The sequence below is a fragment of the Hyphomicrobium sp. genome (assembly GCF_047600905.1).
Lineage (GTDB): Bacteria > Pseudomonadota > Alphaproteobacteria > Rhizobiales > Hyphomicrobiaceae > Hyphomicrobium_B.
Map to the genome: position 1 here is coordinate 1,414,348 of NZ_JASGKD010000001.1, position 230,686 is coordinate 1,645,033.

215 protein-coding genes, 4 tRNA genes and 5 pseudogenes (2 of these 224 running past the window's edge) are annotated in these 230,686 nt (G+C 60.4%); 78 read left to right on the forward strand and 146 right to left on the reverse strand.

From position 1 onward, the window contains the following. Positions 1-5, reverse strand: the 5' portion of a protein-coding gene (locus QM780_RS06990) for an LL-diaminopimelate aminotransferase (RefSeq protein WP_415069756.1). 1,222 nt of this gene lie to the left of the window's left edge; 5 of the gene's 1,227 nt are visible here — the first part of the coding sequence; its start codon is at positions 3-5; its stop codon lies off the left edge, out of view. Between the two features lie 389 nt (positions 6-394). On the opposite strand from QM780_RS06990, the gene QM780_RS06995 reads away from it, so the two are divergent. Then, entirely contained in the window at positions 395-2,203 is a 1,809-nt protein-coding gene (locus QM780_RS06995) for a PHA/PHB synthase family protein (protein WP_415069757.1), read from the forward strand. 42 nt (positions 2,204-2,245) lie between these two features. Here QM780_RS06995 and QM780_RS07000 read toward each other — a convergent pair whose 3' ends face one another. Both QM780_RS07000 and QM780_RS07005 read right to left on the reverse strand, forming a co-directional pair. Then, entirely contained in the window at positions 2,246-2,566 is a 321-nt protein-coding gene (locus tag QM780_RS07000; protein WP_415069758.1) for a hypothetical protein, read from the reverse strand. Positions 2,567-2,586: 20 nt separating this feature from the next. Then, positions 2,587-3,876 (reverse strand): O-acetylhomoserine aminocarboxypropyltransferase, encoded by a 1,290-nt coding sequence (locus QM780_RS07005; protein WP_415069759.1) that lies wholly within the window; start codon positions 3,874-3,876, stop codon positions 2,587-2,589. Positions 3,877-3,898: 22 nt separating this feature from the next. Between QM780_RS07005 and QM780_RS07010 the strand changes: the two genes are divergently transcribed. The 3 genes from QM780_RS07010 to QM780_RS07020 all read left to right on the forward strand — a co-directional run bounded on the left by QM780_RS07010 (position 3,899) and on the right by QM780_RS07020 (position 5,869). After that, the gene (locus QM780_RS07010) at positions 3,899-4,258 is read left to right on the forward strand and encodes a hypothetical protein (protein WP_415069760.1); all 360 of its coding nucleotides are present in this window, start codon (positions 3,899-3,901) and stop codon (positions 4,256-4,258) included. A gap of 318 nt (positions 4,259-4,576) precedes the next feature. Beyond that, on the forward strand, positions 4,577-4,798 hold the full coding sequence (locus tag QM780_RS07015) for a hypothetical protein (RefSeq protein ID WP_415069761.1): 222 nt from the start codon (positions 4,577-4,579) through the stop codon (positions 4,796-4,798). Positions 4,799-5,101: 303 nt separating this feature from the next. Then, positions 5,102-5,869: an arginyltransferase gene (locus QM780_RS07020; RefSeq protein ID WP_415069762.1), complete on the forward strand. Its 768-nt coding sequence runs from the start codon at positions 5,102-5,104 to the stop codon at positions 5,867-5,869. Positions 5,870-5,913: 44 nt separating this feature from the next. Here the strand turns inward: QM780_RS07020 and QM780_RS07025 are convergent, their stop codons facing one another. Together QM780_RS07025 and parC are read right to left on the reverse strand one after the other, a co-directional pair. Then, entirely contained in the window at positions 5,914-6,384 is a 471-nt protein-coding gene (locus tag QM780_RS07025; protein ID WP_415069763.1) for a hypothetical protein, read from the reverse strand. Between the two features lie 60 nt (positions 6,385-6,444). Continuing rightward, entirely contained in the window at positions 6,445-8,694 is a 2,250-nt protein-coding gene (gene parC / locus QM780_RS07030; RefSeq protein WP_415069764.1) for a DNA topoisomerase IV subunit A, read from the reverse strand. 223 nt (positions 8,695-8,917) lie between these two features. Between parC and QM780_RS07035 the strand changes: the two genes are divergently transcribed. Both QM780_RS07035 and QM780_RS07040 read left to right on the forward strand, forming a co-directional pair. Continuing rightward, positions 8,918-9,625, forward strand: a complete 708-nt coding sequence (locus QM780_RS07035; protein WP_415069765.1) for a CAP domain-containing protein — start codon at positions 8,918-8,920, stop codon at positions 9,623-9,625. Positions 9,626-9,712: 87 nt separating this feature from the next. After that, on the forward strand, positions 9,713-9,973 hold the full coding sequence (locus QM780_RS07040; protein WP_415069766.1) for a hypothetical protein: 261 nt from the start codon (positions 9,713-9,715) through the stop codon (positions 9,971-9,973). Positions 9,974-10,023: 50 nt separating this feature from the next. Here the strand turns inward: QM780_RS07040 and QM780_RS07045 are convergent, their stop codons facing one another. Further along, positions 10,024-10,818, reverse strand: a complete 795-nt coding sequence (locus QM780_RS07045; protein ID WP_415069767.1) for an SDR family NAD(P)-dependent oxidoreductase — start codon at positions 10,816-10,818, stop codon at positions 10,024-10,026. A gap of 305 nt (positions 10,819-11,123) precedes the next feature. On the opposite strand from QM780_RS07045, the gene QM780_RS07050 reads away from it, so the two are divergent. Further along, entirely contained in the window at positions 11,124-11,630 is a 507-nt protein-coding gene (locus QM780_RS07050) for a CYTH domain-containing protein (protein ID WP_415069768.1), read from the forward strand. 36 nt (positions 11,631-11,666) lie between these two features. On the opposite strand, the gene QM780_RS07055 is transcribed toward QM780_RS07050, so the two are convergent. Together QM780_RS07055 and QM780_RS07060 are read right to left on the reverse strand one after the other, a co-directional pair. After that, entirely contained in the window at positions 11,667-12,701 is a 1,035-nt protein-coding gene (locus QM780_RS07055; RefSeq protein ID WP_415069769.1) for a L,D-transpeptidase, read from the reverse strand. 200 nt (positions 12,702-12,901) lie between these two features. Then, entirely contained in the window at positions 12,902-13,177 is a 276-nt protein-coding gene (locus tag QM780_RS07060) for a metal-sensitive transcriptional regulator (RefSeq protein ID WP_415069770.1), read from the reverse strand. 62 nt (positions 13,178-13,239) lie between these two features. Here QM780_RS07060 and QM780_RS07065 point away from each other — a divergent pair, with 62 nt between their 5' ends. Then, positions 13,240-15,663: a heavy metal translocating P-type ATPase gene (locus QM780_RS07065; protein WP_415069771.1), complete on the forward strand. Its 2,424-nt coding sequence runs from the start codon at positions 13,240-13,242 to the stop codon at positions 15,661-15,663. Between the two features lie 23 nt (positions 15,664-15,686). Here the strand turns inward: QM780_RS07065 and QM780_RS07070 are convergent, their stop codons facing one another. Continuing rightward, positions 15,687-16,991, reverse strand: a complete 1,305-nt coding sequence (locus QM780_RS07070) for an MFS transporter (RefSeq protein WP_415069772.1) — start codon at positions 16,989-16,991, stop codon at positions 15,687-15,689. Positions 16,992-17,303: 312 nt separating this feature from the next. Here QM780_RS07070 and QM780_RS07075 point away from each other — a divergent pair, with 312 nt between their 5' ends. The 3 genes from QM780_RS07075 to QM780_RS07085 all read left to right on the forward strand — a co-directional run bounded on the left by QM780_RS07075 (position 17,304) and on the right by QM780_RS07085 (position 21,537). Then, positions 17,304-19,091 (forward strand): hypothetical protein, encoded by a 1,788-nt coding sequence (locus QM780_RS07075; RefSeq protein ID WP_415069773.1) that lies wholly within the window; start codon positions 17,304-17,306, stop codon positions 19,089-19,091. Positions 19,092-19,161: 70 nt separating this feature from the next. After that, positions 19,162-20,040, forward strand: a complete 879-nt coding sequence (locus QM780_RS07080) for an NAD(P)-dependent oxidoreductase (RefSeq protein WP_415069774.1) — start codon at positions 19,162-19,164, stop codon at positions 20,038-20,040. A gap of 66 nt (positions 20,041-20,106) precedes the next feature. Beyond that, complete coding sequence (locus QM780_RS07085) at positions 20,107-21,537, forward strand: cytochrome P450 (RefSeq protein WP_415069775.1); 1,431 nt, start codon at positions 20,107-20,109, stop codon at positions 21,535-21,537. A 6-nt stretch (positions 21,538-21,543) separates the two neighbouring features. Here the strand turns inward: QM780_RS07085 and QM780_RS07090 are convergent, their stop codons facing one another. Next, positions 21,544-22,542 (reverse strand): hypothetical protein, encoded by a 999-nt coding sequence (locus QM780_RS07090; RefSeq protein ID WP_415069776.1) that lies wholly within the window; start codon positions 22,540-22,542, stop codon positions 21,544-21,546. Between the two features lie 200 nt (positions 22,543-22,742). Between QM780_RS07090 and QM780_RS07095 the strand changes: the two genes are divergently transcribed. The 4 genes from QM780_RS07095 to QM780_RS07110 all read left to right on the forward strand — a co-directional run bounded on the left by QM780_RS07095 (position 22,743) and on the right by QM780_RS07110 (position 25,652). Continuing rightward, positions 22,743-23,615, forward strand: coding sequence for a class I SAM-dependent methyltransferase (locus QM780_RS07095; RefSeq protein WP_415069777.1), 873 nt, complete (start codon positions 22,743-22,745; stop codon positions 23,613-23,615). 207 nt (positions 23,616-23,822) lie between these two features. Continuing rightward, positions 23,823-24,509, forward strand: coding sequence for a ParA family protein (locus QM780_RS07100; RefSeq protein ID WP_415069778.1), 687 nt, complete (start codon positions 23,823-23,825; stop codon positions 24,507-24,509). Between the two features lie 28 nt (positions 24,510-24,537). Continuing rightward, positions 24,538-25,254, forward strand: coding sequence for a glutathione S-transferase C-terminal domain-containing protein (locus tag QM780_RS07105; protein WP_415069779.1), 717 nt, complete (start codon positions 24,538-24,540; stop codon positions 25,252-25,254). A gap of 146 nt (positions 25,255-25,400) precedes the next feature. Continuing rightward, positions 25,401-25,652: a hypothetical protein gene (locus QM780_RS07110; RefSeq protein WP_415069780.1), complete on the forward strand. Its 252-nt coding sequence runs from the start codon at positions 25,401-25,403 to the stop codon at positions 25,650-25,652. A 42-nt stretch (positions 25,653-25,694) separates the two neighbouring features. Here QM780_RS07110 and QM780_RS07115 read toward each other — a convergent pair whose 3' ends face one another. Next, positions 25,695-27,227 (reverse strand): acyl-CoA carboxylase subunit beta, encoded by a 1,533-nt coding sequence (locus QM780_RS07115; protein ID WP_415069781.1) that lies wholly within the window; start codon positions 27,225-27,227, stop codon positions 25,695-25,697. Between the two features lie 126 nt (positions 27,228-27,353). After that, on the reverse strand, positions 27,354-28,061 hold the full coding sequence (locus QM780_RS07120; RefSeq protein WP_415069782.1) for a DUF2750 domain-containing protein: 708 nt from the start codon (positions 28,059-28,061) through the stop codon (positions 27,354-27,356). 287 nt (positions 28,062-28,348) lie between these two features. Between QM780_RS07120 and QM780_RS07125 the strand changes: the two genes are divergently transcribed. Then, positions 28,349-29,647, forward strand: coding sequence for a hemolysin family protein (locus QM780_RS07125; protein ID WP_415069783.1), 1,299 nt, complete (start codon positions 28,349-28,351; stop codon positions 29,645-29,647). Here QM780_RS07125 and QM780_RS07130 read toward each other — a convergent pair. The 53 genes and pseudogenes from QM780_RS07130 to QM780_RS07390 form a co-directional block, all read right to left on the reverse strand. Further along, entirely contained in the window at positions 29,644-30,450 is an 807-nt protein-coding gene (locus tag QM780_RS07130; protein ID WP_415069784.1) for an ATP12 family chaperone protein, read from the reverse strand. The two genes, QM780_RS07125 and QM780_RS07130, sit on opposite strands and share 4 nt — an antisense overlap. Next, positions 30,447-31,127 (reverse strand): HAD-IA family hydrolase, encoded by a 681-nt coding sequence (locus tag QM780_RS07135; RefSeq protein ID WP_415069785.1) that lies wholly within the window; start codon positions 31,125-31,127, stop codon positions 30,447-30,449. Before QM780_RS07135 ends, QM780_RS07130 begins: the two co-directional genes overlap by 4 nt. Positions 31,128-31,164: 37 nt before the next feature. After that, a complete protein-coding gene (locus tag QM780_RS07140) occupies positions 31,165-31,473 on the reverse strand; it encodes a DUF1272 domain-containing protein (RefSeq protein ID WP_415069786.1) in 309 nt (102 codons plus the stop codon). Beyond that, entirely contained in the window at positions 31,473-31,991 is a 519-nt protein-coding gene (locus tag QM780_RS07145) for a DUF6790 family protein (protein WP_415069787.1), read from the reverse strand. The genes QM780_RS07140 and QM780_RS07145 overlap by 1 nt, the downstream gene beginning before the upstream one ends. 15 nt (positions 31,992-32,006) lie before the next feature. After that, complete coding sequence (locus QM780_RS07150) at positions 32,007-33,002, reverse strand: RluA family pseudouridine synthase (RefSeq protein WP_415069788.1); 996 nt, start codon at positions 33,000-33,002, stop codon at positions 32,007-32,009. Between the two features lie 135 nt (positions 33,003-33,137). Beyond that, positions 33,138-33,827 carry a VIT family protein gene (locus QM780_RS07155; RefSeq protein WP_415069789.1) on the reverse strand — a complete coding sequence of 230 codons (690 nt, stop codon included), beginning with the start codon at positions 33,825-33,827 and terminating at the stop codon, positions 33,138-33,140. 42 nt (positions 33,828-33,869) lie between these two features. Further along, positions 33,870-34,517: a ParB-like protein gene (locus tag QM780_RS07160; protein ID WP_415069790.1), complete on the reverse strand. Its 648-nt coding sequence runs from the start codon at positions 34,515-34,517 to the stop codon at positions 33,870-33,872. A gap of 217 nt (positions 34,518-34,734) precedes the next feature. Next, complete coding sequence (locus QM780_RS07165; protein ID WP_415069791.1) at positions 34,735-36,051, reverse strand: replication-associated recombination protein A; 1,317 nt, start codon at positions 36,049-36,051, stop codon at positions 34,735-34,737. Positions 36,052-36,225: 174 nt separating this feature from the next. Further along, positions 36,226-36,879, reverse strand: coding sequence for a polymer-forming cytoskeletal protein (locus QM780_RS07170; protein WP_415069792.1), 654 nt, complete (start codon positions 36,877-36,879; stop codon positions 36,226-36,228). A gap of 193 nt (positions 36,880-37,072) precedes the next feature. Further along, positions 37,073-38,506 (reverse strand): Do family serine endopeptidase, encoded by a 1,434-nt coding sequence (locus QM780_RS07175; RefSeq protein ID WP_415069793.1) that lies wholly within the window; start codon positions 38,504-38,506, stop codon positions 37,073-37,075. Positions 38,507-38,607: 101 nt separating this feature from the next. Then, the gene (locus tag QM780_RS07180) at positions 38,608-39,633 is read right to left on the reverse strand and encodes an NAD-dependent epimerase/dehydratase family protein (protein ID WP_415069794.1); all 1,026 of its coding nucleotides are present in this window, start codon (positions 39,631-39,633) and stop codon (positions 38,608-38,610) included. 327 nt (positions 39,634-39,960) lie between these two features. Next, on the reverse strand, positions 39,961-40,386 hold the full coding sequence (gene rplQ / locus QM780_RS07185) for a 50S ribosomal protein L17 (protein ID WP_415069795.1): 426 nt from the start codon (positions 40,384-40,386) through the stop codon (positions 39,961-39,963). Positions 40,387-40,632: 246 nt separating this feature from the next. Further along, positions 40,633-41,655: a DNA-directed RNA polymerase subunit alpha gene (locus tag QM780_RS07190; protein WP_013948166.1), complete on the reverse strand. Its 1,023-nt coding sequence runs from the start codon at positions 41,653-41,655 to the stop codon at positions 40,633-40,635. Positions 41,656-41,761: 106 nt separating this feature from the next. After that, positions 41,762-42,163, reverse strand: a complete 402-nt coding sequence (gene rpsK / locus QM780_RS07195) for a 30S ribosomal protein S11 (RefSeq protein ID WP_290986424.1) — start codon at positions 42,161-42,163, stop codon at positions 41,762-41,764. An 84-nt stretch (positions 42,164-42,247) separates the two neighbouring features. Then, positions 42,248-42,625 carry a 30S ribosomal protein S13 gene (gene rpsM, locus QM780_RS07200; protein ID WP_415069796.1) on the reverse strand — a complete coding sequence of 126 codons (378 nt, stop codon included), beginning with the start codon at positions 42,623-42,625 and terminating at the stop codon, positions 42,248-42,250. Between the two features lie 189 nt (positions 42,626-42,814). Beyond that, positions 42,815-43,408: an adenylate kinase gene (locus QM780_RS07205; RefSeq protein WP_415069797.1), complete on the reverse strand. Its 594-nt coding sequence runs from the start codon at positions 43,406-43,408 to the stop codon at positions 42,815-42,817. After that, entirely contained in the window at positions 43,405-44,748 is a 1,344-nt protein-coding gene (gene secY / locus QM780_RS07210; protein ID WP_415069798.1) for a preprotein translocase subunit SecY, read from the reverse strand. Before secY ends, QM780_RS07205 begins: the two co-directional genes overlap by 4 nt. 132 nt (positions 44,749-44,880) lie before the next feature. Then, a complete protein-coding gene (gene rplO / locus QM780_RS07215; protein WP_415071983.1) occupies positions 44,881-45,435 on the reverse strand; it encodes a 50S ribosomal protein L15 in 555 nt (184 codons plus the stop codon). Between the two features lie 5 nt (positions 45,436-45,440). Then, positions 45,441-45,629 (reverse strand): 50S ribosomal protein L30, encoded by a 189-nt coding sequence (rpmD, locus tag QM780_RS07220; protein WP_415069799.1) that lies wholly within the window; start codon positions 45,627-45,629, stop codon positions 45,441-45,443. A gap of 137 nt (positions 45,630-45,766) precedes the next feature. Then, a complete protein-coding gene (rpsE, locus tag QM780_RS07225) occupies positions 45,767-46,342 on the reverse strand; it encodes a 30S ribosomal protein S5 (protein WP_415069800.1) in 576 nt (191 codons plus the stop codon). Positions 46,343-46,366: 24 nt separating this feature from the next. Then, the gene (gene rplR / locus QM780_RS07230; RefSeq protein WP_415069801.1) at positions 46,367-46,729 is read right to left on the reverse strand and encodes a 50S ribosomal protein L18; all 363 of its coding nucleotides are present in this window, start codon (positions 46,727-46,729) and stop codon (positions 46,367-46,369) included. 11 nt (positions 46,730-46,740) lie between these two features. Continuing rightward, complete coding sequence (gene rplF, locus QM780_RS07235; RefSeq protein WP_415069802.1) at positions 46,741-47,283, reverse strand: 50S ribosomal protein L6; 543 nt, start codon at positions 47,281-47,283, stop codon at positions 46,741-46,743. A 44-nt stretch (positions 47,284-47,327) separates the two neighbouring features. Beyond that, the gene (rpsH, locus tag QM780_RS07240; protein WP_415069803.1) at positions 47,328-47,726 is read right to left on the reverse strand and encodes a 30S ribosomal protein S8; all 399 of its coding nucleotides are present in this window, start codon (positions 47,724-47,726) and stop codon (positions 47,328-47,330) included. A gap of 12 nt (positions 47,727-47,738) precedes the next feature. Next, positions 47,739-48,044, reverse strand: coding sequence for a 30S ribosomal protein S14 (rpsN, locus tag QM780_RS07245; protein WP_415069804.1), 306 nt, complete (start codon positions 48,042-48,044; stop codon positions 47,739-47,741). A gap of 44 nt (positions 48,045-48,088) precedes the next feature. Next, a complete protein-coding gene (gene rplE, locus QM780_RS07250) occupies positions 48,089-48,775 on the reverse strand; it encodes a 50S ribosomal protein L5 (protein WP_415069805.1) in 687 nt (228 codons plus the stop codon). A gap of 3 nt (positions 48,776-48,778) precedes the next feature. Beyond that, on the reverse strand, positions 48,779-49,105 hold the full coding sequence (gene rplX, locus QM780_RS07255; RefSeq protein WP_415069806.1) for a 50S ribosomal protein L24: 327 nt from the start codon (positions 49,103-49,105) through the stop codon (positions 48,779-48,781). Further along, complete coding sequence (gene rplN, locus QM780_RS07260; RefSeq protein WP_013948182.1) at positions 49,106-49,474, reverse strand: 50S ribosomal protein L14; 369 nt, start codon at positions 49,472-49,474, stop codon at positions 49,106-49,108. 164 nt (positions 49,475-49,638) lie between these two features. Then, positions 49,639-49,870 (reverse strand): annotated as a pseudogene (gene rpsQ, locus QM780_RS07265) (30S ribosomal protein S17). Between the two features lie 14 nt (positions 49,871-49,884). Continuing rightward, entirely contained in the window at positions 49,885-50,091 is a 207-nt protein-coding gene (gene rpmC, locus QM780_RS07270) for a 50S ribosomal protein L29 (RefSeq protein WP_415069807.1), read from the reverse strand. Positions 50,092-50,106: 15 nt separating this feature from the next. Next, on the reverse strand, positions 50,107-50,517 hold the full coding sequence (gene rplP / locus QM780_RS07275; protein ID WP_290986403.1) for a 50S ribosomal protein L16: 411 nt from the start codon (positions 50,515-50,517) through the stop codon (positions 50,107-50,109). Positions 50,518-50,538: 21 nt separating this feature from the next. Further along, positions 50,539-51,372 (reverse strand): 30S ribosomal protein S3, encoded by an 834-nt coding sequence (gene rpsC / locus QM780_RS07280; RefSeq protein WP_415069808.1) that lies wholly within the window; start codon positions 51,370-51,372, stop codon positions 50,539-50,541. Position 51,373: 1 nt separating this feature from the next. Then, entirely contained in the window at positions 51,374-51,814 is a 441-nt protein-coding gene (rplV, locus tag QM780_RS07285; protein WP_415069809.1) for a 50S ribosomal protein L22, read from the reverse strand. Position 51,815: 1 nt separating this feature from the next. Next, positions 51,816-52,094: a 30S ribosomal protein S19 gene (rpsS, locus tag QM780_RS07290; protein ID WP_046846876.1), complete on the reverse strand. Its 279-nt coding sequence runs from the start codon at positions 52,092-52,094 to the stop codon at positions 51,816-51,818. 27 nt (positions 52,095-52,121) lie between these two features. Next, positions 52,122-52,949: a 50S ribosomal protein L2 gene (gene rplB / locus QM780_RS07295; RefSeq protein WP_415069810.1), complete on the reverse strand. Its 828-nt coding sequence runs from the start codon at positions 52,947-52,949 to the stop codon at positions 52,122-52,124. A 9-nt stretch (positions 52,950-52,958) separates the two neighbouring features. Continuing rightward, positions 52,959-53,255, reverse strand: a complete 297-nt coding sequence (locus QM780_RS07300; RefSeq protein WP_415069811.1) for a 50S ribosomal protein L23 — start codon at positions 53,253-53,255, stop codon at positions 52,959-52,961. Further along, entirely contained in the window at positions 53,252-53,872 is a 621-nt protein-coding gene (gene rplD / locus QM780_RS07305) for a 50S ribosomal protein L4 (protein WP_013948191.1), read from the reverse strand. The genes QM780_RS07300 and rplD overlap by 4 nt, the downstream gene beginning before the upstream one ends. Then, positions 53,872-54,573 (reverse strand): 50S ribosomal protein L3, encoded by a 702-nt coding sequence (gene rplC, locus QM780_RS07310; protein WP_013948192.1) that lies wholly within the window; start codon positions 54,571-54,573, stop codon positions 53,872-53,874. The genes rplD and rplC overlap by 1 nt, the downstream gene beginning before the upstream one ends. Before the next feature lie 61 nt (positions 54,574-54,634). Further along, positions 54,635-54,943: a 30S ribosomal protein S10 gene (gene rpsJ / locus QM780_RS07315; protein ID WP_013215045.1), complete on the reverse strand. Its 309-nt coding sequence runs from the start codon at positions 54,941-54,943 to the stop codon at positions 54,635-54,637. Positions 54,944-55,020: 77 nt separating this feature from the next. After that, complete coding sequence (gene tuf, locus QM780_RS07320) at positions 55,021-56,229, reverse strand: elongation factor Tu (protein WP_415069812.1); 1,209 nt, start codon at positions 56,227-56,229, stop codon at positions 55,021-55,023. Between the two features lie 115 nt (positions 56,230-56,344). Next, positions 56,345-58,436: pseudogene (fusA, locus tag QM780_RS07325) on the reverse strand (elongation factor G). 29 nt (positions 58,437-58,465) lie between these two features. Then, the gene (rpsG, locus tag QM780_RS07330; RefSeq protein ID WP_415069813.1) at positions 58,466-58,936 is read right to left on the reverse strand and encodes a 30S ribosomal protein S7; all 471 of its coding nucleotides are present in this window, start codon (positions 58,934-58,936) and stop codon (positions 58,466-58,468) included. Between the two features lie 71 nt (positions 58,937-59,007). Beyond that, positions 59,008-59,379 carry a 30S ribosomal protein S12 gene (gene rpsL, locus QM780_RS07335; protein WP_415069814.1) on the reverse strand — a complete coding sequence of 124 codons (372 nt, stop codon included), beginning with the start codon at positions 59,377-59,379 and terminating at the stop codon, positions 59,008-59,010. Positions 59,380-59,913: 534 nt separating this feature from the next. After that, positions 59,914-64,134 carry a DNA-directed RNA polymerase subunit beta' gene (gene rpoC / locus QM780_RS07340; protein ID WP_415069815.1) on the reverse strand — a complete coding sequence of 1,407 codons (4,221 nt, stop codon included), beginning with the start codon at positions 64,132-64,134 and terminating at the stop codon, positions 59,914-59,916. 128 nt (positions 64,135-64,262) lie between these two features. Then, a pseudogene (rpoB, locus tag QM780_RS07345) lies at positions 64,263-68,427 on the reverse strand (DNA-directed RNA polymerase subunit beta). A gap of 243 nt (positions 68,428-68,670) precedes the next feature. Beyond that, positions 68,671-69,048: a 50S ribosomal protein L7/L12 gene (gene rplL / locus QM780_RS07350; protein WP_415069816.1), complete on the reverse strand. Its 378-nt coding sequence runs from the start codon at positions 69,046-69,048 to the stop codon at positions 68,671-68,673. A gap of 104 nt (positions 69,049-69,152) precedes the next feature. Beyond that, positions 69,153-69,674 carry a 50S ribosomal protein L10 gene (rplJ, locus tag QM780_RS07355; protein ID WP_415069817.1) on the reverse strand — a complete coding sequence of 174 codons (522 nt, stop codon included), beginning with the start codon at positions 69,672-69,674 and terminating at the stop codon, positions 69,153-69,155. Between the two features lie 335 nt (positions 69,675-70,009). Continuing rightward, positions 70,010-70,759, reverse strand: coding sequence for a 50S ribosomal protein L1 (rplA, locus tag QM780_RS07360; RefSeq protein ID WP_415069818.1), 750 nt, complete (start codon positions 70,757-70,759; stop codon positions 70,010-70,012). A 4-nt stretch (positions 70,760-70,763) separates the two neighbouring features. After that, on the reverse strand, positions 70,764-71,210 hold the full coding sequence (gene rplK, locus QM780_RS07365; protein WP_415069819.1) for a 50S ribosomal protein L11: 447 nt from the start codon (positions 71,208-71,210) through the stop codon (positions 70,764-70,766). A 192-nt stretch (positions 71,211-71,402) separates the two neighbouring features. After that, entirely contained in the window at positions 71,403-71,978 is a 576-nt protein-coding gene (nusG, locus tag QM780_RS07370; RefSeq protein ID WP_415069820.1) for a transcription termination/antitermination protein NusG, read from the reverse strand. 50 nt (positions 71,979-72,028) lie between these two features. After that, entirely contained in the window at positions 72,029-72,226 is a 198-nt protein-coding gene (secE, locus tag QM780_RS07375; protein ID WP_415069821.1) for a preprotein translocase subunit SecE, read from the reverse strand. A gap of 91 nt (positions 72,227-72,317) precedes the next feature. Beyond that, positions 72,318-72,393 (reverse strand) — tRNA-Trp (locus tag QM780_RS07380). A 135-nt stretch (positions 72,394-72,528) separates the two neighbouring features. Beyond that, entirely contained in the window at positions 72,529-74,127 is a 1,599-nt protein-coding gene (locus QM780_RS07385; protein WP_415069822.1) for a hypothetical protein, read from the reverse strand. A 142-nt stretch (positions 74,128-74,269) separates the two neighbouring features. Further along, positions 74,270-74,647 (reverse strand): YbjQ family protein, encoded by a 378-nt coding sequence (locus QM780_RS07390; protein WP_415069823.1) that lies wholly within the window; start codon positions 74,645-74,647, stop codon positions 74,270-74,272. A gap of 264 nt (positions 74,648-74,911) precedes the next feature. Between QM780_RS07390 and QM780_RS07395 the strand changes: the two genes are divergently transcribed. Next, complete coding sequence (locus tag QM780_RS07395) at positions 74,912-75,805, forward strand: TIGR01459 family HAD-type hydrolase (RefSeq protein ID WP_415069824.1); 894 nt, start codon at positions 74,912-74,914, stop codon at positions 75,803-75,805. A gap of 9 nt (positions 75,806-75,814) precedes the next feature. On the opposite strand, the gene QM780_RS07400 is transcribed toward QM780_RS07395, so the two are convergent. Genes QM780_RS07400 through mdoH form a run of 3 tightly spaced genes read right to left on the reverse strand, consistent with a single transcriptional unit; the run spans position 75,815 to position 79,405 of the window. After that, positions 75,815-76,828, reverse strand: coding sequence for a hypothetical protein (locus QM780_RS07400; protein ID WP_415069825.1), 1,014 nt, complete (start codon positions 76,826-76,828; stop codon positions 75,815-75,817). A gap of 26 nt (positions 76,829-76,854) precedes the next feature. Continuing rightward, the gene (locus QM780_RS07405) at positions 76,855-77,616 is read right to left on the reverse strand and encodes an FkbM family methyltransferase (RefSeq protein ID WP_415069827.1); all 762 of its coding nucleotides are present in this window, start codon (positions 77,614-77,616) and stop codon (positions 76,855-76,857) included. After that, entirely contained in the window at positions 77,603-79,405 is a 1,803-nt protein-coding gene (mdoH, locus tag QM780_RS07410) for a glucans biosynthesis glucosyltransferase MdoH (RefSeq protein WP_415069829.1), read from the reverse strand. The genes QM780_RS07405 and mdoH overlap by 14 nt, the downstream gene beginning before the upstream one ends. A gap of 19 nt (positions 79,406-79,424) precedes the next feature. Between mdoH and QM780_RS07415 the strand changes: the two genes are divergently transcribed. The 4 genes from QM780_RS07415 to QM780_RS07430 are packed head-to-tail and all read left to right on the forward strand — an operon-like array spanning position 79,425 to position 82,748. Further along, positions 79,425-80,462, forward strand: coding sequence for a zinc-dependent alcohol dehydrogenase (locus QM780_RS07415; protein ID WP_415069830.1), 1,038 nt, complete (start codon positions 79,425-79,427; stop codon positions 80,460-80,462). 9 nt (positions 80,463-80,471) lie between these two features. Then, positions 80,472-80,876: a 6-pyruvoyl trahydropterin synthase family protein gene (locus tag QM780_RS07420; RefSeq protein WP_415069831.1), complete on the forward strand. Its 405-nt coding sequence runs from the start codon at positions 80,472-80,474 to the stop codon at positions 80,874-80,876. Beyond that, complete coding sequence (locus QM780_RS07425; RefSeq protein ID WP_415069832.1) at positions 80,869-81,915, forward strand: glycosyltransferase family 4 protein; 1,047 nt, start codon at positions 80,869-80,871, stop codon at positions 81,913-81,915. Before QM780_RS07420 ends, QM780_RS07425 begins: the two co-directional genes overlap by 8 nt. Beyond that, positions 81,912-82,748, forward strand: coding sequence for a class I SAM-dependent methyltransferase (locus QM780_RS07430; RefSeq protein ID WP_415069833.1), 837 nt, complete (start codon positions 81,912-81,914; stop codon positions 82,746-82,748). Before QM780_RS07425 ends, QM780_RS07430 begins: the two co-directional genes overlap by 4 nt. A 15-nt stretch (positions 82,749-82,763) precedes the next feature. Here the strand turns inward: QM780_RS07430 and QM780_RS07435 are convergent, their stop codons facing one another. Continuing rightward, a complete protein-coding gene (locus tag QM780_RS07435; protein ID WP_415069834.1) occupies positions 82,764-83,363 on the reverse strand; it encodes a cytochrome b in 600 nt (199 codons plus the stop codon). A 258-nt stretch (positions 83,364-83,621) separates the two neighbouring features. Between QM780_RS07435 and QM780_RS07440 the strand changes: the two genes are divergently transcribed. Then, on the forward strand, positions 83,622-85,409 hold the full coding sequence (locus QM780_RS07440) for a glucan ABC transporter ATP-binding protein/ permease (protein ID WP_415069835.1): 1,788 nt from the start codon (positions 83,622-83,624) through the stop codon (positions 85,407-85,409). 75 nt (positions 85,410-85,484) lie between these two features. Here QM780_RS07440 and QM780_RS07445 read toward each other — a convergent pair whose 3' ends face one another. The 5 genes from QM780_RS07445 to QM780_RS07465 form a co-directional block, all read right to left on the reverse strand. Next, on the reverse strand, positions 85,485-86,126 hold the full coding sequence (locus tag QM780_RS07445; protein ID WP_415069836.1) for a GTP cyclohydrolase II: 642 nt from the start codon (positions 86,124-86,126) through the stop codon (positions 85,485-85,487). A gap of 224 nt (positions 86,127-86,350) precedes the next feature. Further along, entirely contained in the window at positions 86,351-86,788 is a 438-nt protein-coding gene (locus QM780_RS07450) for a CoA-binding protein (protein ID WP_415069837.1), read from the reverse strand. Continuing rightward, complete coding sequence (locus tag QM780_RS07455; RefSeq protein WP_415069838.1) at positions 86,785-87,219, reverse strand: VOC family protein; 435 nt, start codon at positions 87,217-87,219, stop codon at positions 86,785-86,787. Before QM780_RS07455 ends, QM780_RS07450 begins: the two co-directional genes overlap by 4 nt. 1 nt (position 87,220) lies before the next feature. Beyond that, the gene (locus QM780_RS07460; protein ID WP_415071984.1) at positions 87,221-88,036 is read right to left on the reverse strand and encodes an enoyl-CoA hydratase; all 816 of its coding nucleotides are present in this window, start codon (positions 88,034-88,036) and stop codon (positions 87,221-87,223) included. Between the two features lie 32 nt (positions 88,037-88,068). Continuing rightward, positions 88,069-88,659: a hypothetical protein gene (locus tag QM780_RS07465; protein WP_415069839.1), complete on the reverse strand. Its 591-nt coding sequence runs from the start codon at positions 88,657-88,659 to the stop codon at positions 88,069-88,071. Positions 88,660-89,052: 393 nt separating this feature from the next. On the opposite strand from QM780_RS07465, the gene rplM reads away from it, so the two are divergent. From rplM to argC, 4 genes are all read left to right on the forward strand, one after another. Next, positions 89,053-89,514: a 50S ribosomal protein L13 gene (rplM, locus tag QM780_RS07470; protein WP_415069840.1), complete on the forward strand. Its 462-nt coding sequence runs from the start codon at positions 89,053-89,055 to the stop codon at positions 89,512-89,514. Positions 89,515-89,519: 5 nt separating this feature from the next. Beyond that, the gene (rpsI, locus tag QM780_RS07475; protein ID WP_415069841.1) at positions 89,520-89,999 is read left to right on the forward strand and encodes a 30S ribosomal protein S9; all 480 of its coding nucleotides are present in this window, start codon (positions 89,520-89,522) and stop codon (positions 89,997-89,999) included. Between the two features lie 157 nt (positions 90,000-90,156). Continuing rightward, complete coding sequence (locus tag QM780_RS07480; RefSeq protein ID WP_415069842.1) at positions 90,157-90,915, forward strand: TerC family protein; 759 nt, start codon at positions 90,157-90,159, stop codon at positions 90,913-90,915. Next, positions 90,912-91,856: an N-acetyl-gamma-glutamyl-phosphate reductase gene (argC, locus tag QM780_RS07485; RefSeq protein ID WP_415069843.1), complete on the forward strand. Its 945-nt coding sequence runs from the start codon at positions 90,912-90,914 to the stop codon at positions 91,854-91,856. The genes QM780_RS07480 and argC overlap by 4 nt, the downstream gene beginning before the upstream one ends. On the opposite strand, the gene QM780_RS07490 is transcribed toward argC, so the two are convergent. Beyond that, positions 91,831-92,952, reverse strand: coding sequence for a COX15/CtaA family protein (locus QM780_RS07490; RefSeq protein WP_415069844.1), 1,122 nt, complete (start codon positions 92,950-92,952; stop codon positions 91,831-91,833). The two genes, argC and QM780_RS07490, sit on opposite strands and share 26 nt — an antisense overlap. A gap of 123 nt (positions 92,953-93,075) precedes the next feature. On the opposite strand from QM780_RS07490, the gene QM780_RS07495 reads away from it, so the two are divergent. Next, on the forward strand, positions 93,076-93,285 hold the full coding sequence (locus QM780_RS07495) for a DUF2842 domain-containing protein (RefSeq protein WP_415069845.1): 210 nt from the start codon (positions 93,076-93,078) through the stop codon (positions 93,283-93,285). A 15-nt stretch (positions 93,286-93,300) separates the two neighbouring features. Here QM780_RS07495 and QM780_RS07500 read toward each other — a convergent pair whose 3' ends face one another. Next, entirely contained in the window at positions 93,301-94,857 is a 1,557-nt protein-coding gene (locus QM780_RS07500) for a hypothetical protein (protein WP_415069846.1), read from the reverse strand. A gap of 592 nt (positions 94,858-95,449) precedes the next feature. On the opposite strand from QM780_RS07500, the gene QM780_RS07505 reads away from it, so the two are divergent. Both QM780_RS07505 and QM780_RS07510 read left to right on the forward strand, forming a co-directional pair. Next, positions 95,450-96,814: a HAMP domain-containing protein gene (locus tag QM780_RS07505; protein ID WP_415069847.1), complete on the forward strand. Its 1,365-nt coding sequence runs from the start codon at positions 95,450-95,452 to the stop codon at positions 96,812-96,814. Then, positions 96,811-97,428, forward strand: coding sequence for a response regulator (locus tag QM780_RS07510; RefSeq protein WP_415069848.1), 618 nt, complete (start codon positions 96,811-96,813; stop codon positions 97,426-97,428). The genes QM780_RS07505 and QM780_RS07510 overlap by 4 nt, the downstream gene beginning before the upstream one ends. 73 nt (positions 97,429-97,501) lie before the next feature. On the opposite strand, the gene QM780_RS07515 is transcribed toward QM780_RS07510, so the two are convergent. Both QM780_RS07515 and QM780_RS07520 read right to left on the reverse strand, forming a co-directional pair. Continuing rightward, the gene (locus QM780_RS07515) at positions 97,502-98,050 is read right to left on the reverse strand and encodes an SRPBCC family protein (protein ID WP_415069849.1); all 549 of its coding nucleotides are present in this window, start codon (positions 98,048-98,050) and stop codon (positions 97,502-97,504) included. A gap of 148 nt (positions 98,051-98,198) precedes the next feature. Beyond that, positions 98,199-99,002, reverse strand: a complete 804-nt coding sequence (locus QM780_RS07520) for a response regulator (protein WP_415069850.1) — start codon at positions 99,000-99,002, stop codon at positions 98,199-98,201. Between the two features lie 245 nt (positions 99,003-99,247). On the opposite strand from QM780_RS07520, the gene QM780_RS07525 reads away from it, so the two are divergent. From QM780_RS07525 to QM780_RS07545, 5 genes are all read left to right on the forward strand, one after another. Continuing rightward, positions 99,248-99,490 carry a NepR family anti-sigma factor gene (locus tag QM780_RS07525; RefSeq protein ID WP_415069851.1) on the forward strand — a complete coding sequence of 81 codons (243 nt, stop codon included), beginning with the start codon at positions 99,248-99,250 and terminating at the stop codon, positions 99,488-99,490. Next, a complete protein-coding gene (locus QM780_RS07530; protein ID WP_415069852.1) occupies positions 99,487-100,029 on the forward strand; it encodes a sigma-70 family RNA polymerase sigma factor in 543 nt (180 codons plus the stop codon). The genes QM780_RS07525 and QM780_RS07530 overlap by 4 nt, the downstream gene beginning before the upstream one ends. A gap of 206 nt (positions 100,030-100,235) precedes the next feature. Further along, on the forward strand, positions 100,236-105,920 hold the full coding sequence (locus QM780_RS07535; protein ID WP_415071985.1) for a HAMP domain-containing protein: 5,685 nt from the start codon (positions 100,236-100,238) through the stop codon (positions 105,918-105,920). An 11-nt stretch (positions 105,921-105,931) separates the two neighbouring features. Further along, positions 105,932-107,866 carry a response regulator gene (locus tag QM780_RS07540; protein WP_415069853.1) on the forward strand — a complete coding sequence of 645 codons (1,935 nt, stop codon included), beginning with the start codon at positions 105,932-105,934 and terminating at the stop codon, positions 107,864-107,866. 147 nt (positions 107,867-108,013) lie between these two features. After that, positions 108,014-109,927 (forward strand): glycoside hydrolase family 15 protein, encoded by a 1,914-nt coding sequence (locus QM780_RS07545; protein WP_415069854.1) that lies wholly within the window; start codon positions 108,014-108,016, stop codon positions 109,925-109,927. Here QM780_RS07545 and QM780_RS07550 read toward each other — a convergent pair. Continuing rightward, on the reverse strand, positions 109,917-110,978 hold the full coding sequence (locus QM780_RS07550) for an HWE histidine kinase domain-containing protein (protein ID WP_415069855.1): 1,062 nt from the start codon (positions 110,976-110,978) through the stop codon (positions 109,917-109,919). The genes QM780_RS07545 and QM780_RS07550 overlap by 11 nt on opposite strands. A 316-nt stretch (positions 110,979-111,294) precedes the next feature. On the opposite strand from QM780_RS07550, the gene QM780_RS07555 reads away from it, so the two are divergent. The 4 genes from QM780_RS07555 to otsB are packed head-to-tail and all read left to right on the forward strand — an operon-like array spanning position 111,295 to position 115,496. Then, positions 111,295-112,770, forward strand: coding sequence for an alpha,alpha-trehalose-phosphate synthase (UDP-forming) (locus QM780_RS07555; protein ID WP_415069856.1), 1,476 nt, complete (start codon positions 111,295-111,297; stop codon positions 112,768-112,770). Next, positions 112,767-113,573, forward strand: a complete 807-nt coding sequence (locus QM780_RS07560; RefSeq protein ID WP_415069857.1) for an ROK family protein — start codon at positions 112,767-112,769, stop codon at positions 113,571-113,573. Before QM780_RS07555 ends, QM780_RS07560 begins: the two co-directional genes overlap by 4 nt. Further along, positions 113,570-114,664: a carbohydrate kinase family protein gene (locus tag QM780_RS07565; RefSeq protein WP_415069858.1), complete on the forward strand. Its 1,095-nt coding sequence runs from the start codon at positions 113,570-113,572 to the stop codon at positions 114,662-114,664. Before QM780_RS07560 ends, QM780_RS07565 begins: the two co-directional genes overlap by 4 nt. Positions 114,665-114,677: 13 nt before the next feature. Then, a complete protein-coding gene (otsB, locus tag QM780_RS07570) occupies positions 114,678-115,496 on the forward strand; it encodes a trehalose-phosphatase (protein ID WP_415069859.1) in 819 nt (272 codons plus the stop codon). A gap of 21 nt (positions 115,497-115,517) precedes the next feature. On the opposite strand, the gene QM780_RS07575 is transcribed toward otsB, so the two are convergent. Then, the gene (locus QM780_RS07575; RefSeq protein WP_415069860.1) at positions 115,518-117,305 is read right to left on the reverse strand and encodes an ABC transporter ATP-binding protein; all 1,788 of its coding nucleotides are present in this window, start codon (positions 117,303-117,305) and stop codon (positions 115,518-115,520) included. A 123-nt stretch (positions 117,306-117,428) separates the two neighbouring features. Then, positions 117,429-118,334: a glycosyltransferase family 2 protein gene (locus QM780_RS07580; protein WP_415069862.1), complete on the reverse strand. Its 906-nt coding sequence runs from the start codon at positions 118,332-118,334 to the stop codon at positions 117,429-117,431. 432 nt (positions 118,335-118,766) lie between these two features. Here QM780_RS07580 and rfbC point away from each other — a divergent pair, with 432 nt between their 5' ends. The 4 genes from rfbC to rfbA are packed head-to-tail and all read left to right on the forward strand — an operon-like array spanning position 118,767 to position 122,268. Next, the gene (rfbC, locus tag QM780_RS07585; RefSeq protein WP_415069864.1) at positions 118,767-119,321 is read left to right on the forward strand and encodes a dTDP-4-dehydrorhamnose 3,5-epimerase; all 555 of its coding nucleotides are present in this window, start codon (positions 118,767-118,769) and stop codon (positions 119,319-119,321) included. A 30-nt stretch (positions 119,322-119,351) separates the two neighbouring features. Continuing rightward, positions 119,352-120,443, forward strand: a complete 1,092-nt coding sequence (gene rfbB / locus QM780_RS07590; protein WP_415069865.1) for a dTDP-glucose 4,6-dehydratase — start codon at positions 119,352-119,354, stop codon at positions 120,441-120,443. Next, positions 120,440-121,393, forward strand: coding sequence for a dTDP-4-dehydrorhamnose reductase (rfbD, locus tag QM780_RS07595; RefSeq protein ID WP_415069866.1), 954 nt, complete (start codon positions 120,440-120,442; stop codon positions 121,391-121,393). The genes rfbB and rfbD overlap by 4 nt, the downstream gene beginning before the upstream one ends. Beyond that, positions 121,390-122,268: a glucose-1-phosphate thymidylyltransferase RfbA gene (gene rfbA / locus QM780_RS07600; RefSeq protein ID WP_415069867.1), complete on the forward strand. Its 879-nt coding sequence runs from the start codon at positions 121,390-121,392 to the stop codon at positions 122,266-122,268. Before rfbD ends, rfbA begins: the two co-directional genes overlap by 4 nt. Before the next feature lie 139 nt (positions 122,269-122,407). Here rfbA and QM780_RS07605 read toward each other — a convergent pair whose 3' ends face one another. Then, complete coding sequence (locus QM780_RS07605; RefSeq protein ID WP_415069868.1) at positions 122,408-123,061, reverse strand: hypothetical protein; 654 nt, start codon at positions 123,059-123,061, stop codon at positions 122,408-122,410. A gap of 463 nt (positions 123,062-123,524) precedes the next feature. Continuing rightward, the gene (locus QM780_RS07610; RefSeq protein ID WP_415069869.1) at positions 123,525-124,211 is read right to left on the reverse strand and encodes a choice-of-anchor C family protein; all 687 of its coding nucleotides are present in this window, start codon (positions 124,209-124,211) and stop codon (positions 123,525-123,527) included. Positions 124,212-124,612: 401 nt separating this feature from the next. Here QM780_RS07610 and QM780_RS07615 point away from each other — a divergent pair, with 401 nt between their 5' ends. From QM780_RS07615 to QM780_RS07635, 5 genes are all read left to right on the forward strand, one after another. Then, the gene (locus QM780_RS07615) at positions 124,613-125,998 is read left to right on the forward strand and encodes a hypothetical protein (RefSeq protein WP_415069870.1); all 1,386 of its coding nucleotides are present in this window, start codon (positions 124,613-124,615) and stop codon (positions 125,996-125,998) included. Positions 125,999-126,196: 198 nt separating this feature from the next. Then, entirely contained in the window at positions 126,197-126,793 is a 597-nt protein-coding gene (locus QM780_RS07620; protein ID WP_415069871.1) for a class I SAM-dependent methyltransferase, read from the forward strand. A gap of 59 nt (positions 126,794-126,852) precedes the next feature. Beyond that, positions 126,853-129,459 (forward strand): hypothetical protein, encoded by a 2,607-nt coding sequence (locus tag QM780_RS07625; protein WP_415069872.1) that lies wholly within the window; start codon positions 126,853-126,855, stop codon positions 129,457-129,459. Positions 129,460-129,463: 4 nt separating this feature from the next. Beyond that, positions 129,464-130,873: an oligosaccharide flippase family protein gene (locus QM780_RS07630; RefSeq protein ID WP_415069873.1), complete on the forward strand. Its 1,410-nt coding sequence runs from the start codon at positions 129,464-129,466 to the stop codon at positions 130,871-130,873. Between the two features lie 10 nt (positions 130,874-130,883). After that, complete coding sequence (locus QM780_RS07635) at positions 130,884-131,972, forward strand: glycosyltransferase family 4 protein (protein WP_415069874.1); 1,089 nt, start codon at positions 130,884-130,886, stop codon at positions 131,970-131,972. 19 nt (positions 131,973-131,991) lie between these two features. Here QM780_RS07635 and QM780_RS07640 read toward each other — a convergent pair whose 3' ends face one another. The 6 genes from QM780_RS07640 to QM780_RS07665 all read right to left on the reverse strand — a co-directional run bounded on the left by QM780_RS07640 (position 131,992) and on the right by QM780_RS07665 (position 137,494). Then, positions 131,992-133,101, reverse strand: coding sequence for a glycosyltransferase (locus tag QM780_RS07640; RefSeq protein ID WP_415069875.1), 1,110 nt, complete (start codon positions 133,099-133,101; stop codon positions 131,992-131,994). Between the two features lies 1 nt (position 133,102). After that, the gene (locus tag QM780_RS07645) at positions 133,103-134,311 is read right to left on the reverse strand and encodes a glycosyltransferase (protein WP_415069876.1); all 1,209 of its coding nucleotides are present in this window, start codon (positions 134,309-134,311) and stop codon (positions 133,103-133,105) included. A gap of 8 nt (positions 134,312-134,319) precedes the next feature. Continuing rightward, positions 134,320-135,141, reverse strand: coding sequence for a glycosyltransferase (locus tag QM780_RS07650; RefSeq protein WP_415069877.1), 822 nt, complete (start codon positions 135,139-135,141; stop codon positions 134,320-134,322). Positions 135,142-135,287: 146 nt separating this feature from the next. After that, a complete protein-coding gene (locus tag QM780_RS07655; RefSeq protein ID WP_415069878.1) occupies positions 135,288-135,839 on the reverse strand; it encodes a serine O-acetyltransferase in 552 nt (183 codons plus the stop codon). 51 nt (positions 135,840-135,890) lie between these two features. Continuing rightward, entirely contained in the window at positions 135,891-136,922 is a 1,032-nt protein-coding gene (locus QM780_RS07660; protein WP_415069879.1) for a glycosyltransferase family 2 protein, read from the reverse strand. A 17-nt stretch (positions 136,923-136,939) separates the two neighbouring features. Beyond that, on the reverse strand, positions 136,940-137,494 hold the full coding sequence (locus QM780_RS07665; RefSeq protein WP_415069880.1) for a serine O-acetyltransferase: 555 nt from the start codon (positions 137,492-137,494) through the stop codon (positions 136,940-136,942). Between the two features lie 95 nt (positions 137,495-137,589). Between QM780_RS07665 and QM780_RS07670 the strand changes: the two genes are divergently transcribed. Beyond that, complete coding sequence (locus tag QM780_RS07670; protein ID WP_415069881.1) at positions 137,590-138,792, forward strand: glycosyltransferase family 2 protein; 1,203 nt, start codon at positions 137,590-137,592, stop codon at positions 138,790-138,792. Here QM780_RS07670 and QM780_RS07675 read toward each other — a convergent pair. The 12 genes from QM780_RS07675 to QM780_RS07730 all read right to left on the reverse strand — a co-directional run bounded on the left by QM780_RS07675 (position 138,789) and on the right by QM780_RS07730 (position 152,603). Continuing rightward, complete coding sequence (locus QM780_RS07675) at positions 138,789-141,206, reverse strand: tetratricopeptide repeat protein (RefSeq protein WP_415069882.1); 2,418 nt, start codon at positions 141,204-141,206, stop codon at positions 138,789-138,791. The two genes, QM780_RS07670 and QM780_RS07675, sit on opposite strands and share 4 nt — an antisense overlap. Before the next feature lie 19 nt (positions 141,207-141,225). Next, positions 141,226-142,764 (reverse strand): VPLPA-CTERM-specific exosortase XrtD, encoded by a 1,539-nt coding sequence (gene xrtD, locus QM780_RS07680; RefSeq protein WP_415069883.1) that lies wholly within the window; start codon positions 142,762-142,764, stop codon positions 141,226-141,228. A gap of 76 nt (positions 142,765-142,840) precedes the next feature. Further along, the gene (locus QM780_RS07685) at positions 142,841-144,001 is read right to left on the reverse strand and encodes a WecB/TagA/CpsF family glycosyltransferase (RefSeq protein ID WP_415069884.1); all 1,161 of its coding nucleotides are present in this window, start codon (positions 143,999-144,001) and stop codon (positions 142,841-142,843) included. A 69-nt stretch (positions 144,002-144,070) separates the two neighbouring features. Continuing rightward, complete coding sequence (locus tag QM780_RS07690; RefSeq protein ID WP_415069885.1) at positions 144,071-144,835, reverse strand: hypothetical protein; 765 nt, start codon at positions 144,833-144,835, stop codon at positions 144,071-144,073. 194 nt (positions 144,836-145,029) lie between these two features. Further along, entirely contained in the window at positions 145,030-146,451 is a 1,422-nt protein-coding gene (locus QM780_RS07695) for an undecaprenyl-phosphate glucose phosphotransferase (protein WP_415069886.1), read from the reverse strand. Positions 146,452-146,502: 51 nt separating this feature from the next. Further along, complete coding sequence (locus tag QM780_RS07700; RefSeq protein WP_415069887.1) at positions 146,503-147,669, reverse strand: hypothetical protein; 1,167 nt, start codon at positions 147,667-147,669, stop codon at positions 146,503-146,505. After that, positions 147,666-148,247, reverse strand: coding sequence for a polysaccharide biosynthesis/export family protein (locus QM780_RS07705; RefSeq protein ID WP_415069888.1), 582 nt, complete (start codon positions 148,245-148,247; stop codon positions 147,666-147,668). Before QM780_RS07705 ends, QM780_RS07700 begins: the two co-directional genes overlap by 4 nt. Before the next feature lie 23 nt (positions 148,248-148,270). Further along, positions 148,271-149,041 carry a CpsD/CapB family tyrosine-protein kinase gene (locus QM780_RS07710; protein WP_415069889.1) on the reverse strand — a complete coding sequence of 257 codons (771 nt, stop codon included), beginning with the start codon at positions 149,039-149,041 and terminating at the stop codon, positions 148,271-148,273. Positions 149,042-149,105: 64 nt separating this feature from the next. Next, entirely contained in the window at positions 149,106-150,398 is a 1,293-nt protein-coding gene (locus tag QM780_RS07715; protein ID WP_415069890.1) for a GumC family protein, read from the reverse strand. 138 nt (positions 150,399-150,536) lie between these two features. Further along, complete coding sequence (locus QM780_RS07720) at positions 150,537-151,055, reverse strand: hypothetical protein (RefSeq protein WP_415069891.1); 519 nt, start codon at positions 151,053-151,055, stop codon at positions 150,537-150,539. A 287-nt stretch (positions 151,056-151,342) separates the two neighbouring features. Continuing rightward, positions 151,343-151,420: transfer RNA gene (locus QM780_RS07725), tRNA-Pro, on the reverse strand. 154 nt (positions 151,421-151,574) lie between these two features. Further along, positions 151,575-152,603 carry an alpha/beta hydrolase gene (locus tag QM780_RS07730; protein ID WP_415069893.1) on the reverse strand — a complete coding sequence of 343 codons (1,029 nt, stop codon included), beginning with the start codon at positions 152,601-152,603 and terminating at the stop codon, positions 151,575-151,577. A gap of 311 nt (positions 152,604-152,914) precedes the next feature. Here QM780_RS07730 and QM780_RS07735 point away from each other — a divergent pair, with 311 nt between their 5' ends. Then, entirely contained in the window at positions 152,915-154,288 is a 1,374-nt protein-coding gene (locus QM780_RS07735; RefSeq protein WP_415069894.1) for an APC family permease, read from the forward strand. Then, positions 154,281-155,552 carry a hypothetical protein gene (locus QM780_RS07740; RefSeq protein ID WP_415069895.1) on the forward strand — a complete coding sequence of 424 codons (1,272 nt, stop codon included), beginning with the start codon at positions 154,281-154,283 and terminating at the stop codon, positions 155,550-155,552. The genes QM780_RS07735 and QM780_RS07740 overlap by 8 nt, the downstream gene beginning before the upstream one ends. Before the next feature lie 62 nt (positions 155,553-155,614). On the opposite strand, the gene QM780_RS07745 is transcribed toward QM780_RS07740, so the two are convergent. The 7 genes from QM780_RS07745 to QM780_RS07775 form a co-directional block, all read right to left on the reverse strand. Continuing rightward, positions 155,615-156,385, reverse strand: coding sequence for a 4'-phosphopantetheinyl transferase family protein (locus QM780_RS07745; RefSeq protein WP_415069896.1), 771 nt, complete (start codon positions 156,383-156,385; stop codon positions 155,615-155,617). Next, positions 156,369-156,893, reverse strand: a complete 525-nt coding sequence (locus QM780_RS07750; protein ID WP_415069897.1) for a MerR family transcriptional regulator — start codon at positions 156,891-156,893, stop codon at positions 156,369-156,371. Before QM780_RS07750 ends, QM780_RS07745 begins: the two co-directional genes overlap by 17 nt. 68 nt (positions 156,894-156,961) lie before the next feature. Beyond that, positions 156,962-157,267, reverse strand: a complete 306-nt coding sequence (locus QM780_RS07755; protein ID WP_415069899.1) for an integration host factor subunit alpha — start codon at positions 157,265-157,267, stop codon at positions 156,962-156,964. 127 nt (positions 157,268-157,394) lie between these two features. Then, positions 157,395-158,372, reverse strand: coding sequence for a beta-ketoacyl-ACP synthase III (locus QM780_RS07760; protein WP_415069900.1), 978 nt, complete (start codon positions 158,370-158,372; stop codon positions 157,395-157,397). Positions 158,373-158,374: 2 nt separating this feature from the next. Then, complete coding sequence (gene plsX, locus QM780_RS07765; RefSeq protein ID WP_415069901.1) at positions 158,375-159,463, reverse strand: phosphate acyltransferase PlsX; 1,089 nt, start codon at positions 159,461-159,463, stop codon at positions 158,375-158,377. A gap of 226 nt (positions 159,464-159,689) precedes the next feature. Next, entirely contained in the window at positions 159,690-160,208 is a 519-nt protein-coding gene (locus tag QM780_RS07770; protein ID WP_415069902.1) for a YceD family protein, read from the reverse strand. Continuing rightward, complete coding sequence (locus QM780_RS07775; protein ID WP_415069903.1) at positions 160,205-160,762, reverse strand: ubiquinol-cytochrome C chaperone family protein; 558 nt, start codon at positions 160,760-160,762, stop codon at positions 160,205-160,207. Before QM780_RS07775 ends, QM780_RS07770 begins: the two co-directional genes overlap by 4 nt. 165 nt (positions 160,763-160,927) lie before the next feature. On the opposite strand from QM780_RS07775, the gene QM780_RS07780 reads away from it, so the two are divergent. Next, positions 160,928-161,404: an outer membrane protein assembly factor BamE gene (locus tag QM780_RS07780; RefSeq protein WP_415069904.1), complete on the forward strand. Its 477-nt coding sequence runs from the start codon at positions 160,928-160,930 to the stop codon at positions 161,402-161,404. Between the two features lie 105 nt (positions 161,405-161,509). Beyond that, a complete protein-coding gene (locus QM780_RS07785; protein ID WP_415069905.1) occupies positions 161,510-161,764 on the forward strand; it encodes a hypothetical protein in 255 nt (84 codons plus the stop codon). A 72-nt stretch (positions 161,765-161,836) separates the two neighbouring features. Here the strand turns inward: QM780_RS07785 and QM780_RS07790 are convergent, their stop codons facing one another. Continuing rightward, positions 161,837-163,996, reverse strand: coding sequence for a sodium-translocating pyrophosphatase (locus tag QM780_RS07790; RefSeq protein WP_415069906.1), 2,160 nt, complete (start codon positions 163,994-163,996; stop codon positions 161,837-161,839). A gap of 265 nt (positions 163,997-164,261) precedes the next feature. Then, positions 164,262-164,714: a VrrB protein gene (locus QM780_RS07795; protein ID WP_415069907.1), complete on the reverse strand. Its 453-nt coding sequence runs from the start codon at positions 164,712-164,714 to the stop codon at positions 164,262-164,264. A 282-nt stretch (positions 164,715-164,996) separates the two neighbouring features. On the opposite strand from QM780_RS07795, the gene QM780_RS07800 reads away from it, so the two are divergent. Next, a complete protein-coding gene (locus QM780_RS07800) occupies positions 164,997-165,896 on the forward strand; it encodes a DUF937 domain-containing protein (RefSeq protein WP_415069908.1) in 900 nt (299 codons plus the stop codon). A gap of 79 nt (positions 165,897-165,975) precedes the next feature. On the opposite strand, the gene QM780_RS07805 is transcribed toward QM780_RS07800, so the two are convergent. The 4 genes from QM780_RS07805 to QM780_RS07820 all read right to left on the reverse strand — a co-directional run bounded on the left by QM780_RS07805 (position 165,976) and on the right by QM780_RS07820 (position 168,617). Further along, positions 165,976-166,323 carry a hypothetical protein gene (locus tag QM780_RS07805; protein WP_415069909.1) on the reverse strand — a complete coding sequence of 116 codons (348 nt, stop codon included), beginning with the start codon at positions 166,321-166,323 and terminating at the stop codon, positions 165,976-165,978. Between the two features lie 196 nt (positions 166,324-166,519). Further along, a complete protein-coding gene (locus QM780_RS07810) occupies positions 166,520-166,867 on the reverse strand; it encodes a RidA family protein (RefSeq protein WP_415069910.1) in 348 nt (115 codons plus the stop codon). A 68-nt stretch (positions 166,868-166,935) separates the two neighbouring features. Further along, positions 166,936-167,523 carry a GDYXXLXY domain-containing protein gene (locus QM780_RS07815; RefSeq protein WP_415069911.1) on the reverse strand — a complete coding sequence of 196 codons (588 nt, stop codon included), beginning with the start codon at positions 167,521-167,523 and terminating at the stop codon, positions 166,936-166,938. Continuing rightward, entirely contained in the window at positions 167,520-168,617 is a 1,098-nt protein-coding gene (locus QM780_RS07820; RefSeq protein WP_415069912.1) for a DUF2157 domain-containing protein, read from the reverse strand. The genes QM780_RS07815 and QM780_RS07820 overlap by 4 nt, the downstream gene beginning before the upstream one ends. Before the next feature lie 294 nt (positions 168,618-168,911). On the opposite strand from QM780_RS07820, the gene QM780_RS07825 reads away from it, so the two are divergent. Both QM780_RS07825 and trmFO read left to right on the forward strand, forming a co-directional pair. Further along, complete coding sequence (locus QM780_RS07825; protein WP_415071986.1) at positions 168,912-170,234, forward strand: Nramp family divalent metal transporter; 1,323 nt, start codon at positions 168,912-168,914, stop codon at positions 170,232-170,234. Positions 170,235-170,356: 122 nt separating this feature from the next. Continuing rightward, the gene (gene trmFO / locus QM780_RS07830) at positions 170,357-171,790 is read left to right on the forward strand and encodes a methylenetetrahydrofolate--tRNA-(uracil(54)-C(5))-methyltransferase (FADH(2)-oxidizing) TrmFO (RefSeq protein ID WP_415069913.1); all 1,434 of its coding nucleotides are present in this window, start codon (positions 170,357-170,359) and stop codon (positions 171,788-171,790) included. Positions 171,791-171,794: 4 nt separating this feature from the next. On the opposite strand, the gene QM780_RS07835 is transcribed toward trmFO, so the two are convergent. From QM780_RS07835 to yajC, 7 genes are all read right to left on the reverse strand, one after another. Next, complete coding sequence (locus tag QM780_RS07835; protein WP_415069915.1) at positions 171,795-174,266, reverse strand: hypothetical protein; 2,472 nt, start codon at positions 174,264-174,266, stop codon at positions 171,795-171,797. A 19-nt stretch (positions 174,267-174,285) separates the two neighbouring features. Next, positions 174,286-175,119, reverse strand: coding sequence for a squalene/phytoene synthase family protein (locus QM780_RS07840; RefSeq protein WP_415069917.1), 834 nt, complete (start codon positions 175,117-175,119; stop codon positions 174,286-174,288). 26 nt (positions 175,120-175,145) lie between these two features. Further along, positions 175,146-175,523 carry an Mth938-like domain-containing protein gene (locus tag QM780_RS07845; RefSeq protein ID WP_415069918.1) on the reverse strand — a complete coding sequence of 126 codons (378 nt, stop codon included), beginning with the start codon at positions 175,521-175,523 and terminating at the stop codon, positions 175,146-175,148. A 26-nt stretch (positions 175,524-175,549) separates the two neighbouring features. Beyond that, the gene (gene secF, locus QM780_RS07850) at positions 175,550-176,179 is read right to left on the reverse strand and encodes a protein translocase subunit SecF (protein ID WP_415069919.1); all 630 of its coding nucleotides are present in this window, start codon (positions 176,177-176,179) and stop codon (positions 175,550-175,552) included. Then, the gene (locus QM780_RS07855) at positions 176,100-176,522 is read right to left on the reverse strand and encodes a hypothetical protein (RefSeq protein WP_415071987.1); all 423 of its coding nucleotides are present in this window, start codon (positions 176,520-176,522) and stop codon (positions 176,100-176,102) included. Before QM780_RS07855 ends, secF begins: the two co-directional genes overlap by 80 nt. Positions 176,523-176,540: 18 nt before the next feature. Beyond that, entirely contained in the window at positions 176,541-178,163 is a 1,623-nt protein-coding gene (gene secD, locus QM780_RS07860) for a protein translocase subunit SecD (protein WP_415069920.1), read from the reverse strand. Positions 178,164-178,252: 89 nt separating this feature from the next. Next, complete coding sequence (gene yajC, locus QM780_RS07865) at positions 178,253-178,594, reverse strand: preprotein translocase subunit YajC (protein ID WP_415069921.1); 342 nt, start codon at positions 178,592-178,594, stop codon at positions 178,253-178,255. 222 nt (positions 178,595-178,816) lie between these two features. Between yajC and QM780_RS07870 the strand changes: the two genes are divergently transcribed. Beyond that, entirely contained in the window at positions 178,817-179,683 is an 867-nt protein-coding gene (locus QM780_RS07870; protein WP_415069922.1) for an ATP-binding protein, read from the forward strand. A 169-nt stretch (positions 179,684-179,852) separates the two neighbouring features. On the opposite strand, the gene QM780_RS07875 is transcribed toward QM780_RS07870, so the two are convergent. The 14 genes and pseudogenes from QM780_RS07875 to QM780_RS07940 all read right to left on the reverse strand — a co-directional run bounded on the left by QM780_RS07875 (position 179,853) and on the right by QM780_RS07940 (position 193,596). Next, the gene (locus QM780_RS07875; protein ID WP_415069923.1) at positions 179,853-181,433 is read right to left on the reverse strand and encodes a LysM peptidoglycan-binding domain-containing protein; all 1,581 of its coding nucleotides are present in this window, start codon (positions 181,431-181,433) and stop codon (positions 179,853-179,855) included. A 300-nt stretch (positions 181,434-181,733) separates the two neighbouring features. Next, on the reverse strand, positions 181,734-182,498 hold the full coding sequence (surE, locus tag QM780_RS07880; protein ID WP_415069924.1) for a 5'/3'-nucleotidase SurE: 765 nt from the start codon (positions 182,496-182,498) through the stop codon (positions 181,734-181,736). Positions 182,499-182,501: 3 nt separating this feature from the next. Then, a complete protein-coding gene (locus tag QM780_RS07885) occupies positions 182,502-182,747 on the reverse strand; it encodes a hypothetical protein (RefSeq protein ID WP_415069926.1) in 246 nt (81 codons plus the stop codon). Between the two features lie 17 nt (positions 182,748-182,764). Continuing rightward, positions 182,765-184,045, reverse strand: a complete 1,281-nt coding sequence (gene serS, locus QM780_RS07890; protein ID WP_415069927.1) for a serine--tRNA ligase — start codon at positions 184,043-184,045, stop codon at positions 182,765-182,767. Between the two features lie 95 nt (positions 184,046-184,140). After that, positions 184,141-184,965: a twin-arginine translocase subunit TatC gene (gene tatC, locus QM780_RS07895; RefSeq protein ID WP_415069928.1), complete on the reverse strand. Its 825-nt coding sequence runs from the start codon at positions 184,963-184,965 to the stop codon at positions 184,141-184,143. A 4-nt stretch (positions 184,966-184,969) separates the two neighbouring features. Further along, positions 184,970-185,200: a hypothetical protein gene (locus QM780_RS07900; RefSeq protein ID WP_415072083.1), complete on the reverse strand. Its 231-nt coding sequence runs from the start codon at positions 185,198-185,200 to the stop codon at positions 184,970-184,972. Positions 185,201-185,255: 55 nt separating this feature from the next. Next, a pseudogene (locus QM780_RS07905) lies at positions 185,256-185,384 on the reverse strand (twin-arginine translocase TatA/TatE family subunit); the annotation flags it as partial. 47 nt (positions 185,385-185,431) lie between these two features. Beyond that, positions 185,432-185,638, reverse strand: a complete 207-nt coding sequence (locus QM780_RS07910; RefSeq protein WP_415069929.1) for a twin-arginine translocase TatA/TatE family subunit — start codon at positions 185,636-185,638, stop codon at positions 185,432-185,434. Between the two features lie 209 nt (positions 185,639-185,847). After that, positions 185,848-186,708, reverse strand: coding sequence for an SMC-Scp complex subunit ScpB (gene scpB / locus QM780_RS07915; RefSeq protein WP_415069930.1), 861 nt, complete (start codon positions 186,706-186,708; stop codon positions 185,848-185,850). 39 nt (positions 186,709-186,747) lie between these two features. Further along, the gene (locus QM780_RS07920; protein WP_415069931.1) at positions 186,748-187,584 is read right to left on the reverse strand and encodes a segregation and condensation protein A; all 837 of its coding nucleotides are present in this window, start codon (positions 187,582-187,584) and stop codon (positions 186,748-186,750) included. Between the two features lie 74 nt (positions 187,585-187,658). Continuing rightward, positions 187,659-188,681 (reverse strand): beta-N-acetylhexosaminidase, encoded by a 1,023-nt coding sequence (nagZ, locus tag QM780_RS07925; protein WP_415069932.1) that lies wholly within the window; start codon positions 188,679-188,681, stop codon positions 187,659-187,661. A 102-nt stretch (positions 188,682-188,783) separates the two neighbouring features. Then, the gene (locus QM780_RS07930) at positions 188,784-190,472 is read right to left on the reverse strand and encodes an SPOR domain-containing protein (RefSeq protein WP_415069933.1); all 1,689 of its coding nucleotides are present in this window, start codon (positions 190,470-190,472) and stop codon (positions 188,784-188,786) included. Between the two features lie 62 nt (positions 190,473-190,534). After that, a complete protein-coding gene (gene argS, locus QM780_RS07935) occupies positions 190,535-192,295 on the reverse strand; it encodes an arginine--tRNA ligase (RefSeq protein WP_415069934.1) in 1,761 nt (586 codons plus the stop codon). Between the two features lie 71 nt (positions 192,296-192,366). Further along, positions 192,367-193,596, reverse strand: coding sequence for a deoxyguanosinetriphosphate triphosphohydrolase (locus QM780_RS07940; protein ID WP_415069935.1), 1,230 nt, complete (start codon positions 193,594-193,596; stop codon positions 192,367-192,369). A gap of 114 nt (positions 193,597-193,710) precedes the next feature. On the opposite strand from QM780_RS07940, the gene erpA reads away from it, so the two are divergent. Both erpA and xth read left to right on the forward strand, forming a co-directional pair. Further along, entirely contained in the window at positions 193,711-194,034 is a 324-nt protein-coding gene (gene erpA / locus QM780_RS07945; protein ID WP_415069936.1) for an iron-sulfur cluster insertion protein ErpA, read from the forward strand. A gap of 149 nt (positions 194,035-194,183) precedes the next feature. Beyond that, a complete protein-coding gene (gene xth, locus QM780_RS07950) occupies positions 194,184-194,966 on the forward strand; it encodes an exodeoxyribonuclease III (protein ID WP_415069937.1) in 783 nt (260 codons plus the stop codon). A 143-nt stretch (positions 194,967-195,109) separates the two neighbouring features. On the opposite strand, the gene QM780_RS07955 is transcribed toward xth, so the two are convergent. From QM780_RS07955 to ilvD, 3 genes are all read right to left on the reverse strand, one after another. Continuing rightward, positions 195,110-195,412 (reverse strand): hypothetical protein, encoded by a 303-nt coding sequence (locus QM780_RS07955; protein WP_415069938.1) that lies wholly within the window; start codon positions 195,410-195,412, stop codon positions 195,110-195,112. Positions 195,413-195,683: 271 nt separating this feature from the next. After that, a complete protein-coding gene (locus QM780_RS07960; protein ID WP_415069939.1) occupies positions 195,684-196,784 on the reverse strand; it encodes a tetratricopeptide repeat protein in 1,101 nt (366 codons plus the stop codon). Then, positions 196,771-198,495, reverse strand: a complete 1,725-nt coding sequence (gene ilvD, locus QM780_RS07965; RefSeq protein ID WP_415069940.1) for a dihydroxy-acid dehydratase — start codon at positions 198,493-198,495, stop codon at positions 196,771-196,773. The genes QM780_RS07960 and ilvD overlap by 14 nt, the downstream gene beginning before the upstream one ends. Before the next feature lie 411 nt (positions 198,496-198,906). Between ilvD and QM780_RS07970 the strand changes: the two genes are divergently transcribed. After that, entirely contained in the window at positions 198,907-200,055 is a 1,149-nt protein-coding gene (locus QM780_RS07970; protein ID WP_415069941.1) for a M48 family metallopeptidase, read from the forward strand. Positions 200,056-200,127: 72 nt separating this feature from the next. After that, positions 200,128-200,733 carry a DUF2939 domain-containing protein gene (locus tag QM780_RS07975; protein ID WP_415069942.1) on the forward strand — a complete coding sequence of 202 codons (606 nt, stop codon included), beginning with the start codon at positions 200,128-200,130 and terminating at the stop codon, positions 200,731-200,733. A 150-nt stretch (positions 200,734-200,883) separates the two neighbouring features. On the opposite strand, the gene QM780_RS07980 is transcribed toward QM780_RS07975, so the two are convergent. From QM780_RS07980 to QM780_RS08000, 5 genes are all read right to left on the reverse strand, one after another. After that, positions 200,884-203,652, reverse strand: a complete 2,769-nt coding sequence (locus QM780_RS07980; RefSeq protein WP_415069943.1) for a valine--tRNA ligase — start codon at positions 203,650-203,652, stop codon at positions 200,884-200,886. Positions 203,653-203,774: 122 nt separating this feature from the next. Continuing rightward, entirely contained in the window at positions 203,775-204,494 is a 720-nt protein-coding gene (locus tag QM780_RS07985; protein WP_415069944.1) for a DUF2497 domain-containing protein, read from the reverse strand. 329 nt (positions 204,495-204,823) lie between these two features. Next, positions 204,824-206,383, reverse strand: coding sequence for a DUF2497 domain-containing protein (locus QM780_RS07990; RefSeq protein WP_415069945.1), 1,560 nt, complete (start codon positions 206,381-206,383; stop codon positions 204,824-204,826). Positions 206,384-206,641: 258 nt separating this feature from the next. Continuing rightward, the gene (locus tag QM780_RS07995) at positions 206,642-208,120 is read right to left on the reverse strand and encodes a TolC family outer membrane protein (protein WP_415069946.1); all 1,479 of its coding nucleotides are present in this window, start codon (positions 208,118-208,120) and stop codon (positions 206,642-206,644) included. Between the two features lie 284 nt (positions 208,121-208,404). Beyond that, entirely contained in the window at positions 208,405-209,061 is a 657-nt protein-coding gene (locus QM780_RS08000) for a protein-L-isoaspartate O-methyltransferase family protein (protein ID WP_415069947.1), read from the reverse strand. Positions 209,062-209,411: 350 nt separating this feature from the next. Between QM780_RS08000 and QM780_RS08005 the strand changes: the two genes are divergently transcribed. Together QM780_RS08005 and QM780_RS08010 are read left to right on the forward strand one after the other, a co-directional pair. Further along, positions 209,412-209,485, forward strand: a tRNA-Cys gene (locus QM780_RS08005). 120 nt (positions 209,486-209,605) lie between these two features. Beyond that, a tRNA-Asn gene (locus QM780_RS08010) sits at positions 209,606-209,680 on the forward strand. Positions 209,681-209,703: 23 nt separating this feature from the next. Here QM780_RS08010 and QM780_RS08015 read toward each other — a convergent pair. Beyond that, positions 209,704-210,924 (reverse strand): flavin monoamine oxidase family protein, encoded by a 1,221-nt coding sequence (locus tag QM780_RS08015; protein ID WP_415069948.1) that lies wholly within the window; start codon positions 210,922-210,924, stop codon positions 209,704-209,706. Positions 210,925-211,126: 202 nt separating this feature from the next. Between QM780_RS08015 and QM780_RS08020 the strand changes: the two genes are divergently transcribed. From QM780_RS08020 to QM780_RS08045, 6 genes and pseudogenes are all read left to right on the forward strand, one after another. After that, positions 211,127-212,044, forward strand: coding sequence for a LysR family transcriptional regulator (locus tag QM780_RS08020; protein WP_415069949.1), 918 nt, complete (start codon positions 211,127-211,129; stop codon positions 212,042-212,044). 243 nt (positions 212,045-212,287) lie between these two features. After that, entirely contained in the window at positions 212,288-213,490 is a 1,203-nt protein-coding gene (locus tag QM780_RS08025) for an NAD-dependent formate dehydrogenase (protein ID WP_415071988.1), read from the forward strand. Between the two features lie 62 nt (positions 213,491-213,552). Continuing rightward, positions 213,553-214,035, forward strand: a complete 483-nt coding sequence (gene cynS, locus QM780_RS08030) for a cyanase (protein ID WP_415069950.1) — start codon at positions 213,553-213,555, stop codon at positions 214,033-214,035. Positions 214,036-214,327: 292 nt separating this feature from the next. Next, entirely contained in the window at positions 214,328-214,720 is a 393-nt protein-coding gene (locus QM780_RS08035) for a hypothetical protein (RefSeq protein ID WP_415069951.1), read from the forward strand. Between the two features lie 277 nt (positions 214,721-214,997). Then, the gene (locus tag QM780_RS08040; RefSeq protein WP_415069952.1) at positions 214,998-216,032 is read left to right on the forward strand and encodes a dienelactone hydrolase family protein; all 1,035 of its coding nucleotides are present in this window, start codon (positions 214,998-215,000) and stop codon (positions 216,030-216,032) included. A gap of 250 nt (positions 216,033-216,282) precedes the next feature. Further along, a pseudogene (locus QM780_RS08045) lies at positions 216,283-217,545 on the forward strand (ABC transporter substrate-binding protein). Here QM780_RS08045 and QM780_RS08050 read toward each other — a convergent pair. Beyond that, positions 217,533-218,306: a FadR/GntR family transcriptional regulator gene (locus tag QM780_RS08050; protein ID WP_415069953.1), complete on the reverse strand. Its 774-nt coding sequence runs from the start codon at positions 218,304-218,306 to the stop codon at positions 217,533-217,535. The pseudogene QM780_RS08045 and the gene QM780_RS08050 sit on opposite strands and share 13 nt — an antisense overlap. Continuing rightward, the gene (locus tag QM780_RS08055) at positions 218,296-219,072 is read right to left on the reverse strand and encodes a hypothetical protein (RefSeq protein ID WP_415069954.1); all 777 of its coding nucleotides are present in this window, start codon (positions 219,070-219,072) and stop codon (positions 218,296-218,298) included. The genes QM780_RS08050 and QM780_RS08055 overlap by 11 nt, the downstream gene beginning before the upstream one ends. 443 nt (positions 219,073-219,515) lie before the next feature. Between QM780_RS08055 and QM780_RS08060 the strand changes: the two genes are divergently transcribed. The 10 genes from QM780_RS08060 to QM780_RS08105 form a co-directional block, all read left to right on the forward strand. Then, a complete protein-coding gene (locus QM780_RS08060; protein ID WP_415069955.1) occupies positions 219,516-221,234 on the forward strand; it encodes an APC family permease in 1,719 nt (572 codons plus the stop codon). Positions 221,235-221,352: 118 nt separating this feature from the next. Next, positions 221,353-221,955, forward strand: coding sequence for a dimethylamine monooxygenase subunit DmmA family protein (locus QM780_RS08065; RefSeq protein ID WP_415071989.1), 603 nt, complete (start codon positions 221,353-221,355; stop codon positions 221,953-221,955). Next, positions 221,952-222,917, forward strand: a complete 966-nt coding sequence (locus tag QM780_RS08070) for a PDR/VanB family oxidoreductase (RefSeq protein ID WP_415069956.1) — start codon at positions 221,952-221,954, stop codon at positions 222,915-222,917. The genes QM780_RS08065 and QM780_RS08070 overlap by 4 nt, the downstream gene beginning before the upstream one ends. A 35-nt stretch (positions 222,918-222,952) precedes the next feature. Then, the gene (locus QM780_RS08075; protein WP_415069957.1) at positions 222,953-223,993 is read left to right on the forward strand and encodes a heme-dependent oxidative N-demethylase family protein; all 1,041 of its coding nucleotides are present in this window, start codon (positions 222,953-222,955) and stop codon (positions 223,991-223,993) included. A 63-nt stretch (positions 223,994-224,056) separates the two neighbouring features. Continuing rightward, positions 224,057-225,184: an aminomethyltransferase family protein gene (locus QM780_RS08080; protein ID WP_415069958.1), complete on the forward strand. Its 1,128-nt coding sequence runs from the start codon at positions 224,057-224,059 to the stop codon at positions 225,182-225,184. A gap of 51 nt (positions 225,185-225,235) precedes the next feature. After that, positions 225,236-226,600: an NAD(P)-binding domain-containing protein gene (locus QM780_RS08085; protein ID WP_415069959.1), complete on the forward strand. Its 1,365-nt coding sequence runs from the start codon at positions 225,236-225,238 to the stop codon at positions 226,598-226,600. 86 nt (positions 226,601-226,686) lie between these two features. Beyond that, complete coding sequence (locus QM780_RS08090; RefSeq protein ID WP_415069960.1) at positions 226,687-229,038, forward strand: DUF1989 domain-containing protein; 2,352 nt, start codon at positions 226,687-226,689, stop codon at positions 229,036-229,038. A gap of 123 nt (positions 229,039-229,161) precedes the next feature. Beyond that, positions 229,162-230,145, forward strand: a complete 984-nt coding sequence (locus tag QM780_RS08095) for an MDR family oxidoreductase (RefSeq protein ID WP_415069961.1) — start codon at positions 229,162-229,164, stop codon at positions 230,143-230,145. 25 nt (positions 230,146-230,170) lie between these two features. Next, positions 230,171-230,575 (forward strand): tautomerase family protein, encoded by a 405-nt coding sequence (locus QM780_RS08100; RefSeq protein WP_415069962.1) that lies wholly within the window; start codon positions 230,171-230,173, stop codon positions 230,573-230,575. 8 nt (positions 230,576-230,583) lie between these two features. Beyond that, positions 230,584-230,686, forward strand: the 5' portion of a protein-coding gene (locus tag QM780_RS08105; RefSeq protein ID WP_415069964.1) for a tRNA-binding protein. Its footprint extends 269 nt past the window's final position; only the first 103 of its 372 coding nucleotides appear in the window; its start codon is at positions 230,584-230,586; its stop codon lies off the right edge, out of view.

Sequence of the window (230,686 nt, forward strand, 5' to 3'; positions counted from 1 at the left end):
CTCAAAGGTCTTTTATCCATCGGCGCCGCAGCAGAGGCGGCGGAAATCATGACAGCGGTCGCGAAGCTCAAAGGACGGCGGTTTAACCAAGCTCCGCTTCGCGATAAGGCCTGGCCGCCCGCCTCTTTACGCTTGCCCCCCAGGTCCGTCCAGTACCGCGGCGCGACAGCGCGGGAAACGGCCTCGGCGGATCGATATTTGCAGAAATTCCGCGCTGCGAGAACAAACGTGCCGCAGCCTTGCTGATGCCACGTCGCCCTCCCAATTGGCAGGGCCAGCATGACCGATTCGCGCTTGATTCAACTCCCGTCTTGACGGCAGTGTCGCGAGGCTCTTGGCGAGATCGCGCACCGTGCCGAAACTGAAAAAAACATAGAAAGTCTCTGAAGCCGCCATGCCGCAGGACAGCCACGATTTGCCGCCTCTTTTTTCGGCGTATCGAATCCCCGACCCCGAGACATTTGCGACGAACCTTCTCAAAGCGTTCGAGCGCGGAAGCGCGGCTCTCGCTCAGCTTGCGGAACGCCCGGATGCGAAGATCGGGCCCTATACACCGGCAAGCGAATTTTCGGCCGCGACCGAAACGCTGACGGCGCTGGTACGCAAATGGCTGTCGGACCCAGTCAAGCTGTCCGAGGCGCAGGCCGAGTTTTTCCGGCAGTTTGCGTCCCTTTGGAACAACGTGCTGACGCGGATGATGGACAAGAGCGTGCCACCGCTGGTCTCGCCGACAGCGGGCGACCATCGCTTCAAGGATCCCGAGTGGGACCTCAACCCGTTCTTCGACTTCTGCAAACAGGCGTATCTGCTGGCGTCCAAATGGGCCGAGGATCAGCTGGCAGCGACGCCCGACCTTGATGCCGCCGAACGCCATCGCGCCGAGTTCTATCTGAAGCAGCTGACGAGCGCCTATTCGCCGACTAACTTCCCCGCAACGAACCCGGAGGTTTTGCGCGAGACGTTGGCGTCGAACGCGGAAAATCTGCTTCGCGGTGCAAATCTGCTTGCGGAAGATCTGAAGCGGTCGGGCGATCTGATGAAGATCAGTCAAACCGATCCGAACGCGTTCGAACTTGGGCGCAATCTGGCGACGACGGCGGGCAAGGTCGTTTTTCAGAACGAGCTGTTGCAGCTCATTCAATACAGCCCGACCACCGACAAGGTGCGTGAGCGGCCGCTGCTAATGATCCCGCCGTGGATCAACAAATATTACATCCTCGATCTCACGGCATCGAAGAGCCTGATCAAGTACGTCGTCGACCAAGGCTTTACAGTGTTCATCATATCATGGGTGAACCCCGACGAGCGGCTGGCCGACAAGACGTTCGAAGATTACGTACTCGAAGGCATCCTGGAAGCGGTGCGCGCGGTTCAGGAAGAGACGGATATCGAAAAAATCAACGTGCTCGGCTACTGCGTGGGCGGCACGGCGCTTTCCACCGGCCTTGCCTATCTGGCCCAGCGCGGCGAAGAGCCATTCCAGTGCTGCACACTGCTGACGACGCAGGTCGACTTCTCGCTCGCGGGCGATCTGTTGCTTTTCACCGACAACATGCAGCTTCAAAGCCTCGACGCGCTGATGACGGAGCGGGGCTTCCTCGACGGTTCGCGCATGGCCAACGTGTTCAACATGATGCGGCCGCGCGATCTCATCTGGCCCTACGTCGTCAATAATTACCTGCTTGGCAAGAAGCCGTTTCCGTTCGACCTGCTCTATTGGAACCAGGATTCGACGCGGATGGCGGCCGCCAACCACAAGTTCTATTTGCGCGAGTTCTATAACGAGAACCGGCTGGCAAAAGGCGAGATGACGATCGGCGGAATCCGGCTCGATCTGAAAAAAATCAAGCTGCCGATCTTCTCGGTCGCGACACGGGAAGATCACATCGCGCCGGCGCCGTCCGTGTTCCGCGGGATCCAGATGTTCGGCGGCCCGGTCGAGTTCGTGCTTTCCGGCTCAGGTCACATCGCGGGCGTGGTCAATCCGCCGGACAAGGTCAAATATCAGTATTGGACCGATGGGACGGCGATGACCAACATCGCCGACTGGCAGGCGACCGCAGTCGAGCATCCAGGTTCGTGGTGGCCGTATTGGATCGAATGGCTGTCGCAGCAATCGGGCGGCTGGAACCCGGCGCGGGTACCGGGAACGGCACTCGGCGTGATCGAAGATGCGCCCGGCGCCTACGTCAAAGCGCATTAGTAGGGGAAGCGCAGCGATTATCGGCTGCGCCCCAATCCACGCTCACGCCATTTCGAATTCGCCCTCGTAATCGACCGGCCAGAGAACGGTGAAATCCTCGCCGTCGAGGGCGCGGAATGCAACGGCGTTGATGTCGAGTTCGTCGGAGGCATCCTCGACGATCGGCTCGATCTTTTCCCAGACCTTGGCCGCATTCTTGGCGAGCAACACGAGATTGGTCACGCCGTCACCCGTTTCGTGGCCGTCGACCTCAACCGACGTCGAGCCGTCGAGCGCTTCGATCAGACGGTCTTCGAGCGCGATGACCTTATCGAGGGTGTCCTCGTCGTCGCCCTGAAATTGAAGAACGAGCTGGTGGTTCATGGTCCCTTTCCCGTTGGCGTCTAAACAGCAGCAAGCGCCTGTTCAAGATCACCTATAATGTCGTCTATGTCTTCGATGCCGATCGATACCCTGACAACGTCCGGCCCCGCCCCGGCGGCAATGCGCTCATCATCCTGGAGTTGCCGATGCGTCGTCGATGCCGGATGTATGACGAGGCTTCGCGTATCGCCAATGTTGGCGAGAAGGCTGAATAGCTTCAAGCCCGAAACGAGCTTGACGCCCGCTTCATATCCGCCTTTGAGGCCGAAGGTGAAGACGGCACCGGCACCTTTTGGACAGATCTTTTTTTGCAAGTGGTGGCCTGGACTTGCTTCAAGGCCAGCGTAGCTGACCCACGCCACTTTCGGCTGCAATTTGAGCCATTCGGCGACAGTCAGCGCATTGTCGGACTGGCGCTGCATGCGGAGCGGTAGCGTTTCGACGCCGGTCAGGAGCAGGAACGCATTGAACGGCGAGATGGCAGGGCCCAGGTCGCGCAGGCCGAGGACCCGGGCGGTGATCGCGAAGGCCATCGGACCGAACACCTCGGCGAGCTTCATGCCGTTGTAGGATGGGTTCGGGTCTACCAGCGATTTATAGCGGTGGCGGCTGCCGACCCAATCGAAGGTGCCGCAATCGACGATAGCTCCGCCGATCGAGTTGCCGTGGCCGCCGATAAACTTTGTCAGACTGTGAACGATGATATCGGCGCCGAAGTCCTTCGGCCTGCAGAGGTAAGGTGTCGCCAGCGTGTTATCGACGATGAAGGGCACGCCAGCCTGCTTGGCGACGGCGGCGACGGCCGGAAGGTCGATGATGACGCCGCCGGGATTGGCGATGCTTTCGCAGAAGATTGCGCGCGTCTTCGGTGTCACCGCCTTGGCGACCGATTCCGGATTGGTCGCGTCCGCCCACACGACGTTCCAGCCGAACTTCTTAAAGGAATGATTGAACTGGTTGATCGTGCCGCCGTAAAGCTGGCGGCCGGCAACGAACTCGTCTCCGGGCTCAAGAAGCGTGTGAAACGCAAGCATCTGCGCGGCGTGGCCAGACGCGACGGCGAGCGCCGCCGAACCGCCTTCGAGCGCCGCGAGCCGCGCTTCCAGCACGGACTGGGTCGGATTGGTGATGCGAGTGTAAATGTTGCCGAACGCCTCGAGCCCGAACAGCGACGCGGCATGATCCACATCGTTAAAGACGTACGAGGTCGTCTGGTAGATCGGCGTCGCGCGGGCGCCGGTGGTCGGATCGGGCGCCGCGCCGGCATGAACTGCGGCGGTCGCGAACTTCGCGGTGGGTGAAGCTGTCATCGTCGGCTCCTCGGGCGGGGTTTTGGCCGCCAAGGAGCCGAGGCCCGGCTGGTCTGTCAACCGGCCGGAGTGTTCTAAGCAATTCTCAAAGGTCGGCGGAACGCCCGGCCGTGCCGCAATGCCACTTCTGGATGACCCAGTTGGGGTGCTCTCCGATCCATTTCGCCATTTCGATTTGGCCGTTCATCAAGCACTGTCCGGCGCTTACGCTCTGACCTTCGAAATTCAGCGTGACGTCTTTGCAACGGGACGGATCGTTGATCAGGCAGACGGCGACGACAAGTTCAATCATCAGGACCTCCAGAAAGCGGTCTGGCAATCGCTCGTTGAAGCGATCGGGTTAGCCCTGGACGGTTCCTCTGCCCTGCTTTTTGTTCATTGACGGCACAATTCGTCGAGTATGCGGGAAATATTCTCATGCACAAGAACAAGGCTGTCGCATCTGGTGCCTAATCTGTGGTCAGGAATGTTTTGCCGCGGAGACTGTTGCCAAATGACCCTCGTCTCGCCATCAAACCGTATCGCATGCGCCACAGTTTGGCCTTGCCACGTTCACGGTCGGGCGCGATAAGCAGCGCGAGGGCCACAATCGATTCGATTTTCGCCATAACGGACGTCTGCCGACTTGTGCGGCGGGGCGGCTAAGGCGATGTGGATCAGGTGAGTCGCAGAGGCATGTTTGAGGGCGGCAGATCAGCAAATGACGAGTCACGGTGCCCAGGGGGCCGAGAGTCCGGGTTGGGACGATGCGCGCGCTTCGAGAATACCTACAGTCGGTTGGTTCGTGCGCCGTTCGGCGCTGTGGATGGTGATCATGGCCATCGCCCTCATTCTGGCATGTACGCTTTACGGCGTCGCCAGCCAGGGCGGAGCTAACGACGCGCGGATTCCAAAGCCGCCGTTGTCCGAATTCAAAGTCTGAGATTGCGCCGCGGCGCGATCGACATTCATAATAATCGAGTTGCTGGTGCGATCTATGATTGCTGACCTGCCGGGCCCGTTCACTGCACCTGGCTCCGGGCGATCCGTGATGTCGTCGGTCGTTTCTCGGTGAAAGCGCCCGGTAATCTCTAACCATTAAAAATGTATGGTTTTACTCGGCCGCGCTCACAAAATTTTGCCTCTCCTTCACTTTTGATACCGCGTAGTGATCGCGGATACCTTGAATTTGGCCCGTTCATCCTCCTATCATCCCGTATCGAACGGGCCCCAGGGACGCGTCTGAATGACGGAGCAGCAAAAGAAGTTCCCAGAGTTCTACGTGACGGCCCCGCAGCCGTGCCCTTACCTTCCAGGCAAGCTCGAGCGCAAACTCTTCACGCATCTCACCCACGACAAGCCGCCGGAACTTGTCGACCGGCTTTTGACGACCGGATTTCGGCGCAGCCAGAACATCGCCTACGTCCCTTACTGCGAAGGCTGCCAGGCGTGCGTCTCGGTCCGTGTTCTCGCCAACGAATTCGAGCCAGACCGGTCGATGCGCCGGACGTGGAAGCGAAATTCGCGGCTCGTCGCGCAACGGACGGCGCCGACGCCGACGATGGAGCAGTTTCGCCTGTTCCGCGCTTACATCGACGCGCGCCACAGCGACGGCGGCATGGCCGACATGACGATGCTCGACTATCGGATGATGGTCGAGGATACGGTCATCGAAACGTTTCTGACCGAATATCGCGAGAAGCCCGAAGGCGCGGAAAATCTCGACTTCGAAAGCTGGCCGCTCAAGGCGGTCGCGCTCTGCGATCGGCTGACCGACGGCATTTCGATGGTCTACAGCTTCTATGATCCGGACGATGGCGATGCCGGCCTCGGCACATACATGATCCTGGAGCACCTGGCGTTTGCGCGCCGGATCGGCTTGCCGCACGTCTATCTCGGCTACTGGATCGAGGGGTCGCGCAAGATGGCCTACAAGACCCGGTTCAAGCCGCAGGAACGGCTCGGTCCCGATCGCTGGGAGCGCGCGCCCGAGGAAGAAGATATTCCGGATTGATCGCATCCTTGGCTCAGGCTGGATGAAATCGGCCGTTGTCATCCTTAGTTCGCGAGTTCGCCGTCGAGCTTCTGGAACATGTAGTTCCACTTGGCTGACTGGGTATCGACGAGAAGCTTCATTCGCGCGCGCAACTCGACCATTCGGGTGCAATCGGGGGTGTCGGCGGCGGCGCCTTCCTGCCCCATCGACGAAATCGCGCTTAGTAATTCGTCGGTCGTCTTGTCATAGACGGCCATCTTGTCGTCTTTGACGAACGGCTTGGCCTTGTCCATGAACTCGTCGTGGTTCCAGTGCCGCTTTTCCTTCAGTTGACGCAGTTTTTCCTGAAATTGCGGACGGTTCTGGGCATTCAAATCGCGCAGGCTTCCGGCGGCCTGCTCGACGACGGATTCGAAATCCTCCTTCGTGCAAGACGCCGGGGCGTCATCGGCGCGCAGAGATGTGCAGCCGAAGGCGAACGCCGCAAGCGATGCTCCGGTGCCGATCGCCGATCGTCTTAGAAACCCACCCATGGCGGCAAGTCGTAGCTTCGCACGTCCGAAGCCACAAGCGCCGACGATCAACAGGGGAAACTAAAATCGCGGTCCAAACGAATTCGACCGTGGGAAACCTTTCGGTGCGACACGTCCGGCCTGCGCGCGCTCGCCGACCCATTCCTTGAGTTCGCTCCAGGAGAGCGCGAATTCGCGGCCCGCACTGTCGAGCCACGTCAGGCCATCCGATTTCTTGAAGACGCGGGCGTCGGACAGCGCGCCATCCTTGAAGCGCTGCAGGATGACACCCTTGCCGCGAGTCATTTCGTTGACCTCGTCGAGCTTGAAGACGAGCATCTTGCGGTTCTCGCCGATGGTCGCGATGCAATCCCCATCGACGGGAACGCAGACGCGCGCCTCCTCGGGCTCGCTGACGTTCAGCACCTGCTTGCCTTTGCGGGTCGAGGCAATGACTTCTTCCTCGGGCACGATGAAGCCATATCCGCCGGTCGAAGCAACGAGCAGCTTGCGCGACGGATCGTGAACGAAGACCTCGGCGATGTCGTGGTTTTCCTCAAGGTCGATCATCAGCCGGACGGGCTCTCCGTGGCCGCGTCCGCCCGGAAGCGAGTTCGCTTCAAGCGTGAAGAATTTGCCGTTGGTCGCGAAGATGACGAGCTTGTCGGTGGTAAATGCCTTGATCGCGCGCTTCAGCTCATCGCCCTGCTTGAATTCGAGCTTCGAGAGGTCGTCTTGGTGGCCCTTCAGCGCCCGCACCCAGCCCTTCTCGGACAGAATGACCGTGATCGGTTCTTTCTCGACCAGAGCCGCGTCGAGATCGACGTCGATCTCGGGCATATCGGCGAACGACGACCGGCGGCGGCCGAGCGGAGTCTTCTTCGAATACTTCTCGCGCGTTTCCTTCACTTCCTCGGAGACGCGCTCCCACTGCAGCTCTTCGGATTTCAGAAGCTGCTTCAGCTCGCGCCGTTCCTTGGAAAGCTTGTCGTGCTCGGCCTTGATCTCGACCTCTTCGAGCTTCGATAACGACCGCAAGCGCAGATTCAGGATGGCTTCGGCCTGGATGTCGCTCAAATTGAACTTCGACATCAGCTTGGCTTTGGGATCATCCTCGCGGCGGATGATCCGGATCACCTCGTCGATGTTCAGATAGGCGATCAGATAGCCATCAAGCACCTCGAGACGGTGTTCGATCTTTTTCAGGCGATAGGTCGAGCGGCGAACCAGAACCTCGATCCGATGCTCGAGCCATTGCCAAAGGACGTCGCGCAGGTCGAGAACGTTGGGGATCTGGCCCGCGGACAGCACGTTCATGTTGAGGCTGACGCGGACTTCCAGCTCGGTCGAGCGGAACAGGCTTTCCATCAGCAGCACGGGATCGACCGTACGGCTCTTGGGTTCAAGCACGAGGCGGATTTCCTCGGCGCTTTCGTCGCGAACGTCACCGAGAAGCGGCAGCTTCTTCTCGCTCATCAGGTCGGCGATCTTTTCGATCAGCTTCGCCTTTTGAACGCCGTAAGGAATTTCTGTGACGACGACCTGATAGCCACCGCGGCCGGTGTCTTCCTTGCTCCAGCGGGCGCGCAACCGGAAACCACCGCGTCCGGTCTTATAAGCTTCAAGGATTTGGGCGCGCGGCTCGACGATGACGCCGCCGGTGGGAAAATCGGGTCCGGGAACCAGCTCGACGAGTTTTTCGATCGTAGCATTCGGGTGCTTGATCAGGTGCAGAAGCGCGGCGCACAGCTCGTCGACGTTGTGTGGCGGAATGTTTGTCGCCATGCCGACGGCGATGCCGGAGGAACCGTTCGCCAGAAGGTTCGGAAATGCAGCCGGCAGCACGACCGGCTCCTCGACGCGGCCGTCGTAGTTCGGACGGAAGTCGACCGTCTCCTCGTCGATGCCTTCGAGGATGAGCGCGGCGATCTCGGTCATGCGCGCTTCGGTATAGCGCTCGGCTGCAGGATTATCGCCGTCGATGTTGCCGAAGTTGCCCTGGCCATCGACAAGCGGATAGCGGACGGCAAAGTCCTGGGCGAGACGGGCGAGGGCATCGTAGATCGCCTGGTTGCCGTGGGGGTGATAATCACCCATCACTTCACCGACGATCTTGGCGCATTTGATGAAACCGCCTTCCGGGTTCAGGCGTAGTTCGCGCATCGCATAGAGGATGCGGCGGTGGACAGGCTTCAGGCCGTCGCGCACATCCGGCAGTGCACGGTGCATAATCGTCGAAAGAGCATAAGCCAGATAGCGCTCTTCGAGAGCGCTTCGGAGCTCGACGGGCTCGATCGGGCCATCGCCCGGCAGAATCGGTTTGTCACTCATGGCGCACCCATCTACAGCGGTGCCGGGGTATGCTCAAGCCTGCGGCCCGGCAGGCGGAGGCGGGATCATTGGGCCGCGCCATTTCGGCGCAATCCAGCATAACTCCCAAACACGAACATCCACAGGAGGTCTTGTCGATTTGCCGACAGGCATGGCATCGGCGCCTTGAAATCAGTATTCCTTTTTGCCGAGACCCCGGAAGAAACGCGAACGGAATTGAAAAATGGCGGCTCTCGTACCGGATCTACCGCAAGTCGAGCAGCACATCGTCGAAATGACGAATCAGGTTCGTCAGGAACAAAAGCTGCCGGCGCTGAAGATCAATGCGATGCTGGCGAAGGCGGCCCGCGCCTACGCTCAAAAAGTCGCAAACAGCGGCACGTTTTCTCATACCGCCGACGGACGCACGCCGACCCAGCGCGCCGAAAGCGTCGGCTACAAGCATTGCGATATCGCGGAAAACCTCGCGATGGATGAAGATGGCCGCGGTTTTGATACGGGTTCCCTTGCCATTCAGGCGGTCGCCGGTTGGATGAACTCGCCGCCTCACCGGGCCAATATTCTGCGCAGCACCGTTTCCGAAATCGGCGTCGGGGTGGCGCGGGCGCCCGGAGCAAAACCGAAATTCATTTCGGTCGAATTGTTCGGGCAGCCAGCTTCGCAAATCTTGACGTTCAAAATCAAGAACGTCGCGAACGTGGAATTGAGCTATTCTTTCGGCGGCAAGGCGCATGGGCTGAAGCCCGGGACCTCGGTCGTTCACTCGTCCTGTGCCCCCGGGCGGCTGATCATCTCCAAGCCGGGCGGCCTGTTTTCGTCTTCCACCGAGATTGCAAATGTCAGCGCGGAAGACAAACAGCTCTACACCCTCAAATCCGACGCTTCGGGAACGCCGATGCTCGAAATTGCCAAGCGTTCAATAAGTCAGTGAAGTTGTGTAAATCGTCAGTGGAGAAACTTTCTCCCTGGTGCTCGGTTGTCATTTGTCTCAGATAAAAACCAGAATGGGAGAGACGCCATGCAGACCCGCCAGCTTCTCATCTTCATCGTTTTGAGCCTGATCGCCGCCGCCGTCGTTACCGAGGCGGTGAGCCTCTATCAAGAAAGACATGCGCGCGTGGAGGTCGATGCGCCCGCGGTCAGGGTCGATACCGACAAGCCGGGCGGTGGCACTTCGGTCGATGCCCCGGGTGTGCATATCGAAAACGATAAAAACGGCGTGAAAGTGCAAGCGCCGGGCGTGGACATCGAAGTGCCGCCGAAACAACCGCAGAATTGATTTCGAGATCGAGCTGTCATGTGCGGCGTGTCGCCGGATGGTAGCCGCGATCAACCAATCGTTCTCAGAATGCCGCCCTCGACGCGGAGAGCAGCGCCATTGGTAGCAGAGGCTTCCTTCGAGGCGGCGTAGACGACCATATTCGCGACTTCCTCAACGCTCGCGAAGCGCTGGATCAGCGACGCGGGCCGATGCTCCTTGACGAATGTGGCTGCCATCTCATCCGGCGTCTTGCCGGCTGCTGTGGCCATCGACTTCAGGAATTCTTCGACGCCTTCCGACCTCGTCGGCCCGGGAAGCACGGAATTGACGGTCACATTGGTTCCAGCGGTGAGTTGCGCGAGACCCTGGGCGATTGAAAGCTGGGCAGTCTTAGTGAAGCCGTAATGGATCATCTCGACCGGAATGTTCACCGCCAACTCCGAGGAAATGAAGATGATCCGGCCCCAGTTGCGCTCAAGCATGCCAGGCAAGTAAGCGCGGGACAGCCGTACGCCAGACATAACGTTCGTCTCGAAAAAGCGCGTCCAGTCGGCGTCGGGGATGTCAAAAAACGGCTTCGGCTCGAAGATGCCGGCGTTGTTGATCAGGATATCGACCGACGGTACCGCCTTCATCAACGCGGCGCAGCCCTGGGCAGTCGCAACATCGGCGGCGACCCCCGAAACGGCGGCGGCGTTGCAGGCCTCGTGGACGGCAGCGACGCCTTTATCGACAGTCTCCTGGCTGCGGCCATTGATGACGACCTTGGCGCCGGCCTGAGCCAGGCTTTTTGCGATCGCAAGTCCGATGCCCGCCGTCGAGCCGGTTACGAGAGCGGTCTTATCGGTCAGGTCGATTTTCATCGGGAGAAACTCCGGTCCAGGGATCAGCGTGCGTTAGATCGGATTTTCAGAACAATTTGCAAGGGTCAATTGCGCGGCGTTAGTTGTCTGGCGTCCATGCCGCCGCAACATGGGGCATGCTACAAATTTATTTCAGTTACGCCGGGCGGTGAAAGTGGTTCCCCCCTCCTCGGTATCGGAATTAACCGCATTGGTGGCACTCACCCTAACGGAAAGGATGAGCAATGTGCTTGTCGCAATGGCGAACTAGTGTCGGTGCGGCGCAACTCTAGGTGCGACGCTTCGCGTGATGCCCGGGAGGCAGAATGGCACTCGAGATCGAGCGAAAATTTCTGATCCGCGACGATACGTGGAAGAGCGCCGCGACCGGCTCGGCGCGGATCCTCCAGGGCTACTTCGCACGGACGGCGCTTGTTCGGGCGCGGATCCGCATCTACGGGGACAAAGGTTTCATCACCCTCAAGAGCGAGCCGGGCGCGTTGGTCCGGCACGAATACGAATATGAGATCCCCTATGCCGACGCCGTCGAGATGATCAAGCAGTTCAGCATCGAACCAATTATCAGAAAGACGCGCTTTGACGTTCCCTACGAAGGCGTGGTCTGGGCCGTCGACGTTTTCGACGGAGCAAACAGCGGTCTGGTGATTGCGGAAGCCGAGCTCAAAACCGCCGATCAGGCGCTTGCTATTCCGTCGTGGGCCGGCAAGGAAGTGACCGGCGACCGCCGTTATGGCAATTCCGATCTGGCGCGTTATCCTTTCCTCACGTGGGACAAGAACGGCAATCCGCCCTGGGACAAAGACGACGCCTGACGGCGGACGCGAGGCTTGGCGCCTCGCGTCGAGCGGCTAATGCCAGCCGTTATAGGGATCCCAATCGTCGGACGCCTCGGCCGCATTGCGATTAATGATGGCCGGAGATTGCGGCGAGGCTTTTCTCGCTTCCTTCGTTTCTGATCTGGGAGATTTCGCAGCCGAAGCGACATTTCGGCCGAGCGAGCGAACGATTGTTACCTCGGTTCCGACGTGGACCAGCGAGGCGAGATGCAGAACGTTCTCATTCATCATGCGGAAGCACCCTGAAGAGGCGGCGGTGCCGATCGACTTCGGCTCGTTGGTTCCGTGAATGCGGTAGAGCGTATTGCCGAGGTAGATCGCCTTGGCGCCAAGCGGATTGCGGATGCCTCCAAGCATTCTAACCGGAAGCTCGGGCCGTCTTTGCCGCATGTCGGCAGGCGGATACCAATCCGGCCAATCGGCGATGCGAGAGACCTTTTCCTTTCCAGTCCAGGCAAACCCCTGCCGTCCGACGCCGATCGGATAGGCATAGGCAGTGTTGGAACTCAACACGTAGTAGAGTTTACGCGCGCTGGTATCGATGACGATCGAGCCCGGCGCGTAGCCCGCGCTGAATGCCACCTTCGGCGGTGCGACAGCGCGAATGGGCGGTCGTGCGCCGCCGCTGACGCCCTGCGATTTGCTGAGACGTTCTTCTTCGTCGCGAGACGGGGCGGCATCCCAGGCGCCATAGCCATCGTCGCGGTCGTCGTAGCCGCGGCTTCGGTAGCCGTCGTCCCGATAAGCGCGAGGTGTCGTGTACGGCCGGCCAGTCGCGTAGTCGTCGTCGCGGTCGGCGTTGTAGCGAGGATCGTAGCGGCGCGGATCGTTGTCCGGATCGCCGTAGCGATTGTTCGCACGCGGTCCGTCCTGCTGATCGAAATAGCGCTCGTCGTCCTGACTGTCGTAGCGATCATCGTCGGGCTGATAGCTGCGATCGACAGGGCGGCGCGGACCATCCCACGGATCCCACTGCTGTGCCTGGGCAAAAGTCGACGAACCGGCCAACGCCGATACGGCAACAATCGAGAGAATGATTGCTTTCATAGAAACCCGCGTTTCGTTTTGTTTCCCGCTTCACGGCCGGACGAACTCGTCACCTTCGCCGATCCGTGGCTCGACGTTGACGTGGGAAGTCGTCAATGGCGTGGCAAATCAAAGGCATCGACGCATATGCGTTATTTCAAATTGTAACGGCGAAACGCTCAGAATTGATAAAAGCCGCAAATCGGGGCTGCGCATGATCGTCAGCGCGATGCGCGTGCGAGCACATCCATAAGTTCTGCGACCTTGCGGCGCTGATCGGCGGAATTGCCGCTGGCGATCGCGTGCTCGACGCAATGGGCGACGTGATCGCGCAGAACCTCTTCCTCGACGCGTCGAAGTGCGGCGCGGACAGCCGAGATCTGCGTGACGACGTCGATGCAATAGCGCCCTTCCTCGACCATCTTGGCGAGGCCGCGAACCTGACCTTCGATGCGGCTCAGGCGCTTCAGGCACGCTTGTTTGGTTTGCTTCTGCATGTCTTGACGTATACCCCACCAGGGTATATCTGTCAACCATACCCTAGGTGGGTATGTGAACAATGCGGGGACGAAGAGCGGTGGCAGACAACGGACAACCGACAGAGCACAGTCACGCCCAGCAGGGTCATAGCTGCTGCTCGCACGGGCACGCGCATCAGCATGGGAGCCACGGCCCGGGCGCGCACCAAGCGTCGCCGGTCAAAGACCCGGTCTGCGGCATGAGCGTTGATCCCGCGACCGCCAAGCACAGTGCGGAGCATGCGGGACAGACCTATTATTTCTGCTCCGCCGGTTGCCGAGCGAAATTCATCGCCGACCCCGCAAAATACTTAAAACCTGCCGAAGCGAAAGCCGACGACGTCCCGGCTGGCACGATCTACACCTGCCCGATGCATCCGCAGATCCGGCAAATCGGCCCGGGGTTCTGTCCGATTTGCGGCATGGCGCTCGAACCTGAAACGGTATCGGCGGAAGCGCCGCCCAATGCCGAACTTGAGGATATGACGCGGCGGCTCTGGATCGGTCTGGCGCTTGCCCTTCCCGTCTTCGTCCTGGAGATGGGCGGACACATCTTCAACCTGCATCACATCATCAGCCCGACGGTTTCGAATTGGGTGCAACTCGTCCTGGCTACGCCTGTCGTTCTGTGGGCCGGATTTCCGTTTTTCGAGCGCGGCTGGAAATCGATCGAAACGCGCAATCTCAATATGTTCACGCTGATCGCGCTCGGCACGGGCGTTGCCTGGGCCTATAGCGTCGTCGCAACTCTGCTGCCGGGGCTATTTCCCGATAATCTGCGCGGCATGGACGGCGCCGTTCCCGTCTACTTCGAGGCGGCGGCCGTCATCACCGTTCTCGTCCTCATCGGTCAGGTTCTGGAACTGCGCGCCCGCGCGCAGACCAGCGGAGCCATTCGGGCGCTGCTCAAGCTCGCACCCAAGACCGCACGGCGGCTCAAGGCCGACGGCTCGGACGAAGAAGTGCAGGTCGAAGCGATCGTCGTTGGAGATAAGCTTCGGGTTCGTCCCGGAGAGCGCGTGCCGGTCGATGGCAAGGTCGTCGATGGCAAGAGCAACGTCGATAAATCGATGGTGACTGGCGAGTCGATGCCCGTCACAAAAACAACCGGCGCGAAGGTCATCGGCGGGACCATCAACGGCTCGGGCGCGCTCGTGATCGAAGCCGATAAAGTCGGCCGCGATACGATGCTGGCGCGCATCGTGCAAATGGTGGCGGAATCGCAGCGCAGCCGCGCGCCGATCCAGCGATTGGCCGATCAGGTCGCAGGCTGGTTCGTGCCGCTGGTGATTGCCGTCGCGGTGCTGGCGTTCGTCGCATGGATGGCATTCGGACCTGAACCCGAATTCTCTTATGCGCTGATCGCCGCCGTTTCCGTGCTGATCATCGCCTGCCCGTGCGCGCTTGGCCTGGCAACGCCGATGTCGATCATGGTCGGCGTCGGCCGCGGGGCGCAATCGGGCGTTTTGATCAAGAATGCCGAAGCGCTGGAACGCATGGAGAAGATCGACACGCTCGTCGTCGACAAGACGGGCACGCTGACCGAAGGCAAGCCGAAAGTGACGGCGATCCGTGTGGCCAGCGGCTTCGACGAGACTGAACTCTTGAAACTTGCCGCCAGCCTCGAACAGGCGAGCGAGCATCCCCTTGGCGCGGCCATCGTCGCGGCGGCCCGCGAACGAAACATCGGTCTGTCGCCCGCCAGCGACTTCTCGGCGCCATCCGGTAAGGGCGTTTCGGGCAAGATCGACGGCCGCGCCGTAATCATCGGAAATGCCAAGATCATCGATGGAGCCGGCATATCGACCTCGGCGCTCGACGGCGAGGCGGAGAAACTTCGCGGCGACGGTGCAACCGCCGTGTATGTCGCGGTTGACGGCAAAGCCGCGGGCTTGATCGCGATTGCCGATCCGATCAAGGCGACGACGCCGAGCGCGCTGCGCAAGCTCAAGGACAATGGCGTCCATGTCGTCATGCTGACCGGCGACAACGCCACGACGGCGAAAGCGGTGGCGGCGAAGCTCGGCATCGACGACGTCAAGGCCGACGTTCTGCCGGAAGACAAATCTCGCATCGTCGCCGATCTCAGGCGTCAGGGCCATGCCGTAGCGATGGCGGGCGATGGCGTCAACGACGCCCCTGCCCTGGCGGCCGCCGACGTCGGCATCGCGATGGGGACCGGCACCGACGTCGCAATCGAAAGCGCAGGCATTACGCTACTCAAAGGCGACCTCGAAGGCATCGCGAAGGCGCGACGGCTTTCGGACGCCACCATGTCGAACATCCGGCAAAACCTGTTCTTTGCATTCATCTATAATGCAGCCGGTGTACCGATCGCTGCGGGCGTGCTCTATCCGATTTTCGGACTGCTGCTATCGCCGGTCATTGCGGCGGCGGCGATGGCACTTTCGTCGGTCAGCGTCATTACGAACGCGTTGCGATTGCGGACCGTTCGCATCGAATAGATTTAGCACCGCCACGTTCGCGTTCACGTTGCAGCTTCGGTGCTCCGCGGTAGCGGTGTGGCAGATGGCTTGCCAAGCAGCAGAATAAGGAGCGCCGCGACGAGGCACGCCGCTCCGGCCGCAAAAAATGCCGGCAGATACGTTGCAAAGGCGGTGCGCGTCAGACCGGCGCCGTAGGCGGCGGTCGCCGCTCCAATCTGGTGGCCGGCAAATATCCATCCGAACAGAACATTTGTTCTCTCGGCGCCGAAGTAGTGCGTCGTGAGCTTGACGGTCGGCGGAACAGTCGCGATCCAGTCAAGGCCGTAGAACATCGCAAACAGCGACAGGCCGTAAAACGTGAAGTCGGTGTAGGGCAGATAGAGCAGCGACAAGCCACGCAGGCCGTAATACCAGAACAGCAGCCAGCGATTGTCGAAGCGATCCGAAAGCCAGCCCGAGCCCAAGGTGCCGAAGAAATCGAAGATGCCCATCATCGCAAGGACGCTCGCGGCGGTCACGGGCGCCAGACCGAAATCGCCGCAAAGGGCGATGAAATGCGTCTGGATGAGGCCGCTGGTGCTCAGACCGCAGATGAAAAACGTGGAGAAAAGCACCCAGAATGCGGCTGTGCCTGCCGCGTCCTTCAGGATCAGAATCGGCGTCAACAGCAGAGCGCCGAGCGTTTCCGTGTGCAGCGGCGTCGGAACGATCTCAGTTGCGCCATAGGGCGGAAGGCCGATATCGGCGGGCCGGTCGCGCACCAACAGATAGACGACGGCGGCGGCGACGCCGATCATCGCGCAAATGAAAGCGACGGACAGTCGCCAGCCGTTGAGCGTGGTCAGCTTGGCGAGCAACGGAAGGAAAACGAGCTGGCCCGTCGCCGTGCTGGCCGAGAGCATGCCCATGACGAGACCACGCCGTTCCGAAAACCAGCGGGTTGCGACGGTGGCGCCGAGAACCATCGCGGTCAGTCCGGTTCCCAATCCGACACCTACGCCCCACAGCAGGACGAGCTGCCAGAGTTCCGTCATCAGCAGCGAGGTGCCGAGCGCGAGGGCGACGATGGCGAGCGCGGTCAAAACGATACGGCGGACGCCGAACCGGTTCATGAAGGCGGCGGCGAACGGTCCCATCATGCCGAAAAGAAAAAAGCGGATGGCAAGAGCCGACGAGATTTCTGAGGTCTTCCAGCCGAATTCTTTTTCAAGCGGAACGATGAAGACTCCCGGCGCCCCGACCGCGCCAGCCGTCACCAGCATCGTCAGAAAGGTGGCCGCGACCACAGCCCAGCCGTAATGAACGTTTCTGCGCGACAGGACGCCGGCGATGCTCGAGGAGTTCATGATCTGACCGGGCCAATCTGCAAGTGGGTGAGCCTATATATTATGATCACAATAATAAATCAGCGCGACGCGATCACGCGTCCGCGGATCGAGGCTTTGCGGGGCACCTGATGCCGCCGACGTCTCGACGGGTGCGGCGCGCGGCCCTGCGACAAGCGATTTATTTGAGTAAAATCATTAACTTCGATGATAGTGGACAAGTGAGGCTCCTTGCGGATTTCGGCCCTATCATTCTACCATCGTGCGAGCGGGCGGGGATAAGTTGGCATAAAGAATTGTGTCGGTCCGCTTAGGGGTGAAGGCAAACCGGTGATGACAGGGCAGCGGCTTCTGCTTCTCGTGCTGACGATTTGGGGATTGGCATTGATCGTGCCGGATCTGTCGCGCGTCGTCAGCCCGCTCGGATCGTTCGGCTTTTATGCTGACAGCGACGGATGGATCTACGATGCCAATGGACCGTTTGCATCGGACGAGGAGTCGCCGGCGTGGCAAGCGGGGATCCGCAAGGGCGACAGGCTCGATTTCTCGCGGATGCGGTGTTTGCCCTATGACCGCGACATCTGCGCCAGCGTCATCTCTGCGGTCGGCGGCAACGAATACGTCTTTCCCGGCCGGACCGGCACATTCGATCTCTTGCCGACAAACTCGCAAGGAGCGCGGCAGGTTCATGTGACGGCCAAGGCGCGCTCCTCCACTTGGCTCGTGCGCTTTGTCTTGCTTCTCGACGAATTCGCAGGAATAGCCATCATCCTGGCGGCGGCTTGGCTGGTGTGGACCAAGCCCGGAACGATGACCTGGGGCTTTTTTCTCTACGTTCTCTGGTTCAACCCCGGCCAAGGCGACGTCTTCTACGCCATGTTGCATGACTGGCCGATTGCGCTTCTCGGTCAGGAAGTGCTGGCCTCCATCGCGCAAGCGGCAGGATACATGGGTCTGCTCGCGTTCGTCATGCGGGCTCCGACGGGCGACTTGCAGCCGGAATGGCGACGCGCCCAGCGAATGCTGCCGTGGTTCGGCGCCGCAATTGCCATTGCGTTGCTGGCGTCCTATGGCAGCGCTTTCGGTTTTCATACCGAGTTGCTCAGTCGCGCGACGATCCTGTTCGGCATCGTCATCAGCGCGCTCGCGGTGACGATCCTGCTGATGCGGCGGCACAGCCTCTCGCCGAAGGATAATCAGCGTCTGCGCTGGATCATGTGGGGATGCCTGATCGGGCTGCCGGCGTTTGTCATCGCCGACCTCAACGAATACACGACCCTGCTGACCCAGCTTGACGACATTTTCCTGCCGGAGGACGTCGCCGGGCTGCTTTATCTTGTCAATGGCGTCCTGTGCCTGTTCGTCCTGGTGGCGGTGCACCGGCAGCGCGTGGTCAATGTCGCCATTCCGCTACGACGCGTCACGATCCTTGCGCTGATGACGAGCCTGCCGGCACTTTTGCTCCATCAACAGGCCGAGCATTTGTACGAGTTCGCCGATCTGCCGAGCTGGTCGTGGCTGATGGTCGGCGCCATCATTCTGTTCGTCATCGGCCGCCTACACGAGTGGTCGGTCGAGCTTGCCGACGAATTCTTCAACCGGTCGCTTGACAAGGCCGAAGAGCTTTTGGGCGATGCCATTCTCGATGCGAAAGGCGGCAACGAGATCGACCGCGCGTTGTCGCAACGCGCCTGCGCCATGCTGAAGCTATCGTCGGCAACGACCTTCCGAAGCACTGACGAGGGCTTCCGGCGGTTCGAGGCCGGCAGCGGATGGAACGCCGGCGTTCGCGAACTACGGCTGCAGGAAGGGGCGATCGACAAGCTGATGAAGGGCACGCCGTACATCATCGATGACGCCGCCGCCAAGGCCGCGGGTTTTCCCGATGACCTCGATTTGCCGATCCTCGCGATCCCGGCGGCGAGCCGCGTCCATTGTTATGCGATCACGCTTTACGGGCCGCACGAGTCCGGCACGTCGATTGATTCTCATGAAAGCCAAACTCTGCGGAACCTCGGACGACACGCCGCCGACGCCTATGCCCGTCTTGAGAGCGATGAATTGCGCAAGACGGTTGCGGAGCTGCGAAATCAAATGCAGTTGGCAGGCGTCCCGGCATAGCGTCGGACGCATTGCAACGACGGCTCGCCGTAGCGACATTCGTTATATGCCCCGCTGAGAGAGAGGAAGCATGCAAATCGGTTTCATAGGGCTCGGCCAGATGGGCACGGGCATCGCTGCAAACCTACTCAAGGCGGGCCATGAGGTGACCGTCTTCAATCGCACGCGAGCGAAATCGGACGCGCTTGCATCGCAAGGCGCCAAAGTCGCCGTTACTGTGGGCGAGGCCTGTAAAGGGGTTGCTGTCTTCACCATGCTGGCCGACGACAGAGCGGTGGAAGGGGTCGCGTTTGAAGACGGCGGGATCATCGAGAGCTTGCCTTCGCATGCGATCCATATCTCGATGAGCACAATCAGCACCGCGCTTTCGAAGCGGCTCGCCGAAGCGCATGCCGAGGCTGGGCAGCGCTACATCGCGGCACCCGTCTTCGGGCGCCCCGATGCCGCGCAAGCGGCGAAACTGTTCGTCGTCGCGGCTGGCGAACCCGATGCCATCGAGATTGTCCAACCGCTGTTCGACGCCATCGGGCAGCGGACGTTCGTGATCTCGACCCAGGCGGAGGCCGCGAACATCGTCAAGCTCAGCGGCAATTTCCTCATCGCCGCCGTGATTGAATCGCTCGGCGAAGCCATGGCGCTCGTCGGCAAGGCGGGGATCGACAAGCATCAGTATCTCGAAATCCTGACGTCGACGTTGTTTGGCGCGCCGGTTTACAAAACTTATGGAAACCTGATTGCGGAAGCGAAATTCTCGCCCGCTGGTTTTGCCGCGCCACTCGGATTGAAGGACGTTCGCCTTGCCCTTGCTGCGGGCGAGGAATTGCGGGTTCCCCTGCCCCTTGCCAGCCTGTTGCGCGACCGCTTCCTGACCTTGCTCGCGAACGGGGGTGACGAGCTCGACTGGTCGGCGGTCGGCGGCCTTGCCGCGCGGGATGCGGGTAGCTCCTGACGCTTCTTCGCGCAACCCACACACTTGCACATTTATGACTTACGCAGACGTTTGCGGGGCGATAGCATGTCGCTTTGCGCGACTGTTCCCGACTGGCAATCGCCGGATCTCGAAGTATTTTCATTTTTTCTGAAATTTTGCTGGATCTTGCGGATGCCGATGCCGACTTTACAGACCGGATTGCCGCCGGGCCCGAAGGGTTCGCTGATCGGCGGCAATCTCGCGCAAGTCGGTGCGCGCCGAGTCGATTTCTTTCTAGAGGTTGCGCGAACGTATGGTCCTATTGCGAGTTTTCGGATCGGGCGCTGGCGGCTTTTCCTGGTTAGCGATCCTGAGCTGATACAGCAGGTTCTTGTCACCGACGCGCGGTCCTACATCAAGCATTTCGGCGCCAGGACCTTCAAGCCCGTGCTGGGCAACGGCCTTGTAACGAGCGAGGGAGATTTCTGGCTGGCGCAGCGCCGACTGCTGCAACCGGCTTTCCTGAAAGCGAAAGTCGTTTCGTATGCGCCGATCATGGCAGAACTCACGGAAGCGATGCTGGCAAAATGGCCGGAGGGACAATCCGTCGATGTCGCGTTTGAATTCAGCGCGCTGACGAGCGCCATCGCTCTGAAGACGCTTTTTGGCCTCGACGACCACGGCGACCGCGTGCAGATCGATCAAAGTCTGCGGCTCACCTTCGAGCTTTTGACGCGGCGGCTGGATGCCCTTTTTCAATTGCCGCTTTGGCTTCCGACGCCAGCCAACATTCGCCTCAATCGGGCAATCGCCAACGTCAATGCCGTGATCGACAGCTTCATTGCGCAGAAGAAGGCCGAGCCACCCGGAAACGATCTGCTGTCGACGATGATCGCCGCCCAGCACGAAGACGGCGGACGCATGAGCGCCCGTCAACTGCGCGACGAAGCGATGACGCTTTATCTTGCCGGTCACGAGACGACTGCGCTGACGTTGACGTGGAGTTGGTATCTCCTCTCTCAGAACCCGGACGCCGAGGCCAAACTTTGCGAGGAATGGAAGCGCGTGCTCGGCGGTCGCGCGGCGCGGGCGGAAGACCTCGGCTCTCTGCCCTATACGTCGGCGGTCATAAACGAGGCGATGCGGCTTTATCCTCCCGTCTATGTGATCGGACGGGAGGCCGCTGCCGATCTCGAACTTGGCGGCTATCGCGTGAAGAAGGGCTACACCGTTCTGATGAGCCAGTGGGTCAATCATCGCGATCCGAAGTATTTCCCGGAGCCTGAGCGCTTCCTGCCCGAGAGGTGGCTCGGCGGCCTTGCAGGACGGCTGCCGAAGTTTGCCTATTATCCGTTCGGTGGTGGGCAGCGGCTTTGCATCGGCGTGCATTTCGCGCTGATGGAAGCGGCAATCGTGCTCGCGACAGTAGGGCAGAAGTTCCGGTTCACGGTCGACCCGGGCGCGATAATCGACATCATGCCGCAAATCACTCTGCCGCCGAAGTACGGCATGCCGACAACTCTGATGCGGCGGTGAGCGCAGTCACGATGGTGCCGCGGCAAGCTCCGGCTTGGGACGCCGCCAGAATGCGAAACCGCGCTTCTGCGCGGGCTCTCCGACCGTTGCAATCGACGTAATGAGATCCGCTGCCCCGCGCACGACGCGCCGATTGTTCCAGTAACCCGTGTGCGCCTTGAACGCGACAGCGGGCTGTGAGAGATGACCAATAACGCGAAGGAAAGCACCTTCGGAAGCAACCTCGATGTCTTGCAGCAACGGCTCGCCGGCATAGGCGTCGTTGAGCGGCTTCAATGGATAGCCGAGCAGATCGTTGCGACTGTAGTAGTTGAGCCAGCGAGCCCGCGCCCTCATGCCGGCGTCGAGATGTTTGCCCGGAAACGCCGGATGTTCGTCCGGGGCGCGCGAGGTCGTGATCGGCATGATGCGGCTCGGCCCGAACGTAAAGGTGAAGAGCGGCATGTTCGAGCCCATCATCACCAGTCCTGCCAACGTGTCGAGGCGGCGAAACGGCGAGCCGTTCTTCAGGTAATCGGCGAAATCGCGAACTTCACTGCCCTCCTGTGCGAGGCGTGCCGCGTCCCAGTTCTTGATGGTATTCACATCCCAGATGAACGACGAGATGATGTGGCAGCCGAGGGAATGGCCAATGAAAATCAGCGGACGCTCGGGAAGGCCGTCGCCATCGAGCGTTTCGAGAACGGCGCGAACATCGGCCTGAATTTCGTAGTAGCAGGAATTGCGGACGCTCTTGGTTTTCTGATACGCGGCGGCATCGCCGAGGCCTTGGACGACGAGACTACGATACGGCGTGACCGGAAAGAGGTTCTTTTGCCCAACCGCATCGAGATATTCCTTCTGGCGCTGGCGAACGCGCTCCGCCCAGAACACCGAGCGGAAGGTGACAAGATCGCGAATGCGTTTCGGCAGGCGCGCTTCGATCGCGGCCTGCATCCCGACGTGATAGCCCGGCGCGAAGGTATGAATGCCATGGACGAAAACGATTGCGACTGGTTGCGCCATGCTCCCTCCCCGAGAAGATTCGCGCTGATCACGTCGATCGCTGCCCGCTATCGCGGATGCTTACGGCGTTTGCATGGCGGATCACGGGCGTTGGCCCTGATCGCGGGCTGAAACAGATAGCATCATCGCGGCCGGTCGCGTGTCCGACGCAATCTCCACGTATTGGGATGTTTTTCCGCTTCTCAGAGAAGGAAATTTCGATGGCCGAAGCGACGATTGAAAACGTGTCGGATACCGCATTCTGGGTCGCGCATTATCGCGGCGTCGAAACGCGGCGGCCCGATGCCCTATTTCGCGATCCTCTCGCCGCGGTGCTTGCGGGTGATCACGGACGACGCATCGCGGAGTCGATGCCACGGCCGTTCATAACCTCGTGGGTGATCGCGGTTCGCACACGGATCATCGACGAACTGATCCAAAACGCAGTCGCGCAAGGCGTCGATACCGTGCTCAATCTCGGCTCCGGTCTCGATACGCGACCGTATCGCATGGACCTGCCTGCATCGTTCAATTGGATCGAAGCCGACTATCCAGAGATGATCGGCTATAAGGAGCGTCACCTCACGCACGAAACGCCGCGCTTCAAATTGAGGCGAGTCACAGCGGACCTTGCCGACCCCGCGCAACGCCGCGACGTGCTGCAAAGCGCGAACGCGCAGGCTTCTAAAATGCTGGTCCTGACCGAAGGGCTCGTTCCCTATCTCAGCAACGACGACGTGGGCGCGCTGGCCGGTGAATTGCACGCGCTTCCGCGCGCGGCCTATTGGATCGTCGATTATTTTTCACCTGAGCTGCTGAAGTATCGCGAGCGCATGTTGGCGGGGCGCACGAAGAACGCGCCTTTCAAATTCGACCCCGGCGACTGGTTCAGGTTTTTCGAGCAGCACGGCTGGCGCTCGCGTGACGTCCGCTATCTGTCCCCGGAAAGCGCGCGGCTCGGCCGGCGGATCGAGCTGCCCATGCTCGGCCGATTGGCGATCGCGGCGCGCTGGCTCTTGAGTTCCCAGGAAAGGCGTATCGGTTCTCAAAAATCGGCGGGTTATGTGCTGCTGGAGCCCGTTCGAAAGCATTGAGCGCACCTTCTACTGGCAGGTGGCGGGGGAGAAGGCGCGGCCGTTTCGGCCCCGAACCACCCCCGCCTCTACAGGCCGCCGGTAAACCGAAACCCCGACATTTTTGCCTTGCCGCGGAAAATTAGTACACCGGACGGAGTCCGGCGTGCAAAGGTGCTTGGCCGCGCTTTCGCCCGGCGGTAGCCTAACGTGCAAGTCAAAACTTTTGTGTCGGTCCCTCGCGCTGTCATGCCCGTCATTCTATCCATTATCGGCCAGAAAGGCGGCGTCGGAAAAAGCACGCTGGCACGGGCCATCGCCGTTGTTGCAGCGCAGGGCGAGCTGCGCGTCAAACTGCTCGATCTCGATATCGGGCAGCAGACCTCGGTGCGTTGGTCGACGACCCGCGCGACAAGTCGAAGTCTGAGCAAAATCGACGCCCAGGCATTTTCGTCAGTCGCCGACGGGCTGAAGCAAATCGGGGACGTCGATCTCGTTGTCATCGATACGCCGGGCCACCTGTCGCCCGAGACATTCGAAGTTGCCCGCGCGTCCGATCTCATCGTCCTTCCGACAGGCACCAGCTCCGACGACCTGCACCCGACGACGCTTCTCCTTTACGAGTTGGAGAATACCGGTATCGCACGGGATCGGCTGTGCGTGGCGCTGTGCCGGATTCTCGATGCGAAAGAGGAACGCTGGGCGCGGCACTATCTCGAGACAACCGGATACAAGCCGCTCGGAGGCTCACTGCCCGAACGGCTCGGCTATCGTCGCGCGCACAATCGCGGCAAATCGGTCATCGAGACGGGGGAAGCCCCGCTCAACGAACGAGCCAACGAACTGATGGCGAGCGTACTCAGAAAAATCCTGCAGCACGTGCGGGCTGCCAATGGGGTGTATTCGGCGCACTGACTAAGCGTGTGCGCATCGGGGAGCCGCGATGATAACTGTCTACGGTTACGTGCCAGCATGGGGAATCGCGGACATCAGCCCCTACGTCACAAAGGTCATCGCCTATATGACCTTTACCAGCATTCCATTTGCGCACAAATCGCAGGATCTGGGGCGGATCGATATCGATGCGCCTTACGGCAAGCTGCCATACATCATCGACGAAGACGGTTCGAAGGTGGCAGATTCGAACGCCATCATTGCCTATCTCAAGAAAAAGTACGGCGATCCACTCGACGGCGATCTTTCGCGTTCCGAGGCAGCGACGGCGTTGGCGTGGAACCGGCTGATCGAGGAGCACCTCTATTGGAGCGGCGTCATCGAGCCACGATGGCGTTCGGATACGGGTTGGGAGACGTACATCCCCTATATCGTCCAAGGCGCAGACGTGACACCGGAGCTTCGCGCCGTGCTCGATGCGTTTCGCGTTCGCATTCTTTCCGGGTTTTCAGGGCAAGGCATGGGACGGCGCCCATGCGAGGTCGTGTTCGATTGTTTTCGTTCGGATATCGATGCGGTTGCCGACTATCTCGGCGACAAACCGTATTTCATGGGCGACCGGCTGCGCTCGATCGATGCATCGGTCTATGCCATGCTGCGCCATCTCATAGACCAGCCGCATCAATGGCCCGGCACCGGATATGTTGCGGGCAAACGAAATCTCGCAGCTTATGTCGATCGTATTCGACAAGAGCATAATATCTGACGCGACGTCCTGCGAACGCAACGCCGCCGTTCATGCCCGAACCATTCATCTTCCTTACAAATGGGACAAACGCATTCGCGCGTTGAAACCATCCTGTCTTGAACCGGTTTTGGGAAGCACCCCAAGGTAAAAGAGAGGACCGATCCATGAAGCTTGTGACAACGGCTGCGCTAGTGGCGTCAGGAATGCTGGCGTTGACCGCAACGGCGGCGTCGGCTGCGATCGTCTGCAACGCGGACGGCGACTGCTGGCACGTGAGGGAGCATTACAAATACGAGCCAGGGCTCAATCTGCGCGTTTATCCCGATAGCTGGAAGTGGAGCAAAAACGACCACTATCGCTGGCGTGAGCATCAAGGCCGCGGCTATTGGCGCGGCGGCGTTTGGGTCAAACTTTAAGTCGCTGCGGGCGGCGGTTTTACGCTGCCGCCCGCGTTAATCTCAAAGCGGAATGTTGTCGTGTTTCTTCCAGGGGTTTTCGAGCGTCTTGTTGCGCAGCATGTTGAGGGCACGGCACAGGCGCTTGCGCGTCGCTGAGGGCGTGATGACTTCATCGATGTAGCCGCGCTCGGCGGCGACGAACGGATTGGCAAAGCGCTTTTTATATTCGTCGATGCGCGCCTGAATCTTGATCGGGTCCGATAGCTCGGAGCGATAAAGAATTTCCGCTGCGCCTTTCGCGCCCATGACCGCGATTTCAGCGGTCGGCCACGCATAGTTGACGTCACCGCGAATGTGCTTGGAACTCATCACGTCGTACGCGCCGCCGTAGGCCTTGCGGGTAATGACCGTTACCTTCGGCACGGTGGCTTCGGCATAAGCGAACAGCAATTTTGCGCCGTGCTTGATGAGACCGCCGTATTCCTGTGCCGTACCCGGCAGGAAGCCCGGAACGTCGACAAAGGTCACGAGCGGAATTTCGAAGCAATCGCAGAAGCGCACGAAGCGCGCGGCCTTACGGGACGCATCGCTGTCCAGCACGCCGGCAAGCACGGTCGGCTGGTTGGCGATGATGCCGACGGTTGCGCCTTCCATGCGGGCAAAGCCGGTAACGATGTTCTTGGCGAAGGTATCCTGAATTTCGAAGAAGTCAGCCTCGTCGACGACCTTCAGGATCAGCTCTTTGATGTCGTAGGGCTTGTTGGGATTGTCCGGGATGAGCGTATCGAGCGAATGATCGATGCGCTCCGGGCTGTCGTGCGTCGGAATGATCGGCACACCGGCCTGGTTGCTTGAAGGCAGGAAATCCATCAGACGGCGCATCTGCAGAAGCGCCTCGAGATCGTTCTCGTATGCCTTGTCGGCAATCGACGATTTGGTCGTGTGGACCTTGGCGCCGCCAAGCTCTTCCGCCGTCACTGTTTCGTTGGTCACGGTCTTCACGACGTCGGGACCGGTGACGAACATGTAGCTCGTATCCTTCACCATGAAGATGAAGTCGGTCATCGCAGGCGAATAGACGTCGCCGCCGGCGCAGGGCCCCATGATGACCGAGATCTGCGGGATGACGCCCGACGCCAGCACGTTGCGCTGGAAGACTTCGCCGTAACCACCGAGCGCGTCGACACCTTCCTGGATGCGGGCGCCGCCGGCGTCGAACAGACCGATGATCGGCGCGCGGTTCTTCAGCGCCATATCCTGGATCTTGGTGATCTTCTTGGCGTGGGTTTCCGATAGCGAGCCGCCCATAACCGTGAAGTCTTTGGCGAAAACGTAGACGACGCGACCGTTGATGGTGCCCCAGCCGGTGACGACGCCGTCGCCCGGGACCTTGGTCTTTTCCATGCCGAAGTCGGTGCAGCGATGCTCGACGTACATGTCGAATTCTTCGAACGAGCCGTCATCCATCAAAAGCTCGATGCGTTCGCGCGCCGTCAGCTTTCCCTTGGAATGCTGGGAGTCGATGCGAGCCTGTCCGCCGCCGAGGCGGGCATTATCTCTGCGCTTCTCGAGCTCGTCGATGATGTCTTTCATGGAACCCCTTGGCTGGCCCGGACGAAATATGCCGAGAGGGCTCTCTAGCATGGCTCTAATGCAGCGCAAACGATGAGTTGTCGCGAGCCCTAGCGGCCGCCCAGAACGGCGCCGGAAGCCTTGAAATCAGGCGGATTTGGCAGTCGGCTGAGCCGCGTCGGCCGCAAACCGAGCGATCAGCTCGGCGGCCTTAACCTCGACGAAGCCCGCCCCCCGGATCGGCTCGATCATCACGGGGTGTTTTTCGGCTGCCGCCCACGACAGCGTCGGCCCGAGGAAATTGGTAATCGGGTCGGCGATGATGCGCTTGCCGGAGATCTTCTTCATGTGGGCTTCGGCATCGGGCTTTGCCGCAAAGACATGAAGCCGGTCAGCAGAGCGCGGCTTCTGCGTGCCCGGCGTCAGCATCGGACCTTCGGCGTTGCCGATAAGGTAAACTTCACCCCTCTCGCGGGCGGCGGCGGCATAGAGAGGGATCATCTCGGTCTTTAGGCGGATCAAGAGGTCGCGCGGATCGATCTCGGCTTCGATCGGATCGGAGACCCAGTCGGTGCCGACGAAGCCCTTTGCCGTCGCGATGCCGGGCAGGATGTCGGTTGAAAAGACCTCCAGCGAGATTTCCTGCAGTTCGCGATTGCCGGTGAGCGCCTCGGCCCAGCGCCCCGCTTCGATCGGGCTCGACCAGAAAAGCTGGACAGTCCGGCCCGGCACTTTCTGCGAAGGGACGGACGCGTTCTCTTCGTCCGCAAGCGTCAGCACGCGCCCTTCGGCGGCCGCGCGGCGCACGAACCGGTCACGTTGCGCTAGCTCAGGAATGCGCGGCGCGTTGAGCATCGATCATCGATCCCGAATCACGTTTGCAAGTGTTCTTGAAAGGTGACTTGAGGACAAGCCGGTCGAAGGCATGATCAAACAGTATTTATTCGGCCCGTGGCAGCATCCGGGGCGCCTTGACTTGCTGCACCAACGGTGAACGCCGGTAACAATCATGCCGCGCACGCAATAACGCTGGAATTTTGTTGCGCGGCGGCGGCCTTGATTTGATCGGGCCGACCCCATACCATTGCGTATCTCGAATAACCTGGAGTGGCTTGGACGCACATCCGCCGGCCGCGAACGTCGTGACCGAAGCTTTTATCGTCCTGGCACTTGTTCTTCTCAACGGCCTTTTTGCGCTGTCGGAGCTGGCGGTGGTATCCGCCCGGCGTCCGCGCCTAAAGGCCATGGCTGCGTCCGGCCGCCGTGGTGCGAACAGCGCGCTGGCGCTTTCCGCACAACCCGGGCGCTTCCTCTCAGCCGTGCAAATCGGCATAACGCTGATCGGTACGATCAATGGCGCCTATTCGGGCGAGACGTTCGGTGAAGACGCCGCCGCTTCGCTGCGTGCTCTCGGTTTGAGCGAAAGTCTGGCCGATGCGGTCGGGTTCGGCGCGGTGGTGGCGATCATCACGTATCTTTCGGTGATCATTGGCGAGTTGGTGCCGAAGACGCTGGCGCTGCGGAACGCCGAAGCGATTGCGTGCGTTGTCGCGCCGATCATGACGGGCTTCGCTAAGATCGCGGCTCCGATCGTATGGCTGCTCGATACCTCGACCAGCTTAGTCTTCCGTGTGCTCGGGCTTTCGCGGGAAAGCGAGAGCAAGGTGACGGACGAGGAAATAAAAACCGTCATCGCCGAGGCGGAAACCGCGGGCGTGCTGGAAAGCGGCGAAGGCGAGCTGATTTCCGGGGTCATGCGGCTCGCCGATCGCGCCGTCGTCGGCATCATGACGCCGCGAACAGACGTGGTGTGGATCGACATCACCGCCTCGCAAGAGGCCATCAAAGAGCGGCTGATCTCGACGCCGCATTCGCGCCTGCCAGTCGGCGAAGGCTCGACCGACAAAATGGTCGGCGTGGTGCAGACGCGCGAACTGCTGACTGCTGTGCTCAAGGGCGAGGCGTTGGACCTCAAGTCCTATATCCGCAAGGCGCCGATGATCCCGGAAACATCGGCGGCGCTCGACGTTCTGTCCGTCCTTCGCGATGCCGAAGTGCCGATGGCGCTGATCCACGATGAGTACGGGGATTTCGAAGGCCTCGTGACGCCGGCCGACATTCTCGAAGCCATCGCCGGCGTGTTCAAGTCGGACGCCGAGGGTCTTGAGCCTTATGCGATCGAGCGCGACGACGGCTCGTGGCTGTTGGGCGGCGGCATGCCAGTCGACGAGATGGCCGACAAGATCGGCATCGAGATTCCGGCCAATCGCTCGTACGAAACAGTCGCAGGTTTCGTGCTCGCGAACCTGCATCACATTCCCAAGACCGGCGAGCATGTCGACAGCAGCGGGTGGCGCTTCGAGGTTGTCGATCTCGACGGGCGACGCATCGATAAGGTGCTGGCAAGCCGCCTGGTGCCGCTCAGGCGGCTGGCGCCCTAAGCGCTCTTGCCAACCAGCGTCAAAAACCTGACGGCGGCGTCGAATTCGGCGCGGCGGCCACGGCGGCGGGCGATGGCTTCCGAATCCTCTCCCCACAGCGAAATCTGATAATCCTCGTCAACGTGCGCGGCCTTCCAGGCGACATCGGCGCTCAACCATTCGCGGGCGAGCGCCAGCGCGATCAGCGCCGAACCGGTCAATGTGGTGATGACATGAAGGCCGGTCAATCGCATCGCGTCGTGCGGTTCGAGCGCCTGCGCATAAGCTGCGAGGGCTTCATTGGGCTGAGCGATGTGAACGATGCCGAAGATGACGCGAAACTCGGCATTCAGCGTTTCATTCGCCCAGGCGACGATCGGGTCCCAGTGCTCGGACTGCAGCTCGACAAGCTTTTCCGGCGTCTCGGCGCGATAGCAAACGAGGTCGCTTCCGGCATAGGCGGTGATGTCGTCGGCGACGGCGTCGAGCGTATCGGCGACAGCGTCGATAGCCGTGTTTGCGAAGCGCGTGAGCGGCATGTGCGCGGGGTCGATGTGCTCGGCCTGCGCGCGCCATTCGTCGGCGATGGCTTCCGCGAGTGCGCGAGTTGAGACGGCGAGCGGCCGCTTCTTCGGCGTTTTGATCCGGCGACCGTCGAGCAGCACATGGAACGGCGCGCCAGCATCGCTGATGCCCACCTCTTTGTAGAAGCGTTTCGGCAGCGGCTTTGCCAGGCTATCGGTCAGCGTCTTGCCTGGACCTCCAGAGGGACGCGGTGAAGCAGCGTCGCGCTCCGATTTGCCGTTGCCGTTTTCCGCGCTCATGCCGCACTGCTTTCGAGGGCCAGAACATCGGCGATGGCCTGGGGCAAATCCTCGAAGCGTTCGACGATGACGTGCGCGCCTGCGCCTTCGAGATCGGCGACGGTGTGATAACCCCAGGCGACACCAATGGCCGCGACGCCGGCCGACCGCGCCATCGCCATGTCGTAGGAGGTATCGCCGATCATCACGGTCGCGGCGGGCGTTGCGTCGGTTTCGAGAATGGCGCGCTGAAGCATCGAGGGATGCGGCTTGGAGGGATGATCGTCGGCCGTCTGGATTGTGGCGAAACTACCGTGCCAGCCTTCGCGATCGAACAGCCGGTCGATGCCGCGTCTCGATTTGCCGGTTGCGATGCCGAGAAGATGATCATCGCGCGCTGCAAGTTGAGCGATCGTCTCCTTGGCGTTCGGGAACAGGACCTCCGAGTCGTTGGGGTCGTGCTTCAATTCGCGAAACGCCATCTTATAGCGTTCGGCCAACTCGGTGCGCGTTGCCCGATCGACGTCGGGTGCCAATACGGCGAAGACTTCGGGGAGAGAGAGACCGACGACGGATAGCGTCGCCTCTCTCGTCGGCGGTGGCATTTGAAGGGCGGTGAATGCATGCACCATCGACAAAACGATGCCGGCCTGGCTATCGACGATGGTGCCGTCGCAATCGAAAACAACGAGTTTCATGGGGGGTATTTAGCGACGCGCGCGACAGTGTGCAACGTCAGCGGCGTTCCGGCGGTATTTCCCTGATTTTGGCCAAGAATTTCGTGTGTTCGCCGACATTGACCGGCCTATGCCTGACGACCGTGCTTGCCGGGTCTTGGCCCAGATAATTGTCGCCGTTCCAGTTTACCGAGGGGCGGACCGGCCGTGGTTCAAATCCGCCACCGCAATTGGGGCAAACATTCTTGAGGACATCCTCGACGCATCGCGCACAAAACGTGCATTCGTAGGAGCAGATGCGAGCCTCGCTCGACTCGGGCGGCAGTGGGCGATTGCAGTTTTCGCACGTTGGCCGCAGTTCCAGCATCAATGCCCTCCGTTCAGGCTAAACCGATGCGCGAGCCAGAGGAGCAGAAATCCGAACAGAGGAATAAGGATATCGAGATAGAAAATCACGCCGGCATTTCCAGGCGCGAAATTGTGCGCGGTGATCATCTGATAGATGTGGCCGCCTGCGGCGCCTAAGGCAAAGAAAGCCGGTCCGACAATGGCGGCGAGACGAAGATCGAAGCTGCGGAAGGCCGCAAGAAAGCCGACCACAGAAAAACCGAGGCTCGCCGTTCCGACCTCGAACTGGAACGGACTGTCGGCCCAGCCGATGAACGCGGCCGCAGTCTTTCCGAAAATCGAGTGCATCACGAAGTTGTAGAAGAAGCAGACGCCGATCGCCCAGAACACGTGCCAGGAAATCAGCTTCTCGACGATGACCGCAGTGGTGATGGGTTTCGGTGCGCGCGCTATCGCAACGAGCGAGAACAGCAGGCCGATAACGAGGAATGTCAGGGTGAAATTCGAAAGAATGAACCTGATGAATTCTTCGATCATAGCGGCGCGCGTCTCCTATTCGAATTTGTCTTCGTCAAAACCGAGCAATTCCCAGGTGCGCCGCATGTGTTCGGGCAGCGGCGCGGTCACGTCAATTGTCTTGCCGCCCTTGGGGTGCGGAATGACGAGACGGCGCGCGTGCAGGTGAAGCTTCTTGTCGATGTTCTCGGCGGGCATGTGAACGTCGCCTTCGTATTTGTTGTCGCCGACGATCGGATGGCCGATGAGATGCATGTGCGCGCGCAGCTGATGCTGGCGCCCCGTGACGGGCTTCAGGGAAACCCAGGCTGTCTTGTGCGCGGCCCGGTCAATGACGGAATAGTGCGTGGTCGCGTGCATGGCGACGTCCTGCTCGCCGGGCTTGGCCTTGCGCACGCGATCGCCGTCGGGGCCGGAAGCCTTTACGAGCGCAGCCTCGACCTTGCCCTGCGGCGGCTTCGGGACGCCCTTGACGAGCGCCCAATAGGTCTTGGCAGCGGAACGCGTCTGAAAGGTGCGGCCAAGCTTTGCCGCCGCCTCGCGCGTTTTGGCAACAAGCAGAACGCCGGTGGTATCGCGGTCGAGACGATGGACGAGACGCGGGCGCTCGCCGCCGAAGCGATCCGCCATGCCTTCAAGCATGCCGTCGATGTGCTTCTTGGTGCCGGTGCCGCCCTGGACGGCGAGCCCGAACGGCTTGTTCAAGACAAGGACGTGATCGTCCTCGAATAGGATCATCTTCTCGATGGCATCGCGGTCGCCCTTCGAGACGCCGGGCGGAGGCTTGACGCCGGTCGGGGCATTCTTCGGCTGCCGGACGATGGCAGGTACCCGAATTTCTGCGCCGGCATTCAAACGGTCGTTCGCCTGCGCCCGCTTGGAATCGACGCGAACCTGGCCGGAGCGCAGCAGCTTCTGGAGATAAGTGTAGCCGACCTCCGGGAAATGTACGCGGAACCAGCGGTCGAGGCGCATGTCGGCTTCGCTGTGCGCGACGCGCAGGGTCTCGACCTTTGAGGGCGTGTCGGTCATCAGTACGTCCAACGTCGTGCCGCCGCGGACGATGTCGTCGGCAAGCGAGGTGTGAAAGTCATAGGAGGATTCCTTAACGGGGAGTTCCGTATAGCGCCGATAATGACGGCTAGGAAGTGCGGCGACCCACGGCCGTCACACACTGGCTCCAGAAAGATGGCCGATGGCGGCGGTTATGGCCATGGCCAGTGCTCCCCAGAACGTCACCCGCACGGTGGCGCGCCAGACATTGGCTTCGCCCGCACGCGCTCCGATCGCGCCGAGGGCTGCGAGGCTTACAAGAGATGCTCCGGTCACGAACAGGGTCTCCCGGCCGCCGGGCGAAATGAAAGCGACCAAGACGGGAATTGCGGCGCCGACCGCGAACGAGGCAGCCGACGCCATGGCCGCGGTGATCGGGCGTGCGGTCGTCAATTCGGAAATGCCAAGCTCCTCGCGGGCGTGAGCACCTAGGGCATCGCGCGCCATCAATTGCTTGGCGACTTGGCGCGCTAGCGACGGTTCGACGCCCCGCTTGATGTAGATATCCGCGAGCTCCTGAAGCTCGAAGGCCGGCTGGTCTACAAGTTCTTTGCGCTCGCGGGCAAGTTCAGCATTTTCCGCGTCGGCCTGCGAACTGACCGATACATATTCGCCAGCCGCCATCGAAAGCGCGCCCGCGACAAGGCCGGCGATACCGGCGACAAGAACTGCTTTCGATGAAGAGTTGGCTGAGGCAACGCCCGCGATCAAGCTCGCGGTGGAAACGATGCCGTCGTTGGCGCCGAGCACCGCCGCGCGGAGCCAGCCCACCCGTTCGATGATATGTCCTTCGGCCGTCGACATTGATTTACTCCCTGCGGCGGCCCTGTTTTTCGTTTTGGCCCGCTATGAGCGGGCGTGAGGTCCGCACCAACCGGGAAGATACGATGCTTCGGGGCTTTTTGCGAATTGCAGCGCCTGGGTGAGCGCGGTTTCGGCATCGTTCTTCGCGGTCTTCGCATCGACGCGAAGACGCAATGCATCGGCCCAGAGAAACTCGCTGAACGGCGTTGCGTCCTTGGCGTAGCCGCCAGCGAAACGCAACTCGCCCGCAAGGCTGCGATAGGGATCGTCCGCGAGGTCGGAGATGCTCTTCGGCAGCTCGGTGCGCGGCTGACGTTCGCCGTCGGCATCGAATGGATGCGTCCAGCCGCGATTGTCCATGAACCGCCAGAACTCTTGCTTGTCGAGAGCGCGCAGATCAGCGACCGGCGAGATGAGAACCTGCGCGACGCCCTCGTCGTGCAGAGCGCGGGCGAGATGATGGTGATCGATGACGTAGTAGCGGTTCTTCGGCCCGCGCACGACGGGGATCATATGATTGCCGAGGAAGCTGCCGGTCTTGGCGGGCGCAAGCTTCTTCCAGTCGGCGCGCTTGCGTTCGACCTCGCGCATGCCGACGGTCATCTGTGTCGGCCTCAAATCGTCAATAGCGATGGTGTGCAGAAGCGGCTGCGGCGATTGCGTGTTGGGCTCGGTGCTCTGTTGCGCCATTGGACGATCCTTCCAGGTTACAGACCCAAACTTCGAGAGCCTTCCTACTCGAAATCGATCGATCAGCGGACTTACCAAAAGTTAAACGGCGATGCGACGATTGGATGAGTGACGCGTATAGCCGAGGCGCGCAGCAAAATATCAAACGCGGGAGCTTGCCTGGCTCCCGGCCTGCGCCGGGATGACGGAAGCCTTTCTCAAAACGTAAAGATTAGGGTTATTTGCCATTTCGTTCGGCACGGAGCTTTGCCCAGTAGTCGAGGCGCTTTCTGATTTCGCGTTCGAATCCGCGTTCAGGGGGATCGTAGAACTGCGGGCGCTTCTTGAATGCGTCGGGAAAATAATTCTGGCCCGAGAACGCGTCCGGCTGGTCGTGATCGTAGAGGTAGTCGGAGCCGTAGCCCTCCTCTTCCATCAGTTTCGTCGGGGCGTTGAGGATCGTCTTCGGCGGCGACAGAGATCCATGCTCTTTCGCGGCGCGCATCGCGGCCTTGTAGGCGACGTAGTTGGCATTCGACTTCGGCGCCGTCGCAACATAGATGACGGCTTCGGCCAGCGCCAGCTCGCCTTCGGGCGAGCCTAGAAAATCAAACGCGTCCTTCGCCGCGTTGGCGATGACGAGGGCCTGGGGATCGGCGAGCCCGATGTCTTCGACGGCCATGCGCACGATCCGGCGGGCAAGAAACAAACGATCCTCGCCGCCATCGAGCATGCGACAGAAATAGTAGAGCGCGGCATCGGGATCGGAACCGCGCACGGCCTTGTGCAGCGCCGAGATGAGGTTGTAATGGCCTTCGCGCGACTTGTCGTAGAGCGGCGCGCGGCGCTGCACCAGCTTCACCAGCGCTTCGCGGTTGAGCGGCTTTGCCTTGGCGGGGACGGCGGCGAAGACATCTTCGACGAGGTTCAGGATCGAGCGGCCGTCGCCATCGGCCATGCCCTTGAGGGCACTGCGGGCATCATCATCGAGGGGCAGCGGACGGCCGACTTCCTTTTCGGCGCGCTCCAAGATCGTTTCGAGGTTTTCGTCGGTCAGACGATTGAGAACGAGAACATTGGCGCGCGACAGGAGAGCGGCGTTGAGTTCGAACGATGGGTTCTCGGTGGTGGCGCCGACAAGCGTGATCGTGCCGTCTTCCATGTAGGGCAGGAAGCTGTCCTGCTGCGAGCGATTGAAGCGATGGATTTCGTCGATGAAAAGCAGCGTGCCCTTGCCTTGCTCGCGCATGATCTTGGCACGGTCGAAGGCTTTGCGCAGTTCGGCGACGCCCGAGAAAATCGCGGAAAGCTGCTCGAACGCGAGGTTCGTTTCGCCTGCGAGCAAGCGGGCGATCGTGGTCTTGCCCGAGCCCGGCGGTCCCCAGAAGATCAGGCTCGGGACGCGGCCGCTTTTCAGCATGCGCGTCAGCGTGCCTTCGGGGCCGACGATGTGCTCCTGGCCGACGACCTCGGACAGCGTTTTCGGGCGCAAACGGTCCGCGAGCGGCCGAGGCGCGCTTTTCTCCAGTCCGGCGGCTTCGAAGAGGTTGGTCATGCGCGCCTTATATAAGGCCGCGTGGCCGCAGTCCAAAGCTCAGTCTTGGCCGGCTTCACCTCATGCCGACGTAGGTCGGCACCCGGCAGGCTTCCTCGCGTCAGATGTGGGCTTACTGCCTGGATCCCGGCCTGCGCCGGGATGACGGAAATTGTTCGTGGAGCACACCGTGCCTCAATCGTTTCGCACGGCGACGTTGACGGTCTGGGGGCGGCCGGAGCTTGCGCCCGAGACGTCGGTCACTTCGACGTCGAAGCGGGCTTTCTCCGCCCCCGAGCCGTCATGAACGAAATAGACCTGCGCACTTTCGAGATCGGCTTGCGAGAACGTGGCGACGGCCCGCGCGGGACTGCTCGACAGCGCGACGTGCCCGCCCGACGCGTTCGAAATATGGAACGTCAGATTTTCGGGCCGGTCATCGGGATCGAGGGCGTTGAGGTCGGCGGTCGTGATGCGCACCGAACGGCCCTTCGATACGGTAAGGTCAAGGTCGCCGCCGAGGGTCGGGGGAATATTACGGACGTGCGCTGTCAGCTCGCCGCCCTCTTCCATCGCCAGGCGGCCGTATTTGATTTTGCCGGTGGCGTGGCCGGTGCTCTTGATGCGGATCAGCTGCTGGACGCGGACATCGCCCTGAACCGTGCCGTGGATTTCCGCGCTGTCGGCGCTGACGTTGCCGAAGAGCCTACCGCCCTCCTGCACGATCACCTCGGCCGATGAGACACCGCCTTCGACGTAGCCCCAGATTTCGATGCGCTGTCCGTTCTTGACCTCGCCCTTCAGGACGGCGTCTTCCCCGATGATCAGCACGCCACGATTGTCGGACATCGCGTTTTACTCCGTTACGCAGGACAAGGACCCGGATGCAGGGCGGGGCCACAGGCGCAACGTCGGCCACGATTTTGTCAGCTTGTCGGCGGTGCTAGTACCCTTTCTGGCGATAACGAAGTTAACGGCCATGGGAAGCCGGTCTTCGTCGTGGCTTCGCCCCGCTCCGACCGAGGATGGCGAAATTCTCGCGCTAGCCCGGGACCTGAAGCTGCAAGACGCGATTGCCGCGCTTGACGGAAATCTGCCAGAGCTGACGGCGGCCTTCGAGGGCGCTCTCGGCGGCGTCGACGTTTGCGATCTTTTCTTTGCCGATAGCAACAATGACATCGCCCGGCTGAAAGCCGAATTGCTGCGCCGTCGAGCCGTCCCGCACCGAGGTGACGACGACGCCACCGATGTCGTCGAGATCGAATTCGTCGGCCACGGAGGGCAGAATGTTCGAGATGCGTGCGCCGTCGAGCGGGTGATTGCCGGAAAGATTTTTGGCGTCGTTCTTGCCGGGCTTCGGTGCGCCGACCAGCGGTAGCGCAATCTCGACGGGCTTCTTGTTGCGCAAAACCGTCAGCCGCGCAGTCTGGCCGATGCCCTTCGTCGTCAGGCGATAATAGACAGCGCGGGCATCGAGAACCTCGACGCCATCGACGTTGGTGATGACGTCTCCGGCTTCGAGTCCGGCGGCGGCGGCAGGACCGTTGTCGTAGAGCCTCGTGACGACCGCTCCGGAGACGCGGTCGAGGCCGAGCCCTTCTGCGATCTCGCGCGACATCACCTCAAGCTTGGCGCCAATCCAGGGCTTCTCGACTTTGCGGCCTTGGGCGGCGCTCTCGGCATAGACGCGCACGAGGTTCGATGGGATCGCAAAGCCGATGCCGACCGAGCCGCCAGATTGCGAATAGATCATCGTGTTGATGCCGACGAGGCGGCCCGACATATCGACAAGCGCGCCGCCCGAGTTGCCGGGATTGATCGCAGCATCCGTCTGGATGAAGACCTGGCTGTCGGACTGGCCTATCTCGGTGCGCGACAAGGCGGATACGATACCGCTCGTCACCGTCTGGCCGACGCCGAACGGGTTGCCGATGGCAAGCACGAGATCGCCGACTTCGAGTGAATCGGAATCATCGAACGGCAGGAATGGGAAATTGCCGTCGCCGCCTTCGATTTTCAGCACGGCAATGTCGGCCTTGTCGTCCTGGGCGATGACTTTGGCGTCGTACTCGCGCTTGTCGGCAAGCGCCACGCGGATGGCGGCGTCGCTGCCGCCCTTGATGACGTGGGTGTTGGTGACGACGAGTCCTTCGCGATTGACGATGACGCCCGAGCCGAGAGAACTCAGCACGCGTTCGGATGGATGCCCGAAGGCATTGCCGAAGAAGTGGCGGAAGAAGGGATCATTGGCGAACGGCGAGTCGAAGGTTTGCACGCGCGAACGGACGTAGACGTTGACGACGGCCGGAGCCGCCTTTTTGACGATCGGCGCATAGGAATACTGCACGGCCTCGCGCGAGGGCGGCGGAACCCGTTCTTCGGCAAAGCTCTCTTCCGCCGGGCCGAAGAATTTCGGCGCGACACCGGCTGCAACCGCCAAGGCCGCGCAGACCAGGAACCACTTCTTCATTGTCATCGATCAGCTCTTCCGGATGGGTTCAGCGTGGCTGCCCCACAGTTGCCCTGTCACCGCCTCGGCGAGGCGAATCCGGTCTGAGAGATACGTTTGGGCCGGGGTCAGATCAACCTAAGGTCTCGTAATGATCGGACGGCCGCCGAGACCGCTTCATCGGCGCTGCGCAGGGAAAGCCCCAGTTCGGCCTTTGCCCTGGCGTTGCTATAGGCTTTCTTTTCTCCGAGTTCGGGCAGCACGGTCCGCAACTTCCTGTCGAAAACGGCGATGGCCCGCACGGCAAAGTCGGGAAGCTCGAATTTGGGTACCTTGGAGCGCAGATCCGGCAGTTCGCGCGCCAGGATCTGGCCGAGATCAAACAAGCTCAGACGGCCTTCGCCAACCAGATACCGCCGCCCGGCAACACCCGGCTGAAAGGCGCCGGCCACATGCGCGGCAGCGACATCGCGCACGTCGGTCACGGGGAAGCTTATGCTCGGCGCGGCCGGATAGGTGCCTTTTGCCAGGATGCGATAAAGTTCATGCGAGGTCGAGAGGTCGCCGTCCGCCGCCGGACCTTGGATGAAGCTCGGATTGATGACGACGAGTTCGGGCGCTTCGCGAGATCTGGCAAAATCCCATGCCGCCTTTTCAGCGATGGTCTTCGATTTGAAATAGGGCGTGAGATCGGCGCGCGTTTCGTCGGTGAAGTCGTCCTCCGAATAGACGTGTCCCTTCGGCCGATCGCTGGGATAGAAAATCGCGACCGTCGAGGACGTGAGCACGACACGCGGAACGGCCGCGTTCGCCGCCGCTTTCAGAACGCGCAAGGTGCCGTCGCGCGCCGGCTTGATGATGTCGTCGGGGTTTTCCGGCTGCGTCATCGGAAAGGGCGATGCGGTATGGACGACAGCCTTGGCGCCGCCGACGGCTTCCTCCCAGCCCACGTCGTTGACGAGGTCGGCGACGATGAACGTCAGTTTGGCCGGATCGGCGCCGAGACGGCTCACGGCGCGGCGAACGTCTTCGGCCTTGGTCATGCTCCTGAGCGTGCCGCGGACGCTGTGGCCGCCGCGCAGGAACTCGGCGATGGTGTGCTTGGCGACAAAGCCGCTGGCGCCTGTGACAACGACTTGAGGATCGGACGGCATTCTGGACACACCTGCTGCTCGGCGAGCGGCACGGCCGGAGCCACCGCTCAGACGGGATAGTCGTGCAGAACGCGGCCAAATAGCAATGTCAGATCGGCGAGGAAATGCGCGGTTCGGCCGGAAAGCCTGCCGTCATACACCTGCAACAGGAACGCGCGAAAAACCCGGCAACCGAGCTGGAGAGGGCATCGCAATTTTCCAGATGGGCATCGTTCACAGGATATTCCCGCGCCTGACACGATGCACATCATCCCGCCCTCAAAGCAAAACCCCGGCGCAGCTCTCAGCGCCGGGGTTTTTGTTTTTCGAGTTCGAGGGCTGTTGCGATCAGCTCTGTGCCTGCTCGGCGAGCATCGCTTCGTGGCGGGCCTTGTCCTCGGCGCCCTTCACACTCTCGTCGCGATCGACGAGTTCGATGACGGCACGCGGCGAGGCATCGCCGTAGCGGAAGCCGGCCTTCAGAACGCGCGTGTAGCCGCCATTGCGGTTCTTGTAGCGCGGGCCGAGGACGTCGAAGAGCTTCTTGACCTGGTCGTCGTCGCGCAGGCGGGCGGCGGCGAGGCGGCGCGAATTCAAATCACCGCGCTTTGCGAGCGTGATGTACTTGTCGACGACGCGCTTCAGGTCTTTCGCCTTCGGCAGCGTGGTGATGATCTGTTCGTGCTTGATGAGGGCGGCAGCCAGGTTCGAGAACATCGCCTGGCGGTGGCCGGACTGGCGGCCGAAACGGCGGCCGAGTTTCTTGTGTCGCATAGTGTCTTCATCCTTACATTGTTGGCCCGCGGTGCCTGTTGAATGGCTTGGCCGCGAAGCTTGAGTTGACCGTCGGCTTTCGCCATCCGGTTCAGCGCGGGAGGTTCTATGGCCTCACCTTCGCCTATGCTCCTTCTCCCCGTTTTACGGGGAGAAGGCTGGGATGAGGGGCGGCAACAATTGCCGGAGCAAGCTTCCGCCCCTCACCCTAACCCTCTCCCCACGAGTGGGGAGAGGGAATTCAAATCAATACTGGTCTTCGAAACGCTTCGCCAGTTCGTCGATGTTGTCCGGCGGCCAGTTCGGAACTTCCATGCCGAGATGGAGACCCATCGTGGCGAGGACTTCCTTGATCTCGTTGAGCGACTTGCGGCCGAAGTTCGGCGTGCGCAGCATCTCGGCTTCCGTCTTCTGGATCAGGTCGCCGATGTAGACGATGTTGTCGTTCTTCAGGCAGTTCGCCGAGCGCACCGAAAGCTCGAGCTCGTCGACCTTCTTCAAAAGGGCGGCGTTGAAGGCGAGCTCCGGATGGCGCTGCTCTTCCTGTGCCTTCTTCGGCTCTTCGAAGTTGATGAAGACGGCGAGCTGGTCCTGCAGGATGCGGGCGGCGAGCGCGACGGCGTCCTCCGGGCGGACCGAGCCGTCGGTTTCGACGACCATCGTCAGCTTATCGTAGTCGAGGATCTGGCCTTCGCGGGTGTTCTCAACCTTGTAGGAGACCTTCTTGACCGGCGAGTAGAGGCTGTCGACAGGGATCAGGCCGATCGGCGCATCTTCGGGGCGGTTGCGGTCGGAGGCGACGTAGCCCTTGCCGATGTCGGCCGTGAATTCCATGCGGATCGCGGCGCCCTGGTCGAGGTGGCAGATCACGTGGTCGGGGTTCAGGACTTCAACTTCAGACGACATCTCGATGTCGCCAGCGGTTACGGGGCCTGCGCCTTCCTTCTTCAGAACCATGCGCTTCACGCCTTCGGAGTGAATGCGGAGCGCAATTTCCTTGATGTTCAGAATGATGTTGGTCACGTCTTCGCGGACGCCCGGAACCGACGAGAACTCGTGCAGCACGCCGTCGATCTGCACCGTCTTGATGGCGGCGCCCTGAAGCGACGAGAGCAGCACGCGGCGGAGCGCGTTGCCGAGCGTCATGCCGAAGCCACGCTCGAGCGGCTCGGCGACGACGGTCGCGATGCGCGAGCGGTCGCGGCCGGTTTGGATTTCAAGCTTCGACGGCTTGATCAGGTCTTGCCAGTTCTTCTGGAGAACGTTCACGAGATACCTCGTTAGTTTTGCGCGGACGGGGGAGCGGGCCGCGGAATCTCATAGCGGTGCATGCGTCGCGGCGCGCCGAATGGATGGCGCGCCCGCGGAAATCGTCTTAGACGCGACGGCGCTTGCGCGGGCGGCAGCCGTTGTGCGGGATCGGCGTGACGTCGCGGATCGAGGTGATCTGGAAGCCGACGGCCTGCAAAGCGCGAAGTGCCGATTCACGGCCCGAACCCGGACCGCAAACTTCGACTTCAAGCACCTTCATGCCGTGCTCTTGGGCCTTCTTGCCAGCGTCTTCGGCGGCGATCTGAGCGGCATACGGTGTCGACTTGCGCGAGCCCTTGAAGCCCTTCGTGCCCGACGACGACCAGGCAATTGTGTTGCCCTGCGCGTCGGTGATGGTGATCATCGTGTTGTTGAACGACGCGTTGACGTGTGCGACGCCCGACGTGATGTTCTTCTTCTCGCGCTTTTTGACTTTACCGCGCGCTGCTGCTGCTTCCTTGGCCATTACCGTCGTTGCTCCATGCCTCGTTCGAGGAGGCTAATAAACGTTATGCGCGCCGGCAGCGGCGCGCGGAATTCCAGCTCGCGACTACTTCGTCGCCTTCTTCTTGCCGGCGATCGGAACGGCCTTGCCCTTGCGGGTGCGGGCGTTCGTGTGCGTGCGCTGACCGCGAACGGGCAAGCCCTTGCGGTGGCGGAGACCACGGTAGCAGCCGAGGTCCATCAGGCGCTTGATGTTGGTCTGGACTTCGCGACGGAGATCGCCCTCGACCGTGTAATCGCGGTCGATCGTTTCGCGGATCTGCAGAACCTCGGCATCGGTCAACTGGTTGACGCGGCGCTCGGCCGGGATGCTGCACTTCTCGCAAATCTCTTTCGAGAATTTCGGTCCGATGCCGTGAATATAGCGCAGCGCGATCTCGACGCGCTTGTTTGTCGGAATGTTGACGCCTGCGATGCGGGCCACTTCAGTCTCCTGCCTCTAAATCTCGTGCGGAATTAACGATGCCGTTTTCTTTGTCTTTTCAAGTGCCAATAGGCGCAACGACCGCAAAACCGGGGTTGCAAGCCCTGGTCGGATCAAGTTGAGCCCTAGAAGAAAGTTGCGTGTTCTACCTCGGGTCTTCTGTTCCGTCAATGCGTGCTTTTCTCTTTGTCAAGCATCCTGGAATTGATTCAAAACCGTGCTGATCTGGCGGCTGACCTCGTCGATCTGCGCCATTCCGTCCACGGATTTGAGTAGTTTATGAGCATAATAATAGCCGATGAGCGGCGCCGTCTCGCGGTAGTAGGCGATCAGGCGGGTTTTCAGGGCTTCGGCGTTGTCGTCGGCGCGGACCGTGCCGCCTGCCGCGAGCGTCTCGCGGGCGCGACATTCTATCCGTTCGACCAGCTTGGTATCGTCGACCTTGAGCTCGATGACGCAGTCGATGTGGCGGCCACGGGACTTCAAAAGGGTATCGAGGGCGTCGGCCTGGGGCAGCGTGCGGGGAAAGCCGTCCAGGATGAAGCCTTTGGCGCAATCGGGCTCGGCGATCCGGTCGGCAATGATGCCAATGACGATGTCGTCGCTGACCAGGCCGCCCTCGGCCATGATCTTCTTGGCCTTGAGGCCGACCGGCGTTCCCGCCTTGACTGCGGCGCGAAGCATGTCACCGGTCGAGAGCTGGGGCAGTCCGAGCTTCTCGGAGATGAGCTGCGACTGTGTCCCTTTGCCCGCCCCCGGCGGCCCCAGCAGCATCAGGATCATCGCCGCGCTCCGCGAAGCTTGGCCTTCTTGATCAGACCTTCGTACTGCTGCGCGATCAGGTGGCTTTGGACTTGGGCGACGGTGTCCATCGTGACGCTGACCGCGATCAGCAGCGAGGTGCCGCCGAAGTAGAGCGGGATGCCGGCGTAAGACGTCAGGATTTCAGGAAGCACGCACACCGCTGCCAGGTAGAGTGCGCCGACGACCGTGATGCGCGTCAAAACGTAGTCGATGTACTCGGCCGTCTTTTCGCCGGGACGGATGCCGGGCAGGAAGCCGCCATACTTGCGCAGGTTGTCGGCCGTTTCCTTCGGATTGATGACGACGGCGGTGTAGAAGAACGCGAAGAACAGGATCAACAGCGCATAGATCAACATGTGCAGCGGCTGGCCCGAGCCAAGCGCGGCGACGGCTTCGTTCAGCCATTCCGGCCCCTGCCCCGCCGTGAACTGTGCGACCGTAATCGGCAGCAACAGCAGCGAGGATGCAAAGATCGGCGGGATGACGCCCGACGAGTTGAGCTTCAGCGGCAGATGCGACGCCTCGCCCTGGAACATCTTGTTGCCGACCTGGCGCTTTGGATACTGCACCAGCAGACGCCTCTGGGCGCGCTCGAAGAACACGATCGCGGCGACGACCGCGAGCGCGAGCGCCAGGAAAAACACGAGAATGCCGGGTGAGATCGAGCCCGTGCGCGACAACTCGAAAAGTTGTACGAGCGCGCCGGGAAGCCCAGCAACAATGCCTGCGAAGATGATCAGCGACGTGCCGTTGCCGACGCCGCGCTGCGTGATCTGCTCGCCAAGCCACATCAGGAACACGGTGCCGCCGACCAGCGTGATGACGGTGGTGGCACGGAAGAAGACGCCCGGGTCCATGACGACGGCGCCCGCCGCGTTGCGCGATCCTTCAAGACCGACGGCGATGCCGTAGGCTTGGAGGGCCGCCAATATGACGGTGAGATAGCGGGTGTATTGGTTGATCTGCTTGCGGCCCGCTTCACCCTCTTTCTTCAGGGCTTCGAGCTTCGGCGAAATCGAGCTCATCAGCTGCATGATGATCGACGCCGAGATGTAGGGCATGATGTTCAACGAGAAAATGGCGAGGCGCTGCAGCGCTCCGCCCGAGAACATGTTGAACATGCCGAGAATGCCGCCGGCCTGAGACTTGAACGTCTCGGCGAAGGCGGCGGGATTGATGCCGGGCAGCGGAATGAACGTGCCCAGGCGATAAACGATGAGCGCGCCGAGCGTGAACCACAGGCGCCGCTTCAGATCTTCCGCCTTGGCAAAGGCTGAGAAGTTCAGGTTTGAAGCAAGCTGCTCGGCAGCGGAAACCATTGGTCTCTTCTCCTAACCGTTGCGGTCATGCCCAACGGGCAGAACCACAACTTGGGGCAGGAACGCGCCGTTTCCAGTGCTCCCCGCCTCGAACGCCTCGACCGGATCAGTCCCCCGCTCCGGCCGCGCGTATCATTCTTCCGATTTCGCGGCGCCGGGCTTCTTGCCCTTGGCGGCCTTCTTGGCCTCGGACTTTTTGCGCTTTTCTTCGTCGGCCGCAATCACCTTCGGCTCGATCAGCGTAATAGAGCCGCCGGCCTTTTCGATGGCTTCCTTCGCTTTTGCGGACGCATGGTTAACCGTGATCGAGATCTTGGCTTTGATCTCGCCGTCGCCGAGAAGGCGCAAGCCATGCTTCGGACGGCGGACGATGCCCGCTTCGATCAGCGTCTTAAGGTCAACCGGCTTGGAGCCGTCGAGGCGCTTGTCTTCGATTGCCTGCTGCAGCGAGCCGACGTTGATCTCGTTGAAATCCTGCGGGCGCCACTTGTTGAAGCCGCGCTTCGGCAGACGGCGATGCAACGGCATCTGGCCGCCTTCGAAGCCGCCAATCGCGACGCCGGTACGTGCCGTCTGGCCCTTACCGCCGCGGCCGCCCATCTTGCCTAACCCTGAGCCGATACCACGGCCGATGCGGACGCGCGTTTTCTTCGCGCCGGGATTATCTTTGATGCCATTGAGACGCATGGTCGTCATTTCCCTTCTTCGACCTGCACGAGGTGCTGAACTTTTTTCAGCATGCCGCGGACGGCCGGTGTGTCTTCGAGCGTCGAGGTGCGACCGAGCTTGTTGAGCCCGAGGCCGATCAGCGTCTCGGCCTGCCGCTCGGGCCGCCGGTTGGGGCTTTTCACCTGTGTCAGCGTGATCGTTTTCTTCGCCATGTCGTAACCTCAGATCCCTTTGTGAAGCGGCGGCATTGCAACAGCCGCTTCGTCGTTTTATCTGCGCTTCAGTTGCCCACATCGCAACCGCGCGTATCTGCGCTTCAGTTGCGGCGCGGCAACCGCGCGGTTCTCAATCAGACGTCGGCACCGGCCTCGACGACGGACGAGCCGTCACGGCGGCGAGCCACGATGTCGGAAACCTTCTTGTTCCGGCGAGCGGCGACGCCGCGCGGATTTTCCTGTGCCTTCAGCGCATCGAACGTGGCGCGGACGACGTTGTACGGGTTGGTCGACCCCATCGACTTCGCGACGATGTCATGCACGCCGACCATCTCGAACACGGCGCGCATGGCGCCGCCGGCGATGATGCCGGTGCCGGGAGGCGCCGAGCGAAGGATCACCTTGCCCGAGCCGTGACGGCCGACGCTGTCATGGTGAAGCGTGCGGGCATCGCGCAGCGGCACGCGGAGAAGGTTGCGCTTGGCACCTTCCGTCGCCTTGCGGATCGCTTCCGGCACTTCACGCGCCTTGCCGTGACCGAAGCCAACGCGGCCCTTCAGGTCGCCGACGACGACCAACGCAGCAAAGCCGAAGCGCTTACCGCCCTTGACGACCTTGGCAACGCGATTGATGTGCACGAGCTTATCGGAAAACTCGCTGTCGCGTTCCTCGCGGTCTTTGCCACGTTCTCTTTGGGGTCCACGTGCCACGATCTCGTTCCTCTCGGGTATCTCTTAAAACTTCAGACCGCCTTCGCGGGCGGCATCGGCGAGCGCCTTGACGCGCCCATGAAACAGAAAGCCGCCGCGGTCGAAGACGACCTCGGTGACGCCGGCCTTGATCGCGCGCTCGGCGACGAGCTTGCCGACGGCTGCCGCAGCAGCTTTGTCGGCTCCCGTCTTGACCGTGCCCTTGACGTCTTTTTCAAGCGTCGAAGCGGCAGCGACCGTTACGCCCTTCACGTCGTCGATCACCTGCGCGTAGATGTTCGCAGACGAACGGTGAATGGAAAGCCGAGGGCGGCCATTGGCGGCTGCCTTGACGGCGCGGCGAACACGCGCGCGGCGGTTCGCAGTTTTCTGATTGGTGTTGGCCATCGGTGCCGATCCTACTTCTTCTTGCCTTCCTTGCGGAGGATGTATTCGCCTTTATAGCGCACGCCCTTGCCCTGATAGGGCTCAGGCTTGCGCGATGCTCGGATGACGGACGCCACTTGGCCGACCACCTGCTTGTCGATGCCAGAAACCGTCAGCAGTTCCTGCTTGGCGCCGCCGACCTTGACGTCGACACCGGCCGGAATCTTCAGCACGACGTCGTGGCTGTAGCCGACCGAAAGCGTCAGCGTGTCCTTGCCCTTCATCGCCGCCTTGAAGCCGACGCCATGAATTTCGAGGTCGTGGCTGTAGCCGTCGGTCACGCCCTTGATGAGGTTCGCGATCTGGGTCCGCGACATGCCCCACTTCGAACGTGCGAGCTTGGTGTCTTCGAGAAGGCTGACGTCGATGCCTTCGTCGGTCCTCTGGACCTTCAAAGCGTCGGGAACCGTGAAGGCGAGTTCGCCTTTCGGGCCCTTCATCTTGACGGTCTGACCGGTGATCGTCGCCGTTACGTTCGACGGGACCGGAACGGGTTTCTTACCGATGCGCGACATGGCTTCTTCAAACCTTGTTTCGCCGAGGCCTCAGGCCCCAGCCTTTAGAATACGTTGCAGATGACTTCGCCGCCGACGTTGGCTTCGCGCGCCTTCGAGTCCGACATGACGCCCTTCGGCGTGGACAGGATGGCGACGCCAAGACCGTTGGCGACCGTCGGAATGCCTTTCACCGGCGAATAAACGCGGCGGCCGGGCTTCGAAATGCGCTCGATCTCGCGGATGGCCGGTTGGCCATTGTAATACTTGAGCTCGATCTCGAACTGCGGGAGCTCGCCCTTCAATTCGACGCGGCTGTAGCCGCGGATGTAGCCTTCCTCGGCGAGAACGTCGAGGACGCGCGCGCGCAGGTTCGAGGCAGGAGTGGCGACCTTCGGCCGGCGACGCATCTGAGCGTTCCGGATGCGAGTGAGCATATCGCCGATGGGATCATTCACGGACATTGATGCTTCCTCTTACCAGCTCGACTTGACCATGCCCGGGATGCGGCCCTGGCTCGCCAGCTCGCGGAGCTGGTTACGGCACATCTTGAGCTTGCGGTAATTGCCGCGCGGGCGGCCGGTGATTTCGCAGCGGTTACGGACGCGAACCTTCGAGCCGTTGCGGGGCATTTCGGCGAGCTTCAAGCGCGCAGCGAAACGCTCTTCCGGCGTCTTGGTCTTGTCCTTGGCGAGCAGCTTCAGGCGCTTGCGCTTCGGGGCCTGCTCGGCCGCCATTTTGCGGCGGCGGTTGTTCTTTTCAATCGAACTGGTCTTTGCCATTTCTTCTCCTCCAAAGGCCTTTCGGCGTTTTGTGCCGAGGTCCTCTAGCTACGGAACGGGAAGTTGAAGCCCTTGAGCAATTCGCGGGCTTCGTCATCAGTCTTGGCCGACGTGCAAACGATCACGTCCATGCCCAATACGTTGTCGACCTTGTCGTAGTCGATCTCGGGGAACACGAGGTGCTCTTTCAGGCCGGTCGCGTAGTTGCCGCGGCCGTCGAAGCTCTTCGGGTTCAAACCGCGGAAGTCCTTCACGCGCGGCAGCGCGATGGTGACGAACCGGTCGAGAAATTCGTACATGCGGTCGCCGCGGAGCGTCACCTTGGCGCCGATCGCCATGCCTTCGCGCAACTTGTAGGTCGCGATGGCCTTGCGGGCGCGCGTGACGACCGGCTTCTGGCCGGCGATGAGCGCGAGATCAGCAGCCGCGACGTCAACTTTCTTACGGTCGTTGACGGCTTCGCCAACGCCCATGTTGATCACGACTTTTTCGATCTTCGGAATCTGCATCACGTTGGCATAGCCGAACTTCTCTTTGAGAGCGTCGCGGACAACCTTCTCGTAATGCGATTTCATGCGCGGCTTGTAATCGGCCGGACGCGGCGCAGCGGGTGCGCGCGGTTCGGACGACGCGGCCTTGGCGGCCTTCGCCTTCTTCTCGCCGCCCTTTGCAGCTCCACCCTGGGGAGCGCCGCCGGCGGGCTTAGCAGCCTTTTTTTCTTCCTTAGCCATGGCCTAGTTCTTCTCCGGGATGTGCTCGCCCGAGCGCTTTGCAACGCGGACCTTCTTGCCGTCGGCGAGGATCTTGAAGCCGACGCGGGTCGGCTTGCCGTCTTTGGGATCCTCGAGCGCGATGTTCGACAGGTCGATCGGGCCTTCCTTGGAAATGATGCCGCCTTCCTGCGTCGCCGACTGGCGCTGATGACGGCGCACCATGTTGACGCCACGCACGAGCGCGCGGTTTTCTTTCGGGCGGATCTCGATCACCTCACCGCTTTTGCCTTTGTCGCGGCCGGCGAGGACGACGACCTTATCGCCCTTCTTGATTTTAGCAGCCGACATTTAGAGAACCTCCGGCGCAAGCGAAACGATCTTCATGTGGTTCTTGGCGCGAAGCTCGCGCGTAACGGGTCCGAAGATGCGGGTGCCGACCGGCTCGCCGTTGGCGTTGACCAACACTGCGGCGTTACGGTCGAAGCGGATCAGCGAACCATCGGCGCGGCGAATGCCCTTCGCGACGCGGACGATGACGGCTTTCATCACCTGGCCCTTCTTGACGCGGCCCTTCGGGATAGCCTCCTTGACGGAGACGACGATGGTATCACCCACCGTCGCGTACTTGCGCTTCGAGCCGCCCAGCACCTTGATGCACTGAACGCGGCGCGCGCCCGAATTGTCGGCGACGTCGAGATTGCTCTCCATCTGGATCATCGCGTCGTTCCTTCTCTCATGGCTTCAAGAGGCATACTCTCAAAGCCCATCTTTGCTACTTGCCTCACCGGCTCGCGGGGTCTTGGGGCAATTCCCAACTCTCCGACGGCCCGAAAGGCGCTCTTAAAGCGTTCGATCGCTTTGCGCGAGCTGAGGCTTATGCCTCAAGACGCGATTGCAATCCAACGTTTGTTCTTGGAAATCGGCCGGGTCTCTTGGATTTCGACCTGGTCGCCTACCTTGAACGAATTCGATTTCATCATGCGCGTGGTACTTCTTGGTACGACGCACGGTCTTCTTCAGCAGCGGATGGGTATAGCGACGCTCGACCTGAACGACGATGGTCTTGTCGTTCTTGTCGGATACCACGACACCCTGCAGCACGCGCTTCGGCATAATCTCGTTCTCCCTTACGCGCCTTTTTTGACGCTGCCACCGCGCCGGGCAACGGCTGCGGTCTTGACGCGCGCGATGTCACGGCGAACCGTCCGGATGCGCGCGGTGTTCTCAAGCTGACCCGAAGCCTTCTGGAAGCGCAGGTTGAACTGCTCTTTCTTGAGCTTCACAAGCTGGTCGTCGAGCTGATCGAGCGACATGCCCTTGAAATCGTCGGCCATGACTTTTCTCAACTCCTATTCAATTCGCGTAATGACGCGGCATTTGATCGGAAGCTTCGCGGCGCCGAGCGCCAGCGCTTCCTTCGCGACCTGCTGGTTCAAACCGCCGAGCTCGAAGATGATGCGGCCGGGCTTGACGCGCGCCACCCAAAGCTCGGGCGAACCCTTACCGGAGCCCATGCGGACTTCGGCGGGCTTCTTCGACACCGGCACATCCGGGAAGATGCGCAGCCACATGCGGCCGGCACGCTTCGTATGACGAGCGATGGCGCGACGTGCGGCTTCGATCTGGCGAGCTGTCAGACGCTCGGGCTCCATGGCCTTCAGACCCACTTCGCCGTAAGCGAGCGTGGTGCCCGACTTGGCGGCGCCGTGGATGCGGCCCTTGAACTGTTTGCGGAACTTCGTCCGTTTCGGTTGCAGCATGATGAGTTGCCTCTGAATTCCTTACGCTTCGGGCGTCGACGGAGTGGCGTCCGAGGCCGTCGGGGCGTTGCCGCCACCTGCACCGCCACGTCCACCGCCGCCACCGCGACCGCCGCGGCCGGGACGACGGTCACGGCGATCCTGGCGGTCGCCATCGTCACGACGCGGACGCGGAGCGCCGCTCTCTTGCATTTCGGTGAGCTTCTTGTCGGAAGCCATCGGATCGTGCTCGATGATCTCGCCCTTGAAGACCCAAACCTTGATGCCGATGATGCCATAGGCCGTGCGCGCCACGCCGTAGCCGAAGTCGATGTCGGCGCGGAGCGTGTGCAGCGGCACGCGGCCTTCGCGATACCACTCGGTACGTGCGATTTCAGCGCCACCCAGGCGGCCGGCGACGTTGATACGGATGCCGACGGCGCCGAGACGGAGAGCCGACTGGACCGCACGCTTCATCGCGCGGCGGAACGCGACGCGGCGCTCGAGCTGCTGAGCGATGCCTTCGGCGATCAGGGTCGCATCGATTTCCGGCTTGCGGATCTCGAGGATGTTCAGGTGAACTTCCGAGCTCGTCAGCTTGGCGAGATCGGCGCGCAGGCGTTCGATCTTTTCGCCCTTCTTGCCGATCAGGATGCCGGGACGCGCCGTCATCACCGTGACGCGGCACTTCTTGTGCGGACGCTCGATGACGACCTTCGAGATGCCGGCCTCGCGCTGCTCCTTCATGATGTGAGCGCGGATGGCGCGGTCCTCGTGAAGCAGCTTGCCGTATTCACCGCGAGCGGCGAACCAGCGGCTGTCCCAGGTCCGGTTGATGCCAACGCGGAGGCCGACGGGATTGACTTTCTGACCCATATTACTTGGCCTCCTTGGCCGCAGCCTTCTTAGGCGCGGACTTCTTTGCGGCTTTCTTCTCTTTCTTTTCCTCTTCGACCTGGCGGACGACGACGGTGAGCTGAGAGAAGGGCTTCAGGATCGGAGCGCCGCGGCCGCGGCCGCGCGCGTGGAAGCGCTTCATGACCAGGTTCTTGCCGACGTAGGCTTCGGCAACGATCAGGTCGTTGACGTCGAGGGAATGGTTGTTCTCGGCGTTGGCGACAGCGCTCATCACGCACTTGCGGACATCCCCCGCGATGCGCTTTTCGCTGAATTCGAGTTCGGCGAGCGCCTGCTCGACCTTCTTGCCGCGGATCAGACCGGCGACGAGGTTCAGCTTCTGCGGGGAGATGCGCAGCGATTTGACGACCGCTTGGGCCTCGGTGTCGGCGAGGCGCCGCTCGTGGCTTGGCTTGCCCATTTTATCTCTTCACCGCTTTCTTGTCGCCGCCGTGTCCGTGGAAAATACGGGTCGGAGCGAATTCACCGAACTTGTGGCCGATCATGTCTTCCGTCACGGCGACGGGGATGTGCTTCTGGCCGTTGTGCACGCCGAAGGTCAGCCCGACGAACTGAGGAAGGATCGTGGAGCGGCGGCTCCAGATCTTGATGACCTCATTGCGGCCGGACGAACGCGACTTCTCCGCCTTCTTGAGGAGGTAGCCGTCAACGAACGGACCTTTCCATACTGAACGTGTCAAAGTCGAATCTCCTTGAGTGCGCCGCTACTACTTCTTCTTCGCCTTCTGGCGCGAGCGGACGATATATTTCGTGGTCGTCTTGTTCTTGCGGGTCTTGAAGCCCTTGGTCGGCTTGCCCCATGGCGTCGCCCAATGCTTACCGCCCTTCGTACGACCACCGTTGGGGTGATCGACCGGGTTCATCGCAATCGAGCGAACGGTCGGACGGCGGCCGAGCAGACGGGTGCGTCCGGCCTTGCCGACGACGGTGTTCATGTGGTCGGGGTTCGACACCGCACCGACGGTCGCCATGCACTCGGCGCTGACCTTGCGGGTTTCGCCCGAGTTGAGCTTCAGAACGGCATAACCAGAGTCACGGCCGACGAGCTGGACGAAGGAACCGGCCGAACGAGCGACCTGGCCGCCCTTGCCCGGCTTCATCTCGACGTTGTGCACGATCGTGCCGATCGGCATGGCCGAGAGCGGCATGGCGTTGCCCGGCTTGACGTCCACCTTGGCGCCGGCGACGACCGTGTCGCCAACACCCAAGCGCTGCGGCGCCAGGATGTAAGCCTGCGTGCCGTCCTCGTACTTGATGAGGGCGATGAACGCGGTGCGGTTCGGATCGTATTCGAGACGCTCGACGTTGGCCGGCGCATCGAACTTGCGACGACGGAAGTCGATCTTGCGGTAAGCCTGCTTCGCGCCGCCGCCGATGTGGCGCGACGTGATGCGGCCATCGCTGTTACGACCGCCGGTCTTGGTCTTGCCCTCGACGAGCGTCTTGACGGGCTTGCCCTTCCAGAGCGTCGAACGGTCGACCTGAATGAGGTGACGGCGACCGGGCGATGTCGGGTTGTATGTTCTAAGCGCCATGACTTATCCTCAGAGCCCCGTCGTCACGTCGATGGAATGACCATCTTCGAGCGTGATGACCGCCCTCTTCGTATCGCTCAAGACGGCCTTGATGCCCTTGAACGTCCTCTGCTTGCCCTTGCGGACGATCGTGTTGACGGCCTTCACCTTGACCTTGAACAGGCCTTCGATGGCTGCCTTGATCTCGGTCTTCGTCGCGTCAGGCTTGACCTTGAAGATCACCTGATTGGCTTCGGACGCGAGCGTCGCCTTTTCCGTGATGACCGGCGCGACGATGACATCGTATGCGGAGCGTTTGCTGCTCATTTGAAGCGCTCCTCAAGAGCTGCGACTGCGGCCCGCGTCAGCACCAGCTTCTTACGACGCAGAATGTCGTAGACATTGATGCCCTGGATCGGGAGCACGTCGATGTTCGGGATGTTGCGAGCAGCGCGCGTGAAATTCACTTCGAGCTCGGCACCATCGATGATCAGAGCGTTCTCGAGCGACAGCTTGGCGAACTGCGCCTTGAGCGCCGTCGTCTTGCCTTCCGCCGACGTCGCCTTGTCGATCACGACGATCTCGCCGGCTTTCGCCTTCGACGAGAGTGCGTGACGGAGCGCCAGCGCGCGAACCTTCTTCGGCAGCTCGATGGCGTGCGAACGGGGCTTCGGACCGAACGCCTTGCCGCCGCCGCGGAACTGCGGAGCCGACTTGTCGCCGTGACGAGCACCGCCGGTGCCCTTCTGCTTGTACATCTTCTTGCCCGTGACCGCGACTTCCGAGCGGTCCTGAGCATGATGCGTGCCGGCCATGCGCTTCAGCGTCTGATAGCGCACCATGCGGTGGATGAGGTCGTTGCGGACCTCAAGACCGAAAATGTCGTCGGCAAGCTCGATATCGCCGGACTTACCGGCATCGAGGCTGGTGACTTCGGCTTTCATCACGCGCCTTCCTTCTTCGCTTCGCCACGCGCCTTGAATGCACCGGGCTTCGGCACATCAGCGTGCGCGGCTTTCTTCACGGCGTCGCGGACGACAACCCAGCCACCCTTCGAACCGGGGACGGCACCGCGAACCATCACTAGGCCGCGTTCCTTGTCGATCTTGGCGACGACGAGGTTCTGCGTCGTGACGCGCTCATCGCCCAGATGGCCGGCCATCTTCTTACCCTTGAAGACCTTGCCCGGATCCTGGCGCTGACCGGTCGAACCATGGGCACGGTGCGTGACCGAGACGCCGTGGGTGGCTCTCAGACCGCCGAAGTTCCAGCGCTTCATGGCGCCCTGGAAACCCTTACCCTGGGTGGTGCCCGTCACGTCGACGAACTGGCCCGGGACGAAGTGGTCGGCGGTGATTTCCGCGCCAACATCGATGAGGTTCTCAGGACTGACACGAAACTCTGCGATCTTCCGCTTCGGTTCGACTTCGGCCTTCGCAAACGTGCCGCGCTCGGACTTTGTCAGACGCGAGGGTTTCCTCGTGCCGCCGCCGACCTGGATGGCGGTATAACCGTTCTTCTCCTCGGTGCGGTGCGAGAGAACCTGGAGGTTCTCAAGACGCAGCACCGTGACGGGGATGTGTTCGCCCGCGTCGGTGAAGATCCGGGTCATACCGATCTTCTGTGCTATCACTCCGGAACGCATCTGCATTCCTTCCTATCGTTGGGGCCATTCGCGTTACCGCCAGAGGGCCCGAAGTTCTTGTTTAGAGCTTGATCTCGACGTCCACGCCTGCAGCGAGGTCGAGCTTCATCAATGCGTCGACCGTCTGCGGCGTCGGATCGACGATGTCGAGCAAACGCTTGTGGGTCCGCATCTCGAATTGCTCGCGGCTCTTCTTGTCGATGTGCGGCGAACGGTTGACCGTAAAGCGTTCGATGCGCGTCGGCAGCGGGATGGGACCGCGAACTTCAGCACCGGTACGCTTCGCCGTGTTCACGATCTCGCGGGTCGATGCATCGAGAATACGATGATCGAATGCCTTGAGCCGGATGCGGATGTTTTGGCCGTGCATGGCTTTGTGCTTTCACTTCTCTCGCAGAAAAAGATTTGGGGAAGCGACGTTAGGGACGCTTCCCCTGAAATACCTGCCTACTCGAGGATCTTGGTGACGACGCCGGCGCCGACGGTACGGCCGCCTTCGCGAATGGCGAAGCGGACCTTCTCTTCCATGGCGATCGGCTGGACGAGTTCGACCGTGACCGAGACGTTGTCGCCCGGCATAACCATTTCCGTGCCTTCGGCGAGCTTGACGGTTCCCGTCACGTCGGTCGTGCGGAAGTAGAACTGCGGACGATAGTTCGTGAAGAACGGCGTGTGACGGCCACCCTCTTCCTTGTTGAGGATGTAGGCCTCAGCGGCGAACTTCTTGTGCGGCTTCACGGAACCCGGCTTGCAAAGAACCTGGCCACGCTCGACGGCTTCCTTGTCGATGCCGCGCAGGAGGCAGCCGACGTTGTCGCCAGCCTCGCCCGAGTCGAGCAGCTTGCGGAACATTTCGACGCCGGTAACGACCGACTTCTGGGTGTCGCGGAGACCGACGATCTCGACTTCCTCGCCGACCTTGATGGTGCCGCGCTCGATACGGCCGGTGACGACCGTACCGCGGCCCGAGATCGAGAACACGTCTTCGATCGGCATCAGGAACGGCTGATCCTTCGGACGCTCCGGGATCGGGATGTATTCGTCCATCGCCTCGTAGAGCTTGATGATGGCTTCGTCGGCGAGCGGGCCCTTCTCACCGTTGAGCGCCTTGACGGCAGCACCACGGATGACAGGGGTGTCATCGCCCGGGAAGTTGTACTTCGAGAGAAGTTCGCGGACTTCCATTTCGACGAGATCAAGCAGCTCTTCGTCTTCGACGATATCGCACTTGTTCAGGAACACGACGATCTTCGGCACGCCGACCTGGCGGGCGAGAAGGATGTGCTCACGTGTCTGGGGCATCGGGCCGTCAACAGCCGACACGACGAGGATCGCGCCGTCCATCTGAGCGGCGCCGGTGATCATGTTCTTGACGTAGTCGGCGTGGCCTGGGCAGTCGACGTGCGCATAGTGACGGTTCGGCGTCGCGTATTCGACGTGCGAGGTGGCGATCGTCAAAATCTTTGTCGGGTCGCGGCGGCCCTGGCTTTCCGAGGCCTTTGCAACTTCGTCATAGGCGATCGAGGTCGCCGTCCAGCCGCGATCGGCTGAAACCTTCGTCAAGGCTGCGGTCAGCGTTGTCTTGCCGTGGTCGACGTGTCCGATCGTACCGACGTTGCAATGCGGCTTGTTCCGCTCGAATTTTGCCTTCGCCATCGTTGGCTCTCCTTAGTCCTACTATCGGGTCCCAGTTCTTCCGATCCGGGAATTCCAGCTTCTTTTCTTCGAGCCTTGCGGGCGGATACTCTCGCCGGCCGGGCCCAACTTCTCATCAGGCGTACTTGGCTTTCACCTCGTCCGCCACGTTGCGCGGCACGTCCGAATAATGTGCGAACTGCATCGTGTACTGCGCGCGACCAGTCGACATCGAGCGCAGCGTGTTGATGTAGCCGAACATGTTCGCGAGCGGAACGAACGCGCGGATGACGGTCGCATTGCCGCGCATCTGCTGATCGCGGATCTGCCCGCGCCGTGAGTTGATGTCGCCGATCACACCGCCGACGAACTCGCCGGGCGATACGACTTCGACGTCCATGATCGGTTCGAGAAGCTTGACGCCAGCCTTCTCGCAACCTTCCTTCATGGCCGCACGCGTCGCGATTTCGAAGGCGATCGCGGACGAGTCCACTTCGTGGAAAGCGCCGTCGTAAAGGTTGACCTTCATGTCGACCATCGGGAAGCCGATAAGCATCCCGCTGTCCCACACTGAATTGACGCCCTTTTCGACGCCGGGGATGTATTCCTTCGGAATAGAACCACCGACGATCGAGGTCGTGAACTCGTTGCCCTTGCCGACTTCGTTCGGTTCGAGCTTCAGCTTGACACGCGCGAACTGGCCCGTGCCGCCCGTCTGCTTCTTATGCGTGTAGTCGATGTCCGTCGCGCGAGCGAGCGTCTCACGATAAGCAACCTGCGGCGCACCCGTGTTGGCTTCGACGCCATAGGTACGCTTCAGGATGTCGACTTTGATGTCGAGATGAAGTTCGCCCATGCCCTTGAGGATCGTCTCGCCGGATTCGGGATCGACTGAAACGCGGAAAGACGGATCTTCCAAAGCCAGCGTGTGAAGCGCGATCGCCATCTTTTCCTGATCGGCCTTCGTTTTCGGCTCGACCTTCATTTCGATGACGGGGTTCGGGAAGTCCATCTTCTCGAGGATGACCGGCTTCAAGGGATCGCAAAGCGTTTCGCCCGTGCGCGTGTCCTTCAAGCCCTGCAAAGCGACGATGTCGCCGGCGAAAGCTTCCTTGATTTCTTCGCGGTCGGCGGCGTGCATCAGATACATGCGGCCAGCGCGCTCTTTCTTATCGCGCGTCGTGTTGGCGAGCGCCATGCCCTGCTCGAGCTTGCCCGAGTAGATACGGCAGAACGTGATCGACCCGACGTGCTCGAAGCTCATGATCTTGAAGGCGATCATCGACAGCGGTTCGGCGTCGGAAGGTTTGCGAAGGATCTCTCCTCCGGTCTTGGGATCAATACCGGCGTAGGCTTCGCGATCGAGCGGCGACGGCAGGAAGTCAACGACGGCGTCGAGCAGAGGCTGTACACCCTTATTCTTGAAGGCCGAGCCACACAGCATCGGATAGAAGGCGCGCGTTACCGTCGCCTTGCGGATGAGCTTGCGCAGCGTCGCCTCGTCGGGCTCGTTGCCTTCAAGGAACGCCTCGAGCGCGGCATCGTCCATCTCGACGGCAGCTTCGATCATGGCGGCGCGATATTCATTGGCCTTATCGACGAGATCGGCGGGGATCTCGCCCTCAACCATCTTCGCGTCTTTGCCGTCACCGTCCCAGGTGATCGCCTTCATCTTGATGAGATCGATGACGCCCTGGAAATTCGACTCGGCACCAATCGGAAGCTGCAGCGGAACGGCACGGGCTCCGAGCTTGTCCTTGATGTCGGCGAGGCACATGTAAAAGTCGGCGCCAGTCTTATCCATCTTGTTGGAGAAGATGATGCGCGGAACGTTGTACTTGTCACCCTGGCGCCAGACGGTTTCCGTCTGCGGTTCGACGCCTTGGTTCGAGTTCGAGCACGCACACGGCGCCGTCGAGCACGCGCAGCGAACGCTCGACCTCGATGGTGAAGTCGACGTGGCCTGGAGTATCAATGATGTTCAGACGGCGCTTCTTGCCGTCGCGGCCGGTCCAGAAACAGGTCGTCGCGGCCGACGTGATCGTGATGCCGCGCTCAGCTTCCTGATCCATGAAGTCCATCGTGGCGGCGCCGTCATGGACTTCGCCGATCTTGTAGGACTTGCCGGTGTAATAGAGGACGCGCTCGGTCGTGGTCGTCTTGCCAGCATCAATGTGAGCCATGATGCCGAAGTTGCGATAATCCTCGATCGGGTATTGCCGGGCCATGTGAGTGCCTCGAAATCCTTATCTAGATCCTACCAGCGGTAGTGCGAGAAGGCGCGGTTGGCTTCCGCCATCTTGTGCGTGTCTTCGCGCTTTTTGACTGCGGTGCCGCGGCTGTTCGCGGCGTCGAGCAACTCGCCCGAGAGCTTGTCGATCAGCGTCGACTCGTTGCGCGCGCGGGCGGCAGCGATGAGCCAACGGATAGCAAGAGCCTGACGGCGCTCGTTGCGAACTTCGACCGGCACCTGATACGTGGCGCCGCCGACGCGACGGGAGCGAACTTCAACCGACGGCATGACGTTGTCGAGCGCCTGACGGAAGAGATCAATCGGGTTCGCCTTGCCCCGCTGCTCCATCTTCTCGAACGCGCCATAGACCATGCGTTCGGCAACCGATTTTTTTCCGTCTTCCATCACCGCGTTCATGAACTTGGTGACGACGACGTCGTTGAACTTCGGATCGGGGATCACTTCCCGCTTTTGCGCCGCGTGACGACGAGACATCCTGACTGGCCCTTCGCTTCGAATTCTCTCTAAATCTCAAGGGCCAGATCGTCCGGCCCAAAAGAGGCCGCTTACTTCGGCCGTTTTGCACCGTATTTCGAACGCCGCTGACGGCGTGCCGCAACGCCCTGCGTATCGAGGACGCCGCGAATGATATGATAACGGACGCCGGGAAGGTCCTTCACGCGGCCGCCGCGGATAAGCACGACGGAGTGCTCCTGAAGGTTATGGCCTTCGCCGGGAATGTAGCCGATGACTTCGTAGCCGTTGGTCAACCGGATCTTGGCGACCTTACGCAGAGCGGAGTTCGGCTTCTTCGGCGTCGTCGTGTAGACGCGCGTGCAGACACCGCGCTTCTGCGGGCACGCTTCCATGTGGCGCGATTTCTCGCGGTAAACTGGCTTTACCCGGGGCTTCCGGATCAACTGTTGTATCGTCGGCATTCGCCCAATCCTGACTTCGGGACACCTTTCCGACAGCGGAAAAGCGCCAAGCAAACCTGCCAGGTGCGCGAAGTCCGCCCCTAGCAAGAAAAAACCAGAGGATCGTGCCGCCCGCTTGGGTGACAGATCATGGCCCGTCGATATGCTCTGCTTTATGGACGGGAGCGTTTAGGCGCAAAATTTGGCGCTGAAAGCGCCGAGCGGCCTACCACCAACCCGTGAGAGTGCGCGGAGCTATATACACACCCGCCATATTGGTCAACAGGCGCACCACAGGCTTGCGAAATTATTTTCGCCGAATTGACCGGCGAAAGGCAAAACGAACCTGCGACCTGTTGTCGGCCCAAACGCTTAGGACGTTTGCAACGCGACATAAATCCAATTCCGGTCAGTGCCTCGCTTAAATGGGAGGCCGCGCAAATATTTAAAGAGGCGGTTCCGCCCGTGTAACTTTCCGCAGCAAACGAGAACGGCCGCCTCCGGAAGGAAGCGGCCGCTTTGTTAATTTCTGTCTCCTGATGGAGAGGCGGAGGCTTACTCCGCCGCTTCCTCGGTGGGACGGCGGCGGCGGCGTGCCGCCGGGCCGGATGCACCGTCAGGGGACGGCAGGTTCGACGTCTTCGCCTTTTCCTTGGCGATGAGGTCGTCACGCTGCGTCGCGACTTTGCGGAGCTGACGCAACATGCCGCCGGTACCGGCCGGGATGAGACGGCCGACGATGACGTTCTCCTTGAGGCCTTCGAGCGTATCCGACTTGCCGTTGACGGCAGCATCGGTGAGCACGCGCGTCGTCTCCTGGAAGGACGCCGCCGAGATGAACGACCGCGTCTGCAGCGAGGCTTTGGTGATGCCCAAGAGAACCGGGTTCGCGGAAGCTGCTCGCTTGCCGGCCTTCTGGGCTGCTGCGTTGATTTCCTCGAACTCGATCCGATCGAGTTGCTCGCCTTTGATCAACTCCGTCTCGCCGGCGTCCGTGACTTCAACCTTCTGCAGCATCTGGCGAACGATCACTTCGATGTGCTTGTCGTTGATCGTCACGCCCTGCAGCCGGTAGACGTCCTGGATCTCGTTGATCAGGTAGTTAGCGAGTTCCTCGACGCCCTTGATCGCAAGAATGTCGTGCGGCGCCGGGTTGCCATCGTAGACGAAATCGCCGCGCTCGACGCGATCGCCGTGCTGGACGGCGAGGCTCTTGCCACGCGGGATCAGATATTCGACGGCTTCCAAGCTCTCGTCATCCGGCTTGATCGTGATGCGCTGCTTGTTCTTGTAGTCCTTGCCGAACTCGACGGTGCCGGAGATGTCCGCGAGGATCGCGTGATCCTTCGGACGGCGAGCTTCGAAGAGTTCCGCAACGCGCGGCAGACCGCCGGTGATGTCACCGGATTTCGCCGACGCGGTCGGAATACGAGCAAGAACGTCGCCGGCCTTCACTTCCGTGCCGCGATCGACGGACAGAACGGCCTCGACCGACAAGAGGTAGCGAGCGTCACCGCCGCGCGCGACCTTGATCGGCTTGCCTTTCGAGTCCTTGATCACGATCGCCGGCTTCAGCTCGGAGCCCTTCGGAGACGTGCGCCAGTCGATGATGACCCGGTTCGAGGTGCCCTTCATTTCGTCGGTCTGCTCGCGAACCGAAGAGCCTTCGATCAGGTCTTCGAAATCGACGACGCCATCGGCCTCCGACAGGATCGGACGGGTGTAGGGATCCCACTGCGCGATCTTGGTGCCGCGCTTAACGGTATCGCCTTCATCAACGAAGATGCGCGAACCGTAGCTGATCTTGTGGGTCGCAAGCTCCTTGCCCGTTTGGTCGACGATGATGACCGACATGATGCGGCTCGTCGCGACGTTCTGGCCCTTGGAGTCCTTGGCGATCGCACGGTTCTTCAGCTTCACGGTGCCGTTGAAGTTCGACTCGATGAATGACGAGTCGACCAAGTTCGCCGTGCCGCCAATGTGGAACGTACGCATCGTCAGCTGCGTGCCCGGCTCACCGATCGACTGCGCGGCGATGACGCCGACAGCCTCGCCGATGTTGACCGGCGTACCGCGAGCGAGGTCGCGGCCGTAGCACTTGGCGCAGACACCATTGACCGTTTCGCAGGTCAGCACCGAGCGGATGCGGACTTCCTGCAGCTCGGCCTTGGTGATGGCGTCGGCGTGCTTTTCCTCGATGAGATCGCCGTTGGCGACGATGATCTCGCCGGTGGTCGGATGCTTGATGTCTTCCGCAGCCGTACGGCCGAGCGAACGGGCCGCGAGCGACACGATCACCTGACCGGCGTCGACGACAGCCTGCACGTTGATACCGGCGTCGGTGCCGCAATCGACTTCGGAGATGATGGCGTCCTGCGCAACGTCAACGAGACGACGGGTCAGGTAGCCAGAGTTCGCCGTCTTCAAGGCGGTGTCGGCCAGACCCTTACGGGCGCCGTGGGTCGAGTTGAAGTACTCGAGAACGGACAGACCTTCCTTGAAGTTCGAGATGATCGGCGTCTCGATAATTTCGCCCGAAGGCTTCGTCATGAGGCCGCGCATACCGGCGAGCTGCTTCATCTGTGCCGGCGAACCGCGCGCACCCGAATGGCTCATCATATAGACCGAGTTGATCGGGCGATCGCGGCCGGTCTTGGCGTCCTTCTGAACGGCCGAGATACGGTCCATCATTTCCTTGGCGATCTGATCGGTGCAGCGCGACCAAGCGTCGACGACCTTGTTGTACTTCTCGAGCTGAGTGATCAGACCATCCTGATACTGCTGCTCGAAGTCGCGCACCTCGGCGTTGGTCTTCTCGACGATCTTTTCCTTCGTCTCCGGGATCAGCATATCGTCCTTGCCGAACGAGATGCCGGCCTTGAAGGCATGGTGGAAGCCGAGCGCCATGATGCGGTCGCAGAAGATCACCGTCTCCTTCTGACCGCAGTTGCGGTAGACCAAGTCGATCAAGCCGGAGATGTTCTTCTTCGTCAGAAGCTGGTTCGCCATCGCGAACTTCATGCCCGGCATCTTCGGCAGATGCTGAGCGAGAAGCAGGCGGCCTGGCGTCGTTTCGTGGACTTCGGAGACTTCCACGCCCTCGGCATTGACGCCCGTGTAACGGCCTTTGATCTTGGCGTGCAACGTGACGACCTTCGATTCAAGGGCGTGGAGCACCTCGTTGATCGAACCGAACATCATGCCTTCGCCGGGTTCGCCGTCGCGCATCATCGACAGATAGTAGAGACCCAACACGATGTCCTGCGACGGCACGATGATCGGCTGGCCGCTCGCGGGATGCAGAATGTTGTTCGTCGACATCATCAGGACGCGCGCTTCGAGCTGGGCTTCGAGCGACAGCGGGACGTGCACGGCCATCTGATCGCCGTCGAAGTCGGCGTTGAAGGCAGCGCAGACCAACGGATGAAGCTGGATGGCCTTACCCTCGATCAGTTGCGGCTCGAACGCCTGAATGCCGAGGCGGTGAAGCGTCGGGGCACGGTTCAGCATCACCGGATGCTCGCGAATGACCTCGTCGAGGACGTCCCAAACCTCGGGCTTCTCCTTTTCGACGAGCTTCTTCGCCTGCTTCACGGTCGCCGCCTGGCCGAGCGTCTGCAGACGCGCGTAGATGAACGGCTTGAACAGCTCGAGCGCCATCTTCTTCGGCAGGCCGCACTGATGCAGCTTCAGCTCAGGGCCGACCACGATGACCGAACGGCCGGAATAGTCGACGCGCTTGCCGAGCAGGTTCTGGCGGAAGCGGCCCTGCTTGCCCTTCAGCATGTCGGCGAGCGACTTCAGCGGACGCTTGTTGGCACCCGTGATGACGCGGCCGCGGCGGCCGTTGTCGAACAGAGCGTCGACGGCTTCCTGCAGCATGCGCTTTTCGTTGCGGATGATGATGTCGGGCGCACGCAGCTCCATCAGCCGCTTCAAGCGGTTGTTGCGGTTGATGACGCGGCGATAGAGATCGTTGAGGTCGGACGTCGCGAAGCGGCCGCCGTCGAGCGGAACGAGCGGACGCAGCTCCGGCGGAATGACCGGGACCTGCGTCAGGATCATCCACTCGGGACGGTTGCCCGATTCCATGAACGCTTCGATGACCTTCAGGCGCTTGCCGAGCTTTTTCGGCTTGAGCTCCGTCGTCGCCTCGGCGATCTCCTGGCGGAGTTCCTGAGCGATCTTCGGCAGGTCCATGGCGGACAGAAGCTCGCGGATCGCCTCGGCGCCGATGCCGGCGGTGAAGGTGTCAGCTCCGTACTCGTCGATCGCCTGGTTGTACTGTTCTTCGGTCAGAAGCTGCTTTTCAGCGAACGGCGTCGTGCCCGGCTCGATGACGATGTAGTTCTCGAAATAGAGAACGCGCTCGAGATCTTTCAGCGCCATATCCATCAAGAGGCCGATACGCGACGGCAGCGACTTCAGGAACCAGATGTGCGCGACGGGCGCAGCCAGCTCGATGTGGCCCATGCGCTCACGGCGAACCTTTGCGAGCGTCACTTCAACGCCGCACTTTTCGCAGATCAGGCCCTTGTACTTCATGCGCTTGTACTTGCCGCACAAGCACTCGTAATCCTTGATCGGTCCGAAGATGCGTGCGCAGAAAAGGCCGTCGCGCTCGGGCTTGAACGTCCGGTAGTTGATCGTCTCGGGCTTTTTGATCTCGCCATAAGACCACGACAGAATGTCGTCGGGCGAGGCAATCGAGATCCGGATCTGATCAAATACCGGAGCGGGAGCCTGCGATTTAAAGATGTTGGTAATTTCGTTCATCGGCTGTCTCCTCGTGGGCGCGGCTGGGGAACCCGTGCCCGTGGAATTTTCAGGCCCTCGCCCCGCGTGCGTGCGGACGGGCGAGGGTTGGTTCCCTCTCCCCGCACGGGGGAGAGGGTCAGATCGTGTTATTCAGCCGCTGGCGGAAGCTGCGCCTGAGGCGCTTCCGGCGTTTCCGGCTGATCGTTTTCGGCTTCGATCTGCGGCACCTCGCTGTTGACGAGTTCAACGTTGAGGCCCAGAGCGCGCATTTCCTTCACGAGCACGTTGAAGCTTTCCGGCACGCCCGCCTCGAACGCGTCGTCGCCACGGACGATCGCTTCGTAGACTTTGGTGCGGCCCGCGACGTCGTCGGACTTCACGGTCAGCATTTCCTGCAGCGTGTAGGCGGCGCCGTAGGCTTCGAGCGCCCAGACTTCCATTTCGCCGAAGCGCTGGCCGCCGAACTGCGCCTTGCCGCCCAGCGGCTGCTGGGTGACGAGCGAGTACGGTCCGATCGAACGCGCGTGGATCTTGTCGTCGACAAGGTGGTGCAGCTTCAGAACGTACTTGTAGCCGACAGTCACCTTACGATCGAACGGCTCACCCGTGCGGCCGTCGAATAGCGTCACCTGACCGGAAGTATCGAAGCCAGCGAGCTGCAACATCTCGACGATGTCCTTTTCGCGCGCACCGTCGAACACGGGTGTCGCGATCGGAACGCCGGTCCGCAGGTTTTCAGCGACTCCAACGAGGTCTTCGTCCTTCAGAGACGGCTTGATCACATCCTGACCATAGACGCGCGACATCTGATCCCGGAGAGCCTGCGCCTGGCCGCTCTCATGGAACTGATGCAATGCATCGTCTATCATGCGGCCGAGGCCACGGCAGGCCCAGCCAAGATGCGTTTCGAGGATCTGTCCGACGTTCATGCGGCTCGGCACCCCGAGCGGGTTCAGAACGACGTCGACCGGCGTGCCGTCCTCGAGGAACGGCATGTCTTCGGACGGGACGATCATCGACACGACACCCTTGTTGCCGTGACGGCCGGCCATCTTGTCGCCCGGCTGGATCTTGCGCTTCACCGCGACGAAGACCTTGACCATCTTCATCACGCCTGGCGGCAGCTCGTCGCCGCGCTGCAGCTTGTCGACTTTGTCGGCGAAGCGAAGACCCAAACCTTTTTTGGCGTCCTCGTACTGCTTCTGAATGGCTTCGACCTCGGCCTGCGCCTTCTCGTTGGCAAGGCCGATTTCCCACCACTGGCTGCGCGGAATGTCATCGAGAATGGCGTTGTCGATGATCGTGCCCTTGCGCGCGTTCTTCGGACCCTTGGCGACTTCCTTGCCCATCAGCGCGTCTTTGAGACGCGCATAGACGTTGCGGTCGAGGATCTGCAATTCGTCGTCGCGGTCCTTGGCGAGGCGTTCGATCTCCTCGCGTTCGATCGCCATCGCACGCTCATCTTTCTCGACGCCGTGGCGATTGAAGACGCGGACTTCGACGATCGTTCCGGCGACACCGGGCGGGAGACGAAGCGAGGTATCGCGAACGTCGGACGCCTTTTCGCCGAAGATGGCGCGCAGAAGCTTTTCTTCCGGCGTCATCGGGCTTTCGCCCTTCGGCGTGATCTTGCCGACCAGGATATCGCCCGGGTGGACTTCGGCGCCGATGTAGACGATGCCGGCTTCGTCGAGGTTCTTCAGCGCTTCTTCCGAAACGTTCGGAATATCGCGCGTGATTTCCTCAGGTCCGAGCTTCGTATCGCGGGCCATGACCTCGAATTCCTCGATGTGGATCGAGGTGAACACGTCCTCGGAGACGACGCGTTCGTTCATCAGGATCGAAGTCTTCGAAGTTGTAGCCCATCCACGGCATGAACGCGACGAGTACGTTCTTACCGAGCGCCAACTCGCCGAGTTCGGTCGAGGGACCGTCAGCGATGATGTCGCCAGCCTTGACGTGATCGCCGACGTTGATCAGCGGACGCTGGTTGATGCAGGTGTTCTGGTTCGAACGCTGGAACTTGCGCAGACGATAGATGTCGACGCCCGGCTTCGAGGGATCCTGCTCTTCCGTTGCACGGATGACGATACGGGTTGCGTCGACCTGATCGACGATGCCCGTGCGGCGTGCAGCGATGGCAGCGCCCGAGTCCTGGGCGACACGCTCTTCCATGCCGGTGCCGACCAGCGGGGCTTCCGCCTTGATCAGCGGGACGGCCTGGCGCTGCATGTTCGAACCCATGAGGGCGCGGTTGGCGTCATCATTCTCGAGGAACGGAATGAGCGCGGCCGCGACCGACACGAGCTGCTTCGGCGACACGTCGATGTAGTCGACCTTGTCCGTCGGAACGAGCATCACGTCGCCCTGATAACGAACGGTGACGAGGTCCTCCGTCATCTTGCCCTTGGCATCGATGGCGGCATTGGCCTGCGCAACGTGGTGGCGCATCTCTTCCATGGCGGAGAGGTACGCGACGTCGTCCGTCACGCGGCCGTTGACGACCTTGCGATACGGGCTCTCGATGAAGCCGTACTTGTTCACGCGCGCGAAGGTCGCGAGCGAGTTGATGAGACCGATGTTCGGGCCTTCCGGCGTCTCGATCGGGCAGATACGGCCATAGTGCGTGGGATGGACGTCGCGGACTTCGAAGCCGGCGCGCTCACGCGTCAGGCCGCCGGGTCCAAGTGCCGAGAGACGGCGCTTGTGGGTGATCTCGGACAGCGGGTTGGTCTGGTCCATGAACTGCGACAGCTGCGAGGAGCCGAAGAACTCGCGCACGGCGGCGGCCGCCGGCTTGGCGTTGATCAGATCCTGCGGCATCACCGTGTCGATATCGACCGACGACATGCGCTCCTTGATGGCGCGCTCCATGCGGAGCAGGCCGACGCGATACTGGTTCTCCATCAGCTCGCCGACGGAGCGGACGCGTCGGTTGCCCAAGTGGTCGATGTCGTCGATCTCACCCTTGCCGTCGCGCAGATCGACAAGCGTCTTCACGACCGCGAGGATGTCCTCACGGCGCAGAACGCGCATCGTGTCGGGCGCGTCGAGTTCGAGGCGCATGTTCATCTTGACGCGGCCGACGGCCGACAGATCGAACCGCTCGGGATCGAAGAACAGCCCCTGGAACAGCGCGGTCGCAGCTTCAATGGTCGGCGGCTCGCCCGGGCGCATGACCCGGTAGATGTCCATCAGCGCTTCCTGCTGATTGGCGTTCTTGTCGATGTTGAGCGTGTTGCGGATGAACGCACCGACGTTGATATAGTCGATGTCGAGGACGTGGAATTCCTTGACCTTCTGCTCCTTGAGCTCGGCCAGGAGGTTTGCGTCGAGTTCGTCGCCGGCTTCGGCGAAGATCTTGCCGGTTTCGAGATCGACAATGTCCTCGGCGATGAACCGGCCCGCAAGATCTTCAGCGGAAATCAGGATCTCTTTTACGCCGTTCTCGGCAATCTCGCGCGAACGCCGTGCGGTGATCTTCTCACCGGCGCGCGCCACGACTTCGCCGGTCTTGGCATCGGCGATATCCGACTGCGGAGTGATGCCGCGGAACTTCTCGGGCATGTACGGCATCTTCCAGCCGCGCTTGGATTCCTTGATGGCAATATGCTTGTAGAAGTGCGCCAGGATCTCTTCGTCGTCGAGGCCCAGGGCATAGAGCATCGTCGTCACCGGAAGCTTGCGGCGACGGTCGATGCGGACATAGACGTTGTCCTTCGCGTCGAACTCGAAATCGAGCCAGGAACCGCGATAGGGAATGATGCGAGCGGCGAACAACAGCTTGCCGGAAGAGTGCGTCTTGCCACGATCGTGGTCGAAGAAGACGCCCGGCGAACGGTGCATCTGCGAGACGATGACGCGCTCGGTGCCGTTGATGATGAAGGTGCCATTGAGCGTCATGAGCGGCATGTCGCCCATGTAGACGTCTTGTTCCTTGACGTCCTTGATCGACTTCGAGCCCGTCTCCTCGTTCACATCGAACACGATCAGGCGCAGCTTGACCTTCAGCGGCGCGGCAAACGTCATGTCGCGCTGCATGCACTCGTCGACGTCGAACTTCGGCGGCTCGAATTCGTAGCTGACGAATTCAAGCGTCGACTTGCCGGCGAAATCGGAAATCGGAAAAACGCTCTTGAACACCGACTGCAAGCCGAAATCATCCGGCCTGCCGCCCGGCGGCTCTTTGACCATCAAGAAGTCATCGTAAGATGCTTTCTGAACCTCGATGAGGTTCGGCATCTCCGCGACTTCGCCGATAGAACCAAATTGCTTCCGGAGGCGTTTGCGGCTGGTGAGGGTTTGAGCCATATCGGTCCCTTCGTGCTCTCGTTTGCGGGGCGGGGGCCCCGAGATCCAATGCGACGCGTTCAGGGTCCCCAGGAAATCAGGACCTCTGGAAACGGTTCACCGGAGGGTCCTTTTTCGAGGTTCGAGAACCCCAGGACCCTCCGGAAAACCGTCTTTTCATTTGCATCCGGCGTCTGAGCCGGGTGCGGTATGCACAGGCATCAACACCGGCCGGGAGCGACCCAGCCGGTGTTGATGTGAAATTTACTTCACCTCGACGACGGCGCCCTGATCCTCAAGCTGCTTCTTGAGTTTCTGAGCATCTTCCTTCGAGACGCCTTCCTTGACGGTCTTGCCGCCGGCCTCGACGAGGTCCTTGGCTTCCTTGAGGCCAAGACCCGTGATGGCGCGAACTTCCTTGATGACGTTGATCTTCTTGTCGCCGCCCGACTTCAGGATAACGGTGAACTCCGTCTGCTCTTCGGCCGGAGCAGCAGCAGCGCCGGCAGCCGGAGCAGCAGCGACAGCAACAGCAGCGGCGGCCGAGACGCCCCACTTCTCTTCCAGAGCCTTGGCAAGCTCAGCGGCTTCGAGCACGGTGAGGCTCGAAAGGTCATCAACGATTTTTTCGATCTTCGACATATATAGTGTCCTTACGGTTTGAACCTAGTGGTTGAATTGCAGCACCCCCTCTGGGCCGTGCTGCGTAGCTCTTCGAGGGCTCAAAGCCCCACAACTTCCGATGGTTAGGCTGCTGCCTCTTCCTTCGACGCCTTGGCCTGAATGACGCGGGCCAGCTTGGCACCGGGCTCTTTGATGGTCCGGGCGATTTTGGTCGCCGGAGCGTTCAAGAGGCCGATGATCTTGGCGCGCAGTTCATCAAGCGACGGCAGATCGGCAAGAGCCTGCACACCTTTCGCGTCAAGGATGGTCTTGCCCATCGCGCCGCCGAGAATGACGAGCTTGTCGTTCGTCTTGGCGTACGTGACGGTCGCCTTCGCTGCGGCGATCGGGTCTTTCGAGAAGGCCAGAATGGTCGGCCCTGTCAGAAGATCAGAAAGCTTTTCAGCGTCGGTATCCTTGAGTGCGAGAGCTGCCAGCTTGTTCTTGGCCACCTTCACAGAGCCGCCTGCCTCTTTGAGGCGCTTGCGGAACTCTGCGGATTGAGAGGCCACCATGCCGGTGTTGTGGGCGACGACCACCACACCCGTGCTTTTCAGCGTGGTGTGAAGGCTGTCGATGAGCTCACGTTTCGCGGCTCTATCCACGTCTCGTCTCCTTGCTGCGAAGCTTCATTCGCGAAGCCCCGCGGGTTGCACCTTTGCCGCCGTCTCCGGTGAGGGATAGGGCGACACTTGTCTGTCCTCGTTCCCGTGGACCGCACAGATGAGCGGCACGGTGCTGACCCAGAAGGTTCAAACCGGACATCAGGCTCTCGCCTCAAATCCGATCCACTGCTTCTGTCTCATGCGGGCTCTCAGCGATTGAGAGACTTAGGCGTCACCGGCAGGCCGGATCAGCACCCACAATCTCGGACAGTGCCGAACCGAAGCGAAACCGCACCGGTTCGGGGTTTTCCGGGTTGCCCCGGAATTCTTCAAACTTAAGCGACCGGTCCCGATGCGACGGATGCGGTGTCGAGCTTCAAGCCTGGACCCATCGTCGAAGACACCGATACCTTCTTGAGGTAGGTGCCCTTGGACCCTGTTGGCTTCGCCTTCACGACCGCGTCGATGAACGCCTTGATGTTCTGGACCAGAGCTTCTTCGGTGAAGCTCGCCTTGCCGACGCCGGCGTGCACGATGCCCGCCTTCTCGACGCGGAACTCGACCGAGCCACCCTTGGCACCCTTGACGGCGCCGGTGACATCCATCGTCACCGTGCCGACGCGCGGATTCGGCATCAGGCCGCGCGGGCCCAACACCTTACCGAGACGGCCGACGAGACCCATCATGTCGGGGGTCGCGATGCAGCGGTCGAAGTTGATCGTGCCTTTCGAGACGATCTCGACGAGGTCTTCGGCGCCGACGATATCGGCTCCTGCGGCCTTCGCCTCTTCCGCCTTGGCGCCACGTGCGAACACGGCAACGCGAGCCGTGCGGCCCGAGCCGTTCGGCAGGTTGCAGACGCCGCGGACCATCTGGTCGGCATGCTTGGGATCGACGCCGAGATTGACGGCGACCTCGATCGTCTCGTCGAACTTCGCCTTGGCGCGTTCCTTGATGATCTTCACTGCTTCGGCGACGCCATAAGCCTTGCCTGCGGGCAGGCCCTGCTTGATGGCGAACATGCGCTTGCCACCGGCCTCCTGCGTTTCCTTGATCTTCTCAGCGCTGATTTGAGCTTTTGCCATCGGACTACTCCACCACCTTGAGGCCCATCGAACGTGCGCTGCCCGCAAGCGTGCGAGCGGCGGCTTCGATGTCGTCGGTGTTCATGTCCTTGAGCTTGCCCTTGGCGATCTCTTTCAACTGCGCGATCGTGACCTGACCGGCAACGATGCGACCCGGCTCTTTCGAACCTTGACCGCCTTTGCCTGTCGGACGCAGACCTGCTGCTTTCTTGATGAGATACGTCGCCGGCGGTTGACGCATCTCGAACGTGAAGGAACGGTCGGAGTAGACCGTGATCTTCACGGGAATCGGTGTACCCTGCTCGAGGTCCTTCGTTTTTGCATTGAAGGACTTGCAGAATTCCATGATGTTGACGCCGCGCTGGCCAAGCGCGGGACCGATCGGCGGCGACGGATTGGCCGCCCCTGCCGGTACTTGTAGATTGATAAAGCCGTCGACTTTCTTCGCCATAGTTCCCCTTCAGTGTTAGAGCATTCTGCGCGCGCTGGCGCCGATGCTCAGGGTTAGCGGTTCAACGGACGAGCTTGCCGAAATGGAAAGCCTGTCCTCCCGCACATCGCCGCACCGAAACCAAAGCCTCGATGCGGTCTCCGACGGCATGCCGCCGGAATTCTCAATTGCCTTAAGCGCTGCAAAGCGTCTTCAGGCCGGCACCTTCTCAACCTGCGTAAATTCGAGTTCGACCGGTGTCGGGCGTCCGAAGATCGAAACCGCGACCTTGACGCGCGAGCGTTCCTCGTCGACTTCCTCGACGACGCCGGTGAACGACGCGAACGGACCGTCGGCGACCTTGACGTTCTCGCCGATCTCGAAGGTGATCGTCGGCTTCGGACGCTCGACGCCTTCCTTCACCTGATTGAGGATCCGCATCGCCTCAGCTTCCGGGATCGGCATCGGCTTGTTGTCGGCACCGAGGAAGCCCGTGACCTTCGGCGTGTTCTTGATCATCACGAACGCCGCGTCGGTCATCTTCATTTTGACGAGCACGTAACCCGGCAGAAATTTCCGCTCGGTCGGAATCTTGCGACCGCGCTTGATCTCCACGACCTCTTCCGTCGGCACGACGATCTCTTCGAAGAGATGATCGAGACCGCCCGCCTTCGCACGCTCGCGGATGGCGTCAGCCACCTTGCGTTCGAAATTCGTGTAGGCGTGCACGATGTACCAGCGCGTGCCGGCAACCGTTGCTTTATCTTCGCGTTCTTGCGCGATAACCATTCTCAAAGGCCCTCTGGCGCGTCACTTAAACCAAATATGCGAGCCGGATTTCAGGTGCCCACCCCTAAGACGAAACGCACGATGTGGCTCAGCGCCTGGTCTACGAGCAAAAAGAAAACAGAGGCGAGCGCGACCATGATGAGCACCATCAAAGTCGTGATCCACACCTCTTTCCAAGTCGGCCAAGTTACCTTTGCGACTTCCTGCCGAACCTCTTGCATAAAGGTTATGGGATTGAACTTCGCCATCAAAACTGCTTTCCGTGCGCATAAGCGACAACATGCCGCACCCGACCTTGGCATTCGCCACGGCCGGTCGGCAGATCAAACTCCACGAGGCTGGCAGGGGCGGAGGGTCTCGAACCCCCGACCTTCGGTTTTGGAGACCGACGCTCTACCAATTGAGCTACACCCCTAGTCCTGACGGGGGCCAGAGCCCTTCGTCGAGCAGCCTCTTTCGGGGCGTGCACCCTTAACCGAAGTTTCAGGCCTTGTCAGCCCCGGCTGCGCCTTTTTTCTGGCGGGCCGCGCCGCGCCTGCGAAATGCCCCGCTATCGCTCATAAAGAGACAGGCTGGCGCTATAGAGGCCGGGGACGTCCTGTGTCCGCACGAGTTTCCATCCGTCCTTGGCCAGAGCGGCAGAGATGACCACAGGTTGCAGTCCCGTCGGCGCTCCATCGCGAAAGCGGCGGATGTCCCTGAAGGTTTTGGTCGCGATGTTGACGACGACGAGCCGGTGATACCCGCGCAAAGCGGAGACGTCCGTCGGTGGCTGTAGGCTTTCCCAGCCCAACGCCACGATCTGGTGCGGGCCGGTCTTATCTGAACGCCACTGGGCCAGCGTTGTGCCGCGCGTATAGCGCAGCGGGAAATAACCCCACGCCCATTCGGCTCCCTGTTCGTAGACGACTGCGGTAGACGGCCCGGCCTCGTCGATCATCCGATCAAGTGCTTTTTGCGGGCCGTGAACGAACATGCGCCCATCCTGGAAGAACACCACGGACGCCAGGGCAGCGCCCGCCAAGGTGGATGCGATGCCGGCATCGCGGAACCAACGCGTCCACGCGGCTGGGAAATTCAATTCTGCCACTCCTGCCGCCGCGATGACGGCAAGCATTGGCAGCGCCCAGATGCTGTAGGATGGCTTCAGCGGTTCAAAGCGATCGGTGACGAAGTACGCCAGGACAGTCGCGGCCAGGCCGGCGATCAGAGCGATGAGCAGTCCGACGGCCGGCGCGCGCAATGCCTGGCGCCCGTCTCGCATCAGTGGCGAAGCAACGGCAATGATCGCCAACGTCAGCCATCCGGCGAAAAACAAAATCGCCGACAGCGGCGAAACCATATTCACTGACGCTGCCAGGACGCGAGGAAAATAAGTCGCAACTGCCAAAAGTGACCGAGGCTCAGCGATCACCGGACCTTGCGACATGGCAACGGCGCCGGAAGCGAAAGGTAGAATGCCCAGGAACAGCAACCCGACAATGCCATAGCCGACGACAATTCGGACAATCGCGGAAGGATTATTCAGATAGCGCAGGCCCAGCGCCGCGGTCATCGCCGACAATGCGACCAGGCCGAAAAAGTGCGTGTAAATCGTGACGAGGCCGCAAGCGAAGAACCCAAATAATTTCTTTCCCGAGGTCGCATTCCAGTCGGCATACAAATCGAGAAAAAGTGCGATCATGATGCAGACTTCGGTAAAAAAGAGCGGATAGGCGCGAATTTCGACCGACGCCTCGATGAGCTTCGGCGACAAGACGAGCATCGCGAGCGCAAAAAGCGCGGCGCCCCGACCAAAGGAGCGGCGCACGGCGATCGTCAGCACGGCCAACCCCATCAGGGTAATAACCCAGTGCAATATGCGCATATTCGTCGCCGGATTTCCAAACGCCAGATAGCCGACGTGATCGACCAAATAGCTGATCGGCGGCATTCGGTCTCCGGGAACGCCGAAGCGGCCGAGATCGACGCCCGACAGCCACGCGAGCAACTCGTGAGGCGGCAAAGTCATGCCTGAGAGTTGGGTCGACTCGTCGATCCAAATGTTCTGAAGCTTCAGAAAATGGAACGATAAAAATCCGAACGCTACAAAACCTATAATGGCAAATATCGCAAAGAGTGGCGAACGCGCGTCATCGCGTGTGGTCACGAGGCTCCCCCACTGACAACCATGACTTCCCCAACAAAGCTCTAATTGCAAACCGGACAGGCGTCCACAGGCGGCCCCAAACCGGCTTGCCGTTTTGAGCGCCGCTGTATCACCGAAGATAAAATTCCGACTGAGCGAAGTCTTATCTGCCCGCGCCAGTCCAAGGGCCGGCGGTCTCGGTCGTCGCAGAGCCGGAACCGCCGACAGGTTCGACCACGACGGCCGATCCGTATGCCAGAACCTCGGTCACGGCCGCGGCGATCTCGTTGGCATCGTAGCGCATCGCGACGACGGCGTTGGCGCCCATGCTCTGCGCGTGTTCGACAAGAAGATCGAAGGCTTCCTGACGCGCGTGCTCGGCGAGCTTGGTGTAGACTGAGATGTTGCCGCCGAAGAAGATCTGAACGGCAGCACCGAGATTGCCGACGACACTGCGCGAGCGCACGGTCAGTCCGCGGACGAGTCCGAGATGACGGACGATGCGATAGCCTTGGATTTCATTGGTCGTGACGACAAGCATGACGCGGCCTCTCCTGTGGCGCCCGGCTCGGTGCCGGACATCTTTCTGCGCCGAAGCTATCGCGACTTTCGGTGCATGACGACGGCAGAAGCGATAAATCGCGGGATCTTCGTGCATTACCCGCTTCAGGCCGCCATCGCGCAGATGGGGGAAATGTTCTTGATTGCCAATTGCATGACCTTTAACTGACCCGGCCTAGCGACGTTGGACCTCGACTTTCGTTCCGGAAAGACAAGCGGTCCTTGCAATTGATCGGGACAGAATTTGCCAAAGCAATCACATCGCGCCGCCTCCAAGGTTCCACCGATTCTGGCGCACGCAGGACCGATGCTGGAGCGCTACGACGTCATCTTTTGCGATGTCTGGGGCGTTGTTCATAACGGCGTCACTGCTTTCGAAGGCGCCTGCCTAGCGCTTCGGAAATTTCGCGAGCGCGGCGGCGCGGTGATCCTCGTTTCGAATGCTCCGGTTCCGAAAAAACGTGTCGCGGACATGCTCGATTCCCGGCACGTGCCGAGGGAGGCGTGGGACGACATCGTCTCTTCCGGCGATATCGCGCTCGGCCATGTCGAGGACCGGAAGTTTCAGCGCCTTTATTGCATCGGACCGCAGGATCGTGATCAGGCGCTGTTCTCAGCGCTCAATGCACGTTCGGTCGAGCTTCGCGACGCCGAAGCGATCATCTGCACGGGCTTGAACGACGACCGGCGAGAAACGCCCGACGACTACCGCGAAACGCTCGAACACGCCCTCGATCAACGGCTGCCATTTGTGTGCGCCAATCCGGATCTGGTCGTCGATGTCGGCGGAACACTGCTCTACTGTGCCGGTGCGATTGCCGATCTCTATGCCAACATGGGCGGCGAGGTTTATTGGGCGGGAAAGCCTTACCTCAGCGCCTACGAGGCGGCGCATCACAAAGCCGAAGCGCTGCGCAATGCCAACGTCGAAAAAAAACGGACGCTTGTCATCGGCGATGCTCTGCGCACCGATATCAAAGGCGCGCAGAATTGGGGTTGCGACGCGCTATTTATCGCATCGGGCATTCACCGGCACGAGACCGTTGAGGGAATAGACCTGTCGGCGAACAAGCTCTCCGATCTATTCGGAGCGAACGCGCCGCCCGCAATCGGCGCCATGCTCGAGCTGATGTGGTAGCTGCTCCGTCTATTTGATCGGCTTAGTCGAGACTTCCGGCGGTATTTCGGCCTTGGGACGCTTCGGCTCGGGCCCATCCGAGAAGCTGTTAAAGACCACATCGGGCGAGGTCGTGTTGTGCTGCGAAGGCGTCAACCGACCGATCCAGATATCGGTGGCGCGGGCGTGGTCGAACTTCATGATATTTTCCTCACGCCAGCCTTTGGCACCGTGTTCGCGAACGGCAATCCGCGCGGTGTCGTTATTGAATTCCGTCACGTACATCGAGCGCAGCATGGCGAACGGGCCGCCGTCGATGCCGTGGTCGAACGCGACGTCGAGCGCCAGACGATTGGAATCGATGCTCGCTATCTTCACGGTCGCAGTGCCGCCCCGTTCGAACGTCAGCGTGAACTGGCGCTTGTCGGGATCGAAAGCGGCTTCCTTGATCTTCACGAGCGGACGGCCTTCCTTTTCGATCGGGCCGATGAGGAACGACGAGCCGTAGGCTGTGACTTCCATGTTGGCGGGCGTCATCGGACGCGGTCGCCAATAGCCGTCCTGCGGATAAAGCACGAGCACCTCGTCGGCACGGCCATCCTTCAGCACCCAGACCTGGAGCATGTGAATGCTGTTGTAGACCTTGTCGCCGATGCGCACGGTCGCGGTCGCAGGGCGCCAGAACGAAGGATATGTGTAGCCGACAAGCCATAAGTCCGGCTCGCCGACGAGAGTGACTTTCTTCGGCGGCACGGGTGCCTTGAACACAGGATCGGTGGACATATCGCACGCCGTCCAATCAGGCTCGATGTTACTGCGCATTGCGGAAGAGAGATAAACAGGATGCGCCGCCTCGATGCGGAATGAGCGGACGTTCTTGTTGGAGAATGCGACGGCGACATTGTCCTTTTCGGCACAGAGCACAGGCTCGCTCTGGTTCTGCACGTCGACGCCAAGGCCATCGAGCGATGCGGCGCGAGCGCACGCGAGCGGCGCGGCGAGCGAAAGCATAATCAAAGCAAGCAAACGAACGTACGATGGCATTCCATTCTCCGGTTCGGCTGATGGTCTCAGTATGGGGCGAGCATCGCATAAACGTCGCCCGAATTCGCATCATGCGGCAGATTGCTCAGGTGAGCGGCCATTTCCTGATCAGAACGCCAATGGTCGAAGTCGAGTTTCTGGGTTTCTCCGAGCGAGAGATTAAAGCGGTAGTCACCGAGCGCGGAGAGGCGATCGAAGCACGCCATCGCGACATCGCGCGCTATGGTCGTAAACTCGAACGACAGGGCTTTGACAGGTTGTGAGAGACCGCGCAGAACCGCATCTTCGTAACCCTCAACATCGATCTTGATGAACGCCGGCATGCCGTAACGCGCGATGAGACCGTCGAGCGTTACGATCTCGATCGGGATGTGAACGTCCCACACCTGCCCTTCCCAGCCGCGGGCGCCGTCGGCCTGGTGGACAAAATCTTCCGACAGAGTCGAGACGGTGGGATTAGCGGTATTGACAAAAAGATCGCGAACGCCGGCGTCGGCTCCAACCGCGCGATCGACAATCTCAACGAGCGGGTCGCGGCCGTGGATGTGATTGAGTGCCGAGAAAAGCAGCGGTTGCGGTTCGACCGCGACGACGCGGGCACCAAGCCGGCGAAACGACGAAACGCGATCTCCGACGTGCGCGCCGATGTCGAAAACGAGGGAGCCCGGCTCAACGAAGCGGCGATAGAGTTCGTCCATCGCGTCTCGTGGTGCGTCGGGGCCAAGATAGATGCGCAACGATCTAAAGACGCCGCTCAGAGCTTGCGAGACCATGCTACCGTCCGGCATCGAGCGACTTGATCTCCGGCGGCGGATCGAAATCCTCCGGGATTCCGGCAATACCATAGCGGCGGAAAACGCGACCGACGGATGGGCTTGCGGTAATGACGGCGAATGGAACGGCGAGCAGATAGCCAGCGGTCAAAGGCAAACTCCAGATCAGCAACGGCGGAGAAATGACGGCAAGCGCCGCATAGAGAGTCGTTCCAAACAGCAGCTGTGGCCAAAGGGCCGCGAAAGCCGTTGGCCACGAAATTCCCGCGCCGTCACGTTGCTGGCCGTTCCACGAGACTGATTTTCCCAAGATCAAAGCAAGCATGAATATAGATGTTCGAATGGTCGTCATGGCGCTGAGAAGCAACGAAAACAAAATCTCCATACCAGCGCTCAGTGCAAACCTCGCGCTCCCGCCGAAACGGTGGACCTCGCCGGGCATCATGATCGCGTCGACAACGCCCGCAAGCTTCGGCGCGAGGTGCATGACAAAAAGCACCGCGTACAGCGTTTCTACGGTATGCCAGCGGAAATCTGCGACATTTTGGGCGTTAAGCGCCAGCATCGGCAAAAGGGCGGCCGCGAGCGTCCAGGCCGGGACGCCGAGGAACATCAAGATCGCCCACGACAGCTGAAAGCGGCTTACGGGCAGCAACCCCGTCAAGCTGATCAAACGGAAGTACTGCAGGTTGCCTTGGCACCAGCGGGCATCCCGGCGCATGAATTCGAGAAGGTCGGGCGGATTATCTTCGTAGGAGCCGGTCTCGATGGGGAGCACGCGCACTTCGTATCCGGCGCGCCGCATCAGCACCGCTTCGACCTGATCGTGCGACAGAATTTGTTCACCGCCGAGAAGGCCGTCGAGCTGGCAATGCTCGACGTAGGGCTTGATGCGCACGAGCGCATTGTGGCCCCAGAACGGCCCACAGTCGCCGACCCACCAGGCCTGTCCCATCGTATAGGTGCGCATACCGAGCCGCATACCGAACTGGAAGATACGCGCAAATGCCGACGAGGACGGCATTCCGACGACCAGGCTTTGCAGGATGCCGATGCGCGGATGGTTCTGCATGATATTCACGAGGCCGACGATGGCGTCGCCCGTCATCAAGCTGTCGGCATCGAAAGCGAGCATCAGTTCGTAGTCCGCGCCCCAGCGCGCGGCGAAGTCGCGGACGTTGCCGGCTTTGAAGCCTTCGTTACCGGTGCGACGACGGTAGACGATGCGATCGCCGTCGGGATCGGCCGCGCGCCATTCGGCGACCAGAGCCTCCTCCTCGCGAATGAGGTCCTCGCGGTTGCTGTCGCTCAAGACGAAATAAGAAAAGCGGGCACCGTCGGATGTGCGGTCGAGGCTCGCCTTGACGATTTTCAGCCGCAGCAGGGCGCGAGCAGGATCCTCGTTGCGAAGCGTCATCAGCACGGCGGTGTTAACCGTGATAGGCCGGCGACCTGTCTCGAAATCGGAAAATGCCGATCGGTTAGTGGCTCCCGAGCGCCGCCCATGAAGCTGCCACAGGCCGATGACAGCGTTCCAGAAACCGAGAATCGGCCACGGAATGCCCAATGCCACGCAAATGACCATGACTGCCGCGGTTATCGTCCAGCCGCCTTGCGACAGGAGGCTCGCGGTGATCGCGACGACGAGCAGCCATGTCGTCACGTTGAACAGCAGAACAATGCGGCGGCGGCGGGTGAGCGTCGCTCTTGCATCAAGGCCCGCGGGGGTCGTAAGGCTCTCGGCGTCGGCCATATCTACCGCGTCAGGCTTCAACATCGCGTCCCGCTCGGCCCCGATCGTCATTACGGACCAATCCTTCGCAATGAATGACCCGCAGAGCACTCTTCCGTCCAATGCCAAGGCGACACGCCGCAGCCAAGGCCAGATCGTGGTCGCGCGCGCGCTCTGGCACGTGAAGCCCGGCATGGCCGAGATCCGCTCCGAGCGCCTTGCGCCGACGCCACCCGGAGCCGTGCGGATCGCCACCGAATATTCCGCTCTCAGCCGCGGCACCGAGCGCCTCGTCGCACTCGGTCGCGTGCCCGAGAGTGAATGGTCGCGAATGCGCGCGCCGCTGCAGGCCGGAGAATTCTCATTCCCGGTCAAATACGGCTATTCGGCGACGGGCGTTATCGCGGCCGGAGCGGACCATCTCATCGGCAAACGCGCGTTCGTGTTGCATCCGCATCAAGATAATTTCGTGGTGCCACAGGCGATGGCGGCGCTGCTACCCGATGCCGTATCATCGCGCCGGGGCGTGTTGGCTGCCAACATGGAAACCGCGCTCAATGCCCACTGGGATGCAGGGACAGCACTCGGCGACCGTGTGCTTGTGATCGGCGCGGGAATTGTGGGTTTGCTCACGGCCTATCTCGCCCGACGGATTGCCGGGACGGAGGTTGCGATACTAGACGTGAACCCTGATCGTGGGCGCCTCGCCGACGCGCTCGGCATTCGGTTCGTGTCACCGGCCGACGTTCCGAAAGACAACAGGATCGTGTTTCATACCAGCGCGACCGGTGCGGGCCTCGAGGCCGCGATCGACGCCTGCGGATTTGAGGGAACGATCATCGAGATGAGCTGGTATGGATCGGAGCCGGTGTCGCTGAAACTCGGCGGCGCCTTTCATAGCCGGCGCTTGAAGATTCAATCTTCGCAGGTCGGGCATGTCGCGGCGAGCCATCGCGCGCAAGTCACGCGCACCGACCGGCTCGCCCGTGCCATCGAACTTCTCGACGACGATCGCCTCGATGCGCTTGTCGTGGACGAAATTCGCTTCGAGAATCTACCGGCGGAACTGCCACGCATCTGGTCGTCGTCCGATCTGCCGCCCATCATTCGCTATCAAACAGCCGAGTAACGCCGCTCCATGTTCTCCGTCGAAGTCCGCAACCGCATCATGATCGCCCACTCGCTGCCCGATCCATTCTTCGGACCGGCGCAGAACCTGCACGGCGCGACGTTCGTCGTCGATGTCGCGTTCTTTCGAGAGAAGCTGACGGCGCATAACGTCGTCGTCGATATCGGGGCAGCCCTTGATGTTCTCGGCAAGACGCTCGAACCGCTCGCATATCAGAACCTCGACGTGCTTCCGCACTTCAAGGGCAAGCTGACAACGACGGAGTTTCTTTGCAAATACGTGTTCGACCGGATGGCGGCGGCGGCGCTGTCGGGCGCGCTCGGCGACGATGGCAAGACGCTGTCGCGGATCCGTGTGACGCTGTCGGAAACCGATCTGGCGCGCGCCAGCTACGAGGGGCCGATCAGTGGCTGAGGCGATTTTTGCCATTCCGGGAGATTTGAAAACGGCGACGGGCGGTTATGCCTACGACCGCCGGGTGATTGAGCTGCTGCCCGATTTCGGCGTCGCGGTTCGAGTGCTGCCGTTGCCGGCGTCATTCCCCAACCCCACAGATTATGACCTGGAAGAGACGCGGCGGATCATTGCCGGGCGGCCGCAAGGTTCGGTGCTGGTGGTCGACGGCCTCGCTTATGGGGCTTTTTCCGAGCCGGTGCTGGACGAAATCAAAGGCCGCGTGATCGGTCTCGTGCATCATCCTCTGTTTCTGGAAACGGGACTGCCGCACGGGCGCAAGGTCGAATTGAAAGAAAGCGAGGAACGCGCCCTCCAGCGCGCGAACCACATCATCGTGACGAGCCGGGTGACGAAACGCATCGTCACCGACAAGATGGGAATTTCGTCTGAGAAGATCACCGTCGCGGAGCCCGGGACCGATCCGGCGCAGCGGGCAACCGGAACCGGCGCGCCGCTGCAGATCCTCGCGGTCGGCGCAGTCTTGCCGCGTAAGGGCTATGACCTGCTCGTCGAAGCGCTGGCGCCTCTGAAGGATATCGATTGGCGGCTGACAATCGCCGGGGCGCTCGACCGGCATCCGCAGGCAGTCGAAGCGGTCCAGAGCGCCATCGAGAAACACAGACTGGAAGACCGGGTGACGCTCGCGGGCAAAGTCGTGCCGGCGACGCTCGAACGGTTTTACGAGAGCGCCGATCTGTTCGTGTCGGCATCCCTTTTCGAGGGCTATGGGATGGTGCTGGCGGAAGCCATGGCGCGCGGTTTGCCGATCGTGCTCGCAGCCGGAGGCGCGGCGGCCGACACGGCGGGCGAAGCAGCGGCGCTCCATGTCGAGGCGGGCAACGTGGCCGAACTCACGATCGCCCTGCAGCGCGCGTTGACCGACAAAAAGCTGCGCGACCGGCTGGCGGACGCGTCCTGGGAGGCGGGACGTACCCTTCCGACCTGGCATGAAACGGCGCGGCGCTTCGCGGCGGTAATCCTGGGGCTTCGACCGTGAACGAATTTTCCTCGGAATGGCTCGACCTTCGCGAGGCCGCCGATGTGCGCGCGCGAAACAGCGAAGTTGCCAGCACCGTTGCGGCGCGCTTTGCATTGAGAGAGACGCTGACGGTTCTCGATCTCGGCGCCGGAACAGGCGCGAACCTGCGGGCGACGGCGCCGCTTCTGCCCTCACGGCAGATGTGGACACTTGTCGACCGCGACGCCAATTTGCTTGGAGCGGCGCGCGCGAAGCTTGCACGCTGGGCCGACAGCTATCAAAGCGATGGTGAAGCGCTGGAACTCGAAAAAAGCGGTCGCAAAATTCGTGTGACGTTCAAATCGGCCGATCTGGCGCGGGAAACGCAGAACCTCATAAGCACGAGCGGAGCAGAGCTGGTCACGGCTTCGGCGTTTTTCGATCTGACGTCGGAGGACTACATCCGCGAATTCGCAAAAGCCGTGGTGGCGGCGTCGGCGGCATTCTATGCGACGCTGAATTATAACGGCCTGCAGAAATGGACGCCGCACCGGCCGGCCGACAATCAGATGACGGCGGCGTTTCAGCGCCATCAGATGCGGGACAAGGGTTTTGGGCCGGCGGCCGGTCCGCTCGCCGCGTCGCATCTTGTCGATCAGTTCCGCATCAACGGCTATCTGGCGTTCGAAGGTGACAGCCCGTGGCGGCTCGAACGCGCCGACCGCATGCTGATCGAGGAACTGGCTCGCGGCTTCGCGGTCGCGGTGACGGAGCAAGGCGGCGTCGATGAAAAAACCATCATCGCGTGGGTCAACGTTCAACGCAGCGCGGCGCTGGTCGGACACACCGATGTTTTCGCGGTGCCGTCGTAGCGACAGCAGAGTTCGTCAGGCCACGCGCTTCGGGATCATGCGTTCGACGACGCGATCCTTGCGCAGGAAGCGGTGATAGATGGCAGCTGCGATATGCAGCACGACGAATGCGATAATGAGGATCGCGCCGGTCTCGTGCCATTCGAAGATTTCCTTCGAGAGATCTTCGTTCTTGTCGACGAACGCCGGCAGACGAAAATTGAAAACGTCGAGATAATCGCCATACGAGATCGCAAGGAAACCGAGGATCGGCACCACGAGCAGCAAGGCGTAAAGCGCCCAGTGCACGAGATGGCTGACGCCCGTCAGCGCAGGCGGAACGGTCGGATCGGAGCGCGGCGCACCGCGTGTCAAACGATAGAGCAGCCGCCAGACGACGAGCGCCAACACGATCAAGCCGATGAGCTTATGCGAGCTATAGAGAAATCCCGTCAACGCATCCCAGACGCCTTTGACCGGTTGGCCCTTCTCATCGACCGACGGCATATCGTTGCCGCGATAGGACATGTAAAAGCCGAGCGGCAGCTGAATGAAGATAAGAAGCGCGAGCAACCAATGCAGGCCGCGCGCCGTCGGCGTGTATGTGGGGAGATCGTATTTCGGATCCTGCGCCATGGCCGTCAGCCTCGCCGCTGATGTCTCAGATCACAATCAAACAGCACGTCACCGCCGTCAAGAACATGGACCTTCGTTTCGGGCCGCGGGCCTCGCTCAAACTGGCGATCGGCGCCAGCGACAGCGTGTTTATGTCTTTGCAGTGCATTTCTCAGATGTCATCATATTTCAGCGTGTTATAAGGCGCGGAAGCGATGACGGCGGCCTGCTTCGCCCAACGCCAACGGTCCTTCCCCTATTCTCTCATAGCCTCTCGACATGAAAACGAAACCGCTCGGCCTCGTCGCAATCTACACGCGTTCGCTCGCCCTCCTCGCGTCCGAGAAATATCTTGCGATTGGCCTTGCGGCGGCCGGCATCGTCATTGCGGTCACTCAGCTGGCCGAGCCGATCCTATTCGGACGCGTGGTCGATGCGCTGAGCAAGGGTGAGAGCGCATTTACATATATCGGTCTTTGGGCGCTGTTAGGGCTCTTCGGAATCGTCGCGGGCGTCGTCGTCGGCATCAACGCCGACCGGCTTGCGCATCGGCAGAAGCTCGCGCATCTCGCGAGTATTTTCGAGAAGACCATCGCGCTGCCACAAAGCACGCACGCGACGCGCGGATCGGGGGCGACGATCCGGACGATCCTGGCGGGCATGAGCGCACTGTTCTGGCTCTGGCTCGGCGTCATGCGCGAGCAATTGAGCACCGTATTCGGCATCATCCTGCTGGTGCCGACGGCGTTCGCGATGGACGTCCGCATGGCGACAATTCTGGTAGCGCTGGCGGGAGCCTACACGCTGATGCATGTGTTCGTCGTCAAGCGGACCGCCGTCGGACAAGCGGCCGTCGAAGCGCATGAGACGGCGCTGTCGAGCCGCGTGGTCGATGTTCTGGGCAACGTGACCGTCGTGCAAAGCTATGGACGGCTTAAGACTGAGGCCGACTCGCTGCGTGGGCTCGCGGGCGATCTTCTGTCGGCGCAATATCCGGTGTTGACGTGGTGGGGCGTGCTGACCGTCATGCAGCGGTCGGCAGCGACGCTGACGATGGTCGTCATCTTCACGGCGGGCGCAATCCTGGTCGGTCGCGGCGAGTTGACGGTCGGGCAGATCGTCAGTTTCGTCGCATTCGCAACGCTGCTCATTTCGAAGCTCGATCAGCTTTCGGGTTTCGCGGTGCGGATCGACCAGCAGGCCCCGACGCTGACGGCGCTGTTCGAATTGATGGATGAAGCGAGCGCCGGCAGAGATGCTCCCGGCGCCAAGGCGCTTGTCACCGGCCACGGCGCCGTGACGTTCGACGACGTTACGTTCCGTTACGACGGCGGCACGCAAGGAATTTCCGATGTTTCATTCGTGGCGAAAGCCGGAGAGACCGTCGCCTTCGTGGGACCGACGGGCTCCGGCAAATCGACGACCATCGGGCTGCTGCAGCGGTTCCTGAAGCCGAAATCCGGGCGCATCCTGATCGACGGCCAGGACATCGCCGGAGTGACGCTCGGTTCGCTTCGAAGCACGATTGCGGTCGTGTTCCAGGATGCGGGCCTCTTCAACAGGTCGATCGGAGACAACATTCGGATCGGCAAGCCGGATGCCACCGATGCCGATGTCGAACGCGCTAGCCGGCTCGCAGAAGCTCACGACTTCATCATGCGCAAGCCGGGCGGCTATGACTTCATGATCGGCGAGCGCGGACTGGCGCTGTCGGGCGGCGAGCGGCAGCGGATCGCGATCGCGCGCGCGATCTTGAAGGACGCGCCGATCCTCATCCTGGATGAAGCGACGAGCGCGCTCGATTCCGAGACGGAGGCCAAGATCAAGCGGGCGCTCGATACGCTCCGTGCGGGGCGCACTACGTTCGTTATCGCGCACCGGTTGTCGACCGTAGCGGATGCCGATCAGATTTTCGTGCTCGACCAGGGCCGGATTGTGGAGCACGGGCAATTCATGGAACTCGCGGAAAGCGGCGGCCTGTTCTCACGCCTCGTCGCCGAGGGCGGCTTCACGGTGCCGAAGACTACGGAACACGCTCCCGATGCAGATGTCGACCGGAGCGGCTGACCACTTCTTGCGTTTGTGCCCCTCCCCGAGCCTCTCCCCTTGGGAGAGATGGCGCGAAGAGTGGTGAGGGAAAAGTTAGAGCTTGTGCGCCATGCGTGCGCGCTTGGTGTCGAGATAGCGCTTATTGAACCTATTCGGTTCGGCGACGAGCGGGACGCGCTCGCTGATGCGGATGCCGTGCGATTTCAGCGCCTGCTCTTTTGCCGGGTTGTTCGACAGGAGCTTGATCTCCTGCATGCCGAGATCGCGAAGCGCTCGCGCCGCCAAGCCATAGTCGCGGCTGTCAATCGGTGCGCCGACTTCGATGTTGGCTTCGATCGTGTCCAGCCCCCGATCCTGCAGCGCGTAGGCCTGGATCTTCTTGAACAGGCCGATGCCGCGGCCCTCGTGATAGGGAACGTAAACGATGGCGCCATAAGGCGCCTCGCTGACGATCTTGAGCGCGGCCTGAAGCTGCTGATGGCAGTCGCAGCGCAGCGAATGGAAGATGTCGCCCGTGACGCAGCCGGAATGAACGCGGACGATCGGAATGGGCGCCGCACCGTTGATCGCGTTTTCATCGCGATGAATCAGAACCAGAATCTGCTCTTCCGGACTTTCGCCCTGATAGGCATGCGCCTCGAGCATCAACTCCCTGCCCTGGAAATCGATGGGGAGAATGGTCTCGACGGACCAATCGGCTGGCAGTTTCACGGACGTCAATGCACCCGACTTCATCGTTAAATCGCTCCGGGATCTCGAAAAGGCATATGCCTCATTTGCGGTTGGAACGCAAAGTCTCCTGCCGCGATGGCCTCTCCGGTGTTCCCTAGGGAACAGCCGAAGGCAAAGAACTCCGCCGACACCCTAAGGTGGGCACAGCCGTTGGGAAGATTTAGGACGTCAGGATGACGCGGGCGAGGCCGTTCGACTGGAACCGGAATAAGTCCAGAAAAGGTTTCTCAGCCGCGCATCAGTCTTGCGAATTCGATTTTGGGACAGCGGTCCATCACGACGGTCAGCCCGGCTTCGCGGACCAGGGCGGCGGCTTCCTCGTTTATCACCCCGAGTTGCATCCAAATCACGCTTATCCCGAGGCGATCTTTTTCGGCGATCGCTTCGCGGACGACGGCAAGCGCCGCCTCGGGCGCGCGAAAGATATCGATCAGGTCGATCGGAGGCGGCACGTCGGCAAGCGATGCGTAGACGAATTGGTCGAGAATGGTTTTACCGGCAACGGTCTGATTAACCGGCCGCACGATGTATCCCCGGTCGAGCAAAAAGCGCATGACGCCATGGCTCGGACGCTCCGGCTTGGGTGATGCCCCGACCATGGCGATGGTTTTGACGCGCGTCAGGATTGCGCGGATCGTCGCGTCGTCCAGGCCGTCGCGCATCATTCGGAGTCCGTTGGCAGCGTGACCCTGCCGTCGGCAGCGAGCGGCATGAATGGATTGAAAGCGACCTCCCAGAGATGGCCGTCCGGATCGGCAAAATATCCGGAATAACCACCCCAGAATGTCTTCTGCCCAGGCTTCCGCAACTTCGCGCCCGCGTTCACCGCTTCACGTAGAACCTGCTCAACTTCAGCCTCTGAATTGACGTTATGGGCCAGAGAAATTCCAGAGAAACCCTCACCTCCAGAAAGAACCTCGGCATCCTCAGCCAGCGCGGCACGACCAAACAACGAGAGCACAACGCCCCCTGCATCAAAAAAAGTCACGGCGTCTTGGCTCGCAGGGGATGCCTTAAAGCCCAACGCTTCATAAAATTTCCGAGCCTTTCCGACGTCCGCCACGCCCAACGTGACGAACGAAATGCGAGCTTGCACTTCAGTGATCCTTCCACTCGGGATGGCGCTTCTCGATGAACGCGCAGATGCCTTCGCCCGCATCGGCCGTCATCATGTTTTTCACCATCACCTCGCTGGCGTAGGCGTAGGCTTCGTCGAGCGTCAGTTCAGCCTGGCGATAGAACGCCGCCTTGCCGATGGCGACCGTCGCCTTCGATTTCGCGGCGATGATGCGGGCCATGCCAAGCGCCTCGTCCATCACTTGATCCGGCGGCACAACGCGGTTGACGAGACCGAAGCTCAGCGCGTCAGTGGACGAAAGCGCTTCGCCGAGAAGAAGCATTTCCATCGCCCGCTTGCGGGGCACGTTGCGCGATAAGGCGACCATCGGCGTCGAGCAGAACAGCCCGATATTGACGCCCGGCGTCGCGAAGTCTGCTGTCTCGGCTGCTACAGCCAGGTCGCAGGTGGCGACGAGCTGGCATCCGGCTGCCGTGGCGCGACCTTCGACGGCGGCGATGACCGGCTTCGGACACGCAACGATCGCCTGCATCATCGCCGAGCAGGCCGTCATCGTTTCGCGAAAGAACGCCTCGCCGCCGTCATTATCGACACGATGGGCCGTCATTTCCTTCAGATCATGGCCCGACGAAAAGACTTTGCCGCGCGCTGCGAGAATGATTGCGGCGACAGTCGGATCGGCGCCCAAGCGTTCGATTGCGCCATGCAGATCGCGGATAACGGCTCGCGACAGAGCATTGCGCGCTTCTGGCCGGTTGAGTGTCAGCCGCGCGACGCCCGGGGCAGGTGTCTCGGTCAGGATCAGAGGCGCCGCCGGGGGCGAGAGGTCTTGCATACGATCCATGCTCTCCCGTGGGAACGACGCGCTTACTGTAGCGCCTTCTCGATTTCGGCGCGATGGGCTTTGACGATGTCGACGTTCTCCTTGAACTCAAGACGCGGCGTCGTCGCGATCGCCTCGTTCAACTCATCAAGCAGCTGCTTCTTGTCGGCGTCGGGGATCGTGTTGTCCTTCTGGACTTCCTCGCGCTCCTTCTTCAGCGCATCGACCGGATCGACGAAGTTGCCGGTGCCGGAATCGAGCCCGGCCATCACGATCGAGATGTTGGCGGCGACGTCGTCGAGCTCGGCGAAATTGCCGAACCCGTGCTTCTTGGCGATGGCTTCGAGTTCGGATTGAAGACCAGCGTCGGGCTTGTCGCCTGCTGCCTGGATCTTGCTGGCAATGGCGGCGAGATCGGCTTGAGCGGAAATGAAGTGCGTGACCTGCTCGTCGGTGAGCTTGATCTGCTTGACGTCGTCGGTCGATGTCGCGCCGGGGCCGCCCGTGTCGCTCTGCGCCGGCGGAGGACTGGCGGGCGCGGCGGCATCTTCGGCATGAGCCAGCGCGATGCCGGCGGCGAGACCGAGCCCTCCGATCAGCGCGCGGAGCGCAGCCTTGGTCAGAAAGACCGACATTCCATTCCTCCAAATCCCAGTTGCCGCGTTGCGCGGAATTATTGCGACAGACCTCTTACGCCCAGTCGGACGACAATGAGAAAGCTTCCCCTGCCCGGCCTTTAGATTTTCATGCCGGTGTGGCGCGGGAAGATCAGCGCATGTACCGCATGGCGTCTGCACCGCCAATGAACAACGCATGCCGACAATCCTCGTCCTCCATGCGGTAATTGGATACCGTTTGCGGTATTATTTTACCGCATTAGACTAAGCCATTTATATTGTTGCTTTTTCCTCGTTTTTTCAAAATCCACTTGCGCCCAGCCTGCGTTTTCGATTATGCACGCCGCTTCTCGGAAGGTCGCGCGGACTGCATCAGGACCAGCGCAGCCGTCCCCCAAGGAGCTCAATAGAATGTCTACCTATGTCGCCAAGCCGGCCTCGGTGGAGAAGAAGTGGGTGCTGATCGACGCCGAAGGGCTCGTCGTCGGCCGCCTCGCCGCTCTCATCGCGACGCGCCTCAAAGGCAAACACAAGCCGATCTACACGCCGCACGTCGATTGCGGTGACAACATCGTCGTCATCAACGCCGAGAAGGTTGTCTTCACCGGCGCCAAGCGTGAAGACAAAGTCTACTACAAGCACACCGGCTATCCGGGCGGCATCAAAGAGCGGACGCCGCGCCAGATCCTCGACAGCAAGCATCCCGAGCGGATCATCGAGAAGGCCGTCGAGCGCATGCTCGCGCGCGGGCCGCTTCATCGCCAGATCATGCGCAACCTTCGCGTCTATAAGGGGACTGCGCATCCGCATGAAGCACAGAACCCGGAAAAGCTCGATATCGCGAAGCTCAACCGTAAGAACGTGAGGGTCTGAGACCAATGGTAACCGAAACGAAGACCCTCGCAGATCTCGCTGCCGTCAAGGGCTCGGAGCCCGAGGCTGCGCCGGTGCGCACGCAGAAGCTCGACAAGCTCGGCCGCGCCTACGCGACCGGCAAGCGCAAGAACGCCGTCGCCCGCGTGTGGCTGAAGCCCGGCAAGGGCACCATCACGGTCAACGAGAAAGACTACAAGACCTACTTCGCGCGGCCTGTGCTGCAGATGCTTCTGCAGCAGCCGCTCGATCTCGCCAACCGCGCGACGCAGTATGACATTCGTATTTCGGTCGCGGGCGGCGGTCTTTCGGGACAGGCCGGCGCGGTGCGTCACGGCATCTCCAAGGCTCTCACCTATTATGAGCCGGAGTTGCGCGGCGTGCTGAAGAAGCAGGGCTTCCTGACGCGCGACAGCCGCGTCGTCGAGCGCAAGAAGTACGGCAAGGTGAAGGCCCGCAAGTCCTTCCAGTTCTCGAAGCGCTAAGCGGGGCGCAACAGTTCAGACCAAAGCACAGCCCGCCACCCGGCGGGCTGTTTGCTTTTCCGTGGCCGAAGGGTTGTCGCAGCGGCGCCCGGATGCCACATAGCCACTGTTTGGCCGGCAACGGCACTCGCCATATGACCGGGGGGTCGGAGAAAGAATGGACGCGGTATTAAACGGCATTCATGAGCTTTGGACCGTACTCATCACAGATATCGGCTACCTCGTCTCTCCACACTGGTGGCGAACGCATGCCGTGCCGCTGTTCAACATTCTGATGATCGACCTGACGCTCGCGGGAGACAACGCGATCGTCGTTGGCATGGCCGCGTCGCGGGTCGAGAAGTCGATGCGCACGAAGGTGATCTTCTGGGGCATTCTCGGCGCCGTCATCCTGCGGATCATTTTTTCCGGCGTCGCGCAGCAGATGCTGCAGGTGATCGGCCTGACGCTCGCGGGCGGCATCTTGCTCTTGTTCGTGTGCTGGAAGATGTACAAGCAGATCGTCGAGGCGGATACGCATTCGATCGACCACGTGGAAAAGAATCTCGCCTCCTCCGAGCCGCATCCCAACCCAGTCAGCTTCTGGGGAGCGTTGTGGACGATCATCCTCGCCGACCTGTCGATGTCGCTCGACAACGTGCTGGCGGTCGCGGGTGCGGCGGGTGAATCGACGCTTGTCCTGATCATCGGCCTCGCCATCGCCATCGTGCTGATGGCCGTCGCGTCGACCTACATCGCGAAGCTGCTGGCCCGTTATCCATGGATTGCATGGATCGGCCTGCTCATCATCCTGTATGTTGCGCTCGATATGATCTATCGCGACAGCCACCGGATCGCGTGCGCGAACTACGGCATAGGCTGTTCGGAGACGATCTGGGAAGGCATCAAGCATCGGCTCGGGATGTGGTTCAGATGACGACCGCGACAAAGACAAAGCTCGCTCGAGTATTCATCGACGGAGAGGCCGGCACCACCGGTCTCGAAATCCGCGAGCGGCTGGCCGGCGTCGCCAGCATCGACGTCAAGAGCATCGAGCCCGCAAAGCGGAAAGATCGCGAGGCGCGGGCCGAGATGTTGCGCAACGTCGATCTCGTCGTTCTGTGCCTGCCGGACGATGCGGCGCGGGAGACGGTGGCGCTGGCGGATGAACTCGGTGCGCAGGCGCCGAAGATTGTCGACGCTTCGACGGCGCATCGGATTGCCGACGGCTGGGTCTATGGCTTCGCGGAAATGACGCGCGAGCATGCCGATGCCATCCGCACGGCAACGCGGGTCGCCAATCCGGGATGCTATCCGACGGGAGCGATCGCGTTACTGCGGCCGCTTGTCGATGCCGGCATCATCGAGCCCGACTATCCGATCACCGTCAACGCCGTTTCCGGCTACTCAGGTGGCGGGCGGACGATGATCGAAGCCTATGAAGCCGGAACCGCACCTGCGTTCGAGCTTTACGGGCTCGGTCTCGAGCACAAGCACGTCCCCGAGCTGCAAAAGTATTCCGGCCTGACGCGGCGGCCGATCTTGGTGCCGAGTGTCGGAAACTTCCGGCAGGGCATGCTGGTCTCGGTGCCACTGCATCTCGATACGCTGCCCTCCAAGCCGTGCCTGCGCGATATCGAACTGGTGCTCGATGAGCATTATCGCGGCAGCGACATGGTCAGCGTCATCGCCGAGCCTTCGGCGCGCATGAGCCGGCTAGAGGCGGAAGCTTTGAACGGCACGGATAAGCTCGAACTCTATGTCTTCGGCAAAGCGGCGCTGAACCAGGCGGTGCTGGTGGCTCGCCTCGACAATCTCGGCAAGGGCGCGGCGGGCGCTGCCGTCCAGAACATCAAGCTGATGCTCGGCCTCGGCTAGCATAATAGTCGCGCGGGACAACGCCTGCGCGGCGCGTCGCGTGCAGATGCACGACCGCGAGAATAAAAACCAGCGCGCCGATCGCCTGATGCGAGAGTGCCACGTCGAGGCGCACGTGCAACAGCAGCGTCGCGATACCAAGTGCGATCTGCAGAACGACAGCAGCGCCGAGCCACTGGGCCGTCAAACGGATGCGGTCGTCGACCGGCGCCCGGCTCGTCAGCCAGATCTCGAGAAAAGCCAATGCGGCGACGAAATAGGCCATCATCCGATGATTGAACTGGGCCGCGGCATGGCTTTCGAAGAAGCTGAAGTAAGCGGGTTTGATCCAGTAGTCGCTCGGTACGAACTGGCCATTCATCGACGGCCATGTGTTGTAGATGTATCCAGCTCGGAGGCCGGCAACGAATGCGCCGAGCATGACCTGGACGAGTATGGCAGCGATGATGAAGGCCGCCATGCGCCGGATCAGCGGGGTTGCGACTTCTCCTGTGACGCGCGGCTGACCCGGCCATTCTTCAAGCGCTGCCCAGACCAGCAAGCCGAGGATCATGAACGCGGTCGTCAGATGGAGCGCAAGGCGATACTGACTGACCTCGGTGCGTTCGCTCAGGCCCGAACTCACCATGTACCAGCCGATGGCGCCTTGAAGCGCGCCTAGCGCCAAAATGCCCAGAAACTTTTTGCCGGTGCCGCGTTTCAGTTTACCCGTCCACCAGAAATACAAGAACGGAAGCGCGAAGACGAAGCCGATGGCGCGGCCGAGCAGGCGGTGGCTCCACTCCCAATAATAGATGAACTTGAAGTCCGATAGGGACATGCCCTCGTTCATCGCGGCGTATTGCGGGATCTTCTTGTATTTCTCGAATGCCGACATCCAATCGGCTTCATTGAGCGGCGGGATGGCGCCGAGCAGCGGCTGCCATTCCGTGATCGAGAGACCGCTTTCGGTGAGCCGCGTCGCGCCGCCGACAACGACCATCGCAAGGACGAGCGCCGCTACGATCCAGAGCCACAAGGAGACGGAGCGGCGTCCGGCGCCTCGATCGTCTGCCGCAGTTGCGTTTGGATTATCGGAAAGTTGCATCGCGCTCATCGCCGGGGCATATCCTCGGGCCGTTCCATGGCGGGTGTGATACTCCTTCACCGGGGGCGAGCAATGCGCCCATGCGGCGCGGGGCGCGATATTCCGGCAAAACCTGGCGAAATCCTTAAGCGAATGACGCAACGCAAAAGAAAGCTTATCGGCACCATCGCGCTTCTTATTCTCGTTGGCGTCTACTCTGTTCTGGCGGTCGCTGTCGCCGTCGTGCTGCAGGTTCGCAACGTCAGCAAGGTGGCGGAGCTTGCGTATTATGTGGTCGCTGGATTGCTTTGGACCTTGCCGGCGGCGTGGCTGATCAGCTGGATGCAGCGTCCTGATCGCTGAACACCCGGAAAGCCTTTACGAACGCAGCGCCACGGCCTCTCTTGGCCTGGTCGCCTGTGCAATCCTCTGTGCCATCGGCGACAGAACGGGCTGCGGGCGACGACAATGATAAACCGCGATGTCGGCGACTTCGAAGCCCAGGAAATTGCCGAGGCCTTTTGCGCCCACGTGCTCGGGCGTGTCGCTGTCATTAACGACTGTAATCCCGGCGTCGAAGCGACCTTCGATAAATTCAAATAACTCCCGCGCCTCGTCGTGGCCTGCCGCGACTATGATGTGTTCGTAGACTTCATCCAAGGCGTCAAGCGTGACGTTCAGAAGATCGGGGTCGAGCTTCGCGCCGCCGTTCGCCATCGCCCGGCCGCTGGCGATCGCGTGAACGCGAGTGCCGGGAAGACGCTGGATGATGCCGTCGAAGCGGGCGCTGCCGTTGAGAAGATCGTTCCAACCGGGACTTGCGCTCAGCCCGACAGCGCGGGCGAAACCCTTCCCGCTCGGACTCCAATCGATCAGGATCGCCTGCGCGCCGCTGCCGGCGAGCGCCTTGGCCAATTCGATTGCCTCTTGGAACGGGGCGCTTGTGTCTGCCTCGCAGGTGATGAGCGTGCGAAAGCCGCCGGCCGATTGCGGATGCGTTTTCAGACATTCGGCGATCGTCTCTATTCCGACGATCCCAACGGGCGCGGTGGCGGGTTCTGCGGCTGAATGATCTATCGTGATCTCGGAGGTTTCGCGCGAGACCGAGGCCTCCGTCTCCGTCATTTCGCGAACGAGAGGATCATCCGGTTCCTCAGTCAACAACGGCTCAGCACGGCGGTTCGAAAGCGCGGCGCTCTCGGCCGCATTGGCCGACGGAAGGCTGCGGAGCGCCGTCATCATCACGATCCATGCGATGCCGAACAACAGCGCAGCGATTGTCGCCAGCGTCGTCATCTCGACGGTTTTCGGGAACGCGGGGCTGCGGGCAGGCTCGGCCTTCGACAGTATCCGAACGTCGGCGGGTTGCGTCTGCGCTGCCCCGGCGTCGGCAGGTGCCGAAAGAATCTTGCCATAGGATGCTGCGAGGGTATTGGCGATCTTGGCTGATAGCTCGGGGTTCAGCGAAGTGACGCCTATGGCGATGGCGCGGCCGCCGTCCATCGCGCGAACGTCGAGACTATTGCGCAAGCCGGTTATGACGTGAGCTGTCTCGTTACCGCTATGGAAGTGTCTCCCTACCCCTACTAGTCGAAGCATTGCATCGAGAGCATCGACAGGGCCCAGCGCACTATTGAATTCGCGCTCCTTGGCGAGGCCCAAATCAGCAGCCACCGAGGCCAAGAGATTTGATGACTGAAGAGTGCCGATATCTTTTGCGGTTGCGGCCGGATCGACGGTCGCCGGGGCCGCTTTCGAGACGACGGCGATCCTTACCTCGCTCTCGTAGCGCGGCGCGATCATCGAGAGAGATGCGTACGTCGCAATGCCAATCAGAGCACTGAAGAGAGCAAGCTGGCGGGCGGCTTTTTTCAGCGCATCGGCCACCGCTGGCGTTTGATTGGCCTCAGGCGCGACAGGCGCATGCGACAGCATTCGTGAAAACTCGACTAACGGGATGATAGCCGAGTAAGCATCCGGCGAAGTTAGCAGACGCTTAATTCAAGCTTATAAATTGCAGACAATCGCTCTATCGCGGGATTTTCGCGTCGAGCAGAAGGCAGAATGGAAACAGGCGCGCCCTCAAGTTGCCGATGCGCTTTTCAGATTTCTCGGCTCTCGTCTCGGGAAAAATTCCCGAAACTGCGATTTCGAACGTCATTAGCGGGATGAAAACGTCGATGCCCAACGTCCGCTTTCGGCGTTAGGCAACACATCAGCGTGAAATTGCGTCCATAGCGCGCTATTATTAAGAGATTGACGCAATTCCCCAAGCCGCGACGCCGGTTCGCGATAGTCGATCATCTCCAAAAGGCGCACGCGATTGAAGTTCGCGGCATAGCAACGGAAGTACGGCGTCATGGAGTGGCACGCTCCCACATTCGAATTTCGTTTACGAATGACCGATGCAGGTTCCCTGCCAAGGAAACGGTTTTAGATTACCTTTTTTTCCCGGCTTTGCTTGACGCGCTCTCCCGGGTGAGCGAAAGAAAGTTACAATGTTACAGAAGCCAGCATCGTTCCGCGCATGCCATTGAGACGCCGACTTCTCGCGCTCGTCGCGCTCGTTCTGGCGCTCTGCCTCGTCGGTGGAGGCGTGCTGACTTACCTGTACGGCTTGCGCAAGATCAATCTCGAAATGTCATCGGCAATCGAAGTCGCGAGCACCGCCGTCAGCGATGCTCTGTCCGATTTCGGGTCAAATGCGCCGGAAGACTCGCAGGTTCAAAGGATCATTTCGTCGTTCGATGGGGACCGTCATATCGTCGCCCGTCTTATCGCTCCGGACGGAACGGTCGTCAGCGCGTCACGTCTCGAAAAGCCGAAGGATCCGCCGCCGAACTGGCTTTATAGTTTGCTTTCGGGCGAACCGCGCTCGCGCAATTTCGGTCTGCCGCCCGGTTCCAAAAAACCCGGCACTATCGAAATCAGCGCCGATCCGCATAACGAGGTGGGCGAAGTCTGGGAAGACCTGCAGCTGAAATTTTTAATCGTCGCGAGTTTTTGCGTCGTCGTTCTGGGCCTGATCTACGCGACACTCGGGCGGGCGCTGAGGCCGCTTGAGCAGTTATCGTCGGCGCTCGAGCGCGTCGGCGAAGGCGATTATACGGCGCACGTATCGGAAACCGGTCCTGAAGATCTGAAATTGATTTATCAGGCGTTCAACCGGATGGCCGATCGGCTCCGTTCGGCCGAACAGCAAAATCAGCGGCTCAACGAGCAGCTTCTGACCGTTCAAGAGGAAGAGCGATCCGAGATCGCGCGCGATCTGCATGACGAGATCGGGCCCTTCCTGTTTGCAACCGACGTCGATGCACAAGCCATTCCGCTTCTGGTATCGCGCAATGCTTCGAACGATATCCTCGATCGCGGCAAGGCCATACGACAATCGGTGCAGCACATGCAGATTCACCTGCGCGCGATTCTGAGCCGACTGAGGCCGGCGCTGCTGATCGATCAGGGATTGTCGATCGCGGTCGAACAGCTCGTCGCATTCTGGAAGGCGCGGCGGCCGAACATCACATTCACGACCGATATCGAAGACACGCGATTTTCGCCCAGCATCGAAGAGGTCGTGTTCCGGATTTTGCAGGAAGGCACGAGCAATGCCGTGCGCCACGGCGAACCACGCGCGATCGGGCTCACGGTACGTCAAACCGCCGACGGCAAGCTCAAAGTTCTCGTATCCGATGACGGTTCGGGAATTGCGGTGAAGGGTTCCCGCGGCTTCGGGCTCGCCGGCATGCGCGAGCGCGTTACATCTCTTGATGGCCAAGTCCGGATCGCCGATCGCGAAGAAGGCAAAGGCGTCATCCTGATTGTCGAAATTCCACTGCCCCCGACACGAAACAAGAAAAACAACCACCAGTCGTTGACCACGAGCGCAGCATGAAAATTTTAATAGTTGACGATCACGGCGTCGTTCGCGAAGGGCTTCGAAAGCTGTTCGTCGCGCATTTCGAAGCAGAGGTTCTCGAAACGGCGGGGATTGACGATGCCCTCGCGATCTATGGCCAGGAACGCCCCGACGTGGTGGTGCTCGATCTCAACCTTGAAGGCGCCGGCGGGCTTGAAGTTCTGCGGCGCATTCTCGGCTTCGACAGCAACGCGCGGGTCGTCGTATTCAGCATGCATCATGAGCCGATCTACGCCGTTCGCGCCCTTCGAGGCGGCGCCCGTGGCTACGTCAGCAAGAGCGCGCCGGTCGAGGAATTGATCGCGGCCATTCGCAAAGTGCGCACCGGCGAACAGTATATCGACAGAGATTTGGCGTCGCGTATCGCCGTCAGTCAGATCTCGTCGGATGATCCGCTGCAATCGCTTTCGATCCGCGAGGTCGAGATCCTGCGCATGCTCGGTCAGGGCAAGAGCATGACGGCGATCTCGGAAAGCCTTGGGATCGCCTATAAGACCGTCGCCAACATCTGCACGCAGATGAAAGTCAAGCTCGGCGTCGACCGCACCGCCGATCTGATCCGGCTTGCGATTGAGACGCTAAAGGCCTGATCTGGCTTCCGGCGAAACAAGAAAGGCGCCGGCTTACACCGGCGCCCTCACGAATATTCAGTCTGCGGCGGCCTTACTTCTTATCGTCGTCATCGTCGTGCTTGGTGCCGGCCGTCGCTTTGATGTTGTCGAGCCCAGCCTTGAAGATGCTGGAAATGACGTCACGGGCTTCCTTGTCCGTTTTGCCGTCGGCGGGATCGAAAACAGCCGACCAGGCAAAGTTGATTTCATCCTCGTCGTCATCGTCGGGCGTCAAGGCAAATTGCGCCTGATAATTTTTGACAGGCAGCGGGCTTTCGAGGATCTCGTAACGGTAGAAGTTCGGCTTCACGTCGAGCAGTTTTTCCTTGATCTTGCCGCCGTCCTTCAGCGTCAGCACGCGGACCTTGGCGTCGCCCTCGGTGCTTTCCTCGCAGCTTGCGATCGCGGGATGCCAATCCTTGATCGCGCACCAGCCGCCGAACTTCTCCCAAAGCCGCGTGCGCTCTTCATCCATCTTCTTCGGATCGACCTTGAGTTCGAGCTTCTTGCCGACGGCGATGCTCGCTGCATCGGCCATCGTTGCAGCTCCAAACAGCCCGGCGACGGCTCCGGCGATCGCAAGGCCTTGTGCGAATTTCATTGCGCTTCACTCCCATTGCTTTTTTGTCAGCTTCCACGCTCTTACGAAAAAAGCGATCGGAGCCAACTTCACAACCGCGTTACTTTATTACAATGGGAAAAATGGACCAGGATTCTTGGTCCCAACGCTTGGTGAACAAGCCTAGGGATCAGGCGGCCGCGGTCCTCAGATGAGCCCGGGTATCGAAAAACAGCGCCTGACTGACGATCGCCATGACCGTGTCGCGCTGGAACGGCTTCGAAATCAGGAATGTTGGCTCGGGGCGTTCGCCGGTGAGAACTTTTTCCGGATAGGCGGTGATGAAAATAATCGGCACTTCGCCCTCGGCGACGATCTCCTTGGCCGCCTCAAGACCGCTGCTGCCGTCCGCTAGCTTGACGTCGGCGAGAATGAGCCCCGGCTTCCTGCGTTTCACGGCGGCAAGCGCCTCGTTCTTGGTGGTCGCGATTTCCTGAACGGTATGGCCGAGGCTGGTGACGATGGTTTCGAGATCCATCGCGATCAGCAATTCGTCCTCTATGATAAGGACATTGGTCGCGACCTGGTGGGCGATTTCCTGACCCGCGACCTCCAATAATTTTTCGACGTCAGACTCGCCGATTTCAAGGATCTCCGCCGTTTCGGCGGAGGTGAAGCCTTCTACCGCGACGAGCAGGAAGGCCTGGCGCGGCAGCGAGCTGATCGAATTGATTCGATGCTGAGCGACGACGAGCGGATTTGCCACCTCATCGCCGCCGTCGGAATCGAGCCGGACAGAGTTCCAGACTTTCAGGAACAGGTGATAGAGCGCCGTTCTCGGCGCCATGTTGGTCGGGAAATCGGACGGTGTCGAAACCAGACCCTCAAGCAAGGTTGCGACGTAGGCATCGCCGGTCTGCTGCGCGCCCGTCAACGTCCGTGCGAACCGCCGCAGGTACGGCAAGTGCACGCGTATTGTTTGCGCCATCGACATTTTTTCGAACCTCCCAAGCCCACCGGACAAGCAATCCGATCCCCGGGCCGCCAGCAGCCGCGCCGCAAAAACGCGAGAGTGGCCAATCTGCACCATTACGTATAACGCAAATGGCAGGCAGTTGGTTCCCTTCCGGAACGAATTCTTTTGAGAAGCGTTTGATGATCGGCCCCATTACACGATGCTCCAAAAGTTTGTCTCAATCGGGGCCGTGCAAGGCTCCAGAGGGCCACCGGGGTTCAAAAATGCAACACCGACTTGAAACACCAGACGACTGCAGACGGTCGGAGGGCGACCTGCTCGAACAGGAGCGCGACGTCTCCGACCCCGACGTCCCCCGGCCTGCCGTTCCGAAGCTGCCGGGATTTGCGGCGCAGCTTATCGGCCAGCGCATGCGGGCGATGTATGAAACGTTCGCTCAAGAGCCGGTCCCAGACGACCTTCTAGAACTCGTGCGCAAGCTCGAGGCTAAGGAGGAACCCAAGTGACGGAGGGCAAGAGTTTCGGGGACGCTTTGATCGAAACGATCCCAAATCTCCGAGCCTTCGCCCACTCACTCAGCGGAGATTCCCAACTCTCGAACGATCTCGTTCAGGAGACGTTGCTGAAAGCCTGGGCTCATAAGGATTCGTTTGTACCGGATTCAAACCTCAAGGCTTGGCTGTTCACTATCCTTCGGAACACTTATTTCACGCATTACCGCCGGTCCCAGCGCGAGGATCTCGACGAAGACCACGCTGCGATGAACGCCAGTGTTCCGCCGCCGCAGCTTGCGCAGCTCGAGTTCGAGGACATGCAAAGAGCGCTGATGCGGCTAACGCCGGATCATCGCGAAGCGCTGCTGCTCATTACGGCGGAAGGGTTTTCCTATGAAGACGCGGCGCGGGTTTGCGGCTGTGCCGTCGGCACGATGAAGAGCCGGGTTAACCGCGCCCGCAGCCGGTTGCTCGAAGAAATGACCGGTGAAGTGACCGAGGCTTCGCCGGGGAACGATCAGGGCAGTGTCAAAAGCTCATCGGGGAGCTGATTTTCAGTTTCGAAGGCCCTGCTTTGGCCACCTTGTTCGTCCTCGCTACAGCGCGAAATCTTCAATGCAGGGCCAAGCGGGCCTTGACTTTACGGGCGGTCTAATTGGGCTAGCCATGAGTTCCGCACGCGAGGGAACCAAGTGCCGAGTTCGTGCGTTGAGCGGGGTTAAAGTGGATTTGCGGGGAGTTTCTTATGTCGGAGCAGATGGTCGCGGTCGGATCCGAGCGATACCCTTCGGGTCCGGGCGGCGTTCTTGTCGAAATGCTCCAGACGCTCCAGGCGGTGAAGGCAGGCGATTTCAGCGTTCGGATGCGTGGCGACTGGGACGGCCTCGCAGGCAAGATCGCCGACACGGTAAATGACATCGTTGCGACGAACCAGCGGATGGCCGATCAGCTGCAGCGGATCGGCCAGGTCGTCGGTAAGGACGGTCTGACGAACCAGCGTGTCACGCTGGGTCTCGCCCTTGGTGCCTGGGGCGAGATGGAGCAATCGGTCAATTCGCTGATCGATGATCTGCTGCAGCCGACCCGCGAAGTGACGCGGACGATCGAGGCCGTCGCACAAGGCAACCTCCTGCAGCCGATGCGGCTCGATGTCGATGGCCGGCCGCTCAAGGGCGAATTCCTTCGCTCGGCGACGATCGTCAATACGATGATCAAACAGCTTTCGGTTTTCACCTCGGAAGTGACGCGCGTGGCGCGCGAAGTGGGTGCGGAAGGCAAGCTCGGCGGTCAGGCGCAAATTCGCGAGGTCACCGGCGTTTGGAAAGACCTGACCGAGAGCGTCAACTCGATGGCGTCGAACCTGACGGCGCAGGTGCGAAACATCGCTGAAGTGACGATCGCCGTCGCCAATGGCGACTTGTCGAAGAAGATCACGGTCGACGTACGCGGCGAAATTCTGCAGCTCAAGGAAGCCATCAATACCATGGTGGAGCAGCTGCGCTCGTTCGCCGCCGAAGTGACGCGCGTGGCTCGTGAAGTCGGCACCGAAGGGCGTCTCGGCGGCCAGGCCGTGGTGCCGGGCGTCGGCGGGACGTGGAAGGACTTGACCGACAACGTCAACCTGCTGGCGGCAAACCTCACCACACAGGTGCGAAACATCGCCGAAGTCACGACGGCGGTTGCCCGCGGCGACCTTTCCCGCAAGATCACGGTCGACGTCAAAGGCGAAATTCTCGACCTCAAGACGACCATCAACACGATGGTCGATCAGCTCAACGCCTTTGCAGGCGAAGTGACGCGCGTCGCCCGCGAGGTCGGCACCGAGGGCAAACTCGGTGGTCAGGCGGCGGTGCCGGGTGTCGCCGGTACCTGGAAGGACCTCACCGACAACGTCAACTCGATGGCGTCGAACCTCACCGCTCAGGTGCGCAACATCGCCGAAGTCACGACCGCTGTGGCGAGCGGAGACCTGTCGAAGAAAATTACCGTCAACGTCTCGGGCGAAATCCTGCAGCTGAAAGAGACCATCAACACGATGGTCGATCAGCTCAATGCTTTCGCCGGCGAAGTGACGCGCGTCGCCCGCGAAGTCGGCACCGAAGGCAAGCTCGGCGGCCAGGCGCAAGTGTCGGGTGTCGCCGGTACCTGGAAGGATTTGACTGACAACGTCAACTCGATGGCGACCAACCTGACGACGCAGGTTCGCAACATCGCCGAGGTGTCCGGCGCGATCGCGCGCGGCGACCTTTCGAAAAAGATCGACGTCGACGTCAAAGGCGAAATTCTCGACCTCAAGACGACCATCAACACCATGGTCGATCAGCTCAATGCTTTTGCCGGCGAGGTGACGCGCGTCGCGCGCGAGGTCGGCACCGAGGGCAAGCTCGGCGGACAGGCGGCGGTGCCCGGGGTTGCCGGAACCTGGAAGGACTTGACCGACAACGTCAACTCGATGGCGTCGAACCTTACCGCCCAGGTGCGCAATATCGCCGAAGTCACGACCGCTGTGGCCAGCGGAGACCTGTCGCGCAAGATCACGGTCGATGTGAAGGGCGAGATTCTTGAACTCAAGAACACGATCAACACGATGGTCGATCAGCTCAACGCCTTCGCGTCCGAAGTGACGCGCGTCGCGCGCGAGGTCGGCACCGAGGGCAAGCTGGGCGGTCAGGCCGCCGTGCCGGGCGTCGCCGGTACGTGGAAGGACTTGACGGACAACGTCAACTTCATGGCGGGCAACTTGACTGCGCAGGTGCGCAACATCGCCGAAGTTGCAACGGCCATCGCCAGCGGTGACTTGTCGAAGAAGATCACTGTCGACGTGCGTGGCGAAATTCTGCTGCTGAAAGAAACGCTGAACACGATGGTCGAGCAGCTGCGTTCGTTCGCGGCCGAAGTGACGCGTGTTGCGCGCGAAGTCGGCACCGAAGGGCGCCTCGGTGGTCAAGCCGTGGTGCCGGGCGTCGGCGGGACGTGGAAGGACTTGACGGACAACGTCAACCTGCTGGCGGCCAACCTCACCACCCAGGTTCGAAACATCGCCGAAGTCACGACCGCGGTTGCCCGCGGCGACCTTTCACGAAAGATCACCGTCGACGTCAAAGGCGAAATTCTCGACCTCAAGACGACCATCAACACCATGGTCGATCAGCTCAACGCCTTCGCATCCGAAGTGACGCGCGTCGCACGCGAGGTCGGCACCGAGGGGAGGCTTGGCGGTCAGGCGGCGGTGCCAGGCGTCGCCGGTACGTGGAAGGATCTCACCGATACCGTCAACGTCATGGCGGCAAACCTGACCGAGCAGGTTCGCGGCATCGTCAAAGTCGTCACGGCCGTCGCCAACGGCGATCTCAAGCCGAAGCTGACGGTGAAGTCGAAAGGCGAAGTCGCGGCACTCGCCGAAACCATCAACGACATGACCGAAACGCTGGCGCTGTTCGCCGACCAGGTGACGACGGTGGCGCGCGAAGTCGGCGTGGAAGGCCGACTCGGCGGGCAAGCCAACGTGCCGGGCACCGCCGGCACGTGGAAAGACTTGACCGGCAACGTCAACCTGTTGGCTGCGAACCTCACGACACAGGTGCGCGCCATCGCGGAAGTGACGACGGCCGTCGCCCGTGGCGACCTCTCGCGCACTATTCAGGTCGAAGCCCGCGGCGAAGTCGCCGAACTCAAAGACTACATCAATACCATGATCGGCAACTTGCGCCTGACGACGCAGCTCAATACCGAACAGGACTGGCTGAAGACCAACCTGGCGCGGTTCACCAGCATGCTGCAGGGCCAGCGCGATGTGATAACGGTGTCGAAGAAGCTGCTGTCCGAACTCGTGCCTCTAATCGATGCGCACCAAGGTGTCATCTATCAGTACGACGCGCTGAGCGGCGAGCTGAAGCTTCTCGCAAGCTATGCCGATGACACGCGCGTCCCCCATCCGACCCGACTGCCATTGGGCTCCGGACTCATCGGGCAGTGTGCCTCGGAGAAGAAGCGCCGCGTTCTCACCGATATTCCGGAACCCGCTGGTCACATCGACGCCGTGGTATTCTCCGCGCCTCCACGCAGCGTGATCGTGCATCCGATCACGTTCGAAGATCATCTCAAAGCCGTGATTTCGCTAAGCTCGCTGCAGAACTTCGAACCGGCGCAGCTGACGTTCCTCGAACAGCTGTCGGTCAGCATCGGCGTCGTGCTCAACAGTATCGAAGCGACGATGCAGACCGAAAGCCTGCTGATGCAGTCGCAACAGCTCGCGGCCGAACTTCAGGATCAGCAGAAGGCGATGCAGAAGACCAACGAAGAGTTGGCACAAAAAGCCCAGCAGCTCGCCGAACGCAACGTCGAGGTCGAACGCAAGAACGAAGAAATCGATCAGGCACGGCGAGCCGTCGAGGAAAAGGCCACCGAGCTTGCGCTGACGTCGCGTTACAAATCCGAGTTCCTCGCGAACATGTCGCACGAGCTGCGGACGCCGCTCAACAGCATTCTTATTCTCGGCCAGCAGCTGAGCGATAATCCGGACAAGAACCTCACTGAAAAGCAGGTCGAATTCGCACGCACGATTCACGGCGCGGGGACGGACCTTCTGACGCTCATCAGCGATATTCTCGATCTTTCGAAGATCGAGTCCGGCACGGTTTCGGTCGACGCCGAGGAAGTGGCGTTCGGCAGCCTGATCGAGGCGGTTGCGCGTCCGTTCCGTCACGAAGCGGAGCGGCGCGGCCTCGATTTCCAAGTGACGTTCGACGCCGATCTCGGCAAGACGATCTTCACCGACTCAAAGCGTCTACAGCAGGTGCTGAAAAACCTGTTGTCGAACGCCTTCAAGTTCACGCGCGAGGGTCACGTCGGCCTGACGGTCAAGCCCGCGCGCGGTAAGTGGACTTCCGACCATCCGATCCTATCGGATGCGCCGACAGTTGTAGCGTTCGAGGTGCAGGATTCCGGTATCGGCATTCCGGCGGACAAGCAGAAGCTCATCTTCGAGGCCTTCCAGCAGGCAGACGCGAGCACGAGCCGCAAGTATGGCGGCACGGGCCTCGGCCTCGCCATCAGCCGTGAGCTTGCGCATCTTCTCGGTGGCGAAATTCAACTGACCAGCGAACCGGGCGTCGGCAGTGCTTTCACACTGTACTTGCCTTTGCGGTACGCGACGGCTGCCAACGACGCACGTCTGAGACCGGACTCCGCCGCGGCGCCCACCCCTGCCCTGCCCCACTCGGGTTTGTTGCCGCCTGCGATCGAAGACGATCGCGACGAGATCATCGCTGGAGACCAAGTGCTGCTGATCGTCGAGGACGATGCGAACTTTGCGCGCATTCTTCTCAACGCGGCGCACGAGACGGGCTTCAAGGGTATCGTGTGTCAGCGCGGCGTCGATGCGATGGTTCTGGCGACCGACTACAATCCGACCGCGATCTCTCTCGATATTCATTTACCGGACGTACTCGGCTGGTCGGTGCTCAGCCAATTGAAACACAATCCGCTCACTCGCCACATTCCGGTTCAGGTCGTCACGCTGGACGATGATCGTCACCATGGCTTGGCGCGAGGTGCCTTCTCATTCCTGACGAAGCCGCTGCAGGCGGAGGAACTCAATAGCGCCCTGCGGAAGATCGGCGCTTTCTCTGCTTCGGCGCGCAAGCGGCTTCTGATCGTCGAGGATGATCCCGTTGAACGCTTCAGCATCGCGGCGCTTCTCGAAGAGGGTGACGTCGAAATTCTTACAGCCGAAAACGGGAAATCGGCGATCGACATTCTCCAGCGCGAGAACATCGACTGCGTGGTGCTCGACCTCAAGCTTCCCGACATGTCGGGCTTCGAGATCCTAGAGCATATGAGCCGCCAGGACACGATGCGTGACATCCCTGTCATCGTGTTCACGGGCCGGGAGCTGTCGAACGACGAGAACCTGCAGATCCGGCAATATGCGCGGACCGTCGTCGTCAAGGGCGTCGAATCGCCGGAGCGCCTGCTGGACGAGACTGCGCTGTTCCTCCATCGCGTTGTCGCGGATCTGCCGGCGGCGAAACAGGAGCTGCTTTCGCGTCTGCACGACACCGACGATTACCTGGTCGGGCGCAAGGTGCTTCTCGTTGATGACGATGCACGAAACATTTTTGCATTGAGCAGCCTTCTCGAACGCCGCGGCATGGACGTGCTGACCGCTACGACGGGCCTCGAGGCCATAGAAACGCTGAACGGCAGTGACGTCTCGATTGTTTTGATGGACATCATGATGCCGGATATGGACGGCTATCAGACCATACATAAAATCAGGGCCAGCGAAAAAAACCAGCGCTTGCCGATCATCGCTCTAACCGCCAAGGCGATGAAGGGCGACCGGGAGAAATGCCTCGAAGCCGGCGCATCGGATTACTTGGCAAAGCCGGTCGATACCGAGCAACTTCTCTCCGCGCTGCGGATGTGGCTGCATCGTTGACGAGGAAAAGCATGCCTGCGCAAGACGCTGCGATCGAGCCTGTCAATATACTCCTGGTCGACGACCAGCCGGGGAAGCTGCTGACGTATGAAGCCATCCTGGATGGCCTCGACGCGACGCTGATCAAGGCGACAACGGCGGAAGAAGCGCTGACGGCTTTGCTCAAGAACGACATTGCCGTCATCCTGATGGATGTGTGCATGCCCGATCTCGACGGCTTCGAACTGGCATCCATGATCCGCGACCATCCGCGACACGAGAAGACCGCAGTGATCTTCATCTCCGCCGTCCGGCTTGAGACGGACGATCTTCTGAAGGGCTACCGGACCGGCGCGGTCGATTATGTCTCGGTGCCAGTCGTTCCGGAAATTCTCAAAGCCAAAGTGCAGATCTTCGTCGAGCTTTACCGGAAAAGCCGACAGCTCGATGCGCTGAACGCGGAGCTTGAAGAGCGCGTCAAGCAACGCGCCGAGCAACTCGAAGCCTCGCACGCCGCGCTACAGGAAAGCGCTGAGCGACTTCGCCTTGCCAGCGAGGCAGCCAAGCTCGCGACGTTCGAATACGATCCAAAGACGCAGATGCTGCAATGGTCCGCGAACATCTCGGACGTCCTTCATTGCAACGTCCCTGAGCGACAGAACTTTGAAGATTTCATGGAACTCGTCCATGTCGAAGACCGCGAGATGGTCAAGGAGTATGTCCGAACCGCCAACTATGCCGAAAGCACGGCCGAACTCGAATTTCGCGTCACGAGCGCGCGCGGCATTTCATGGATCCTGGCACGCGGCAGGGCGCTTCATGGCGTGGGGAACGATGCGGAGGCCGATGCCCCGCGCGTGCTCGGCACGATCCTCGACATCACCGAGCGCAAATCCGCAGAAAGTCATCAGCAGCTGCTGATGGCCGAACTCGATCACAGGGTCAAAAACATCCTGGCGAACGTGGCGGCGATCGCGCGGCTTTCAAGTACCAACGCGACTTCGGTGGCGTCGTTTGCGTCGGCTCTCGACGGTCGCATTCACGCGATGTCCTCCGCGCACGATTTGTTGCGGCAGAGCAGCTGGACGGGCGTGGACCTGCACGAACTCGTCGAAGGTGCGCTCGCGCCTTTCCGATCACGCGGAAACAACGACATTACTATCGACGGCGACCGCATCCGGCTAACTTCGAAGTTCGGACAATCGATGGCGCTGGTGCTGCATGAACTCGTCACCAATGCCGTGAAGCATGGCGCGCTTTCGGCTGCCGGAGGCAAGGTCAACGTCGCCTGGTCACGGATCGCGACGCCGGACGGCGACAAGATTGCGTTTTCATGGCAGGAGCGCAGTGGACCTCGTTGCCGCAAGCCGTCGCGCAACGGCTTCGGTCTGGCGGTGATCCGCAGCGCCGCGTCCGAATGCGGCGGCGCCGCGGAAATGGTGTTCGCGCCAGAGGGCTTTCAATTCGATTTTCAGGGCGAGCTGTCGTCGCGGACGCAGATGGTAGGCACCCGCCACATTGCGATCGTCCCGAAGGCGAGGCCTCCGTCGCCCGCAGCGAACGTTCCTGCTGCACCCGGCTGTCATATCCTGCTTGTCGAGGACGAAGCCCTGATCGCGATGCAGCTGAAGCTCGATCTGGAAAGCGAAGGTCATACCGTCGTCGGACCTTTCGCCCAGCTGGCGGACGGGCTACGTGCCGCGGCCGAGGCCAATTTCGACATCGCGCTGATCGACATCAACCTCGGCGCCGATAACAGTGCGCCGATCGCCGAAATTCTCGATCGCCGCATGATCCCTTTTGCATTTACCACAGGTTACAACGATCTCGTTTTCCTGCCTCCGCGGCTAAGAGATTATCCGCACCTGACAAAGCCCTACAATCCCGCGGACGTTAAAGACCTCATCAAGATGCTCGCCTATCGTGCAGGTGAGCGCGCAGGCAATGCATCCGATCAAGTTGCGTAGCCGGAGCCTCAGCGTCGTAAGCCGGCCATTTCGCCCATTTCGTGCGAATTCTGCCGGCTTCGGTGCGTCATTGTGCAGTGCGCGCAACCGATGCCGGATTTCTGAGTTTCCTCTTTTCGTAATGCCAGTCCCGCGGGGGAGTTGCTGATGGCCAATACCTATCGCTCGTCACTCGATGTCGCGGCAATCGGCAACGGCCGGGTCGCTGCCCTTATCGACAAAGGCGCGCGCATCGTCTGGTGGTGCTTTCCGCGTCTCGACGGCGATCCAATTTTTTGCCGGCTGCTCGCGGGCGACGAAGAGAAAGGGTTTTGCGACGTCGTGCTCGAAGGTCAGGTGTCCGCAACATCGAGCTACATTCGCAATACCTGCATTCTAGAGACGATCCTGACATCGAGCAGCGGCGCGGCGGTGAAAATCACCGATTTCGCGCCGAGATTCTGGCGTTTCGACCGCTCGTTCCATCCGACGCAGCTCTTCCGCCGCATCGAGCCGCTTCAGGGCTTGCCGCGGATTTCCGTGCGGGTCCGGCCAACGCACAGCTACGGGCAAGTGGCGCAAAGCACGTCGCATGGCTCGAACCATGTTCGCTACCAGTGCGGTTCGACCGCCGTGCGTGTCACGACGGACATTCCCATTTCCTACATCGTGCATGAAACGCCATTCGCACTGATGCACCCGGCGACCCTGGTGATCGGTTCGGATGAGCCCATCGACAGTTCTATGGATTCTTTGTCCCGCGAATTTCTCGAACGGACCCGCGACTTCTGGGTGGGATGGACGCGCGGGCTCGCCGTCAGCTACGAGTGGCAGCCGGAGATCATCCGGGCGGCGATCTCGCTCAAGCTTTGCACCTTCGAGGAGACTGGCGCGATCACGGCCGCTCTGACGACTTCGATCCCCGAGGCTCCGAACACGCCCCGCACCTGGGATTACCGGTTCTGCTGGCTGCGCGACGCATATTTCGTCATTCGCGCGCTGAACCGGTTGGGCGCGACACAATCGATGGAGCATTATCTCGAATACATCACGACCATCGTCGGCGACGGCAAAAGTCCGCTGAAGCCGGTTTACGGCATTGTACACAACGACACCTCGGTCGAGCAGATCGCTCCTAACCTGAAAGGGTTTCAGGGTATGGGGCCGGTCCGTCTCGGCAACCTCGCCTCGGATCAATTGCAGCACGACGCGTATGGTAGCGTCATTCTCGGCGCGACGCAGATGTTCATCGACCAGCGTTTGCCGCGGATGGGCGACGTCAGTCTGTTCCGGGAACTAGAGGCGCTCGGCGAGCAGGCCCGCCGTCTTTACCTCGAACCCGACGCCGGCATTTGGGAATATCGCGGCCGGACACGCATCCACACGCATTCGGCGACGATGTGCTGGGTGGCTTGTGACCGGCTGGCGCGGATCGCACACATCGTCGGCTTACCCGAGCGCGTCCACTACTGGAATGAAGCCGCCGAGAAAATTCGTGCTGAAATTCTTGCTCGTGCGTGGAGCGACAAGCGCGGGGCGTTCACGGGAGCGTTCGACAACCAGGAACTCGACGCCAGTGTATTGCTGCTGGCCGATCTCGGTTTCCTACCTGCCGACGATCCGCGCTTCGTCAAAACGACCGCCACGATCGGCCGCGAGCTGATGCGCAATGGGTTGATGCTGCGCTATGCAGCCGAGGATGATTTCGGCTTGCCGGAATCGGCGTTCCTGGCCTGCCAGTTCTGGTATATCGACGCGTTGACGTCGGTCGGGCGGGCGGATGAAGCGCGCGAGCTTTTCTGCGAGCTTCTGAACCATCGCAATTCGTTCGGCATGCTCAGCGAAGACCTGCATCCTTCGACCGGCGAACTCTGGGGAAATCTGCCACAAACCTATTCGATGGCGGGTTTGATCAATTCGGGCATGACCCTGTCGCGGAAGTGGGAGGACGCCTGGACCGGCTCGGCCGCGGCGCACCACGATATCAAAGGCAACAACGGACAAAGCCCGGCCGAGCGACGCTCGCTGTTACGGGAAGTGACAGGCGGCGCGGCGCGCGGACCCTTCGACGTCAGCGGATAGACGGGGCGCGACCGCGCGTGCGGCGCGTGGTTGCCTGCTTCAAGACTGCAACCAGGCGGCATTGGACGCCATCCTCGTTGAATTCCCTTTCGACCTGCGCCGTCGGAAATCCGCTGTCGATGAGCGTCGTTCCAAGGCCGCGCCGCTCGGGCGCCGTAACTGCCGGGCCTCCCCGCTCGCTCCACAGAAGCTCGAAGCGATTGTCGTCGTTATCGAGGCGCACCAGTGTCCAGGTGACGCTGACCGCACCGCGATCGTTCGACCATGCTCCATACTTGATTGCGTTCGTTCCAAGCTCGTGAAGCGTCAATGCGAGTGCGCTTGCGACGTCTCCCGGCACGATTGTGTCGGGTCCGCGCATCGCGAAGCGTGTCGAACCGGGCGGCACGAGAGGCTTCAAAGTTTCGGCGATCAATTCGCTCAACGACGCACCGATGAAGCTGCGGGTTGCGACCAAGTCCATGGCGTTGCCCATCGCCGAGAGACGGCCCGCGAGCACCTGAGCAAACTTGTCAACATCGCGTGTATATCGTGCCGACTGGCTGATGAGCCCGGCGATGACCGCAAACGTGTTCTTCAGTCGATGGCGCAGTTCGCCGTTCAACTGCTCAAGTTGCATCTCCCCGAGCGCGCTATCCTGCAGCAGAGCTTCGCTGCGCGAGCGCTCGTTGATCAGGCCTTCGACTTTCCGATTGAGCAGATGGACCACGGCGACAATCAGCAGCGAAAAGAACGTGAAGCTCGCGAGCGCAACGATCGTGTCGGTGCTTAACGGCAACCAGCCGGGTCCCGGAAAGAAGAAGTACCAGCTGAAGAGCAACGACGCGGCCGCCACTAACAACCCAGGCCCTGTGCCGGCGATCAGCGACGTCAGCAGCACAGCCACGAAGAAGGTCAGGAACGGGGTACCGTTTTCGAGCCATCGCGACAGCGCCAAGCGCGTCGACGCCGCCAACGCAAAAATTGCCACGGCAATAGGATAAGCATACTGCGGCTTGCGTCGCAGTCGCGGAAAAGCGCGTTCGATCAAATTGTCGACGACCTGAACCATTCGCCGCACGAACGGCCCGCGCCTCCATTTTGCATTCCAAGCGGAGGCGCTGCAGAAAGGCCTCGTGCCCCTAGTTCATCACGTGTTTCGTTAGCACATCTTGGCCTGTCAGGCGAGCCCTGAAGCCGTCCGATGCCGCGCTCGTGCGCGACAAATCATAGCTCTCAAAAGGTTTTTTTTGCCAAATTGTGGTGGCGCGCCGAAACGGCAGCGCGGGGCAGGGAACTCCATGCAATGTCGTGAGTTTTTCTCTCTGTGGTCATACGCACGGGGGGCTGGCGTTTACCAATAAAACGCGTCAGCGGAAGGAGGTCTCTTGACCAGACTTGTGATGGTCTCGAACCGGGTCATCGATTTCAACGCCGCGCAACAGGCAGGTGGGGTCGGTGTCGCGATTTACAACACCCTCGAACGGCATAGCGGTTTCTGGTTTGGCTGGGACGGGCGCAGCGACGAGACGGGTTCGCCCGAACCCAAAAGCGTGACCGTCGGCGGTCACACGACGGTAACGGAAGCTCTGACGGAAGCGGATTACAACGAATATTATCTCGGCTATTCCAATTCGGTTCTCTGGCCCGTCTTTCACAACCGGCTCGATCTCGCTCAATTCGAAGCCGGCTACTACGCGCGCTACGTCGAGGTAAACGCCAGGTTCGCACGGCATCTTGCGCCCCTCATTCAACCCGACGACGTCATCTGGGTGCACGATTATCATCTGGTGCCGATGGCGATGGAGCTTCGCAAGCTCGGGATCGACAATCCGATCGGGTTCTTCCTGCACATTCCCGTAGGACCGGCTCAGGCGCTGCTTGCAATTCCGGAAAACCAGCAGATCGCGCGCGCGCTCGGCGCCTACGATCTGATCGGGTTGCAGACCCAATCAGACGTCCGCAATCTCATCGATTTTCTGCAGCAGAGCGTTTATGGGCGGCTCCTGCCGTCGGGCCGGATCCGCGTCTTCGATTCCGAGCTTGAGATCGGTTGTTTTCCTGTCGGCATCGATCCCAACGATTTTGCCTTCGGCCCGGGTGAAGAAGAAGCGCTGGCTGCCAACGATCAAAGCGAAATCAATCGGATCATCGGCATCGACCGGCTGGATTACACCAAGGGCCTGCCGCAGAAATTCAAAGCCTACGGGAAATTTTTGGAAGAATTTCCCGAATATCGCAGGCGCATCGTGCTTTCCCAATTCGCGCCGCCGACGCGCGAGAGCGTTGAAGCCTATGCGGACATCAAGGCCGAGCTTGAATCCCTCGCTGGATCAATCAACGGCCGATACGGCGAACTCGACTGGGTGCCGATCAACTACATTCACCGCACGATTCCGCGCGGCGAGTTGCGCGATATCTATCGCACCTCGCGGATCGGACTGGTGACGCCGTTGCTCGATGGCATGAACCTCGTCGCAAAGGAATATATCGCGTCGCAAGATCCGAAAGACCCGGGCGTGCTGATCCTTTCAAAATTTGCGGGTTCGGCGGAGCAGCTGAGCGACACGCTCCTCGTCAATCCATATGATTTGAACGATATCGCGCAATGCCTTAAGCTTGCGCTCGACATGCCGCTCTCCGAGCGACGCTCGCGCTACGATGCCCTGATAAAAATCGTCCGCAAGCACGATGCCGATGCTTGGGGCCGCAGCTATTTTGCAGCGCTCGTCAAAGCGGGGCACCGTCGAGCCGGGCGGTCGTCGAAGCCATTGCCAGAAATGGGAAGGGCACTTGAACGATTACGTGATGCACCTAAAAAAAACACCACTGAACGCTCGCCGAGGGCAAACGTGGGGACATGATGACTGTTACCGCCGAGAAAATGAATTCAGCGCCGCCCGAAATTGCGAGAAGCCCCAATATTCTCTGCCTCGATATCGGTGGCACGCTTATCAAGGCTGCGACGGTGAATGAGGCTGGGTCGCTTGTTTCCGACTTCATAACAACACAGACACCGAAGCCATCGACGCCCGAGGTTATCAGCGACCTCATCGAGGCTGTGGTGAAAACGCTTCCGGCATTCGGGCGCGTTTCGGTCGGCTTCCCTGGCGTCGTGAGCCGGCATCATATCAAGACCGCTCCCAATCTCGGCACTCAGCATTGGAGCCAATTCGATCTCGAAAAAGATTTGAGCCGCCGTCTGAAAGCGCCTGTGCGCGTATTGAACGATGCGGTCGTTTACGGACTCGGAGTGGCGAAGGGGCCAGGACGCGAATGCGTGCTGACCTTCGGCACCGGCATGGGCTGCGCTCTCTTCATCAACGGATCGGCTTTCTTCGGGCTGGAGCTCGGGCAGCACAACGCAGTCGATGACTGCAATTACGACGGCTATATCGGGCAGGCTGCTTATCTCGAGCTAGGGCTCGAGGCCTGGAACGAGCGGGCCAAGAAGGTGTTGCGATCGGTGCAGGATCTGACGAATGTCGATCGCCTCTATATCGGTGGCGGCAATTCGCGGCGTTTGACGTTCGATCTGCCGCCCTGGGCGAGCGTGGTACCGCCCTCGGCCGGAATCTCCGGAGGCGCGAGACTTTGGCGGCCCGACATGGATCAGTGGTTTCGGCGGACGAGCGAGCTGATGGGAACCACCGCGGAGAAACGATGAACGTTCTCACCATTGGCGGCGCAATGGTTGATACGATCGTCACGATCGCGAGCGACAAGATCGAACAGATCAAGATGCGCAACGCCGAAAGCTCGTTCCTGCTTCTCGAAGAAGGTCAGAAGACGGAAGCCGAGCAGATTGCATCGAGCGGCGGCGGCGGCGCATTGAATTCAGCTGTCGCCGCGTCGCGACTCGGGCACGCAACATCGATCATTGCAAAGGTCGGCCGCGACGACAAAGCGGATGCTGTCCGATTGCTGCTGAACACGGAAGGAGTCGATGTTGCCTGGCTCGCGGTCGATGAAACGGAGCCTACCGGGGCGTCGGTGATCATTTCTTCGCATGATAGGAACGCCGCGGTGTTCACGTATCGCGGAGCGAACACGCGGCTGAAATCTGACGACTTGCCGCCCGAAGCGTTTTCCGGACGGCATCTCGTCTATATCGCCAACCTCAGCAACGAGTCTGCGGACTGTTATCCACTCGCTGTCGCGCGCGCGAAGGCGGCGGGCGCGCGGCTTGCCGTCAATCCGGGCATTCGGCAACTGACGGCGCGCTTCGACGATTTCTGGCGGAGTCTCGAGAGCATCGACATTCTCTGCGTCAACCGCGTCGAAGCGCAAACGCTGATGCCGCGGCTTTTGCAATCTTTCGGAGATGGCGGCGCGACCTTGAGCGGGCCCAAGGATGAGACGCTGCCGCCTCTCGCCAGGCGGGGGCTGCGCAGCGGTGGCTATGAAATGACGCTTATCAAGTTTCTCGGTGGGCTGGTCGCGCTCGGCGTCGACACCGCGGTTCTGACGGACGGCGCAAACGGCGCCTTCATCGCCAGAGGCAACGATCTGTATTACCGCGCGGCGCAGCACGTCGTCGCAGCAGCAACGACAGGCGCCGGCGACGCGTTCTCGACCACATTCGCCTGTTATCTTGCAGATACGGACGATGCGCCTCGCGCACTGGCGGCAGCATCGATCAACGCGGCCAATGTGGTGCAGCATATCGATACGCAGACGGGACTGTTGTCCCGCGCGGCTTTAGAACGAGAGTTGATGCGCGAAAACGAGGCGGCGTTTCTCAGCTTCTCGATCTAGGAAGGACTTCGCAATGGCGTATTCGCGGGCGGACGTACGAAAGACAGAAGCCAACATTTCTCCGCCGGCAGCGGCGGCCGGGTCGCGTAGTTCCGTCGAACGGCTGGTTCTCTCGGGTAAGCCCGTTGCGCTTTTTCTGGATATCGATGGAACGTTACTCGATGTCGCGCTGACGCCATCGACGGTCCGCGTGCCGTCGGTGCTGCCCGGGGTATTGCACGCATTGACCGCGCGCTTGTCAGGTTCTCTTGCGGTGATTACGGGACGACCGCTTGCCGAAGCCGACGAACTGCTTGCGCCTTTCCAATTTGCCGGCGCGGGCGTTCACGGCGGACAAATGCGTTTCTCGGCCGATGGCAAGATCGAAACGCTCACGCCGAGATTTGGTCCGCAACTGCGCGCCGATATCGAGCAGATCGTGCACGATCTGCCGGGCGTCGTGTTCGAAGACAAAGGCAGCGGCATCGCGCTTCATTACCGGCTGGCGCCTGAGCAGCAGAACGCTCTGATGATGAACATCGAGGCACTGCTTCCGAAATTTCCCAATCAGTTTCGCGTCTGCGGTGGCCGGAAAGTTGTCGAAATTCTACCGTTGGGATTTTCAAAAGGGCGCGCGCTGCGTCAGCTCGCAGCATTGCCGCAATTTGCCGGCCGGACGCCGGTGATGGTCGGTGACGATATTTCCGACCTCGATGCGTTCCAAGCCGCCGAGGAACTGCGCGGGTTTGGTCTCAAAGTCGCCGGCGAGAATTTTTCGGCGGACGAGGCCAGCTTTCAGGGGCCTGCGGACGTGCTCGGCTGGCTCCGGCGGCTTGCCGGAACCAGCGTGTAGCCACGCAGATGCGTGAGCAATTCAACTCGCTTCCGCGAGGGGGCGCTTCGTTTCGAGAAATTTGGCGAATTGCAACTTGAACAAGCGGCTGTAAGCGCCGCCCGCGGCAATCAGCTGTTCATGCGTGCCGCTCTCGATGACGCGGCCGGCCTCGATCACATGGATCAAGTCGGCATGCAGGATCGTCGAAAGACGATGGGCGATGACGAGTGTCGTCTTGCCTTCGGTCAGTCGGCGCAGCTCGCGCTGGATGATGTCTTCCGTTTCGCTGTCGAGGGCCGACGTCGGCTCGTCCAAAAGGATGATCGGCGCATTCTTCAGGAATGCGCGCGCCAGAGCGATGCGTTGACGCTGGCCGCCGGAAACCTGGGCGCCAAGCTCGCCGACCTGCGTCTCGTAACGGCGCGGAAGCGTCATGATGAATTCGTGTGCGCTCGCGGCCTTGGCGGCTGCGATACACATATCTTCGGATGCATCTTCCTGACCGGCGCGGATGTTGTCGATGATCGAGCCTTCGAAAAGGAAGGCATCCTGTCCGACGACGGAGATATTCCGGCGCAAGGATTTCAGTGAGACGTCGGCGATGGTTTGACCGTCGATGGCAATGGTTCCGTGATCGGGCTCCCGCAAGCGCTGGAGAAGTGCGAAAATAGTCGTCTTGCCGCCGCCGGAGTGGCCGACGAGAGCCGTCACCTTGCCCGGCGGAATTTCAAACGACATGCCTTCGATGACGGGTTTGTTTTTAATGTATCTGAAGGAAACGTCGCGAAGCAAGATACCGCCGCCGTGGACGTTCAGTTCGGGCTTTCCCGGCGGCTCATCTTCACGGGCGGGCGTATCGAGAAGCTCGTACATCATGCGAACACCGACCGAGGCGGTGGCGAGCTGAAGCTGTACGCGCGAGATGCGGCGTCCGGGATCGGCGCACATCAACAGCGCGGTAATGAAGGCGAAGAACTGTCCCGGGCTTTCACCATGATACAGGTTCCGCCAACCGGCATAGAAAATGACGGCGGCGACGGCGCAGCCCCCGATTGCCTCCATGAGCGGGTTCACGCCGGCCTGAATCTTCAGCATCTTATTGGACAAACGCTGCACCGCCTCGATCGCGCTAAACATCCGCGTCTGCAAGGCGTTCTCAAGCTGGAACGATTTAACGACCTGCACTCCCTGGCTGGTCTCGCGCGTGATACGGATGATGCCGCTCAGCGAATGCACTTCGCTTTTCGTCGCCTTCTTGATGCGCGCAACCATCTTGCGCGACGACAAAGCCGCGATCGGACCGCCGATGAGCGCGATGGCCGACAGGATCGGATCGAGCACGATCATCGTTCCGATCAGCCCGATGATCGTGAACAGGTCGCGGCCGAGGTTCAACGACACGAGATTGAGCATGTCCCGCACGGCATTCGCGTTATAGGACATGCGGGTGACGAGTTCGCTGGAGCTATAGGTCTGAAAGAAAGAAACATCGACCTTCAGCATGTGCTCGAAGATGCGCTTCTGCGTCTGCGCGACGAGACGGTTGCCGATATTGCCGATGATCACTTCCGAAAAATAGGCGGCAAATCCCTTGGCGACGAAAATAGCGATGATGAGAAACGTAATTCCGATGAGCGCCGCGCGATTTTGGTGAACGAAAATCGTATCGATCACATTCTTCAGGATGTACGCGCTCAGCGACGTGGTGCCCGCGACGAGCAACATGAAGAAAATGGCGAGCGCGTATTGAGGCGCGTAGCTCTTGCCGTTTTCGCGGAAAAGCCGCTTCAATAGATCGATTGTCGTGGTGGACGACGGCGTTTCCATCCGCTTTTTTTCCCCGCTTCGCGCGATCTGGCGGCTGTGCCTAGCCCCCGACGCTAAATACGTTGATTTGCGCCAACGCTAAAGTCAACGAACGCATTGTTTTGCGTGACAAAGCGGACGGAACTATGCCCGTTCGGCGTATATCTCGCCGGTCGGTGGCGCTTTGGGAAAAAGGCCGAATTCCGAGCCGATGGCCGCGGCGCCGCCCTGGCGCTCGGCCGTGCCGTGGGGCTGCGGATGTGGTGCTGGCGAGGCGGTCGACGCCACGCCGGAATTTCGGGCGCGCCACATATGCGCGACCTTCTCATGCCGGAACGAGGCTTGGATCCAAGAATATTTCAAACCTTTGAGCCCGCCGGTGAAGTGGCGGCGGACCACGTAGTATTTGAAGAGATTCATCGGCCGCTCAACCACAAGACGCGCCAGAAGCTTGGTCTGCGACGAACAGCGGGCATGCTTGGCGTAGAGCGCCATGCGCTCGGCGAGCTTTTGCTTCAGATCGTCATAAGATCGAAACGAATAGTGGTAGGCTGGTGCTTGCAAAGAGCCTATGGGAAAATTTCCCGTGACGACCGTATCGTGCACGCAGGAGTCACGAAATCGTACGGCGCGCTTATCGTACAATCGGACGTAGCGATGATCGCGGGCCCACAGTCGAGGCTGGTCCGCGCCTGGATAGACCAATTCCAGCGGCATGCAATATCCGACCTCGGCAGGACCGTCTCCGGCAAAGAGCGCGATGATCTCGTCCCGGAGTGCGGGCGTGACGACCTCGTCGGCGTCGAGATTCAAAACCCAGGAATTGCGGCATTGGTCTTCGGCGAAGCGCTTTTGCTGACCAAAGCCAAGCCAAGCCTGCGTGACGACGCGGCATCCCTCCGAAGCGGCGACGCGGACGGTGTCGTCCGTACTTTCGCTGTCGACCACCACGACCTCGTCGACCCAAGGCCTGACGGAACGGATCGTTCGGGCAATTCGATCGGCTTCATTCTTTGCAATGATGAAACACGATAGGGGCAATGCCGTCATTAAAAATGCCAACCCTTTGAAATCAGGTTCGGTGTAACGATACCTGACTGACCATTCTGGACGTTGCGGACTGTGCCTCGATTCGCTCCGTCACCGACACATGACATTTTGCTGTGTGCCGCACGCCGCCAGCACCTGCTTCATGATGCAGGAATGGAGCCTCGCGGTTAACTCTCGGGCACGACTTGTCCACTCGTTTTCCCCAAGCGATTCGCTGCCGACGCCCCGCAGCGGGCTTTGTAGTGAACGCTGTGCCCAAACAGACGCGCCCGGAGCGCGAGTTGCCCAAATTCATCTCACGCCAGCAGAATCGGTCGCATTGTGGCCCGCTTCGGCTTGTCTCAACCCTGTGAAGCCGTCACAGGAGCAAGTCATAAGTGCTCATCCGCGCGCAAAGGCGGAACGACAAACACAGATTGATGGATTGATGCATTGGTTCGCGTAACCCAACTCGATATTCAGGACATTTTGCTCGTCGCACCCAGCCGGTACCCCGACACAAGAGGCTATTTTACCGAGCTTTACAGCGCCAAGGCCTTAGAGGAGGCAGGCATTCGAGACGTGTTCGTCCAGGACAATCTGTCGTTGTCGACGAAGGTCGGCACCGTTCGAGGGCTTCATTTTCAGGCCCCACCTCATTCGCAGGCCAAACTTGTGCGGGTCAGCCGCGGCCGTGTCCTTGACGTTGCTCTGGACCTGCGGACTTCGTCGCCGAGCTACGGGCGGCACGTAGCGGTAGAACTCTCGGCCGATAACGGCCATCAAGTCTACATTCCGAGCGGGTTCGCGCACGGCTTCTGCACGCTGGAACCGGATACGGAGGTTGTCTACAAAGTATCGGACTATTACGCTCCCAGCGCCGAAGGGGGAATTTTGTGGTCGGACCCGGACTTGGACATTCGATGGCCCGTTCGGCGCGAGAATGCGACCGTATCCGATAAGGACGCCGTACTTCCATTGCTGAAGGATCTCGCGTCGGTTTTTTAGTTATTGTTGAGTTGTGTTTCAGGAGAACCGATGAGGGTCATCGTAACAGGCGGCGCAGGCTTTATCGGTTCCGCTCTCGTCAGATATCTCGTGGGGGAGCGCGGCTGGGATGTCTTGAACGTCGACAAGCTGACGTATGCCGCCAACCTCCAATCGCTGACATCGGTTCGCGACCGGACAAACTATCGTTTCGTGCAGGCCGATATTTGCGACGCTGCCGCCATCAATCGGATATTCGCTGACTTTCGACCAGATGGGATCATGCATCTGGCGGCAGAGAGCCACGTCGATCGATCGATCTCATCGTCGGCCGAATTCATCACGACCAACATACTCGGGACCCACGTTCTCCTGGAAGCCGCGCGCAAGTATTGGGGCGAGCTTGCGCCCGGACAACGAGAGGCGTTCCGATTTCTGCATGTCTCCACCGATGAAGTCTACGGCAGCCTCGACGACGGCGCCTTCTTCACCGAAAGTACGGCATACGATCCGAGATCGCCCTATTCGGCCAGCAAGGCCTCGTCCGATCATCTCGTCAGCGCCTGGCGCGAGACCTATGGCCTCCCGACGCTCATCACAAACTGCTCCAACAATTACGGGCCCTATCATTTTCCCGAAAAGCTCATTCCGCTCATCATTCTCAACGCGCTCGAAAAGAAGCCGCTGCCGGTTTATGGCGACGGCGGAAATGTCCGGGACTGGCTGTACGTCGAAGACCACGTGAAGGCATTGACGGCCGTTTTGGAACGCGGCCGAGTGGGCGAAACCTATAATGTCGGCGGCCGGGCACCGACGCGGAATTTGAGCGTCGTCGAATGCATTTGCGATCTCGTCGACGCCCATTCGCCCAGCGAAGAGCCGCGGCGCAAGCTCATCACGTTCGTGCCCGACAGGCCCGGTCATGACCGGCGATATGCGATCGATCCGACCAAGATCGAAACCGAACTCGGCTGGCGCGCCCAGCAGACATTCGACACCGGAATCGCAGCGACGGTGAAATGGTATTTCGATAACGCGTGGTGGTGGAAGCCCCTGCGGGACAACGTCTATTCGGGAGCGCGGCTCGGATTGCTCGAGAACCCGGCGCCCGCGCCTCGTTCGCTCGTGGAGAACCCGGTTTGACGTCCGGCAGTCAATTCGTCCTCGTTATCGGCAGAAATGGCCAGGTCAGCCGTTCGCTTGACGAAGTGCTGACGGCCGCCGGTCATGCCGTGACGGTCATCGGCCGGCCGGAGATTGATCTTTGCGATCAGCCAAAGCTCGCTCGCGCAATCATCGCTGCCCGGCCGAGCATCGTCATCAACGCGGCTGCTTATACTGCCGTCGACCGCGCCGAGGACGAACCGGAGATCGCAGCCGCCGTCAACGCGGCTGGCGCAGAGACGGTCGCCAGGGCTGCAGCCGAGGCCGGCGCTGCGATCATCCATTTTTCGACCGATTACGTTTTCGACGGCGAGAAACATTTCCCTTACGTTGAAACCGACCCCGTAAGCCCGACAGGCGCTTACGGGCGCAGCAAGCTCGACGGCGAGAAGCTGGTCGCCGCCGCAAACCCCAAGCACATCATTCTGCGCACCGCTTGGCTTTTCAGTCCGTTCGGCTCGAACTTCGCGAAAACGATGCTGCGGCTCAATCAGGAGCGGCCGGAAATCCGCGTCGTCGATGATCAACGCGGCAATCCCACTTATGCACCCGACCTTGCCGACGGCGTTCGCCGCATCATAGATCGGCTGAGCGCTTCACCTTCGCTGCCGGGGGGCTTCGGCGTTTTCCACGCCGTCAACGCCGGCGAAACGTCATGGTGTGGTTTCGCGCAAGCCATTGTCGACGGCGCAGGCCGGCGGGGGGCGCCGCATGCGGCCGTGCGGCCGATCACGACGAGAGATTATCCGACCAAAGCGCGGCGGCCTGCATATTCCGTGCTCTCGACCGACAAGCTGGCGCAGATCTATGGCGTCCGGCTCAGGCCTTGGCGGGAGGCGCTATCGGATGGCCTCGATCGGCTGGTGGGGCCTCCGCTCAACAGTGAAGTATCGCAACGTTTGCAAAAGGATCTCGGGCAATCGGCATGAGCGCGCTCAAAGGTATCATTCTCGCCGGCGGCAGCGGGACGCGTCTTTATCCGCTGACGTTCGCGATTTCGAAGCAGCTGCTGCCGATCTACGACAAGCCGATGATCTATTATCCGCTGTCGACGCTGATGCTCGCGGGCATCCGCGACATCCTGATCATCACGACGCCGCACGATCAGCCGCTGTTCAAAAATCTTCTGGGAACGGGAGAGCAATTCGGCATCCGGCTGAGCTATGCGGTGCAGCCGAAGCCCGAAGGTCTTGCGCAGGCATTCATCATCGGGCGGGATTTTATCGGCGATGACCGCTGCGCGCTTGTGCTCGGCGATAACATCTTCTACGGGCACGGCCTCGTCGACATGCTGCACAGCGCGGCTTCGCGGGAAAATGGCGCGACGATCTTCGCCTACGAAGTGGCGGATCCGGAGCGCTATGGGGTGGTGACGTTCGACGCGTCCGGCAAAGCACTCTCAATTGTCGAGAAACCGACGGCTCCGAAGTCGCGATGGGCAGTCACCGGTATCTATTTCTACGATCACAGGGTGGTCGAATTGGCGTCCAAGGTGACGCCGTCGGCGCGGGGCGAATTGGAGATCACGACCTTAAACGAGATGTATCTTTCTCTCGGCGCGATGCATGTCGAAAAGATGGGCCGCGGCTTTGCGTGGCTCGATACCGGCACATTCGAGAGCCTGATCGACGCCGGCGACTACATCGCAACGATCGAGCGGCGGCAGGGGCTCAAGATTGCGTGTCCGGAAGAAATTGCGTTCCGCATGGGCTTCGCGTCGGCTTCGCAGCTCAAGGCATCGATCAAACGGCTGGGAAAAAGTCCGTACGCCGATTACATCCGGCGCATCATCGACAGCGACTGACGGTGCTCACGATCGTAGAGCGGGAATGAACGTCCCAGAGCCGGAAGATGCGTAAAAAGAAAATGCCAGCAGCGAGACTGCTGGCAAATTTGCTTTCAGGCGATTTTTAGCGCCCGGCGTTACACGCTGCGAAGATTTCTCAGACGGCCATGCCGTCCGGCGCGCTCGCAAACGTATTGCGTGACGACGAGTTCCTGCGGCGCAGACCAGAGAAACCGAGGAGCCCGAGGCCTGAAGCGAAAAGGATCAACGCAGGTGGGATCGGGGTTGTCGCTACGAGATTTGCAAACTCGAAGGCCGGAGTTCCGCCGGAAGAAAAGCCAACGGACTTGAACGATTCGCTCAGCAGGAACGTCACAAGATCGAAGCCTCCCTGAGTGGCACTGATGCTACCACCGGTGATGCTGGAACCGGGCGAATAAGAAGCGAGAAGGCCGACACCATCCTCATCTGAATAGAAGTTCAAAACATTGTATGTATCCGGGGAGCCCCACAGCAAGCTAAGGGAATTTCCCTCAAGATTGAAGATTGCTTGACCGGTGGTAACGTAAAAATATTCGGCAGAAGGCGTGCCGGTATTTTCCCACGGTGAACGATACTGGTTGGTGACCGAATTCGTTTGAACCCCCCCAGTAAAAGTTCCTGTCGCAGTATCAGTAAATGGATCTGGGGTCGGCGCAGTTGTCGTATCCTGCGACACGATCGTCAAAGTGGCCGCTTGCGTCGGCGCCGACATCGTGATCGCAAGTAGCCCAGCCGCTGCGACCAAACTCCAAGAAAATTTGCTTACCATTTGAGCACCCCGCCCTACAAAACCCAAAACCAAGTCGTCAGTATGCCGATTATGCTTAATTGCCTCCGGGAGGGGTCGCAACCTATCGAGAGTTTGCGGAGATCACATATGCCGTTCGAGTTGCGGCTCGGACACAAGTCTTTTGTGGTAGTCCGGCGATCCGATCGTCACGATAATTTCAAAGCGCTACTCGCCAATTCTTCCGAATATGCCGAAAAAGATAATGAGTTTCCGCGCCTTGGGAATCGAACAGTAAGAGCGATTTCTTCACCCGATCAACAGCTCAGTACCACATTTCGCTTATACTATTTTTTTGCTGGCGCCTTCGAAGCAGACCGAGTTCAGACGATGCTCTGTGGACAAAAAAAATGGACGCGATGAGGTTCGCGTCCAGCGAAGTGAGTGCTTTATTTTCGGCTCATGCGGGCCGCTACGCTATGCTGGCAGCGCGTTCAAATGGTTATCAGCCGTGGCCGAACGCCAGCGGAGATCTCCAGCTCCTCGACGATTGTTTTCGTCCGCCCAGCCAGCCCAACAGCGCTAAAGCGACCGCAAAGAGCGGAAGCGCAGGCGGCACGGGTGTCGCGCTGATGTTCACATTGTCGAGTGCAGGACCCCACGCGTCGCTGGTGAGGCTGCTGAAGGTCAAAAGCTGGCTGGTATTCGAGGCCGTGAAAATGAAGGACTCGAGAATCCAGCCCATTGCCGATTTGGTCGTAATGGCCGTATTGATGAACGTATAATCTTGGGTAATGCCGTCGAGAGCGAGCTGCAGGATCTTTTTGCCCGACAGATCCGGATTTCCGGCCAAGTCGAATGTGATCGTATACTGCTGTCCGATGGTCAGGCCGGTGATCGTCTGCTGCACACCGCCGGGAGCATTGCCATCGAGATCAAGGCTGCGACTGCCGTCGGATGCCGTCCAATATGTGCCGATATAATCAACACTGCCTGGATCGGTGTCGTTTGCTGTGACGACCGTCCAACCCGTAATGTCCGTGCTACCCGCGAACAGTGTTGTGAAACTTCCCGGATCAATGCTGCCTTCTTCAAAGCTTCCGTTGACGATCGTCGCTGTCGCTGCATGCGCAGCGCAAACAGGCGTCGCCAGCATACCAATGGCCATTACGGCGAACTTTGCAAATCTCATGGAAAACCCCACCAGTAATCCTCAATATAAGAAGTACCTTCATAGCGATTCTGGCCGTGTACGCCATATCGGCTGGCGTTTGCGATCCGATTATTCAAAAGCGTGGCACGTGCGCAACGTTCAGCTAATCGCGAACGCGCGCGGTTGCTCGCGTTGCTCTCTTTCGAATACTGTTCATGCAAATTCCTTGCGCCTCGTGTCGGACGCAAATTTCTTCTAAAAACAAACCACTGGCTTCGTGAGCCATTTGAGGCGACAGTGACTTTGCGTATGGCGGCAACGGCGCTTCTTGATTTCTGTCCGCGCGGACCAGTTTTGAATGATCGCCATTTGCGACCTGTCCTTGCAGCATCCTTTGGCCTGCTCCCGGCGCCGGCGGAAGATGTCCGTAGAGCATTGAGATGACGGCAAACGCCTTCGCCTATTTCGCTTTGGCGGCGTGGCCCTTCGTTGGGCTTTGGTTATTCAGCCGCCTGCCACTGACGCAGGCAATTCTGTGGACCATTCTTGGCGGCTATCTTCTTCTGCCTGTCGGCGTATCGCTCAAGATCGAGGGCGTGCCTGCATTCGATAAAGAAAGCATTCCGAACCTCACTGCACTCCTTGGCTCAATCCTGGTCACACGAAGACTGCCTCGATTTCGGACCGGTTATCTGATCGCGGATCTCGCGCTCCTCGCGTTTTTGGTGGGGCCGTTCATCACGTCGGAACTGAATGGAGATATGATCGTCGTCGGGAAAACGTTTCTTCCCGGCGTCGGTCACTATGATGCGCTGTCGGCAGCGGTCGGCCAATTCCTGTTCATCATTCCATTTTTTCTCGGCCTTCAATTTCTCCGTTCGGCTCGTGATACGCGGGAGATTTTGCGTGTCCTGGTTATTGGGGGGCTGTTCTATTCGATACCGATGCTGTTCGAAATCCGAATGAGTCCGCAGCTTCAAGGGTGGATTTATGGAACATCGGGAAGTGGCTTCTTGCAGCAAATTCGCGAAGGCGGCTTCCGGCCCGTTGTCTTTCTCGGACATGGCCTGCTGGTGGCCTTCTTTGCGATGACCGCTTTCGTGGCGTCGGTCGTTTTCCTACGGACGCGCGAGCGGGCGTTGTGGCTGCTGCCTGCCGGAGTCACCGCGAGCTACCTCGGGGTGTTGCTGATCCTTTGCAAAACGTTGGGGGCTCTGATCTTTGCGACGGCGCTGGCGCCAGCGGTGTTCTTTTTGAAGCCAAGAGTTCAAATTCTCATCGCGACCGTATTTGCGGCGATTGCGCTTCTCTATCCGACGCTGCGCGCCGCCGACATGGTGCCAACCAATGAGATGGTGGATTTGGCAAATTCCTACAGTCCCGAGCGCGCCGAGTCGCTAGGATTTCGTTTCAATCAGGAGCAACAGCTTCTCGTTCGCGCGCGCGAGCGGTTTTTCTTTGGCTGGGGCCGCTTCGGGCGCAATCGCATCTACGATGAATATTCGGGAAAGGATTTGAGTGTTACCGATGGCCGTTGGATTATCACGATGGGGCAGTTTGGCTTCATCGGGTTTTTGGCGGAGTTCGGCCTGCTCGCTTACCCGATTTTTCGGGCGCTCTCGACGCTGCGATTTGCAGAAATCCCGAACGGCCGATTATATCTCGCGGCCATCGCCCTCATATTGGCCGCAAATATCCTCGATCTGATACCCAATTCATCCATTCGGCCTTGGACTTGGCTCTTGGCGGGAACTTTGCTTGGGAGGGGTGAAGTGCTCAATCTCACAAAGAGGCAGCAGGCTACCATTCACGTCAATTCGTGGTGAGAGTGCAAATCCTTTGGCGGCGGTCGCATTGGTCGTGGTCAATCGTCCTGTAGGTTTGCCGTCACGATCACTGGCATAAATGATGGTTTTATGGCAATCCGCCGAGAGGGTTAGAAGATAATGAAACTGAGATACCTGCGCCATCGGCTGTTCTATCGCGTCATGACACCTTTTTCAGAAAGGCGTAGGCGCGCACGAATGAGCCAATTCATTGAGAAAATGGCCGTAAAAGACGGCATGACCATACTCGATCTTGGAGGACAGCCTGCGATTTGGAATTCAGTTCCACAAAAATTAAATATTACAATTTTGAATCTTCCCGGAATAGCAAAAACTGCGGAGCGGACACATCACAACATTAAATACATCGAGGGTGACGCGTGCAATGTAACCAATCTCGACAACCAATTATTTGATATTGTTTTCTCAAACAGCGTCATCGAGCATGTCGGCGATGCCGAAAAAAGAGCTGCATTTGCTCGCGAGGTAAAAAGATTCGGCAACGCGTATTGGATTCAAACTCCGTCGAAATATTTTCCGATCGAAGCCCACAACGGCATGCCCTTTTGGTGGTTTTATCCGTTGCCGCTACGTAACTACTTCCTACAGCGCTGGCAAAGAAAATTGCCTGCTTGGACGGAGATGGTTGCCACAACCCATATTATATTAAAAGACGAACTCGTGACGTTGTTTCCTGAAGCAGAAATTTACGTCGAGCGTTTCTTTGGCTTGCCCAAATCTTATATTGCAGCAATCGACGCGGGCAGCTCGATGGTGCCGAAGGCCCATATTTAGCGTCGCAGAAAAGCAATTCTTCTCGTTATGCTGCACAGAAGGCAAATGGAGCCCGTACGATGCCGCAAGCTAAGAAATATATCACGGCGTTATTCGGTTCTATCGCAGTCTTATTCTCGACGCCCGCCCTCGCGTCCTCTTTTTTAAGCACGATCAATCAGATAAATGGCCTGCCGGAAGTCTCGATCGGAGGCGCAAGTGTGATGGAAGCCGATTACGTTTTCTGGGGTAATAATTGGAAATGGGCAGGCTTTGAGACAAAGCTTGGGGTTATTGCACCGAGCCAATATCAAGTGGATGGCGCCAGTCGAAGTCTGCATCTGGATATGAAAACCAGTGTCCGCAAAACCTCACCGAACGAGTTGACTTGGGACTTTGATTTTAATGCACTTGCATCAAATTCAGATGTCATCGGCGGTGGTATTAGATTTCGATTTAACTTGACGTCATTTGGCGGACTGCTCGGCGAGCCCGAACAATTGAATGGCAATCGAGGCTGGGCCTGGGGCCGAAAGGGGGGCACAAGAATTGAAATGCGTTTCGATCCGCCAGTCGCAAAGGTCTATTTCGAACGCAATCAGAAAAATGAAATAAGAGTTTTTTTTTATAGCGAGGCCATACCCCGGGGCCAATTACATCATCTTGCCAAACTGACCCTGTCGAGCGACATTTCGATTGCCCCTTCGGTTGCTGAAATTTTTGGCAGGGAGGATTTTAAATCTTGGCCGACAAACATTCTCAACTGGCCGATTGCTCCTTGGACCATATCGCCTGTCGATCTTTCGTTTTTGAATAAGTCCGAAATTCCTGCCGGAAAAAGGGGGTTTCTTAGGGCCGAGAATGATAAGCTTATTTTCGGCGATGGGACTACGGCCCGCTTTTGGGGAACGAACCTCGCCGCTTGGGCGCTTTTTGGAATGCCAAGGCGAGATGACGTCAAGGTTCAGGCTCATCGTCTTTCACAACTCGGCTTCAACCTAGTGCGTTTCACACATCATAACTCGCCTTGGGTCAATCCCAACATCTTTGGTGATAAGAATCGGCCCTCGAATGGGGGGCTCGATGAAGCAATGCTCGAGAGGCTCGACTGGTGGATCAAATGTCTTGAGGACGAGGGCATTTACGTCTGGCTCGACCTGCACGTCCAGCGGCAACTGAAGGAATCCGATAACATTTCGTATTTTTCGGAAATCAGCAAAGGGCGTCCGACTGCCGACCTCAAAGGCTACAACTACATCAATCAAAGCATTCAAGAGGCGATGCAGCGCTTCAACACTGCATATGTCACTCATAAGAACGTCTACACAGGTGTTGCCTATAAAGACGATCCCGGCATCGCGACGATACTCATTACCAACGAGAACGATGTTACCAATCACTTCGGAAATTTGCTGCTGCCCAATCAGAATGTACCGGAGCACAATAAGATCTACATGGCCGAGGCAGCAAAATTCGCGGCCACTTATCAATTACCGCCCGGTAAGACATGGCGTTCTTGGGAGAGTGGTCCATCGAAAATATTCCTCAATGATCTGGAGGAACGCTTCGATGGGGCGATGATACGAGACTTGCGCAATGACGGCATTAAAGTTCCGATCGTGACGACCAGCACTTGGGGCGCCAATCCGCTCAGTTCGCTGCCGGCACTGACGAGCGGCGACATGATCGACGTCCACGCCTATAGCGAAGTCGGAGAACTCCGGAACGATCCCGCTTATGCTGCAACGCTTGTGGACTGGATGGCCATGGGGCAAGTGGTCGATAAACCGCTCAGCGTCAGCGAATGGAACATCTCGCCCTTTCCTGCCCCCGACCGACATTCGATTCCGCTCTACGTTGCGGGAACCGCAAGCCTGCAAGGATGGGACTCGCTGTTGCAGTTCGCATATTCGCAGCAGGCTCTCACCGGTTCCGGTAGCCCCAATAATTGGAACGCATTTAACGATCCTGCCTTGATCGCGACGTTGCCCGCCGCAGCCCTGCTCTATCGTCGTGGCGATGTCCGTGAAGCCACGACACAATATGTATTTGCCCCGACGCAAGATCAGCTTTTCAACCAGGGCATCTCCGCGGCAAATTCAGCGGGTTTGAGAATGGCGGCCGAAATGGGCAAGTTGTCGATTGCATTGCCGGCGACGCCCGAATTGCCCTGGCTCAAAGCCGGCCGCATCCCTGAAAACGCCAAAGTCATCTCCGATCCGAACGCGTCGCTGCTCGCGAGCGGCGCGAAATCGATCGTGTCCGACACCGGAGAATTGGCCCGCAATTGGGACGATGGGATCTATACGATATCGACGCCGCGCACACAGGCGGCCACCGGCTTTATCGGCCGCCGCCAAATCGCGTTACCTGACGTTGAGATCAACGTTGCCACACGCAGCGCATCGGTCGCGGTGCAAAGCCTCGACGATAAGCCGATCAACGGCGCGCGCCGAATTTTGATTTCGCTCGGAGCGCGGTCAGTTCCAAGCCCCGGCAACAAGATGCCGTTCCATTCGGAACCGGTGATCGGACAACTGGAAATTCGCGCGCCGGCTGGGTTGAAGCTCTATCGCCAGCACGGCATCAGTGCGGAAAATGTTGAGATCCCTTCGACCTACAAAAACGGGCGCTACCGGATAGACCTTACGCCCGCGATCGCGTCGTATTGGATGATGTTGAAATAGCAGGATGAAGTCATTGCAGAGTTCCACCATCAGCGCTGTAAACCAGCCAGGAACCTCGCTAAAGCGCCGCGTTTTCAACGCCAGCGCATGGAGCCTTGCGGGTTACGGCGCGAGCATGGCGATCCGTCTCGGCAGCAATCTCATCATGACGCGCCTTCTGGTGCCTGAGATGTTCGGCGTCATGGCAATCGCGAATATCATTATGATCGGGCTCGCGATGTTTTCGGATTTAGGGCTTGGGCAAAACATCGTCCAGAGCCGGCGCGGAAGCGAACCTGAATTCCTGAACACGGCTTGGAGCTTGCAGATTATCCGCGGCATGCTTTTGTGGCTTGTCTCGGTCTGCATCGCAGTGGCTATCTTTTTCGCCGACCATATCGGAATGATCCCGGCTACAAGCGTTTACTCCAATCCGATACTTCCCTACGTCATTTCGATATTGTCATTCGGCACCGTGATCGGCGGTTTTGGAACGACCAAGGTTTACGAGGCCAATCGCAACCTTGCACTCGCGCGCGTGACGAAAATCAACTTGCTTGCGCAGGTTATTGGCCTCGTATGCATGTTGGCATGGGCCTATTTTGATCGCTCGATCTGGGCTTTGGTATCGGGCGCGATTGCAGCGTCGGCCGCGACGGTGCTGCTCGGCCATTCCTTGCTTCCCGGCACTGCAAACCGCTGGCACTGGGATTCGTCCGCGGTCAGCGATATCAGTCATTTCGGCAAATGGATCTTCGCATCGTCGATCCTGGGCTTTCTCGTGACGAATACCGATCGCCTCATGCTTGGGAGCATGGTCGACGGCACCATGCTCGGCATTTATTCGATCGCCTATCTCATGGCGAGCGCGGTCGATCAAACTGTCGGCCGAATCGTAGGCGCTGTAACCCTTCCGGCGTTGAGCGAAATTGCACGCGGCGGAGGCGATCTTCGCGCGGCCTACTATCGCTTCCATGCTGTTGTTTCTGCTGCTTCGTATTTCAGCGCGGGCGCCCTGCTGACGTCAGGCTCAACGCTTGTTGGTTTGCTCTACGACCATCGATATGCAGACGCAGGCTGGATGCTGCAAATACTATCTCTCACCCTTCTGACGACACCGTTTGGAATAGCCAGCCAATCGTATCTTGCGATTGGCAAACCGAAACTGCTCTTTCGCATCTTGGTCGTCCGTTTTTTGGTGATGGTGCCATCGATCTATCTAGGATTTCATTTCTGGGCGCTCCCAGGCGCGCTTTGCGGCGTCGTCATAAGTCAGATCTCAGTTCTACCGCTCATTCTTTTTCTTAACGCGAAATTTAAATTGCTCGATCTGAGGAAGGAGTTGCTCGCTCTGCTGATGCTTTTTCCTGGAGCGATCGCCGGCTGGATCATGACGCTCGTTGTTGGTCATTACGCGATGGCGGTGCATTCGTGAGAAATCCCGAATGAAGATAACGTTCGTCACGCCGCAACCCACTCTCAACGGCGGCACGAAAGTCATCGCGATCCATGCACAGGGTTTGGCGCGAAGAGGACATGAGGTGACAGTCGTCTCTCAGCCTCACAGAACGATTTCGACGGCTCACAAAATCAAATCATTGCTTCGAGGAAAAGGCTGGCCTCCCGATCCCGGCCTGCAACCTAGCCATTTTGACGGCACAAGTCTCAAACCTCACGTGATCGACCGGCGACGTCCAGTAACGGACGATGATATCCCTGACGGCGACGTGGTCATCGCGACGTGGTGGGAAACCGCGGAATGGGTAAACGCCCTCAGCGCGACGAAGGGCGCGAGGGCGTATTTCATTCAGCATCACGAAGTTTTTGACTACCTGCCGATAGATCGCTGTCAGGCAACGTATCGTCTGCCACTTCACAAGATTGTTGTCGCCAATTGGCTCAGAGAAGTGATGGCGCAAGATTACGGCGACCACGACGTTGATGTCGTTCCCAATAGTGTCGACACAGAACAATTTTTTGCACCTCCGCGTGGAAAGCAAGAATGTCCAACGGTTGGACTTCTTTATTCGCGTGCTGTGTTCAAGGCCGTCGACGCCTCACTTGCCGCACTTCAAAATATACGCCCGATGATTAAAGATCTTCGCGTCATCGCCTTTGGCAGCGAGCGACCGTCCGGTCAATTTCAGTTGCCCGACAATGCCGAGTTCCATTTTTGCCCCAACCAGAACGAGATTAGAAATATCTATGCTCGCTGTGACGTTTGGCTGACGGCGAGCCGCAGTGAGGGATTCAATCTTCCCGCGATGGAAGCGATGGCGTGCCGTGCGCCGGTGGTATCGACCAGAGCCGGATGGCCTGCGGAGGCAATCATCTCAGGCAGCAATGGTGTTTTGACTGACATCGATGATGTTCCCGCACTTGCACGAGCAGTCAAATGGGTCCTTATGCGAACTGACGCTGAATGGAGAGAACTTTCTGCGAATGCTCACGCGACAGCCGCACAGGGTTCATGGGATGAAAGCGTGGTGCTGTTCGAGCGGGCATTGGAACGGACAATCGCACAAAGCGCCTAATCAAAACGGGCTGACCATCCTAATCGATCCCAACAAGGGGCCATAAGGCTTCGCTGTCGCGCAGGAACTGTTCGTTTTTGTAAATTGCTCGCAGCATATCAAACGCGTTCCGGGCGATCGCGCGCGCCTCGTCGGGCGCGCGGAGGTAATGCGCGAGTTTCTCATCGAGATCGCTCAAATTCCAGGCCAGTGGAACATAAGTTTCAAACGGTCGGAAGAACGGGTGGGCCAGGCGCAGATGAGACATATCTGGCTTGAGAAGCACGGAGCCTGTCGCCATCGCCTCGAAGTCGCGCCAACAGACTTCTCCATACCCGAATGGGCTGAGGCAAAAGCGTGAGCGTCTCAATTCCGCGGTAAAGCGTCGGGGCGGGACGGAGCCCTCGTGCGCCACGACATATTTCGTCGCAAGGCCGGCTGTCTTCTGTTTGGCCTCGCGCCGCATGTGCTCGTACCACTCACTGCCGTTTGCGGCGAAGCGCGCATGCAGATCAAACGGGCGATCCTCAAATGCGGGCTCTCGCTTCAGAAGGCGCATGATGCGCGGCGACAATTCGAAGCCGGACCCCAAAACGAATTTCCGCCAGAAACCGTCAGGCACCGCAAAATGCGTTTGCGGCAAGTTCAGTCCAAAGCGCTTCGCATAGTAGTCAGTCAGATTGGTGTCGCCGACCGTAGGAATGCGATAGGCGTCCGGATCTGCAAGAACCTGTTTCTTGACGTAGGCCGATACCAGCGGCGTCAATGTTTCGGCGTATCGCAAGTCCGTCGGGGCGAACCAGTCAAAGTAGGCAACTTTAGCGGCCGGCCACGCCGATCCGATTTTTTCCAGCAGGGATGTAAGCTGCTCGGCGGTGAGGTCGAACCAGGTCTGAAAGCAGACGACATCGGGATGGAGATCGTAGGGATTAGGGTCGGCTAGAAAGGCGTGAAGTGGAAGCTCACGGACTTCGATACCGTGCTGATCCGCCAATTGCCGTGCATAGAGGAATAACGGGAAAATCTGAGCTTCGGAAATGTCATTTTTGATGGTGAGGAACAATATCTTTTTGCGGCTCGACGCGCTGAACCCACGAAACCATTTCAGACGATCGACGGTCGCCCGATTGAGTGCCCAGTTCCAGAGCATGTCAGTGATCCGTCGTTTGCTGAAACAGGGTGGCGAGAGCCAGTGCCTGGCGGTGTGCATCGTGACGCTCGATCGCCCGGGCCCGCGCTCTGGATCCCATGGATGCCAGTGCTTCCAGGGGTGAATCGAGGCACTTTCGCATTGCTTCGGTGAGAGCATCGACATCGCCTGCTGGCGCCAACCATCCATCGACGTCGTCACGCACCAGTTCAGGAATACCCGCGATGTAAGTACTGATCACTGGCCGGCCGAGCGCCATCGCCTCCATCAGCACGACCGGCAGTCCCTCGGCGAAGCTCGGAAGAACGAGGGCGCGAGCGGAGAGAATTTCAGCGCGTACTTGCTCGCTGCTCATCCAGCCGGTGATCCGAACGTGCGCCGTCAATTCATAACGCGCAATGAGTGCTTCGATTTCTGACCGCATGTCGCCGTCGCCGACAAGGACAAGGTCGAAGTCGATACCGTTTTCGCGCAATTTTCGCGCCGCCTCGACCAGCAGGAGCTGACCTTTTTGTTCCGTCAGACGCCCGACACACACAAGCCGGCGCGTGTCGGAAGGTGGCGTCGCATGGCTTTCGTAGAACGCGCAGTCGATACCGCAGTGGACGACGTGAACGTTTGGCCACCGCTCCTTTGGCAGCAGGCGAAAGAGCTGACTGCGCCCATACGAACTTATCGCAACCACGAACGCGGCTCTACTTGCTTTCTCGGCCAATCCGAGCAAGGGGGCTTTGTCGAATTCCTCCGGTCCGTGCACCGTGAAGCTCCAAGCGGGGCCGCCGAGCGCATTGACCAGCATCGCCACTTCCGCAGAGTTTGTGCCGAAATGGGCGTGAAGATGACGCGCCCCGGATTGCTCCAGCCACGCAGCGATGCGACAGGCTTCCGCAAGATAAATGAGATGAACGCCGAGCGGACGCTCCGAGCGCTTGCTCATTCGGCATGCGAGTGTGAATGCGCGGATGAAGGCGGCCGGTCGTGTCAGCAGTCGTCGCGCAGCTGCCCAGAGGATAGGAGCTGCTCCGTCTCGAAGGACATAACGGGTCCGGGCGCGCTCATTCAGATCCTGCGGGTCGAGTAATTCTCCATCCCACCCACGCAAGGCGATGCGCTCGACTTCGATGCCTTCTCTCTCGAGCGCCTCGATTTCACGGCGAATGAAACTGTGGCTGACCTTGGGATATTGATTGATCAAATACGCGACGCGCATTGCGGATTTCACTTGTACTCGATGAGCGCCGATGGGCGGTGGACAATACGATCGTACAGGAACTTGATCTGACCCACCGCTTCAGGAAAACGCGCGAGCGTCTGAAAGAATGCGATCGCCGCGCGGTCCCGAGTGCTACCGGTGTTGCCGAAGTATTGGCGAGCAACCTGCAATGGATAAATCAGCATAAGGGCGAAGCCCCACGGGAAGAAAATATATCCGCAGAGGATGCACGCGACCGGCAGCGCCACGCCCCAGATCCATGCGCGACGGGATTCCCAAAGCCAATGCCTGTCCGGGCCCCTGCCGTGCAGGTGGGCCCCCTGCGCGAAGGCATAGCCGGCACGAACGGAGCGCCGCCACCATTGTGCGAAGCGCGTCATCGCAGCGTCGTGGATTGTCATTGGTTGATCGAGACGCCAGATCCGCCAGCCCTTTGCGCGCATCCGAACGCAAAGCTCTGGCTCTTCCCCCGCGATGAGATCGTCGCGAAATCCGCCGACGGAGTTGATGGCAGCCATTCGCATCACCGAGTCTCCACCAACCGCGCGCGTCTCGCCACAAGCCGTATCCCACTCTCGATCGCAAAGCCAGTTGTAGACCGAACGCTCGGGATATCGCTCTCTTCTTCGGCCGGCGACGGCGCCGACATCGGCGTGCGCCTTCAGAAAGGCCACAGCATGTGCCGGCCATTCGCTCTCGACGTCGCAATCGCCATCCACAAAGAGAATGAACGTTAGATCCGGACGCATTTCGCGCAGCCTTCGATACCCGGCATTGCGTGCCCGCGCCGCGGTGAAGCCACCTGCCTCAAGATCGACGACCTTCACGCCGTGGCCTCGAGCCCATTGAGGCGAGCCATCCCTAGACCCTGAATTCGACGTATACGATCGCTTCCAGCGACGCCAATGATGTCAGACACTGCTTCAGTCGCTCGCCCTCGTTTCGGCCGATCACGACGGCGCCGACGCTTGACTCACAATCCATCGCTGCCCGTCGCCGCGGTTCCGATCTTGACGGCATGCCCGTTTTTTCTCGGTCTGATAACGGCGGGGACGCCGACGGCGATGCTGTCGCCCGGGACGTCGGTCAATACGACCGCATTGGCGCCGATCAGTACGTTGTCGCCGATGCGGATGGGGCCGAGAACCTTGGCACCCGCTCCGATATCGACATTATTGCCGATCACCGGGGCGGCTTTTTCTTCGATATTCCGCAAGCCGACGACGACACCATTGCGAATGCGGCAATCGTCACCGAAGCTGGCGTAGCCACTGATGATAATTCCGCCGAAATGATCGATGACGAAATTTCTCCCGACCGGCACTTCACAGGGCAACTCGATGCCGGTGAGGACTTGAACGAATTTATATGCCACATGATAAAGCGCGGAAAATACCTTCCGCAATATGACGGGTCGCACCCCATAGCGCCACCGCCCGAAGCGATAGACGATCATCACCCAGAAGCCCTGGGCTCCCCAATTGCCGTCGTATGCCTTGAGATCGGCCCGGATATTGTCGAACATGCCGCTTACCGTATCGAATTGGCATCTTGAGACAAGCCTCCGATCGCGTGGCTAGCGCGTCGGACTCGAACCGAATTGAGTAGCCCGGACCAGGGAAGCCCACTTTTTAAACGTTCCGACAAAATGCCGGGCGGTTGCGAGATTTTTCTCGCGCACGACGGCGCCGGCCGTCTTCGAGGCGTCGCCGACAAGCTCGAGAAGCAGTGTTGCGAGCGTCCCCGGCAAGCCGTAATGCTTTCTGAAATAGAGAAGCTGACTTTCCATCGAAAGGATCGAGATCTGCCGGCCGGAGCTGAGCTTGGCAACAGCGGCGGCGCTTTCGCCGCCGATATGGACGACGCTCGTATCGGGATAATACACGATTTTCCAACCGGCATTTTGAACGGTCCTGCAATGATCGACCTCTTCGAAATACATAAAGTATCTAGGATCAAAAAGGCCGACAGTGTCGATGACTTCGCGGCGAACGGCGTAATAGCATCCCGGCACCCAATCGCATTCTCTGACGGATTGATGATCCCAGGTCAGATCGTCGATTTTCTTCAGATTTGGCGTCAGCAGTTTGCCTAACGCATTGCCAAGGCGGCTGGACGTGACGAACATGTTCCACGGCGTCGGAAAATATCTGCAGGAAGGTTGAAGCGCGCCGCTCTCCGAAACCAATTTAACGCCGAGAATGCCGACGTCAGGGTGATCGTCGAGGAACGTCACCGTTTTTCGCAGTGTGTCGGTCGCTACGAACGCGTCAGTATTGAGCAGGATGACATATCGACCGCGCGCCACCGGGAGTGCCAAATTGTTAGCGCGGCCGAAGCCGACGTTTTCCGGATTAGCGATGACATCCACATCCGGAAACTCATCGCGCAATACCTTCAAGGACTCGTCATGTGAGGCATTGTCGACGACGATCGTCTGGACCTCCAAACCTTCGTTCGCGGCGTGCAAGGCGGCGAACATTCGCCGGAGAAGACCTGATGTATTGTAGTTGACGACGACGACCGTGATATCGGGCTTGGCGTGGCGCTGCGCGGCGCCTGCATCCTCTACTCTCCGGGACGGATCACTATCGTCAATCGTCGACATTATCCGCGGCTATGCACTTAATCCGGCCACGACGCAATGCGGCTTGATCTGGCAGGCACTCCGATCGCGACCGATCGGGGCGGAACATCGTCGATAACCAGGGCATTGGCGCCGATGCGTGCAAAGGCGCCGACGTGGATTGGTCCAAGAAGTTTTGCGCCGGCTCCAATATCCACGTTCTCTTCCAAGACCGGCACTCCGCCGTGATCACCTCGGGTTCCGAGGGTCACTTGCTGAAAGATAAGACAATTGGCTCCGATTTTGGCATCAGGATGGATAACGATGCCATTGGGATGCGGGATCAGAAGTCCGCCGCCTATGCTGCAGTTCAATGGAATTTCCGCACCCGTTACGACCGTCCAGAATCGATGACGGAGCACGGCGAATTTGCATTTAATGCGCGGCCAAGGGCCAGTTCTCTCGCGATTGAATTGATAATCGCGTATCGAGCGAAGCAGTTTTCGGCCAGGGTCCCAGAAGCGCGACGGCTTTTCGCGCGACCAGTCGGATGCGCTACTTTGCTCCGCAATTTCCCAGTCTGCGAATTCCTTATCTCTGACGGAATAATTCATGATATCTGCCCCCGGGGGTGGGAAGACTTATAACCATATTGTAGATTAAACAAATGCTCGCGGCTATCTCCAAGCTGTGAAATCGGCGAAATTTGATGTCCTTTTTTTTATCGAGTGCGTTCGCGGCCATTTTGCAGTTTGCGGCAATTGCACTTGGCGTACCGGTCGCTGTTCTGCTTTCCGAGATATTGGCCGCTTCCCATTCCTTCCCTGCCGCGGTGGCAAGTCGGAAGAGGGCGAGCGTCGGCATCGTCATCCCGGCGCATGATGAAGGCGCTGGAGTTGAAGCCACGATCGCCAACGTTCGATCGCAATTATCCGAGGGCGATCGCCTGATCGTCGTTGCCGACAACTGCTCGGATGATACGGCCGACATTGCCCGTGCGGCGGGCGCTGAAACGATCGAGCGCAGGGATAAAACAAAGATCGGAAAAGGATTTGCGCTCGATTTCGGCGTCCGCCACCTGGCAGCGGATCCGACAGAAATTGTCATTTTCATCGATGCCGACTGCCTTCTCGAACCCAATTCCGTCGTGCGTCTGGCCGAGCAGGTCTCGCATACCGGAAGACCGGCGCAGGCTCGCTACTTGATGACCGCACCAGACGGCTCGCCCCTCTCCTATCAGATCTCCGAGTTCGCATGGCGGGTCAAAAACTGGGTGAGGCCGTTGGGATTGTTCAATCTCAGTCTACCGTGCCAGATGACAGGGGCGGGAATGGCACTCCCCTTCGCCATCGTCCGAAAGCTCGATTTTGCAAACGGTGAGCTAGCCGAGGATCTTAAGCTCGGGATCGATTTGTCCAGAAGCGGACACCCTTCTCTTTTCTGCCCCGATGCCGTTGTCGTCAGCCGCTTCGCAGGCACGTCCGCCGGACGGAAAACACAGCAAACGCGGTGGGAACAGGGGCATTTGCGGCTTCTTCTTTCGGTCGTGAGAGAATTTCTGCTGCCAGCCCTGTCCCGGCGTGACGTTCCGACGCTTGCACTCATTCTCGACCTCAGCGTGCCGCCGATCATGCTGCTATCGACGCTTCTTTTCTTTGTATTCGTTTGCTCAATCGGCGCCGCTCTGCTCGGTGGATCTCGCGTACCCCTTTACATTAGTCTTGCTTCGATCATGGGGCTCGCGGCCAGCCTCGCCCTTGCTTGGCGCGGCTGGGGACGAGATGTCCTCACTCCAAAAGCGCTGGCCGCGCTGCCAGGGGCAATCGCGGCCAAGCTCCAAATGTATCTGCGCATCCTAACGGGTCGCGGCGCGAAGTCCTGGATACGTACGGACCGCGACAACGCCGGTTAGGTCTTGCCGGATTTGCCCGACTGGCGGAGTGCCGTCTCGATTTTTTCGCGGATATCGCCCACTGTGGGAGCCTTTTCCAGACCCTTGTTCAATTGTTCGACGGCCTTGTCCGTCTGACCCAGCGCCATATAGGTCATGGCGAGGTGGTAGCGGACCAATGGAGCATCGGGCATTTGCGCGGTGGCGATTTCCAGCAGATCGACAGCATCGCGATATTCCCCGCGGCGATACTGCAGCCAACCCAAAGTGTCCTTGAATTGAGGTACCGGCGAACCGCGCAAGCTCGCGGCCAGATTTGACGCACGATCGAGGCTCGGCTTGTCAGTGCGATGATCGGACAACAAACTCGCCAGATTATTGGCTACGATCATCGAACCCGGATCTTCCTTCAGAAGGCCTTCGTAGACGTTGATCGCTCCTTCGTAATCGCCCTTGTGTTCGAGCACGCCGGCGAGCGCCACTCTCAGCGCCCCGCTCTGGCCGTTCGAGGCAATGCCGCTTTGGAGGACCTTGATCGCTTCGTCGTCGTTGCCCTGCTGGACATATAGACTGGTGAGACCACGATAGGCGGGCATCTGGCTCGGTTGTTGTTTCAGTGCTGCCAGATAGCTTTTTTCGGCCTGATCAGCTTGGTTGTCGAGCAGCTGGATACTGCCCAACATGACCAGCGCGTCCGCGTTTGCGGGATCCTTCTTCAGGACGTCTTCGACAAGCGCACGGGCGCGATCGGTCTGCTTGGCTCTAATCAAGGCAGCGACCAATGCAAACATCGGCCGCTTCGTTCCGGTCAAAGACTCATATGAGGATTGAAGGATACCGATGCTCTGATCGAACTTCTTCTGCCCTTCCAATGATGCGGCCAGGATAAGATTGGCTGCATCGTTCGATGTTCCAAGCGTGCGAAGCTTATCCGATATCTCCTGCGCGCCGATCCAATCCTGACGCGCCAGCCGCACGTCGCCGAGGGCTCTCAAGACAAGAGCATTATTCGGATTGCGCGCATCCAATTCGGTCAAAAGGTTTTCGGCCCGATCGGCGCTGCCGCGGCGCCGCAGGAATGCCACGTAATCGAGCCCGACCTGGGGCGAATATTCTGCCGCGCGAACGGCATCGGCGAACTGCTTGTCTGCCAACTCGATCGCCCCGCTGCGCTCGTATGCGATTGCAAGGAGGGACATCAACTGCGCCGACTGGGGCTGATCGTTCAATGCCTGACGAAGATGAGCCACCGACTGGTCTAGCTTGCCCTGCTCCATCTCGGTGATTGCGCGAATTCGCAGTCCAGCGCCGTTTCTTTCATCCTGTTTCAAAAGGTCCGAGGCTACGAGATCGGCGTCGGCGTACTTTTTGGTGCCGAGATAAAGATCGCCCAATCGTTCCTGAGCGGATTGCTTTTGCTTGGCATCGCTCGTGGTGGCAATCAATGTTTTGAGCGATGCGACGGCATCATCGGGTTTTCCCGTAAGCGCAGAGAGATTTACGAGCGCCATTTGATAGGCGAACACGTTGCCGCCGGCACTGATGCGAGAATTCAACTCGTTCCGAGCTGCGTCGACGCCTTTGTAGGTTGCCAAAAAGCGGAAGACGTCCAGCCCCGCTTCCGTATCGGCAGGCCGGGCCTTCGCTATCGCGCGAAGTTCTTTTTCCGCATCGTCAAGACGCTTCTGGTTGATGTAGTAACGCGCCAGCTGCTTCCGGAAGCCCGGCTCGTCGGGATAGAGATTCGCAAGCTTCACCAGCAGATTCTCGATCTGTTTCTGATCTCCGATCCGTTCAAAGAGTTGGAGCTTGAAGAGTTCGACGCCGATATCTTTTCCGGCCTCCGGCGGTGCGTCGGCCAATATCTTGAGCGCGCTCTGGTAGTCTTTGGCCAATGTCCGCTCGGCCGCGAGAACGATGATCGCTTCCGTCGTTTTCGGATCGATCGCGAGCGCTTCCTTCGCTGACTTGACCGCGCCGTCGACGTCATTGGATTTCAATTGGAGTGCCGATTTTACCGCCAGTACTGACGGGTTCTTCGGTTGCTCTTTCTCGGCCTTGTCGACGACCTTCTTGGCATCGTCGATGGCATTTCCCAAGATCAGCAGGCGCGCGTATTTCAGGCGCGTGTCGACGTCATGAGGATCGAGATCCATGATCGTATTGTAGATCGCGCCGACATTTTGCCAGTTCTTTTTGTGCTCCTCGACAGCCGCCAGCCCCTTCCAGGCAGGGATCATCTCCTTCTTCTTCTGGAGCGCGACCTTGAACTCGATTTCAGCCTTGGGGAAATCGCCCTGTGCGAGATATTCCTGGCCTTTGGTGTAATGAACCTGCGCCCGTTCCTCGGCCGACCAGCACCCCCCAAGCATGACAGATGCGATAACGATCCAAGGTGCAACCACGCGAGCCGGCGTTTGCGGAAACTTTAACATCGAAAAGTCCTCATACGAACTAAAGTAATCTGCTCGAATTTACTGACGTATCACTTCCCTCGCGCGGCAAATAAGCCTGCAGGTTCGGCATTGCCGCGTCGATGAATTTCTTGATGCGTGCCTCGGCCGCAGCCGGCTCCTCCCCCTTGATCAGAGGCGTCGAAACCCGGACCAGCGCCCCATCGGTGCGATTTTCAATCAAGGCGTCGCGCAAGAGATACCACTTGGCCAAATATTCGTTGGCCACGACCCTTCCACGCTGCACATACCAATAATAGACGAGGGCTCGGTCGTCCTCGCGTCCGATCACAGCCCTATTGATTTGAGCGGAAGCCAGCTGCGGAGACGGCCCATCAATGCGGCTAAATTCGGTGATCTGCCAGCCGCCGCCGGGCATGCACACGAGGGGCGAATGCGGAGAGGCACCATCGCGTTGCGACGCATAGTAGGCAACATAGAGGTTGATAGGAACGCCATCGCGGCCGTCGCGATAATCGGCGAGCATGTAATCGTCGAGCTTTAATCCGGCTTCCGTTGCCGGCGGCATGATTTGCGCACGCCCCTGCCAGCCGCTGAATGACATTGGGAACGTCGCCAATTGAAGATGAGGAGGAATAACTTCCGCTCGTCCGGCGACGCTATAGGAAGCCGCCGCGAGCGCGGTCAAAACAAGCGCGCTGAAAATGGTGACCGCCTGCAGTCTTTCGCCCCCCGGCGCTCTCCAACTCGATAGGGCACCAGACGGCCCCCAGCGTAGCGCGTCGACGACCGACCAGCCAGTGAGCTTTGCCAGAATGAAGATCTCGGCGACAAGCGCGGCGACGCACAGCAGAAAGACGACAAAACCTTCAAGGAAATGAAGCAGCCCGTCAGCATCTTGCGGGCCCCAGGAATTGACCAGGACGCCCACAAGCGCGATGCGGATGCCATTCATGACGATTGTGATGGGGATCGCCGACAGGAAAATCACAAGCCGCTGCCACATCGGCGCGGCGAGAAAGTATGCGGCGAGGAAGCTTAGGCTCAGCAACGGATAGAGATAACGGAGCCCGCTGCATGCTTCCACCACCTGCAGCTGATAAGTGCCGAGGTCGATGATGTTGCCTTCGAGATAGGCGGGAATGCCAAATAATCCGATTAGGAAGGTGCCGAGCTGAGAAGAGACGAGTTGCAATCGCCAGGTCAGTTCGGCCTGCAGGAAATATGGGAGCGGGATGGCAAGAAGCAGAAAGAATATCGACGGCGCCGCCACCTTGTAGAACCGGTAGCCACCGAAACTCAGCGCGATTCCGGCGAGGGCCAACACAAATGCGATGTGCGACAAGATATAGATCGCGCTGAACAGCCCGACGACGTGCATTGTCGCGGCGACCAGGATCGCGATAGGTCCGATCCAGCTCGGTTTTCCAATGTTTGCGCCCAATTCTGCGCGGCGGGTCCAAAGCAGCCATCCCGCCAAGCCGTAAATCAGGAAGCCGTGGCCATATTCCGCCTCGCTCGCCCAGCGACGGACGAGTTCGAGCTGAGGGCCACTGAAGGCGATAACAGCCGCGAGCACGCACAAAGCGCCCAAAATCCATTGAGGGCGAAGGCGTGAGCCTTGCTTTGGAGCGACGAGCAACAAAATTCTTGCCTCAGTTTTCCAGCATGTGGCCAAGCTCATTCAGATGGAAGAGCCGCCTGATTTTCTTCGATGCGCCGACAATACTCAGCACACCTCCGCGAAGCTGCAATTCTTTTTGCAGCATGAGCAGAAGTCCAAAATAGCGCGCATCGATAAAGTCAACATCCGCAATATCGAGAACGAGATTTTTGATGGGACTGTCGATAACTTCGTTCAGTCGAACGACCGACGATGGGACGAGGGAGTGAACAGCGGCCCCATGAAGCGAGGCCTTCGCGCTTTTGCCATTCGGTACAAGATCAATGTTCAGGGCGCCAGGACGATCGCCAGAGCGGCCAAAAGTATTGATGAGGAGCAACGGCAGCAGCCGCGTCGTGACAACGCCGCTCAAAGCCAGAGCGTCGTTCCAATAACGACGCCATAAATACGGCTCTTCCTTTATGCGCCAAAGCCATTCAAGGCCGCATTGCTGCATGAAGCGCGGCGCGCGTTTCAGCTTGCCGCTTTCAAAACTGATGGCGGCTCCGAGATGCGCGCGGACAGGCGGCTTCAGCGCATCATGATTGCGATAGAGCCACGACTGACCCTTCTCTGCACCTAAGGCCGCGATCAGGAATTGTGCGCCGCTGCGGTTTATACGATCGATGCACTCGCCGCGGCTCAGCTGGTCGACGCTGCCGTAACCCGGATAGAAGGAGCCGACACAGGTGACATTCGAGCGTTTCTGATTGATAGCCGCCTCGGCAGCCTCGGCCGCGCCCAGCTCTCCGCCGAACAGAAATACTTGGAGGCGCGGAGATCCGCCGCCCTGGGAAAGTCGCGACAAGATATCGGAGCCCGCAACGCGCTCAATGAGAGGAACGCCCAGAAGCCTCGCCATCATCACGATCGGAACACCATCGGCCAGCGACAGCGAACTTGCGTTCAGCGAGTTGCGGAATTCCGGATTTCGTATGCTGTTGATCAGAAAATTGACGTTCGGCGTGACGATGAGAAAGGGCGAAGCGCGGTTCGCCGCCGCGAAGATCTTGTCGACAGCGCTGTGCAGCGTCTCGACGTCGAGCGGAATGCCAAGGACGCAAAAGACGTTGCGCTCAAGCGCGGATGGAGCACGTGAGAGCGCCGGAACGTCGAATACTTCCGCGCTTACAACGCGCTCTCGCATCTTCATAAAATGCCCGCACGTAAATCACTGTACCTCGCGCTGCGCGTTCTTGCGCCGCCGATGGCCCTCAGCCCGTTACACACTCAATCGCAGCGACCGTCGACGCCACAAGGTTCTAAAATATCCGCCCGTGAGAACCGCAAGCAATAACCCAAGCGAACCCGGAAGCGGAGTGTTCGTCAAAGAAGCGACGGTTATATGGCCAACACCGACATAATCGTCGAAATCGGCATCGGTGCCGCCCGGATCGTCGAATGCAAAGACGAACCAATCGGTGGGATTGAGCGTCAACGACCATCCAAATAAGACCAGTTCGCCATTTTCAAGCTGCCGGAATAGAGGCTCGGCATATGAGAATATCAAACTGCTCGCTCCCGGTGACGGCGCGGCATTATTGACGCCGTTGGTGACGCCGCCAACTACTGACGTATCGGTCACGGAAAAGGACACGGCACCGGCCCCGCTTCCCTGCGTCGATCCGAGATATGACCACCCAGATGTGTCGGTCGAGTTGAAACCGTTATTCTGGTTCGATTCCGAAAAGCTCAGCGACATGCTGGAGAACTTTTCCGTATCTCCGGATTCCGCGCCGTTGAAGTACCAATCGACATTATAAGACGATACTGTCGACGAGACTGCGCCACCTTGCTTCCACGTCGAGCCGTTGTTCAGATCGAAGATGCCCGATGCGGCGAAGTTTACGACGTCATTTTGGTCCAAGTTTACGTTGGCCCCCAGCGAGGAGCCGGTAATCGAAGCCGTCGCCGCCCAGACTCCGTCCGTCCAAGCCGACATGACAGAAAGTGCAGCAAAAGCTGCACAAAACGCAGACTTACGCATTGATACTACCCGCTACGCAACGCCACAATACAACAGTTAACACACTGAGTACTCAGCTCGCGAAACGTCAAGCTAGCGATTTGGGCAGATCACAGATAATGCCGGACACTGATACCGATGCGCCACTAAAGAAAAACGCCGTTCTCCGGATTTGCGGGCTTTTCTGTCATTTCCCTTTTGGATTGACGTTCCCGCTAATAAGCATTCTTTCCCGAAAAGGATACGGCCATCGTCAGCAGCAGAATTTTGAAATCAAAAAACAGCGACCAATTCTCTATATAAAAAATGTCATGCCGGACGCGCGCTTCCATTTCCTCGACGCGCTCGGTGGCGCCGCGAAATCCATTGACCTGCGCCCAGCCGGTAATGCCGGGCTTGACCCGATGGCGGGCGAAATATCCTCTAATTAGGCGCGCATATTCTTCATTATGATCGACGGCGTGCGGGCGCGGACCGACCAGGGACATGGTGCCGTTCAGGACGTTCAATAGCTGCGGAAGTTCGTCCAGGCTGGTTTTGCGTAGGAGCCGGCCGATCCTCGTCACCCGCGGATCTCCAGGCTTTGCCTGTACGGTCCGGCTGGGTGTGTCACTGTCAACGGCCATGGTCCGAAATTTCCAGATGGAAAATATCTGATTGCTGAAGCCATATCTGGGCTGGCGATAAAAGATGGGGCCGCCGCCGTCGCACGCTATGGCAATGGCGATGATGGCAAAAAGCGGCGATGCAATCACAAGTCCGATAATTGCGAGGCAATAATCGAACATCGCCTTTTTCAGTCCGCCCCATCCGACTAAAGGGTGGCCCAGGACTTCAACGAGAGGCGTATCGCCGTAATGATCGGGCGACGGCCGGAAAGGTAATTTGAAGCCGATCAAATCCGACGCCAAATAGATATTCACGGGCAATTCGCGGAGCTTCTCGATCGATTTCAGAATTTCCTGATCTCTGTCCCATGGAACGGCGATGATTACATCGTCGACCCGGTTTGCACGAGCAAAAGCGTCGAGTTCGGAGACATTCCCCCTGACAAGATGATTGCCGAGTTTGAAGGGCGCGGCGGTGTCGTCGGAAAATGTTGCCAAAACCGAGATGAAACGCGGCCGACGCACTGCCAAATAATCCAGCAGTTGAATGGCTTGGCGGCCAGATCCCAAAACGACGACAAAGCGCGTGAAGACACCGCGATCGGCGAAGTGCCCGAGCACAAAAGCGAGCAATAGTCGCGTCGCCACGATCGCGGCAGGGGTTGCCATCGCGAAAGCCAGCATCCAGGCGCGCGAAAACGATTCCGAGATTTTTAGCGAATAAGCGGCCGCGAGCAGAAACAACATTGTCGTCACGAAGGCGACGATTATGTCGTCGAGAAATGCTAAGGGCCGCATAATCGGTTCAAGCTGATAGAGCTTGGCAAAATTCATCAACAGCAGCGACGTGATCCAAACGAAGCCGATAGCAGCCGAATAATTTTCCGGATTATCGGTGGCGCCGTCGATGAACCACCAGTAGAGCAGCGCTCCGCACAGCAAGATGACGGCGCTGTCGAGAAGGGCCGCGATCTGCGGGATCACGTGGGATGAAAACGCAGCACGGCGATGTTGAGGCTCTGCCGACAAAGCAGGATTTTCAGACCTATCAACTAACACATCGTCCCCAGCGCGATACGTTCAGGGAAGTATCGTAAAATCGTGCACAGCCGACAGGTAGAACGTATTGGAACTCGCGGTTCCCGTGTCGTCGATGCGCTGCGCAAAGGTATAAGACAATTGGGCGACCCATTCGCGCGTCAATTTGCGATCATAGGTCACGGCCGTGCGGAAGTAGTCGACGTCACCGCGATCGAGGCCCTGCCCTTGCGTCGCGAGACTGTAATCGGTGCGCAGAGAAATTCCCGATTCCCGGTTTATCGCCTGGTGCACGCCGGCACTGAGAACGCTGCGACTCTGGACGTCACCCAAAACATCGGGCGCGACGGTATGCACCAAATTCAGAGAGAACTGCGTGGTTGCGAGCGGCGAATATAGCAGCTGCAGGTCGCCCAACCAATCGACGTTCACGTTGTCTGACGGGTCTTGCGGGGAATTCCGGAAGCCGACACCGACGTTGCCAGTGACCGATAGATACCGGGAAGGCTGCATCGTGATGCCGGTTTTCAGGCGGCCAATAAAGGTATCTCCGAATTCGGAATCATCCAGCGCAAGCCACTCGAACTCGCTGGTCATGAGCCACGCCGAGATAGGGCTCAGGCGCCGCGACCAGTCGGCCGCCGCGATCATATCCGAATAATCCGAATTCGATGACGAGTTGAAATCTATGCGCGTGCCGTGAAGGGCAAAATGGACATCATCGGTCGCATCGATTTTGTGTGTAATGCCGCCGTCGAGATTGAAGGTATTGATATCGCCGCCGACGATGACGGAGCCGGTATCGGAGAGCTGGGCGGAGGTGGCATCCTGGCGCCGCCAAGCGCCGCCGAAGTTGTATTTTGTCGTCGGATCTATCGATTGCTCGAACAGAAAGCGCAATCCGTTGTCCATCGGAGCAGCGTTCTGGTCCTCGCCCGGTCCCTGCAGATTCTGGTAGCTCAGGTTCGCATTGAACTCGAAGCGGGACGTATCATCTTGCCGAACGGCGTCGAGCATCAACTGGCTATAGAAGCCGTATGTTTCGCCAGCCGGATCGTCGCTGAGGGCGCGGTTGTCGCTGAATTCGACGCTTTGGCTGAAACGTCCGGTCGCGGTCCATTCATCGGCGTGAGCCGCCGGCGCCGCAGCCGAAAGCAACAGCAGACCGAGGAAATATGCCGAGATCGTTGCCGGTGTGCCGCGCGTCATTCGAACAAGCCCTTCTCGGGGACGATGACGACGTCTCCCGGCTTGAGTTCGATATTGCCGTCGCTGCTATTTTCCTTGCCGGATTCGAATGCCGAATAGTTGAAAACGAATGTCGCGTCGGACCCGTTCTCCTTGCGACGGACCTGAATGCGCCCACGGGCGGCATAAGGCCCAAGGCCGCCGGACATGGCAATCGCCTGCACGACATCAGTTCCCGGCGTAAATGGATATGTCCCGGGCCTCGTCACCTCCCCCGTCACGAAAATTCTGGGCTTGGCGTCTTCATCGACCTTTGCCGGCGCAATGACCGAAACGGTGATATCGGGAGCGGAGGTGTACTTGTCCTTGAGTTTATTGCGAAGGTTTCTTTCGAGATCTTCCGGCGTCAGACCTGCGGCGCGAACCCGGCCGGCCAACGGAAACGAAATCTTGCCCGACTGATCGATGACGAGCTCGCGATCGAGCTTTGGATCCTGATAAACGGAAATGGAAATGCGATCGCCCGTCTGCAGGGCTTGGGCATAAGCCGCCGACGACGATAAAAGAATTGCTACTAGAAGAACAAAAAACAATCGCATTCCACGTCGTCTCGACAATAGGTTCAGTAATATCTTTTCTTGGATTTAGGGACTTTGTTCACAACGATACGGACAAGATTTGATGAGTGCAGGTGACGCATGCACTCCTCGACTTCCGGGATCGTCGAGGCGCCGGCGGCGGTGATCAGAAGAACGCTATCGGTATGCGGTAAGATCCCGATGACATCGTCGCTGACGAGCATCGGCGGCATATCGAGAATAACCAGATGAGATTGGAAGATAGTGCGCAGCGACTGAATAAACGCCTTCATCGGTCGCGATGAGATCAATTCGGATGAGCCGTCGGCGGCGCGTGTCGGCAAAAAAAGCGTTTCATATGGTCCGACCCGCAGCTTGAGAATGGCTTCGTCGAGAGACGCCCTGCCGGAGAGAACGTCGGAAAGGCCAACGGCAAAATCAATGCCCAGCCGCTTCGCCAATTGCGGCTTGCGAAAATCCATATCGACGAGAAATACCGGGCGCTGTTTTTGGCGGGCGATGCTCAAAGCGAGATTTAAGGACGTAACCGTTTTTCCGCAGCCCATCGTCGGAGACGTCACGACGAGCAATCGGCGATTTTCCGCGTCGAGCGATTGCAGAATCTGCGTGCGCAGCATGTCGTAGGCGGTCGCCCTCGGATCCGCGGAATTCTGGGCGATGATGCGCGCGGCTTCGAGCGTTCTCTCGTTCAACTGCACTTCGTCGAATTGCAAAAGTGGAGGACTTTGGGGCGCCTGTTCGAAGAACGTATTGGCTTCGCGAGGACCGGTCCCAGCGAGCTCAATCGGATGCACGTTAAAGCTTGAGTGTTCCATAGACTTTGCCCCGCCTGCTCAAGTCTTCAAAATGCGACCATAATCAACCTAATAGCCGCGTCAAGAAAAGCGCCCACAGTTCATCGAGCGGACGCCAAAAGAAATTTACGGCGAGCAAAATTGCTACAATTCCGATTGCCAGAAAAATAAGCCACGAGACGATCATAATTCGTTTTCCGGCCTTCTCGCGTTTGGTGACGATATAGGGCACCCCAACGACCAGAGATGGCGAAACGATCGCATAGAGATCACGCGTGCTCGTGACGGAGCTATCAAACATCTGGCGGAGAACAAGGCATCCCAGGCCCGCCGCGGCGGCAAAAGCGATAACGAATCCAAGCAATTTCGGCCGATTTGGTTTGAACGGCTTTTGCGGCGGGACTGCCTGTTCCAGAACCTCAAGACGCTCGGAGAACTGCGCCTTTTCGAGACTTTCTCCGAGGCGCGCAGCGGTCAATTTTTCCTGAGCACTGTCCAAATTTCGCTGGATGGTTGTACGCTGGCCATTCAAAACATCGAGCGCGATCTGAGCGTCGGTGGATTGCGCCGCGAATTTTTCCAGGGCTGCCAATTGTTTCTTCAAACTCACAACGTCGGGATGCGTTGCGGAAAAAATCGCCGATTTCTCTTCCAATTGCGAACGAACGTCAGCCAATTGCGAAGCCGTTTTGTCCGAATTGGGATCCATCGGATGCTTTTTCTTGAATTGAGCGATCTGGAGATCCATGTCGGAAAGGCTGCGCTGAAGGCGAGCAACTTCCTGGGCTAGAAAGTCCGAGGTTTCCTGCGCGCGCCGCGCCCGATTCTTGGCATCCTCATTCAGAATTAGCGTCATCAATTCATTGGCGACTGCGGTCGCAACGTCAGGCTGCTCATATTCGAATCCGACATTGACGGCGATCGTGATCCCGCCGTCGCGCGATTGACTGAGTTCGTACGGATCGATGTGCGTGCGGTCGCGCATCAGGTCGAGGAGCTGCGTCGACGTCAGGCTGTCTTTGCGATCGGCAAAGACATGAAATTTCTCGGAAATTGCGAGCAGGTTGTCGCGAGTGAGCACGCGCTGAATGATGACCTGGATGCGCTCTTTCGCCGACGCCGTTACCGTCGGCCGGACGAGGTCGGTTGGAACCTGTTGCGATTCAACGAGCAGCCGACCTTGCGCCAGGTACATCGGCTTCATCATGAAAACGAACGGCACACCGGCTGAGACGATGAGCAGAAACGGCAAAATCAGGTAGAGGGGCCGTTTGCGCAGAACGCCGATGTAATATGAAAGGTCGAGGCCCGCCGCGGACCGTTCGAAACCATCGCGGCTCATTTCGTAACTTTGCATGACGCCCCTACTCACCACGCGACCGCGACTGGCGCGCGCCAATCGCGGCTGGCTTAGGAGAGGTTGCCCTAGGCGGCAAATTGGTGCGCATGATGGTCATGCGCCCAACTCGCCAAAAATGGAACGTCCCTATTTGAATTAGACGCCGCTGAAGCCTCGCTGAGCCCACTTTTTCCGCGAACGGCTTGCAAGGCCGACCATGCCCAGTAAAGCGGAGCCGAAAAGGATGAGCGCCGGTGGAACGGGGGTCGTCGCCAAATCAAGCACATACGAGATTTTGCTCGACCCGACGGAGTCTCCGATCACATGAAGCGAGTAACTCGTATTGGCGGCCAGCGGGAGGAAGAACGTCGCGTAGCTCAGCAGGTTTCCAGTTGCCAGCACAGTCGAACCCGCCAGCAATTCAAACGTCAGTTGCGTAAAATACGATGTCGGCGACGCAGGCGGCGTCGCGGCGCCCAGCAACGAAACGCTTCCACCGGCCGTCGTGCCTGTCGTGAAATTGATAAAATCGGTGAAAGACGGATTAGCGGTGTGGCTCAGGGTTACGGTGTAATCGGTATCACCGCTGAGGTTGACCGTATTGGCGTTGGCCGCGCTTTGCGAGAAGCAAGCCGCAACCATCGCTGCGAGAACGAACGAAAGCTTTCTAAACATGACCGCCCCTAACAAGGTTAATATTGGTTTAATCGATAGGGTGCAGCGCAGCGGAATGCAAGGCGACAGGGCGGTTATTGAGCACGCGAGCGGCTCGTGTGATCAATGGATCACAGAGCCTTATCGCTAAGCATAAAGCGTGGAATTTACGCGGATTTCTTCCTGATTTCGCAGAGAAGGCGCACTATTTGCGACGTGGGTCGCACCAGGTGGTTGTATATTCTTTGCGGCGCAATGCGTGCGCGTGCGGCGGCGCAAAAATCACGTCGATTAGGTTGTGGAAAAAATGGTCGGAGCGAGAGGATTTGAACCTCCGACCCCCAGTCCCCCAGACTGGTGCGCTAACCAGGCTGCGCTACGCTCCGATTCGAAGAAACAGACAGCCTCGCAACCAAAAATTGCAATCGGCGGCCGCCCTGGTGATCGGCTGGTACCTGGAACACACTCACCCGTCAAGGTCGGATAGATCGGACCGGTCGGAAGACGGCGTTCTGGCCGTTTGTGCATACTGTTGTCGCCTCATCGGCGGTATTCGGGCAGACGCTTCAAAAGATCGATGATCGGGTAATCGACCCAAGCGTGGGTGACGAGATCGCGATGGCGCCCGTCTCCACCTGGCACGACGGCGACGCCGCCCGAGGCCAGACGGGTATTGATCTGGCCGCTGACATCGACGTCATGCGCGGCGAGGATGTCCTCTAGACGTGCGTTCTGATTTCGCGTCGAGCCGAGATAAACGCTGACGAAAAAGGCGGAGGGATCGGCTTCGATCCAGCTCGCGAACTTGTCCAGATCGCCATATAGGGAATCGAGCAGCACGACGCCGCGAACGCGCTTCTTCAAGCCACCGCGCTCGATCGCGGAGGCGGCCGCGACATAGCCGCCGCTGTAGGCAACCACGATGATCGGCATGCTCGCGAACGCGCGAAGCGACTTGCGATCACCGAAAAGACGCGCGAGTTGCTGGCCGGCTTCGCCGACGAAACGGCCGAAGGCTCCGGGCTGCCAGAATTTTCCCGCGCTCGAATCCCGCGCGTCGACCGCCAGCTGAGGCGCGACCAGCACGACGTTGGCATTGGACGCAGAAATCTGCGCAGGCACTTTCTGGCGCGCAAGCACGTCGCGCTCAAGCGTGGCGCCATGGCCGTGAAAGAAGACCATCATCAGCGCGGGGCGGCGAATGTCGAAGCCCTTCGGGATATGAAGGAGCACGCGATTGTCGTCGTACGTCTCATCTTCCCAATAGACGCGACCCGATCCGGTGCGGTGGCCCTTGCGGCCGTTTTCGTTGACGTTGAGAAATGGTGCGCCCGAATCCGGCATGGTGCCGCGATAGGGAAATGGCGCCGTATCAAAATGTACGAGAGCCGTTTTGTCGACCTTCGTCGGCCGGCTGCGCGATTGCACCAACGTCTTGGAGGGCACCGCGCCGTTCTGTTTGCTCTTGGCCGCATAGGCGCCGGAAAGGCCCAGCGTCCAGGCGACGCCTGCACCGAGCGCGCGCGCAAGAAATTTTCGTCGCCCGTTATTCATCGCCGTCGGCGCCATGCGCTCGACACCCCGTTTGGCAGACCGTCGTCGAAACAGAATCGCGTTTGCCCTCCGACAAGAATAGTCGTCGGCGCATTCTGAGAGAATCAAAGTCTCCGTCTACAGTCCAAAATTGTTCAATTCGTGAGGCAAATGCCGCAGCACTGAGCAACGGCGATATGCCTCGGGGCTTGGCGGTGCCTGAAAAGTATTCCGCGTGCGACCTTAGATGTATTTTGGCAACTCAGTTTTAACATGTATTACCGGCAGTTGTTGGAATCCACCGAGTCAATAGTGTCCCCGAGATTGGCCTTGGTTAAGCCTCATCCATGACAACTGCAGCTACCATCAACGCTCCGTCTTCCGTGACACCCGGCCTCGACGTCCGGACTGTTTCGACGGTCACTGCCACCGCGCTCGCCGTAGCCGATATGATCGGCATCGGTGTCTTTACCAGCCTCGGATTTCAGGTCGCGAGCATTCCTTCGGCATTCTCGGTCTTGATGCTTTGGATCGTCGGAGGCGTCGCAGCGCTATGCGGCGCACTCGCTTACGCCGAGCTTGCCGCCGCGCTTCCCCGTTCCGGCGGCGAATACACGTTCCTGTCGCGCATCTATCATCCGGCAGTTGGATTTCTTGCCGGCTGGATATCGGCCACTTTGGGCTTCTCGGCGCCGATCGCGCTCGCGGCGATGGCATTCGGGGAATATTTCAAAGGCTTGATGCCGGACGCGTCGCCTTTGCTGCTCGGTATCGCAGTCGTGTGGGGCGTGACGCTCGTGCATTTGAGCGGCATCAAGCACTCGAGCAAATTTCAAAACATCTCGACGATCGTCAAAGGCGCTTTGATCCTGGCGCTAATTGTCGCCGGCCTCGCCTACGGCGTTCCGCAGCCAATCTCCTTCGCCCCGACGTCGACCGACCTGGGATATATCGCCAGCGCGCCGTTCGCCGTCAGCCTCGTATTCGTGATGTATGCCTATTCGGGCTGGAACGCGGCGACTTATATAGCGGGCGAAATCCGCGAGCCGGCCGTCAGCCTGCCGCGCTCGATCGTGGCAGCGACCATAATCGTGATCAGCTGCTACGTCGCGCTCAACGCGGTATTTCTTTACACGACCCCGATATCAGCGATGGCAGGCCAGCTCGATGTCGCGATGGTCGCCGGAAAGCACATTTTCGGCGAGGTCGGCGGCATGATCGTCGGAGCGCTGATCTGCATCGGGCTGATTTCCTCGATCAGCGCGATGACGTGGATCGGCCCGCGTGTCACCATGGCGATGGGCAAAGACTATGCACTGTTCCGTCCACTGTCGTTGACAAGCAAGCGGGGCGTGCCGACCTACGCGATTTTGTTGCAACTTGTGATCGTCAGCCTGCTTCTGATGACGCAGAGCTTCGAAGCCGTGCTCGACACTATTCAGTTCAGTCTTACGCTGTGTTCGTTCCTTGCCGTGCTCGGCGTCATCGTTCTTCGTTGGACCGAGCCCAACCTGCCGCGTCCGTATCGCACCTGGGGCTATCCATTCACGCCGTTCGTGTTTCTCGGCGTTACGGCTTTCATGATGTACCACCTCGTCGTCGAACGTCCCCTGCAGTCGATGGCCGGTCTTGCCATCATGCTGACGGGTTTAGCCGTTTATGCCTATTCGCGGCGGAGTCCGATGCTTGGTCAGAACCTCAATAGGACCCAAAATGGCTAGAATGCGCGTCACTGTAGCGACTGCCTTCGCGGCATTCGCGGTTTCAGTCATGTCGAGTGCCGTGAGCGCAGGTCCCCGTGCAAGCCTCAACGATACCGCACTCTTCATCGCGGGCATGCAGCCATCGGATGGTTCGCCGCTCAAGGCATACACGAGCGACGGGTATTGGAAGCAGTATGCGGCGAGCTTCGATCAGGCCTGGGACGGGCTCGAGAAGCGTCAGCTGAGCAAGATTCGCACGCTCGTCGCTCGCGATTTCAACAATCGCCAGCCGACGCTGTTCTATTTCTTCAGCGGCCCGGATTATCTCTACGCCGATGCTTTCTTTCCGTCGGCCCGGACCTACATCATGGCGGGTCTTGAGCCGCCAGGCGCAATTCCCGATATACAAAAATACTCGCGCGGTGAGATTGCCAGCGCGCTGCGGGATCTGCGCTCGTCTCTCAGTTCGGTCTTGAGCTACAGCTTCTTCCAGACCAAGTTCATGCGCGTCGATTTCAGCCGCACCAAGCTCAACGGCACGACACCCGTGCTGATGACCTTCCTGGCTCGCGCCGGCAAAATCATCTACTCGGCCGAGCTTTACGATCTCGCGAGCGACGGGACGCTGCATCCGGCCGAAGATAAAATTGAGAAGCCGACGGGCCGGGCGGTCAAGATCGTTTTCGGCGATCCCAGTAGCGGCAAGAGCGAGCTCTATTATTTCAGCACCGATCTTTCGAACGGTGGGATCAAAGACAGCGGCTTTCTGAAGTTCTGCGATACGTACGGGCACGCCGACAGTTTCATCAAGAGCGCCTCGTACCTGATGCATCAGGACAACTTCTCGACCGTCCGCGACTATCTGCTGACGCACAGCACTTCGCTGCTGGAAGACGATTCCGGCATCCCGATCCGCTTCTTCGCCAAGGGATGGCAACTTCATCCTTATGGCCGGTATGCCGGACCCATCGGCCTTTTCGCCGGCCAATACCAATCGAAGCTCAACGAGGTTTTCGCCAAGGGCAAGACGACGCCCATCGATTTCAGTCTTGGCTATCGCTGGAAACCGGCGGAATCGAACGTCCTTTTGGCTGTGCGGGATGAAACGGCGACGGCATTCGAGGTCGCGACCCCGACCGTCGTGAAGACGAGCGCGTCGGCGGACTCGAAACCAAAGCTTGAGGCGGCGGCGGTGCAGCCGGAAAAACGGCGTTACAGGAGGCACCGTCAGCAGACGGTCAGCAATCCCTACTTTCCGAAAATCTTCGGGTACACGCCGTAGCCGAAGCGCATTTCCGGGCTACTCATGGAATCCGTGGACACAATGACGGTGCCTACGCGCTGCTAGCTCGGCTCGCCGCGCAGGAACGTGTCCATCTGTGTCAATGGGAACGGTTTCACGGCGAGGACTTTCGGCAGCCGCTCTGCTGCTATCGCACCGACGTATTCCGCGTCGATTGACAGTGCCCTGACGGCGAGCGGCGGTGCGGTCGAATTCGCGCGCGTCGATCGGGGCCCACCGACCACGCCTTGCTCGGTCAATAGTCGGCCGATGCCGACGCCAAGTGCTTTAGCGATGGCTTCAAGCTGCACCCAAGCCGTCAGAATATCGCCGTCGTCTTCGGCGGACAGCGGCATGTGCACCCCGAGCCGCTGTGCTGCCTGAGCGATGCGCTGCCGGCGATCCACCGACATGCGCAGTTTCCGGCCTCTTTCTTCAAGATCGACACCAATCGCCATGCTCTTAGCGATGGCAATCAAAGCGGCATGGCCCGTATGCGAGATGCTGAAATGCGGACCTTCGCCGGCGATGACCGGCCGACCGCTTCGCTCTATGCGAAATGCCACGCGGCGCAGGCTCGTCCCGCCGACGCGCTCCAGCGCAATTCGCGTCGCGATCCTGGACGCGCGCCAGAAGCGCCTTGCATCCGTGTCGGCCATCGCGTCGGCGCGTGCGATGTCGTCCGCGGACAATCGCGTCGTGCGCTTTTCCTCAGCCTCCAGGACCGGTGAGGCATGCGCGAGATTGATGAAAAAGATTTCGAGACCTGATACCACCTCGCGCCGCCCGGCAGCGGCGCCCGCAGTCGAAGCGGATTTAGGTCCGCCCGGCACGCGATTTCTTCACGTCGTCGGGACTGGCTATCGGGTTGATCGGCTGGCCGCGCAGAATGGCACAAGCCAGTTCCAACTCGCGGATCGCAATCTGGATTTGGCCCTCGGTCGTTGAGGCGTCGATCCGCGGCTTGGCTTGCGGTTCGTGGACTGCCGGCGGAGCGACTTTCGTCACCGGCTTTCGTCCGCGCTTGCGAACCGACGGGGTTGGCGGCGTTGCCGCAAGGGCCGCAGCCACCCGTTGCGCGGCCGCCTTGACCTGATCAACGCCGTGCTCGCGCAGGATCTTCTGAACGCCACGAATTGTGTAGCCTTCGGCATGCAGAAGCGCGCGGATACCGCGCAACAATTCCATATCCTCGGGGCGATAATAACGACGACCGCCCCCGCGCTTCATCGGCCTGATCTGAGGAAACCGGCCTTCCCAGAAGCGCAGAACGTGCTTCGGAATTTGGAGTTCGTCGGCCACTTCTCCGATCGTACGAAACGCTTCCGCCGACTTGTTCATGGTTCGCCCCTCAGCATCAACAACCAGAACAATTGAACGCTTAGTTTCGCGCCCTTGCAACGGCGTCTTTAGGCTTTCGCGTGGCCTTTGTTGATCCTGTCTTTCATGATGTTCGATGGACGGAAGACAAGAACCCGCCGCGGTGTAATCGGCACTTCCTCGCCGGTCTTGGGATTGCGGCCGATGCGCTGGCCCTTCTGGCGGATACCGAACGAGCCGAATGACGAAAGTTTCACGGCGTCACCGCCAGCCAAGCTGCCGGAAATCTCGTCGAGGACGCGTTCGACAAGGTCCTGGCTCTCGTTGCGCGGCAGTCCGACTTTTTCAACGACGGCTTCCGCAAGATCAGCGCGTGTCAACGTCTTGCCCACCATCTTTTCCTCCCAGCCGAGCAGTTCATCGGCGCGGAATGGTAGCGGCGGTTGGTCGCGGGGTCAACGGTCGAGGTCAACAACCGACTGAAAAAGCAGGATATTCTACGCTGCAATGCACCAATTATGGTTACCAGCGGGCGAGTACGGCGCCCCAGGTGAAGCCGCCGCCCATGGCTTCCATCAAAATCAGGCTGCCTTCCTTGACCCGGTGGGCCTCGAAGGCGTCGTTGAGGGCGAGCGGGATCGAGGCCGCGGAGGTGTTCCCATGCCGGTCGAGGGTCATGACGATCTTCTCGGGCGCGACGTTGAGCTTTTTGGCGATGCCATCGAGAATGCGCTTGTTGGCCTGATGAGGAATGAACAGGTCGATCTCATCGGCAGCATAACCCGTCTCGACCAGCGTCTCTTCGATCACGCCCGAGATCTTCTGGACGGCGTGCCGGAAAACTTCCCGGCCGTTCATCCGCAAATGGCCGACCGTCTTGGTCGAGCCAGGGCCGCCGTCGACGTAAAGCAGTTCCTCGAAGCGGCCGTCGGAGCGGATGAGCGTCGAGATGATGCCCCTGTCCTCGCGACCTCCGCGCTGCGGCTGGGCCTCGAGCACGACTGCGCCAGCGCCGTCTCCGAACAGGACGCACGTAGAGCGATCGGACCAATCGAGAATTCGTGAGAAGGTTTCCGCGCCAATGACGAGCGCGCGTTTCGATTGGCCGGCTTTGAGAAAATTGTCGGCGGTCGCCAGCGCGAAGACGAAACCCGAACAGACCGCCTGGATGTCGAAGGCAGCACCTTTGGTGACGCCGAGCATCGACTGAATCTTGACCGCGGTCGCTGGGAAGGTGCGGTCCGGCGTCGAGGTCGCGCAGACGACCAGGTCGATGTCGATAGGATCGATCCCTGCACGGATGAGCGCCTGCTTGGCTGCCGCGGCGCCAAGCTCGGACGTCAGCTCTTTCTCGTCGGCGATGTGGCGCTGCAGGATGCCGGAACGCTCGCGTATCCATGCATCGCTGGTATCGACGATTTTGGCGAGGTCATCATTCGTGACGATGCGCTTGGGAAGGTGCGCGCCGACACCGCGAATGACAGAGCGGAGAATTGCCAAGTCTATGCCTTTCCGAGCATGCTTCCGGTCGTGTCGTGCGGCCGGCTGCCGCCGGCGGCCGCCGCCGAGAGCCGATGGTGAAAGCCGTCAATATCGGCTGTTAAGCGGGCAATCAAACCGGAATCGGCCATCTCGTACGCAAGATCGACGGCGCTCGCAAATCCAAAGGCGTCCGTGCCGCCGTGGCTCTTAACCGCGATACCGTTAAGACCCAGAAAGGTGCCACCGTTAACGCGGCGCGGGTCCATTTTTTCCTTCAGCACGCGGAAACCGCCTTGGGCCAGAAATGCCCCGATCTTGCTGACGATCGAGCTCGTCATGGCGGCGCGGATGTAACTACCGATCTGCTTGGCGGTGCCTTCGGCGGTCTTCAAAGCGATATTTCCCGCAAAGCCTTCGACCACGACGACATCGACCGCGCCTTGGCCAATCTGATCGCCTTCAACGAAGCCCTTGTATTCGAGCGGCAGGACGTCGACGGACTTCAGCAGCGCGTGCGCCGCCTTGACATCCTCGTTGCCCTTCATCTCCTCGGTGCCGACATTCAGCAGGCCAACGGATGGACGCTCGATGTGAAAGACGGCGCGGGCCATTGCGGCGCCCATCAGCGAAAAGTCTGCGAGCTGGCTGGCGGTCGCGCCGATGTTGGCGCCCACATCGAGCACGATGCATTCGGAATTGACGGTCGGCCAAAGCGCGGCAATCGCCGGACGCTCAATTCCAGCCATCGGGCGCAGCACGAGTTTCGCGATCGCCATCAGCGCGCCGGTATTGCCCGCCGATACCGCGGCGTCCGCCTCGCCGGCTTTCACCGCTTCGAGCGGAAGCCACATGCTCGAACCCTTGCCGCGCCGCAAAGCCTGGCTCGGCTTTTCGTTCATCGAGATAATATGGTCGGTATGGATGACACGGCTCTTGGCGCGCAGCGCAGGATGCTGCGCAAGCACCGCGTCGATGCGCGGCTGCTGACCATACATGATGAAGCTTAACGCGGGTTGGCGCTCAAGCGATAGGGCTGCGCCCGAAATCACGACCTCCGGGCCGTGATCGCCGCCCATGGCATCGAGTGCGATCGTCTTTGGGCTTGCCATTCTTGCCGATTGCTGCGGAGGCCGCGTTCGACGCTTCCGCGCCAACTCGGCCGCCCTAGGTCTCCCCGAAATTCGGCGAGACCATATCCTTTTAGAGCCTGCCTACAAGGCGAAAACGCGCCTCGTGACAGAAGCACTCACATGGGCGCAGTTTACCCTGACTTTTCATTTGCATACAGCGGCAGCGCCAAGAATTCCGTTGAGAATTGGGATGGCCTGCGGGCACTCAACCCTTGTCCTTGAGCTTTGCCAAGGTTGCGAACGGGCTGTGAGCGCCGGGCTCCTCGACTTTCGGATCCTTCCAGTCGAATTCCGCACCTTCACGGCGAGGATAAGGGTCGAGGGATGCCGACAAAGTTTCGAAAACGATGCGTCCGACCGGGATCAATCCGTGCTCGAGCAGCTCGACGTCGGAGCCGCTCAAGATGCTGGCTTCTTCTTCGCTCTCCTCCGATTTCAGGTCGGGCCAGAACTCGACATCGAAGGCGGCTTTGACCGCGCCCCTCACCGGCTCGAGCGAGACGACGCATGCCTGCTCGACATTCGCAGAGATCGAGCCCGAGAGCCGATAGGCGCCGCCGGAAATCGCAACGATACGGTAGTGCGATGACAGGTCGGCGACGCTCAAGATATCGAGCGCCTTGGCAATCCGGCCGAGTTCGTCGGCGGTCGCTTCGCGCTGGCGGTCCAGTCCGCCCGCTGGAATATCGGTGGTTTTCTCGGCCCAATCCAAGGTGTCGGTCACGTTTGCACTTTCCCGGTCATTGCGATCGTTTCGTCCAGAAGCTTGCGCGACGCTCCGCACTCGACCCAATGATCGAAAGGTTCGACGTCGAGCGCGGCCGAAGCCCTGCGTACATAATGCGCGAGCAGCCGGCTCGCATCCTCCCGGTCTGACGCACCGGGGAAGATATAGAGGGCGATGCTATGCTCATCGGCTTCACCTGCGATGAGCCGTTGGTAAACGGTTGCGCGCTCGTAGAAGGCGGCGGCGGCACGCTTTACCTTCTTCGGAACCGCGAGATCGCCGACGCCCATTTCGCGCATGCAATCATCCATGTCGGTCACGAAGACTTCTATCGTGCGCTGCCTCAGAATTTCAGCCTCCGCAGGGGACCCGAGAGAGCCTTGGAGCGCCAGGAAAAGGTGCAGGACAATCAGTTCGAAGCGGCCCTCGGGTGTGTCCGGAACGCCAATCGCACCGTAAAACGCCGGCTGCCTCGCGGCGGCCACGACGCTGCCATAAAGCTCTTCTGCTCTGCGGCCAATTTCGGTCTGCTTTTTCAGCCATCGCAACATCTTAGTGGCAACTCTGGAGGAACACGGGTTGGCGGTGGGTACCTACGAAATGTCTGGGGATCATGCCATGCGGCCACGGGGGCCCGCAGTTGCTGGCTTTCGATGCACAATCTAAACACACGAAGCCGAAAGGGCGAGGCGATTCCCGCGAATATGAAAGCGCAAATGAAAAAGAACGGGACTAAGAGCCGGCATCACGCGACGGCATTATTTCTCAGCCTCCTGGCTTCGACTGCTGTCCTATCGGGCTGCGGCACGGCAACGATCACCAAGCATGGCCAGGAATTCCGCGCGACCGACCTTCAAGCCGTGCAACCAGGGATGAGCCAGGATCAGGTGCGAACCGCGCTCGGCACGCCGGCGACGACGGCTGTGATCGGCGACGGGCGCGCCTATTATTACATTTCGAGCACCGACTCCCAGAAATCGTTCTTCCTGCCGACGGAAGAGAACCGGCAAGTGGTCGCCGTCTATTTCAACCAAGGCGGAACGGTCGACAGCATTGCGAACTACGGCCTGAAGGACGGCAAGGTATTCGACTTCGTCAGCCGGACGACGCCTGCGCCTGGCGGCAAGGACGAAGGCATTCTGAAGTCTTTGTTCCGCAACCTCGGCAAGCAGCAACTTTTCGGAAACGGCTGACGTTTACCTGGCTTGAGCGGACGCCTCGCGCGGTATTGCGTGGGCTGCTACTATCTTCTCCAGGTTAAGCTCGAACATCGCGCCGTAACGAACTCCAGGTGTTTCATGTCGGAAAATATCGAAGAAGGCTTCATGGCATTTCTCGTAGACGGCAAAGACGGGATCGGTGCCGTCCGCGACGTGACGCCCACATCGCTCGTCATCTATGTCGAAAACGCCGGCGAGTTCGTCATTCCGCGGTCGGCGGTGAAAGACGTGCATTCGCAAAAGGTGATGCTGAAGCCGGAACTTTTGGATAAGCGCTTCCTGGCGGCTATCGGGCACGTGCACGACAGCGAAGATCCAAAGCTTGTCGGCTAGATTTATGCAGACGGCGCAATGAAATGAAAAAGGCTCCGCCATTCGCGGAGCCTTTTCCTTTTTGTGTGCCTATCAGGACAGATGCGCGAGCACGGCGAGCAACAGGAGCGCGACGATGTTCGTGATTTTGATCGCCGGGTTCACTGCGGGGCCAGCCGTGTCCTTGTAAGGATCGCCGACGGTGTCGCCGGTGACGGACGCCTTGTGGGCCTCCGAACCCTTCATGTGCTTGACGCCGTCCTTGTCGACGAAGCCGTCCTCGAAGCTCTTCTTGGCGTTGTCCCAAGCGCCGCCACCCGAGGTCATCGAGATGGCGACGAAGATGCCCGTGACGATCACGCCGAGCAGCATGGCGCCGACGGCGGAGAACGCCGCGCCCTTGCCCGCAATGGCGTTGACGACGAAGAACAGCACGATCGGCGACAGCACCGGCAGCAGCGACGGCACGATCATCTCCTTGATCGCAGCGCGCGTCAGAAGGTCGACGGCCCGGGCATAGTCGGGCTTTTCGGTTCCCTTCATGATTCCGGGCTTGGCCTTGAACTGACGGCGCACCTCTTCGACGATCGATCCGGCCGCGCGGCCGACGGCCGTCATCGCAAGGCCGCCGAACAGGTAAGGAATGAGACCGCCGAGCAGAAGTCCAGCGACCACATATGGGTTTTCAAGCCCGAAGTTGACCTGCACGTCCTTGAAGAACTGATACCCCGTCGCGCCGGCCTTGTTGGCTTCCTCGATGAAGTGGTGAAGGTCGTAGTTGTAGGCGGCGAAAAGCACCAGCGCGCCGAGGCCGGCCGAGCCGATGGCGTAGCCCTTGGTGACGGCCTTGGTGGTGTTGCCGACAGCGTCGAGCGCGTCCGTCGAGCGGCGGACTTCCTTCGGCAATCCCGCCATTTCGGCGATGCCGCCGGCGTTGTCGGTGACAGGACCGAAGGCGTCGAGGGCGACGATCATGCCGGCGAGGCCGAGCATCGTCGTCGTCGCGATGGCGGTGCCGAACAGGCCGCCCAACTGATAGGTGGCGATGATCGCGGCAACGATCGCAATCGTCGGCAGGGCGCAGGCCTCAAGCGAGACAGCCAGACCCTGAATGACGTTGGTGCCGTGACCGGTGACGGACGCTTGGCTGATCGAGCGAACCGGGCGATAGCCGATGCCGGTGTAGTACTCGGTGATCCAGACGATCAGACCCGTCAAAATCAAACCGACGATGCCGCAGAGAAACAGGTTGCTGCCGGTGATCGTCTGGCCCGCCGCGGTTCCGACTTCGCCGAAGCCGCCGAGAACATACTGCGTCGCGACGTAGAGACCGAGGATCGACAGAACGCCCGATGCGATCACGCCGCGATAGAGCGCGCCCATGATCGAGCCGTTGGTGCCGAGCTTGACGAAATACGTGCCGATGATCGAGGTCACGATGCAGGTGGCGCAGATCGCCAGCGGATAGATGATCAGCGCCGACAGATTGGGCTGGCCCGCGAAAAAGATCGCGGCGAGCACCATGGTCGCGACGACGGTGACGGCGTAGGTCTCGAACAGGTCGGCGGCCATGCCGGCGCAATCGCCGACGTTGTCGCCGACGTTGTCGGCAATCGTCGCAGGGTTGCGAGGATCGTCTTCGGGGATGCCGGCTTCGACCTTGCCGACGAGATCGCCGCCGACGTCGGCGCCTTTCGTGAAGATGCCGCCGCCGAGACGCGCGAAGATCGAGATGAGAGAGGCACCGAAGCCGAGCGACACGAGCGCGTCGACCACTTCACGGCTGCCGGGCTCCTTGCCGAGGCCGACGGTCAGGATCGTGTAGTAGACGGCGACGCCAAGCAGCGCCAAACCGGCAACCAAAAGGCCGGTGATGGCGCCGGCCTTGAACGCGATATCGAGACCCTTCGCCAGCGATACCGTCGCGGCCTGCGCGGTGCGCACGTTTGCCCGCACCGAAACGTTCATGCCGATGAAGCCTGCGAGACCGGAAAGAACGGCGCCGATCAGGAAGCCGAATGCCTGCAGGGGGCCGAGAAGCAGCCAAGCGAGAACGAAGATGACGACGCCGACGATGGCGATCGTACGATACTGGCGGCTGAGGTAGGCCTGCGCGCCTTCACGAACCGCCGCCGCAATCTCCTGCATGCGGGCAGTGCCTTGATCGGCGCTGAGAACGGCGTTGGCCGTCAGAAATGCGTAGAGAATCGACAGCGCCCCGCAGGCGATGATCCCCCAAAGAATATTGGTCATGTGTGGTCCCTTTTGGCACGCTTCCGATCAAGGCCCGTTTGGATCGGACCCGTATTACCGGTGCTTTCAGGCGCTGCAAAAACAGCTTTCGCCCCGGCTTTTTTTTAGAGTTTCCGCCGTATTGGCTTAGAGTGGGCGGACCATGCCAAAAGTGTCGCAGGGTTGCAACTCGCGAGCGGAGGACTCCTGCGGGAAAAGCGCGGCCCGGCGGGAAAACCCGGCCGGGCCTTGATTCAGTCCTCAGAAAAGCTGAGCCCGCGAGGCTTCAGCGATGACGCCAATGGCCGCCGCGATGGCCACCCCAGCCACGACGCCCCCAACCACCGCGATGGCCCCAGCCTCGGTAGCCACCCCAATGGCGGCGGTAGCCCCAGCCGCGACCACGCCAGCCGTAGCCGTACCAGCGGCGGTGGCCGTAGTAGTATGGACCGCCCCAATAGCCGCCATAGTAGTAGCCGGGATAATATCCGTAATAATATGGCCAGCCCCAGCCGCCGTAATAGAAGCCGCGACGCCACCAGCGGCGGTGCCATCCCCATCCGCGATGCCACCGACGGTGCCCCCAGCCATGGCCACGCCAATAGGCCTTGGTGACGAGGGCTGGGGTCTTCTGAACATTCATCGCCGTCAAGCCAGCCGCAGCGTTGGCGGAGGCCGGGAGCGTTCCCGCGAACATCAGTCCGGCGAGAACCGACAAACACATCAAAAGCTTTCGCATTGGTGTCTCCACAAAGGCGCGATCGCCGCCGGTCGCGTTCTCACCGGACAAATGACCGGCAAATCCTCGAACGCCCGCCCGATCCTTCGGGTTTCGCGAAATTGCAGGCCTTATGGCCTGCCTGCTCGAACAATAGCGAATCAAAGCCGCTTGTCATGAACAGCCGATGAATGTCTGCTCCAAACTTTAGTTGTGCGGCGCACGTTCGACCAACATCCGCTGGCACGGGCTCGCCGCCATGATAGTTAGTCTCGAAATCTGCTTTTTGCGTCGGAGGCCTATGTGACGATCGAAGACAGTCTGCGCAGTCCGGAAGGTCAGGCTCTGGTCGCGAAGATCGCGACGGCTTTCGGCATCGACGAGCAAAAAGCCAATGCCGCGGTTCGATCCCTCGGTGACGCGCTCAACGTCCGTATTCAGCGCGCCATGCTTTCGCGAGGCGGTGTTGCGGATGTCGTTTCGCTCGTGACGGCGCCGGGAGCCCAGCGCGCGCTATCCGGCGCCGACGCCCTTGCCTCCCCGGACGTTGCGGATGACGGCAATCAGATCCTCGACGTTCTTACCGGCAGCAAGCACGTGAGCCGTGGCATCGCGGCGAAGACGGCGGCGCTGACCGGCCTCGATTCCAGCACGGTCGAGAAGATGCTGCCGGTGGTCGCGAATTTGCTCGTCGGCCAGTTGCAGAAGCAGGCGGGGCCGGCGATAGCGAAAGTCGCAAGCAATATTCCGGGATTTACAGGCGCCGGCGGCAGTCCGTTGCCACTGCCGGGAGATAGTTTCCCGTCGCCGTCGGCAGGCTCAGGCGCAACATACGACGACCAGCCGACACGCGGGTCAGGATCGGCAGCTCCCGGCGGATCGATGGCTCCGCAAAATCCGCTGCCGGTCCCCGGCGATTCGATCCCCGGCGTCGGCCGCAGGAGCCGCTATCAGAACCCTGACCCGGATCAGGACGACGACAACCCCTACAGTCGCCTGCCCGACATCGTACGACGGGGCGGTCAGCGCGTTCCGGATCCGGATGGAGGCAACGGCTCGCTCGAAAGCATCATACGGTCGATCATCGGCAATCTGCTCGGCTCGAACAGCGGTGTCATCGGCACGATGATCAAGCTGTTCTTGGTACGCTGGCTGGTGTCGCTCATCCGGCGCGCGCTTGGTGGCGCGCTCGGCGGACGTTAACGACCGAAGCGCAGGCGCAAAAAAGGGCCGACGCCGATTGGCGCAGCCCCTTCGTGCAACCTTTAAAAAATAAGAGACCTCAGCGGCAAGGACGGGCGCTGATATCGCAGCTCCACGGGCCGCCCGGACCATCTTGCGTGCACTTCGCGCTCTTGCTCGAGGCGCGGCCCCAGTGCGCCCAGTCGGAGCCGTATTCGAAATCGGTGAAATCGGCCCACGACTTGATGCCGGCGGCGAGAGCTGCCTTCTTGGTCGCCTTACCCGAGCTCGATCCGTAGTGATAATGATCGACGAAACATGTCCGGCCGTGTTCGCGCTGCTGCTCGTGGATCGCGGCGACGCCAGTTTCATCCGCCAGCGCAGGAGTTGCACAGGCGAAAACTGCCGCCGCGACAAGCGCTGGCTTAACCCATCCCAACCGATTCATTTGCTGCCCCCCGGAGCTAAACGGGACTCAATTCCCTCACCGCGCTATTTGGCAGATTCAACAACCGAGCAGATATCTTTGTCGGTGTCGCTCGAACGAAAATCTGGTCAGAGAGGCAATCCGGGCACAGCTTTTTTGTCCGGCCGCAAAACACGGGATCGGCGGCAAGGTTGCTGTACCCGAAGTTTTTTGCGTTCTACTTCACCGCCACGACCGAGATCTCGACGAGCATGCGTGGGTCGATGACCTTGGCCTCGACGCAGGCCCGAGCCGGTGCGCCGGCGCCACCAAGCCAAGCACCCCAGGCTTTGTTCATGCCATCGCGGTGGCGAATATCGTTGAGCCAGACGGTCGCCTGCACGATCTTCGACTTGTCCGTGCCAGCAAGCGCCAAAAGCCGGTCGATCTCGGCCAGGACTTCGGCAGTCTGGCTTTCAACGTCCTTGGAAAGGTCGGTCGGGATGACACCGGCCGTGAAAACGAAGCCGTTCGCCTCGGTGACCTTCGAATAGACCGGGGAGGATTCGTAGCGCGTAACGGACACTTGAGATCTCCTGCATGCGGAATTTTTACCGGCCGCCTCATAGCAGGCAGCCGTCCGCGCAAGAAGCCTCAAAGCAGAGGTGGGTCTTCGTGCCGCTCACCGTCGATCACCAACCCCTTGATGAGGGCGGTGCCATCGCTGCCGACGGCGACGATAGCTTCGATTTTGTGGTCGCGCACTTTGCTCTCGAGATCCCGCCCGGTGCCTTCGGGCACGAAATACTGTTCGATGCCGTAGCGGACGTTCACGATCGTCTCGGGAGGATTTTGTGTTTTCCAGGTCGACTGGACACGACCTTTGAGCACGACGTCTCCCGGCGCGACGGCAGCCGGGTAGGTGTTGCCTATGCGCGTTTCGACCCATCCGCCTTCCGGCTTCGGCGACAGCGTGACAAAGGCCTCCGAGCCGCCCGTCAGGCCGGAAAAAGCGGGATCGCTTTCGTCGCTCGGTTTCTTGAATGTGCTGATGTCGTAGCCGAGCGTCACGTAATCGCCGCGAAAAATATCGCGGGGATCGAGCGGGCGCACGGCGAGCGTCAGTTCCCTTCCCGATTTCAGAAGCCGATGGCGTTGATAGATCATGTCGAAGAGTGCGGTGGACTGGATAAGCGCAACGCCGCCGAGCAACGGCCAGAGCCATTTGCGATGGACGATCATGCGGGCAGGCCTCCCGTCGTGCTCCGGCGCGCCAGCTTGAGCGCCGCATAGGCCAGCAATCCGACGATGATAGCGGCGATCAGGAAGAACAGCGATGTTCCGAGGATCGTGCCGATGGTCATGCCGTAAAGAGCCAGGATTTCGATCGAGAAGGCGATGTAGCCGAGCCAGAGCGCGCCGCGATTGCCGGTGGAGAGTGCATGAGAAATGACGGCGATCAGCAGCACAAGAGTGATGATCGCCAGCGCGATCATCTCGCTGGTCGAGCGAGTCTCGAAAAACTGCAACGTGAACAGGCATTGGAAAGCGACCGCGATCGCATACCCGAATAGCGGCGTGGCGATATGGTCGAAATCGGGCCAGAGCTTTCCAACCGCAACACAGGCGAGCGCGACGAGCACGCCGATGGTCGCGACGAGTCCGCTGGAATGACCGTCCGCGATCAGGAACCCGAGCGAGACGACGAAAAGCGACAGCGACAGCGCGGAGAGATGCAGTCCTGGCCACCAGCGCTGCCAATAGAAGGCCGCAGTCACCAGTCCCCACCCGATCAGGAACGGCCAATGGACGTGGTTGGTCTCGGACGCAATCATCGATGACCAGACGCACACAAGCACCATAGTCAAGGCCAGTGCCGGGTTCGAGCGAAGTGCAACGCCGGCTAGTAGCGTTCCCATCCACCACAGGAGGATGCCGTCGGTCGGATTGCCGGCAATATGATACATCTGGCTGACCAGCATGATGCTGGCGCCGAACATTCCGGCAGAGAACAGCACGGCGGCGTCGGCGAGATGCGCGTGCCCGCGCGTCTGAAGCCAACCCGCTGCGCCATATCCGGCCCAGATCGATGCCAGAAGAAGCAACAGGCGGCCCAATCTGGGCACGTCCTCCCAATGGGCCGCGACGAACGACAGGGCCGCGAAACCGAAAAGGACGCTCGCCAATATCCCGAGCGCCGAAGCGAGATTGAAGCGGCTCGGCGCGCCCGCTTCGACTTCGGCGAGGATGGCGGCGCGGCCCTCTTCGCTCAGCCAGCCGTTCGAGCGCCAGCGGTCAAGATCGCGGAGAAGACGGTTTCTATAGGGGGACCACATTTCCGGCCTTCATCGGGCTGACAATCGTTTGCGATAGGTAAAAATTGAAGATCACGCTGGCGATCCGTTGACCAGACTGCGGCGGCTCCGGGATGCCGCTCAATGTCTCTCGGTTACGGCAGTTATCCTCAGTTTCGCCGCTCCCTTTCGAATTTGTCACAGGTTGGTTAGCGGCCGGTGTTCTTGACGACGGCGGGCTTTGCCATCACTCTAGTTGCAAATGATTGTCATTTGCGACAAGGGGTGATTGAGGTCGTGGACGCGCCTGCCAGAGCTTCATCGGCCAATCCCGAATTGGGCAACGGGACGTGGCGCAGGCCCGCGAACGACCCGTCGTTGTCGGATGTCTTTCGAACGGTCCGGGTTGCCGGCCACCAGACCAGCTGGCGGCGGCTCGCGGCGTTTTTCGGCCCCGGCTACATGGTCGCCGTCGGCTACATGGATCCGGGCAACTGGGCGACGTCGATCGCGGCCGGATCGAAATTCGGCTACACGCTGCTGTTCATCGCGTTGCTGTCGAACATCATGGCGATCATCCTGCAATCGCTGTGTGCGCGGCTCGCCATCGGCTCCGGACGGGACTTGGCGCAGGCCTGTCGCGACGGGTATCCGCAGTGGGCGGCATATCCACTCTGGCTTTTTGCGGAAATCGCAATCATCGCCACCGACGTCGCCGAAGTCATCGGAACAGCCATCGGCCTCAACCTACTGTTCGGAATCCCGCTTGAGATCGGCGTGCTGCTGACGGCGCTCGACGTTTTCGTCGTGTTGCTGTTGCAGCGGCTCGGCTTTCGCTACCTTGAAGCCTTCATCATCGCGATGCTTGGCGTGATCGCGGCGTGCTTTGCGGTGCAGATCGCAATGGCCGATCCTGAATGGGGCGCGGTCATTCGCGGATTCGCGCCGACAACGGAAGTTCTCAGAAATCCGGAGATGCTTTATCTGGCGCTCGGCATCATCGGCGCGACAGTGATGCCACATAATCTCTATTTGCACTCGGCGATCGTGCAGACACGCGACTATGGAAAGTCGACGAAAGAAAAGCGCGAAGCTTTAAAATTCGCGACGATCGACTCGACGCTCGCGCTCAGCCTCGCCCTAGTGATCAACGCTTCGATCCTGATCCTGGCAGCCGCAGCGTTCTATAAAGCGGGCAAAACCGACGTCATCGAACTCGGGCAGGCGCAATCGCTTTTGCATCCGCTGCTCGGGTCTGCGATCGCGCCGACGCTGTTCGGCATTGCGCTGCTGTGCTGCGGCTTGAACTCGACCGTGACGGCGACGCTTGCGGGCCAGACGGTGATGGAAGGCTTTCTTCACATCCGCCTTGCGCCGTGGATCCGGCGGCTGATCACGCGATCGGTCGCGCTACTTCCGGCGGCTGGCGTCACGCTGTTCTACGGCGAGGCGGAGACGGGCAAGCTTCTGATCCTGACGCAGGTGGTTCTGAGCCTGCAGCTGCCCTTCGCGATCGTGCCACTGGTGCAATTCACCGCCAGCCGCGGGAAGCTCGGAGCGCTGGTCGCGCCGCGTTGGCTGACGTTCGCTGCCGCGATTATCGCAGTGACCATCATCGTGCTCAATGGCAAGCTGGTTTACGATTATTTGCTGTCGTAGCGGTCGCCGATTTGCGTCGGGCGGTTTCTCCGCCTAAAGAAGGCGCGTCGGAGAGAACTCGGCACGCGATTTTGCTGCCGCCGCCGAAACATCCATCCTCATTTCGAAAACGCAGAGACACCGTGCCGACCGTTCAACCATCCGCTGTTAACATTATTGGCGCCGGACTTGCCGGCTCCGAAGCCGCGCATCAGATCGCAGCGACCGGCGTGCCGGTCGTGCTGCATGAGATGCGGCCTCAGCGATCGACGGAAGCACACAAGACGGACGGTTTTGCCGAACTCGTCTGCTCGAATTCTTTCCGATCGGACGACTGGGAAAACAATGCCGTCGGACTTCTGCACGAAGAACTTCGCCGCGCGGGTTCACTCATCATGGCGGCGGCCGACAAGCACAAGCTGCCGGCTGGCGGCGCACTGGCAGTCGATCGAGATGCCTTTTCGGCTGAGGTGACGGCCCGGCTCTCCGCCAACCCTCTCGTCACCATCGTGCGCGGTGAACTCGATGGCCTGCCGCCGAACGACTGGCAGAACGTCGTCATCGCCACGGGACCGCTGACGTCGCCTGCGCTGAGCGCCGCAATCGCCAAGCTCACGGGCGAAGACTCGTTGGCATTTTTCGATGCGATCGCACCCGTTATCCATCGCGATTTAATCGACACGTCGCTTGCGTGGTTTCAATCGCGCTATGACAAGGCCGGTCCAGGCGGCACGGGCGCAGACTATCTGAACTGCCCGATGACGAAGGACGAATATGAAGCCTTCATCGATGCGCTGCTTGCGGGCGAAAAAACGAGCTTCAAGGAGTGGGAAGCGTCGACACCCTATTTCGACGGCTGCCTGCCGGTGGAAGTCATGGCCGAGCGCGGCCGCGATACTCTACGTTTCGGACCGATGAAGCCCGTCGGCCTCGATGATCCGCGCACGGGACGATGGCCGTATGCCGTTGTGCAGCTTCGCCAGGACAATGCGCTCGGCACGCTGTGGAACATGGTCGGGTTCCAGACGAAACTGAAGCATGCCGAGCAGGTGCGCATTTTCCGGATGATCCCGGGATTGCAGAATGCCGAGTTCGCGCGGCTGGGCGGGCTGCACCGCAACACTTATCTCAATTCGCCGAAACTGCTCGACCGTTCGCTGAGGCTGAAGGCGATGCCGAGATTACGGTTCGCGGGACAGATCACCGGCGTCGAGGGCTACATCGAGAGCGCGGCCATCGGTCTGCTCGCCGGGCGTTTCGCAGCGGTGGATGCCGTTGGTGTTTCGTCCGATTCGCCACCGGCGACGACGGCGCTCGGCGCGCTTCTCAATCATATAACGGGCGGGCATCTGGTTACGGACGACAGCGAACGTGGAGCGGCGCGGTCATTTCAGCCAATGAACATCAACTACGGCCTGCTGCCCGATCTCGATGCCAATCCGACGCATGATAGAAGCGGGCAAAAGCTCAAGGGCCCTGAGCGCGGGCGCGAGAAAAAGCGGTTGATGTCGCGGCGTGCCATCGCCGATCTCACGCATTGGCTCGGCGAGGCGCAGCCTGCCAAGCGATCGGCCTGAGCAGCTAGTTGTTGCCTGATGCCGGCGCGAACGCTTTCGGCGTGAATTCATCGGTTGGCGGCGCGGGCGTAGGTGTTGGGGTCGCCGCTGGCGTGTCGATCGTCACGGGAGATTGCGACACAGCGGGACCAGAGGCAGCCTGCGCAGGAGGAGCCGGCGCGGCAACTGCGGGCGTCGGCGAAACGGCCGTCGCAAGCGGGGCTCCGGCGCCAGCCGTCGGCTGGGGCGCTTGCGGCGCGGCCGGGATCGCCGATCTTCTCAGCTCTATCGCTTGCCCCGTCCCCGCGGGTTCGCCCGAAGCAGCGGGCTGGTCGGCGTCCGGCGCGCCGGAGGTCACACCGATGGTTTGCATCGGAGCGGGCGGATCGTCGGGATCGGGCGCGCCGATATCGCTATCGTCAACGGGCTCGGACGCCTTTTGCGGGATCGCGCCAGTGATCGGAGCCTTCTCATCTTGCGACTTCGACAAGACGGATTTGACGTCCGGTATCTCGACATTCGGTTCGGCGACCGGCGGCGGCGGCACGTCGGCCGGTGACGGCACGGTATAGCCGGTGGAATCGGCGTCGAGCCCCTGCCCGTATTTTGCGAGCACAGCCCTCGCCTTATCGGTCACGGCGTCCGCGATCGCGGCCTGCCCTTCCGCGGTCGGATGGAATGCCCCCGAGTAGGTGGATGCGAGAATGGCCTGGAACGGAGCGAAGGGCTCGATCTTCAAGTAGCTGCTGAGAAAGCCCGCCGCGGCGTGAAAGTTGCCCGTCATAAACGCGTCGTTCGGGGTGCGGAACCAGCGTTGCCGCGCGGCGTAAGGCCGGTAGTCCGCCGGATTATAGGGCGTCCACATGCCGTCGATCTTGCGCGGCAGCCGAAGGTCGTCGACTTCGCTCACGCCTTCGACGCTCAAGCCATCGCACAGGCTGCGGCCGACGAACGAGCGCCGGTGGGTTTCGACGAACGTCCAGCCGAACTCGGAGGCGCTGTCGCGCATCTGCCGATTGAGCTTATCCGCGAACCATGCGCCAAGCTTCAGCTTGGTGCGGTCCAACTGAAAATCGGGAACGACCTCCATGCCGGCATTGCCGCTGCCGCACATCTGGCTGCCGTCGCCCTGAAGCGCGAGACCGGGATAAGCGACGAGCAGAACGCGATCGCTTTCCTCCCAGGGCACATAGAGCAGACCGTGAATGGCACGATTGAGTGCTTTATATCGCGGACCCAAGCCGTCGAGCGCGGCGGTCGCCTCGGCGTCGCTGTGAATTTCGCCGAGCCATCCGCCGAGCTTGCGCAGCAGGGATTCGTTCGAAAGCACCGTGTTGGCGACGAGCCGCGAGAAGCCGATATCGTTGCCTCCGATCGACAGCAGCACAAGATCGATCTTGCGCGCCACATCCTGCGGGCATTGACGCATTATGATGTCGCGCAATTCGGGAACGGCGCCGTTCTGGTAATAGGCGTCGGGCAGATTTACAGCCTGAGCCTTGTTTTTCCCGCATTGGGCTTCAGCGACGGCCGAGATCTGCGAAAGCCTCGGCGGGTTCGGCACCCACTCGTTGCCTTTGTAGCGCAGAAACAGACCGTCGGTTATCTCGGCACCAGCGCACGAAACTCCGACGAACGTCACGGCGCGGTGCGGATCTTCGACCGCGAGCTGCAACGCCGTCCGCAGCTGCTGAGAATAAAGCGAGCGATGGCAAGCCTGATCGAGCCAGCGGGCGTTTTCCTTGATGAACGCCTTGTCGCCAAGTTCCTTCCACGGACCAATCCGCGCCGGATAGCCCGTCAAGCTGCCATAGAGACCGATCGTGCTGTAATCGGCCGATCGCTCGCGCGAGAAGCGGACCGGCATGTCGGGATTGCCCTCGCCCGAGGCGAAGCTGTCGCCCATGCCCGCGATCAGGATGTCGCGAACCTTGATATCGGCGCGCGCGATTTCGCGGCCGCCGATTTGGACGGTGATCATCGTGCCGCCGGGATAGGGAATGACAAAGCGAGCGGATTCGCTGCACGGCTGCGTGATCGCATCGCCGCGGGGATTTTTTGCGTCTCCGCGCGGCGCCGACAGCCACGTGCAGGAGAGCGTTTTCGCATCATCGATACCAGAGATCTTGGCGATGACGGCGTGCCGCGTCGGATTGATGTAGTCGTCGTAGGCTGAGCATTTGAAGCGATTTTCGCTCCAGCAGGTTTTGGTGAACATCGAGGCGGCCCAGCCGTCCCGATCATCGTGCTGCAAGGCGTGCTCTTCGGAGAGAATTGGGGATGGCCGTTCGCTCGGGCCAAGCGCGCGATAGGTCTCGCGATGAGCGTTGGTGTCATTTGGATCGGTGAAAAAGCGGAACGGGTTTTCGAGACGCCACGTCACCACAGGAGCCGCTTCCGCGCGGGTCGCGACGCCAAGGCTTGCAATGGCGCAGGCCAGCGGCAGGAACAGGTCCGCCGCGATCGCTCGCAGTCCAAGTCTCGATATCAATGCCATCCGCCCTCTTCGCCGGTCGTCAAATGCGACCCGACCAATGCGCGCGTGCGATACGCCACAATCGAGCAATAGGCGCGATGTCCACGACATCCCGCGCCGGTTCATGCCGAGGGTTCTGCAAAGCGCGAAAATAGGGCTCGACGAGGGCAAGCGGCAGCAGAGCCGTGGTGAAAATGCGTGGCTTCCCCGTGAGATGACGCCGCACGTCGGACAACGCCCGCTCGCCTTCGGCCGCAAACCAGGCAATTTGCGGCCGCCAATCGGCCGCTTCGGCCCCGTCGTAAGGGTTCGGCGCGCGGGCCAAAGGAAGAAGCGGACGCTGATGCATCAGAGCATAAGGGAGCTCGATGCCGAGACGGGCGAAACCCGAGGCGCGGGCAGCAGCGTCGAGCGTCGCATCGTCCAGGTTCGCGCCGAGGATGGACGCCGCCAGACGGAACGGCGTGCCGTCGATGATGCGCAGTCGTGCAAGAAGTTCGTCGTCGCCCGTAGGCGGCTCGGCATAAAGGGCGTCGGCGTGGGCCGCCAGATAGTCCTCGATCCGGCCGAGCGGCAAGGCGCGGCGGCGGATGACATCGGCGAAGGCGTCGAGCACCGGATTGCCGGAGCGGCCGCTTTCGCCACGGCTCAAAAATGCGTCGCGCCACCAGGCGACGCGAATTTCCCCGAGCGCCGCTTCCCTCACCTGCCGCGTGATGCGTTCGATCTCGCCAGTGAACGCGGCGAGGGCAATGAGATCGTCGCGCGCCTCGACCGGTGCGAAGAGTGCGGAATAAAACCGATCGGGCGCGTGGGTGCGAGCGCTGGTGCGCACCACGTCGAAAGTCGAGGTTGTTGGCTTGGCGTCGGTCACGCTGTTGGCTTCCGCCAGGATGGAATTTAGGCGACTGCGATTAGGGCTGCCGCGATCGGGCGTTTTTCGGCGATCAGAATATTGTAGGTGCGGGCGGCGGCCCCTGTCGACATCGGTTCGATGCCGATGCCCGCCTTGGCGAATGCGGCATAAATTTCCGGGCTGGGCCAGATCTGTTTTTCGCCGGTGCCGAACAGCACCGTGATTGGCGGCTCGACGAGATTTAAGAGAAATTCGATCTCGTTTTCGCCGATGGTTTCGATGCTCTTGGCCGCCCAGGCCCAAATGCCGGACGGCAAACACAGCACCGAGCCGCGGTGGCTCATATCGGCGAACCGGAAGCCGCCGCTGCCATAAGCGGTGATCGGTGTCTCGTAGGGATAGCGAGCGACGCCGGGGGTCATGACAGCGCCGTCCCGATTATCACCCGTCAGACTCTCGCCTTGCTCGCCTTCGCCGTCGTGACGGGTTTGGCCGACGCCTCGCTCCAATCGCGCTTGACGCCGAGGTAGCCCAGCAGCGGAGCGGCGATGAAGATCGACGAATAGGTACCGATAACGACACCAAGCAGCATGGCGAGGTTGAAGCTGCGGATGACTTCGCCGCCGAAGATATAGAGCGAGAGCAACACCGCGATGGCCGTCACGCCGGTCAAAATCGTGCGCGACAGCGTCTCGTTGATCGAAAGGTTCAGAAGCTCGTTCAGCTCCATTTTCTTGAACTTACGCAGGTTCTCGCGAATTCGGTCCGAGACGACGACTGTGTCGTTGACGGAGTAGCCAAGGATGGTCAGCAAGGCGGCTACGGTCGAGAGATCGAACTCGAAGCGAAAGAGAGAGAAGATGCCCGCGGTCAGCAGAACGTCATGCGTCAAGGCGACGACGGCGCCCAGCGCGAACTGCCATTCGAACCGGAACCAGACATAGGCGACAATCGCGAGGATGCCGGCCGCGACGGCGATGAAGCCGGTCATGCGCAGCTCACTCGACACAGCAGGTCCGACCACTTCGACGCGGCGTTGCACATAATCGGCGTCGGTGGCGGCGGTCACCTTTTTCAAGGCTTCCTGCTGAGCTGAACTCGCCGCCCGGCTGCTCTTCGAGGCGGACGAGAACGTCATCGGGCGTGCCGAACTCCTGGATCTGGACGTTGCCGAGACCGAGGCCGTTGAGCTTGTCGCGTAGCGCGCCGATGTCGGCATTGCCCGACTTCGTTTTCAGCTCGACGAGCGAACCGCCTTTGAAATCGACGCCATAGTTGAGGCCAAGCGTCATGCAAAGCGCCAGCGAAATGAGCATCGCAATGACCGACGCAGCCAGCGCCGGGCCCTTGAACTTCATGAAGGGCAAACGAAGGTTATGCGGGAAGAAATCGACGCCCTTGAAAACAGGAATGAGTCTCATCAACACGGAAGGCGTCTCCTAGACCGGAACGGTCTGAATGCGGCCCTTCGGCTGAGCCTTGAGCCAGAACCAGATAAGCATTCGAACGACCGTCACGGAGGCGAAGATCGAGGTCAGAATGCCGATTGTGAGCGTGACGGCGAAGCCGCGGATCGGACCCGAGCCGAGCCAGAACATGATGATGGCGCAGCAGAGCGTCGTCAGCTGGCTATCCGCAATCGTCACGAATGCGCGCTGGAAGCCCGCATCGATCGATGCGACCGGCGTCTTGCCGGTGCGAAGCTCTTCGCGAATGCGCTCATAGATCAGAACGTTGGCGTCGACCGCCATCGCGACGCCGAGAACGAGGCCGGCGATGCCGGGCAGCGTCAGCGTCGAACCAATGAGCGTCATCAGGGCAACGGTCAGGATCAAGTGTACGAGCAGGCCGACGCAGGCGAAAATACCGAACGTGCCGTATGCGAGAACCGTAAGCGCGACGACGGCGATGCCACCGATGATACCCGCGCGCTTACCGTCAGCGATCGAGTCGGCGCCAAGCGACGGTCCCACGGTGCGTTCTTCGACGATCGTCAGCTTGGTCGGCAGCGAGCCCGATCTCAACTGAACCGCAAGCTTGTTGGTGCTTTCGACCGTGAAGTTGCCCGAGATCTGTCCCGAGCCGGCGAGGATCGGCTCGCGAATGACAGGCGCCGAGAGCACCTTGTCGTCCAACACGATCGCAAATGGGCGACCGACGTTGTCTTTCGTGAAGTTCGCGAACTTGCGGGCGCCAACCTGGTTGAAACGGAAGTTGATGACCGGCTCGTTGGTGCGGCTGTCAAAGCCTGGCTGTGCGTCGGCAAGATCTTCGCCTTGCACCACCGGCTGCTCGCGCAGCAGATATTCGCTCGGGCCGCCCTCTTCCTTGTCGCTCGGATAAATCTTGTAGCCGGCTGGAATGCTGGTCTGCTTGGCCTCTTCGGCCGACAGCGACGGATGGACTTCGTGGAACGTCAGCTTGGCGGTTTCGCCAATCAGCGCTTTCAGGTCCTTGGTGTCTTTGAGGCCCGGAAACTGGATGAGAATGCGATCAGCGCCCTGACGCACGATGGTCGATTCAGACGTGCCCAGATTGTTGACGCGGCGATTGATCGTCTCGATCGAGGCCGCGGCGGCATTGGAGATGCGGGCGCGCAATCCGGCTTCGGTCGGCTTGACGATGACGGTGCCGGGATCGTTGCCCTCGCTGACATCGACGTCGTAGCCGCCGCCTCCGAGCACGGCGCTGCCGATCGTCTGACGGACCTTGTGCAGTTCCTTGATGGCCTGGTCACGTTCCTCGGGCTTGGCGAGCTTGACGACCAATTGAGTGCCCTGAACGCCGATGCCGGTAAACCCGATCTTGGCGTCGCGCAAAACCTTGCGCGATTCATCGCGCAGATTGTTCAGCCAATCCTTCTTGATTTCGTCTTGATCCATCGCGAGCAGCAGATGAGCGCCGCCCTGCAGGTCGAGGCCGAGAGTCAACTGCTTGTGCGGCACGAACCATGGCCAAGACGCGACCGTTTCTTTCGAAAACAGGTTCGGCAGCGCGACCAAGAGGCCCGCGAGGCAGGTCAACAGAATGAAAAAGACTTTGGTGCGAGTGAATTGCAACATCGGGAACGGGTCTCGTGCTTTTAGGAGATGTGCGGATCAACGGCCGCACATCGGCCGCATCTTGGTTTTGGCACGTACGATGCCACCAATCACGTTGCGTCTTTGACAGGTTCGCCCTTGGCGCGCACTTCCAAAAGGGTGCTCTTGACGATGCGGACCTTGAGATTGTCGGCGAGTTCGACCTCAATCTCGTCGCTGGTGTCGGACGCCTTCGTAACTTTGCCGACCATTCCCCCCGATGTTACCACCGTGTCACCGCGGCGGACGGCGTTGACGCGTTCGCGAAGCTCCTTGGCGCGCTGAGACTGAGGGCGGATCAACAGGAAATAGAAGATCGCCAGCATCAGCAGCATGGGGATCAGAAGGCCGCCAAGCGGATCCATGGCACTTGGAGCGCCGGCGGCTTGGGCGAACGCAGGGGTCGTAAACATTGCGAAGGAAGGTCCTCTTGATGCGGTGGAAATAAGCGCTGCCGCCCCGAAACCCAACAGGCCGGGGTAGCGAGCCGCAAATTCGGGCGGACTATAGTGGTCCGAGGCCCTTTTGCAACCTCGCAAAGCCTCCAGAAAGGGCGTTGGCATGGGCATCCGCAGCGATTAAACACGGTTTTCCCGGCGGATAGCTCGCTCGGGCTTTGCCTTCCTGGAATTCCCATGTCCGACGCCGACGCCTATCGCCCGCTTCTTGAGCGGATCGCAGACGCTCTTGAGCGATTGAGCCCGCCCCCTGCCCGCGCCGTCAATTTCGATGGAGCGGACGCTTTTATCTGGCAGGCCGACACGAACAGCTTCGAGCCGGTGCCGGAAGTCAGCCGCGTGCCCCTGAAGCTGCTGAAGGGCATTGACCGGACAGCCGACATCCTGCTCGACAATACCCGGCGGTTTGCTGCCGGCTTCGCCGCCAACAATGCGCTTCTGTGGGGCGCGCGGGGCATGGGAAAATCAAGCCTCGTCAAGGCCGCGCATGCCGACGCGCTTGCCATCAGCGGCGGTCTGAAGCTCGTTGAGATTCATCGCGAGGATATTTCTTCGCTGCCCCGTTGCCTGGCGTCGCTCAAGGCAGCGGCGCCGCTGCGGTTCATCGTCTTCTGTGACGACCTGTCGTTCGATCACGACGACACCAGCTATAAATCTTTGAAAGCCGTTCTCGACGGCGGCATCGAGGGGCGGCCAAAGAACGTGCTGTTCTATGCAACGTCCAACCGCCGCCATCTGATGCCGCGCGACATGATCGACAACGAGCGTGCGACAGCGATCAATCCGGGCGAGGCGACGGAAGAGAAAGTTTCTCTGTCGGACCGGTTCGGGCTGTGGCTCGGTTTCCATAACGCCAGCCAGGACGACTACCTCGCGATGGTACGCGCTTACGTCGAGCACTTCGGCATCAAGGTCAAGGAAGACGAGCTTGAACGCGACGCGCTCGAATGGGCGACGACGCGCGGTGCACGCTCGGGCCGCGTCGCGTGGCAATACGTGCAGGACCTCGCGGGGCGCAATCAGATGCGGACGGAAAAGATTTAGATAAACGTCATCCTTGGCCGAGCGCGCTGGAAGCGCGTCAATGGCCGGGGGTCCCGCACGAGAATCGTCGAAGACGCAAAGCCAAAAAAAATGAGAGCCGGATCTTGCGACCCGGCCCTCGTACTTCCCTCTGTGCCAGCGCGATTGCCCCCGCGCTAGAGGATCAGCGTCAAAGTTTCTCGAGGTAGGGGATTGGATCCACCGGCTTCGAGCCCTGACGCAATTCGAAATGCAGCTGCGGCTGATCGACGGAGCCGGTTTTTCCGGCCTTCGCGATGACCTGGCCGCGACGGATCTTGTCTCCGCGCTTCACGAGCAGCTCGTCGTTATGCGCGTAGGCGGTGACCCAGCCGTTGTCGTGGCGCAGAAGAACGAGATTGCCGTAGCCTTTGAGTTCGCTACCGGCGTAAGCGACGACGCCTCCTTCGGCGGCATGGACTTCGGTTCCAAGCGGGACCTGAAGATTGATGCCGTCGTTGTGGGTGCCGTCGGGACGGCTGCCGAAGCCGGCGATGACTTTGCCGCTCGCCGGCCAGCGCAATTTGACGCTGTCGACGGATGCGGGAGCCGATGACGGCGGTGGGGCGGCAATCGCAACCTTCTGTTCGACCGGCGCGGGTTTGCTCGCCGCATCGGACTTGTGGTCGGGCGACGACGGCTGGATCGGCGGCACGTCGGGCGAGGCATCAGACGCCTTATCAGACAAGGATGCGACGCGCTTTTCGCCGTTGATGATGGTCGGCTGCATCGTCGTTGCCGCGCCGTAACGAGGCGGTTCGGACGGACTCGCGTCGGCGACAGGCGGCACGGGTGTTGCTTGCGACGATGCGATGGGCGGGACAGCCGCAGCCGGCGTCTTCGCAGCAAACGTTGCCGGAGGCTCGCTCGAAGCACTGCCGGGGACGCGCAAAGTCATGCCAGGCTTGACGCGACGCGGGTCGCTGATGCCGTTGACCTGCTGAAGCTCTGAGAATTTCACCTTATGCAGGCGCGCGATGCCGTAAAGTGAATCTCCGGGCTTCACCGTGTAGCTGCCGTTGTAGCGGGCGGCGACTTCGGGTGATGCGTCCGCGAGCGGAAGCGACGCCGGTCTCGCCGATTCCATGGCAGCGCTTGCGGCAGCAGCGCTCGATTTCGGCGCCGACGCGACGGCACCGTCGGCTGGAAGATAAAGCTTCTGACCGGGGTGAATGCTCGGGTTGGCGAGGTTGTTGAGCGTCGTCAGTTCCGCGAGCGAAACGTGATGGCGGCGTGACAGGCCATAGAGCGTATCGCCCGGCTTCACCTCGATCATCTCGCCCCTGGCGATCGGCGCCGAATGATGCTGGAGCGGCCGTTCATAATTCGTCTGACGCGGCAGCGCATATGGCTTCGAAGCGGGATAGGCGGCCGGCTGATAGGCGGGTTGCACATACGCAGGCTGCTGCGGCGATGGAGCGTAAGAGCGATCACCGGTTGCATCAGGCAGCGACGCCACCTGCACCGATTTGGCGCCGGCTCCATACGGACCGCGCGGCGTCGATCCCTCGACGTTTTGGTTATCGCTTAATGAATTGCTGTATACCGGTTCGCGCGGGACAGGATTGCTTCCCGTCTCGGGCGGATCGTTAAGGGCAAATGACGAACTGTCGAAGCGCGTGATGTCCGCGCTGCAGCCGGCCAGCGAAATGCCGGCGAAGACTAGAGAAAATGCTGTTGCGGACTTGAGGCCCAAGCGCCCGCAGCGGCTAACGCCAAAACAACTCTTCATGGTACGCACCTCTACTCGCACCATCCATTAACCTTTAACCGGTTAACAGGCGGTAAACACCGCTGCGCGATTTCAATCCGATGCCCCGAGTTGCAGTGCCGTGTTTGACAGCCGCCCTTCCTTGCCCAGAGGAAGAGAGACCCGTTGAGGGAAAGAAAAAAGAGCCTGAAACGATGCGTTGCACACCATTCCAGGTTTTGTTCGATTAGATGAAAATTGCGCTCTCTTCGCGGAGGGATTTCGTCAAACCAGCGGCTTTTGCGCGAAATCAGACGTTGCTCCGACGACGGAAAAAGTCTCTCAGGAGAGCCGGCGCGCTAGACTTTCCAATGCGCTGTGGTGCGTGAGATCGATGCTCAGCGGCGTGACTGAAATCTTGCCCTCGGCGATTGCGGCGAGATCCGTTCCAGGCACGAGCGTCGACCTTCTGCGCTCGAACCCGAACCAGAAATAGGGCGTGCCCCACGGATCGGTGCGGCTGTCGATATCGAGCAGCGCCTGATCGCGAACGCCTTGCGAGGTCACGGCGACGCCTTTGATCTGGTCCGGCGCAGCATCGGGAAAGTTGATGTTGATGAGGGTTTTCGCATCCCACTTTTCGTCGAGCAGCTTTCGGATCAGCGAGGGCGCGTGCGCGAGCGGCGTATCCCAGAAGGCGCGGCGTCCGCCTTCCTCGAATCCCATCATCAGCGACAACGCGATCGAGGGAATGCCGAGGATCGCACCTTCCATCGCGGCAGCGACAGTGCCTGAATAGGTCACGTCTTCGGCCAAGTTCGAACCGTGATTGACGCCGGAAAGAATGAGATCCGGGGGCTGCTCGATCAGGATATGGCGAACCGCCATGATCACGCAGTCGGTCGGTGTGCCCGCAATCGCGTAGGTGCGGTCGTCGAGCTTGCGCTGGCGCAGCGGCGTGTGCAGCGTCATCGAATGCGAGGTGCCGGACTGGTTCGTCTCGGGCGCGATTGTCCAGACGTCCGGCGAAATGCCGAGCGCGATGGCTTTCAGGATTTCGAGCCCTCGTGCGTTGATGCCGTCGTCGTTGGTGATGAGGATGCGCATTGTTTAGCCGATAATTTCGCCTTTTGAGTTCACACGGATCGGGGAGCCGCGATTTCGGCGGGCGGCGTCGTCGCTTTCGCCGGTCGTTTTCACGTCGGATGGATGCAGGCACCATACACGTTCGAGATCGTAGATGAAGACGCCGATCTGGTCGGTCGTGACTTCGCCGATAATGTATCCCCTCTGTCCGCGAATTTCTTCGTCCTCAGCGTCCGCATTGATCACGACAATGTCGTAGGCGCGAAGCACGCGGAGGTCTCCGATCGTTATGCCTTGTGGATCTGGGCGAGGCCGCCCATGTAGGGACGAAGGGCGTCGGGGATGACGACGGTGCCGTCAGCCTGCTGATAATTTTCCAGCACTGCGATGAGCGTTCGGCCGACCGCCAGTCCCGAACCGTTCAACGTATTGACGTAGACCGGCTTGCCTCCGTCCTTCGGACGGAAGCGCGCATCCATGCGTCGGGCCTGGAAATCTCCACAGACCGAGCAGGATGAAATCTCGCGATAGGCGTTCTGCCCTGGCAACCAGACCTCGATGTCGTAGGTTTTCTGAGACGCAAATCCCATGTCGCCGGTGCACAGGAGCATGGTGCGGAACGGCAGGCCGAGGCGCTTTAAGACTTCCTCAGCGCAGGACGTCATGCGCTCGTGTTCCTCCGTTGCCGCTTCGGGCATAACGATGGAGACGAGTTCGACCTTCGAGAACTGATGCTGACGGATCATGCCGCGCGTGTCGCGTCCGGCGGCACCCGCCTCGGAGCGGAAGCACGGCGTCCACGCGGTGAGACGCATCGGCAGTTGGGCTTCGTCGATAATCTGTTCGCGCACGAGGTTCGTCAGCGAGACTTCGGCAGTCGGGATGAGCCAAAAGTCGTTGACCGTCCTGAACAGATCCTCAGCAAACTTCGGTAGGTTGCCGGTGCCGTAGGCGGCTTGATCTTTGACGAGCAGCGGTGGGTTGACTTCGGTGTAGCCGAACTCGCCGGTGTGCAGGTCGAGCATGAAGCTCGCGATCGCACGTTCGAGCCGCGCAAGCGCGCCCTTCAGCACGACGAAGCGGGCGCCGGAAATTTTCTGCGCGGCTTCGAAATCCATCAGGCCCAGCGCTTCGCCGATCTCGAAATGCTGCTTCGGCGTAAAATCGAACGTGCCGGGCGTGCCGACTTTGCGGACTTCGACGTTGCCCGTCTCGTCCGTGCCGAACGGAACGTCGGTGCGCGGGGTGTTCGGGATGACGGACAGCACATCGCGAATTTCAGCGTCGAGTACGCGCTCGTCTTCTTCGCCTTTCGCGATCGTTTCCTTGAGCGTCGCGACTTCGGCCATCAGCCTTGACGCGGTGGCTTCGTCCTTCGCGCCCTTCGCCTTGCCGATTTCCTTCGAAGCGGTGTTGCGGCGCGATTGTGCATCCTGAAGCGCGGTTAAAAGCGCGCGGCGTTTATCGTCCAGCGCGATGATACGCCCGGCTTGGGGCTCGAGCCCGCGCCGCCTCAGACCTTCGTCGAAGATCTCAGCGTTATCTCTGATCCACTTTAGGTCGAACACGGATGGCCTCTTCACGGTCGAAACGGTGAGGCCGTCCTATACGATGCTTCCGGCTCGGTCCAGTCCGGGTCGGCCCAAGCTGCGCCGATTGGCCCTTATGCTTCGCCCGTGGTCTTCGCCTGCTGCTTTTCGACAAGGCGCACGGCGAGGATCGAGGCTTCATAGAGGCCGATAGTCGGCAACGCCATGATGCACATGCTGAGCGCGTCGGGCGGCGTCAGCAGCGCTGCCGCTGCGAAAATGCCGACGATGGCATAGCGGCGCCCTCGCGCCAACGCGGCCGACGTTACGATGCCGGTGCGGGCGAGCAGCGTCAGAATGACGGGCAATTGGAAGATGATCCCGAATCCCAGGATCAGTTGCATGATGAGCGAGAGATATTCCGAGACCTTCGGCAACAGCTCGATCTCGGGCATGCCGGGTCCGGTCGTATGCGCCAGTCCGATCGAAAAGCGGATCAGGACCGGCATCGCGATGAAGTAGACGACCATCGCGCCGACGATGAACAGTACCGGCGTCGCGATGAGATAAGGCAGGAAGGCGCGGCGCTCGTTCTTGTAGAGGCCGGGCGCGACGAATTTATAGATCTGGGTCGCGGCCACGGGAAACGACAGAAAAGCCGCGCCGAACATCGCAAGCTTCACCTGCGTCATAATCTGCTCGAGGAAGTGCGTCGCGATCAGCTTCACGTGGTCGTTGCCGGATGCCCACATGTAGGGCCAGACCAGGACGTTATAGATGTGGCCCGCGACCGAGAAGCAGAGGAAGAACATCACGACGAACGCGCCGAGCGCCCAGATGAGCCGCTCGCGCAGCTCGATCAGATGATCGAGCAGCGGCGCTTTGCTGGCGTCGATCTCATCCTGGCCTTCGCGCGGAGGCTCGCTGTCCGTTGCGGAGGCCGGAACCCTCTCCTGCATCGCGTTACGACTCCGTCTTTGCGGGCGCAGGATGCGCTTCGGGCTTTGCCGGCTCGGGTGTCGGAGAAGGCACGGGCGCCGATTCCGTCGTCGTCTGCGGTTCTATGCTGGCTGCCGGAGGCGGAGACTTCGGAGGCTCGAGTGATGCCGCCTTGCCTGCATCGTCGATCGTGCCCTTGGCTTGCATGACCTCGGCGTTGATCGAGCTCTGCATCTTCTCGACTTCCTTGCGCATCGAGTTCGAGCTCGGCCTCGCGCATGGCGGCGTCGAACTGAGCCTTGAACTCATTGGCATGGCGGCGCGCCATCCCCGCGTACCGGCCCAGGGTGCGGAGAAAAACCGGCAGTTCTTTTGGTCCGACGAATACAAGCGTCACGATCGCGAGGATCAGAAGCTCGCTCCAGCTGATGTCAAACATCGAGCAACCCTGTCGAGATCAGCCGCAACGCTGCGAACCGCGAATGGTCAGCCGACCTTCGAACGATCCGGATTGGCAGCCTCGTTCTCGATCGTTCGCGGCATGGGCTTTGGCTCGTCGTCTTCGGCCATGCCCTTCTTGAAGCTCTTGATGCCTTTGGCAACGTCGCCCATCAAGTCGGAAATCTTGTTGCGACCGAACAGCAGCAAGGCGATGACGATCAGCAGAAGAATGTGTTGCGCGCTAAGACCCATAGTGACACCTTTCGGCGGCAGCCTTGAGTTGTCGGAGGCTGTCGCTCTACGTATTTATGGCTTTATCGCAGAACCGCCAGGGCGGGGCAAGGTTTGCGGCGCCCCGAACGGAGCGGCCATTCGTCAAAAGCTGAAACAATTCCGACGCCTTATCGCGCAGAAACGGCAATCGGGCCGGACTTGCGGCGCAAATTAATGAAAAGTAATTTTTAGCCGGCTTCCGGGCCGCCGCCGCTCGGCTTTGGCGCCTCGGTGACGTCGTCGTCCTCGAACGGCTCGTCGCTATCGAGCGCAAGCTCCTCCTGCTCGTCCTCCTCGCCCTCGTCCGTCAGCGGAAGCTCGTCCGGCATCAGGGCGGCGACATCGGTCGGCGACGGGACGGTGAAGCCAGGCGGCAGATTGGCATCGAGAAGGCCCTGGGCTTTGAGATCTGAGAGGCCTGGAAGGTCCTTGATGCTGTCCAGTCCGAAATGCACGAGGAAGTCCTCGGTCGTGCCGTAGGTGAGCGGGCGGCCGGGCGCGCGACGGCGGCCGCGCGGGCGGATCCAGCCCGTCTCCATCAGGACGTCGAGCGTTCCGGGCGACGTAGAGACGCCGCGAATGTCTTCGATCTCGGCGCGCGTAACAGGCTGGTGATAGGCGATGATGGCCATGGTCTCGAGCGCGGCCTTCGACAGCTTGCGATCTTCCTTCTGCTGGCGCTCGAGAAGAAAGGCCAGATCCTCGGCGGTGCGAAATTGCCATCGACCAGCGACGCGCACGAGATTGACGCCGCGGTCGCGATAGTCGGCCTGCAATTCGAGCAGCAGTGCGTTGACGTCGTCGCCGGCTTCGAGGCCGCGGGTCAGCGCCTTGGCGTCGAGCGGTTCTGAGGCGGCAAAGAGCATCGCTTCAAGGCGGCGGAGCTTTTCGCGTTTAGCGGCGTGTGACAGATGCGCGGTGGCGTCCTCCGGTTCGCTTTGAACCGGATGCGGCGCTTCCTCGCGCAGCCCTGCGGTCTCTTCGTTTGCCGCGGCTTCCTTCTTCTCTCGGGTGTTGTCCGACACCAGTGTCAGTCTCGGCGGAACCATGGCTTTTTTAGCCCCCTTATAGCGGTCTTTGCGGCCCGACTAGCCGATCTTTTGCCATTCCGCGCCTTCTTCGCGCTTACGCATGTAAATCGGCGCAAACGGATGATCCTGGCGAAGCTCTATTAACCCTTCGCGCGCCATTTCGAGGGTTGCGCCGAACGAGCTTGCAAGGGCGGAGCGTTCTTCCTCGTTCTTGGGCAAGTACTGTTCGAGGAAAAGATCGAGCTGCGCCCAATCCCCTACGGTCGCGCCGACGAGTTTCTCGAGCCGCTGGCGGGCTTCCTTGATCGACCAGACGCGGCGCGCCTTGACAACGTGAACGACGCGAATGGTGCGCTTTCTCTGCTCGGCGTAGGCCTTGAGCAGATCGTAGACGGCGGCCGTATACGTCGTGTCGCGCGTGACCTTGATATGCTCCGGCAATCCGCGCCCGAAGACATCGCGATCGAGATGTCGCCGGTTCATCAGGATCGCCGCCTGATTGCGCATGGCTTCGAGGCGCATCAGACGGAACGACAGCTTCTGCGCCAGCTCTTCCGCCGTCGCCGTTTCGACGCCGTCTTTTTCCTTCGGCAGCAGCAGGCGGGATTTGAGATAGGCAAGCCACGCCGCCATGACCAGATAATCGGCAGCGATTTCGAGCCTCAGGCGCTGCGCCTCGGCGATGAAGCCGAGATATTGTTCGACCAACGCCAGGATCGAGACCTTCGCGAGATCGACTTTCTGCGTCCGGGAAAGCGCCAGCAGGAGGTCGAGCGGGCCTTCGAAACCTTCGATATCGACGACGAACGCCTCACCGGCGGCGGGCATTTCCTCGAAGCCCGAAGTCTGCCAGTCGGACGCGCCGTCTTCGCCCTCAGCTGCCGTTTCGTTCATGCGATCTCGATCAAGATTCTTGTGGCGGGGCGACCCTCGGTGTCCATGGGCGCATTTGCCGACACTACACTGATTCAGACGATGGGAGTTTGCGCGCCCAGGACGCCGGCCAAGAGTTGCAGAGCCCGCCCTTTATCGTAAGGCTCAGATCGCCCGATGCAAGCAAAGGCTGCGGCGAATTCTTCGGCTGCGCGGCCCGCAAGCGGAGGTACGCCTTCAGCCGCGGCGCGCATCTCGGCCAAATCGCCATTGCAGTGAAGCGCGATATCGGAGCCGGCGGCGATCACGGCTTCGGCGCGCGCGCGCATCGGCCCGTTCAAGGCCTTCATGCTCAGATCGTCGCTCATCAAAAGGTTATCGAAGCCGATCTCGCCTCGGATGACGTCGCGTGTGACGATGTCGGAGGTGCTCGCCGGGTTATCGGCATCGATCGCCGAATAAACGACGTGTGCCGTCATAGCAGCGGGAAGATCGGCCAAGGCCTTGAACGGCGCGAAGTCGGTTTCCGACAACTTTGAATGACGGGTCGGGATGATCGGCAGGCCGAAGTGACTGTCGGCGGTGGCGCGGCCATGACCCGGAATATGTTTGACGACCGGCACGACGCCGCCTGCGAGGTAACCTTCAGCGACGGCACGGGCCAACGCGACGACCTGCGGGACGCTGGTGCCGTAAGCACGGTCGCTGATGATCTCGTGCGCACCGGCAATGGCGAGATCGGCGACGGGAGCGCAGTTCATCGTGATGCCGTAGTTGCGAAGCTCTTCGGCGGTCAGCCGGGCGACTGCAAAAGCGCTTTCCTTGGCGAGTTCCGGATCTTCGGCATAAACATCAGCGAAGGCTGCGGCGGACGGCAAAGTGCGCGCGATCGGCGGCCTCAGGCGCTGGACGCGGCCGCCTTCCTGATCGATCAAAATTAGAAAATCCTCGCGGCCGACGGCGTCTCTCGTCTCGTCGATCAGACGGGCAAACTGTGCCCTGTCGAAGATATTGCGGCGGAACAGGATCAGACCGGCGGGCTGAACGTCGCGATAGAAGCTGCGCTCATCCTCGCTCAGCATGACGCCCGAAAGGCCGGCGATCAGACTTGCGGTCATTGTAACTCGTCCTCCGCGACGATCATGGACCGACCGCCCGGCGAAATGCAATCGGCCGGCGCAACCGCACCGGCCGTATGGCTTTTTTCGAACGGTGCGCGATCAGTACGAGGTCACCCAGCAGCTATGATAGCCCTGGGCCTTAAGCTGGGCGCAGACGTTGCTTGCTTCTTCGCGCGAGCCCGGCGGACCGACGACAAGCCGATCGTAGACGCCTTTGGCGAGGTTTGCCGAAGCGATATCAGGCGTCTTTCCGGCAAGCGCCGTCGAATACTTCTGCTGCATGTCGGCAAAGCGCTTCAAAGCATCGATGCGACTGGTCTCCGAGTGCGGGACCGAAGCCAGGACGGCGACAAAACCGGTGCCGGTATGGGTCGTAACCGGAGGAGCGTCAGCCGTCGCGTCGGTTTCGACCGTCGGCTCGGCACGCGCGACCTTTTTCAGCTTCTTCTTCGGTGGTGCCGGCGTATCGTCGGCGCTATCAGGCGCGTTGATGGTGGTGATCTTGACCGGCTTCGCCTTTTTGGCGGGTGCCGAAGCATCTATGCTTGCGGTTTGTGTAGGAGGTGGAGCGCTGGCGGCCGGAGGCGCGGGCTGCTGCGAGCCGCCGCCCTGCTGGCCAAAGACGTCAACGAGCGACGTTCCGGGAACGGCAGTTCCGCCTTGAGCCGGTGGCGTCTGCGACTGATCCTCAGTCGGTGTCGCTTGCGACATGATGCTGCCGTCGCGGCCGACGACCAGGGTCGATACCTTTCGCGGACCATCGCCGTCCTGCGACGCATTGTTGTCGGAGGTTCCGGCCGATGAGCCGTTCGCTTCCTCAGCCGACGCCGACGACGTGCCATCGCCGAGACGGCCCATGATCTTGGTATCGGAATAGGGAAACTGCTTGCCGCCGGCATCCGCCGGTTTGGTCTTGGCGGCGAAGTCGTCGCTCTTGACCACGGGAGGATCGCCGTCGCGGACGCCGCCAGCGGCGAATTTCTTATAGCCATAGGCCATGCCGCCGCCGATCACGATGGCGCCGATCAGGGCCGCGACGATCATCAGAGGACGGCGACCGCGCGGCGCGTCTTCCTCATCCTCGTAGTCCTCGTATTCTTCGTCGTTGTAGACGGGTTCGAGTTCGCCGCCTTCGGCCTGCCCGAAGCCCAGATGCGGATCTGCGTGCTGGTGCTGCTGATAGGGGTCCTGGCCAAAGCCGTCGTGCGGACCGGCCCAATCGGCCGCACTCAATTCGCTTTCATGGTACTGCTGCTGACCGAACGTCGAAGCAGGATGGGCCTGCTGCGGCGCGGCGGGGTACGGCTGCGCGCCATATCCGCCCGCATCATAGCCGCGCGGATCCGTGGGCCGGCCGGGCCATTGCTGTGCCGGTTGCTGGGCGCCGAAATCGGGAGCGGCCTGGGGCTGCTGGAAGTTTGGCCTCGAAGGCGGAACGTAGGGTTCGAATTGCGGCGCATAGGGGTCGGCCTGCGGGGCGCTGCCCTGCTGCGGATAGCCGCCACGATTGCCCGGCTGGAGTTCGCTCCACTGGCCGTAAGCAGGTTGCTGCGGCTCAGGCGCGTGACCACCATAACCTGGCTGCTGGAAATTCGGCGGATAGCCCTGCGCGGGTTGCTGGGGCTGCTGCGGCTGCTGTTGCGCCGGCCAGCCATTCGGCTGCTGCTGGCGCCCGATCGGCTGAGCCTGAGGGTTGACCCAGGATGGCTGAGAATTGCCCGCCGGCGTTGCAGGGCGCGCCAGCGGTCTGCCGGTGTTCGGCCCGGGAAATGCGTTCTGCGAGGACATCGCGGAAACCCCCTTGAAGTGGGGCGCAAGTAGCGGTTGCGCCTTATCGTCGAGTCGAGACCTTAGCGCATCGCATCGGGCGCCTCGACGCCAAGGATCTCAAGCCCCGATTTTATCACCGTCTTTGTCGCGGAAATCAGCGCGAGTTTGGCTGAAGTCGCAACCCCGTCATTTGCCTGAATAAATCGCAAATGTGGCGAATCGTTGCCACGCGTCCACTGGGTGTGGAGAGCGCTCGCGAGATCATACAGATAGAAAGCGATTCGGTGCGGCTCATGAGCCGACGCCGCGCCGTCGATCAGGCGCGGGAAAGCGGCGAGCCTCTTCACGAGGTCGATCTCGCCGGCGTCGGTCAGGATCGAGAGATCCACCTTCTGAAGGGCAGGAGCGGAAACGTCCAAGCCTGCAATCTGCTCGGTTGCATTCCGCAGCACGCTTGCAGCCCTAGCATGTGCGTATTGCACGTAGAAGACTGGGTTGTCCTTCGACTGCTCCGTCACCTTGGCGAAATCGAAGTCGAGCGTCTCCTGGTTCTTCCGGTAGAGCATCATGTAACGGACAGGGTCGCGGCCGACCTCGTCGACGACATCGCGCAGCGTGACGAAGGTGCCGGCCCTCTTCGACATTTTGTAGGGCTCGCCGGCTTTGAACAAACGAACGAGATTGACGACCTTAATGTCGAGATCGGCTTGCCCATCCGACAGTGCCGCGACCGCCGCCTTCATCCGCGGGATGTAGCCGACGTGATCGGCGCCGAAGACATTGATCAGATGGCGGAAGCCGCGTTGCAGCTTGTCGTAGTGGTAAGCGACGTCACCGGCGAAGTAGGTGTAGCTGCCGTCCGACTTCTGAAGCGCGCGGTCTTCGTCGTCCCCAAACGCTGTCGACTTGAACAGTGTCTGCAGGCGATCTTCCCACTCGTCGTCGTCATGGCCCTTGGGCTTTTCGAGCTTGCCTTCGTAGATGAGGCCCTTCCCGCGCAGGACGTCGATGGCGGCCTTGACCTGGTCGCGGCCGCCGGACGTCAGGGATGCCTCGGAGAAGAAGACTTCGTGGGTGATATTTAGCGCTGCGAGGTCGTTCTTGATAATCTCCAACATCCTGGAAATAGCTAATGAGCGCACGAGCGGCAACCAGCGCTCTTCCGGCATGTTGATGAGCGAATGGCCGTGCTCGGCGGCGAGTGCGGCGCCGACGGGCTTCAGGTATTCGCCGGGATAGAGTCCCTCCGGGATCGCGCCGATATCTTCTCCCAGCGCCTCGCGGTAGCGCAGGTAAGCCGATCGTGCGAGCACGTTCACCTGGCCGCCGGCGTCGTTGATGTAATACTCGCGCGTGACGTGATAGCCGGCGAAGACCAGCAGGTTCGCGAGCGCATCCCCGAAGACAGCGCCGCGGCAATGGCCGACGTGCATCGGGCCGGTCGGATTGGCGGAAACATATTCGACGTTGAGCTTTTCGCCGTGCCCGACAGCACCAGCGCCATATCGAGAGCCTTCCTCGAGAATGGTGCGGATCAGCGATTGCCATACTTCGTTCTTGAATGTGAGGTTCAGGAAACCTGGCCCTGCGACCTCGACCTTCGCGACGTCGGGTGCGGCTTCGAGCTTCGCCTTCAAAGCCTCGGCGATATCGCGCGGCTTCATCTTCGCGGCCTTCGCCAGAACCATGGCAGCATTGACGGCGACGTCGCCGTGGCTCGCGTCGCGCGGCGGCTCGGCGTCGAATGCAGGAAGCTTCAGTTCGGAAGGCAGGACGCCTTCGGACTGCAGAGTTTCGAGCGCGGTGGATACGCGGGCGGCGACTTTGGCGAAGAGGTTCATTGGTGTCCTTTGATTGCGCTGGCGACTCTCCTTCGTCGAGCCGGCCGCCAGCGCGGGCGTTGGGTCCGCGCCTAGCCCAGTTCCGGGGTTACGTCAAACAGGCGGCGATGTTCGGCGAGGGCATAGCGGTCGGTCTGGCCCGCCAGGAAGTCACAGGCGAGGCGGGCGCGCCGACGCTCATCGAGGTTCCGAAGCACCCCGCGCCAGCCGGCCGGAAGCGCCTCCGGGTCCGATTGATATTTCGCGAACAGATCGTGGACGACCTGTTCCGCCTTCTCCATGACGTCGAGAACGCGGCGGTGATGGTAGACGGACTGAAACAAAAATGACTTTAGACGCGCGAGATTGGATGTCATGCCGGGCGAGAAAGAAATCGTCGCCCGGCCTGCTGTTCGAATGTCGTCGGCGACGTGCGGCGCGATCTCGGACAACCGGCGGCGGCTCTCCGTAACGATGTCGCCGACCATGGCGGTGATCATGCGTCTCGTCACCTCGTAGATCGCGCGGCTCGGCTCGGCGTCCTCGGCGATGGCCGCGACATCTTTCGCGATCGGTCCGACGAGCGGCACGTCGAACAGCATATCGAACGAGATCAATTTGGCGCGCAGGCCGTCGTCGACATCATGCGACAGATAGGCGACATCGTCGGCGAGACTTGCGACCTGTGCTTCCGCCGATGGCCACTGTCCAAGCTCCAACGGCGACCACGCCTCGATGTGGCGCACGACCTTGGCGACGGCGCCGTCCTTGTTGCAAACCGGGCCGTTATGCTTCGCCAGCCCTTCCAGCGTTTCCCAGGTGAGGTTCAGGCCATCGAATGCGAGATACTTCCGTTCGAGCGCCGTCACGATGCGGAGCGACTGGGCGTTATGATCGAAGCCGCCGAACTGCTTCATGGCGGCATCGAGCGCCCGCTCGCCGGCATGACCGAACGGCGAATGGCCGAGATCGTGCGCGAGAGCAATCGTTTCGGCCAAGTCTTCGTCAAGCCGCAGCTGGCGGGCGATGGTGCGGGCGATTTGGGCGACCTCAAGCGAATGGGTGAGGCGCGTGCGGAAATGATCACCTTCGTGCGGCAGGAACACCTGCGTCTTGTAGGTCAAACGGCGGAAAGCGGTCGCGTGCAGAATGCGGTCGCGGTCGCGCTGAAAGGGGCTGCGGGTCGGGCAGTCCGATTCGGGATAATGGCGGCCGCGGGACGGCATGCCGCTAGCGGCATAGGTCGCCGGGGCGCGCTCGCCCGGGCGGAGGTTCTGCCCGAAATCCGCGGCATCTGTGGCCGATTTTACCCGTGCGGGCATGCTGCGATGCTCAAACATTTGACTTCGCCTGCCGCCTTCCTATCTTTCGGTGGCTGCGGAGACCAGTGCCGAACTGCCGTCCGCACCGTTAATCGCCCGAGATTTGACTGACCGATGACCATTACCGTGACAGACCGTGCCGCGACGCGCATCGCGGAAATCGTCGCCAATGAGGCTTCCTCGCCGGTGTTGCGCGTTTCGGTCGAAGGCGGTGGCTGCTCCGGCTTCCAATATAAGTTCGACCTCGTCGGCGGCAAAGCCGACGATGATCTGGTGATTCACCGCAATGGCGCGACGGTCGTGATCGATCCGGTTTCCCAGCAATATATGGAAGGCGCCGAGATCGACTTCGTCGACGACCTGATCGGCGCATCCTTCAAAATCAACAACCCGGTCGCCACGGCATCGTGCGGCTGCGGCACGAGCTTTTCGATCTAACTGTTTTCAATTATCTCAAACCTTCACGTCATGGCCGGGTTTAACCCGGCAATGCAGGACGCGCGCACCCTCGTTGTGGCGGATTAGCCCTGGATGGCCGCCTCATGGGCGGCCATGGTGTGGTGGGTAGTGAGAGAGGTTCGGCCGTCATGATCATCGCGACCTGGAACATCAACGGCGTCAAGGCGCGGCTTGAGGCGGCGCTGACCTATCTGCGCAATCATGCGCCGGATGTCGTCTGCCTGCAGGAGATCAAATCAGTCGACGACGGTTTCCCGACGCAGGCGTTTCAAGATATCGGCTACAACGTCGCGACGAACGGCCAAAAAGGCTTCAACGGTGTCGCGATCCTTTCGAGAACGCCGATGGAAGACATCGTGCGCGGACTACCCGGCGACGACAGCGATCAGCATGCGCGGTGGATCGAAGCCTCCGTCGCGCTTGGCGAGCGGCTGGTGCGCGTCGTCTGCCTTTACCTGCCGAACGGCAATCCGATCGGAACCGAAAAATTCGCTTATAAGCTTGCGTGGATGGAGCGCATGCAGGCGCGGGCGAAGGTGCTTTTGGCCGAGGAGGTGCCGCTTATTCTCGCCGGCGATTTCAACGTCATTCCGGAGCCGGAAGACGCCAAACGCCCGCAGGCATGGACGAACGACGCTTTGTTCCAGCCGGAAAGCCGGGCGGCGTGGCGCAGCCTCGTCAATCTCGGCTTCACGGACGCGACGCGCGCCTGTCATCCGGGGCCGGGCGTCTACACATTCTGGGATTATCAGGCCGGGGCATTCCAGAAGGACGACGGCATCCGTATCGACCACATGCTGTTGTCGAGCCAAGCGGCCGACCTGCTGCGATCATCGGGCATCGACCGCGAGACACGAGCGCAAGAGAAGCCGTCCGATCACGTACCCGTTTGGATCAAGCTTGCAGCGTGATCTCATAGCGACAAAAAACGAGGTTGCAAGCGATCGGGCTGGAGAACCCCTTTGCTCGCACCCTCGCATACGATGTTCGGCCATCGCCTTGTCAGCTTAAGTTCGCGCTTCTAGCGCCGAAACTCAGCCGAATAGCCGAATTCTCATTTTTTCGGACACCACGATTCCGTCGAATGCGTGCATGGGGTGTTGTAGCCTGTCGTCAGCTTCTCGGCGGCGGACCATTCATCTGAGTCGATGCTGTTGTTGTTGTCCGTGTCGACTGCCGAAAACTGCGGGGCCGGGTCGAGCTTCAGTTTCGATACGTTCGCATCATACTCGGTACGACTGACCGTGCCGTTGCCGTCGGAGTCGAGAGTTTTGAATTTGTCGGTCCAACCATCAGCGACGGCCGCCGATCCTGAAAGCAGCAAAAAGCAAGCGCACGCGAGCCATTTATTCTGCATAGCGTCTTCTCCCAAATACGTAGTTTTATCGCCGCGACGCCTTTAGGGCGGCGCGGCGCGGGCTGATGATCAGCCGGCTTCGTATCGGGCTCTCGCTCTCAGCAGCTTATCAATGGCAAACCTTGCAAATCATTTCGGGAGACGCGGCTTCCTGGCCATCTAGCATAGGCCGTTCGCCAGACGAGTTCGCGCGGAAGCGCGCAGTTTTCCTGCCGCATTGCCGCTCATGCACCGCAACAGCCGCGGCTACCTAGCACAGGAGGGACGAAGGCTAGCGAGTGGTCTCGACGTTCGGCGTCAGGCCGACGACGGGTGCTGCCGCCGTCACCGGCGCACCGCGCGCAGGTTGAAGCGACGATGCGCCTGCGGGAATAAGAGAGCTTCGCCGCGGATCGGGAGTTGACGGCGTGCTGAGGATCTGCGGATCGCGAGCAGGCTTCTTCGGGTCGGGTGCGATAACGCTCATCGGGCGGACGAGTTCACCGTTGGCGCAAGTCCGCACCGGTTCGACAGCCAAATCGTCCAGACCATCCCTGTTCTCGCGCATTTCCGGGCGTCTGCCATAGCGATTGTGCCATTCGGCGACCCGGCCGGTCGCCTGCTGGCGCACGCCCTCGCCAGCGTTGCAGAAAATATTCTGGTAGATGTCTTCGATCCAGACGCGCTCGCTTGGCGGCGCGTTGGCAACGGCAACGTCGATCAGGTTCAAGGCTGCGGCCTGGTTCTTTTCGACGAACTTTCCGCGCCACATCAGGTCGGCCAGAAACGCCTGCGCGCCGGGATGCCCGGCCTGCGACAGCCGCGAGAGCCAGTGCCGGCCATTCTCGATCTTGCTCGCGGGATCGTCGTAGCCGTTGATCGTCATGTCCGGGCCTTCGCCGCGGAGATAGACCTTGGCCAGTTCGAATTGCGCGTCCTCATCGTTGAAGGTCAACGCGGCACGCTGCAGATCGCGGTTCGCCGCATCGACGTCGCGATTGATGCCGGCCGACGGGATGCCGTCGCGCAAATACATGGATACGGCCGTCAACGACTTCGCCGCGATCGAAGCCAGCTGGTCGTCATCGGGATCGACGTCTTGGAGTTCTTCCGCCAGTCCACTGTAGAGGCGGAACGCCTTGCCGTGGTCGGTATAGGCGCCTTCGTTGTCGGCATAGATGCGCGCCAAATAGAAGTGCGCGATCTGGGGATTGGTGGCTTCGAGCGCCTCGAACGCCGGAATCGCCAATTCATAATAGCCGCCATTAAACGCCGAGATGCCTTGCCTCATCGCATCATCGGGCGAACGGAAGACGACCTCTCCCGCGACCGCGGATGCGAGCATCAGAATGGACGCAACGCTTCCTGCAACTGCAAGCTTAAATGTCCGCATAGCAGTGAACTTCCGCCTTTCCTCCCGCATGGGTTACGGCGCCGAATCTGGCCGGGCCCACTTGGTCTGCAAATTTTCTCAGTGCCCCTGACTGATACATGTTCGGCGGCGCCTTCCAGACCTCGCGACGCTTCACCAACTCTTCTTCACTCACTTCGAGATCGAGCGTTCCTGCCTCGGCGTCGATCGTGATGATATCGCCGTTTCGAACGAGCGCGATCGGTCCGCCGACCGCTGCCTCCGGCCCCACATGGCCAATGCATAGTCCTCGCGTCGCACCTGAAAAGCGCCCATCCGTTATGAGCGCGACCTTGTCGCCGGCGCCCTGCCCATAAAGGGCAGCTGTGGTCGAGAGCATCTCACGCATGCCTGGACCGCCCTTTGGCCCTTCATAGCGGATGATGATCACATCGCCGTCCTTGTAGGTCCGATCCTCGACGGCCTGGAATGCATCTTCCTCGCAATCGAAGCAAAGCGCCGTGCCGCGAAACTTCTGCATTTTGAGCCCGGCTACCTTCACAATCGCGCCATCGGGGGCGAGCGAGCCTTTGAGGCCTACGACGCCACCCGTTTTCGAGATCGGATTGGAAACCGGAAAAACGACTTTTTGGTCGTGATTGAATTTCACGCTTTCGAGATTCTGCGCGAGTGTCTTCCCGGTCACTGTCAGGCAATCGCCGTTCAAAATGCCGCCCTCGAGCAAAGCTTTCAGAATCTGCGGGACGCCGCCGATGTCGTAGACATCTTTAGCGACGTATTTGCCGCCGGGCTTCAGGTCGGCAATGTAGGGGGTTTTCCTGAAGATCTCGGCGACATCGAACAGGTCGAAATCGATCCCGACCTCGTGGGCCATGGCGGGTAAATGCAGCGCGCCATTGGTCGAACCGCCGGTCGCGGCGACGACGATTGCCGCGTTGACGAAAGCCTCGCGGGTGCAGATGTCGCGCGGGCGAATGCCGTCGGCAAGCAGGCGCATGACGGCCTTGCCACTTTCGAGTGCGTAGTGGTCGCGGCTTTCATAAGGCGCGGGCGCTCCGGCCGATCCGGGCAGTGCCAGGCCGATGGCCTCCGAGACGCACGCCATCGTGTTGGCAGTGAACTGGCCGCCGCACGATCCGGCGGAGGGACAGGCGACGCACTCAAGCTCGTGCAGTTCGTCTGTGGACATCTTACCCGCGGAGTGCATTCCGACGGCCTCGAAGACATCGACGACGGTCACGTCATGGCCTTTGAAGCGGCCGGGCAGAATCGATCCGCCGTACATGAAAACGCTCGGAACGTTGAGGCGCAGCATCGCCATCATCATCCCGGGCAGGCTCTTGTCGCAACCGGCGACGCCGACGAGCGCATCGTAGCAGTGGCCGCGCATCGTCAGCTCGATCGAGTCGGCGATGACTTCACGCGAGACGAGGCTTGACTTCATGCCCTGGTGGCCCATCGCGATGCCGTCGGTGACGGTGATGGTGCAGAATTCGCGCGGCGTGCCACCGCCTTCGATCACCCCGGTCTTTGCCGACTGCGCCTGGCGCATCAGCGAAATATTGCAGGGCGCGGCTTCGTTCCAACAGGACGCCACGCCGACGAACGGGCGATGGATATCCTCTTCCTTGAGGCCCATCGCGTAATAGTAGGAGCGGTGGGGGGCGCGCGTCGGCCCTTCCGTCACATGACGGCTTGGAAGCTTCGATTTATCGAACGTCCTGGCGTCCATTCGTTCCTCGCTGGGCATCCCCGCCCTCGACCGCTTTCCATCCAAAATTCTGGATGATGCCGGGATGCCAGTCACGGAGTTTCGGCGGACGTGTCCGACGCGCGAAAAGCGCCAGGACATGGCCGGATCCGGTGGTCAGCACGTGCGCGGTCATTGTGGCTCGAAAGTGGCGTCGCCATCCCGATACGTTGCTTAACGGCAACAATGTCGCTGCGACCGGGCGCTCCATGCTTAACGCTGTCTCGCCGGCGCTGCTCTCGATCAACGAGATCCGTCTTCGGCGAGGCGGCCGATATGGCGCCCGGACTTCGGCATCACAACGGCCCGAGTTTGTCACCGGCAAGACATTTCCTTCACCGACTGCCGTGCTTAGATGCCTGAGACTGCGCCGCGCGAGACAGCGAAACACCCATGCCTTCCCCGATCCGCCCTCAGACGCCTTCAACTGTAAAATCATATTGCCGGTTCACCCCGGGCCGAGGACTCGCCTCAGTCGATGGCACAGCGACGCTCGGGCTGACGGGCGTCGAGTTCGAGCTCGACGACAGAAAGCCGCGCCGCATCTGGCGTTACGATCGGCTGAAAGCCGAGGAGCCGATCAGGCCGAATACGATCGATGTGCTTTTGTCGTCCGGCGAAGAGCCGGGCGCCTCGCTCTTCGTCCAAGGCATTCCGTTTGCGGAAGGCTTGCGGGCGCGCGCTCCGCATCTGTCGCAACGTGCCCGGCAGCAGCACCGCCGCCGCGTTTTGATCTCGATCCTGGCGGTTCTTGCGGCTCTCATTGCGGCGGGCGCGGTGCTCAGCTGGAGCCCGGCGAAGTGGGTCGCAAACGCGCTGCCGTTCAGCTGGCGCGAGCGCCTTGGCGATGCCGCGCGCGGCTCGATGACGGTAGGCTACAAGGAGTGTGTGGATCCTGCCGGATTGGCGGCACTCGCGACGTTGACGGAAAGACTTTCAAAAGGCGCTCCAACCGGCACTCCATTCGCCGTACATGTCTACGACTGGTCGCTGATGAATGCGTTCGCCGTTCCCGGCGACGAGATCGTGTTGACCAAGGGCTTGCTCGACAAAGCCCAGAGTCCGGACGAGGTAGCGGGTGTTCTGGCACACGAGATGGGGCACGGAATCGAGCTTCATCCGGAGGCGTCCATCATTCGCAACGTCGGTCTTGGAGCGGCGCTCGAAATCATGGTCGGCGGGACGACCGGCGGTAGTCTTGCCAACGTCGGATTGATGCTGGCGCAGCTCGGTTATTCACGAAGCGCGGAACGCGAAGCCGATCATCACGCGCTCGAATTGCTGAAGGCGGCGGGCATTGCGCCGAAAGGGCTCGGTGATTTCTTCACCCGCATCATGAAGATGGAGAACGAAGAAGGAAGCGGAGGTTCGGGCATGCCGTCGTGGCTACGCACGCACCCCTTGCCCGCCGAGCGGGCGCGTCTTGTGAAGCAGGCTGCCGCCTATCCGGCCACGCCTGCGCTCGACGCACAGTCGTGGGAAAATCTGAAATCGGTGTGCAACAAGACGCGCGACCCTAAGGACTCCGAGACGAAATCCTAGCCGTGGCCCGATGTTGGCCGGAATCGCGTGCTCATCTCGGCCACAAACACTTTGCGATGGTTTCCGCTGCCGATGAAACGACTGGTTCTTCTTGCCGCCCTCTGCATTCTCGCCGCAGCCGCTTACGTCGGCTCGCCATTCGTGACGGCGTGGAGCATTCGCGAAGCGGTACGCAACGGCAATTCCGATTATCTCGCGTCTGCCATCGAGTGGGGCGGCGTGCGACGTACGCTGAAGCCGGCGATCGCGCAGATCGCGCTCAACCTCCCCGACCCCGAGCCGGCGACGGCGGCCAATCAGAGTCTGTGGACGCGCTTCAAGGCGTATTGGGGCCAGGGCATGGTGGACGGCCTCGTGGATAAGTACGTGACGCCCGAGGGGCTACCGCAGCTTTTCACGCTAAGGCAGACTTATCGCAGCTATGTCGCGAGCGACGATGACTCGTCAAACAAGCTGACGCTCGGCGAGCGCATTCAACGCGCCTGGGCCCGCGTCAGGCGCGCGGAATTCACGAGCCTCACCAGTTTCGAGATCGACATGGAAGACAAGTACGATCCGACGCGGTTGTATCTCGGCAAGCTCGAGCTGTTTCCGGCCGGCTGGAAACTGACGGAACTGCGCGTCAAGTTTCTGACGACGGCGAAGAACGCCATCGATAAGTTCACCGATATAAACTGAGCGTTGCCGTGAATGACCGCCGTCGCGGCCGTGAAGATGGGCAGAATGAAATTTCCCTCTCCCCTTGGGGAGAGCGTCAGGGAGAGGGGGACGTGATGACTGCCCCCTCATCCGGCCTCCGGCCACCTTCTCCCCAAGGGGAGAAGGGATTCAAGCCGCGTCGCTGAGGCGTTTCAGCGCCGCCGAGAAGCGTATGATCTCGGCTTCGAGCTCGGCCTTGCGCTCCTTGGCTTCCTCGATCGCTTCCTCTTTCGCGCGCTCGATGAACTGCGGGTTGGAAAGTTTAGCGTCCATCTTGGCGAGATCGCCTTGGGCACCTTCGATCGCTTTCGCGAGGCGGCGCTTTTCGGCATCCATGTCGATAATACCGGCGAGCGGCAGCGCCGCAGTGGTCTCGCCCGCGACGATCAACGCCGCGCCCTTGGGGGCGGCTTCTTCAAATTCGATCTCGTCGACACGAGCGAGCCGCCGCAGGGTCTCGTCGTTGCGCTTGACGCGCTCGCGCGTGACATCATCGGCGCCGACGATAACGAGCGGGATCTTGGCGCCTGCCGGCACGCTCATTTCAGTGCGGACAGAGCGGATCTCGGAGACGAGATTGACGAGCCAGTTTACTTCGTTGACGGCATCGGCCTCGACCAGACCGTCAAGGTTCGGCCATTGGCTGAGGCACAGAAGCGTATCGCGCTTGACGCCGTACTCGACCATGTGCGCCCACAGCTCTTCGGTAATGAACGGCATGAACGGGTGCAGCATCTTCAGGATCTGGTCGAGCGTCCAAGCCGTGACTGCGCGCGTCTCGGCCTTCGCCTCTTCCTCGTCGCCCGCGAGCAGCGGCTTTATCAGCTCGAGATACCAGTCGCAGAACTGGCCCCAGACGAAATCGTAGATCGCGGCGGCGGCTTCGTTGAACTTATAGGCTTCGAGAGCTGTGGTGACGGCCTTGGCGGTCAGCTCGGTTTCGCCGATGATCCATTTGTTGAATGTCTGCGAAGCGGTTCTTGGATCGAAGCCGCGAACGCGCACGCATTCGTTCATTTCGGCGAAGCGCGAAGCATTCCAGAGCTTGGTCGCGAAATTGCGGTAACCTTCGACGCGCGACTTTGCGAGCTTGATGTCACGGCCCTGCGCGGCCATCGCGGCGAGCGTGAAGCGCAACGCGTCGGCGCCGAACTCGTCGATCAAAACGAGCGGGTCCATGACGTTGCCCTTGGATTTCGACATCTTCTGCCCCTTCTCGTCGCGGACGAGGGCATGGATGTAGACGTCCTTGAATGGCACCTCCTTCATGAAGTGAAGGCCCATCATCATCATGCGGGCGACCCAGAAGAAGATGATGTCGAAACCGGTGACGAGGACGGACGTCGGGTAATAGCGCTCGAGCTCCGGCGTATCGTCGGGCCAGCCGAGCGTCGAGAACGGCCACAGCGCGGATGAGAACCACGTGTCGAGGACGTCGGGATCGCGGGTGATCGCAACGTCGTTGCCGTAATGTTTTTGCGCGAGTGCTTGGGCTTCTTCTTCGGTTGTGGCGACGAAGAACTTACCGTCCGGACCGTACCACGCCGGGATCTGATGGCCCCACCAGAGCTGGCGCGAGATGCACCAAGGCTGGATGTTGCGCATCCACTCGAAGTAGGTCTTTTCCCAGTTTTTCGGTACAAAAATGGTCTTGCCGTCCTCGACGGCGGCGACGGCGTTCTTCGCCAACTCGCCGGCATTGACGTACCACTGGTCCGTCAGCCACGGCTCGATGACGACGCCGGAACGGTCGCCGTGCGGAACGGTGTGGCCCGTCGGCTCGATCTTTTCGAGCAGGCCCAGCGCGTCGATATCGGAAACGACTTTTTTGCGCGCGTCGAAGCGGTCAAGACCGCGATAGGCTTCCGGAGCCTCGTCGTTGATCTTGCCGAAGGCGTCGAGAATGTTGATCTGCGCGAGGTTGTGACGCTTGCCGACTTCGAAGTCGTTGAAGTCGTGCGCGGGCGTAATCTTCACCGCGCCGGTGCCCTTCTCGGGATCGGAATATTCGTCGGCGACGATCGGGATTTCGCGACCCACGAGCGGCAGCTTCACTTTCGCACCGGCTTTGATCAGCGCCGCATAGCGCTCATCATCGGGATGAACCGCGACGCCCGTATCTCCGAGCATCGTTTCGGGCCGCGTGGTGGCGACGACGATGTAATCCTTGTCGTAACCCCGCACCTTCGCGCTAAGCGGGTAGCGGAAATAATACATGTGCCCGCTCGGGTCCTTGGCGAGCACCTTCGCCAACGCCGTCGCGTCGAACGGCTCGCCGCTGTCTTTCGACCACGAGAATTTTCCGCGCGCTTCGACCTGCACGACTTCGAGATCGGAAATTGCCGTCTGGAACTTCGGGTCCCAGTTGACAAGGCGCTTGTCCTTGTAGATCAGCCCCTCGTTGTAGAGCTGCACGAAGACCTTGATGACGGCTTTCGACAGACCTTCGTCCATCGTGAAGCGTTCGCGCGACCAGTCGCACGAGGCGCCAAGACGCTTCAGCTGCGTGACGATGGTGCCGCCGCTTTCCTCTTTCCATTCCCAGACTCGGCGCAGAAATTCCTCGCGGCCGAGTTCGCGGCGCGAGGGTTGTTTATCCGCGGCGAGCTTGCGCTCGACGACCATCTGGGTCGCAATGCCGGCGTGATCGGTTCCCGGCTGCCACAGCACATCGCGGCCCCGCATACGCTCGAAACGGACGAGGATATCCTGAAGCGTATTGTTGAGGGCGTGCCCCATGTGGAGCGAGCCCGTGACGTTCGGCGGCGGGATGACGATGGAATAGGCGGCGTTCTTGCCGCCCGATGCCGAATGTCCGGCCCTGAAGGCGCCGGCCTTCTCCCATTCGGAATTGATACGCGGCTCGATGTCGGCCGGTCGGAAGGTCTTTTCAAGCATGGGAGGGAGCGTCGGTTTTCAGCTGCTGGCCGTTAATCGTGGACCCCGGTCGTAAGACCGACCTTTGCCAGCTGTCAACCTTAGCTCCCTTCTATCCCGTCATGGCGGATCGTACTGACGCGTTATCCGCGAACCGGTCCGACGTGGCCGCCGGGACGCGGTATGCCGGTCTCGGTCAGAAGCGCCTTTTCGACAATTTTAGGCATGTTTTCAGACAGCCACTGGCGGAGAATGGGCCGCAGGAGCTGCGCCGCGGCATCTTCGACGGTCGGCTCTTCGGGCGCGAACGACTGTTCGGGCAGTCTCGGCGGGTAAGCGAATGCCGGTTGCACAGGCGGCGGAGCGGCGGCAACTGGCGGCGGTTCAGGCTGGGGCTGCGGTGGCGCCGAGCTCATGCGGCTCATTCGCGTGTCGAAGAATGTCGGCATGTTGCGCATCAGGCTGTCATTCTCGGCCGAGATCTTTTCGGCGGCAATCGAGGAGTCTTCCCTCGGCGGTTCCTCGCGGCCGACCGGCGGCGGTTCAAGCATGCGGCCGTGAATGGGCTCGAATGGAATGACGGTACGCGACCGATCGCGCTCTGATGGTGCAGTTGTTGCCAATGCTTCACTCAGCCTCCCGAGTAGATTGGGTCTTACGGAGGTCGGCTGCGCCGTGGTCTTGAAGATCGCCGGCAGCTCGAAATCCGCAGCTTCTTCCGCAATGGCGCTTCGTGCACGCAACGCCGTGACGCGCACTTCGCGCTTCTCGCTTTCGAACATCGGAGCCCGATCGGCAATGCTGGTGCGGATCGAGGCCAGGATGTCTTCGACGTCGTGTCTTGCTCCGTTAATCTGTGTCATGACGCATCCTCTTCTGCGTACAAACTTCAAATCGCAGAACCGCGTCGGCAGCCCCGTTGTTGCCCCTCCGGTTCGTCGTGCCCGGGCCAAAGATGACTCGCCGCAACGCGTGCGCCTGCCCCGGTGACGTTACGGGCGGCCGTTGTTCGTATTGTCGGACGATGGCGGCCCCCCGCAGGAACCGACGCTAACCGCGGGTCGCGGCAACCGTGTGGCGAACGCAACGAGCAAGAAAAAATTGTTGCGGAGACAGAAATTCAAAGAGCGCGTATCGCCGCGCTCATATCACTGCATTTTGCAAAACGGAGATTGGACCGCCGATCAACGTGCTATTCGTGCGGGCTCTTTTGACCCGGCAGGAGACGCTCGGACATTTCGCGGCGAAGGGCGCGCTCGACGATCTTCGGCATATTCTCGGCAAGCCACGTTTTGAGCAGCGGACGGAGAAGATCCGCGACGGCGTCTTCCATGGCGCGATCGTGGGCCATGTCAGATGTGGTGGCCGGCAGCGAAGAATGAAGCACGGTTTCGTCATGCCCGCCGCTGCTCACCGGCGGCTCTGCCGGGCGCTGCGAGGAGCCAGACGGGCTCGACGGCGAAGCTTCGGCGGCGGGTGAAAATGTCTCCAGTGCGCTCGGCGGCGGAGGCGGCGCGGGCTGGAAGGCATTCGAGAGCGGTTCGAGCTTTCTGGTCGGTCCGAGGGTTCCGGAAACGCTCGGGATCGCGAACGGCTGCTGAAATCTCGACGCCGGTGCTTCCGGCTCCGATTTCGGCGGCCGTGCGGCGTCCGGCGAGATTGACCCATAGGCGGTGCCTGGGCGAGGCGCGCTTGCGGACGGCTTCGAAATGACGGGCTCGAATGGCGGCACATAAGGCGCGCCGTTGGTCGCAGGACTTATTTCAGCGAAGCTTGCCTCGATCGGAGGCGCCGGACGCGTGGGTTCGACGGCCGGCGCAGCAGCGAGCGGCGGCTGTGACGGCGCGGGTTCGGAGACAGGAGACTGCGGCGCGGCGGACACCGGCCGTGCCGGCTCGGCCTTCGCCGCAAACGGCGACGGGCCCAAATCGAACGCAAACGGATCGCTGCTTTCGGCAGGAGACTTGTCGTCATCGGCGGCCTTGGCCGAAGCAGGCTTCGGCTCTTCGGCCTTCGGACGGCCTTGACGGAGCGCATTGAGGTCTTCGCTCAGAAGCTCGCTCAGTTGGGCTTCGATGCTTTGCGCATCGGACTTGGCAATGGCCCCGGATTCGACTTTCAGAACGGCAGGCGCCTGCGCATCGACGACCGGCAGCGCGTCTTCGACCGCTACCACTTCGACCGTCTCCAACGAGACGGTTTCGATCGTGTTGTCGTCGGTCGGGACCGCATCTGCGCGCGTAGCGGCTGGGCCCGTCGAAGGTGAGGCTTCGCGCTCGACCTGCGGCGCGGCTTCTTTGGCCGACGGGGACAGCTGGGGCTCGCGCGACCGCAACTCGTCCTTCGATCGAAGCGGCTCGCGGGCCGGGCCTATATCCCTCTCGCGAAATGTCGGAGACGGCCTGCCGAAAGACGATGTCTCTTCGCGCGGCTGAAGGCGCGAGGATGGTGCAGGATTGTCCAACCGGCTGCTGGCCGAACGCGGGGAGACCGGCGCGATCGCATCCTTCGGCAACTCGGGCTCGGGCTGAGAGGATTTCAGAAAGGCTTCGCGGGACATGAAGCCGCGCTGCGGCGCAGGTGAAGGCGTCGACTGAGGGGCGACCGGTCTTGAGGATGGCGAATAAGGCGTACCAGGCCGCGGCGGCGTCGCCGGCGCCCTCATGCCTGATGAATCCTCGGCAATGATCTTGCGGATCGAGGCGAGGATCTCCTCCATGCTTGGCTCAGCGTTGGATTCAAGTCTCGACATACCTTACCTTTTTCGCAACTGAGCCGCCTGCAACCGAGGCGTACGCGATCCTGCTGCACCACAAAGCCACGCTTTGTCCCGAATCAACATGCGCGCCGGGAATAGCCAATATGGTGGCAGGTTGCGGAAAAACCGCAACAATCTCACGACAAGTTATCCCCGGAGAGCGGCACTCTCAAGGCGGCGCGGAGCCGCTGGAATTTAAAATGCCGCGATCGCGATTAATCTTGTCTGCGACGGAGCGAAGCCTTTTTTCGACTATTTGACGGGCGTGACGTCAATGTGTTCCTGGCGGCCGTCGTCGTGGGTGATGTCGATGCCCCACCACTTGTTGCGGACGTCCTGATAATGCACCTCGGGATTATAGACCGCAGTTGCAGCGCCGACTTCGGATACGCTGAGACGTCCGATCGCCGATACTAAGGTATAAGATGCGACGAGGATGTTGCGCTTCGTCGTCTCGAGGTTGACCTGTGACTGCAGCAATTCCTGCTGCGCGTTCAAGACGTCGAGAACGGTGCGCTGACCCACACGCTCTTCTTCGCGGACGCCGTTCAAGGCCGTGGTGTTGGCGACGATAGAGGCCTTGTCCGAGTCGGACTGGGCCTTGAAACCGACGAGCTGCGACCAAGCCTGAACGACCTGCGACTGGGCGGAGGCGCGCTCAACCTCAATCGTCTGCAGCGCTGCGATGTGATTGTGCTTGGCTTGGCGGACCTGGGCGAAGATTTCACCGCCGCTGGCGTAGAGCGGGACTTTGACGCTGGCGACGATAGACGCCGACGTACCTTGGTCGATACCTTCGGACGAGTCATACTGATCGGTGTAATTGCCTTCAAGCTGCGCCTGAGGCAGCAACTGGCCCTTGATCTGATCGACCGTGAAACGCGCGGCCTGCTCGTTGTAGAGCGCATTGACTACGATCGGGTTTTCTTTGGTGCCAATAGCAACCGCGTCTTCCAGTGAGCGCGGCACCAATTTGGTATTCGGGTTCGCCTCGACCAGTTTCGAGGGCGGATGACCGATGACCTGCTCGTAGATGGCGCGGCTCGACTTGAGGTTGGCACGGGCCTGATCGAGGTCGGACTGGCCAAGCGCGCGGCGGGCTTCGGACTGGGCGACGTCGGTTTTAGTCACCTCGCCGACCGCGAACCGGTCGCGCTGCGCTTTGAGTTCAGCGTCGAGGAACTTGAGGTTGTTCTCGTTCAGCTTGACGATTGCCTGATCGCGAGTCACGTCGCCGAAAGCTGTAACGGCGTCGAGCAGAACCCCCTGCTCCGTACCACGCAGCGTTTCACGTCCGGCACGATCGTTTGCTTCAGCGGCGTTCACAGCGTTCGTGACCTGGAAGCCAGTGAACAGAGGCTGGACGATATCGAACGCGTAGCCGCGTGGCGAGCCGACTGAATGACCTGACTGCCCCGGAATTGGCGAGACGGTTCCGATCCTCTGGCGGCCAACGTTGGCGCTGGCATTGATGTCCGGCCGATAACCCGCATTGGCGCGCGCAATATCTTCGTCGCGTGCGCGCTGCTGTGCGCGGGCGGCGTCGAGCGTGGGACTATATTGGTAGGCCGCGGCTAAAGCGTCGATCAGTGTTTCAGCACTCGCTTTTGCCGAGAACACCGAACACACGGCCAGAGCCGCCACCGTCGCCAGAAAAGGGCGCCGAGCGGCACGCACACCGCGACGGGACGATGAATTTGAATTCGTCTTAGCCAATGTGTGCACCTGCATTCTGCCCGCTATCCCCGAACAATGCGAGCAGACCCCCATCTGAATCCGTGTAGCCGATTTCGAATCCGCCCGACTAACCGGTTTCCCCTTCGTATACGCACCGACTTACGTATGGCTGTATTTCAGTCACGCCAATGCCGCTTCAAGCTTTTGTTCGAAAGCGTTGCAGAAACTGCACTTTCCTAGCGCCTTCAAACTCGTAATGGTGGAACAATCCTGCGCGATTGCCTGTCATCTCCGCCGAAAAACCGCGACGTGTACCCAATCTGCATCAGGTAAATTCCTCAGAAGACGAAGGCCGGGCGGGTCTCCGTAAAACCAGGCAGCGGCAATGCCGTCGCCTGAAACGACTCGCGGCGCGCAAAGATGCCGTCTCGCTGCTTGTGAAGCTCGATGGCGTGGCCGACGCGATCGCTCGTATCGATTGCCACCAAGCGTCCGCCGTCGCGAAGCTGGGCCTTCAGGCTGTCGGGCACCTGCTCGACGCCTCCTTCGACAACAATAATGTCGTAGGGGGCGGACTGCGGCCAACCGGACGCCGCAGAACCCACGACGGCGACGACATTGTTCAGTGGGCTCGCATTGAATGCCGTGCGCGCCAGATCAGCAGTCGCCTCGTCCGGCAGCAGCGCCGTGACTTTGGCCGCCAGCTGGGCGACGATCGCGGCAGCATATCCAGCCTCGCTGATGACAAGGACGCTGTCGCTGTCAGCGATCTCGGCCAGTTGTATCAGTCTCGCCAGCACGCACGGTGCCAGCACCTCGCGTCCCGGAACAATCGTCAGGATTTGATCGCTGTAGGCGAAGTTTGCCAACCGAGCAGGAAGAAAGGCTTCGCGCGGAATGACGGTCATCGCGGCCGTGATCCGCCGGTCCGTCACATCGCTTGGACGGATCTGGCTTTCAACCATGTTCTTACGTTGCAAAGCGGCGTTCGTCATCCACCCGTCTCCGCGCGAAAATTTTTGCGTCGTCTATATATCTGGTACGTGATGCGCGCGCGATGGGGAAGCGGTCGCATGTGGATGCTTTGCCACGCTTACGAACTGAACTTGCTGACCGATTTGGATTGCGCCGACATGCTTGGCCATGACCTCACGGGCGCCGCGCTCGCGCATGCCGGGACGCCACTCCCGGCAAGTCGCAAGATCCCACCCGGGACGGCTTGTAAGAGGCGCGGTGACTGTGTTAGACGGCCCGTTCGATCGACCGGCCGGCCCCCTTCCTTCACTGTGATTTTCACAGGTCGGGCCAGCGTGTTGGGCGGCCGAGATGTTAAGTCGAGACTTGGGGCCACGTGGCGGAGTGGTGACGCAGCGGACTGCAAATCCGCGTACGCCGGTTCAATTCCGGCCGTGGCCTCCAGCGTGCTTCCACTTGTCGCCGACGGGCGGCTTGGAGACATTGAAGAAAATCGATGTTGGGCACTCGCCAGCGCGGACTCGTTCTGCTATGCGGGGCCCTTTCCGGGTTCCGGCCCGGTATTCCGCGGTAGCTCAGTGGTAGAGCGTCCGACTGTTAATCGGATGGTCGTAGGTTCGAGCCCTACCCGCGGAGCCAAAAATCCCCGACTTTTTCTGTGACTAGAGATTGCACGCGATCCAATCGGCGGCGGTAATGCCGCTTTGCCAGGCGCCAAGGGCGGTCGAAAAGTCCCTTGGCGAACAGGCTTCGCCGGCGAAGCACAAACGCTCACTCACCGGCTTGGCAAGCGCGCTGCGGGCGGCGGCATGGCCCGGGAGAGCGTGGCTGTAGGATCCGCCGATCGTGGGCTCGTGGCCCCAACGCGTGAACGCCGCAAACTTGAAACCGCGCACAACGTCCGATCCGAGAAGTTCGCGTAACTCGCCAAGAACGAATGACTCGGCCGCGGAGCTGCCAGCGTTTTCCAATTCGCGCGCGAGCTTGCCGCCGAGATAGCACTCGATCACGGGCCTGCCGAACGGGCGGATGTAGTGGCTGGCAGTGCCTGCGCGATCGAGCCTACCGATAAAATGCGTTTCGGCGGGGATGGCTTGGGGATCGGCCATCGACAAAAAGACCTTGTCGGCGATCCCGAGCGGCAAAAGGCTGGCGGCGTGGAAATGATCATCGATGGCAGGTGAAAAGCGGATTGCGCCGCTCGCAAGCACCGTCGTCGAGACCGTGACGATGGCGGCTTTGGCCCGGATTGTTCCGCGGCTTGTTTCGAGCTCGACCTCTCGGCCATGGGAGATACGTGTAACGCTTGTTTCAATGGACGCCGGCACGTCAGCGCCCAATTTCGAGATCAGCGTGCCGTAGCCGCGTTCGAGCCGCCAGTTGTTGTCGCTTGCGGCATCGTCATATGTCAGGAAGTCGCGCGCGGAGAGATTGTCGGTTTCGGTGCCGTTGATGAAGCTGCTCAACGCATCGACGTAGCCGCGACAAGGATCGCCTTCGGCAAAGACATCCGCGGCGCGATCACTGGGCGGCGGCTCGTCGTGCAGCTTCTGCACGAAGCGCTCATAGGAATTCCAAGCGCGCTGGCGGTCTTCGGCGACGTAGATCAAATTTGGCGACTGCTTCTGCCAGGCGCTCTCCCCGCGATCGACGATAAAACCGTTGCGCTCGGCCAATGCCGTCAGCGGATTGCGCTCGGCCGAATGCAACCACTCGCAGCCGAAATCGACAGGCACGCCGTTGAGGGTTTCGGTTCGCGCCCGGCCGCCGAGGCGTGGAAGGGCCTCGATCAGCAGCACCGATTTTCCGCGTTCGATGAGACTTCGTGCTGCAGCAATGCCCGCCGCGCCACCGCCGATCACGGCGACGTCTAACCGATCCATATCGCCCCGCGTAACGCTCGACCCCATGCCAAGCCGCATTTGGAAGGCTGAAGGTGGTTAGCGATGCGAAGATTGTCAAATCGCGCCACGGCCTGCCATATTGTATACTAAAAATGTATATAAATGACGAGCTCGCGCGGTCTTTCCAGCGAGACGACCTTTCGTTATATTCGTTCGGCTATATCGAATCCGCGAGATTTCCATGTTCGTACGTCAGATGAGCTATCTGGTCGCGCTCGCGCGCGAGAAGCACTTCACGCGCGCGGCGGAGAAATGCCACGTGACGCAGTCGACGCTTTCAGCGGGTCTCAAGGCTCTGGAACGTGAACTCGACATGCGTCTGGTCTTGCGCGGACCACGCTTTATGGGTCTGACGCCCGAAGGCGAACGCGTGGTGGCATGGGCGTCTCAGATTATTTCCGATTATGAAAATTTGCGCCAGGACGTCGCCGGGCTGCGCGAGGGCCTGAAAGGCACGCTACGTCTCGGCGTCATACCGGCCGCAACGCCCGCGGTGGCGAAACTCACATCACCGTTCTGCGCGAAGTATCCAGGCATCACTGTTGATGTCTTCTCGATGACGTCGTCCGAAATCCAGTCGGGCATCGATAAGTTCGAACTCGATGCTGGGCTGACGTATCTCGAGAACGAGCCATTGACCAACGTGCGCAAGACGCCGCTTTACCGCGAACAGTATCTGCTTGTTACACACGTCGACAGCCCGTTCGCGCAAAGCACCGTCGTGCCGTGGAAAGACGCCGTCAGCGAAAATCTCTGCCTGCTCAATGAGAGCATGCAGAACAGGCGCGTTCTGAACAAGCTCGCCGCATCGCTGGGGCTTAAGCTTGCGCCGACCGTGACGTCGAACTCCTACCTCGCCATCTGCTCGCATGTTTGCAGCGGGGAATGGTCGAGCATCATCCCACACACGTTTGCGTATATCTTCAGCGGGTGCAAAGAACTGGCGCTGGTCGAACTTATCGAGCCAAGGCACAGCCAGGCGATTGGGCTTGTCGTGTCGGATCGCGATCCGCTCTCGCCGCTCGCGCATGCACTCATTCGGTGCGCGGCACGGCTCAGCCAGGACGATCTCTTCATTCCGGCGCTCGCCATGCACTGATCGACGATATCGATCAGCCGAGAAATCTCATTCGTTTGACCATTCTGCCCTCGAAGTCGAGAACTCGCGTGCTTGGCCGAGGAGAGAGCTTTCAATAGCCACCATCCAAGCGAGGAAGCGCTAAGAGGAGCGATGCAGCGGCTTAACTAGCCGGCGCCATCTCGCCTCACCGACACCATTGTCAGTCGTTCGGACCTCCGGACGAAGCGCCTTCTCATGACCTTATCGATAGAGGAATTCGAGATGGCAAAAATCGTATTGGTACTCTACGACGATCCGGTGAGCGGGTATCCGAAAACTTATGCCCGCGACGATATCCCTAAGATCACCAAGTATCCCGACGGGCAGACGGCGCCGACTCCGCATGCCATCGACTTCAAGCCCGGCACCCTGCTCGGCAGCGTTTCAGGCGAACTCGGCCTGCGCAAATATCTCGAAAGCAACGGGCACACGCTGGTCGTGACGTCATCGAAGGACGGCGCGGGTTCGCAGCTCGATAAAGAGCTGCCGGATGCCGAAATCGTCATCTCGCAGCCGTTCTGGCCGGCGTACATGACGGCGGAGCGCATCGCGAAGGCGCCGAAGCTGAAAATGATCGTGACGGCCGGCATCGGTTCGGATCATACCGACCTCCAGGCAGCGATGGATCGCGGCATCACCGTCGCGGAAGTCACGTATTGCAACTCGAACAGCGTCGCCGAGCACGTCGTCATGCAGATGCTCTCGCTCGTTCGCAACTACATCCCGTCGTACAACTGGGTGATTAAAGGCGGCTGGAATATCGCCGACTGCGTCGAGCGCTCGTACGACATCGAAGGAATGCACGTCGGCACGGTGGCGGCGGGACGTATCGGCCTGCGCGTGCTTCGGCTGCTGAAGCCGTTCGACGTCCATCTCCATTACATGGATCGTCATAAGCTTCCCGATGCGGTCGAGAAGGAACTGAACCTCACGCATCACACCAGCCTCGAAAGCCTGACGAAGGTTTGCGATGTCGTGACGCTCAACTGCCCGCTGCATCCGGAAACGGAGCACATGATCAACGACAAGTCGCTCAAGAACTTCAAGCGCGGCGCGTATCTGGTGAACACGGCACGCGGCAAGCTCTGCGATCGCGACGCGATCGTGCGCGCGCTCGAATCCGGCCAACTCGCGGGCTACGCCGGCGACGTGTGGTTCCCGCAGCCGCCGCCGCAGGATCACCCGTGGCGGACGATGCCGCATCACGGCATGACCCCGCATATTTCCGGCACGTCGCTGTCGGCGCAGACGCGTTATGCTGCCGGAACGCGCGAAATTCTCGAGTGCTATTTCGAAAGCCGGCCGATCCGCAACGAGTACCTCATCGTACAGGGCGGCAAGCTCGCGGGCGTCGGCGCGCATTCCTACAGCGCGGGTAACGCGACCGGTGGTTCGGAAGAAGCGGCCAAGTTCAAGAAGAGCTAAGATCAGATCAGGGGCGGGAGCGCTGCACTCGGCGCTCCCGCATTTTTTCAGGAGAAGTATCGATGCGGCGTGAAGAGCTGACCGAGAAAATTCTCGACATCAAGCGCGCAAATGGCTGGACCTGGAAGCACATCACATCCGAGATCGGCGGCATGTCTCCGGTTCTTATCGTCGGCGCCCTGCTTGGACAGATGAAGCTCGTCAAGCCGCTTGCGAAGAAGGCGGCGCAGCTTTTCGGATTGAGCGAAGCCGAAGAGCACATGCTGAACGAAGTTCCCTATCGCGGCACGCCGATGCCGCCGACCGATCCACTGCTCTATCGCTTCTACGAACTCGTGATGGTCAACGGGCCGGCGTGGAAAGCGCTGATCGAGGAGGAATTCGGCGACGGCATCATGTCGGCGATCGACTTCGACATGGAGATCGAGCGGCTGCCACATGCCAAGGGCGACCGCGTGAGGCTCACCATGTCAGGCAAGTTCCTGCCCTATAAATATTATGGGAACGAACAGGGCATCGCGGAAACGGGCCTGAAAGAAGACTGATACGGCGCTTCTGCTCCCTGCAGCGCCGTCTCGCCGTGTGGGCTAATGCTCACAAATGAACGCAGTCGCGCTCCGGCCATGGGCTATGCGACGTTGGTCGCAGATTTCATCCCGACATCCGCTTTCTACTGCTGCCGGTGGCGCGTGATTGCCACACTCTCGTTACAAGCGCCCACCGCACGAACATTGAGGTTGTACTGCCACTGGTCAGATGCAGTATCGGGAGGGTCCCGCCTGAGAACGGGCACTATGCTTTGCCGGGACGGGCACTACCGAAAAGGGGAAACACGGCATGAGGAAACTGCTTTCGTTCATTGCGCTTAGCTGCGCGATGGCCTTGGCTTTTGGCGCCTCTGCGCCGAGCGCGCGAGCCGGCGCTCTCACGAACGGCGTCCTGGCTATCAAGGTCGATCAGGCCAATCTCGTGGAAAAGGCCGGGTATCGCTGCTGGTGGCGAAACGGATACCGGCACTGCGGTTACAGGAACGGCTGGCGGCATGGCTATGGCTGGCGCCATCGTTACGGTTGGCGACACCGCTATGGCTACGGCTGGCGGCACCGGTACTGGCGGCACCGCTATTACGCGCGCCACAATTATCCGTATCGCCGCCACTACTACTACAATTCCTACTATCGTCCTCGCTCACCGGCCTACGGCTACTGCATCGGCCTGTGCTGGTGGTGAACTCCTGAAACGATACGAAAGCGCCGGGACATGTTTCCGGTGCTTTCATTTTTTGAGCGGTCCGATGCGCGCCGATCTTTTCGAGCGAGGCTTGGCAATTGCAATCGGGGCCATTCGATGGCTCAGCATGATGCCATCGGAGCGGCGTGGATCCTGAGCGGGCAATGATTTCAATATGATAGAGCACGCACGCGATCGGCGCCGAAGGCCTTGACGACGGACGCGGCGCATCTTCCAATGCTGCAGTGCAGAACTTGCGCGCACGGGGGAACTTCTGATGGCTTTCGTGAAGGGAATGTTCGTGTCTGGAGACGCGAGGGAAGGTTTGCGAATTCTGCTTGGATTAGGCGCGCTCGTCTTGGGAGCCGTCGTATGCCTCGGCGGTGGAAATGCGTCGGCAAACGAGAGCGTCTACGGGGGCTTCGGGCCTGAAGGTTTGCGCATGCGCGAACAGCTTTGGATCCTGCCGAGCGGCGAAGACGGCCGTGCACTCCGCGCCACGCTTTTCCGGCCCGCCGCCGATCCGAAAGACCCGAACAAACAATTCCCGCTGGTGGTGATCAATCACGGCACGGACGAGTTCACGCGTCTCGCCGTGTCGATGCCGGTCTACTATTGGCTGTCGCGCTGGTTCGTGGAGCGTGGATACGCAGTCGTCCTGCCGCAACGGCGCGGGCACGGCGCGACTGGCGGCAGCCTTTCGGAAGCCGTCGGTACCTGTGCCAATCCCGATCATTACGTCTCCGGAAACATCGCCGCCGACGATATTGCGGCGACAATCAATTACATGACCGCGCAGCCCTTCATCGCCAAACACGGCACGATCGTCGCCGGCATCTCGACCGGCGGATGGGCATCGCTCGCTGTTGCAGCGCGCAACCTTCCGCAGGTGGAAGCCATCGTGAATTTCGCGGGCGGTCGCGGTGGGCATGCTTACGGGCAGCCGAATGCGATCTGCGGCGAAGGCGATCTTCTCTCGGCGGCGCACCTTTATGGTGAGAAAGCGCGGGAACCGACGATCTGGTTTTACGCCAACAACGACAGCTATTTCGGCCCTGATCTGGCGGCAAAGCTGGCACAAGCCTGGAGCATCGGCGGTGGCAATGTCGAGGAGCACATTCTGCCCTCGTATGGGACAGACGGACACACGATCGCGGACGACCGACAGGGCTGGGACATCTGGGGTCCAAGTCTCGACCGCTTTCTGACTGCCGTGCGCGGCAGCAAAGTGCAGGTTGCAGCCGGGCCTTCAGGACAGCCGACGGCGGCTTTGGAGACGTCGGCGATTGCAACAACGGGTGCAACGCGCTAGCGCCTTCAGAATGTAGAAGCTCACGGCGAAAGCCGCGACGCATTGATCTGGCGCTATCGACAAGACCCTCTCCTCGATTTAGCCTGATTAAAAATTCTTGCCTGCGAAGAGCGCCAATCAGCGCAAAGCGTAGCAACCATGCGGAATGGCACGACGTTGATTGAAGCGCGGCGACAAATTTCAGGTCCGGTAAAATCAAACCATGGCCGCTAGACCACGAAGCCCGGTTGTTTCGGCTCTTGCGGTTGCGATGAGAGATTTGGGGCTCGGGTCGTCGACCGTACTCCGTATCGGCTTTCTCGCGCCGCTCACCGGACCACTCAAGGCTTGGGCGGTTCCCGGACTTAACGGCAGCCTCATTTGGATCGAACGCATCAACGCCGCCGGCGGTTTGAAGGTCGGCAGTCGCCGCTACATGCTCGAACTGGTGCAATACGACACGCGCTACGAGCCGGAACGGGCGATTTAAGGCGCCAAACAGCTCATCGTCGAGGACGGCGTCAAGCTGCTCCTGATGATCGGCGGCAACGATCTCACTACCGACGTCCGCAGGCTCATCAAGCAGCACCGGATGCTGGTCGCCACGCTGCTGCCGAGCGATCTGTCGCCCGACGCGCCGACACTGGTGGCCCCCAGTGAAGTGCATCCGATCTATAACGTGACGGGCGTTGAGTGGCTGAAGCGGACAGATCCTGGCGTCAAGACCGCAGCACTCTGCGCGCAGCGCGATCTTCTCGGCCTGCCGTCCGTTGCAACCTACAGAGCTGCGTTCGAGGCCGCCGGCATCGAGCTTGTATCCGAGTGCCTGTTCGAGCCCGATACGACCGATTTCGGTCCGATCGTCGAAGAGCTGATGGCGAAGAAGCCCGACGTCCTCTGTTGGGATACGGCTTACGAGCCATTCGTTCACGCCCTGACGATCGAAGCCTTCAAGCGCGGATTTAAAGGGCGGCTGCTGTCGTGCACGTGCGACAACTATCAAGAACTCATCCGGCGCACGAGCCTCGAGTTCATGGAGGGGTTCGTCTTTCAGTTTCCCGACTTCGACGATCCCCGCCTCAACGACGGCCACATCAATTTCGAAGATCCCGGCGACTTCTACGGTGAGTTCTGTCGCCGCTTTCCTGGCACGTGGAGCGCTGTGTCATGGGAATATGCTTCTACGCTCGAACTCTGGAGGCTGGCCGTGCAGCGCGCGCGGACGTTCGAGCCCTTCTCGGTGCTCGCGGCGATGAAGGTCGGCGGCATCGGGCAGCACGCTTTCGGCGAAGCCCGGTGGTGGGGGAAAGACCTGTTCGGCATCGACAATGCGCTGGTCGGAGACTGGCCGGTCGTCACGATCGTCAACGGCAAGGCGCGCATTCAGGAATTCGGATCGATCGCCCATTGGTGGTCGCAGCACCGCTCGATTTTGCTCAAGCACATGCGCGCGCTGAACCTGATGTGGGATCAGCGCGAACACCTCGCGGCGTCGGCGGAAACGATGGAACGGCTGACGGCTCAGGATTCGTAGATCATCTCGTCGTGGGAATTGGCGACGTAAAGCTTGATGATCTCGACCGCCGTTTCGACATTGCGACGCTCGATCGCCTCGTAAAGAGACCGGAACAGAAGCTGTATGCTCTTGATCTTGGCGGGCGTCAGCACTTGGCGGCGCGCGGCTGCCCACTGCGGGTGACGCCGGACCTCGTGCAGGATGGCGCACATTGCCTCGACGAGCGCATTGTGTGTGCCGCGGGCGATCGTCATCATGAATTCTTCTTCGAGTGCGGCGAAGACATCCGACTCAGTGACGATCGCTTCCAGACGCTGAATCTGGCCATGCAGATCGGCGATATCGCGCGTCGACATATAGATCGTGGCGAGGCGCGTCATTTCGGGCACGAGAATTGAACTGGCAATGTTCATCGCGAACGGAGACGCCGTTTCGGCGAGCTGATCGACGTTGAGGTATGGCGATGAGCGCTGCGCGGCTCCCGCGTTTGCCCGCTGCTTCCTTTGATGCGAAACAAACGTGCCGCTGCCGGGGCGGCGCGAGACGATGCCGTAGACGGACAGGAATTCGAGCGCTTGCCGTATCGTTGCGCGGCTGTCGCCGAATTCCTCAGCCAAATCGCGTTCGGCGGGGATGCGCGTTCCAAAGGGAAACTCGCCGGAAGCGATGCGCGCGAAGATCCGCGTCGCGATCTCTTTCACTCTCAACGTAACGAGCGGGTGACGAGAGACATCGTCGATCCACGGCGGCGTTTCGATTTCGGAGATATCATTCATCATTCAAACTCGAGCTTAAGGCGGCCTCGTCGCGGATGCCGGCTGTCTCCGCCTTGAAAGGTAAGCCGGTGGCGATAATGGCGGGGACAAGAAGAACAGTGAGGGGTATTGCGTACTCCAGTTGCGCGCATTCCTCCGAGAACGCCGCAGCCAACGAAGGCTGTCGCGCAACAATGTCGGCGTGCTTGGCGGCGTATATGTCTCTGACGTCCGAGCGTTTGCCAGGGCCGTTGGCGCATGCCAGCAATCGCACTTCGGCAGATGCGGCACCCAGTATTTCGGTGAGTTCGATCTCCAGCGCACTCGCGTTGCCGCCCGCAACGACGGCTGGGATTTGCGCAGATGAGACCATCGCGCGATTGAAACGCGTGATCGCGAGGCCGGCCTGCGCGAGGCGGCGATAGTGCTGCCGGCGCGCTTTCGTCAACGCGTCGGGGAGCTTTGCCGCGAGGCGAAAGTGAAACGACGAACTGGCACCGGTGATCGGAACGTCGAGGGTTTCGATGGCCGCGAGAACCCGATGCCAACATTCGCATGCCGAGTGCAGCCATCGCGCTGCCTCTTGCTCATTGCCCAAAAGCACGTGCGCGGCGCCCACGTTCGACCGGCTTGATGCCCGCAACGGATCAAACAGAAGGTCTTCGACTGGCAGGCGAGCGTCGGCGGCGAGCCAGCAGCCTGCGGCCTGCCGACGGTCGCCTCGCGCCAGCTCAGCGAAGCCGCGAACGGTCGATTCCACCCATGATTTCTGCGGCTTGGCGGCGGACACGGTTCTCAATTCCGATTGCGAAAGTCGCACTGCATCTCATTCAACAACCTGACTAATCGCTCTTTCTGAACCAAAATGCAACCACATTAGACCAATTTTACCCAATGTAGTTTCGCATCTGCGATAGGGTTCATAAGCGCCAATTAGATCGATGGAATTTGCGTTTTGTGCCTGCGAAATAATCAAGTCTGGTTTCCTGTTGGTGATTTTTTTGACTTGCGAGTAATTCGTCTTCCCCTAACATGGCCGACGTTGGGCGATTGCGGTAATTTCTGGTTTAAATTGGTTTCCGGCGTAATTTCATCCGGTTGCTTATGACCAGCGCCATGCCCGACGGCAGATCGCCGCGCTTACGGCATCGAACGATAGGGTTCCGCGGGGCCCGTCATCGAGACCGGGGGCGCATGAATTTTCATCACCGATCAGGCTCATCGGGAGAGAACATGGCAACGGAAACGGGAACGCTGACTGCGGACGGGCGAAGCGCCTCGTCCGGCGAACTTATCAGAGCGATCGATTGGAAGGGTGCTTTCTGGGTCGCCAGTGGCGTCCCCGCACTCGTTCTGTTTTCGATCGGTGGCATAGCCGGAACCGCGGGCAAGCTCGCCTTCGTCGTCTGGACGATCTCGATGATCATGGGCTTTCTGCAATCGTTCACCTATGCCGAGATCGCCGGTCTCTTCCCGAACAAGTCGGGCGGCGCCTCGATCTATGGCGCGACTGCGTGGCTTCGCTATTCGAAGTTGATCGCGCCTCTCTCCGTCTGGTGCAACTGGTTCGCTTGGTCGCCGGTGCTCTCGCTCGGCTGCGCCATCGCTGCCGGCTATATTCTGAATGCCGTGGCGCCGATCCCGGTCTTCACTGACAAGTCGCCTGAGGTCATCGCCTGGCTCGCCGATCCGGCGAACGCGGGCAAGGCTGCCGCCGACGCGATCACCGCCGTTACTGCGGTGCACACGCCGGCCATTCAGTCGTTCAACGCCTTTAGCGTTGCAATTCCGGGCCTCGGAACGCTGAACTTCAACTCCACCTTCTTCATTGGCGCCGCTTTGATGCTTATTGTCTTCGCGATCCAGCATCGCGGCATTCTGGGCACCGCCAACGCTCAGAAGTGGATCGGCCTTCTCGTCATCATCCCGATGTTGATCGTGGGTATCGTGCCGCTATTCAACGGCGGCTTCCACGCGGCGAACGTCGCCGGGCCATATCTACCGGGCGTCGGCGATAACGTCGGATGGACGGCGTTCTTCGGCGCCATGTTCATCGCCGCGTGGTCGACGTATGGCTTCGAGACCGCCGTTTGCTACACAAGCGAGTTCCGGAATCCGAAGACGGATACCTTCAAGGCCATCTTCTATTCGGGCCTTCTCTGCCTGCTGCTCTATATCCTGGTGCCCTTCACGTTCCAGGGCGTCTTGGGCGTCGACGGCATGAAAGACCCGGGCATCGTCGCCGGCACGGGCGTCGCGGACGCGATGGCCAACATGGTCGCCAGCGGCAATCTGATCATCAAGGAGATCTTCGTCGGCCTGATGATTATGGCCCTAGTCCTCGCCATCATGACGGCGATGGCCGGCTCCTCACGCACGCTCTACCAGGGCTCCGTCGACGGCTGGCTCCCGAAGTATCTGAGCTATACCAACTCGCACGGCGCACCGACCCGCGCCATGTGGACGGACCTCGCGTTCAACCTCTTCCTGCTCGCGATCGCCTCCGACTCGGCCGGCTACTTCTTCATCCTCGCCGTGTCGAACGTCGGCTACATAATCTTCAACTTCCTGAACCTCAACGCCGGCTGGATGCATCGTGTCGACAGCGGCGCCATCGAGCGTCCCTATAAGGCGCCGACTTGGCTGATCGGCCTGAACACGATCCTGGCGTTCGTCAATGCCCTGTTCATGGGCGCCGGCGCTAAAGTCTGGGGCTATTCGAACGCGCTCTGGGTCGGCTTTGCCTTCGCTGCGCTGATCATCCCGGTCTTCGCCTTCCGGCACTACGTGCAGGACAAAGGCCAGTTCCCGGCAAATGCGCTCGAAGACATCGGCCTGACCGGACAGGATCTCGGCGTGCGCAAGGCCGGCATACTGCCGTACTTGGCGCTTCTCCTAGGCCTCGCCATCGTGCTCGTTGCCAATTGGCTCTTCCAGCTGCCACCTGCCTAGGCGGACGACGACGAACCGGAGCGGTAGATAAATGCCGCTCCGGTTCGCATATCTCTATTTTCGGCGCTCGCGCCTCAGGGGCCGCATCGCGGACCTCGCGAAATTCGAGGAGCATCTTGTGACGATCAGCACGATCAAAAGCCGACCAATCTATCCGGGCCTCAGTCCGGATCTTAATGCCCGCAGCAATTTCATCGTGTGCGACAAGAGCGGCGCGGCGGCCGTCGCGGAATTATTCGCGCGCGCCGACAGCCAATTCGCAAAACGCAGCACCATTATTATCGCCGACCCGGTGAGCGACGCCGACGCGAAGACGCTGGCCTCCGAGCTTTCGCCGGGAACGATCGAATTTCTCCCCTCTCTTGCCGAAGGCATTGCGCGGTTGCACGACACGCTCCAATCGGCACCGATGGGGCTCCGTCTTTATGCCGCCGGGACCGAACCGTTGATCGGGTCCGTGGTGCAAGCAGCTGCCAATTACGGCATCGACCATCTTTCGATCCGGACGGAGCACCGCGGCTCGCTTCAGCGCCGCGTCCAGTGCGTGCACTGCAAAGGCTTCATCGAGAACGTCACGACCAATCCGGTGACGTGCACCCATTGCGGACTGACGCTTATGGTTCGCGATCACTACTCCCGCCGACTTGCGGCATTCCAAGGCGTCTGCATCGACGCCGAAGTTCCCGGCGACGTTCCACCGACGGAGGCACTGTATCAATGAGCGGAACTTCTCTACGCAGGGTTCGCGTCGCCGAGGTCGAACGCGTTGCCAATCGCATCAAACGTTTCCGCCTTGTCGACATCGACAACGCGCCGCTTTCGGAGTTCTCGGGCGGCTCGCATATTTCCGTCGTCATGCACGCGGGCGACCGGCTGATCCGCAATCCTTATTCGCTGATGAGCGCGCCGACCGATACGTCGAGTTATCAGATTAGCGTCCTTCATTGCGGTGACGACTCACGTGGCGGCTCGAAGTTCATGCACGAGAACGTCGGCGTCGGCACCGAACTCCAAATTAGCCAACCACTGAACCTGTTTCCGCCGGTGAAGCTGGCGAAGAAACACGTACTGATCGCCGGCGGAATCGGCATAACGCCGTTCATGTCGATGATGAACGAACTCGACAGCCTGCGATCGGAATTTGAGCTGCACTACGGCGTGCGGTCTCTCGACGAAGGCGCCTACTGCAAATACCTGCAATCCCGCTATGGCTCGCGCGTCAACGTCTATCGCCAAGACCAGGGTCAGATGATCCCGCTCGATACCATTCTCGGCGATCAGCTTCTGGGTACGCATATGTACGTGTGCGGCCCAAAGCCGATGATCGATTGGGCATTGCAGACGGCGGAACTTCTCGGCTGGCCCACGGAAAACGTTCACTCCGAGCAGTTCGCGGCGCCGCCGGCGGGAGCTCCCTTCATCGTGAAGCTGGCAAAATCGGGAATCGAGATTCCCGTCAAAGGCCATCAGAGCATTCTCGAAGCGCTCGAAGAGCATGGCATCGACGCACCGTATCTTTGCCGTGGCGGTGCTTGCGGCCAGTGCGAGACGGCGGTCACCTCTTGCGACGGCTACATCGAGCACAACGATCACTTCCTTTCCGAACCCGAACGGGTAAGCGGCAAGAAGATCATGATCTGCATGTCTCGCATTCAAACCGGGTCGATCACGCTCGACCTCTAGGCAAATCTTTCAATACGCATCCGGGGAGCCACCGCATGGCGCTGATATTCAAAGACGAGACGTTTCGAGACGACTTCACCTTCAAGAACAGCGCGTCGACTATACGTCGCTTTCCGTTTCCGTTCATCGAAGACCAATATCGCTATTCGGTGAACATCGAGCCGCATACGCCCGGCCCAAAAGGCTCCGTTTACGAATTCCCGTTCGATATCGACGAGCATTACGTTTCGGAAATGCGTGACCGGGCAATGGTTCTGGAGCAAGACCCAGGCCGATGCCAGGCGCTACCGCACATGATGATGGCGCAATGGGACATGCTCGAACTGGTGATGACGTCGATGGCGCGGGATTATCCCGACCTCTTCACGCTGCATCGTGACGGCGATCACTGGCACTGGATCAATAAGCCGCTCAAGATCGACCAGAGATTCACGTTCGGCGACGTCAATTCGTTGCCTTACGAGCCGATGGAATACATCGGTCGCCAGGTTCAGGGCGATTTCTCGATCCAAGACCAGCGCGACAACCAGCTGTGGATGGACGCAGGCATCATCACATCGCAGGCCGACTGGTCGCTCGACTTCGACGTCGGCATGAACTTCTTCGAATGGCATGGACCGGTGCCGCTCGCGCATGAAGCCGGCGTGTTCGAACGGGCGCTGAAATTTCTGCTCAACCTGCAGATCGCCAACCCGGTGCGCCGCCTCAACTGGACGATGACGGTCAATCCGCGGCTCGATACGTCGCCGGAAAACTATCACAAGTGGGGAACAGACCGGACGACCATCACGCCCGAGAACGTCGGACAAAAATTGCATCTGCGCGTCGAGATGCAGGGGCTTTTCCGGCTGCCGCGCTCAAACGCCATTCTGTTCTCAATCCGCGGCTATCTGATGAGCCTGGAACAGATCGTCACCGTTCCGAAATGGGGCCGCCGGCTGCCGCGCGTACTCAAATCGCTTCCGCAAGAACTCGTCGATTACAAAGGTCTCAGCCGCTATCGCGGCACCGCAATCAACTGGCTCGAAAAGTATGACGACGGCGCCCCGACCTCGCCCGGCGGCGGTCCGGACTGAGCGCAGATCAACCGCAAAAAACTTCAACCACAAACAGTTCAAGACAGCCAAGAGGTAATGCTCATGTCCCTAGCCCATCTGCCCCGGCAATCCATCCTGAACGATCGCCACCGGGCGAACGGAGGCGATCTCGACTCCGTGTCGTGGAACAACATGCCGCTTCCGCAGACGTATCAGACCGACCCCTATTTCGAGACCGAAGCGGTGCGCAATCGCGCCGGCTTGTTCGACGTCTCGTCGCTTCAGATCATCAACGTTTCGGGACCTGATGCGCAGAAGCTTTTGAACTACATGCTGACGTCGGACATCTCGAAGGCAAAGCCCGGCGACTCGCATATCTCCAACATCGTCAACGAGAACGGCGGCCTGATCGACGACGTACTCGTCTATATCGACAGCCCGACGGAGTTCCGGCTTTCGCACGGCGCTGGCAAGCTCGAAGAGGTCATCTTCTCTCTCGCGCCGAAGTACGACGTAAAGGTCGAGAAGGACGATGATGTCCATATTCTGGCGCTGCAAGGTCCGGCTTCTCTCGAAATCCTCGCTCCGCATACGCCGATGAACCTCGCTGGCCTCGGCTACTTCAAGCACGAGCCGACGACGCTGTTTGGCACGCCGATCCGCATGGCACGCGGCGGCTATTCGGCGGAGCGCGGTTATGAAGTGTTCTGCAAGGCGGCTGATGCTCACAAGATGTGGGATCAGATCCTGGCGGCCGGCAAAGACAAGGGCCTCATTCCGGTTTCATGGGCGTGCCTCGATATCGTGCGCGTCGAAGGCGGACTGTTGTTCTTCCCCTATGAGATGCCGCACGAGGACACGACGCCGTGGGAAGTCCGCGCCGACTGGACGGTCGATATGTCGAAGCCCGATTTCATCGGCAAGAAAGCGCTCGCGGAAAAGAAGGGCAAGGAGCGCTCGTTCGTCACCGGCCTTGAAGTCGATACGGATCACGCGATCGAGCCGGGTGCGAAGATTACCGTCAACGGCAAGGACGTCGGCGTCGTTACGAGCACGACCTACAGCAAATATCTGATGAAATCGCTGGCGATGGCGCAGATCGATCCGGCCTACACGAAGCTCGGAACCGAGCTTGTGGTGCATGACAAGGGCGACTTCCCGGCAACCGTCGTGAGAATGCCGTTCTACGACCCGCTCCGCCTGCGCACGCATCCGCGCGATGAGGCCTGATTTCGCATTCAACACAAAACCTCAACTCAAATACCTTTGGAAGGACACACAATGGCAAAGCGTATTGCAATCATCGGTGCCGGCCCGAGCGGCATGGCGGTTTTGCGCGCCTTCGAAAGCGCCCGCAAGAAAGGCGCCGACATTCCGGAAATGGTCTGCTACGAGCGGCAGAAAGATTGCGGCGGCATCTGGAACTACACGTGGCGCACCGGAACCGATGAATTCGGCGAGCCGGTTCACGCTTCGATGTATCGCTATCTGTGGTCAAACGGTCCGAAGGAGTGTCTGGAGTTCGCCGACTACTCGTTCGAGGAGCACTTCGGACGGCCGATTCCATCGTTCCCGCCGCGCGCCGTGCTGCACGACTACATCAAGGGCCGCATCGAGCGCAGCGGCATCATGCACTACATCAAGATGAACCACGCGGTTAAGTGGGTCCGCTACGACGAGGCGACTGAGAAGTTCACCGTGTCGGTCAAAGACCTCGATACCGATCACACGACCTCGTCGGAATTCGATTACGTGTTCTGCGGCAGCGGACACTTTTCGACGCCGAACATTCCGGAATTTCCGGGTTTGACGATGTTCCTCGGCCGCACGCTGCATTCGCATGACTTCCGCTCGGCCGATGAATTCGCGGGCAAGGACGTGCTGTGCGTCGGCGCGAGCTATTCGTCGGAAGACATCGGCATCCAGTGCTACAAATACGGCGCGAAATCCGTGACGTTCTCGTATCGCACGCGTCCGATGGGCTTCAAATGGCCGGCACGCATGGACGAACGGCCGCTGCTCGAAAGAGTCGAAGGCAAAACCGCCTTTTTCCAAGACGGATCGTCGAAAGACGTCGACGCCATCGTCCTGTGCACGGGTTATCTCCACCATCACCCGTTCATGGAAGATTCGCTGCGCCTCAAGTCGCGCAACCGCCTCTATCCGCCGAACATGTACAAGGGCATTTTCTGGATCGATAATCCGAAGCTCATGTACATCGGCATGCAGGACCAGTTCTACACCTTCAACATGTTCGACGCTCAGGCTTGGTATGCGCGCGACGTTGTTCTCGGCCGCATCAAGCTGCCGTCGAAATCGGACATGATCGCCGACATCCACAAGTGGACCGAGATGGAAGAAGCGATCCCGGATGCGGAAGGCGCCATCGATTTCCAGACCGAATACATGCGCGATCTTCTTGCTCCGACCGACTACCCGCGTCTCGACGTCGATACCGTCGCGAAGATGTTCAAGGAGTGGGAACATCACAAGATGGAAGACATCCTGACGTATCGCGACCGTTCGCATAAGTCGGTGCTGACCGGAACCGTCGCGCCGGTTCATCACACGCCGTGGATGAGGGCGCTCGATGACTCGATGGAAGCGTTCCTCAACCAGCCGGGAACGAAGGTCGCCGCGGAGTAAGCGGCGCCACCACATTCAGACCCGATCATGGATTGGTCGCGCGACGCGGCCAATCCATCAATTGCTTTCAGCGAGATGAGGACAACATGAGCGACAGTGTTCTGACGTCCCGCGCACGCCCCAAGCTTTTCGTTCCGGGCCAGCCTTCGCTTCTACCGGGTGTCGAGCGATATGTTTTGAAGGGCGGCGGCACCGCCGTTTACGAACTCGACAAGGGCGACCGCGTCGAGATCACGCCGCTCGAAGGCGGACAAACGGTTGAGATTGCGGCATTCGCACCGGGCGGAAAGAGCGATCTTGGCGCGCTCGGCCTCAAAGGCAAAGACAAGCCCACCGGCATCCAGAAGGCACTCGAAACCGACAGCGAAGACGCACAGCGCGTTCGTTTCGGGTTATTCCGGCGCGGGCTCGATCTGGGGCGCGTGAAAGCAACGCGTTTGCTCGGACCCGATTCAACGCCGGGCGACGTCGTCTCGCTGCAGGCTGAAAAATCGGTTCTGGCCGTACTTGGCGCACCCGCCGAACCGATGGTGGTGTGGGATCAGACCCCCGCGACGGATGTTCTCGTTTTCATTCAGCGTGCAAATCCGAGGCTGCTCAACGAAGCCAAGCTGCCCGATCCGATCGCAGAGCCGCGCCTCGATATCCGCATCAACATCGCAAGCGCCGAAAGCTTCGAAGTGCATGCGGGCGAATATATCCAGATCATCGACGTGCAGGGCCGGCAATGCTCCGACTTTCTGGCATTCAATCGCAAGGAGCTCGATAAGGGCAACGTACTGGGGCTCGATTCGACGACGACGCGATCGATGACCGGCATGGCGTATCCGAAGCCTGGACTGTTCTCGAAGTTCTTCGACCGCGATCGCAATGCTCTTGTCGAAGTCGTACAGGATACGGTCGGGCGGCACGACACGTTCAACCTAGCGTGCACGACGCGCTACTACGAAGACATGGGCTACTTCGGCCATCCGAACTGCTCGGACAACTTCAACGATGCGCTGAAGGATTATCCGATCGGCAGTTACAAGGGCTGGCCTGCAATCAACTTCTTCTTCAATACCAATGTCGACTGCCATAACAACATATGGTCCGACGAACCGTGGTCGCGTCCTGGCGACTACGTGATGATGCGTGCGTTGACGGATCTCGTCTGCGGCACGTCTGCCTGCCCGGCCGATATCGACGCCTCGAACGGCTGGAACCTCACGGAAATTCACGTTCGGGTCTACCCGAAAAATACCCCATTCAAGCGCTCGATCGGATACAGAATGGCACCGGATGCACCTATGCAGCTGACAAGAGAATTGGGATTCCACCCGCGCACGTCAGCCCTCACCCGCAACTTCGGCGACTATCGCGGCTTCTGGGTGCCGCACTGCTATGCCAACGCGGGCGCCATCGAGGAATATTGGGCGTGCCGCGAGCGGGCCGTCATCATGGATCTGTCGCCGCTGCGCAAAATGGAAGTGCTCGGGCCGGATGCGGAGCAGTTCCTCAACGGCATCATCACGCGCGACGTGCGCAAGCTTTCGGTCGGCCAGATCTACTACACGCCGATGTGCTACGAGCACGGCGGCATGGTCGATGACGGCACGCTGTTCCGGCTTGGAGAAAACAACTTCCGCTGGATCGGCGGCGATGATGCGAGCCTGATCTGGCTGAAAGAGCAGCTCGCGAAAACGAACTATAAGGTGAACCTCAAAACTGCGACATCCGAGATCAGCAACGTTGCGGTTCAGGGACCGAAGTCGCGCGAGATCCTGGCGTCGATCATCGAGACGCCGCCGGGGCGCCCGAACATGCAGGAACTCGGCGTCTTCCGCTTCACCGTCGGGCGCATCGGCGGCGTCGCCGGCATTCCGGTGATGGTGTCGCGCACCGGTTATACCGGTGAACTCGGCTACGAGGTCTTCTGCCATCCAAAGGATGCACCGGCGGTGTGGGATGCGATCATGGCCGCCGGCGCGCCATTCAAGATTCAGCCGTTCGGCTTCGATGCGCTCGACATGGTGCGCATCGAGGCGGGCCTCGTGTTCGGCGGGCATGATTTCGATTCAACCACCGATCCACTCGAAGCCGGCATCAGTTTCACGGTGCCGACGAAGAAGGAAGAGGACTACATCGGCAAGGCGGCGATCGAGAACCGCCGCGCGCATCCGTTGCGCAAGCTCGTCGGTCTCGAGATCGAAGGCAACGAGAAGCCGTCGCACGGAGATCCGGTGTTCATCGGACGGGCGCAGGTCGGTATCGTGACCAGCGCGATGCGCTCGCCGCTTTTGAAGAAGACGCTGGCGTTCGCTCGTGTCGAGGCCGTGCATTCAGAGCTTGGTACAGCGCTCGAGATCGGGCGGCTGGACGGTCTACAGAAGCGCTTCAAAGCGACGGTCGTGCCGTTTCCCTTCTACGATCCGAAGAAAGAACGCGTTCGGATGTAAGCCACGCATATCACTTATGCGAATTGCGGCCGGGAGCGCTCCCGGCCGCTTTTTTGTGCGAACGGCGAGTTGCATCGTTTTCTCGTGGGCGGTAAACGCGGCCAACCGCTCACGGAGATGCCAATGTTCAAGGCCGTCATCATCGAAAGAAACAGCGAACGCTCCGGGCCGCGATTGGCCGAGCTCGACAAATCGGCGCTGCCGGACGGGGACGTGACGGTTCGCGTTCGCTATTCGACGCTCAATTATAAGGACGGCCTGGCGATCACCGGCAAGGTGCCGGTCGTGCGTTCGTTTCCGATGGTTCCGGGCATCGATTTCGCCGCCGTCGTGGAAGAAAGCTCGAATCCGCGATTCAAGGCTGGCGACGAAGTCATTCTTAACGGCTTCGGCGTCGGCGAAGATCATTGGGGCGGCCTTGCGGAATATGCACGCGTCAAGGGCGACTGGCTGATCCCGTTACCCAAAGGCATAACGCCAGCGCGCGCGATGGCGCTCGGCACGGCAGGCTATACCGCGATGCTGTGCGTGATGGCGCTTGAGAAACAAGGCGTCACGCCGGACAAGGGCGAGATCATCGTGACAGGCGCGGGCGGGGGTGTCGGCGGTGTCGCGCTGCTTATCCTTTCGCATCTGGGCTACGAGGTCGCCGCGTCGACGGGACGGCCCGAAGAGGCTGACTATCTGAAAGGGCTCGGCGCCAAGACGATCATCGAACGCAAGGAGCTTTCGTCCGCCGGCCGGCCTTTGCAGAAAGCGCGATGGGCGGGCGCCGTCGACAGCGTCGGCAGCCACACGTTGGCGAATGTCTGCGCGCAAATGCAGGACGACGGCATCGTGACTGCCTGCGGCCTGGCGCAGGGCTTGGATTTTCCGGCAAGCGTCGCGCCGTTCATCCTGCGTGGTGTGATCCTGGTCGGCATAAACTCCGTCTATCGATCGCTTGCGGATCGCGAAGAAGCTTGGGGGCGCCTTGCGCGCGAGATCGATTTCGCAAAGCTCGACGGAATGACCAAGACGATTTCGCTTTCGGACTCCATTGAGGCGGCGCGCAACCTGATCGACGGCAAGATCCGCGGCCGTCTCGTTGTCGACGTTTCAAAATAATTCTTGCAACATTCGAGGATCACCAATGCCCCTTCTTCGCTTCGATCTCATCAAGGGACGAACGGATGCTGAAATCGCTAGCCTGCTTGATGTTACACATGAGGCCATGCTCGAAGCGTTCAGGGTACCGGTTCGCGACCGCTATCAGATCGTGCACGAGCACGAGCCCAGCCGACTGCGCATCGAGGATACGGGCCTCGACATCCCGCGCACCAACAAGTTCGTAATGATATCGGTGACGACGCGACCGCGCACGACGGAGGAGAAGACGAACTTTTATCGCCTGCTGACGGAGGCGCTGTCGAAGCGCTGCGGGATCGCCGCAAGCGATGTGATGGTCAATATGGTGACGAATACCGATGCGGACTGGTCGTTCGGCAACGGCGAAGCGCAATTTCTGACGGGCAAGCTCGGCGGCAAGCCAAAATGAGGTGAGCAGTGCATTTCGTTCATGATCCAAATGCTCCTGCAGCGCCTACGATCACCTTCGATCAGTTCCTCGCGGTCGATATTCGCGTCGGCACCGTGGTCGCAGCGGAGC

Excerpts from the sequence above, each read along its gene's own strand:
- QM780_RS06995 (WP_415069757.1), top strand. The coding sequence starts at position 395 with ATGCCGCAGGACAGCCACGATTTGCCGCCTCTTTTTTCGGCGTATCGA.
- QM780_RS07000 (WP_415069758.1), bottom strand. The coding sequence starts at position 2,566 with ATGAACCACCAGCTCGTTCTTCAATTTCAGGGCGACGACGAGGACACC.
- QM780_RS07005 (WP_415069759.1), bottom strand. The coding sequence starts at position 3,876 with ATGACAGCTTCACCCACCGCGAAGTTCGCGACCGCCGCAGTTCATGCC.
- QM780_RS07015 (WP_415069761.1), top strand. The coding sequence starts at position 4,577 with ATGACGAGTCACGGTGCCCAGGGGGCCGAGAGTCCGGGTTGGGACGAT.
- QM780_RS07020 (WP_415069762.1), top strand. The coding sequence starts at position 5,102 with ATGACGGAGCAGCAAAAGAAGTTCCCAGAGTTCTACGTGACGGCCCCG.
- QM780_RS07025 (WP_415069763.1), bottom strand. The coding sequence starts at position 6,384 with ATGGGTGGGTTTCTAAGACGATCGGCGATCGGCACCGGAGCATCGCTT.
- parC (WP_415069764.1), bottom strand. The coding sequence starts at position 8,694 with ATGAGTGACAAACCGATTCTGCCGGGCGATGGCCCGATCGAGCCCGTC.
- QM780_RS07035 (WP_415069765.1), top strand. The coding sequence starts at position 8,918 with ATGGCGGCTCTCGTACCGGATCTACCGCAAGTCGAGCAGCACATCGTC.
- QM780_RS07040 (WP_415069766.1), top strand. The coding sequence starts at position 9,713 with ATGCAGACCCGCCAGCTTCTCATCTTCATCGTTTTGAGCCTGATCGCC.
- QM780_RS07045 (WP_415069767.1), bottom strand. The coding sequence starts at position 10,818 with ATGAAAATCGACCTGACCGATAAGACCGCTCTCGTAACCGGCTCGACG.
- QM780_RS07050 (WP_415069768.1), top strand. The coding sequence starts at position 11,124 with ATGGCACTCGAGATCGAGCGAAAATTTCTGATCCGCGACGATACGTGG.
- QM780_RS07055 (WP_415069769.1), bottom strand. The coding sequence starts at position 12,701 with ATGAAAGCAATCATTCTCTCGATTGTTGCCGTATCGGCGTTGGCCGGT.
- QM780_RS07060 (WP_415069770.1), bottom strand. The coding sequence starts at position 13,177 with ATGCAGAAGCAAACCAAACAAGCGTGCCTGAAGCGCCTGAGCCGCATC.
- QM780_RS07065 (WP_415069771.1), top strand. The coding sequence starts at position 13,240 with ATGCGGGGACGAAGAGCGGTGGCAGACAACGGACAACCGACAGAGCAC.
- QM780_RS07070 (WP_415069772.1), bottom strand. The coding sequence starts at position 16,991 with ATGAACTCCTCGAGCATCGCCGGCGTCCTGTCGCGCAGAAACGTTCAT.
- QM780_RS07075 (WP_415069773.1), top strand. The coding sequence starts at position 17,304 with ATGACAGGGCAGCGGCTTCTGCTTCTCGTGCTGACGATTTGGGGATTG.
- QM780_RS07080 (WP_415069774.1), top strand. The coding sequence starts at position 19,162 with ATGCAAATCGGTTTCATAGGGCTCGGCCAGATGGGCACGGGCATCGCT.
- QM780_RS07085 (WP_415069775.1), top strand. The coding sequence starts at position 20,107 with ATGTCGCTTTGCGCGACTGTTCCCGACTGGCAATCGCCGGATCTCGAA.
- QM780_RS07090 (WP_415069776.1), bottom strand. The coding sequence starts at position 22,542 with ATGGCGCAACCAGTCGCAATCGTTTTCGTCCATGGCATTCATACCTTC.
- QM780_RS07095 (WP_415069777.1), top strand. The coding sequence starts at position 22,743 with ATGGCCGAAGCGACGATTGAAAACGTGTCGGATACCGCATTCTGGGTC.
- QM780_RS07105 (WP_415069779.1), top strand. The coding sequence starts at position 24,538 with ATGATAACTGTCTACGGTTACGTGCCAGCATGGGGAATCGCGGACATC.
- QM780_RS07110 (WP_415069780.1), top strand. The coding sequence starts at position 25,401 with ATGAAGCTTGTGACAACGGCTGCGCTAGTGGCGTCAGGAATGCTGGCG.
- QM780_RS07115 (WP_415069781.1), bottom strand. The coding sequence starts at position 27,227 with ATGAAAGACATCATCGACGAGCTCGAGAAGCGCAGAGATAATGCCCGC.
- QM780_RS07120 (WP_415069782.1), bottom strand. The coding sequence starts at position 28,061 with ATGCTCAACGCGCCGCGCATTCCTGAGCTAGCGCAACGTGACCGGTTC.
- QM780_RS07130 (WP_415069784.1), bottom strand. The coding sequence starts at position 30,450 with ATGAGCGCGGAAAACGGCAACGGCAAATCGGAGCGCGACGCTGCTTCA.
- QM780_RS07135 (WP_415069785.1), bottom strand. The coding sequence starts at position 31,127 with ATGAAACTCGTTGTTTTCGATTGCGACGGCACCATCGTCGATAGCCAG.
- QM780_RS07140 (WP_415069786.1), bottom strand. The coding sequence starts at position 31,473 with ATGCTGGAACTGCGGCCAACGTGCGAAAACTGCAATCGCCCACTGCCG.
- QM780_RS07145 (WP_415069787.1), bottom strand. The coding sequence starts at position 31,991 with ATGATCGAAGAATTCATCAGGTTCATTCTTTCGAATTTCACCCTGACA.
- QM780_RS07150 (WP_415069788.1), bottom strand. The coding sequence starts at position 33,002 with ATGACCGACACGCCCTCAAAGGTCGAGACCCTGCGCGTCGCGCACAGC.
- QM780_RS07155 (WP_415069789.1), bottom strand. The coding sequence starts at position 33,827 with ATGTCGACGGCCGAAGGACATATCATCGAACGGGTGGGCTGGCTCCGC.
- QM780_RS07160 (WP_415069790.1), bottom strand. The coding sequence starts at position 34,517 with ATGGCGCAACAGAGCACCGAGCCCAACACGCAATCGCCGCAGCCGCTT.
- QM780_RS07165 (WP_415069791.1), bottom strand. The coding sequence starts at position 36,051 with ATGACCAACCTCTTCGAAGCCGCCGGACTGGAGAAAAGCGCGCCTCGG.
- QM780_RS07170 (WP_415069792.1), bottom strand. The coding sequence starts at position 36,879 with ATGTCCGACAATCGTGGCGTGCTGATCATCGGGGAAGACGCCGTCCTG.
- QM780_RS07175 (WP_415069793.1), bottom strand. The coding sequence starts at position 38,506 with ATGACAATGAAGAAGTGGTTCCTGGTCTGCGCGGCCTTGGCGGTTGCA.
- QM780_RS07180 (WP_415069794.1), bottom strand. The coding sequence starts at position 39,633 with ATGCCGTCCGATCCTCAAGTCGTTGTCACAGGCGCCAGCGGCTTTGTC.
- rplQ (WP_415069795.1), bottom strand. The coding sequence starts at position 40,386 with ATGCGACACAAGAAACTCGGCCGCCGTTTCGGCCGCCAGTCCGGCCAC.
- rpsK (WP_290986424.1), bottom strand. The coding sequence starts at position 42,163 with ATGGCCAAGGAAGCAGCAGCAGCGCGCGGTAAAGTCAAAAAGCGCGAG.
- QM780_RS07205 (WP_415069797.1), bottom strand. The coding sequence starts at position 43,408 with ATGATCCTGATGCTGCTGGGGCCGCCGGGGGCGGGCAAAGGGACACAG.
- secY (WP_415069798.1), bottom strand. The coding sequence starts at position 44,748 with ATGGTTTCCGCTGCCGAGCAGCTTGCTTCAAACCTGAACTTCTCAGCC.
- rplO (WP_415071983.1), bottom strand. The coding sequence starts at position 45,435 with ATGCGTCTCAATGGCATCAAAGATAATCCCGGCGCGAAGAAAACGCGC.
- rpmD (WP_415069799.1), bottom strand. The coding sequence starts at position 45,629 with ATGGCGAAGAAAACGATCACGCTGACACAGGTGAAAAGCCCCAACCGG.
- rplR (WP_415069801.1), bottom strand. The coding sequence starts at position 46,729 with ATGGCCAACACCAATCAGAAAACTGCGAACCGCCGCGCGCGTGTTCGC.
- rplF (WP_415069802.1), bottom strand. The coding sequence starts at position 47,283 with ATGTCGCGCATCGGTAAGAAACCCGTTCCGGTCCCGTCGAACGTAACG.
- rpsH (WP_415069803.1), bottom strand. The coding sequence starts at position 47,726 with ATGTCCGTGAATGATCCCATCGGCGATATGCTCACTCGCATCCGGAAC.
- rpsN (WP_415069804.1), bottom strand. The coding sequence starts at position 48,044 with ATGGCAAAGACCAGTTCGATTGAAAAGAACAACCGCCGCCGCAAAATG.
- rplE (WP_415069805.1), bottom strand. The coding sequence starts at position 48,775 with ATGGCTAAGGAAGAAAAAAAGGCTGCTAAGCCCGCCGGCGGCGCTCCC.
- rplX (WP_415069806.1), bottom strand. The coding sequence starts at position 49,105 with ATGTCGGCTGCTAAAATCAAGAAGGGCGATAAGGTCGTCGTCCTCGCC.
- rplN (WP_013948182.1), bottom strand. The coding sequence starts at position 49,474 with ATGATCCAGATGGAGAGCAATCTCGACGTCGCCGACAATTCGGGCGCG.
- rpmC (WP_415069807.1), bottom strand. The coding sequence starts at position 50,091 with ATGGCCGACGATTTCAAGGGCATGTCGCTCGATCAGCTCGACGACCAG.
- rplP (WP_290986403.1), bottom strand. The coding sequence starts at position 50,517 with ATGCTGCAACCGAAACGGACGAAGTTCCGCAAACAGTTCAAGGGCCGC.
- rpsC (WP_415069808.1), bottom strand. The coding sequence starts at position 51,372 with ATGGGTCAGAAAGTCAATCCCGTCGGCCTCCGCGTTGGCATCAACCGG.
- rplV (WP_415069809.1), bottom strand. The coding sequence starts at position 51,814 with ATGGGCAAGCCAAGCCACGAGCGGCGCCTCGCCGACACCGAGGCCCAA.
- rplB (WP_415069810.1), bottom strand. The coding sequence starts at position 52,949 with ATGGCGCTTAGAACATACAACCCGACATCGCCCGGTCGCCGTCACCTC.
- QM780_RS07300 (WP_415069811.1), bottom strand. The coding sequence starts at position 53,255 with ATGAGCAGCAAACGCTCCGCATACGATGTCATCGTCGCGCCGGTCATC.
- rplD (WP_013948191.1), bottom strand. The coding sequence starts at position 53,872 with ATGAAAGCCGAAGTCACCAGCCTCGATGCCGGTAAGTCCGGCGATATC.
- rplC (WP_013948192.1), bottom strand. The coding sequence starts at position 54,573 with ATGCGTTCCGGAGTGATAGCACAGAAGATCGGTATGACCCGGATCTTC.
- rpsJ (WP_013215045.1), bottom strand. The coding sequence starts at position 54,943 with ATGCACGGCCAAAACATCCGCATCCGGCTCAAGGCATTCGATCATCGT.
- tuf (WP_415069812.1), bottom strand. The coding sequence starts at position 56,229 with ATGGCGAAGGCAAAATTCGAGCGGAACAAGCCGCATTGCAACGTCGGT.
- rpsG (WP_415069813.1), bottom strand. The coding sequence starts at position 58,936 with ATGTCTCGTCGTCACGCGGCGCAAAAGCGGGAAGTGATCCCCGATCCG.
- rpsL (WP_415069814.1), bottom strand. The coding sequence starts at position 59,379 with ATGCCGACGATACAACAGTTGATCCGGAAGCCCCGGGTAAAGCCAGTT.
- rpoC (WP_415069815.1), bottom strand. The coding sequence starts at position 64,134 with ATGAACGAAATTACCAACATCTTTAAATCGCAGGCTCCCGCTCCGGTA.
- rplL (WP_415069816.1), bottom strand. The coding sequence starts at position 69,048 with ATGTCGAAGATCGAAAAAATCGTTGATGACCTTTCGAGCCTCACCGTG.
- rplA (WP_415069818.1), bottom strand. The coding sequence starts at position 70,759 with ATGGCAAAAGCTCAAATCAGCGCTGAGAAGATCAAGGAAACGCAGGAG.
- rplK (WP_415069819.1), bottom strand. The coding sequence starts at position 71,210 with ATGGCGAAGAAAGTCGACGGCTTTATCAATCTACAAGTACCGGCAGGG.
- nusG (WP_415069820.1), bottom strand. The coding sequence starts at position 71,978 with ATGGTTATCGCGCAAGAACGCGAAGATAAAGCAACGGTTGCCGGCACG.
- secE (WP_415069821.1), bottom strand. The coding sequence starts at position 72,226 with ATGGCGAAGTTCAATCCCATAACCTTTATGCAAGAGGTTCGGCAGGAA.
- QM780_RS07390 (WP_415069823.1), bottom strand. The coding sequence starts at position 74,647 with ATGCTTGTCGTCACGACCAATGAAATCCAAGGCTATCGCATCGTCCGT.
- QM780_RS07400 (WP_415069825.1), bottom strand. The coding sequence starts at position 76,828 with ATGCCATCGTACGTTCGTTTGCTTGCTTTGATTATGCTTTCGCTCGCC.
- QM780_RS07405 (WP_415069827.1), bottom strand. The coding sequence starts at position 77,616 with ATGCCGGACGGTAGCATGGTCTCGCAAGCTCTGAGCGGCGTCTTTAGA.
- mdoH (WP_415069829.1), bottom strand. The coding sequence starts at position 79,405 with ATGACGATCGGGGCCGAGCGGGACGCGATGTTGAAGCCTGACGCGGTA.
- QM780_RS07415 (WP_415069830.1), top strand. The coding sequence starts at position 79,425 with ATGAATGACCCGCAGAGCACTCTTCCGTCCAATGCCAAGGCGACACGC.
- QM780_RS07420 (WP_415069831.1), top strand. The coding sequence starts at position 80,472 with ATGTTCTCCGTCGAAGTCCGCAACCGCATCATGATCGCCCACTCGCTG.
- QM780_RS07435 (WP_415069834.1), bottom strand. The coding sequence starts at position 83,363 with ATGGCGCAGGATCCGAAATACGATCTCCCCACATACACGCCGACGGCG.
- QM780_RS07440 (WP_415069835.1), top strand. The coding sequence starts at position 83,622 with ATGAAAACGAAACCGCTCGGCCTCGTCGCAATCTACACGCGTTCGCTC.
- QM780_RS07445 (WP_415069836.1), bottom strand. The coding sequence starts at position 86,126 with ATGAAGTCGGGTGCATTGACGTCCGTGAAACTGCCAGCCGATTGGTCC.
- QM780_RS07450 (WP_415069837.1), bottom strand. The coding sequence starts at position 86,788 with ATGATGCGCGACGGCCTGGACGACGCGACGATCCGCGCAATCCTGACG.
- QM780_RS07460 (WP_415071984.1), bottom strand. The coding sequence starts at position 88,036 with ATGCAAGACCTCTCGCCCCCGGCGGCGCCTCTGATCCTGACCGAGACA.
- QM780_RS07465 (WP_415069839.1), bottom strand. The coding sequence starts at position 88,659 with ATGTCGGTCTTTCTGACCAAGGCTGCGCTCCGCGCGCTGATCGGAGGG.
- rplM (WP_415069840.1), top strand. The coding sequence starts at position 89,053 with ATGTCTACCTATGTCGCCAAGCCGGCCTCGGTGGAGAAGAAGTGGGTG.
- rpsI (WP_415069841.1), top strand. The coding sequence starts at position 89,520 with ATGGTAACCGAAACGAAGACCCTCGCAGATCTCGCTGCCGTCAAGGGC.
- QM780_RS07480 (WP_415069842.1), top strand. The coding sequence starts at position 90,157 with ATGGACGCGGTATTAAACGGCATTCATGAGCTTTGGACCGTACTCATC.
- argC (WP_415069843.1), top strand. The coding sequence starts at position 90,912 with ATGACGACCGCGACAAAGACAAAGCTCGCTCGAGTATTCATCGACGGA.
- QM780_RS07490 (WP_415069844.1), bottom strand. The coding sequence starts at position 92,952 with ATGAGCGCGATGCAACTTTCCGATAATCCAAACGCAACTGCGGCAGAC.
- QM780_RS07495 (WP_415069845.1), top strand. The coding sequence starts at position 93,076 with ATGACGCAACGCAAAAGAAAGCTTATCGGCACCATCGCGCTTCTTATT.
- QM780_RS07500 (WP_415069846.1), bottom strand. The coding sequence starts at position 94,857 with ATGCTGTCGCATGCGCCTGTCGCGCCTGAGGCCAATCAAACGCCAGCG.
- QM780_RS07505 (WP_415069847.1), top strand. The coding sequence starts at position 95,450 with ATGCCATTGAGACGCCGACTTCTCGCGCTCGTCGCGCTCGTTCTGGCG.
- QM780_RS07510 (WP_415069848.1), top strand. The coding sequence starts at position 96,811 with ATGAAAATTTTAATAGTTGACGATCACGGCGTCGTTCGCGAAGGGCTT.
- QM780_RS07515 (WP_415069849.1), bottom strand. The coding sequence starts at position 98,050 with ATGAAATTCGCACAAGGCCTTGCGATCGCCGGAGCCGTCGCCGGGCTG.
- QM780_RS07520 (WP_415069850.1), bottom strand. The coding sequence starts at position 99,002 with ATGTCGATGGCGCAAACAATACGCGTGCACTTGCCGTACCTGCGGCGG.
- QM780_RS07525 (WP_415069851.1), top strand. The coding sequence starts at position 99,248 with ATGCAACACCGACTTGAAACACCAGACGACTGCAGACGGTCGGAGGGC.
- QM780_RS07535 (WP_415071985.1), top strand. The coding sequence starts at position 100,236 with ATGGTCGCGGTCGGATCCGAGCGATACCCTTCGGGTCCGGGCGGCGTT.
- QM780_RS07540 (WP_415069853.1), top strand. The coding sequence starts at position 105,932 with ATGCCTGCGCAAGACGCTGCGATCGAGCCTGTCAATATACTCCTGGTC.
- QM780_RS07545 (WP_415069854.1), top strand. The coding sequence starts at position 108,014 with ATGGCCAATACCTATCGCTCGTCACTCGATGTCGCGGCAATCGGCAAC.
- QM780_RS07550 (WP_415069855.1), bottom strand. The coding sequence starts at position 110,978 with ATGGTTCAGGTCGTCGACAATTTGATCGAACGCGCTTTTCCGCGACTG.
- QM780_RS07560 (WP_415069857.1), top strand. The coding sequence starts at position 112,767 with ATGATGACTGTTACCGCCGAGAAAATGAATTCAGCGCCGCCCGAAATT.
- QM780_RS07565 (WP_415069858.1), top strand. The coding sequence starts at position 113,570 with ATGAACGTTCTCACCATTGGCGGCGCAATGGTTGATACGATCGTCACG.
- otsB (WP_415069859.1), top strand. The coding sequence starts at position 114,678 with ATGGCGTATTCGCGGGCGGACGTACGAAAGACAGAAGCCAACATTTCT.
- QM780_RS07575 (WP_415069860.1), bottom strand. The coding sequence starts at position 117,305 with ATGGAAACGCCGTCGTCCACCACGACAATCGATCTATTGAAGCGGCTT.
- QM780_RS07580 (WP_415069862.1), bottom strand. The coding sequence starts at position 118,334 with ATGACGGCATTGCCCCTATCGTGTTTCATCATTGCAAAGAATGAAGCC.
- rfbB (WP_415069865.1), top strand. The coding sequence starts at position 119,352 with ATGAGGGTCATCGTAACAGGCGGCGCAGGCTTTATCGGTTCCGCTCTC.
- rfbA (WP_415069867.1), top strand. The coding sequence starts at position 121,390 with ATGAGCGCGCTCAAAGGTATCATTCTCGCCGGCGGCAGCGGGACGCGT.
- QM780_RS07605 (WP_415069868.1), bottom strand. The coding sequence starts at position 123,061 with ATGGTAAGCAAATTTTCTTGGAGTTTGGTCGCAGCGGCTGGGCTACTT.
- QM780_RS07610 (WP_415069869.1), bottom strand. The coding sequence starts at position 124,211 with ATGAGATTTGCAAAGTTCGCCGTAATGGCCATTGGTATGCTGGCGACG.
- QM780_RS07615 (WP_415069870.1), top strand. The coding sequence starts at position 124,613 with ATGACGGCAAACGCCTTCGCCTATTTCGCTTTGGCGGCGTGGCCCTTC.
- QM780_RS07620 (WP_415069871.1), top strand. The coding sequence starts at position 126,197 with ATGAGCCAATTCATTGAGAAAATGGCCGTAAAAGACGGCATGACCATA.
- QM780_RS07625 (WP_415069872.1), top strand. The coding sequence starts at position 126,853 with ATGCCGCAAGCTAAGAAATATATCACGGCGTTATTCGGTTCTATCGCA.
- QM780_RS07630 (WP_415069873.1), top strand. The coding sequence starts at position 129,464 with ATGAAGTCATTGCAGAGTTCCACCATCAGCGCTGTAAACCAGCCAGGA.
- QM780_RS07635 (WP_415069874.1), top strand. The coding sequence starts at position 130,884 with ATGAAGATAACGTTCGTCACGCCGCAACCCACTCTCAACGGCGGCACG.
- QM780_RS07640 (WP_415069875.1), bottom strand. The coding sequence starts at position 133,101 with ATGCTCTGGAACTGGGCACTCAATCGGGCGACCGTCGATCGTCTGAAA.
- QM780_RS07645 (WP_415069876.1), bottom strand. The coding sequence starts at position 134,311 with ATGCGCGTCGCGTATTTGATCAATCAATATCCCAAGGTCAGCCACAGT.
- QM780_RS07655 (WP_415069878.1), bottom strand. The coding sequence starts at position 135,839 with ATGTTCGACAATATCCGGGCCGATCTCAAGGCATACGACGGCAATTGG.
- QM780_RS07660 (WP_415069879.1), bottom strand. The coding sequence starts at position 136,922 with ATGTCGACGATTGACGATAGTGATCCGTCCCGGAGAGTAGAGGATGCA.
- QM780_RS07665 (WP_415069880.1), bottom strand. The coding sequence starts at position 137,494 with ATGAATTATTCCGTCAGAGATAAGGAATTCGCAGACTGGGAAATTGCG.
- QM780_RS07670 (WP_415069881.1), top strand. The coding sequence starts at position 137,590 with ATGTCCTTTTTTTTATCGAGTGCGTTCGCGGCCATTTTGCAGTTTGCG.
- QM780_RS07675 (WP_415069882.1), bottom strand. The coding sequence starts at position 141,206 with ATGTTAAAGTTTCCGCAAACGCCGGCTCGCGTGGTTGCACCTTGGATC.
- QM780_RS07685 (WP_415069884.1), bottom strand. The coding sequence starts at position 144,001 with ATGAAGATGCGAGAGCGCGTTGTAAGCGCGGAAGTATTCGACGTTCCG.
- QM780_RS07690 (WP_415069885.1), bottom strand. The coding sequence starts at position 144,835 with ATGCGTAAGTCTGCGTTTTGTGCAGCTTTTGCTGCACTTTCTGTCATG.
- QM780_RS07700 (WP_415069887.1), bottom strand. The coding sequence starts at position 147,669 with ATGACGCGCGGCACACCGGCAACGATCTCGGCATATTTCCTCGGTCTG.
- QM780_RS07705 (WP_415069888.1), bottom strand. The coding sequence starts at position 148,247 with ATGCGATTGTTTTTTGTTCTTCTAGTAGCAATTCTTTTATCGTCGTCG.
- QM780_RS07715 (WP_415069890.1), bottom strand. The coding sequence starts at position 150,398 with ATGCAAAGTTACGAAATGAGCCGCGATGGTTTCGAACGGTCCGCGGCG.
- QM780_RS07720 (WP_415069891.1), bottom strand. The coding sequence starts at position 151,055 with ATGTTTAGAAAGCTTTCGTTCGTTCTCGCAGCGATGGTTGCGGCTTGC.
- QM780_RS07730 (WP_415069893.1), bottom strand. The coding sequence starts at position 152,603 with ATGGCGCCGACGGCGATGAATAACGGGCGACGAAAATTTCTTGCGCGC.
- QM780_RS07735 (WP_415069894.1), top strand. The coding sequence starts at position 152,915 with ATGACAACTGCAGCTACCATCAACGCTCCGTCTTCCGTGACACCCGGC.
- QM780_RS07740 (WP_415069895.1), top strand. The coding sequence starts at position 154,281 with ATGGCTAGAATGCGCGTCACTGTAGCGACTGCCTTCGCGGCATTCGCG.
- QM780_RS07750 (WP_415069897.1), bottom strand. The coding sequence starts at position 156,893 with ATGAACAAGTCGGCGGAAGCGTTTCGTACGATCGGAGAAGTGGCCGAC.
- QM780_RS07755 (WP_415069899.1), bottom strand. The coding sequence starts at position 157,267 with ATGGTGGGCAAGACGTTGACACGCGCTGATCTTGCGGAAGCCGTCGTT.
- plsX (WP_415069901.1), bottom strand. The coding sequence starts at position 159,463 with ATGGCAAGCCCAAAGACGATCGCACTCGATGCCATGGGCGGCGATCAC.
- QM780_RS07775 (WP_415069903.1), bottom strand. The coding sequence starts at position 160,762 with ATGTTGCGATGGCTGAAAAAGCAGACCGAAATTGGCCGCAGAGCAGAA.
- QM780_RS07780 (WP_415069904.1), top strand. The coding sequence starts at position 160,928 with ATGAAAAAGAACGGGACTAAGAGCCGGCATCACGCGACGGCATTATTT.
- QM780_RS07785 (WP_415069905.1), top strand. The coding sequence starts at position 161,510 with ATGTCGGAAAATATCGAAGAAGGCTTCATGGCATTTCTCGTAGACGGC.
- QM780_RS07790 (WP_415069906.1), bottom strand. The coding sequence starts at position 163,996 with ATGACCAATATTCTTTGGGGGATCATCGCCTGCGGGGCGCTGTCGATT.
- QM780_RS07795 (WP_415069907.1), bottom strand. The coding sequence starts at position 164,714 with ATGCGAAAGCTTTTGATGTGTTTGTCGGTTCTCGCCGGACTGATGTTC.
- QM780_RS07805 (WP_415069909.1), bottom strand. The coding sequence starts at position 166,323 with ATGAATCGGTTGGGATGGGTTAAGCCAGCGCTTGTCGCGGCGGCAGTT.
- QM780_RS07815 (WP_415069911.1), bottom strand. The coding sequence starts at position 167,523 with ATGATCGTCCATCGCAAATGGCTCTGGCCGTTGCTCGGCGGCGTTGCG.
- QM780_RS07820 (WP_415069912.1), bottom strand. The coding sequence starts at position 168,617 with ATGTGGTCCCCCTATAGAAACCGTCTTCTCCGCGATCTTGACCGCTGG.
- QM780_RS07835 (WP_415069915.1), bottom strand. The coding sequence starts at position 174,266 with ATGGCATTGATATCGAGACTTGGACTGCGAGCGATCGCGGCGGACCTG.
- QM780_RS07845 (WP_415069918.1), bottom strand. The coding sequence starts at position 175,523 with ATGACCCCCGGCGTCGCTCGCTATCCCTACGAGACACCGATCACCGCT.
- QM780_RS07855 (WP_415071987.1), bottom strand. The coding sequence starts at position 176,522 with ATGAGACTCATTCCTGTTTTCAAGGGCGTCGATTTCTTCCCGCATAAC.
- secD (WP_415069920.1), bottom strand. The coding sequence starts at position 178,163 with ATGTTGCAATTCACTCGCACCAAAGTCTTTTTCATTCTGTTGACCTGC.
- yajC (WP_415069921.1), bottom strand. The coding sequence starts at position 178,594 with ATGTTTACGACCCCTGCGTTCGCCCAAGCCGCCGGCGCTCCAAGTGCC.
- QM780_RS07870 (WP_415069922.1), top strand. The coding sequence starts at position 178,817 with ATGTCCGACGCCGACGCCTATCGCCCGCTTCTTGAGCGGATCGCAGAC.
- QM780_RS07875 (WP_415069923.1), bottom strand. The coding sequence starts at position 181,433 with ATGAAGAGTTGTTTTGGCGTTAGCCGCTGCGGGCGCTTGGGCCTCAAG.
- surE (WP_415069924.1), bottom strand. The coding sequence starts at position 182,498 with ATGCGCATCCTCATCACCAACGACGACGGCATCAACGCACGAGGGCTC.
- tatC (WP_415069928.1), bottom strand. The coding sequence starts at position 184,965 with ATGCAGGAGAGGGTTCCGGCCTCCGCAACGGACAGCGAGCCTCCGCGC.
- QM780_RS07900 (WP_415072083.1), bottom strand. The coding sequence starts at position 185,200 with ATGCGCAAGGAAGTCGAGAAGATGCAGAGCTCGATCAACGCCGAGGTC.
- QM780_RS07910 (WP_415069929.1), bottom strand. The coding sequence starts at position 185,638 with ATGGGTCTTAGCGCGCAACACATTCTTCTGCTGATCGTCATCGCCTTG.
- scpB (WP_415069930.1), bottom strand. The coding sequence starts at position 186,708 with ATGGTTCCGCCGAGACTGACACTGGTGTCGGACAACACCCGAGAGAAG.
- QM780_RS07920 (WP_415069931.1), bottom strand. The coding sequence starts at position 187,584 with ATGAACGAAACGGCAGCTGAGGGCGAAGACGGCGCGTCCGACTGGCAG.
- nagZ (WP_415069932.1), bottom strand. The coding sequence starts at position 188,681 with ATGACCGCAAGTCTGATCGCCGGCCTTTCGGGCGTCATGCTGAGCGAG.
- QM780_RS07930 (WP_415069933.1), bottom strand. The coding sequence starts at position 190,472 with ATGTCCTCGCAGAACGCATTTCCCGGGCCGAACACCGGCAGACCGCTG.
- argS (WP_415069934.1), bottom strand. The coding sequence starts at position 192,295 with ATGAACCTCTTCGCCAAAGTCGCCGCCCGCGTATCCACCGCGCTCGAA.
- QM780_RS07940 (WP_415069935.1), bottom strand. The coding sequence starts at position 193,596 with ATGCCCGCACGGGTAAAATCGGCCACAGATGCCGCGGATTTCGGGCAG.
- erpA (WP_415069936.1), top strand. The coding sequence starts at position 193,711 with ATGACCATTACCGTGACAGACCGTGCCGCGACGCGCATCGCGGAAATC.
- xth (WP_415069937.1), top strand. The coding sequence starts at position 194,184 with ATGATCATCGCGACCTGGAACATCAACGGCGTCAAGGCGCGGCTTGAG.
- QM780_RS07955 (WP_415069938.1), bottom strand. The coding sequence starts at position 195,412 with ATGCAGAATAAATGGCTCGCGTGCGCTTGCTTTTTGCTGCTTTCAGGA.
- QM780_RS07960 (WP_415069939.1), bottom strand. The coding sequence starts at position 196,784 with ATGCGGACATTTAAGCTTGCAGTTGCAGGAAGCGTTGCGTCCATTCTG.
- ilvD (WP_415069940.1), bottom strand. The coding sequence starts at position 198,495 with ATGGACGCCAGGACGTTCGATAAATCGAAGCTTCCAAGCCGTCATGTG.
- QM780_RS07970 (WP_415069941.1), top strand. The coding sequence starts at position 198,907 with ATGCCTTCCCCGATCCGCCCTCAGACGCCTTCAACTGTAAAATCATAT.
- QM780_RS07975 (WP_415069942.1), top strand. The coding sequence starts at position 200,128 with ATGAAACGACTGGTTCTTCTTGCCGCCCTCTGCATTCTCGCCGCAGCC.
- QM780_RS07980 (WP_415069943.1), bottom strand. The coding sequence starts at position 203,652 with ATGCTTGAAAAGACCTTCCGACCGGCCGACATCGAGCCGCGTATCAAT.
- QM780_RS07985 (WP_415069944.1), bottom strand. The coding sequence starts at position 204,494 with ATGACACAGATTAACGGAGCAAGACACGACGTCGAAGACATCCTGGCC.
- QM780_RS07990 (WP_415069945.1), bottom strand. The coding sequence starts at position 206,383 with ATGTCGAGACTTGAATCCAACGCTGAGCCAAGCATGGAGGAGATCCTC.
- QM780_RS07995 (WP_415069946.1), bottom strand. The coding sequence starts at position 208,120 with ATGCAGGTGCACACATTGGCTAAGACGAATTCAAATTCATCGTCCCGT.
- QM780_RS08000 (WP_415069947.1), bottom strand. The coding sequence starts at position 209,061 with ATGACGAACGCCGCTTTGCAACGTAAGAACATGGTTGAAAGCCAGATC.
- QM780_RS08015 (WP_415069948.1), bottom strand. The coding sequence starts at position 210,924 with ATGGATCGGTTAGACGTCGCCGTGATCGGCGGTGGCGCGGCGGGCATT.
- QM780_RS08020 (WP_415069949.1), top strand. The coding sequence starts at position 211,127 with ATGTTCGTACGTCAGATGAGCTATCTGGTCGCGCTCGCGCGCGAGAAG.
- QM780_RS08025 (WP_415071988.1), top strand. The coding sequence starts at position 212,288 with ATGGCAAAAATCGTATTGGTACTCTACGACGATCCGGTGAGCGGGTAT.
- cynS (WP_415069950.1), top strand. The coding sequence starts at position 213,553 with ATGCGGCGTGAAGAGCTGACCGAGAAAATTCTCGACATCAAGCGCGCA.
- QM780_RS08035 (WP_415069951.1), top strand. The coding sequence starts at position 214,328 with ATGAGGAAACTGCTTTCGTTCATTGCGCTTAGCTGCGCGATGGCCTTG.
- QM780_RS08040 (WP_415069952.1), top strand. The coding sequence starts at position 214,998 with ATGGCTTTCGTGAAGGGAATGTTCGTGTCTGGAGACGCGAGGGAAGGT.
- QM780_RS08050 (WP_415069953.1), bottom strand. The coding sequence starts at position 218,306 with ATGATGAATGATATCTCCGAAATCGAAACGCCGCCGTGGATCGACGAT.
- QM780_RS08060 (WP_415069955.1), top strand. The coding sequence starts at position 219,516 with ATGGCAACGGAAACGGGAACGCTGACTGCGGACGGGCGAAGCGCCTCG.
- QM780_RS08070 (WP_415069956.1), top strand. The coding sequence starts at position 221,952 with ATGAGCGGAACTTCTCTACGCAGGGTTCGCGTCGCCGAGGTCGAACGC.
- QM780_RS08075 (WP_415069957.1), top strand. The coding sequence starts at position 222,953 with ATGGCGCTGATATTCAAAGACGAGACGTTTCGAGACGACTTCACCTTC.
- QM780_RS08080 (WP_415069958.1), top strand. The coding sequence starts at position 224,057 with ATGTCCCTAGCCCATCTGCCCCGGCAATCCATCCTGAACGATCGCCAC.
- QM780_RS08085 (WP_415069959.1), top strand. The coding sequence starts at position 225,236 with ATGGCAAAGCGTATTGCAATCATCGGTGCCGGCCCGAGCGGCATGGCG.
- QM780_RS08090 (WP_415069960.1), top strand. The coding sequence starts at position 226,687 with ATGAGCGACAGTGTTCTGACGTCCCGCGCACGCCCCAAGCTTTTCGTT.
- QM780_RS08095 (WP_415069961.1), top strand. The coding sequence starts at position 229,162 with ATGTTCAAGGCCGTCATCATCGAAAGAAACAGCGAACGCTCCGGGCCG.
- QM780_RS08100 (WP_415069962.1), top strand. The coding sequence starts at position 230,171 with ATGCCCCTTCTTCGCTTCGATCTCATCAAGGGACGAACGGATGCTGAA.